Consider the following 229354-nt stretch of genomic DNA (forward strand, 5'->3'; position numbering starts at 1 on the left):
GACGAGGAGCGCGACGAGGTCCTCACGTTGCTGGCGGAACTGCACAGCCACGAACCACCCGTGGGAACTCCAGTCGCACCGGTCGATTCGGACGGGCGCGATGCTCTCGAAGAGTTGCTCGACGAGCCCGGTGAGTGGGCGGGCGGACCGTACTCGGCCGACGCGCGCGAGGTGTTCGTGGCGAACAAACAAAGGATCCGCGATCTGCTGGCCGAGTTCGACCGGCTGGCCGCGCTTGTACCGCCACGACGCGTGGTGACGCACGGCGAACCGCATCCCGGCAACCTGATCCGCACACCGGACGGCTACCGCCTGGTCGACTGGGACACGGTGGGCCTGGCCCCGCCGGAACGCGACCTGGCCCTGCTGGACGGTGATCTCTCGAAGTACACGGAGCTGACCGGCCACGAACCCGTCGCGGCCGGTCTCGCCCTCCACCGGTTGCGCTGGCGGCTCAACGACATCGGGGAGTTCGCGGTGTGGCTGAAAGGACCGCACGAGCGAACCCCGGACACCGAGGTGGCGTGGCGAGGGTTCCGGGAAACCCTCGCCACGCCTTAGCTCACAGCGTCAGTCTCCACGTGTCGATGGTGCCGACGTCGGCGGTGGCCGCGTCACGGACCCGGAGCTGCCAGGTGCCGTTGCGGGTCTCCGACGACAGGTTGACCGTGAAGATCTGGTCGATGTTGTCCGCGCTGCCGCCAGAGCGGTTGCTCAGCGAGTAGGCCGAACCGTCCGGCGCGATCAGGTCGACCACCAGGTCACCGCGGTAGGTGTGCTTGATGTGCACCTCGACCTTGCTGGACGCCGACGCGGTGCCGGTGCAGCCCGTCACGGTGATCGACGACGACACCGTCGAGTTGTCCGGGATGGCCACGTCGGTGCCGTTGGTCTGCGTGGCACACGTCGACGAGCCGACCGTCCACGTGAACGACGTGCTGCCCGAACCACCGGCCGTCGCGGTGGCCGTGGCGGTCACGTTGTACGTCCCGGCCGTGGTGGCCGTGCCGCTGATGAGACCGGACGAGCTGATCGACAGGCCGGTCGGCAGACCGGTCGCCGACCACGTGTACGGCGCGGTGCCGCCGGACGCCGACAGCTGCAGGTTCGCCGTGCCGTTCAGCGCGGTGGCCTGGTTGCCGGGGTTGGTGACGGAGACGCCGGGAACACCACCGGAGTTGGTGCGCAGCAACAGGTTCGCCGAGTTGGCACCGGGGTTGGTGACCTTGTTCGGCGTCGCGGACGCGAGGATCGCGGCGTGCACCTCGGCCGGCGTCTTGGACGGGTTGTCCGCAAGGTACAGCGCGGCCGCGCCCGCGACGTGCGGCGAGGCCATCGACGTGCCGCTCATCGTGGCGGAGCCGGTGTTGTTGCTGTAGGACGCGGAAACGATGTCCTGACCCGGTGCGAACAGGTCACTGCACGTGCCGTAGGAGGAGAACGACGCACGGGCATCGGTGCGAGCGGACGCCATGACGTTGATCGTCTCGGTGACGCGCTGCGGCGAGTACTTGCACGAGTCGTCGTTGAAGTTGCCCGCCGCCACGACGTACGAGACGCCGGCGCGGATCGACGCGCGGACGGCGTCGTCGAGCACGCGGCTCGGCTCGTTCGCGGTGCCGGTGTAGAGGCTCATGTTCGCGACCGCCGGCAGGACGGCGTTCGCGGTGACCCAGTCGACGCCCGCCGCCTCGGTGGAGACGGAGCCGCCACCCTGGCAGTTGAGCACGCGGACGGCCTTGAGCTTGACGTTCTTCGCCACGCCGTAGGTCGAGCCGCCGACCGTGCCCGCCACGTGCGTGCCGTGGCCCTGGCAGTCCTTGCCGTTGCGGCCGTCGGTGAACGCGTCGAACCCGAACGACGCGCGCCCGCCGAAGTCGGCGTGGTCGTAGTTGATGCCGGTGTCGATCACGTACGCGGTGACGTTGGAGGCACCGGTGCTGTAGCTGTACTTGCTGTTCAGCGGCAGATCCGCCTGGTCGACGCGGTCGAGACCCCACGACGGCGGGTTGAGCTGGTCGGCCAGGACCTGGACGGTCCGGTCCTGCTCGACGTAGAGCACGGCCGGGTCGGCGGCGAGGCGCTTGGCCTGCTTGGCCGACATGGTGGCGGAGAAACCCTTGAACGCGGCACGGTAGGTGAACCCGACCTTGCCGCCGTAGCGCGCGGCCAGACCGTCGGCGCGACCGCTGACCTCGGTGCGCGCCATGCTGTTGTCCTTCAGAACCACGATGTAGCTGTCCTGGACCGCGTTCGGCGCGTTCTCCGCGACGACGGATCCTTCCGGCTGCGCGGCTGCGGCCGGTTGGACCAACAAAGCCGTACCAACGGCGGCGATTGCCGCCACCCCGAGCGTGCGCAGGGTGCGTTGTCTCATCACTGCTCCTCATTCGCAGGGGAACCACGTGCGAACGCGGGCTGGCCCTCGACAGCCCAAGCAGGTGCGTTCACACGCGGTTGCGAAACAGCGGTAGTCCGTTAGCGGACGTGATGAATCTTTAGTTGAGACAACGATGAGAACAAGCGACTTTCGTCTGTTGTCAGCCGGCCAGCGCGAAAAGATCCTCTGGGCGGCCAGACGACTTGAGCACCGCGAGCGACTGCTTCTCCAGCTGGCGGATCCGCTCACGGGTCAGGCCGAGCTCCTCTGCGACCTCCTGGAGGGTGCGCTCACGCCCGTCCTCCAGCCCGTAGCGCAGGCGCATGATCCGGCTCTGCCGCTCGGGCAGAACGTCCAACAGGGACCGGACACCCTCCTCGAACTGCTGGCGCTCCACGAGCTCCGGCGCCGACACGCCGTCGGTGTCCTGGATCAGGTCGCCCAGCACGGAACCGCCGTCCTCGCCGACCGGCGTCTCCAGCGAAACGCAGGTGCGCGAGGCGTCGAGCAGGTCCCGCACGCGCGTGGCCGAGGTCTTGGCCTCCGCCGCGATCTCCTCCACAGTGGCCTCACGGCCGAGCGCCGCGGAGAGCTTCTGGCCGACGCGCTTGAGCTTGTTGACCTCCTCCACGACGTGCACCGGCAGCCGGACCGTGCGGGTCTGGTCGGCCAGACCGCGTTCGATCGCCTGACGGATCCACCACATCGCGTAGGTGGAGAACTTGTAGCCCTTGGCGTAGTCGAACTTCTCGACCGCGCGGATCAGGCCGAGGTTGCCCTCCTGCACCACGTCCAGGAACGGCAGGCCCCGGAACGAGTGCTTCTTCGCGACCGACACGACCAGTCGCAGGTTCGCGCGGATCATGTGGTCCTTGGCGCGCTCGCCCTGCGCGACGATCCTCTTGAGCGCACGGCGATCACGCGTGGTGTCGCCGGTCTCCAGGAGGTGCGCGGCGTAGACACCCGCCTCGATGCGCTTGGCCAGGTCGACCTCCTCGGACGCGGTCAGCAGCGGAGTGCCGCCGACGTCGCGCAGGTACTGGCCGACCAGGTCCGCGTCCTGCTGTCCGGTCGCGCGGTTCTTCAGATCTGCGGGCATGACGAATCCCCCCGTTTCCGTTGGCAGGTAGGTGTGGCAGCCCGGACGCGAGTTCGCGTCCCCGGCGAAACTCGCCGCCGTCTGCGGAGCAGCGGCAATCGAACACCGCCACACTCGTGTGTAACGGTTCAGAGGCCCTGGTCATTCCGCGGTTTCGGCTGTGACTTCAGCCTCACCAGCGTGATCGCGTGGTGCTCCACTTCCAGCACCTCGATCCGCCACCCGGAGACGTGGACCACGTCGCCAGGCTCCTCGGGGATCCGCCCGAGCAGCACCAGCACGAGGCCCGCGATCGTCGCGTACGGGCCGGGCGGCGCGTCCCGCAGCTCGACGCCGACGTCGACCAGGTCGTGGACGGGGAACGTGCCCGGCAGCTCGATCGACCCGTCCGGTTCGGTCCGCACCGCCACCACGTCCGAGTCGGTCTCGTCGTAGATCTCGCCGACGATCTCCTCGAGCAGGTCCTCCAGCGTGACGATGCCGTCGACCGCGCCGTGCTCGTCCACGACCAGCGCCATTTGTTCGTGCTCCGCCTTCATGCGGCGCAACGCGTCCGTGACGCGCACCGAGTCCGGAAGCACCATCGGCGTCCGCACGACGTCGACCAGCTTCACCGAGTCGTCGAGCAGATCGCGCAGGTTCACCACGCCGATCACGTCGTCCAGGTGACCGTCCTTGGTCACCGGAGCCCGGGAATGTCCTGACCTCGCCATGATTTCCCGCGCGGTCGGGGTGTCCAAACCTTCTTCGAGCACGGTCACCAGCCGCCGCGGCACCAGGACCGAGCGCAGCCGTCGTTCGTGGATCTCGAGTGCGCCGGTCATGATCGTGCGTTGTTCCTGGTTGAGATGTTGTTGCACCTCAACGAGATCACGCAGCTCCTCCGGCGACATCTGTCCCTCTTCGACGTCCGGGTCACCGCCGAAGATCCGCACCACGAGGTCGGTCGCCTTGCTGAGCAACCAGACCGCCGGCCGCGACACCGAGGACAGGAGGTCGAGCGGGCGGGCGACGATCTTCGACCACCGCAGCGCGTACTGCATCGCCAGCCGCTTGGGCGCCAGTTCCCCGAACACCAGCGTGAAAAACGTGAGAACGATCGTGACGAGCGCGATCGCGACCCCGTTGGCGGCGCCGCCGAGGAACCCCAGCAGCGGCATCAGCGGCTGCGCCAGCGAGACGGCCGCGGTCGCCGAGGCCAGGAACCCCGACAGCGTGATGCCGATCTGGATGGTCGCGAAGTACCTGTTCGGATCACGAGCGAGGCGGACGAGCGTGCGGTGCCCGTCGCGTTCCAGCGACCGGAGCTGGCCTTCGCGCAACGACACCAGAGCCATCTCGCTGCCCGCGAACGCCGCGTTGAGCAACACCAGCACCGCGACCAGTGTGAGGTTGAAGCCGTACCCGTCCACACGTTTGGGGTAGCACGCACGGTGGTATTTCGCGACCTGACGGCCATCTTGAGCAGCCAGGAGGGCCTGAAACACAGATTGAGGTGGGATGGAAATGGACACTCCCGAGGTGCTCAGCGCCTCCGTGAGAACCGTGCACACCCTGCCGGAGGAAAGGCCGGACCTCGTCGCAATGCGCACTTGGGTCTCGTCACTGTTGGGGAACGTGTCCGAGGACGTCCGGCTCGACGTCCTGCTGGTGTGCACCGAACTGGCGAGCAACGCCTACGAACACGCTGACGGGCCGCGGGTTCTGCGGGTCGAACGCCTCGACGACTTCATCCGGGTCGAGGTCGACGACGGCACCCCGGCCGTGCTCCCGCACCTCGGCGAGTCGCGGCTCGGTGATTCGCGGGGCCGTGGGCTGCTGCTGGTCGCCCAGCTCGCCCGTTGCTGGGGCACTCGCGACATGGCCGGCGGCAAGACCGTCTGGGCGGAGATCAACACATAGGTCGTCTGTGTGTTTCGCACAGAAAAGTCATGACATCGCACGGATGGGTTCTGCGGGGCGTCCCTTCGACTCTTGATGCATGACGACGACAACACGAACCCTCAAGACGACCCCGCTGGTCCGGGCGTTCATCGACCGCTGGCCGATGGTGATCGCGTTGGCGATCTCGTGGGACTTCTGGCAGACGCCGCTCGTGCCTCCCGTTTGGACGCTGGTGTTGTGCCAAGCGGCGTATCTGCTGTGGGGCTGGCGGACGCCACGGCTGCAGCTCCTGGTCTTCAGCCTGTACACCGTGCTGGCGGCGGCCGTGATCATGGTGTCACCGCACACGGGTGTCCTGCTGATCGCGCTCGGCTGGGGCGCGCACGCCGTCTGGGACCTCGTCCACCACATCCGGAACGCGGTCGTGCCGCGCTGGTGGTCCGAGTTCTGCGGAGTGTTCGACCTGGTCATCTGCGTCACCATCCTGCTGAAGTGGTTCTAGGCTGATGGCGATGAACGATCTTCCACACGCCGCGCTGCGCGGGGCTCTCCACGTGCTGTGGGCGGGGACCCTCGTGGTGCCGCTGATCGCGGTGCTGCGCGAGCCGTCCGCCGGTCGCTGGTTCGGAATCCTGGGCCTGCTGATCCTGGCCGTGGCCTACGTGGTGGCGCTGCGGGAGGCCAGGCTCTGGGTGCTCGTGGCCGCCACCCTGCTCTCGATTCCGCTGGTGGCGCCGTTCGGGCCCGACGAGCTGTCGACGTGGGCGTGGATCGGCGGTGGTGCCGCCGGTTTCGCGCCGCTGCTGCTCTCCGGCGTGTGGCGGTGGATGGCCGCCATCGGCGCGGTTGTGCTCTCCGGGCTGGTCGCGCCGTTCGTCGGCCACCATCACACGACGTACCAGATGATCGCGGCCGTGGTCGGCCTGACGATCATCGCGATGGCCGGGCTGCCGATGTGGTTCGCCGGGTTGCTGGCGCAGGCACGGGCGGGCCGGGAGGCGCGGGCGGAGCTGGCGGTGAGCGAGGAACGGCTGCGGTTCGCCCGCGACGTGCACGACCTGCTCGGGCACCGGCTGACCGTGATCGCGTTGAAGGCGGAGCTGGCGGGACGGCTCGCGGAATCCGATCCGGAGCGGTCGGCGGCGGAGGCGTTCGAGGCCCAGCGCCTGGCGTCCTCGGCCTTGGAGGAAGTGCGAGACGCGGTGCACGGCTACCGGGCGGTGAACCTTCCCGAACAGCTGGAGGCGGTGCGGAACGTGCTGCGGGAGGCCGGTATCCGCTGCACTGTCACGGACGTGCAGGTGCACGGCGAGAACGCCACGCAGCTGGCGTTGGCGTTGCGGGAGGCGTGCACCAACGTGCTGCGGCACAGCCACGCGACGTGGTGCATGATCGACGTCGCCGAGGAGGACGGGGAGGTGCGGATGACCGTCACGAACGACGGCACCGACAAACCGTCCGCCGAGGGCAACGGGATCAGGGGCATGAACGAGCGACTGGCGGCCGTCGGTGGCCACGTGTCCGTCGAACGCTCCGCCGACGTCTTCACGTTGCAGGTGGTGGTGCCGGCGTGATCAGAGTGCTGCTGGCCGACGACGAGGAGCTGATCCGCGACGCGCTGGCGGCGCTGCTCGACCTGGAGCCGGACCTCGAGGTGGTGGACCGCGCCGGCGACGGCAGGGCCGCCGTCGAGGCAGCCAGGGCCCACCGTCCGGACGTGGCCGTGCTGGACCTGCAGATGCCGGAGCTGGACGGCCTGGAGGTGACCGAGGAGCTCGCGCGGGTCATGCCGTCGTGCGCCGTCGTGATCCTGACCGGCCGCGGCCGTCCGCCGCACCTGCAGCAGGCCCTGCACGCGGGCGCGAAGGGGTTCCTGCCCAAGGGATCGCCCGGCGGCACGCTGGCCGACGTGATCCGCCGCGTGCACGGCGGGTCGCGCTGGGTCGACCCGGCGCTGGCGGCCGACGCGCTGGCCGCTCCGCCGTGCCCGCTGACGCAGCGCGAGCTGGAAGTCCTGCGGCTGACGGAGTTCGGCACACCGGTCGCGGAGATCGCCGCCCGCACGTCGCTGTCCGCCGGGACGGTGCGCAACCACCTGTCGGCCGCGGTCTCGAAGCTCGGGGTGGCGAACCGGGCGGAGGCGTTCCAGCTGGCGCACGACCACGGGTGGTTGTGACAGCAGGTCATGAGTGAGTACGCGATCAAGCTGGTCGAGATCTCGCTGACCGCCGCTCAGGCACGGCAGCGCGCGCCCGTGGTCACGTCGTGGCTGCTCGACCGCGGCGTGATCACGCCGAACCTCGCACGCGACGAGATCATGGCGCCGAGCGAGTTCCGTGCCGGCCCGCGTTGTTCGGCTGCGGCGCCGGAAGCGGACCGCTGGGTCGGCGGCGGCCACACAGGCATCGACGTCGTTGCGGCACGAACCGTCCACCACGCCACCGGGAACTACGAGCCGCCGACGTGTCCTCACTGCGGTTGCGTCGCGATCAACGACGACGACCACCACGCGTTCATCGAACCGTGGCTCCACGACCGCGTCGAGCCATCCGTGCGGTGTGTCGTGTGTGGACGTTCAACGCTCGCCGGTGACCTGGAGGGACGCTGGTCGTTCCACATCGGCGATCTCGCGGTGGTGTTCCACAACTGGCCGCCGCTGCACGACGGGTTCGTCGCCGAGCTGGGTGCCGTGATGGGGCCGCGGACCCGCGTGGTCGTCGCACGCCACTAACCGGTGAGCACGTCGAACGCGTGGTTGCGGTGCTCCGCGAACAACTTCAGCGCGCCGTCCACGTTGCCCAGCCGCAGCGCCGCCACCAGGTCGCGGTGCTCCTGCCGGATCTGCTCCAGGTAGCCGTCCGTGCTCACGTTCACCCGCGTGATCAGGAACAGGTGCACCTGCGACCGGATCGCCTCCCACGCCTGCGCCAGCCGTGAGTGGTTCGCGGCGGCGTACACGGCGTCGTGGAACGCGATGTCGCACCGGACCATCTCGTGCGGCGTGTCGGCGCGGTCCATCGCGGCCGCGGTCTTCTCGATCAACGCCAGGTCCGCCTCCGACGCCTGGTCCACCACCCGGCGCACGGCCAGGACCTCGAGTGCGGCACGGAGGCTGTCCAGCTCGGCGACGTCCTGCAGGGACAACGCCGTCACGGTGGCACCGCGGTGCCACTCGGTGCGCACGAGGCCCTCGCGTTCGAGCTTCTGCAGTCCCTCGCGGATCGGGCCGCGGCTGACCTCCAGCGCCTCCGACAGCTCCACCTCGCGCAGGGCGGTACCGGGGGCGTAGCGACCGTCGAAGATCGCCTCGCGGATCGCGTCGGCCACCTCGGTGCTCAGGCCGCGGCGGCGCGCTGGGCCCATCTTCGTGCCCATCTCAGTCATGAAGTGATGTTAACAAGGCAACAACCAGACACCTTGTCTGAATGTTAACATTCCGACATGCCGAACATCCCACGCTTTCACCTGGCCATGCCGGTCGACGACCTCGACGCCGCCCGCCGCTTCTACGGCGGGACGCTCGGCCTGGAGCAGGGGCGCAGCTCCGACACGTGGATCGACTGGAACCTGCACGGCCACCAGTTCGTCACGCACCTCGCGCCGAGGACCGAGCGCGTGCACAACCCCGTCGACGGCCACGACGTGCCGGTCCCCCACTTCGGGCTGGTCCTGACCGTCCCCGAGTTCGAGACGCTGGCCGACAAGCTCAGGAGCGCCGGCACGAAGTTCGTCATCGAGCCGTACGTGCGGTTCAAGGGCGAGCGCGGCGAGCAGTGGACGATGTTCCTGCTGGACCCGGCGGGCAACGCGCTGGAGTTCAAGGCCTTCGCGGACGACTCCCAGGTGTTCGCGGCCTGACGCGCACCCCAAGCCGCCTTTAGGAATCTTGCACAACGCGCAAGTTTCGGTAGCGTGGATGGTGACCCCGAGCCACGACCTGGTCACACCAGGTCAGACAGGGAGAAGGCCACCATGACCACGGCAGAGCGGCAGCGCACCGCGCAGGAGCTCATCCGGCCGCAGTTGCCCGCCGATCTCGTGCAGCGCGGTGAGTGCCCGTTCGACCCGGCCGGTGGGCTGACCGAGTTGAGCGGGCAGGGGCGGATTCACCGGATCGAGCACAAGGGCGAGATCGTCTGGCTCGTCACCGGGCACGACGAGGCGCGGGCCGTGCTCGCCGACCCGCGGATGAGCGCGGACCGGATCAACAGCCCGCGCGCCCGCAAGCTGATCTCGCCCGAGCTGCACGCGGAGATGTTCCCGCCGGAGCGGCGGGCCGGGTCGTTCATCTTCATGGACGCCCCCGAGCACACCCGCTACCGCAGGCTGCTGACCGGGCAGTTCACCGTCCGGCGGATGCGCGACCTGACGCCGCGCATCCACGAGATCGTCAACGCCCGGCTCGACGCGATGATCGAGAAGGGACCGCCGGCCGACCTGGTGCAGGACTTCGCGCTGCCGGTGCCATCGCTGGTGATCTGCGAGCTGCTGGGCGTCGACTACGGCGACCGCGAGGAGTTCCAGCACCGCACGGCCAAGCTGCTCAGCCTGCACACGACGGTCGACGAGCAGATCAAGGTCAACACGGACCTGCGCCGCTTCATGCACGGACTCGTCCGCGACAAGCAGCGAGACCCCGGCGACGACCTGCTGTCCGGGCTGGTCCGCGACACCGACCTCAACACCGACGAGCTCGCAGGCATCGCGAACCTGCTGCTCATCGCGGGTCACGAGACCACGGCGAACATGCTCGCCCTCGGCACGTTCGCGTTGCTCGAACACCCGGACCAGCTGGCGAAACTGCGGGAGCACCCCGAGCTGGTCGAGAACGCGGTCGAGGAGCTGCTGCGCTACCTCTCGATCATCAGCATGGGCGTCTCGCGGCACGCCAAGGAGGACGTGACGTTAGGTGCCGCCACCATCCGCGAGGGCGAGACCGTCGTCGTGTCGGTGCCCGCGGTGAACCGCGACGAGACCCAGTACGACGATCCGCACGAGCTGCGTGTCGACCGCCCTCGCGGTCACCACGTGGCGTTCGGGCACGGTATCCACCAGTGCCTCGGCCAGCAGCTGGCCCGCGTGGAGATGGCCGCCGGCTTCACCGAGCTGCTGCGCAGGCTGCCGGCGCTGCGGCTCGCCGTGCCCGCCGATGAGGTGCCGCTGCGGACCGACATGTCGATCTACGGCGTGCACGCGCTCCCGGTCACCTGGTGAACCCGGCGCCGAGCTGGTCGATCATCTTGCCGACCAGCTCGGTCGCCGTGAACCGCTCGGAGGCGGACGGCGTGTCCAGCCACCACTGCACCACCGCGCGCAACGACGCGAGGATCGTCGACGCCGCCACGGCCGGGTAGGGGTCGGCAGCGGGGTCGACTCCGCACCGGTCCGCGATCGCCGCGGTCAGCTCCTGTTCACGGGCGGCGTAGGCGGCGAGCACGTGCGGGAGCATCGCCGGGTGGCGGCGCAGCTCCCGCAGCTGGCGAAGGCGCTCCAGGTCGACGCGCGCCGGGTACATCGCGTGCAACGCCTCGCGCAACGCGACCAGCACCGGCTCGTCCGCGGGCCTGTTTTCGAACTCCCGCACGAACATCTCGGCCATCAGCGTGTCGCCGGCCATGACCGCTTCCTCTTTCGAGGAGAAGTAGTTGAAGAACGTCCGCAACGACACCCCGGCGGCCCGCGCGATCTGCTCGACCGTCACGCCGTCGTAGCCGTGTTCGACGCACAGGCTCCACGCGGCGTCACCCAGCGCCACCCTGGTGGCGGCCTTCTTGCGTTCACGCAGGCCCGTCATGGCGCAAAGGTTAGTGCGCGAACAGGAAAGCTTCGTGCTGAGACGCACCTGTACCGGGAATTGGTGTAGACCTTGCTAGGGAGGTGACCGCCTCACTACGGTCCGTGAGAACGCTCTCACAGACCTGCGGAGGACTGGTGCGCCTACTCGGAGTCGTCGTCCTGGCCGGTGCCCTGCTCACCGCCGGCCAGGCACATGCCTCGCCCCCACGAGCAGCGAACGCGTCAACCGTCACCTTGATCACGGGTGACCAGGTGCTCACCGGCCAGCGCGCGGTCAGACCGGCGCCGGGCCGCGAGCACATCGTGTTCACGACCTACACCGCGCAGGGCCACGAGTACGTCGTGCCCTCGGACGCGATGCCGATGATCGTGAGCGGCCACCTCGACGAGCGCCTCTTCGACGTCACCGAGCTCGCGACGTACGGCGGCGCCCTGCCCGTGATCGTCACCTATCCCGAGGGCACGCTCAGCGCCCAGTCCGGCCTTCAGCTGCGCAGCATCAACGGCGTGGCCTTCGACGCCGCCAGAACTCCGCTCGCAGGTGGCCTGTCGGCGTCCGGGGCGAAGAAGATCTGGCTCGACGCCAGGCGCAGGGCCAACCTGGACCGCAGCGTCGCCCAGATCAACGCCCCTGCCGCGTACAGCGCGGGTTTCACCGGCAAGGGCACCACGGTCGCCGTCCTCGACACCGGGGTCGACCAGACCCATCCGGACCTGAAGGGCCGCGAGGTCGGCGAGCGCAACTTCACCTCCTCCCCCGACACGGGTGACCACCACGGCCACGGCACGCACGTGGCGTCGATCATCGCGGGCACCGGAGCGAAGAGCGGTGGCAAGTACCGCGGCGTGGCACCGGACGCCGGCATCCTCGACGTGAAAGTGCTGGGCGACAACGGCTCCGGCCAGGACAGCGGCATCATCGCCAGCATGGAGTGGGCGGTCGAGCAGGGCGCCCAGATCGTCAACATGAGCCTCGGCGGCCACGACACCCCGGAGATCGAGCCCCTCGAGGAGGCGGTCAACCGCCTCAGCGCCGAGAAGGGCACGCTGTTCGTGATCGCCGCGGGCAACAGCGGCCCGAACAGCAGCACCGTCGGCTCACCCGGCACCGCCGACGCCGCCCTCACCGTCGGCGCCGTCGACGACCGGAACCAGATCGCGGAGTTCTCGAGCCGAGGCCCGACCAAGGCCGGCGCGCTCAAGCCCGACCTCACCGCGCCGGGCGTCGGCATCGTCGCCGCGCTGCACTCCGACGGCAGGATCGGCCCGCCCGTAGCCGACGGCTACACCTCGCTCGACGGCACGTCGATGGCCACCCCGCACGTCGCGGGCGCGGCGGCCCTCCTGCGCCAGCAGCATCCCGGCCTCACCGGCACCGCGCTCAAGGCCCGCCTCACCGCGAGCACCACGCCCACCGCGACGCTGACCCCGTTCGACCAGGGCTCCGGCCGCGTCGACGTCGCCAAGCTGATCAAGCAGAGCGTGACGTCGGCCCCGACCAGCCTCAGCTTCGGCTCCCACCGGTGGCCGCACACCGGCGAACCCGCGCTGACCAAGGAGATCACCTACACCAACGCGGGCTCCGAACCGGTCACCCTCGACCTCACCACCGAGACGACCGGCGCGCTCTTCAGCGTCTCCCCCGCCACGCTCACCGTGCCCGCGGGCGGTACCGCGACCGCCACGGTCACCGCGGACGTCGCGAAGCAGCCGGATGGCGGCGTGCTGGGCGGCGCGATCGTCGCGAGCGGCGTGCGCACGGCAGTCGTCGTCGACCTGGAGAAGGAGAGCTACGACGTCACGATCACCGCGACCCAGCGTTCCGGCGCCAAGTCCTCGCCGTCCTACGCGTTCCTGGTCAACGTGGACACCGGCGCCCGCGTCTGGCCGAACGCGGGAGTGGCCCGTCTGACCAAGGGCCGCTACCTCCTGAACGGCGGCGTCATGTCCTCGGAAGGCGCCTACACCCACGACGCGATCAACTACCCGAACCTGACCGTCACCGGCGCGACGACGATCGACCTCGACGCCAGGCAGGCCAGGCCGGTCCAGGTGACGCTCCCCGTCACCGCGCAACTCTCGTTGCTGCAGACCGGTTTCGAACGAACCGTCAACGGCACCAGCTACACCATCGGCAACTTCTCGGTGGGCGGCGACATCTCCCACCTCGGCATGGCGAGCCTCGGCCCCGACTCGAACGAGGTGACCGGCAAGATCGCGACGTTCTGGAAGGCGGGCCCCGACTTCTACGGCCTCGCCTGGTACCGGAAGGGCCACGCGCCGAACGGCCTGACCAGGACCGTCGCCCGCAAGAACCTCGCCACCGTCAAGGTGGACATGCCACCGTTGAAGCCGGGCCAGAACGCCACCATCGGCCACACCTCGGCACCAGAAGGCCGCGCCGACTGGGGCTACGGCTCGCTCGACAACCTGGCTCCGGGCCCGCGCACCGAGCACTACGGCGGCGAGGGCGGCGACTGGTCGCGCAGGTTCACCCAGTTCGACGAGAACGGCTACATCGGCGCCCTGGCCACCCCGCTCCGGCACTACAAGCCGGGCCGCTCGTACCTGGAACCGTTCAACCGCGCGGTGTTCGGCCCGGCTCTGCCTCCCGCGCGCGGCGTTCCGCACACGTTCCGCACCGGCGACCTGATGCGCGTCACGGTTCCTCTGTTCGGCGACAACGCGGGCAACGAGGGCTACGCCCCGGTCACCGAGGCCAGGACCACGGTGTACCGCGACAACGCCAAGGCCTGCGAGACCGCCGAGGCGGGCTGGTGCCTGACCGACGTGCAGCCGGGCGCCGCGAACTACCGCGTCGAGACCACGGCGACCCGCTCCAGCCCGCTGAGCACCGTGGTGTCCGGCGTCTGGACGTTCCGCAGCGACACCACCGCGCAGCGGACTCCGTTGCCGCTCAGCGTCATCCGCTTCACCCCGCAGCTCGACGACGACGGCCACGCCCAAGCGGGCCGCATGTTGTCGGTGCCGATCTCGACCCAGTCGCAGACCGGCTCGGTGCGCATCACGTCCGTTGAGGTCTCTTACGACGGCGGCACGACGTGGCGGTCCACGCCCATCACCAGTGGCCGTGTGCTGCTCGCCCACCCGAGGGACGCCAAGTCGGTCTCTCTGCGCGCCAAGGCATCCGGCTACGGCCAGACCGTCGAGCAGACGATCGTCAACGCCTACCTGCTGCGCTGACGGAAGTCGCCCGCGTGCTCCTCCGCCCACCCGGCGAACGAGCGCGCGGGCCTTCCCAGCACGTCCTCCACGGTCGGCACGACCGTGTACCCCTCCGCGGGCATGTCCCGCTTCCACCCGAGCAGCACGTCGACGATCTCGACGGGCCTCCCCGCGGCCAGCATCTCCGCGCGTGCCTCGTCCTCCGACTGCTCGACGTAACGGATCTCCTGCCCGGTCGCCGCGCTGATCGCCGCCACCTGCTGCGGCACCGTCAACGCTTCCGGCCCCGTCAACGTGTACGTGCGGCCGCCGTGCCCACCCCTCACGAGCACGGCGGCCGCCACCGCGCCGATGTCGCCCTCGTGCACGAGCGCGCTCCTCGCACCGGCGAACGGCTCACGCACCTCCCCCTTCTCGCGCACCGACTCGGCCCAGACCAGCGCGTTCGACATGAAGTCCATCGGCCGCAGCACCGTCCACTCCAGCGAACTCGCCGTGACCGCCTCCTCCATCGGACTCCGGTAACCGCTCCACAGCACGGTGATCCGCCGCACCCCGGCCTTCTCGGCACGACGGACCAGCTCGGGCCCGCTGAGCAGCTCGGCGTAGTCGGCACCCGCGTTCGACAGCAGGTGCACGCCGGTCACGCCGTCGAACGGAATCGTCTCCGGCCTGGTCAGGTCCCCCTCGACGACCTCGACCTGCTCGGGCAGGCGCGCCAGAGCGGCGTTCCTGGTCACAGCACGTACCTGCTGGCCCAGCGCCAGCAGCTCTCCCACCACCTGCCGACCGGCGTTACCTGTAGCCCCCGCAACGAGAATCGTCATGGCAGCGACCGTAGAACCTCCAGTGCGGTGGAGATCAAGACTGCCGGCGATCGCGCGAGTTCCGAGACTTGCGCAAAACTTACGCAACCTCCGCAAACCCAGAGCAAGCCAACGCAAGTGAGCCCATCGAGATCGAATCAATTTCTGGGTGACGTTCGGGTGCGAACTTCCGGCAGCAGTGCTCAACCCGCTGCTGGTGATCGGCCGTGCGGCGACCACGACGGCGTTCGGGCACCCGAACAACGCCTCGTCTTTCCTGTTCAGAGCGGTCTGTCGCAAATTTGCGCAATCACGTCGACATATTGCGGTAATCTGCTGGGCACTTCTACGGTGAGGCGCGCCACACCCCCTCGCGTCCCCACCGAGAAGGGCCAAGCACGCCATGTCATCGACGACACGCGCTCGCTCACGCCTAGCGCCCCTGCTGGCATCAGCACTCACCGCCGCAACGCTCATGATCTCGCCGCCCGCGCAGGCCGCGCCGGTGAGCCTGGATCTGCAGAAGCAGACCCGCATCGACCAGGTCACGCTCAAGGCGTCGCGCAACGGCACGGAGACCTTCGCCGTGCAGACGAGCCTCGACGGCAGAGGCTGGTCGACGCTCGTCGCGGAACGACCACACACGTTCGAGAACGGCCAAGTCACGTTCCGGGTCGACCCGACGCTGGTCCGGCACGTCCGCGCCACCAGGACCACCGCGAAGCTCGAGGTGCACGAGGCGGCCGCGAGCGTGAAGCTGCGGGCGAGCTACAGCGCCGGCAGCACGACGCAGAACTACCAGGCGTCCAACGTCGGTGACGGCGATCAGTCGTCGTACTGGGAGAGCGCGAACAACGCGTTCCCGCAATGGGTTCAGGCCGATCTCGGGTCCGCCGTCAAGGCCGACCGGGTCGTGCTGAAGCTGCCCGCCGCGAACTGGGGCACCCGCACGCAGACGATCGCCGTCCAGGGCAGCACGGACGGCACCGCCTTCACGGATCTGGTGCCCGCCAAGGGATACGAGTTCAACCCGGCGAGCAGCAACACCGTCACCATCGACTTCACCGCTGCCACCACGCGGTACGTGCGGCTGCGGATCACCGCGAACACCGGCTGGCCCGCGGGTCAGCTCAGCGAGTTCGAGGTCCACGGACCGGCCAGCGGTGACACGCGGGCCCCCACCGCGCCGGGCAACCTCGCCTTCACCCAGCCGCAGGCCGGGCAGATCCGGCTCACCTGGAACGCGAGCACGGACGATGTGGGCGTCACCGGCTACGACGTCTACGCCAACGGGTCACTCCGCACGACCGTCACCGGCACGACGTACACCGACGGCCAGCCGGACGGGTTGCGGGTCAGCTACCACGTGATCGCGAAGGACGCGGCGGGCAACCAGTCCCCCGCCAGCAACACCGTGACCAGGGAAGGCGCCGCCGGCGAGAATCTGGGGCAGGGCAAGCCCGTTGTCGCGAACAACCACGTGCACAACTTCGTCGCCGTCAACGCCAACGACGGCAACGTGGGCACTTACTGGGAGTCCAACGGGTTTCCCGGCACGCTGACCGTCCAACTGGGATCGAACGCGGAACTGAGTTCGATCGCGGTCAAGCTCAACCCCGACGCGATCTGGGGTGCGCGTTCGCAGCACGTCGAGGTGCTGGGCCGAGAGCAGAGCGCCACCGCGTTCACCAGCCTGGTCGCCGGACGCGACTACCGCTGGGACCCGGCGAGCGGCAACAGCGTCACGATCGGTGTGTCCGCGCGGGTCGCCGACGTCCAGCTCAGGTTCACGTCCAACACCGGCGCGCCCGGTGCCCAGGTGGCGGAGATCCAGGTGTTCGGCACCCCTGCCCCGAACCCCGACCTCACCGTCACCGGCACGTCGTTCAGCCCCACGAGCCCCGTCGAGACCGACCAGATCACGCTCAACGCGACGGTGAGCAACGCCGGCAGCGCCGCGAGCAGCGCGACCGACGTGACGTTCTTCCTCGGCACGACCGCGGTCGGCACTGCTCAGGTCGGCGCGCTCGCGGCGGGTGCGCAGGCGAACGTCGGCACCACCGTCGCGGCCCGGCCGGAGGGCTCCTACCAGTACACCGCGAAGGTCGACGAGACCAAGAAGGTCGCGGAGCAGAACGAGGCCAACAACTCGCGCCTGCACCCCGATCTTCTCGTGGTGACGCCGGTGCCGAGCTCCGACCTGGTCGCGGTGCCGGCGTGGTCGCCGGGCAACCCGGGCGACGGCCAGAACACCACCTTCACCGTCGCCATCAAGAACCAGGGCACCATCAACAGTGCCGCTGGAGCGCACGGCATCACGGTCACGATCCTGAGCAACGGCCAGACCGTGCGCACGTTCACCGCCGGCCACAACGGCACGATCAACGCCGGCGCCACGACCGCTCCGGTCACCCTCGGCACGTGGACTGCGGCGAACGGCCGGTACACGATCCGCACGACGATCGCCAACGACGGCAACGAGATCCCTGCCAAGCAGGGCAACAACACCAGCGAGCAGTCGCTGTTCATCGGCCGCGGCGCCGGCGTTCCGTGGCAGCACGTCGAAGCCGAGGACGCGGTCATCGGCGGCGGCGCGCAGACGCTCAGTCCGAACCGGACGATCGGAGACCTCGCCGGCGAGGCGTCCGGCCGCCGTGCCGTCACCCTGAACAACACGGGCGCCTCGGTCGAGTTCACGACGAGCGCACCCACGAACACCCTGGTCACCCGCTTCTCCATCCCGGACAGCGCCGGCGGCGGGGGCATCACGTCCAACCTCAACGTCTACGTCAACGGCCAGTTCCACAAGGCCATCGACCTGACTTCGAAGTACATGTGGCTCTACGGCAACGAAGCCTCGCCGCAGAACTCGCCGGGAGCCGGCGGCCCTCGCCACATCTACGACGAGGCGAACGTGATGCTCAACTCGACGTTCCCGGCGGGCACGAAGATCAAGCTGCAGAAGGACGCCGCCAACACCACGAACTACGCGATCGACTTCGTGAACTTCGAACAGGTGTCGGCGGCGGGCAATCCCGACGCCGCGCGCTATGCCGTGCCCGCCGGGTTCTCCCACCAGGACGTGCAGAACGCGCTCGACCGGGTGCGGATGGACACCACCGGCACGCTGATCGGCGTCTACCTGCCCGCCGGCACCTACCAGACCGCGCAGAAGTTCACCATCTACGGCAAGGCGGTCCGCGTGGTCGGCGCCGGTCCGTGGTTCACCCGGTTCCAGGCTCCGGCGAACCAGGAGAACACCGACATCGGCTTCGACGCGCAGTCGTCCGCGAGCGGCTCGACGTTCAGCGGGTTCGCCGTGTTCGGCAACTACACCCAGCGCATCGACGGGCCGGGCAAGGTGTTCAACTTCGCCGGCGTGCAGAACATGACCATCGAGAACATCTGGGTCGAGCACATGATGTGCATGTTCTGGGGCACCAACGTCGACAACAACGTCATCAGGGACAGCCGGGTCCGCGACCTCTACGCGGACGCGATCAACATGACGAACGGGTCGGCGGGCAACCGGGTCGCGAACATCGAGGCGCGCTCGACCGGTGACGACGCGTTCGCGTTGTTCGCCGCCACCGACGCCGGCGGAAGCGGTCAGCGGGACAACGTCTTCGAGAACCTGACGGCGCTGACCCCGTGGCGTGCGGCCGGTGTCGCGGTGTACGGCGGCAAGCTCAACACGTTCCGCAACATCTACGTGGCGGACACGCTCACCTACTCCGCGGTGACGATCAGCTCGCTGGACTTCGGTTACCCGATGGAGGACTTCGGGCCGGAGCCGACGACGCTGAGCGGCCTCACGCTGGTGCGTTCCGGTGGTCACTTCTGGGGCGCGCAGACGTTCGGCGCGATCTGGATGTTCTCGGCTTCCAAGAAGTACACCGGGATCCGGGTGAGCGACGTCGAGATCATCGACCCGACGTACAGCGGAATCATGTTCCAGACCAAGTACAACGGCGCCCACGAGAACATCTTCCAGGACACCGTGCTGTCCAACGTGAGCATCTCGGGTGCGCGCAAGAGCGGCGACGAGTTCGACGCCAAGTCCGGCTTCGGCCTGTGGGCCAACGAGATGCCGGAGCCCGGCCAGGGTCCCGCCGTCGGCGCGGTGACGATCAACGGCATCCGGTTCAGCGACAACTTCCAGGACATCAGGAACACCACGACCACCTTCAAGATCAATATCAGTTGATTTCCCTGCCGTGAAGGACAATTCGATGAAGAACACGCTCTTGAGGCGTGCGGTGAGCGCTGCACTCGTCACCGCACTGGCACTCTTCGGACTGACACCAACGGCGGGAGCGGCGGTCGTCAGGCTCTCCGCCACCCTGACCGCGTCGAGCAACAACGGCCCGTACGGCGCCGGTAACGCCGGTGACGGCAACCAGGGCAGTTACTGGGAGAGCACGAACAACGTGTTCCCGCAGTGGATCCAGGCCGATCTCGGCGCCGCGAGGGACGTCAGCAAGGTCGTGCTGAGGCTCCCCTCGAACTGGGAGCAGCGCACGCAAACCCTTGCCGTGCAGGGAAGCTCGAACGGCGCACAGTTCAGCGACCTCGTGGGCTCGCGCGGGCAGGTGTTCTCACCCGGCGCGAACAACACCGTGACGCTGGACTTCGCGGCGACCGGCATCAGGTACGTCCGGGTGACGATCAGCGCGAACACCGGCTGGCCGGCGGGCCAGCTCAGCGAGTTCGAGGTGCACGGCGAGTCCGGCCCGGTCGACCCGCCGCCGACCGGGGACAACCTCGCCCAGGGCAAGCCGGTCGAAGAGTCCGGCCACGTGCACGACTTCGTGGCCGCCAACGCCGTCGACGGCAACACCGGCACGTACTGGGAGTCCAACGGCTTCCCCGGTCACCTGACCGCGAAGCTCGGCGCGAACGCGGACCTCTCCTCGATCGTCGTGAAGCTCAACCCCGACCCGATCTGGGGTGCGCGCACGCAGAACTTCGAGGTGCTGGGCAGGGACTCGGCCGCCACGGCGTTCGCGACCCTGAAGGCGCGGGCGGACCACCGGTTCGACCCGGCCACCGGCAACACCGTGACGATCCCGGTCACCGGCAGGGCGACGGACGTGCGGCTGCACTTCTACTCCAACACCGGCGCGCCCGGCGGCCAGGTCGCCGAGTTCCAGGTGTTCGGCTCCGCCGCACCGGCTCCCGACCTGACCGTCACGAACCTGACCTGGGCCCCGCAGAACCCGAGCGAGGCCGACGCGATCAGGCTCACCGCCACGGTCCGCAACGGCGGCACGGTCGCCTCGGGCGCGACGAGCGTCAACATCACCCTCGGCGGCACCTCGGCCGGCACCGCGCAGGTCGGCGGGCTCGCTCCTGGAGCCACCGCCACCGTCAGCGTGGACGCCGGGCGGCGGGGTGCCGGGTCCTATCCGGCCGCGGCCACCGTGGACCCGGCCAACCAGGTCGCGGAGACCAACGAGGGCAACAACACCTTCACCTCCGGCACTCCCCTGGTCGTCGGCCAGGCACCGGGACCGGACCTGCGGATCACCGGCATCACGCCGAACCCGTCGAGCCCGGCGGCCGGCCAGCAGGTGACGTTCGCGGTGCAGGTGAACAACCGCGGCACCGCGCAGGCCGGTGCGTCGGTGACACGAGTGGCCGTCGGTAGCAGCACGTTGAGCGCCAACACTTCCGCGATCGACGCCGGTCAGACCGTGACGGTCAACGTCGGCACCTGGACCGCCACCAACGGCGGCGCCACGGCCACCGCGACCGCCGACGCGACCGGCCAGGTCGCGGAGACCAACGAGAACAACAACACCGCGACCCGGTCCATCGTGGTCGGACGCGGCGCTTCGGTTCCGTTCACGTCGTACGAGGCGGAGAGCGGCCGGTACCAGGGGCAGCTGCTGGAGGCGGACGCGAAGCGCACGTTCGGGCACACCAACTTCGGCAGCGAGTCCTCCGGCCGCAAGTCGGTGCGGCTCGACTCGCAGGGCCAGTTCGTGGAGATCACCTCGACGGTCAGCACGAACTCGATCGTGGTGCGCAACTCGATCCCGGACGCGGCCGGTGGCGGCGGCCAGGAAGCGACGATCAGCCTGTACGCCAACGACCGGTTCGTGCAGAAGCTCACCCTCTCGTCGCGGCACAGCTGGCTCTACGGCACCTGCGACGACCCGGAGTGCCTCACCAACCGGCCGGGTGGCGACGCCCGCAGGTTGTTCGACGAGTCGTCGTCCCTGCTCGCGAACACCTATCCGGCGGGAACCCGCTTCAAGCTCCAGCGCGACGCGGGTGACAGCGCGCAGTTCTACGTCATCGACCTGATCGACCTGGAGCAGGTCGCACCGGCGGCGCAGCAGCCGGCGGAGTGCGTGTCGATCACGCAGTACGGCGCCACCGCGAACGACCAGACGGACGACGCGGACGCCATCCAGCGCGCGGTCACGGCCGACCAGAACGGCGAAATCCCGTGCGTCTGGATTCCGGCCGGCAGGTTCCGCCAGGAGAAGAAGATCCTTACCCAGTTCAACAGCGGCGGCTACAACCAGGTCGGCATCCGCAACGCCACGATCCGCGGCGCGGGCATGTGGCACTCGCAGCTGTTCTCGCTGACCCAGCCGCAGGACGCCGGCACGATCAACCACCCGCACGAGGGCAACTTCGGGTTCGACATCGACGACAACGTGCAGCTTTCCGACATCGCGATCTTCGGCTCCGGCCGGATCCGCGGCGGCGACGGCAACGCCGAGGGCGGCGTCGGGCTCAACGGCCGGTTCGGCAAGAACACCAAGGTCACCAACGTGTGGATCGAGCACGCCAACGTCGGTGTCTGGGTCGGCCGCGACTACACCAACCTGCCCGACCGCTGGAACCCCGGCGACGGCCTGCAGTTCAGCGGCATGCGCATCCGCGACACCTACGCCGACGGCATCAACTTCACCAACGGCACGCGCAACTCCACGGTGTTCAACTCGTCGTTCCGCACCACGGGCGACGACGCACTCGCGGTGTGGGCGAGCAAGTACGTGAAGGACCAGTCGGTGGACGTCGGCAGCGGTAACGCGTTCCTCAACAACACGATCGCGTTGCCGTGGCGTGCCAACGGAATCGCCATCTACGGAGGTGCGAACAACCGCGCGGAGAACAACATCATCTCCGACACGGCGAACTACCCGGGCATCATGCTGGCGACCGACCACGACCCGCTGCCGTTCTCGGGCACGACGCTGCTCGCCAACAACGCCCTGTACCGCACCGGCGGCGCGTTCTGGGGTGAGGCGCAGGAGTTCGGCGCCATCACGCTGTTCTCGCAGAACCTGCCGATTCCCGGTGTCACGATCCGCGACACCGAGATCCTCGACTCCACCTACGACGGAATCCAGTTCAAGGGTGGCGGCAGCGGGATGCCGGACGTCGCGATCACCAACGTGCGCATCGACAAGTCCAACAACGGGTCCGGCATCCTCGCGATGGCCCAGGCCCGCGGTTCGGCACGGCTGACGAACGTCACGATCACCAACTCCCGGGACGGCGACATCACCGTGGAACCCGGCTCGCAGTTCGTCATCAACTAGCTCACCTTTAGAACCACCTCCGGTCGGGTATCCCCTGGCCGGAGGTGGTCTCTCATGCCGACTGTCGTCGTCGGGTTCGACGGTTCCGACCTCGCCCGCCGAGCCGCTCTGTGGGCCGCCGAGGAGGCTTCCCGCTGCGGCGCGACCCTGCAGGTCGTCCAGGCCGTCCGCTCACCTCTGCCCGAGCCGGTCTTCACCCCCATGTCCACGCCCGTGCCGGAGTTCGTCACCGAGGAGACGATGAGGCGCGCCGCCGAGGACCACCTCGCCGAGCTGGCCGCCGAGATCAAGCGGGACTGGCCCGACCTCCGGCTCGCCACGCGCGTGGGCCTCGGCCGCCCGGTCGACGTGCTCGCCATGGAGGAGGGTGAACTCCTCGTGCTCGGTTCGTCCGGCCGCACCGGCATCGCGGAGATGTTCCTCGGTTCCACCGCCGCCGAACTGGTGTCGATCGGCGGGCGTCCCGTCGTGGTGACCCGCTCCGGCCCCCTGGACGGCCGCGTGGTCGTCGGCATCGACGGCTCCGACACCTCCGCGGACGCGATCGCCTTCGCCTTCGCGTTCGCCTCCCGGCACGGCCGCGAGCTGCTGGCCATCCACGCGTGGAACGACGTCGGCTGGGCCGAGCTGCCGGAGCAGGACTGGGACCACATCCGCGTGGACCTCGCCAAGCTGCTCGAGGACCAGCTCGCGGACCACCGCGCGCGGTACCCCGAGGTACATGTCGCGCAAGAGGTCGCGTTCGACGCACCCGCCCGCGCGTTGCTCCAGGCGGCCGATGGCGCGGCCCTCGTCGTGGTCGGCAGCCACGGCCGCGGCGCGGTGAAGCGTGCAATTCTGGGCTCGGTGAGCCACGCTGTGCTGCACCACGCGCCGTGCCCGGTCGCCGTGGTCCATCGGAGGTGACGCGAGATGCGCGGGTCAGCGGCCGTGCTGTTGTGCTTCATGCTGACTTCCTGCGCCGGTCAGCAGCCACCGCCCCAGGCTCCCGCGTCGAGCACGCCGACCGACACGTCGACGCCGAGCATCCCGGCCCCGCTGCCGCCGTCGTCCGCGCCGCTGACCACTCCGTCACGCGCGCTGGACGGCATCACGGTGCGGGGCACGGTGACGGCGGGCGTCGAGGCCGGCTGCCTGATCCTCGACACCGGCACCGCGCAGTACCTGCTGCTCGGCGCGGATCCGGCGATCGCGGTGGCCGGTGCAGAGGTGGAGGTGTCCGGGAAGGCCGAGCCTGGGGCGATGACGACCTGTCAGCAGGGCACGCCGTTCCAGGTGACGAAGACCCAGCGGGTGTCGGGTTGACCTCGGCCGCGCCTTCGGATCCGGCCTCGTACGTTCCGCCCGAGTACTTCACGGCCGCCGACAGTCCGAAGTGGGCGCAGAAGCACTGGCTGAACGTGCCCGGGCCGTTCTACACGGGTGAGACCGACACCTGCTGGACCGGTCGCCAGTCCGCACCGCGCCACGTCCTCTACGGCGGCGAGTACCAGAACGAGTTCGTCTACCGCCAGCCCAAGACCAAGGCCGAGGTCGAGTGCCTGCTGTCGGCCGCCGACGACGACCCGTTCGACGGCTACGCCTACGACGGCGACTCGCGGTGGACACCGGACGCCGTCCGCGCCTGGTGGGACCAGCGAGGCCAGGTCGAGGAGCACCTCGCGGCGCTGATCGACGAGTGGACCGCGGACGGGAACTCGTACGCGCTCGATGCTGCCGAGGGCGCACGCGACTTCCTCGCCTACCTGGCAGGCGACCTCAGGACCGATCTGCGGGCCTACCTGTTCCGCCTGGAACAAGGCCGCTACCCGGGAGCCGGTGACCAGCTCCCGGATCTCTGAGTCAACGCAGCGCCTCGCGCAGGAACGCGGCCGCCTGGTTGATCGCGGCCTCGGCGGCGTGCGTACCGCGCAACGCGTTCAGCATCACGAAGTCGTGGATCGCGCCGGCGTACCGGACCGCGGTGACGGGCACACCGGCCTCGCGCAGCTTGTCCGCGTAGGCCTCACCCTCGTCGCGCAGCACGTCCGCCTCAGCCGTGATCACCAGCGCCTGCGGCAGACCCTCCAGCTGTTCCCTGGTGGCCCGCAACGGGGACGCGGTGATCTCGGCACGCTCCACCGGGTTCGTCGTGTACTGGTCCCAGAACCACTGCATGGCGTCGCGGCGCAGGAAGTAGCCCTCGGCGAACTGCAGGTACGAGTCGGTGTCGAAGGACGCGTCGGTCACCGGGTAGAAGAGGACCTGGGCCTTGAGCTCGACGTCGCCGCGTTCCTTGGCCTGCAACGTGAGCGCGGCCGCCATGTTGCCGCCGACCGAGTCACCGGCGACCGCGATCCGCGTCGCGTCGAGGCCGTGGTCGGCGCCATTGCTCAGAATCCACTGCGCGGTGGCGTAGTTCTGGTTGATCGCGACCGGGTAGCGGGCCTCCGGCGAGAGCGAGTAGTCGGGGAAGACGACGGCGGCACCCGCGCCCACGGCGAGTTCGCGGACCAGGCGGTCGTGGGTGTGGGCGTTGCCGAACACCCAGCCCGCGCCGTGGATGTAGAGGATGACCGGGAGCTCACCGGTAGCGCCGGCCGGCTTGATCACGCGGACCTTGAAGCCGTCGAGCTCGACCCATTGCTCGTCGACCTCCGGTTTGTCGACGGCACCCGACTGGACCTCGTCGACGGCCTTGCGGCCCTCGGCGGGCGGGATCTCGAACAGGAACGGCGGCTGGGCGGTGGCGGCGGCGAACTCGGCGGCGGCGGGCTCGAGAACTGGGCGCTTCATGGCTGCTCCTTCAGGTCGGATGCCATAAAGCTAGTGCGCGATTAAATCGCGCACAACGTAACTGTCGCCTCACCGCCGCCGGGAATAACCTCAGCCCACCGTGAAGGACGCGGTCGCGCCGGTGAAGCCGGTGATCTTGCCGGTCCAGCCGCTCTTCTCGTCGCCGTGGTGCAGGATCCGGTAGGTGCCCGCGGGCGTGTCCGCCGGGATCTGCCAGGTGATCGTGGCGTTCGAGAACGCGATGCCGACCCGTTCCCACTTGTAGCGCGTGGACCAGTCACCGTCGTCGGCCACGCGCGTCCACTGGCCGTTCACCTGCCGCTGCACCTCCAGGAAGGTGCGGTTGCGGTGCAGGTTGTTCTTCGGGTGCCCGGTGACGAACACGGCCGTCACGGTCTCGCCGCGCGCGTAGGACGACTTCGGAGAGCTCAGGACGTCGCCGTACTTCTTGTCAGCGGGCTTGTCGTCGAGCACGACACCGGTCTGGAGGTTGATGTCGGTGAAGGGCGGCTTGCCCGGCGTCGGACCGGCGGGCAGCGTTGTGCCGTTCTTCATCGACGCCGCGAGCTTGCCGAACTCCTGCTGGTACGCGGGTGTGGTGTTGCGGCCGAACAGCGTGGAGCCACCCTCGTACTGCTGCGAGTCGTACTCCTCCGGCGTGGTGACGTACTGGCTGTAGTCGTTGGCGTAGCCCTGGATCAGCACGTGCTGCACGGGCACACCGAGTTCGGCGGCGACCGTCTTGCGGATGCGCAGGCCCGCGGTGATCGTGACCTCACCGGGCACCGCGACGAGGTGCAACTGTCCGATTCGGACGATCTGCAGCGGCAGAACGTTCGGCGTCGCGGCGACCAGACCCGTCGGCACCAAAGAGGCCTTCGGGTACTGGCACGACTTCAGCCACTCCGGCACCTCCATGTTGAGCGGCTCGAACAGCTTCTTCAGCGGCGACTGCATGCCCTCGGAGAAGCCGGGGATCGCCGGGCCGTCCTCGATGCTGCCCGCGATCGTCGACGCGCCGACGACTCCCGAGCACGTCGTGCCGGGCTGGCCGGTGGTGGTGAAGCGGCCTTCGACCTGCACGGTCGACATGTCCACGAACCGCATGCGGTAGTCGACGCCGCTGTTCACGGCCTGCTGAGGACCGCGGTAGATCTCCTGCGCCTTGCGGTTCTGGCGCTCACCGATGATGCGGGCGTTCTCCCACTCGTTCTCGGTGGGGCCGGAACCGGGCTTCAGGTTGAGGTTGGGCGACATGTCGCCGGCGTTGGTGTTCGGGAACGCCGCCACGAAGCCCGCGGTGTTGTCCAGGTACCGCACGCCCTCGTCGTCGTGCTCCCACTGGTAGGCCGCGTAACCCTTGTTGTCCGGGCTGATCAGCGTGTTGGCGTTCGTCACCGACGTGTTGTGCGTGGCGAACCAGCTGATCGCGCCGACGTCGTCGCCGGACTGCTTGAACTTCAGCACGGTCATCTGCGGGTCGATGCCCTGCGGGAAGAAACCCTTGTCGGGGTTGCGGTCGAACGCGACGCGCGACCGGTTGACGCTCGCGTTGGTCAGTTCGCCGATGCCGAGGCTGATCGAACCGGGCTTGAGGTCGTCGTGCGCCTCGACGATCGACTCGGTGATGCCGTCGACCACCGCCGCCAGAGCCTGCGGCTGCATGCCGAGGATCGAGAGGTTGTAGGCGAGGTTGTGCGAGTAGCCGCCGGGGCCGCTGTGCGTGTGCGTGGCCGACAGCAACAGGTTCTCGCGCGTGTAGGTGCTGCCGTACTTGGCCTGCAGCTTGCCGAGCACGCCCTCCTGCACCGCACGGAAGATCATCGCGAGGTCGGCGTTGACGTACGCGACGCGCTTGTTCGTCGCCCGGTCGACCACGACGTAGGCCCGCGAACGCAGCCGCTGGTGGATGCCCGTCGTCTTCTGGTCGAACTTGGAGTAGCCCATCATGCCGTTCTCGGCGGCCGGACCGGTGACGTCGGAGATGCCCCTGCCGACGAGGTAGGGCTCGGGCTCGGCCCACGCGAACGGGCCGCTGACCAGGGCCGCACCCGCAAGTGCGGCGACAACCGTCATGACTGCAGTCCGCATGGACACCCCACTAAGTGAAGGTGATTCACATTTCCCGTTGAACGGTAGGTGATCCAGGCCACTTCGAGCAAGTGACTGCGAGTGCATTGGCCGTGACGACCAGCAAGATCCCGGCCCAGTGGTGGACGTCGAGCCGCTCCCCCAGCAGGATCAGCCCGGCGAGCGCGGCGAGCACCGGGTGAACGCTCATCGCCAGCCCGAACAGGCGCGCGGGCACTTTCCTGAGAGCGATCACATCGACCGCGTACGGCACCACGCTGCAGAAGAGTCCCGCGCCGATCGCGTACACGATCGACATCCCGGTCAGTTTCCCGTGCAGCACCAGCAGCACCGCGACCGGGACGTAGAGCGTCGCCGACATCGCGGTCGCGGCGGCGGGCGCCTGCAGTCCGGGCAACCGGGCCCCGACCAGGCTGTTGAGCAGGATGTACGCGGCCCAGCACGCCGCCGCGAGCAGTCCGGCGCCGATACCGACGTAGTCGCTGCTCGGGCCTGGCAGCACCAGCACGTACACGCCGACGGCCGCGATCAGCACGAACAGGGCGTCCCTCCTGGTGCGCGAGCCTCCCAGCGCGACGGCGAGCGGCCCGAGCACCTCCAGCGTGACCGCGAGACCCAGGCCGATCCGGTCGACCGCCGTGTAGAGGCTGAGGTTCATGGTGGCGAACACCAGGCCGAGCGCGATCGTCGGCCACCACTGCGCCCAGGTGAAGCTGCGCAGGTTCGGCCGGGCCATCGGGAGCAGTACCGCGGCGGCCACGAGCTGACGCACCGCCACGACACCCGCGGGCCCGATCGTGGCGAACGCGTGGGCACCCACCGCGGCGCCGAACTGGCTGCTGGCCGCGCTGGCGGTCATCGTGGCGAATCCACCGAGGCTCCTCATACCGGTCAGCCTGCGGCTTCCGCGTTGATACGGGAAATGCATGAGCCGTTCCAGCTATACGCTGAACGCATGGATCTGCGACACCTGCGGGCGTTCGTCGCGGTCGTGGACGCGGGCACGTTCACCGACGCGGCAAGGGAACTCGGCCTCACCCAGGCGTCGGTGTCGCGAGCCGTCGCCGCGCTGGAGGCCTCGCTGGGCGTGCGGCTCCTGCAACGGTCGACGCGGCACGTGGCGTTGACGGTGACCGGCACGCAGGTGCTGGCCGGCGCACGGCGGGTGCTGGACGAGGTCGCGCACCTGCACCGGATCGCGTCCCAGTCGCAGACCGAGCTGCGGATCGGCTACGCCTGGGCGGCGCTGGGCAAGCACACCCGGCGCGTCCAGAAGGCCTGGGCCGCCGAACATCCCGACCTGCCGCTGGTGTTCGTCCACGCGAACTCGCTGACCGCGGGTCTCGCCGAGGGCACCGCCGACGTGGCGGTGGTGCGCAAGGCCCTCGACGATCCGCGCTTCGAAACAGCGTTGCTCGGCACCGAGCGCCGCTACGGCGTGGTCGCGACGGACAACCCGTTGGCGCGCAAGCGTTCGCTCAAGCTGGCCGACTTCGCGCGGTACGGCATCGCGGTCGACGACCGGACCGGCACGACCACTTTGGACCTGTGGCAGCCGGGTGCCGCACCTGCCGTCGTCCGCAACACGCACGGCGTCGACGAGTGGCTGACGCTGATCGCCGCGGGCCAGGCCGTCGGCCTGACGTCGGAGGCCACCGCGAGCCTGAACCCGCGGCCCGGCGTGGCTTATCGCGCGGTGCAGGACGCGCCGCCGATCCCGGTGTGGCTCGCGTGGTGGAGGGACCAGCCGCCGCAGCACCTGAACGACCTGGTCACGCTGGCGTGCGAGGCCTATCGGAGGTGAGGGCGCAGCAGCGCCGGTCCCTCAGTCGATCCACAGCCGGATCGGGTGCTGAACGTCCTGCGGGCAGGTGAGGATGTTCAGGTTCCCGTCGCGCCCGAACGACCACTCGACGTCCTCACCAGACGGCTCCCTCGTGGCCAGCGCCAGCATCTGCCGTTGCACCGAGCCGCACTCCGGGCAGGTGAACTCGATCGGACCGGACTGCCACCAGCACGTCCAGCCGCCGATCTTCGTGCCCGCCGACGTCTCCGGCCAGTCCTCGTCCCGCAACTCCTCCGGCCGGTCGAACGAGTGCGCGTACTCCGTGAACCGGATCGGCTCGAGCACGTTGACCGTGGGGGTGTAGATCTCCTCCCGCACCGGTGGTTCCGGCTCCTCCTCGATCAGCTCGACCACCGAGGTGGAGTCACGCCACACCAGGCGCACGTCCGGGCCGTAACAGTCGTCGAGGGCGTGTTCCAGCGTGCACAGGAACACCTGCAGCACATCCGTCCCCTCCGGGAACGGCAGCTCCGGGAAGTCGCGCCGGTAGAGCTGCACGGCGCCGACGAACGGCATCCCGATGCCGGCGATGCCCGCGCCGGGAACACCCGGCGACTCCGGGTCGTGCCGCTCGCCGTCGCACCACGGCCACGGCTCGTCGATCGGCCACAGCATCGGGCCGCCGATGTGGCTGTCGGCGTCGGTCGGCTCCCCCGCCAGCGGGTTCAGCAGCACGGCCGGCCGCGTGAAATCCTCCTTCGACGCCATCAGTCGACGTGCAGCTTGATCGGGTGCCGGAGATCCTGTGTGCACGCGAACACGTTCAATGCGCCCTCCTGGCCGAACTCCCACCCGACGACCGCCCGTTCGGCGACCTCACAGGAGCACAGCTCGTTCTCGAGTTCCTCGTGGGTGTGAAGAACTAGCAGAAGGCGGCGGTCCGCACCGCAGGCGGGGCACTCCAGCCCGAACGGCGAGGTCTGCCACCAGAACGCCCACCGACCTTGCTGCCGTTCGCGACCGGCGGCCAGTCCCCCGCGCCCACGGGCTGTTCGTCGCGGGTTCGGGAACGACGGCGAGAACGTCCGTGACAGCGGATGATCGCCAGAAGAGCCGCACGCACGGTCCGAGTGGTCGGTCTCCTCGTCGACGTGCTCCAGCGGGCACATGAGGACCTGGAGCAGGTCGGTGCCGCCGGGGAAGGGCAGCTCGGGGAAGTCCCGCGCGAACAACTGCAGTGCGCCGGTCAGCGCGACGGGGACGCCGAAGCTGTCGGCGGGCCACAGCATCGGCCCGCCGATGTGGCTGTCGCGCACTCCCGGCGAGCCCGCTGCCGGATGCAGACGAACAGCGGGCCGTGCCCACCCCCATGATCGACACGAAAGAGCAGGCCAGCTCCCGGCCCCGGTGAAGGGGCCGGAAGCGGGGAAATCAGTCCGTTCCCGACTCCATCGCCGCCGAGTCGAGCAGCTCGTCGGCCTCCGAGACGGTGCCGCGCGAGGCGATGGCCTCGGCGCCGCCGTCCGGCACCTCGCCGATCAGCTTCGTCGGCTCGGCCTGGGCGGAGATGAGCGCCGACTGGCGGGTGCCGACCATGCCGAGGGCCGCGAAGAGCTCCAGCTTGGCGCGCGAGTCCGCGATGTCGAGGTTGCGCATGGTCAGCTGGCCGATGCGGTCGACGGGGCCGAACGCCGAGTCCTCGGTGCGCTCCATCGACAGCTTGTCCGGGTGGTAGCTGAACGCCGGACCGGCCGTGTCGAGGATCGAGTAGTCGTCACCGCGCCGCAGCCGCAGCGTGACCTCACCGGTGACCGCGGAGCCGACCCAGCGCTGCAGCGACTCGCGCATCATCAGCGCCTGCGGGTCGAGCCAGCGGCCCTCGTACAGCAACCGGCCGAGCTTGCGGCCCTCGTTGTGGTACGCGGCCACGGTGTCCTCGTTGTGGATCGCGTTCACGAGCCGGTCGTAGGCGATGTAGAGCAACGCCATGCCGGGCGCCTCGTAGATGCCGCGGCTCTTCGCCTCGATGATGCGGTTCTCGATCTGGTCGGACATGCCAAGACCGTGGCGGCCGCCGATGGCGTTGGCCTCCAGCACGAGGTCGACGGGGCTGCCGAACTCCTTGCCGTTGATGGTGACCGGGCGGCCCTGGTCGAAGCCGATCGTCACGTCCTCGGTCGCGATCTCGACCGACGGGTCCCAGAACTTGACGCCCATGATCGGCTCGACGATCTCGATGCCCTCGTTGAGCAGCTCGAGCGACTTCGCCTCGTGCGTCGCGCCCCAGATGTTCGCGTCGGTCGAGTACGCCTTCTCGGTCGAAGCCCGGTACGGCAGGTGGCGCTGCAGCAGCCACTCGGACATCTCCTTGCGGCCGCCGAGCTCGGTCACGAACTCCGCGTCGAGCCACGGCTTGTAGATCCGCAGCGACGGGTTCGCGAGCAGGCCGTAGCGGTAGAACCGCTCGATGTCGTTGCCCTTGTAGGTCGAGCCGTCGCCCCAGATCTGGACGTCGTCGTCGAGCATGGCGCGCACGAGCATGGTGCCCGTGACGGCGCGCCCGAGCGGGGTGGTGTTGAAGTACGCGCGGCCACCGGAGCGGATGTGGAACGCGCCGCACGCGAGCGCCGCGAGACCCTCCTCGACGAGCGCCGAGCGGCAGTCCACGAGCCGCGCGATCTCGGCACCGTAGGTGCCTGCGCGGCCGGGGACCGTCTCGATCTCAGGCTCGTCGTACTGACCGATGTCCGCGGTGTACGTGCACGGCACCGCGCCCTTCTCACGCATCCACGCGACCGCGACGGAGGTGTCGAGACCACCGGAGAAGGCGATGCCGACGCGTTCGCCGGCGGGAAGTGAAGTGAGCACCTTGGACACGTTGAGAATTATGCACGACGATGTATGGACATGCACGTCGGGGTGTCTGTTAGTTGCGCCTCAGCGATGTCGTCGCAGGTGGTGAGCCACAGATCGGGTTCGGCCGCGAGGCGGGCGAGGGCCTGGCCGAGGTGCTTGTAGCGCAGCGGCCAGCCCGGCGTGAACGGCCGCAGCACAACAGGCCGGGCGTCCAGGCAGCCGACGTCGTAGGTGAGCGGGGAAGGCACCGGCGACTGCCCGCACCAACCGCGTGGCGGCGTGCCGGTCGCACGCTCGATGGCACCGATCGCCTCGATCTCGCTCGCGAGCCACACCCAGTTGCGCGCTTCACCGGCCGTGATGAGCTGCGGGTACCGCTCGACGGCCGCGCGGGTCACCGGGACGCTGGCGCGGATGCCGTTGTGGTCGAACGCGTCGATGGTGTGCCAGATACCGACACGGGCGCTGTAGTCACGCCAGCCGTGGTCGTTCGTGATGTCGAGCAGGATGTACACCGCCTGCTTGTCCCTCGTCATGGCCGGACGGTAAAACCTGACATGCGTGTCAGGTTCAAGCTCTGACGTGGAGGCGACGATGAAGATCGGCGAACTCGCGCGACGCACGGGCGTCAGCGAACGGTCGTTGCGCTACTACGAACAGCAGGACCTGCTGACGTCCACCCGCACGGCCGGCGGCCAGCGCGAGTACTCAGAGCGGGCGGTGGACCGGGTGATCAGGATCCAGGAGCTCTTCGCGGCCGGGCTGTCCAGCAAGAAGATCGCGCTGATGCTGCCGTTCCTTCGCGACCGCGACGGCCGGCCGTGCGAGATCCCCATCCCCGCGCTGGTCGCGGACCTGAGGAAGGAACGCGAGCGGATCGACCGGATGATCGCCGACCTGCAGAACACCCGCTCCGTGCTCGACGACGTGATCGAAGCCGCGGAGGGTTAGCACAGCGCGCTAGTCCTGGTCGAGCTCGTTCACCTTGTCCTGCAAGCGCTGGAGGCCACCCTCGTGCTCGTCTGCGCGCATCGCGGTGATGGCCGCGAACAGGTGCGCACCGGTGTACGGATCCTGTTCCTTGCGCTCGTAGATCTCGCCGAGCGTCACGTTGTACATGGCGTGCGACATCGCCGCGAGCAGCGCGCGCGTCCGCAGCCCCACACCCTTGGGCGCGGCGGCGTCGATGATCGGCGTGACGCGTTCCCACACCTCGTCCGGCGAGCCGGGCGGGTAGAACTGGTTGAGCGCGAGCAGGCCGTTCTCCAGCGAGCCCATCACCAGGCGGATCTCGTCGTCGTCCTCGGGCAGCAGCCGTTGGACGCTTTCGGCGTCCCGTTCGTGATAGGCGATCGCGAGCCGCAGGCCGATCGCCTGACTCCGGCTCTTCTCCTCCGGCGAGGCGAACCACCACTGCTGCTGAGCGGTCCTCGGAAACATGACAGGCAGTCTGCCGGTCATCCCCCGTTTCCGCCCGAGGGTTTAGGCAAGCCTAACCAAAGGTGTACCTTGCTCGGCATGTCGCGCTACTCCGCCCTCGACAGGTTCGCGCTCAAGGCCGCCACCAAGGCCGCCGAGCTGGTGATGGCCCCCGCGAACCGCCGCGAGGTCTTCGACCAGTTCGTCATGACCGCGACGGCGGTGACGGAGCTGAGCGCGCACATGAGGCGCGTGACGTTCCACGCGCCGGAGTTCGCCTCGTTCGAGCTGACGGGCCCCGACGAGTACTTCGGCCTGATGGTGGCGACCGGCCGCGAACTGGTCATGCCAGCCGACGACCGGATCAACGTCCGCTCGGCGCTGCGCGCCATGCCGGAGGACGTGCGGCCCGACCTGCGCTGGTACACGATCCGCGCACACCGGCCCGCCGTCGCCGAGATCGACGTCGACTTCGTGCTGCACGGTGACGCGGGGCCGGGCACGCGGTGGGCTCGCCGTGCCATCGCGGGCGACAAGGCGGGCTTCCGCGCGGGCGGGTCGGCGTACCGGCCACCTGCCGACGGCTCGGTGTTGCTCGTGGCCGACGAGACCGCGTTGCCGGCGTTGTCCGCGATTCTCGAGAACGAGACGCGGCCGGTGCAGGTCTTCGTCGAGGTGCCCGACGAGTCCTACCGGGTTGATCTGGACGTGGAGTGGGTGTTCCGCGGTGCGGACGAGCCGGGGTCCGCGGTGCTGAAGGCGATCGCGGGCAAGGCGCTCTCCACGGTGGACTACGGGTGGGCGTGCGGTGAGTCGGGGCTCGCGACCGGGATGCGGCGGCTTCTGGTGAAGGACCGCGGGGTGGACCGGAAGGCGGTCATGTTCAGCGGCTACTGGAAGGTCGGGTCCGCCCGGCTGTAGGACAGGCCGCTCAGCCGCAGCGTCTCGGCCACGACGGGGTCGGTGGCCGCCATGCCGTACCGGTGCTCGTACACCGCCAGCACAGCGCCGATCCGCTGGTAGAAGGCGATGCGCCGGTGCCTGACCAGTTCCGCCGCGGGGCCGATGCCGGGCTGGGCCGGGTCCTCGACGTCGTAGATGATCCGGGTGTACCCCGCAACGGTCATCTCGTCACGCAGGTGCGTCCACAGGCGCGCGCCGAGGCCGCGGCCCTTCTCCCCCACGGTGAAGTAGCGCAGGTAGACCCAGCCGGTGTCGGCGAGCACCCGCAGCACCGCCAGGCCCAGCGGCTTCGCGTCCACCAGCACCAGCGCGGTGTCGGCGAGCAGGTCGTCGTCGAAGGAAGCGCGCAGGTGCGGCGCGAAGCCGTCGAAGTAGATCTGCCGCGCCCGCGCGAGTTCGGCCTCGGTCAGAGATGAGGCCGCGACGAGCTTCACCGGATCCCCACCGTCGTTCGGAGCGACGTTCTTGATCGAGTTCAGGCGTGTACGGGACGTCGCCGGACCATGAATGAATTTCCCGGTACGGCAAAGATTCGGCGAACCATCTAGACGTGAACGCTGTTCATGTACCACCTTCTGCCTCGCAAGCCTCTCCGCCACCCCTGCTCACCGGAATCGAGGCCCCTGTTGAGGAAGTTCCTGCCCGCGCTGACCGGCGCGCTCCTGATCACCACTCTGCTGCCCGCCGTCGCGTGGGCTGATCCGCCCCAGGCGATCCCTGCCAACCACGCGGCAGAGGACGGCAAGTGGCAGCCGGCGTTCGACTACGACGGCGACGGCTGCTACCCGACCCCGGCGATCTCGCCGACCGGTCAGGTGGCGACGGGCCTGAAGAACTCGGGCGCGCTGAACGGCAACTGCCACGACCGGTCCGACCTGGACAACACCAACTCCTACAGCCGCTCCAAGTGCAACAACGGCTGGTGCGCCTACCTGTACGACCTGTACTTCGAGAAGGACCAGGCCGTGCCGGGCTGGGACTGCTGCGGCCACCGGCACGACATCGAACACGTGATCATCTGGGTGCAGAACGACGTGGCCCAGTACGTCTCGACGTCGGCGCACGGCAAGTACAGCACCTACTCGCGCGACAAGGTGGCGTGGGAGGGCACCCACGCCAAGATCATCTACCACAAGGACGGCGCCAGCACGCACTGCTTCCGGCTCGCGGGCTTCAACGAGCAGGCCGAGAACCACTACGGCGTCTACCAGTACCCCGACCTGGTCAGCTGGGACCGTTTCCCGGCCGGGGTGCGCGACATCCTGGTGAACGCCAACTTCGGCAGCGCGTCGCTCGCGATCAAGGACGGCGCGTTCAACCACAACCTCGCCATCGCCAAGCCGGCCGGGATCCCGTTCGACCCGAACGCCTAGTGGGGTGACCCGGAAGGTTGCCGGGGAATTCGCGGTCAGACGGGTGCATCGTGGTGCCGGCCCCGCGTCCTCGTACTGGTTGTACGGGGGCGCGGGGGCGGTGCCGCGAGGTGCCCTGCTGAGCGTGAATCACCTCGCCACCGTTCCGGGACGCGCCACTGGCTACTTCGCTACGCGATCGAGCCATTCGGCCAGGAGGGCCCGTTCCGCTGGAGACAGCATCAGGGGCGGGTCCTCCTCCAAGGCGACGCGCAACGCGATCGCGCGACTGGGGATGTCCGTCGGCTCGTCCGGTGAGACGTCCGTCGTGATCGCCCTGATCACCTGCTCCCGCGAGAACGTGATCAGCTCCAGGTCGCGTTCGGGTTCCGGCGTCGCGATGAGCGACAGCACGACGCCCATGCCCGCCGCGTGCACGAACTGCGCGGCCTGCTCGACCGGGACCTTCAACCGGCCCACCGCCGCGATGCGGCTGATGATCTCGCGGAGCATCGCGTCCGCCTCCATCCGCGCCTCGCGCTTGCGCGGTTCGCCGTACATCAGCAGGTAGAACGCGGGCCGCGCCAGGCCGAACCCGATGTGCAGCTCCCACCCGCGACGCAGGTCGTCGACCGGGTTGTCGCTGGCGCCCATGGCGTGCTTGGTCGCGAGGTAGTCGGAGAAGCCGTAGGCCGCGACGGCGTCGAGCAGGCCGTCCTTGTCCCCGAACAGCCGGTACAGCGTCGGCGCCTGCACACCCGCCGCCGACGCCACCGCGCGCGTGGAGACAGCTTCCTTGCCGCCCTCGATCAGCAGGTCGGCCGCAGCCTTCACCAACCGCTCTCTCGTGTCCATGTAACGACGATAACACGCGATAGGTAGCGTCGATTCGATATCGGTGATACGTTGTTGGTGTTAGCGACGGAAACACCAGCTAGGAGCACTGTTATGACTCGGGTTGCGATCGTCACCGGCGGGTCGAGGGGCATCGGACGGGCAGCGGCCGAGCGTCTCGCCGCGGACGGCATGGCCGTCGTCATCGTCTACGCCGGCAACAAGGTGGAGGCAGACAAGGCGGCCGAGGAGATCAAGGCGGCAGGTGGCCAGGCCATCGCCGCACAGGCCGACGTCGCGGACGAGGTCGCCGTGGCCGCCGCGTTCGACCTGGCCGCGGAGACGTTCGGCGGCGTGGACGTCGTCGTGAACTCCGCCGGCATCATGCCGCTGGGCACGGTCGCGGACATGGACCTGGAGGTCTTCGACCGCATCCAGCGCACCAACGGCCGCGGCACGTTCGTCGTGTCCCAGCAGGCGGCCCGCAAGCTGCGCAACGGCGGCGCGATCATCAACGTCTCGTCGTCGGTCGTGGGCCTGCGGTTCCCGCAGTACGGCGCCTACGCCATGACGAAGGGCGGTGTCGAGGCGCTGACGCTGATCCTGGCCCGCGAGCTGCGCGGCCGTGACATCACCGTGAACGCCGTCGCCCCCGGCCCCACCGCCACCGCCCTGTTCCTGGAGGGCAAGGACGAGGCGACGATCGACAACCTCGCGAAGCAGGCACCGCTCGAGCGCATCGGCACGCCGGAGGACATCGCCGAGGTCATCTCCTTCCTGGCGGGCCCCGCCCGCTGGATCAACGGTCAGGTCGTTCGTGCGAACGGAGGCATCATCTGATGGGCAAGGTCATCGTTGTCACGGGAGCATCCAGCGGTTTCGGCGCGTTGACGGTGCGGGCACTGGCTCGCGCGGGCCACACCGTCTACGCCGGCATGCGGGAGACCACGGGCCGCAACGCGCCGGCCGTCGCCGAGCTCGGGGCGTTCGGCGCCGAGAACAACGCCGACGTGCACGCCGTCGAGCTCGACGTGCAGTCGCAGGCCTCGGCCGACGCGGCGATCGAGCTGATCATCGCCGAGCAGGGCCACCTCGACGTGGTCGTGCACAACGCCGGCCACATGGTCACCGGCCCGGCCGAGGCCTTCACCCCGGAGCAGTACGCGGCCCTGTACGACGTCAACGTCCTCGGCACACAGCGGGTCAACCGCGCCGCGCTGCCGCACCTGCGCGGCCGGCGTTCCGGGCACGTCGTGTGGGTGGGTTCCAGCTCGACACGTGGCGGCACTCCCCCGTACCTGGCGCCGTACTTCGCGGCCAAGGCGGCGATGGACGCTGTCGCGGTGTCGTACCGCGCCGAGCTCCTCCGGTTCGGCATCGAAACCACGATCGTCGTGCCGGGCGCGTTCACCCACGGCACCAACCACTTCGCGCACAGCGGCACGCCCGCCGACGGTGACGTGGCCAAGGCCTACGAGGAGCTCTACCCCGGCCTGATGGACCAGGTGGGTGCTCGCCTCGCCGAGCTGGAGCCGCCGTGGGCCTCCGTCTCGGCCGTCGCTGACGCGATCGTGGACGTCGTCGACGCGGAGAAGCCACCGTTCCGCGTGCACATCGATCCGTCCGACGACGGCGCCGAGGTCGTGAACAAGGTGGCGGACCGGGTCCGCAGCGAGTTCCTTCGCCGGGTGGAGCTGGCCGACCTGATCTGAGTCAGGCTTGGTCGAGGAGCGCGGACACGGTGACGAACCGGAAGCCGCGCTCCTTCAGTTTGGCGATGATCGGCTTGAGGGCCTGCCTGGTGTCGTTGCGCGTCACGTACATGGGGTGGAGCAGGATGATCGAGCCCGGCTTGGTGCGGTCGAGGGTCTCCCGCTCGATCTGTTGCGCGGTGGGCGTGCCCGCGGAGTCCGGTTCCACGTCCCACATGATCGTCTTGCGGTTGTGCTCGCTCAGGTAGTGCGGCAACGCGAAGAGCTTCTTGCCGTTGGGCGGGCGGAAGTGGATGTCGCCCTGGTAGCCGGTCTTGCGGATCTCGGCATCGGTGTCCTCGACCTCTTTGACCACGGTGCTGGGCAGCACACCGACCATCCGCTGGTGGTTGTAGGTGTGGTTGCCGATCTCGTGCCCCGCTGCCGCGATCTTCTTGCCGAGATCGGGGTACTTCGCGAGGTCGCGGCCCATGAGGAAGAACGTGGCCTGGACCTGTTCCGCGGCGAGCGTGTCCAGGACGTACTGGGCGCCGGCGGGGTCCGGGCCGTCGTCGAACGAGAGCGCCACGACCTTCTCGTTCGTCTCCACCCGGTCCACCAGCTCACCGAAGAACTGGAAGGTGCGGGAGCTGCTGACGTTCCACAGCACGACCGCGGCCGTCAGGACGACGACGAGGCTGATCGCGGTGATGATCGTTGGCTTGCGGCGTAACCACTTCATGTGATCACTATGACGAGGACCGCTTTCAGGTTGCACGGCACCCCGTCAACCCAGGACGAGCACAGCCGGGCCAACCCGCAACACCCCGTCATCGAGCGGCACACACCGCTTGCCGCCCTTCCCGCGCAACGCCTTGAGCGCGCCCGGCGCGACAACCACATCCATCCAGGCGCACGGGCTGGCCGGCCGGTGGACCTCGAACCGCACCGGCCCGGCACCGGTGTCGAGGCTGAACACGGTGCCGCGAGCCAGTGCGTCCACGTCGAACCCGCGCACCACGATGTTCCGCCGCGCCACGAGCGGATCCACCGGCCACGGGTCGAGCGACTCGGCCGCGATCACCGTGACCGCCGCGTTGTGGTGGGCGGGGTGGTTGAAGAACCTGTCGCCGACGATGCCGAGTCCGGCCCGCAGCTCCACGTGGTCCCGGCCGACCGGCTCGGGATCGGGACGAGGGCCGTCCGACGGACGGCCCTCGAAGGCGTGCACGGCTGAGACGTGCAGTGCGACGATCTCTACCTCTCGCCGAGCTGCCATTCCGGCCTCACGTAGTGGCACGTGTAGCCGTTGGGGTAGCGCTCCAGGTAGTCCTGGTGCTCCGGCTCGGCCTCCCAGAACTCCGTCGCCTGGGTCACCTCGGTGACGACCTTGCCCGGCCACTTGCCGGAGGCGTCGACGTCGGCGATGGTCGCCTCGGCCACCTGCTTCTGCGCGTCATCGGTGTAGAAGATCGCCGAGCGGTAGCTGGCGCCGATGTCGTTGCCCTGGCGGTTGCGGGTCGACGGGTCGTGGATCTGGAAGAAGAACTCCAGGATCTGCCGGTAGCTGAGCTGCTCGGGGTCGAACACGATCTCGATGGCCTCGGCGTGGTTGCCGTGGCGGCGGTAGGTGGCGTTGGGCGTACTGGGGTCGCCGGTGTAGCCGACGCGGGTGGAGACGACTCCGGGGTGGCGGCGGAACAGGTCCTGCATGCCCCAGAAGCAGCCGCCCGCGAGAACAGCCTTCTCCGTCACAGTGGTTCTCCTCTGCTCGGTGTTCACTCAGCAGAACGTTCGGTCTTGCCCGGTTCATCCCCGTCAACTTGTGACGTGTCCATTACGGGCGCCGAATCCGTCACGGGCACCGAGCGCGCCTCGATGACCTCGCCCAGGTAGCGCAGGACGACCGCCACCGCGGCGGCGACCGGCACGGAGAAGAACGCGCCCGCGATGCCGTACAACGAGGTACCCGCGGTCACCACCAGCAACACCACGGCGGCGTGCAGGCGCAGGCCGCGTGACTGCAGGATGGGCTGCAGCACGTTGCCCTCGACCTGCTGCACGACGATGACGATGATCAGCATGATGATCGCCGTGGTCAGCCCGTTGCTGACGAGCGCGACCAGCACCGCCAGCGCACCGGCGATAAACGCGCCGACGATCGGGATGAAGCCGCCGAGGAACGTCAGCGCGGCCAGCGGGATCGCGAGCGGCACCCCGAGGATCACCAGGCCGAGCCCGATGAACACCGCGTCGATCAGCGACACGACCGCCTGGCTGCGGATGAAGCTGCCGAGCGTCACCCAGATCCGCTCCAGCACCGTCGTGACGTGCCCGCCCGCGCGCTCGCCGATGAGGCCGCGCAGCCACGGCGTGAACCGCATGCCGTCCTTGACGAAGAAGAACGCGAGCAACAACGCCACCAGCCCGGTCACGACACCGGACGTCACCGCGCCGGCCCCGGTCAGCAGCCCGCTCGCGATCGACCCGATGCTCGACTTGACCTGCTCGACCCCTTGGGCGATCAACCGGTCGAGATCGGTGTCGGCCAGGTTGAGCGGCGGCCCTGACGCCCACTTCTGCGCCTGCTGCACCGCCTCGGTGGCGCTCTTCGCGATCTCCGGCACACCGGACGCGATGGACGTGGAGATCGCCGCGATGACGCCTCCCAGCACCACCAGCCCGACGACCAGCACGATCGTCGCCGCCAGCGCCGAGTTGAGCCCCTTCGACATCAGCCACCTGGCCGGCGGCCACAGCACCGTCGTGATCAGCAACCCGAGCAGCACGGGCATCACGACCACCCAGATCTTCCCGATGATCCAGAAGACCATCCAGAAGCCGAGCGCGGCCAGCGCCACCCGCAGACTCCACCGCGCGAGCCAGCTCACGCCGTGCCCGATCGCCTCACCCTTGTCCGCCCACCTGCGTTCCCGTTCCACGCGGACAGTCTGTCCTGATCTAGCCCGAACGGGTAACGGACATGCCGCCAGCCCTCGGCCGAGCCGTGCAGCGCGGCCTACGACGCGCGGTGGAGCACGCCGTCGACGTCCGGCGCGACCGAGCCGCGGATCAGGTTCCGCACCACCGGCAACCCGGACAGACGGAAAGCCCAGTCCCGCAACGAGATGCGCCAGGTCGACGACGGCGCCATCCAGCCGATGAAACGACGCCCGAACTCCTGGGTGTGCGCGACGGCAGGCTTCATCCGCGTCTGGTAGCGCTCGAAAGCGCCGTCCGTGCCGGCCGCAAGCTCCTCGGCCAGCACGAACGCGCCGGTCATCGCGAGGGACGCCCCGTGGCCGGCGAACAGCGAGACTGCCCCGCACGCGTCACCGACCAGGACGACCTTGCCGCGATGCCAGGTCGGCAGGTCCACTTGGGACACCTCGTCGTAGTAGATGTCCTGCGGCACCGCGGAAAGCAGTTCGGGTGCCACCCAGCCGAGGTCGCCGAACCGATCACGCAACGCCGCCGCCGGATCCTCGGGCACGGCTTGCTCGTCCGACCGGTACAGCATCAACGCCGCCATCGCCCCACCGCGCACGGCATAGCAGCCGATCATCCGGTGCGGCACGGTCAGCATCTGGTAGCGATAGCCGATCCGCGCGCTCAACTCCGGGTCCTGGACGGAGAACGCCGCCGTGTGGTGGCCCAGATACCGCACGAACGACGACCCGAACACCAGCTCCCGAACGCGTGAGTGCACGCCGTCCGCACCCACCACCAGGTCGAACGAGTCAGCGGATCCGTCCGAGAACGTCACCAGGCCGTCGTCGACCGCAGAAACCGTTGTGCCGTGACGAATCGGAGACCGCAGGTCGGCCAGGATCACCTCCGCCAGCTCGCCGCGCAGCAGGCTGATCACCCCGTCCGCCACCGCCGAGTAGGCCGAGGCGGAGATCGTGGCACGCGACCGCCCGCGGGCGTCCACGCTGGTCACCGACGAGATCGGCGCGCGCCGCCGTTCCAGCGCCGGCAGCAGGCCCATCCGCCGCGCCACCTCGTGACCCGGCCCGAAGAAATCGATCATGTAGCCACCCGCACGGAACGAGGGCGCCTTCTCGACGACCAGGACGTCCCAGCCCGCGCGTTCCAGCCACCACGCCGTCGTCAGCCCGGCGATCCCCGCTCCCACCACCAACGCCCGTTGGGCACTCGACTTAGGCATATGCCCAATCTAGCGCACGCGCCCGCTGCTCCGCCCGCCACTCCACAGCCAGATACCGACTGCCGCCGCCGCCAGCACGGCCAGGCCGATCAGGCCGTCGGGCACGCCGCTCTGGTCCTGGCGCTGCGCCGAGTTCTGCGCGATGACCTGCGGCGCACGAGGAACAGGCGTCGGCGCGATCGAAGAAGGTTGCGCGACCAGCGCCAACGGGATCGCCTCGGTGTCGTTGAAGTCGACCATCCCGGTCGCCTCCAGCACCGTCATGTGGTCGAGCACGGTGTCCATGCAGACCTTGGCGTAGTCGCGGATCGCCGTGTTGCGCGTGCCGGTGCGCACCTGGGCCAGGAACTTGTAGACCGCACCGTGCGCGGCACGGAGCCGGTTCGCGAAGACCCTGTCGAACTCGGCACTGCGGGCGGGCGCGGCCGCCATCTCGTTCAGCCAGCCCTGCTGGGCCTCGTTGGGCTGCGTCGGCAGGTCCACGTTCAGCGTGCGCGCGAGCTCGATCGTTCTCCTGTCCAGATCGGCATGTCCGTCGATCAGGTGCCGGCTGGCCTCCCTGACCAGCGGGCTGGCCGACTTCTCCAGGCCCATCCGCCCTGCAGGGCCCTCCCACAAGCCCGCGAGTGCCACCTTCTGCAGCAGGTCGCGGCCGGCGGGCCCCATGGGCCCGAACTGGGTCTGGACGTGGTCGGGACCGAGGTTCGGCTGCGCGAGCGCGGGCGGTGCACCCACCAGAACGATCAACAGGGTGATGAGCAGTATCCGCATGCCGGGAGGTACGGACAGACCGAGGCACGCCGACCATTGCACAGTGCAATGTTTATCGGTTCGTTATCTCCGGCCGACCCTGTAGAACTGGGTGGGTGAGCGAGATCGACGACCTGACCGACGCGGTCCTCACCGCGTCCCGCCTGCTGGTCGCCGTGTCGGCGCGATCACTGGCGGCCGTCGAGGAGACGCTCACGTTGCCGCAGTTGCGGATGCTCGTGCTGCTGGACAGCCGCGGCCCGATGAAGCTCACCGCGCTCGCGGACCTGCTGGAGGTCAACCCGTCGACGGCGAAACGCATGATCGACCGGCTGATCGCGTCCGGCATGGTCGAGCGCGAACCGAATCCCGTCACGAAACGCGAGGTCGTGGTCGTGGCGAGCGTCGAGGGCCGCCGGGTCGTGCACGACGTGACCGTGCGCAGGCGGGCCGAGATCAGCGCGATCGTCGCCCGCATGCCGGAGCACACCCGCCAGGGGCTGGTCGAGGCGCTGACCGCGTTCGCGGAGGCGGGCGGCGAGCCTCGCTGGTCAGCCCGCGACGAGGCGCCGGAACGGGCCCGCCACCACGCGGAAGTCGACTGACTCGTCCAACGCGCGATGCAGGACCAGCCCGTCGACGGCCGCGCCCAGCAACAGCGCGATCGCGTCGGCGTCCTTCACGCCGGCACTCCGCAGCCACTCGGCCACGCGTCCCCGGAAGTCCGCGACCAGCGCCGCGAGTGAAGCCCGCAGCTCAGGTAGCCGGTGCGCGGCCAGGAACGCCTCGGCCAGCAGCAACGACTCCGGATCCGTGCCGGTGAAACGAGAGAGATCTTCAAGCATGCGCTCGATGCCCTGAGACGGCTCCGACGACCGCAACCCGTCCGCGGCCTCGGCGAGCGCCCTCTCCGCGAACTGCAGCGCGGCCGTCGACAACAGGTCCGGCACCGACGAGAAGTGGTAGTGGACCAGCGCCGCGTTGACGCCAGCGCGTTCGGCGACCAGCCGCGTGGTCACCGCACCCCAGCCGACCTCGCCCACGAGCTGGGCGGCGGCCTCGATCAGTTGTTCACGGGTGCGGCGACCACGGTCGGCAGACTTGGGCACGCACCCAACTTAGCTTTCGGCCTTCTTCTTGAACGCGTCGAGCACCTCGGGCCAGCCACCCGTGTTGTCCTCGTGCGCCTTCGCGCGCAGCTCCTCCGAGCCCGCCAGCGACGCGAACCCGCTCTCCACGACGCGCAGCCGCGTGCCGGAACCCTCCGGCGTCAGCGTGAACTCGACCAGCGTGGTGTTGCCCGCACGCAGCTCCTCGCCGCTGAACGCACTGGCCCAGCGGTACGACACGTAGCTCTGCGGCGTCACGGTCTCGACCCGCACCGGGAAGTCGCCGTACGTCTCGTTCTTGCACAACGTCGTCTCACCCTCGACAGCTGTGCCCGACGGCGCGGAGGCCACCCACCACCCCGGCTCGGTCACCAGCTGCCAGACGCGCTCCGGCGCCGCCTCGATCAGGGTCTCGCGTTCGATCCGGTCCACGGTCACGACAAACTCCCCACGTCCGCCAACAAGTGCAACCCCAGAGTTGCACATCCCACGAAGATGCGCAACTCCAGGGTTGCATGTTTTAGGGACGGGCGCCCAGTGAGTTCACGACCGCGCTGGTCACCGCGTAGGAGTCGCGGACCGTCCCCTTCTTCAACCCGCCGTCCTCCTCACCGAGGTCCTCGGCGACGACCGACCTGCCGCCGATGAAGTCCCCGTTGTCCGGGTCGATGATGATCTCCATGAAGTCGTCGTAGTGCTTCATGCCGAGAGCGACGCCCTCCTTGCCGTCGAGGTTCGCCCGCTTGTCGGTGACGACCAGCCCCGGCAGCAACGCGAGCGCACGGAAGATGTTCGCCCGCACCTCGGCGGGGTACTGCCCCGACTGCAACGCCTCGCGAGCTTGCTGAAGCGCTTCCGCGTCCGACGGCCCGCCGTTCTCCTTGAGCTTGGCCAGCAGCTCCTTCGGGTCCTTGGGCAGCGAGGCGATGAACTCCGGCGTCGGGTTGCTGAACGAGGCGGTGGTGCAGCGGTCCGGCTGACCTTCGGCGTAGTAGGAGTACTTGCCGCACTTGCCGCGGAACTCGGGGTCGTTCTTGAACGGGCCGGCGTCCGGCTCCCCTTCGCCCTCGTGGCCCGGCAGCCACTTCGCGGAGCCGACGTCGAACTTCAACATCCACTCGTCGCGGCGGTCGGCGGGAATCCACTCCTCGTTGGCCATGTCGGTGGTGTACGCCTTGATGGAGCCCAACTCCACGGTGATGCCCTCGTACCTGGCGCGCACGTACCGGTACTGACCGGGGCCGACGGGCCGTTCGACGACGCGGGCGGCGAGGTCGGCGGCACGGATCAGCTCCTCGGCGGCGGTCGCCGAGCTACCGCCGTTGTCGATGGTCAGCGCGCCCAGCCCACCGGCGGTGAGCACGCCGACAGCGGCCGCGGCGGCGAGCCAGCGCACCCGGCGGCGTGGGTGGTGCTCGACGACGGGTTCCTCTGCTCGGGCCTTCAGCGCTGCCGCCAGCGCGTTCCTGCCCGCGGCGACGTCGAACCGCACGGGTTCGTCGGCGGCACGAGCCAGCGCCGCGTCGAGCACTCGGTCGAGGCTCTCTGACTTGGTCGGCTCAGACATGGCTGTCCTCGGAGAAGTCGTGGTCGGTGGCGGCGAGGCGGGTGCGCAGCCGGGCACGGCCGCGGTGCAGCCTGGTGCGGACGGTGGCCACCGGGACGTCGAGCGCCACGGCGATCTCGGCCGGCGTGAAGTCCGCCCACGCGTGCAGCAGCAGCACTTCGCGTTCCTCGACGCGCAGTTCGGCGAGCCAGTCGGCGAGCGGCCCGGCGAGCAGGTCCGCGTCCGCCACGGCGCTCGCCCGGTCACCGATGTCGCCCTCGTCGACGCGGGCCGCATGCGCCTTGCTCCACGCACGCAGTTTGCGTTCCTCCGCGCGCACGTGGTTGCGCAGCAGGTTCGTCGCCACGCCGTAGAGCCACGCGCGCACGGCGTCGGCCTCGTAGACCTGACCGGCGCGCTGGTCCCACAGCACCAGGAAGGCCTCGGAGACCACGTCCTGCGCGGTGTCCGCGCCGACACGCCTCGCCACGTAGCGGTGCAACCGCTCGGCCGTCGACTCGTACAGGGTCAGCAGCGCGGCCTCGTCCAGCACGGCGGGCGCCACTTCAGGGGTCAGCGCCACGGGCGCCACGTCGCTTCGCACATCCCTACCTGGCCGCAGGCCCCAGATGCGTTCCCGGCGTGTGCTCACCGCCACATGGTGCGGCTGGAGATCAGAACTCGCTCGGGAACGGGTGGCGGCCGGCGAACTCGGGCGCCGTCATCCCGAACAGCACGACGTCGTGGTGGCGGCCGGCAAGAACTCGTGGTCACGCAGCCTGCCCTCCTCGTGAAGCCGAGCTTGCGGTGCAGTGCGAGAGAGGGCGCGTTGAACGTCCACACATTCGCCCCGCCCTTGTGCAACCTCCGCTCGCCGAACACGTGATTCAGCAGCAGTGGCACCGCGACGGTGGTGGTCGGCGCCCAGCGCGATGCCGCAAGAGAACCGCCCGGCGCGGTGGTCGACGAAGAACGTCGACAACGACCCCACGAGCGCGCCATCGGACAGTGACTCGATCGCCAGCTGGAGCGTGTCGTTGTCCGGTTGCTTCAGCGCGGCCGGCTCGGCCCGTTCGCGTTGCCGTGCGGCCGACCGCGGCGGATGGACCTCACGAGGTTCCCCATCCGGGCTGATGTCGTCGCTTGATCAAACGACCACCCGATCGTGTCCGGCAACCGAATAACTACTATCTGGCCGATGACCGCCTACGACGATCTCGAACTCGACACGACGGTGCTGCCGGAACGCCAGCAGAAGATCCTGGTCGCCATCCGCGACTGGGTCGTCGAGCACGGCTACTCCCCCAGCACCCGCGAGATCGGCGACGCTGTCGGTCTGAAGTCGTCCTCCTCGGTGTCCAAGCACCTGTCGGCGTTGGAGGACAAGGGTTTCCTGCGCCGCGGCTCGTCGGTGACGCGGCCGATGGACGTGCGGGTCTTCCTGCACGAGAGGGCGTCCGCGCAGATCTCCGCGGACTCGATCTCGGTGCCCGTCGTCGGTGACATCGCGGCCGGTACGCCCATCTCCGCCATCGAACACGTGGACGACGTGCTGAGCCTGCCGCGCGGGCTGGTCGGGCGCGGCAGCAACGTGTTCGCGCTGCGCGTGCGCGGTGACTCGATGATCGACGCCGCGATCTGCGACGGCGACATGGTCGTGGTCCAGCAGACGCACGAGGCGTACAACGGGCAGATCGTGGCCGCGATGATCGACGAGGAAGCGACCGTCAAGGTCTACCAGCGCCGCAACGGCCACGTGTACCTGGAGCCGCGCAACCCGGACTACCCGGTCATCGACGGCGACAAGGCAGTGATCCTCGGCGTCGTCGTTTCAGTGCTCAGGAGCGTCTGAGAACAGCTGGTCGGCGACGGTCGCGCAGACCTGCGCGCCGTGGTGATCGCGGCCCTGGTGGCGGGCCAGCACGGCCAGCGACCAGCCGTCCCACACCGCGAGGCACGTCACCGTCCACGTGTCGGTGTGCAGGGTCCAGCCGTTCTCGATCGCGAGCGACTTGCGCCGCAACGCGGGTGCCTCCGAATGCCGAAACGTCCTTCCGGAGCGATGTCGCGCCTCATCGCGAGGAGCTTGTCCCTCCATTCCGGACTGATCCCGGGCCCGTTCACGACGCACTCGCCGAGCTTGGCCGCGTCCATCGCGGACACCGCGGTCTCCGGCGGCACGATCTCCGTGGCGAGTGAAGTGGGTGCCGGCACGACGTTCACCGTGCGGTTGCCGCGTTAGAGAACGCCCCAATCGCGTTCTTGCAGGTGCTCGACGACCGCCCGTGCGGCAGGCGTGGGTGTTCCGCGGGTCACCAGGTGGAGGGTGTTGAGCGGCGGGATCTCCGGCTGGTGCAGCAGCTCGACGGATCCGGCGGTCAGCGCGGGCTCGGCGAGGTAGCGCGGCAACGCGGACACGCCCGCCCCGGCGATCACGGCGGCCAGGACCGCGCGCAGGTCGGGGACGATGACGGCCACGGCGTTCTTCGGACGTTTGCCGAACTCGCTGCGCCAGTAGCGGCGGATGATCGGCAGCTCGTCCGAGTAGGCGGCGAGCGGCAGGTGTTCGAGAGCACGCGCCGGGTCCACCGCGAGAAGTGCCTGGTCCACCGTTCTGGCCAGCAGCGGCGGCCCCACCAGCAGGAACTCCTCGTCGGTCAACGGTGTCGCGGTGAGTCCCGCGCCCGGCCGGACCGCGGACAGCACGATGTCGAGCTGCCCGGTCTTGAGGCCGTCGAGCAGGTCGTTCGCCAGGCCCAGGGTGACCTCGAACCGGATGCCGCGCCGGACCAGCGGGGTGAGCGCGGGCAGGCCGCGGGCGGTCATGAACTCCGCAGCTCCCCCGATCCGCACGGTGCCTTCGAGGGCGGGCGCGGGATCGAGCGCGTTGCGCAGGTGGTCGACGTGGGATCCGACGCGGCGGGCCAGTTCGTCGGCGCGGGGTGTGGGTGTGACGCCCCGGCTGCTCCTGACGAACAGCGGTTCGCCGAGCTCCTTCTCCAGCTTGGCGAGCTGGCCGCTCACCGCGGGCTGGGTGAGCCCGCGCCTGGTCGCGGCGGCGGTGATCGAGCCGCCCCGGTAGATCTCCACGAACGTCGCGAGCAGATCCAGGTCCGTCAACTTGTCGGCCATAAGGCATCTTATGACTCCGCCGACGCTCTTGAAGGATTCGTGATGGTATGGGTGCCATGAAGAAGCTACTGATGGTCGTGTCCGGCGCCGACTCGCTGACGCTGGCGGACGGCACGAGCCACCCCACGGGATTCTGGGCGGAGGAAGTGGTCGAGTCGGTGCGCGTGCTGCGCCAGGCCGGTGTCGAGGTCACCGTCGCGACGCCCGGCGGTGTCGTGCCGACCGTCGACAAGGCGAGCCTCGACGGCACGTTCGACGAGGCCGTCGCGTCTCTGGAAGATCTGCGCGCGCCGTCCGACCTGGCGTCGCTGAACGCCGCGGACTTCGACGCGATCTACCTGCCCGGCGGCCACGGCCCGATGACCGACCTGGCGTTCGACAAGACTCTGGGCACGCTGCTGGCGGACTTCCACGACAGCGGCAAGCTGGTCGCGGCGCTGTGCCACGGTCCGGCCGGGCTGCTGAGCGCGGTCCGCGGGGACGGCTCGTTCGTGTTCGCCGGCAAGGAGATGGCGGTGTTCAGCGACGAGGAGGAGCGCCAGGGCGGCCTCAACGTGCCCTACTCGGTCGCGGGCCGGCTGGCCGAGCTGGGTGCACGGCTCGCGCCGGGTGCGCCGTGGTCGAGCACGGTGATCGTCGACGGCCGGCTCGTGACGGGTCAGAACCCGCAGTCCACGGTGGCCACCGCTTCGCGCGTCGCCTCGTTGATCTAGAGCGCCCTAGCCGAGCACCACCTGCAGCACACACAACAAATACAGCAGTAACGGACCTCGGCCGAGCTGCAGGACCAACCCGATCGGCACGGGCCCGAGCACACCGAAGTCGATCGCCGCGACGCCGTAGTCGAGCGGTGGCTTCGTGGCGATCCGGTACACCACGGCCAGCGCGCCGACCGCGGACACCGCGGCGTTGAGCCAGGAGACGTGCGGCGTGAACGTCGCCGTGGCGACGCACCACACCACCGCGCCGGTGGCGGGCACGACCAGGTGCGCAAGCCGCAGCGTCCGGTCCGGCACGCCGAGCATCCTGCGGATCGACGCCGACCGGCAGACGGACTTGAGCCCTGCCGCCAGCCTGTCGGTGGCGATGAACGCGGCGACCAGGTGCACCGCGGGCACCCAGTCGACCTCGCCGCCAAGTGCGACCAGTGCGGGCAGCGGCAGCAACCCGGCCCACACCAGCAGGCCGTTCGGTGCTCGCCGCGCCCGCAGCACGTCCGTCCACACCAGCACGGTCACCGGTGAGCCGCGCAGCCGGGCCGACCGCACCCGGCCGAGGAGCCGTGCACGGCGTTCCGCCAGGATCGCACCGAGCAGGGCCAGGTCGAGCCACGACACCGACACCCGCACCGCCGCGGCGAGCGCTCCGCCGGTGGAGAGGTCGGCCCGGTTCAGCCGCCGCAGTGACGCCGCAGCGACTACGACCAGTGGCACCGCGGCCGGGACGAGCCAGATCATCTCGACCGCGACCACGTCGGACCGCAGGAACAGTGCGAGCACGGCCGCCGCGGCGAGAACGCTCAGCCAGTTTTGAGGACGCAGCCGGGCACGTTGCAGGACCACCGCGCCCGCCACCACCGCGACCCCGGCCGCCGCTGACCCGGCGAACACCCACACCCCAGGCGGCGCCGACACCCCCACGACCCCGAACACGACAGCCGGCCACACCGCGCCCACCGCCGCGCCGAACCCGAGCAGTCCCAGGAACCGCGGCCACAGCAGCGCGGCCCGATCGACCGGCGAGCTCAGCACCCAGAACATCCGGTCCCGCCCCGCGAACACCGGCCCGAACGCGAGCAGCAGCTTGAGCAGCACGACCGCCGCGAGCACGGACAGCCAGAGCGCGGTCCACTCGCTCGCTCCCGCCTGCCCGGTCTTGGCGAGGCCCTTGAACGCGAGGCCCCAGCCGATCGCGCCGGCGATCGCCGTGTTGACCAGCCGTTCGTAGAGGCGGGCGAGCCGGAACCGCCACGGCGGTGGCGGGCGCCGAAGCCGCCTGCGCACCTCGGCTGCGGACGGGGTCGCCGGGTCACTCACCTCGGCTACCGACGGGGTCACAGGGTCACGCAGCGGTCCGCGACCGCGTCGACGAGGTCCTGGTCGTGCGACGCGAACACGACCGCCACCCCGGCCGCCTTCTCGGCCTTCAGCCGCTCGCGCAGCCAGGTCCGGCCCTGCACGTCGAGCCGCTGCTCCGGTTCGTCCAGCACCAGCAGGCCGCGTGGCCGCACGAAGCACGACGCGAGACCCAGCCGGTGCCGCTGCCCGCTCGACAACGTGGGTGGCAACTGGTCGCGCACCTCGGACAGGCCCAGCTCGTCCAGCGCCGCGAGCACCTCGCGTTCCGGGTCCGGGGTGCCGTGCAGCCACGCCTGCAACCGCAGGTGTTCCACAACGGACACGTCGGGGAAGTAGTCGGCGTCGTCCAGCAGTGCGGCCGTCAACGCGCGGAACGACGCGGAAGTCTCGTCGCGCGACTCCCCGTGGACCAGCACCTCGCCCGCGTCGTGGTGCTCGGCCCCCACCAGGCATTTGAGCAGCGTCGACTTGCCTGCACCGTTGCGGCCGACGATCGCCACCGCCTCCCCCGCGGCCACCTCGAAGCCGAGTCCCCCGAACACCGGGTCGTCGCCGAAGCTCTTGCGGAGGTCCCGCACCTCGAGCATGTGATCAGGCTACCGGGAATAGGTGAGCGGCCCGTGCGTTAAGGTAGATGCAAACGCATGAAACAACAGAAGGAGGCGGGTGCCGTGCAGTTCGGAGTGTTCTCGGTGAGCGACATCACCAGGGACCCGGTGAGCGGCGAGACCCCCAGCGAGGCCGAGCGGATCGACGCGATCGTGCAGATCGCCGAGAAGGCCGAGGAAGTGGGACTGGACGTGTTCGCGATCGGCGAGCACCACAACCCGCCCTTCTTCTCGTCGGCGCCGACCACGCTGCTCGCCCACATCGCGGCGAGGACCAAGAGGCTGATCGTCAGCACCGCGACGACGCTGATCACCACCAACGACCCCGTGCGCATCGCCGAGGAGTACGCGATGCTGCAGCACCTGGCGAAGGGCCGCATGGACCTGATGCTGGGCCGCGGCAACACCGCGCCGGTGTACCCGTGGTTCGGCGCGGACATCCGGCAGAGCCTGCCGCTGGCGCTGGAGAACTACAACCTCCTGCACCGGTTGTGGCGCGAGGACGTGATCGACTGGGAGGGCAAGTTCCGCACGCCGTTGCAGGGCTTCACGAGCACGCCGCGGCCGTTGGACGACGTGCCCCCGTTCGTGTGGCACGGGTCGATCCGCACGCCGGAGATCGCGGAGCAGGCCGCCTACTACGGCGACGGCTTCTTCGCGAACAACATCTTCTGGCCGAAAGAGCACTACATGCGGCTGATCAAGTTCTACCGCCAGCGGTACGCGCACTACGGCCACGGAACGGAGAAGCAGGCCATCGTCGGCCTCGGTGGTCAGGCCTACATCGCGAAGCGGTCGCAGGACGCGATCAACGAGTTCCGGCCGTACTTCAACGAGGCGCCGGTCTACGGGCACGGGCCGAAGATGGAGGACTTCATGGAGATGACGCCTCTGTCGGTCGGCAGCCCGCAGGAGGTCATCGACAAGACGCTGACCTTCCGCGAGCACTTCGGCGACTACCAGCGCCAGATGTTCCTGATGGACCACGCCGGCCTGCCGCTCAAGACCGTGCTGAACCAGCTCGACCTGCTGGGTGAGGAGGTGGTTCCGGTGCTGCGCAAGGAGATCGAGGCGCGCCAGGACCCGGAGACCGCCAAGCCGCCGACGCACGCCCGGCGCGTCGAGGAGAAGTACGGCGACCAGCCCGCGCGTCAGCCGCGCCCGAACGCCAACCGGGGTGACAACGTCACCGGTGGCTCGCCGTACCAGGATTCCCGGTGACCAGAGCGAACGAGGCGTGGGAGTCCCTGATGAGGGCCTACGCCGTGCTGATGAAGCGGTTCAACGCGGAGGACGTCTGGGGCGACCTGACGATGCGGGAGTACGACGTCCTCTACACCTTGTCCAAATGCGACAGTCCATTGCGGATGAGTGAGCTGAACCGTCACGTTCTGCTGAGCCAGCCCGCCCTGTCCCGCATGGTCGACCGCCTGGCCGACCGCGGGCTGGTGGACCGCTGCCCGGATCCCGGCGACCGCCGGGGTGTGCGCCTGTCGCTCACCCCGGAAGGCCGCAGGACCCAGCGGGAGATCGGCCGTCCGCACGCCCGCAGCGTCACCCGCGCGTTGAACGTGCTGACGCCGGAAGAACTCGAGCAGCTCGCCGTGATCACCGGCAAGCTGGCCCAGAGCGAGGAGAAATGACCGAACAGTTCAAGCTCGTGGTCGTCTCGGCCGGCACGAGCGACCCGTCGTCCACACGCCTGCTCGCCGAGCGCGCCGCCCAGCGCGTGGCGCAGCTCGCGTCCGAGAAGCAGTACCAGGCCGGCATCCAGGTCGTCGAGCTGCGCGAGCTGGCGAGCGAGATCGCGAACGCGCTGGTGTCCAACCACATCGGGCCAAAGCTGCAGCAGGCGATCACCACGCTGCAGCACGCGGACGGCATCGTCGCGAGCACCCCCGTCTACAAGGCGGGCGCCAGCGGGCTGTTCACGTCGTTCTTCCAGATCCTGGACAACGACCTGCTGATCGCGAAGCCCGTCGTCCTCGCCGCGACCGCCGGCACGGCGAGGCACGCGCTCGTGGTCGACGACCAGATGCGCGGCCTGTTCGCCTACCTGCGGACCGTCGTCGTGCCGACGTCGCTGTTCGCCTCCACCGAGGACTGGCAGGACAACGCGCTGAACAAGCGCATCGACCGCGCGGCCCTCGAACTGGTGGCGCTCATGGCCTCCGGGTTCGAGAAGCAGGTGCGTGCCGAGTCGTGGGGCCGCTACCAGCACGAGTTCGGCAGCGCGGGCGGCACCGAGCTGTCGATCGACCTCGACTCGGACCTGATGCGCCTCGCCGCGGGCGGTCACGCGTAGGGCAGGACCTTCTTCTCGACGTAGCCCAGGCCGTAGAACAGCGCGACGCTGATCACCGCGAGCAGGGCCATCGCCGCGAAGGCCAGTGAGGTGTCGGCGCTCGCACCGGACGTGTAGATCACGTAGCCCAGTCCGGCGCGGGCGCCGACGAACTCGCCGATCACCGCCCCGATCACCGCCAGTGTGATCGCGACCTTCAGCCCGACGAAGACCTGCGGCAGCGCGTGCCGCAGCCGCAGCTTGAAGAACTCGTGGCGGCGCGGCGCGTCCAGCGACCGGAACAGCTCTACCAGTTCGTGCGGCGTGGACTTCATGCCGGACGCGGTCGAGATGACGATCGGGAAGATGCACACCAGCACGACCATGAGCACCTTCGACTCGATGCCGAACCCGAACCACACCACCACGATCGGCGCGATGGCGACCTTCGGCACGGCGTTCAACGCCACCAGCAGCGGGTAGAACATCCGCTCCAGGACCGTGGACCCGACGATCAGCAACGCCAGCGGCACACCGATCATGATGGACAGCCCGAACCCGGCGACCGCCTCCCACAACGTGACCAGCGTCTGTTCGAGCAGATAGCCCGGCAGCTCCAGGAACGACGCGACGACGTCGGCCGGTGACGGCACGAGGAACGAGTCGACCCCGAACACGATCGTCGCGAGCCACCAGGCACCGATGAGCGCCAGCAGGCCCAGCACCGGCAGCACGACCTTCACGCCGTCACCTCCCCCAGCAGCCCGCGCAGCTCCCTGCTCACCTGGTCGAGCTCGACCTGCCCGAGCGCGCGTGGCCGGGGCAGGCCGACGTCGGCGAGCTCGTGGATCCGTCCTGGCCTCGGGCTGAGCACCACGATCCGGTCGGCGAGCAGCACCGCCTCGTCGACGGAGTGCGTCACGAACACGACCGCGCGCGGCAGCTCCAGCTGAACCCGTTGCAGCTCCTCGGAAAGCTCGGTGCGGGTGATCGCGTCGAGCGCGGAGAACGGTTCGTCCATCAGCATCACCCGCGGGCTCTGGATCAGCGAGCGGCACAGCGACACCCGTTGCTGCATGCCGCCGGACAGCTCGTGCGGCAGCCGTTGCTCGAACCCGCCGAGGCCGACGAGGCCCAGCAGCTCGTGCGCCCGGTCCCGGTACGCCCGTGGCGAGAGTCCGAAGACCTCGATCGGCAGCAGCACGTTGGACAGCACCGTCCGCCAGGGCAGCAACGCCGGCCGCTGGAACATGAACGAGACGTCGCGCCGCGGCTTCACCACGGGGTCGCCCGCCACCTCGACGCGGCCTTCTGACGGCGTCAGCAGCCCCGCGACGAGCCGCAGCAGCGTGGACTTGCCGCAGCCGGAACGCCCTATCACCGCCACGAACTCGTGCTCGTCCACGTCCAGGTCGATCCCTGCCAGGGCGTGGACGCCGCCGAAGCTGTGCGAGACGCCGCGCAGGGTGATCACTTCGGCGCCAGCGCGAAGGAGGCGAGGTCGTCGGGACGCACCGAACCGTCCGGGATCGCGCCGGCCTCCACGAGCGTGCGGAGGATCTTCTCCACCCGCGGCTGCGTCAGCTCGCCCACCGGGCCGGTGAACCCGGACGGCTTCACGTACGGCGCCATCAGCGCGACCTCGGCACTGGCCACGCCCGCGTCCTGGGCCGGCTGGTACTTCTTGAGGATCGGGCCGACCTCGTCCGGGTGCTCGATCGCGTACGTCAGACCCTTGAGCAGCGCACCGCTGAACTGGCGCACCAGGTCGGGCTTCTGCGCGGCCGTGTCCTTGGACGCGACGAGCGCGTTGCCGTACAGGTCGGGAACCAGATCGCCGTACGGCAGCACGACCGCCTTCCTGCCCTTGGCCGCGGCTTCGATCAGCGGCTTGCCCACGACGAACTGCCCGATTCCGTCGACCTGTCCGGCCGCCAGCAGCTGCGGGAGTGAGGGAGGGGAGGACGGCACGAACTGGACCTGCGCGGGATCGATGCCGGCCGCCTTGGCGTAGACGGGGAACATCACCTGGTTCGTCGAGCCCGGCTGGTCGCCGATCTTCTTGCCGGCGAGGTCGGCGGGTTTGCTGATCCCGTTGCCCTCCAACGCGACGATCGCGGCGAGCGACCGCTGCTGGACGGCCGCGATCGTGGTGACCGGCAGCTTCTCCTTGGTGACGGTGATCGCGGTGGCGGTGAAGTCCGCGATGCCGAATTCCGCACGGCCGCCCGCGACCAGCTTCAGCACGTCGACGCTGCCGGTGCCGGGCGTGATCGTGACGTCGAGGCCCGCCTGCTCGAAGAACCCTCTCTCCTGCGCCACGTAGACGTACGCGTCCCGGCCGAACGTGCTGAACGAGGTCAAGTAGTTGACCTTGGCCCTCTCCACTGGCGGTCCCCCACCGCAGGCCGTGACGACCACCATGATCACGAGCAGAACCGACTTCTTCATGATCCCCTCCCCCGAAGGCGCCCTCGTGCTCGAACATAGAGGTCGGGGAGGACGGATGAACACGACCAATCTGCCCGTGGCCGTCATCGGCGCGGGCCCGATCGGTTTGATCACGGCCCTCGGGCTGGTCTCGCACGGCGTGCCGGTGGTCGTCTTCGAGGCCGGGGACGACCTGTCCGGCGAGACCAGGGCCGGGACGATCCTGACGCGCACGCTGGAGGTCCTGGACCGGTACGGCGCGCTGGAGCCGGTGCTGGCGGCGTCGCTGCGGATCGACGAGATCGGCGAGCTGGACCGGGCGACCGGGACCTCCACCGGCAGCGTGCTGACCTCGGCGCTCGCAGGCGAGACGCGGTTCCCGTTCGTCATCAACGTTCCGCAGCACGAGCTGGAGCCGGTGCTCGCGGCTGTGCTGGAGGAACGCGCGCCGGGCGCGTTGCGGATGCGGCACCGGCTGGTCGACTTCGAACAGCACGACGACGGCGTCACACTGCACCTCTCGACGCCGGACGGGAACGTGGAGGTGGCGGCGGCCTACGTACTGGCCTGCGACGGAGGCCGCTCGACCGTGCGGGAACGGCTCGGCGTCGAGGTCAGCGGCCACACGCTGGAGCAGCGGTACATGCTGGTCGACCTCGTCTGCGACCTCGACGTCGGCAACCCGCGCGACTACCCGTACCTCGCCTACTTCGGCGACCGCGAGGAGTGGATGGTCCTCGTCCGGCAGCCGCACTGCTGGCGGTTCGTGTTCCCGCTGGATCCCGGCCGGCCCGCCCCGGAGTCTGACGAGCTGCGCGACAAGGCACGCCACTTCATCGGCGAGGTCGACGAGCTGAAAGTCCTGGGCAGCAACGTCTACACCGTGCACCACCGCGTGGCGTCGTCGTGGCGACGGGACCGTGTGTTCCTGATGGGCGACGCCGCGCATCTGATCACGCCGATGTGGGCGTTGGGCCTGAACACCGGCGTGCTCGACGCCTCCAACCTGCCGTGGCGGCTCGCGTGGGTGTACCGCGGGTGGGCCTCGGAAAAGCTCCTGGAGGGCTACGAGACCGAACAGGCACCGCTCGCGGTCAACGGTTCCGCGGAGATGGCGGAGGCCGCGCGCGCCGTGATGGACCGCCGCCTGGAGTCGGTGGCGGGCTGGAGCGACGCGATGACCCGGACCTTGCTGGGCGTGCGGCTGGGCGACTCGTCACTGGTGCGCGAACCCGGCCCGCCGCGGGTCGGCGACCGGGTTCCGGACCTGCGGGTCTTCGGCCTGCGCGGCGCGGTGCACCTGCACGAGCTGTGCCGTGACTCGTTCGTCGGCCTGCATCTCACCGATGCGCGCCGCAGACCACCGTTCGGGCCGGACCCCGCCGGGCTGCGGCAAGTGGTCGTGAGCCGGTGGGACGCGCCGCACGACTCGGGGCTGCGGGACCGCGCGTACTTCGACCCCGGCTCCTCGGTGCGGGAACGCTTAGGGCTCGGCGACGTCGCTGTCCTGCTGAGGCCGGACGGGCACGTGGCGTTCGTCGAACCCTGGACTGCTCGGTCCTGGTGCAACGTCCGGGACCAGTACCTGCGGGAGGTGTGCCTTGAGGGGTGACGTCGTGGTCTCGCCTGCGGGTGAGGAGATCGTGCTCGTCGACGTGGGTCAGCGGATGCTCTACGACGACGAGCTGGTGCGGGTGTGGGAGGTGTCGCTCGAACCGGGCGAGACCCACCCGTGGCACCTGCACCACAACCCGTACGTGGTGCTGAGCATCGAGGGCTCGCAAGGCCGCATGGACTGGCTCGACGGCAGCGAGCCGAGGTTCATCTCCGAGCACCGCGGCGGCTGGGTCCACCGCCCGGTGTCGCCCGTCCACCGGCTGACGAACATCGGCACGTCCCGCTACCGCAACCGGCTCGTCGAGCTGAAGGACCTCGGCGAGAAGCCGGCCGCGCCATTGGACATCACGGACTCCGACGTCAGCGTGCGAACCGTTGCGGACGTCGAGCTGCAGCTGGAGGGGCCGCACGTGCTCGCCGCTCTCGACACCGAGGACGTGCGGCTCCATCAGGGCGGTCCGTGCTCGCTCGCCGGCGAATGGTTCGTCGTCGAGCTGCGTTACCTAGGCTAGGAGCTCTGGGATCTCGTCGGCCTCGACGACCTGCCGGACCTCGACCGACATCTCCTCCACGCCCGCGAAGCAGGTGATGTACTCCTCCGCGACGGCCTTGGCCTCGGCGAGGTCCTTCGCGTTGATGATCATGAACCCGCCGATGACCTCCTTGGCCTCGGCGAACGGGCCGTCGGTCGACCTGATCTCGGCACCCCGCCTGCGCACGGCCGCTCCCCTGGACGGCTTGTGCACGCCCTCACCACCGAGGAACACACCGTTCGCGTTCAGCTTGTCGACGAACTCGTTCATCCGCCGATGAAGCTCCGGACTCGCCTTCCACGCCGCGTCGGCGTCCTCCGGGACCCGGTGCATCAACAGAAACCGCATGTCATCTCCCTGATCTCGGTACGGCGGCGTTGGGCCGCCACACCTGCGTCGATCGACGTCACGGTCGTTTCGACATTTCGACATGATGGCCCGGTGATTCTTTCGCGGCTGGTCGTACCTCTGCTGAGCATGTGGTTCTTCGGCAACCTCTACGAGCAGGTCGTGTGGAACCCGCAGCTGCTGGCCGACCCGCGGCCGGGTTCGCTCGTCGGCGTGTTCGCGGCAGGCAGCCCGATCTACTACTACCTGCCGTGGGGGCCGCTCGGGGTGGTCCTGGCGGTCGTCACGCGGGCACCGCGGCCGGCACTCGGGTGTCTCGCGGTGTCGGTCGCGCTGAAGGTCCTGCTGATCACGCAGGTCAACCCGGTCTTCCGCGACCCTGCCGTCAGCCGGGAGGTCGTGCACGGCCATGCGGTGCTGTGGGCGTTCGGCAACGGCGTCGTCGTCATCGCGGTGGGGGCCGCGATCCTGCTGGTTCTGCGAGCACGGCGCGGCCCGTCGCCCGGCTGAACGCCGTCACGAGGTGGTCGGCCGTGCGCAGGGCGAGCGCGGCCATCGTCAGCGAGGGGTTCGTCGTGCCGAGCGACGGCATGCTGCCGCACCCCACCGCGTACAGATTGGGGTGGTCCCAGCAGCGTTGCCACTGGTCCACCACCGAGTCGCGCGGCGAGGAGCCCATCACGTGCGTGCCGCCGCCGTGCCCGGCGCCCCAGTGGCGCAGCGGCTCGCCGTTGTGCTCGAAGTACCGCTCCTCGTCCGGCTTGTACGACGTGTAGTCATCGGCGCCGAGCAGTTCGAAGATCCGGTCCGACACCCGTTTCGCGGCCAGCAGACCGTCCTTCACGTAGTCCGACAGCGTGTAGTGGATCGACGGGCGTGGGTTGCCCATCGCGTCGCGGTCCGCGCCAAGAGTGACCCGGTTCGCGGGGTCGGCTTCCTGCTCGATCTCGAACTGCAGCGTGAACTGCCTGCCCACGCGGTCCGCCACGGCTCGGCGCAGCGCGGTGCCGCGCAGGCCCGCCGCGACGAACTCGGCCGTGTCCGAGTCCGGACTGCCCGCCGACCAGCCCCAGCCCCAGTTGCCGATCTCGATGCGGAACGGTGCCCGCGTGGCGCGGTCCCGCCCGCACCGGAACGCCTCGATGCTCGTCGTCGACCCCGGACCGCGGAAGGGGCCGATCGGGTGCGGCATCAGCGCCCACGTCAGCAGTGCCGGGTGGTCCATCAGGTTGCGGCCGACCTGGTCGCTGCTGTTCGCCAGGCCGGACATGAGCAGCAGCTTGGCGTTCTCGATGGCGTGCGCGGCGAGCACGACGACGTCGGCTTCCGCCTCTTGCCGGGTGTGCATGCCGGTCGTGTCGTCCTCGTAGCGCTGATAACTGACCTTGGTGACGCGTCCGAACTCGTCGGCGTGCACGCGGTTCACGACGCATCTGGTGCGCAGCTCGACGTTGGGCGACCAGCGCTTCTGGGTGCGGTGCGGCGTGTACTTGGCGTCCTCCGGGCACACCGGCACGCAACTCGCGAACCCGGCGCACCGGTTGCCGTCCGGCCGGTAGCCGCTCACCGGGACACCGTTGCGCGCCTGCGGGGTGCCGACCAGCAGCAGCTCGCGGCCGTCGATCTGCGCACCGTCCACAACGGACGCGACCGCGTGGTCGAGATACGTGCGGGGCAAGGCGTGCATCGGGTAGACGTAGCCGTCCGCCACCGGAACGTGCAGCCGTTGCTCGTCGGCGTCGGCCGCGACCCCGATCTCCCACTCCGCCGCGCGGTAGCAGGGCTCCAGGTCGTCGTACGAGAGCGGCCAGTTGCGGCCGCGGCCCAGGTCCGCGGTCCGGAAGTCCTCGGGGTGCATGCGGGGCGTGATCCCGGTCCAGACGGTTCCGGTGCCGCCGTTCATCCGCAGGTACGGGCTCGAGTACGCGAACGGCCCGGTGTTGACCAGGTAGTCGCTCGACGGCGCCGCCTCCGTCCTGCGGTACGGCGCGAGCGGTGTCTTGACGAGCGCCGTCCGGAACCTCCGCACGGCCTCGTCGTGGTCGGTCTGTGCTCCCGCTTCGAGCACGAGGACCTGAAAACCGTTGTCCCCCAGCACCTTCGCGATCAGTGAGCCGGCGAACCCGGCGCCGACGACCACGGCTCTCATGAGGCGCTGCCTCTGGGTCTGCGCTCCCAGCTGCCGAAGCCGGGCCCGTCCGTGCCGGGCGCCGCGACCCCGACCGCCCTCCACGCCAGACCTTCCGCGTAGGCGCGGGAGCTCGGGATCACCCCGCGCCAGACCCCGGTGTACCAGAGCTGGATGATCTCGGCGTCCGACGCGCCGCGCGCCAGCGTCGCGTACTGCTCGACCAGTCCGGTCGACCTCAGCTCCTCCGCCGAGAACCCGGTCAGCTCGGCGGACAACTCCACGAAGGCGTCCATCCCGCCATCCTCGACGCCGGAGCCGCGCCACGCCCGGCCCCTCACCCGCGTGGCGCAACCTCCATCTCGCCCAACAGAGACCAGTCGTCCTGCTCCAGCACCGCGTTCACGATCTTCGGTGTCTCCTGCAGGTACGGCGGCAGCTCCGCCTGCGCGACCTTGAAGTGCGCCGACTGCACGTGCGCCGCACCCGCGTCACCGTCGCGGAAGGCCTCGACGAGCACGTACTCGGTCTCGTCGTCGAGGCTGCGCGACCAGTCGAACCACAGGCAGCCGGGTTCGGCGCGGGTGGCCTCGGTGAAAGCGCGGGAGAGCTCCGGCCAGGTGTCCGCGTACTCGGGCAGGACACGGAACCTGGCGGTGATGAAGATCAAGACGGCCTCCTTCACGTGATCGCCTCCCAGCCTATGGGCTCGCATGCCCGCACGGGCCGGTCGGCGCCCGACTGTTAGCGTTAACATCGACCGGAGCACCACCTCGACCCGACCGGGAGGCACCGCCGATGCACCGCTCCGAGACCGCCACACCCACGGTCAGCCGCGAGCACTTCGGCCGGATCGGGGACGTGGACGTCCACCGGTTCGTGCTGGCCAACCCCGGCGGCGTCACGGCGCGGATCCTCGACCTCGGCGGCGTGATCCATTCGCTGGACGCGCCCGGCCGCGACGGCGAGCAGAAGAACGTCGTGCTCGGGTTCCCCACGCTCGACGGCTACGTGGCCAACAACCGGCCGGACGCGGGCCGGGTGTTCTTCGGCGCGCTGATCGGCCGTTACGCCAACCGGATCGGCGGTGCCGCGTTCACCCTCGACGGCGTCGAGCACCGGCTGACCACCAACGAGAACGGCAACAGCCTGCACGGCGGCATCACGGGCTTCGACACGCACGTGTGGCAGGCGAGCCCCTTCACCGACGCCGGCGGGGCGGGCGTGCGCCTGACCCACGTCAGCCCGGACGGCGACCAGGGCTTCCCCGGCACCGTCACGACGGTGGTGACGTACCGGCTCGACACGCGCAACCGGCTGAGCATCGGCTATCGCGCCCAGACCGACGCGCCCACGGTCGTGAACCTGACCAACCACACCTACTGGAACCTCGCCGGCGAAGGCTCCGGCGACGTCTACGACCACCTGCTGACCATCCGCGCCGGGTTGTTCTGCCCGGTCGACGACGCGCTGATCCCGCAGGGCCCGCCCGCACCGGTCGGTGGGACGCCGTTCGACTTCCGCGAGCCGACCCCGATCGGCGCGCGCATCGACGCGCCCCACCCGCAGCTGCGGCTCGGGCACGGCTACGACCACAACTGGGTGCTCGACGAGCCGGACTCGCTCGGTTTCGCGGCGCGGGCGCACGACATCGGCTCCGGCCGGATGCTGACGGTGTGGACGACCAATCCGGGTCTGCAGTTCTACTCCGGCAACTTCCTCTCGTCCGACCTGATCGGCACGAGCGGCCACCCGTACCGGCGCGGCGCGGGCTTCGCGTTGGAGGCACAGCACTTCCCGGACTCGCCGAACCGCCCGGACTTCCCGAGCACGGTGCTGCGCCCCGGCGAGATCTACGAGCAGGAAACGGTTTACGAGCTGTCCGCCGGGTGATGGTCGACAGTTGTTGACACCGCACCGTCGGCCATGTCACCGCGCATGATCATCGTGGTTGCCTCGAACTCCGCCGCCACATGGGCATCCGGAAGCGAGGGCCGTGGTGAGTTGGAAGAAACGCGGAGCCACTGCAACCGCACCCGACGCGGTTCCCAGGTGGAATCAAGGCACTGGCGGACTACGCCCACGCGCGAGGGCTCAAGCTCGGCATCTACTCCTCCGCCGGTACATCACCTGCCAGGGTCATCCCGCGAGCCTCGACCACGAGACGATCGACGCGCAGACGTTCGCCTGTGACCACGCCGATCAGCACGTCCGCCGCACAGCTCGGCCTGGCGGGCTCGTCGTCGTACGGCCTGCGCGACCTGTGGAGCGGCGCGACGTCGAGCACCACCGGCGCGATCTCCGCGTCCGTCGCCCCGCACGGCGTGGTGATGTACCGGGTGTCGCGCACCGGTACCACGGCTCCCGGCCCCGCCGCAGGTACGCACCAGGTCGGCAACATGACGTGGGCGGCGTCGACCAACGGTTACGGCCCCGCCGAACGCAACACGTCGAACGGCGAGGCGCCGGCCGGGCGGCGGCGTTCGCGGAGACGTCGCTCGCGACCGTGCCGGCGCGGATGCACGGCAGCAGGTTGCTGCTGACCCTGCGGCTGGCCGACAGCCAGGCGTGCCGCGGCGACCCCGACGCCGCCGTGGAGGTGGCCCGACCGGTGATCCCGATGGTCGTCGCGGCCTCAGCCACGCCGATCAGGAGGGAGCTCGCGAGGCTTCGCACCCGGCTCGGCGGTCGATTCGACGAATTGCTTGACGGTTTTTGACACGTTCGACCCGAGGAGGCCGGGAAAACACCGCGGAATCTATCGTTCACCCATCGCCGCCATACCCGGAATTCGACGATCGCCCTGCCGTTCGTCGAACGAGAAGTCCTGCTCTTCAGGAGGAACGATGGCATTCACGAAATCGGCCGTCCGGCGCGCCACCGCGGTGACCGCCGCCCTGCTCGCCGGTGCGGTCATGTGCACCCCGGCGGCCGGCGCGGCTCCCCTCACCACGGCGCAGACCGACTCGGCCACCACCGACCTCGACGCCTCCGCCCGCGTGCCGGGCACGGCGTGGGCCGTCGATCCGGCGACCGGCCAGGTCGTCGTCTCCGTGGACGACACGGTGACCGGCGCGAAGCTCGACCAGGTGCGCGCGGTGGCCGCGAGGCACGCGCGGGCCGTCAAGTTGGAGCGGATGGCGGGCACCCTGCAGCCGTTGATCAGCGGTGGCGACGCGATCCACACCAGCGGAGCCCGCTGCTCGCTGGGCTTCAACGTCAGGAACAGCGCGGGCCGCCACTACTTCGTGACGGCCGGGCACTGCACCAACATCGGCTCGTCGTGGTCGGCGTCCGGCGGCGCGTACATCGGCCCGCGCACCGGAACTTCCTTCCCCGGCAACGACTACGGCATCGTCCGCTACGACTCCTCCATCGCCCGCTCCGGCACGGTCGCGGGCCAGGACATCTCCCGCGCGGCCAACCCGACCGTCGGCCAGCGGGCGTGCCGCCGCGGCAGCACCACCGGAACGCACTGCGGCAGCGTCACCGGCCTCAACGCCACGGTGAACTACGCCGCGGGCAGCGTGTACGGGATGATCAGGACGAACATCTGCGCCGAGCCCGGCGACAGCGGCGGCCCGCTCTACTCCGGCAGCACCGCGCTCGGGATCACCTCCGGTGGCAGCGGCAACTGCCGCTCGGGTGGCGTCACGTTCTTCCAGCCCGTGGTCGAGGTCCTCAACCGGTACGGCGTCAACGTCTACTAGCGAAGTCCCGTTCGATGAGAGTCGCGCCTGAGGTGGCTCCTGGCGGTGCGGGCGAGCGACCCGCATACCGGTGTTGTATGTGGGTCGCTCGGCCGTGCCCCCGGGGGCCGCCTCAGGCCCGGCTATTGCGAACATGGACTTCATCAACGACATCGGGTTCACCAACGAACCCGACTACACCACCGATTACTCGTCGATGCGGCTCACCCCGGCGCAGGCGGTGGACTCGTCAAGGTGCTCGGCCCGTCGCGGCCGGTGCCGGGTTGAAGGTCACCTGCTGCGACTCGTTCGGATGGAACCAGCAGAAGAACTACTCCAGCGCCATCGAAGCGGACGCCACCGCGCGGCATCGTCGCGACGCACACGGGCCACACCTACGCGAGCAAGATCGACGGACCGCTGCCGACGTCGAAGCGGACCTGGATGTCCGAGTGGAACCCGAGCGGCACCACCTGGAACGAGAACCGGGACGACGGCAGCGGCTACGACGGCATGACCATCGCCAGGGCCGTGCACACCGCGCTCACCACCGGCAACGTCCACGCCTACGTGTACTGGTACGGCGCGTCGACCGGCACCACCCGCGGCCTGATCCAGACGGCAGCGGCTACCGCGTGTCCAAGCGATTGTGGGCCATGGCGAACTACAGCCGGTTCATCCGTCCGAACGCGACTCGGATCGGCGCGACCACCTCGGACGGCAACCTGCTGCTGTCCGCGTTCCGCAACAGCGACGGTTCCGTCTCCACCTGCTGACGATCCGGGCCCGTCACAAACCCGCAACCTGGACCCTGGCGTCCGTTCTTACTTACTTGTAAGTTAGATGCATGACGATGGCCGAGGTGGCAGCCACAGATGTAGACGCGATCGAGACGTTCTGCGGCCGGTGGGAGCGGGCGTGGAACACGCACGACGCCGACGCGGTGGCGGCGATGTGCGCGGACGACCTGGTGTACGACGAGCCGGCGCTGGGCAAGACGGCGCACGGCCCAGAGTCCATCCGTGAGTTCGTGGCGCAGATGACGCGCACGTTCCCGGACTACTCCTTCACGCGCGTGGGCTTCTACGCCGAGACGACCCGGCGTGCCGTGGTGGTGGCATGGCAGTTCACCGGCACGGTCGCCGGCACCGATCGGCGCGTCGAGTTCCACGGCGACGACCGGCTGGAGGTCGGCGAGGACGGACTGATCCACGCCTACCGGTGCCTGTACGACAACAAGTTCGTGGAACGCCAGGTCCGCGGATGAGCGAGGGCGCTCCTGCCCGGATGCCCGCCGCGGTGCGCAGGGCGAGCATCCTCGCGGCGGCCGAAGCCGAGTTCGCCGGGAACGGCCTCGCGGGAGGCCGTCTGGACGCCATCGCCGAACGGGCGGGGATTTCACACCCGCGCGTCGTGCAGATGTTCGGCTCCAAGAAGAAGCTGTTCCTCGAAGTCGTCGACGTGACTTACGACAAGATCGAAGCCGCGTTCGAGCGCGCCGAACCGACACTGCCCGCGCTGGGTGACGCCTACGTGCGGCTCCTGCGGCGCGAGCGCACCATCGGCATGGTGATGTTGCAGGGTTACGCCGGAGCGGCCGACGGTGACGTGCAGGAGGCGGTACGCCGGCGTCACCTCGCTCTCATGGCGTCGATCGCCAGGCTGACGGGGGCGGACGCGTTCCAGGTGCGCACGTTCTTCGCCACGGGACTGATCCAGACGGTCTCGGCCGCGCTCGAACTGTCCGGGCAGCGCGCCGACACCGCTTGGAGCGCCTGGGTTCTCCAGCTCGCCACGGCGTCACCCGAGACGGGCGCCGCGGCTGGAGCCACGACGCCCGCCAGGTCCGACTAGCATGGTCAGGACTGCGGTGGCGCAGTGTCGAGGGTGGGGCCGGTCTGGGCGAGGAGCCGGTCAGCAGGTCGGGTCGGTACTGGACGGTTCCGGCCTCGTCGACACCATTCAACCTCTGCGGGAACGGCGAGCCATAAGGTAGCTCTCATGTTCCGCGATGAGGATCTTGCCCTGCTCGCACGGCCGCTGTACGCCTTCCTCACCGTTGCACCACGCGGTGAACGCTGGCCGGCACCGCGCCCGGTGTGGTTCGAGGTGACCGACGACGGCGACGTGCAGATGTTCTCCGTCCCGGATGCACCGAAGCTCGACCGTCTCCGGGAGCACCCCCGTGCTTCCGTCGTCGTCGCAGCTCCATCTGGTGAGCCCGAACACTGGGTAGCGGTGGAGGGCTCGGTCACTCTCCACGATCAGGGTGGCGCCGAGCTCGCGGCTCGTCTCGCCGAACGATACTGGGACATGAGCGACCCGAACCACCAGAAGCTCCTCGATGAGTGGCGTATCGGGGGCGTGGTGCGCATCGTCGTCCACCCAGAGGTGGTGAACCGCTTCTCCGCCTGACCTGCCATGAGGTTCACCCCGAATGGTGGACAGGGGACTTGCAAGGCTTGGCCGCCGCTCGGAGTGACTTCTCGTAGTCGTCGGGACTGGGCATCCCGATCGTGGAGTGCCGCCGGACAGTGCTGTGGAAACGGATCAACTTGTCACCGCGGCAACGAGTTCCGTCTTCCTGGCGCAGACGTGCCGACACAGATCTCGAAAGGCCGGCGTCAAGGCGGTTCTGGTTCGAGGTCCAGTCCGGTGTGGACGAAGAAGGCGTCCATCAGTTCGGGTCGGTACCGGATGCGCTTGAGCCGGTTCTTCGCGATCGTGACGAGGTGATCTATGCCGTGGACGAGGGGGTTGCCCGGGCAGAGCTCACGGCGATGACAGCGCCAGGACTGCGAACAGGGCGGGCAGCGCCGTACTGCTTGACGAGCGCGGTGGCCCTGGAACCGTTGTAGGTCCCGCCGCAGCCGAGGCCGCGCCACTTGCCGCTGGTGCCGACGCCGATCGTGTGGGAGATCTCGTGCAGCGCTGCGCGTTGCATGGCGCGCGTGATCAGGTCGTACGCTCGCTGCTGGTCGGCGGTCGGGTTGGCCGCCTTCACCAGCCTCCAGCTGATGGTGCCCTGCAGCCGCACCTCGGCGGCAGCGGTCGCGGGTGCGCCCAGCGCCAGCACCGCGGCGATGGCCACACCCACACTCGTGAAGCGGGACAACGACATCTTTGGCATCTGTCTCCGCCTTCTCGGCTCTCTCGACGGAAGGGGCTGAGCAGTGCGCGTGTCAACGATCCGATCAGGAATGATCGGAATCGGCCGGAACAGAACGGGTCAGGTCAAGCGGTAGACCGAAACATGTGAGTTCGACTCATCGGTGAACTCACCTGCGCGCCAGTCCGCGTTCCTGCTCTCCAGCTCGAACCCGGCGATCTGCGCCATCAGGTCGAGCTCGGCGGGCCAGACGTAGCGGTGCGGGGTGCGGAAGAGCCGCGCTTCCCTGCCGTCGCCGAAGCGGAGGTGGTGGGAGATCATGCGCTGGCGCACGAGGTCGTAGGTTTCCATTGCCAGGTAACCGGGTTCAGCGTGCCGGACCCTGGCCGGCTGCCCCGGCGGCAGGCTGCGCAACGCCGGCACGCCGAGCTCGATCACGAACCGGCCACCGGGGACGAGGTGCCGCGCGGCGTTGCGGAAGCACTCCACCTGCTCTGCCTGGGTCAACAGGTTCGAGATCGTGTTGAAGACGAGGAAGACGAGGGTGTGCTCGCCAGGCACGCGCGCCGTGGCCATGTCGCCGTTGACCACCGGAATGGTTGCCTCGTCGGCCTTTGCGCGCAGCACGTCGATCATCGGCTGGGACAGCTCGATGCCCGCGACCGGCACGCCGCGCGCGGCCAGCGGGACGGCGACCCGGCCGGTGCCGATGGCGAACTCGAGGGCTCTGCCGCCGTCCGCGAGGGCCGCGAGGCGCTCGACCATCGGCTCCAGCACCTCCGGCGCGAACGCACCGGTGCCAGGGGTGTCGTACTGCTGCGCGGTCTCGGCGTCCCAGATGTCCTCTTGGCGCATGCCCCCGATCTTGGTGCGGGATCCGCCGGATCGTCCACCCGTTTTCACCCGAGGCCGCGGCTCGTGTTGAGCTCGTTCCCGCACGACTCCCGCACCGTCAGCGTCGGCCACAGCACCACGCGGTGCACCGGCCGGTCCAGCGGATCCGCCAGCCGTGCCAGCGCGAGCTGGGCGGCGAGCGCCCCGAGCCGGTGCTTCTGCGGTCGCACGGCCGTGAGCGGCGGATCGGACGCCGCCGCCACCTCGTCGTCGTACGACACGACGGCGAGATCTTCCGGCACGCGAACTCCGCGCTCCCGCGTGCGTTCCAGCAGACCGATCGCCTCACGGTCGGCGTGCACCAGGACGGCGTGCACGGAGGCGTTCAGGCACTCGTCGATCACCTGGTCGACCACTCGTGTCCACTGTGGAGAGCCGTAGGGCGGCACGTCGAGCGCGGGAACTCCGTTGAACGGCAGCTCCAGCGACGACACGGCCGTGGTCCAGCCCGCGCGGATGGCGTCGCTGTGCGGGCTCTGCCGCGAGGTGACCAGGCCGATGCGGCTGTGGCCGAGCGTTGCCAGGTGCCGCACGGCGAGCCCAGCGCCGATCTCGTGGTCGGTCACCGCGGCGTCGAGGGCGATCGTGGGCAACGCCGGCGGCGGAAGCCGTTCGACGAGCACGACGGGCACCGACTGCGCCCCCAGCCAGCGCAGCAGTTCGACGCCCGCGCGGCCGGTCGTGCTCGGCGCTACCAGCAGGGTCTGCACACCGCGGTCGAGCAGCTCGCACACCCGGCGGCGGTCCTCGATGGCGTCGTAGCTGGACGCCCGCAGCACCAGCCTGCCGCCCGCCGCGGCCACGGCGGTCTGCGCGCCCTGGATCACCGCGGGCCAGTAGTACTCGACCGACGGCGCCACCATGCCCACCAGCGGGTGCGTCTGGGCCGGGCCGACCACGGACTGCGGTCCGCGCGGAAAGGGCTCCGCGTGGCGGGGCATGGTGATCCCGCCGTGGACGCGCACCACCAGACCGCGGTCGGCGAGCGCGGTCACGTCCCGGCGCACGGTCACCGCCGACACGCCGAGCAGCTCCACCAGATCCGGCAAGCGGACGGTGCCGTGCGTCCGTACGGCCCGCAGGATCAGCTCATGGCGCTGAGCAGCCAACTTCTGGTTCATCGCTTCGCTTCTGATCGGTTTCGATCGTTTCCGATCGTTTCGTTGACCAGTGAGTGTGCCACGCGTTGAGGTGTGCCACATCACTCCAGCAGGAGGGTCAGCAATGGAGCTTTCCCCAGCGCTGCGGGACCCCGGCGTCTCGCGCCGCGGTTTTCTGCGCGCCACCGCCGCACTGGGCGCGGCGGGCCTCGTCGGCGGCTGCACTGCCACCGCCGCACCGCCGGGCGCCACCCCTGTCACCATCTGGTCCTGGTTGACCGGCATGGACAAGTACGTCGCCGCGTTCAACGCCGCGCAGAAGGACGTGTTCGTCGAGCTGCGGGTGATCGCGGCGGGTCTGTCCGGCGGCTACGCCCAGCAGACCAACGCCATCCGGGCGCACAACGCGCCGGACGTCCTGCACGTCGAGTACCAGGGTCTGCCGCAGATCCTGCTCACCGGCGGGCTGCGCGACCTCACCGCGGACATGGCCGATCTCGAGAGCCAGTACTCCCCCGCCGCGTGGCGCGGTGTGCGGCCCGACGGCCGGACGTGGGGAGTGCCGATGGACATCGCGCCGATGGTCTTCTACTACCGCAAGGACCTGTTCGACCAGCACGGCATCGCGTTGCCGCGCACGTGGGACGAGTTCCGCACGGCGGCGGCCGCCGTCAAGCAGGTCGACCCGCAGGCGCGCATCTGCTCGTTCCCGCTCAACGACGGCTCGTTCTTCGCCGGCATGTCGTGGCAGGCGGGCGATCCGTGGTGGACGGCGGAAGGTGACACCTGGGCTGTCGACATCGCCGGTGAGGGCACGGTGCGCACCGGGTCGTTCTGGCAGTCGATGATCACGGAGAACCTCGTCGCGGGGGTCGTGCACGGCACGCAGGACTGGATCGCCGGGATGCACGACGGCAAGCTCTGGGGCCTGCTCGGCGCGTCGTGGAGCGTCGGCACGCTGGGCAGGTCGATCCCGAAGGACACCGGCCGCTGGGCCGTGGCGACCATGCCGACGTGGAACGGCAAGGCCGCCAACGGGGTGCAGGGCGGCACGGCGTTCGGCATCTCCGCGGAGAGCAAGGCACCAGAGGCCGCCATGACGTTCCTGCGCTGGCTCAGCACGAACCCGGAGGTGCCGAAGATCGGCAGCACGTTCACCACGCCGTTCCCCGCGCACCTCCCCAACCGCGCCATCGCGCGGCAGGCGTACAAGGGCGGCTACTTCATCGGCGATCCCGTCTACGACGTCCTCGACGAGGCGGCGAAGCGGGTGCCGGACTGGACCTGGGGGCCGAACGCCCTGCGGCTGTTCTCCACGATCTCCGACGCCTTCGGGCCCGTTCGCAGCGGCGGAACGACGTTGCCGGACGCTCTGCGGAAGATTCAGCAGCACGCCGTGGCCGACATGCGCGCCAAGGGACTCTCGGTGCGGGAAGGGAAGACGGCATGAGCGTCCTCGCGCCCGAGCGCGCACCCGTGCTGGACGAACCGTCCGCGGCACCGGTCACCAGGACCCGCAAGAAGGACTTCGCGGGACTGGTGCTGGCAATGCCGTTCCTGGTGCTGCTCGTGAGCACCGTGCTGGTCCCCGTGCTGTACGCGCTGTACCTCAGCCTGTTCACCGAACGCCTGCAGGGACTGGGTTTCTCCGGGCCGCAGCACGTGTTCGTGTGGCTCGGCAACTACGTCTCGGTGATCGCGGACAAGGCGTTCCACGCGGGACTGGGCAACGTCGCGCTGTTCGCTCTCGTGCACATCCCGAGCATGCTGATCGGCGCGCTGATCCTGGCTCTGCTGCTGGACTCCGCCGTCGTGCGGCTGCGGCGGATGTGGTCGCTCGCGGTGTTCGTGCCGTACGCCGTGCCGGTGGTCATCGGCGGCCTGATCTGGGCCTACCTCTACAGCCCGACGATCGGCCCGATCAAGAACCTGCTCGGCTTCGACCCGTTGAGCGACAGCGCCGTGCTGCCCTCGATCGCCAACATCGCGACGTGGCAGTGGGTCGGCTACAACATGATCATCTTCTACACCGCCCTGCAGGCCGTCCCCAGGGAGATCGTCGAGGCGGCGCGAGCCGACGGCGCGGGCGGCTTCCGCACCGCGTGGTCGATCAAGATCCCGGTGATCCGGCCGACGATCTTCGTGGCGGTGGTGTTCACCGTCATCGGTTCGTTGCAGGTGTTCACCGAACCCATGGTGCTCAGGGGCTTCACCGGCACGGTGACCAGCACCTGGTCGCCGAGCATGTACGTGTACGAGGCCGCGTTCGTGGCCGGTGACAACGGGCGCGCCGCGGCGGCGTCGGTGCTGCTCGCGGTGATCTGCGCGGTGCTGTCCGCCGTCGTCATGCGCTTCTCGACGAGGAGGTCGCGGTGAGCACGTCCGTTGTGGACCGCAGGTCGCGCTGGGTTTCCATCCCGGCGGTGCACCTGGTCCTGGTCATCGCGGCTCTCTACAGCCTGCTGCCGCTGGTGTGGCTCGCCACTTCGGCGACCAAGTCGCTCGGCGACTTCTCCACCACAGGTGCGTTCGAGTTCGGCCAGTGGAACCTCTGGGCCAACGTCAAGGCGTTGTTCGCCCAGGAGAACGGGATCTTCTGGCACTGGCTGCTCAACTCCGTGCTGTACGCGGGCGGTGGAGCGGTGATCGGCGCGCTGATCTGCGCCGCCTGCGGGTACGCCATCGCCAAAACGAGCTTCCCCGGCAGGAAGCTGCTGTTCGCGCTCACACTCACCGGCGTGCTCGTGCCGACGACCGTGCTGGCGCTGCCGATGTACCTGCTCGCGTCCGAGCTGCGGATCGTGGACACGTTCTGGGCGGTGTTCATCCCGTTGCTCACCAACCCGTTCGGCGTCTACCTCGCCAGGGTGTACGCCGACGCGTCTGTGCCGGACGAGGTGCTGGAGGCGGCGCGCGTCGACGGGGCGGGCCAGCTGCGCACGTTCTTCACCGTGGCGCTGCCGATGATGCGTCCCGGTGTGGTGACCGTGCTGCTGTTCCAGTTCATCGCGATCTGGAACAACTTCTTCCTGCCGCTGGTCCTGCTCACCAACCCGAAGCTCTTCCCGGTCAGCCTGGGTCTCTTCCAGTGGAGCACCCGGCAGAACCAGTTCCCGCAGTACACGCCGCTGGTGATCACCGGCTCGCTGCTCGCGGTGCTGCCGCTGGTGGTGGCGTTCCTCGTGCTCAACCGGCAGTGGCGCAAGGGCCTCGCGGCGGGGAGCGTGAAGTGACGCAGCACCGGCCGGAGGTCATGCTCGCGATGAGCCCGGACGTCGCCGACCAGCAGTTCGGCGCGCTCGAGCTCGCGCGGCTGCGCAGGCTGGCCAAGCTCGGCGATCCCCTGGTGGCGCACGACTTCTCGGCACCGGCCGTGCGCCGCCGCCTGGCCTCCGTGGAGGTGCTGATCACCTCGTGGGGCTGCCCGCCGATCGACTCCGACGTGCTGGCGGCTGCACCCCGGCTGCGCGCCGCCCTGCACGCGGCGGGCAGCGTGCGGTCGCACGTGGGTGACGCCGTGTTCGACCGCGACGTCCTGGTCACGACGGCCGCGCACGTCAACGCCGAACCGGTCGCCCACTACACGGTCGCGGCGATCCTGTGGGCGTTCAAGAAGGTGCCGTTCCTGGCCGCGGACGCCCGCCGGTTCCGCGAGGACTGGAGCTACCGCGAGCGGCGCGGCGAGCTGTCCGGCCTGGGCCGCACGATCGTGCTGGTCGGGTTCTCCCGGGTCGGCAGGCGGGTGGTGGAGCTGCTGCGGCGGCTGCAGGCGGGCCGGTTGCTCGTCGTCGACCCGGTCGTCGACCCCGTGCTGGTGCGGGCGGCCGGTGCCGAGGTCGTCACTCTCGCCGAGGCACTCCCTCAGGCCGACGTGCTGAGCCTGCACGCACCGGCGCTGCCGGAGACGCGCCATCTGATCGGCGCGGCGGAACTGGCCGCGCTGCCCGAGCACGCCACGCTGGTCAACACCGCGCGCGGGTCCCTCGTGGACACCGCCGCGCTGGAGGAGGCTTGCCTGCACGGGCGCCTGCACGCCGTGCTGGACGTGACCGATCCCGAGCCGCTGCCGGCCTGGTCGCGGCTGTACGACCTGCCGAACGTGGTGATCACGCCGCACATCGCGGGGTCGCTGGGCTCGGAGACACGGCTCATGGCCGCGGCGGCGCTCGACGAGCTGGAGCGCTACGCGGGCGGGCAACCGCCGCTGGAACCGGTGACCAGGCACGGGCTGACGGTGCAGGCATGATGCTCCCGCCGGAAGACCGCCGCCTCTCCCCGCGCACGGGCTGGACCCGCGCCCACTGGGAGGCGACCGCCGACCACATGCTCGACGCCGTCAACCGGCACTGGTCCCCACGCTGCGCGCGCATCGACCTGCCCGGCGAACCGAGCCGGTACGGCCTGGTGTCCGACGGCCTCGAAGGATTCGCCCGCACGTTCCTGCTCGCCGGATTCCGGGTCGCGGGCGGTGGCGATCCCGCGCTGCTGGAGCGGTACGCCTGGGGCCTGGCCGCCGGCACCGACCCGCACTCCCCGGAAGCCTGGCCGCGCCCGGACGAACTGGGACAGGCCAAGGTCGAGGCCGCGTCGATCGCGCTGGTGCTGCAGCTGACCAGGCCGTGGCTGTGGGACCAGCTCGACGACGGTGTGCGCGCACGGGTCGTCGACTGGCTCGCCACCGTGATCGGCCAGCCGTACCCGCCGATCAACTGGGTGTGGTTCCGGATCGTCGTCGAGTCCTTCCTGCGGGAGGTGGGTGGTCCCTGGTCGCAGGAGGACATCGAGCACGACCTCGCCCTGCACGCCTCGTTCCGGCGCGAGGGCGGCTGGCTCAGCGACGGCGAGGAACGCGCGTTCGACCATTACACGGGCTGGGCGCTGCACCTGTACCCGCTGCTGTGGACGCACCTGTTCGGCATCCCGGACTCGCTGTGCTCGCAGGAAACCCGCCGGACCTGGACGGACGACCTCACCCGCTACCTGGACGACGCGGTGGCGCTGCTCGGCGCCGACGGCTCGCCGTTGATGCAGGGCCGCAGCCTGACCTACCGGTTCGCCGCCGCGGCACCGTTCTGGGTCGCCGCTATCACCGGCACGCCGGGACCTGAACCGGGGCTGCTGCGCCGCGCCGCGTCCGGTGTGCTGCGGCACTTCGTCGACCACGGCTCGCTCGAACCGGACGGCGTGCTGCGCCTCGGCTGGCACGGCGACTGGCCCGCGATCCGCCAGGCGTACTCCGGCCCGGGCTCGCCCTACTGGGCCGCCAAGGGCATGCTCGGCCTCGCACTGCCCGCCGACCATCCCGTGTGGACGGACGTGGAACGCCCGCTGCCGGTGGAGACGCAGGACTTCACCCGCGTCATCTCCGCGCCCGGCTGGCTGGTGTCGGGCCGCCTCGCCGACGGCATCGTCACGACGATCAACCACGGCACGGACCACGCGCTGCCCGGCGACCGGCGAGCGGACTCCCCGTTGTACGCCAAGCTGGGTTACTCCACGGCGACGATGCCCGCCGTCACGGACAACTCGGTGGTGCTGCTCGACTCCGCGGGTGCGGCCAGCCACCGCGCGGGCTTCGAGACGGTGTTCACCGAAGAAATGCCCGGCGGTGTCGTCGCCGGAGCGTCGCGGGGACCCGTGCGCTGGGTCGACACCAGCGCGGACGATTCGCCGGACCACGGTTCCGGCCGCGAGGGCGAGATCGTCGAAGGGCCTGCCGTGCTGGTGGTCTCGGTGGTGCGCGGCGGCGTCGAGATCCGGCTCGTGCGCGTGGACGGCGAGACGGACGCCCGGCTGCGGCTGTCCGGCTGGCCCGTCGCCGCCGACACCCGGCCACGCGCCGAGATCGCGGACGGCGTGGAGGTCTCGGTCAGCGGCGCGCGGCTGCGTTCTGAGCTGTGCGCCCTGCGCGGGTTCGACCAGGCAGGCGTGCACACCGGCACCGGCACGTCACCGCTGGGCAAGTACGTCGCGACGCCGTGGGTGGCGACAGCCGGGCCCGTCGCGCGTGGTGACGTGCTCGCTGCGGCCGTGCGCCTGGACCGTGGCCACGGCGTGATGACCAACCCGCTCCTCCTCTGGCACGGCAACGAGATCGTGCTGCGGTGGAGCGACGGACCAGACACGAGGATCACCCTGCCCGATCCCTAGGTGGTGTCCTGCAGGTCTCGTCCGCGCTAGCCGCGCCCGAGGGTTTTTCTGACGGCACCGCCGCAACCCCCGAATACGCCCGGGATGAGGGGATCGCGGCGGCACCGTCAGAAAACCGCTCGGACGTGGCTCTCATCGAACCGACCTACAGGACACGACCCAGGAGGAGAAATGGTCACCCGCAGGACAGTGCTGTCCGGTGCGGCGGCCGCCATCGCGGCGACAGCCATCGGCACGAACGCCGGCGCCGACCAGACCATCACCATCGACCCCGCCACGAGCTACGGCACGTGGGAAGGCTGGGGCACCTCCCTCGCCTGGTGGGCCAACGTGTTCGGCGACCGGGACGACTTCGCGGACCTGTGGTTCACCACGAAGTCCGTCACCTACAACGGAACGACCCTGCCCGGCCTCGGCATGAACATCGCCCGCTACAACCTCGGCGCGTGCAGCTGGAACACGGTCGACGGGGCAAGGATGGTCGCCTCGCCGAACATCCCGCGCTTCAAGCAGATCGAGACGTTCTGGCAGGACTGGCGCAACACCGATCCGAACTCGTGGCAGTGGGGCGCGGACGCGAAACAACGCGCGTCCGTGGTGAAGGCGGTGGCACGCGGCGCGATCACGGAGCTGTTCTCCAACTCCCCCGCGTGGTGGATGTGCATCAACCACAACCCCTCCGGCGCCGCCAACGCGAGCAGCAACAACCTCCAGTCCTGGAACTACCGCACCCACGCCGCTTACATGGCCGAGGTCGCCCGGCAGTTCCGCGACCGCTTCGGCGTCACGTTCCGCACGGTCGAACCGTTCAACGAGCCCGCGTCCAACTACTGGTCGGCCACCGGAAAACAGGAAGGCTGCCACTTCGACCCCTCGCTGCAGCGGACCGTGCTCCAGTACCTGCGGCAGGAGCTGAACAACCGCGGCCTGTCCGGCATGCGGATCGCGGCGTCCGACGAGACGAGCTACGACGTGGCGCGCAGCACGTGGAACTCGTTCGACGCCACGACGAAGTCCGTCGTCAACCAGATCAACGTGCACGGCTACCAGGGCTCCGGCGGCCGCCGGGACCTGCTCTACACGGACGCCAGGGCGGCGGGCAAGGTGCTCTGGAACTCCGAGTCCGGCGAGAGGGACGGCACCGGGCTCACCATGGCCAGCAACCTGTGCCTGGACTGGCGCTGGCTGCACCCGACCGCGTGGTGCTACTGGCAGGTGATGGACCCGACCCCGGAGTGGGCGATGATCGCCTACGACCCGAACACGCTGCAGCCGGGCGCCGTGCAGCGCAAGCTCTACGTGCTGGCACAGTTCACCCGGCACATCCGGCCCGGTATGCGGATCATCTCCGCGTCCACCGGAAACGCCGCGGTCGCCTACGACCCCGCCGCCCGCAGGCTCGTGCTCGTCGGCGTCAACACCGCGACCTCGGCGCAGACGATCACCTTCGACCTCAGCCGGTTCGGCACCCTGCCGACCGGGTTGATCACCAGGTGGTCCACGTCGACGACCAGCGGCAGCGACAGGTACACCCAGCGCACCGACGTCCGGCTGGACGGCAAGCTGCTGCGCGTGCCGTTCGCGGCGGGGCAGGTGCAGACGTTCCAGCTGGACGGGACGTCGGTCTGATCCGATGCGCACGTGCGCATGTGGCAACCCGAAAAAGACGGAAGATCTTTCGGCAACCACCCAACGGTGGCCAGAACTTAGGTAACGCTCACATACGCTCGCCGTGAATCATTTCGCAGGCGGGAACGAGGCAGAGCGTGGGCACAGCACTTCGCGGTCGTTCGCGAGCGCTGGGCCGGTTCGGCGCGCTCACCGGGACCGCCCGGCTGCTGGTGCTGAGCCAGCTGCTGTTCAACATCGGCTTCTTCCTCGTGCTGCCGTACCTCGCCGGGCACCTGGCCGACGACCTCGGACTGGCCGGATGGCTGGTCGGCCTGGTGCTCGGCGTGCGGACGTTCAGCCAGCAGGGCATGTTCGCGGTCGGCGGTGTGCTCACCGACCGGTTCGGCGCGAAGCCGCTGATCCTCGCGGGCTGCCTGGTGCGTGCGGCCGGCTTCGGCGTGCTGGCCGCCGCGACCGCGTTGCCCACCGTCCTCTGTGGAGTGATGCTCGTCGGGTTCGCCGGGGCGTTGTTCTCGCCCGCGGCGGAGGCGTCGCTGGCGCGCGAGGCGGGTCCGGACGCACGGGCGGACACGTTCGCGATCCGCTCCATGGCGGGCGAGGTCGGCACGGTGATCGGACCGCTGCTCGGCGTCGTTCTCTCCGCGAGCTTTCCGGCCACCTGCGTCATCGGCGCGGTGCTGTTCGTCCTGATCGCGTTGCTGCACCTGAGGTTTCTGCCGCGCAGGCCGGGCGAGCACCGTGACGAGGGCATCTTCGACGGCTGGCGTGAGGTGTTCGGCAACCGGGCGTTCCTGCTCTTCGCGGCCGGGTACTCGGCCTACCTCGTCTCGTACAACCAGCTGTACCTCGGGCTGCCCGCCGAGCTGCACCGCGTCGGCGCGCCGGACCAGGTGCTGGGACTGCTGTTCGCGCTCGCGTCGGCGCTCGTGGTGTTCGGCCAGCTGCCGACGACCGGGCTCGCCAGGCGGCTGCTCGGCCGCGACCGGGCGCTGGTGGTCGGTTTCAGCGTCCTGGCGCTCGCGTTCGGCGTGGTCGCGCTGCGGCCGCCGGGACTGGTGGGCGCCACCGCGTTCGTCGTCCTGCTGATCTTCGGCCAGATGCTGGTCGTCCCGTTCGCCATGGAGCTCGTGCCGATGCTCGCGGGTGACCGCAGGCTGGGCGCACACTTCGGCGTGCTGGCGTCCGCAGGCGGCGTGGCGGTGCTCGTCGGCAGCACCGCGAGCGGTGCCCTGTTGGAACACGGCCGCGTCGCGTGGCTCCTGCTCGGACTCCTGCCGCTGGCAGGCGCCTGCGTGATGGCCTTCGCGGGCCGGCGACGCGCGCACCTCTCCTGATCGAAAGGCTCACCATGTTGTTGCGACGTACCCTGCTCGCCGCGGCGGTGCTCTCCGTGTGCGGGCTGACCGCGGGATGTTTCGCCGGCAGCCAGGCGGAAGGCCCGGCGCGGTTGCGTGTCGCACTGCCGTTCGCGCCCGTGCAGTCGTTGTCGCCCTGGGGAGACGACGGCGTCACGCTCACGAGGCTCGGCATCGCGGAAACCCTCGTGCGGCTCGACCCCGAGGGCAGGCCCCAGCCGCTGCTGGCGGAGAGCTGGACGCGCAAGTCCCCGACGACGTGGTCGTTCCGCATTCGCGCGGGCGTGAAGTTCCACGACGGCACCGCGCTCACCGCCGCTGCCGCCGCGGACGCGCTCAGCCGGGCGGCGGCCGCCAGCCCGGTGCCCCGCGCGATCAAGGGTGTCGGGGTGACCGCGAAGGCCGCAGGCGACCTCGACCTCGAGGTGAGCACCACCGCGCCCGATCCCACGCTGCCGCAACGGCTTTCGACGGCGAACCTCGTCGTGCTGGCCCCCGCCGCCTACCAGGGCGAACGGGTGAACCCGGCGAAGGCGGGCACCGGACCGTTCGTGCTGGCGGATCTCGACGTGGCGAACGGCGCGGCGCTCGCGCGGTTCGACGGCTACTGGGACGGCGTTCCCGAGCTCGCGGGCGTCGACGTCCGGTTCGTGCCCGACGGCAACACCCGCAGCGCCACCCTGCGAGCGGGCGAGGTCGACGTCGCCACGAACGTGCCGATCAGCGCGCTCGCCAACGTCACCACGGAGGAGGTGCCGCTGCCGAGGACGGTGTCGGTGCTGCTCAACACGGCCAAGCCGCCGTTCGCGGACCCGCGGTTGCGGGCCGCGGTGCGCGAAGCGGTCGATCCCGCCGCTCTCGCGAAGGGCGTCTACGAGGGCCACGCCGACGCCGCCACCGGTGTCTTCCGGAACACGGCACCGCGGCAGGTCACGCCGACCGGTGCGACCGCGGGCGGCCAGAAGATCGCCCTGGCCACCTGGAGCGACCGGCCGGAACTTCCCGGAGTCGTCACCGCCGTCGCCGAGTCGTTGCGCGGCAAGGGTTTCGAGGTCGAGCAGGTGGTGCGCAAGTACAGCCAGCTCGAGCCCGACCTGCTCGCGGGCAACTTCGACGCGGTGATCTTCTCCCGCTCGTACGCGCAGGACAACGGTGACCTGGCCGCGAACCTCAACCTCGACTTCAGCTGTTCCGGCGGCTTCAACCTCGTCAAGGTGTGCGACCCGGCGCTGGACGCCGCCATCGGCCAGGCATTGGCGATCGAAGACGTCCCCGCCCGCCAGGCGGCGGCGATGCGGGCGCAGGACGCGCTGCTCGCCACCAACGCGGTGGTCCCGCTGGTGCACGAGCGCACCATCATCGGGCGTTCGGCCGGCGTCAGCGGCCTGTCCACCGACCCGTACGACCGCCTGCTGATCACCAGCAAGACCAGCGTTTCATGAGATTGCTCGGACGGCTCTGCGCCCTGCTGGGCCTCACGGCGGTGATCGGCCTGCTGCCGCTGCTGGCGGGCAGGGACCCGGCACTCTCGGTGCTGCGGGCCCGTTCCGCAGAACGCGAGCCCGACGCCGAGGCGCTCGCGTCGGTGCGGCGCGAGCTCGGTCTGGACGGCGGGCCGTTCGAGCTGCTCGGCCGCTGGTCGAGCCGGGCACTGCACGGCGATCTCGGCACCTCGTGGGTGTCCGGTGAGCCGGTGACGGGGCAGCTGGGGGCGGCGATCAGCGTGTCCGTCACGCTGACCGCGCTCGCGGCGCTGGTCGCGATCCTCGTGATGACCGCGCTGGTCGCCCGTCCGTTCGTGCGTGGCCTGCGCGGCCAGTCCGTTGCCGGTCGCGCGGGCTTCGCCGCCGTGCTCGCGGCCCTGCCCGAGTTCCTCATCGGCTCGGTGCTGCTGCTGGTGTTCGCCGTCCGGCTCGGGTGGCTGCCGACGTCGGGCTGGCGCGATCTCAGCTACGCCGTGCTGCCCGCCATCGCGCTGGGGACGCCGGCCGGTGCGGTGCTCGCCGTCGTCGCCGGTGACGCCCTGCGCGACGCGCTCACCGCGCCGTGGCGGCGCTCGTGGACGGCCGCGGGTTTCCGGGTGCGCACGATCGCTGTGGCTGTGGTGCGCCGCGCGGGATCCGTGGTGACCGGGCAGCTCGGCATCGTGGTCGCCGGCATGTTCGGCAGTGCCGCGACGGTCGAGGTGGTGTTCGGCGTACCGGGGCTCGGCAGGCTCGCGGTGGACGCGGCGCTGGCGCAGGACGTGCCGGTCGTCCAGGCGTGCGTGCTCGTGATCCTGCTCGTGGGTGCCGCGGCGGGCGCTCTCGGTGCGGTGGCCCAGCGGTTGCTGCTCGGTCCGGCTCTCACCGACGGGGCGCTGGAGGCCGCGGCACCGCGAGAGATCACGTCCGGCCGGCTGCACCTCGCACTGCCCGCGGTGGTCGTGACCGGCGTGGTGCTGTGGGGAATCTGGCGCGATCCGTTCACAGTGGACCTCGCGGCGCGACTCCTGCCTCCGTCCGCGGCGCACCCGATGGGCACGGACGCGCTGGGCCGCGATCTGCTCGCCAGGGTCGCGCACGGCGCGCTGCACACCGCCGCGCTGGCGGCGGGAGTGACCGCGCTGGTCGTCGTGATCGCTCTGCTGGTCGGTGTCGCGGGACGCCGCGGATCCGGGGCCGCGGACCTGGTGAACGCGCTGCCGGCGGTGGTGGTCGCGCTGGCCGTGGCGGCGACGGCCGGTCCGGGGTGGACGAGCGCCGTGGTCGCGGTCGCCGCGGTGGCCTGGGCTCCCCCGGCCGCCCACGCGCGGTCGCTCGCGCTGGAGCAACGCGGCAGCGCCCACCTCACCGCCGCACGGGCGCTGGGCGCGAGCACCCGGCACATCATGTTCCGGCACGTGCTGCCCGCCGTCGTGCCTCCCGTGCTGCGCAACGCTTTCGTGCGTCTTCCCGCCATCGCGCTCGCGCTCGCGTCGCTGGGTTACCTCGGCCTCGGCGCCCAGCCACCCCAACCCGAGTGGGGTGTGCTGCTGGCTGAAGGCATGCCGAACGTCGAGCGGGCGCCGTGGGTGGTCGCGTTTCCCGCGGCGGCACTGGTGCTGATCGGCGTCGGTGCGGTGGTGGCGGCCGGGCGGATGCGCTGACGTCAGGCCACGGCGTCGGCGAACAGCGCCGCTCTCAGCAGCTGAGCGCCGTGACCGGCGGCCGGGTCCCAGCCGGTGATCTTCGCGATGCGCTGCAACCGGTAGTCCATCGTGCTGCGGTGCACGAACAGGTCGCGGGCAGCCTGGTTGCGGTTGAAGTCCGCGTGGACGAGGGAGACCAGCGTCTCCCACAGAACCTGGTTCTCCCGCACGGGTCTGATGATCTCGGCCAGCTGGGCGGTGACCGCGGTGCTGGCGGCGATCGCCTGCTCCACCAGCACATCGGACACGGCGTACGTGCCCGGCGGACGGCACCCCGCCGAGACGAGGCGCAGCACCTCGGTGGCCTCGATCCAGGCGTCCGCGAGCTCGGCGACCGGCCGCCTGGCGGTGGCGACCCACCTGCTGCCGCTAGCCAGCTGACCGGTGATCCTGTCCAGCAGCTCGGTCTCGCGTTCCGGCACGAGCAGCACGAGGAGCCCGGACCTGGTCGTGCGGAGAACGCCCTGGCACTCGTGTTCGTGCACCGGCACGTCACGCTGTTCTGAGACCAGGACCACGTAGACCGGCGCAAGCCTGGCCAGTACGTCGTGCGGCACCGCCTTGCCGTCGATCAGGTCGGCGGCGAGGTCGCCGGACCGAGGCGGCACGGCGTTGCAGCAGAGCCCGTCGAGGAAGTCCTCGAGCAACTGGGCACCGGCGCGCGCGAGCCGCAGAAGCTCCGGGTCGTCGGCAGCGGCCGCGCACAACAGCTCGGTCAGCTCCACCGGCCGGTTACCGGCCCACTGCGCACCGGCCGCCCGCACCTTCGCGCGGAACTCGGCGAGCCGCTGCTCGCGGTCACCGGCCACGCGCAGGACGCGCGCGGAGTCGGCTTCCCAGCCGGGAGCGGGGTTAGGCAGGACCACCTCGCAGTTTTGATGTGCGCGCTCACAACGTCAACCGGTCATGCGTCAAATCACCATTGGGAACCCGTCTCAATTCGTTTTTCTGCGCTGTGACGTGCATTTCATTAGCCGCCGCGCATGGTTGAGCAAATTCTGTGAACGCGCACAACACAGGACTCAGTTGCCGCTGCTGAGGCTCGCGACGAGGTTGATGGTCGTGGCGAGCAGGCCGGTGCCGAAGAGGTAGGAGAACAACGCGTGCCGCAGTGCGGTGCGGCGGATCTCCCTGGTGGACAACGACGTGTCCGACACCTGGAACGTCATGCCGATGCTGAAGGCGACATAGGCGAAATCGCCGTAATCGGGCGGATCCGCCTGGTTGAAGTCGATGCCGCCGTCGACGTCGTAGTAATACAGCCGGGCGTAGCGCAACGCGAAGATCGTGTGCACCACCGTCCACGACAGCACGACGGACAGCACGCCCAGCCCCACGCGCAGCAGTTCCGACGCGCCAGAGGTCTCCGCGGCACGGGCGAGCACGAAACCGACCGACACGAGGCTCGCGACTGCCGCGAGCAGCAGCACGATCTCCGTCACGGTGCGCGTGGGGTCGTTGCGCACGGCGTGCCGGGCGGTCTCCTCGGCGTCCATCGGCCAGATGAGGATCCACACCCAGGTCAGGTAGACCAGCGTGGCCACGTCCCAGCCGACGAGCGGTCCGAACTCGGCGTGGCCGGCGAGCGAGACCGCGAGGCCGGCGGCGACCCCCGCGGCGAGCACGGTCGCGAACTTCGCCCTCGCCAGGACGAAGCCGTCGTCGGACGGTGGGCGGGCCGGGAGATCGTCTGGCATGAGACCCGAAGGTACGACATGTCCGCCGTCTCCGCTGCGACGTGTGGGGCGGGAGCCGGCTCCCGCCCCACACCCGTGTTCACACCCGGCGGTCCAGGCCGAAGAACTGGATGGCGCGCAACGCCATCCCCGACGCCATCAGGTTGTGCCCGACGCCCTGCATCGAGATCGCCTCGACCTTGTCGCCGTACTTGCGGCGGGTCCAGTTCGGCTGCGGGTGGTCGGTGGACGTCGGCGTGGTGGACAACCGGTGGACGTTGGTCCACTGGTCGACCTCCTCGCCGAAGTTCGGGTACCTCAGCACGTCGTCGTTGGTGCCGTGCCACAACTGCATGCGCGGCCGCTTGCCGATGTAGCCGGGGTAGGCCGACCGCGCGATGTCACCCCACTGCTGCGGGGACTTCAGCACCCGGCCGTTGGCGCACTCGGTGTTCCAGAGGGAACCGTTGGTGGTCGCGAAGCAGCCGTCGGGAACGCCCGCGAACGCCGCTCCGGCGTCGAAGACGTCGGGGTAGTTGGCGACCATCACGTTGGTCGCCATCGCACCGGAGGAGATGCCCGTGACGTACACACGGGCCGGGTTTCCCTGGTACTGCCGCAATGCCCAGCGCACCATCGAGATCATCCCGACCGGATCGCTGCCACCGTCACGCCTCAGGGCCTGCGGCGACGACACGTCGAAGCACTTCTCGGTGCGGGTCGCCGTCGGGTAGATCACGACGAACCCGTACTGGTCGGCAAGCCGGGCGAACTCCGTGTTGCGGTACATGTCCGGGCCCGAGCCGGTGCAGTAGTGCGGAGCCAGCAGGATGCCCGGCCGGCTGGCGACGCGGTCCGGTTTGTACACGTGCATGCGGAGGTTGCTGGGGTTGGGGCCGAAGCCGGTCACCTCGACGAGGCTCGCCGCGGAGGCCTGCGGCGTGACCACGAGACCGAGCAGGACCGCTGCGGCCAAAGCTGCGCGGAACATGACGCTCCTAACGTCCGACCGTTGCTTCCGAGACACCCAGGAACCCCTGTGCGGTCCCGGGTGCGGAACTGGCGAGTTCGAGGCGGATGCGGTCGCTCCGCACGGGAGCGAACGTGATGCTGGTCGGCTTGCCCGGTTCGGTGGCCCACTCCACCTTCGCGTCGCGCACGGGCACGAACTTCGAGCCGTCCCAGTACGACACCGCGATCGAAGCGGGCCTCGCGTGCGATGCGTCGGCGAGGAAGGACGCCCGCACCGAGCCGGCCAGGCCGTCGCGGACCGGCAGCGACACCCAGTCCGTCGCGTGCGCGCGGCTGACCGCGGGCAGCAAGGCCGTGGCGCGCTTGAGGTAGTAGTTCGACCAGTACGTCGAAGGGTTGCCGTCGAGCATGGCGGCCGGGATCGTGCCCGGTGCACCCGAGTAGCTCGCGTCCACCGCCGGCGGCGCCACCGGAGTTCCCGGTGCGGGATCCGTGACCTGCACGCGGCCTGGGCGTCCACCGATCGCCGCGACCATCGTGGTCGCCGTGCGCAGACCGGACGCGCGCGCCGTCACCGTGATCGCGGTCGATGTCTGTCCTGATCGGACCATCGCGAGCGCCTTGCCGTTGAACGCGGTGCGCGAGGCCGCCTGGTAGTTCTCGGCGCTCTCCTGGCGCCCGTTGTCCAGCCCGGCGAGGCTGCCGCCGCGGACCTGGAACGAGATCAGGTCGTCCGCGTCCGGCACGACCACGCCCGCGCGGTCGACGACCTCGGCGGTGACGAAGGTGAGCGACTCACCGTCCGCCTTGACCACCCTGCGGTCCGGCGTCAGCTTGATCGCGTGCGGCTCACCCGCGGTGCGGACCTCGTCCCGCGCGACCTCCACTCCCCCGCGCTTGGCGACCGCGACGAGCCGGCCGGGCTCGAACGGCACCGACCAGGTCAGGTGCAGCTTGCCCGCACTGCCGTTCGGGCTCGTGTAGCTACCGGGGTACGGGCCAGTGGTGACGGTCTTGTCGTCACCGGTCGCCTCGGTGGTCTCCAGGTACTTCGCGCCGTACGTGGTGGTCTTCGTGTCGAACTTCCGCTCCCCCAACGACTTGCCGTTGCGGTACAGCTCGACGGTGTCCGCGTTGCTGTACGCCCACACCGACACCTGTTCGCCCGGCTTGTGGCTGGTCCAGTTCATCGGCAGCAGATGCACCATCGGCTCGTTGCTCCACTGGCTGCGGAACAGGTGGTAGAAGTCCTTCGGGAACCCGGCGGTGTCCACCGCGCCGAAGAACGACGACTTCACCGGGAACACGTTGTACGGCGTGGGTTCACCGATGTAGTCGATGCCCGTCCACAGGAACTGGCCGGCGAACCACTTGCGGTCGCGGTCCTTCTTCAGGCCGTACTCACCGCTGTATGTCCACGTCTCCAGGTTGTTGTCGTAGGAGGACGTGTTGCGCTTGCCCGGCGTGTGGTTCTCGCCGGTGTTGAGCTGGTCCGGGTCCTGGTAGTAGCCGCGGGTGGAGGTGGACGAGGAGGACTCGGCCTCGAAGAAGAACTTGGTGGGATAGCGCGTGTGCAGCTCGTCGATCGAGGACGCGTTGTTGTAGTTGAGGCCCAGCCCGTCGAGCATCTGCAGGATCTGGTCCTGCGGTGAGCCGACGGCGGGCACCCTGCGGTACCGGTCGGTGCCCATCACGATCGGCCGGGTGGTGTCGACAGCACGCACGTCGTCGATCAGCTTGCGGGCGATCGGCGGCCCCGCGGCCCCGCTGGAGTCCGGGATCTCGTTGCCGATCGACCACATCACCACCGCGGGCGAGTTCTTCGCGGCGTGCACCATCTCGCGGACGTCGGCGCTGCTGTGGGCGTCGAAGAAGCGGCCGTAGTCGTACTTCACCTTGGGCGCGCGCCAGGTGTCGAACGCCTCGACCTGCAGCAGGATGCCCATCTCGTCGCACGCCTTCACGAACTCCGGCGACGGCGGGTTGTGCGAGGTGCGCACCGCGTTCACACCCATGCTCTTCATGATCTTCAGCTGGCGGACGATCGCGTCCGTCGAGACCGCCGCGCCGAGCGCGCCGAGGTCGTGGTGGAGGTTGACGCCCTTGAGCTTCATCTCGACGCCGTTGAGCGAGAAGCCGTTGTCCGGGTCGAACGAGAAGTACCGGACCCCGGTGCGGGTGCTGACCCTGTCCACGACCTTGCCGTTCACCCGGACCTCGGTGTCCACTGTGTACAAGGACGGCCGGTCCACCGACCACAGCGCCGGGTGGTCGATCCTGATGTCCGTGGTCGCGGTGCTCGGTTGCGCGGCCAGTGCCGCACGCGTCGTGCCCCTGCCGACGATCCGGCCGCGCGGATCGCGCACCGTCGAGACGATCTCCGCCTCGGTGCTGTTCTCGGCCGCGGCGGTGGTCGCCACGCGCATCGTGGCGTAGCCGGACTTGATCGTGTTCGCCAGGTCCGGCGTCGTCACCTGCACGCCGTGGCGCGTGACGTGTGCGGGATCCGTCACGACCAGCCGGACGTCGCGGTAGATGCCGCTGCCTGAGTACCACCGGCTGCTCGGCACCTGATTGCGCACCTTGACCGCGAGAACGTTCGGCGTGCCATCGGTGTGCGCGTCGAGGTCGTAGGCGAAACCGGTGTAACCATATGGATGACGACCGAGCAGCACTCCGTTGAGATAGACCTCGGAGTCCATGTAGACGCCGTCGAATTCGATCGACACCTTCTTCGCCGCCATCGACGACGGCAAAGTGAACGTCTTGCGGTACCAGCCGAGACCACCGGGCAAAAAGCCCGTTCCCGCTCCGGTGTGCGGCCCCTCGACGGGGTCGAGCCCGATGCTCCAGTCGTGCGGCAGCCGCGTGTCCCGCCACGCCGGATCGTTCGCGTCCGGCTGCGGCGCGTCCTCGCCGGTCTTGTTGACCAGCGCGAACTTCCACGCACCGGTGAAGTCGACCGCTCGCCCAGCCGCGCGGACCTGCTCGACCGGCGCGGACTGCGCTGCCGTGGAGGCCGTGCACAGCCCTACCGCGACCGCGCAGCCAAGAGCAAGTCCCCACAATTTGTTCGACCATCGAATCGACCGTCGAATAATCAAAACTCACCGCCCCGTCGCGAATTGCGCGCCAACTCCTGTCCGACAGGAAAGCGCTTACCGCATGTCCGCGCAAGAGGTAGCATCCACTTTCGCGATCAGCTCTGCCGGAATTTCGTACCGGATGAGAAGAGGTTCACAACGGTGAACAGCCGAATGGCGGCCACCGCCACGGCAATGGCCGCTGCCGTCATCGGCCTCGTCGTGGCCACGCTGACCGTCACGGGTGCCTCGGCGGCAACCCCGGTCCAGGTCTTCGTCGCCGGAGACTCCACCGCGTCCACTTACACGTCCCCGCAGGCGCCCCGAGCCGGCTGGGGCCAGGCGCTGCCGGTGTTCCTCACCCCCAACGCCGTGGTGGTGAACGAGGCCCTGTCGGGGGCCAGCTCCAAGAGCTTCGTCGATCTGGGCCGCCTCGACCACATCCTGGCCCGGATCAAGCGCAACGACCACCTGCTCATCTCGTTCGGGCACAACGACGAGAAGAAGGAGGACCCGGCGCGCTACACCGAGCCGTCGACGACCTACAAGTCGTACCTCTCCCAGTTCATCGACAGGAGCCGGGCGAAGGGCGCGAAGCCGGTGCTGGTCACCTCCGTGGAACGGCGCCGCTTCAGCAGCGCGGGAACCATCACCCCGACGCACGGCGCGTACCCGGCGGCGATGCGTGAGCTCGCGGCGGCCAAGCGCGTGCCGCTGATCGACCTGACCGCGTCCAGCACGGCGCTCTTCAACCGCGTGGGCGTTGAAGGCACGAAGAAGTACTTCATGCACCTAAAGGCCGGGCAGTACCCCAACTATCCCGACGGCGTGGAGGACAACACGCACTTCCAGGCCGCTGGTGCGATCGAGGTCGCCCGGCTCGTCGCGACCGCGCTGCGCAACCAGGGCGTCCTGCCGGGCGGCTCGTTCCGGCGGCTCAACGCCCAGATCCCGGACAGTGCGACCGTCTGGCCGAGTCAGTAGCCGAAGTCGCGCAACAACCCCGCGTACCGCTTCGGCCGCGGGAGAGCGAACTCGTCCCGCTTGCCGGTGCGCAGTCCCATCTCCACCAACGCCTGCACGGTGAGGACGGCGGACTGGACGCCGTCGACCACCGGCACGCCGATCGCCGCCGAGATCGACGGCGCCCAGTCCGTCATGCCCGCGCAGCCGAGCACCACCGCGTCCGCGCCGTCCTCCTCGACGGCGCGGGCGCAGGCGGCCGTGACGACGCCGAGAGCGCCCGGATCCCGGTCGAGCTCCAGCACCGGGATGTCGCACGCGTGCACGCCGCGGCACAGCCCGCGCATCCCGTAGCGCTCGGCGAGCTCCCAGGCCCGGCCGCGGGTGCGCGACAGCGTGGTCACGACGGTGAAACCCCGCCCCAGGTAGGCAGCCGTGCGCATGGCGGCTTCGGCGATGCCGACCACCGGGCCCGCCGCCAGCTCCCGTGCGGCGTCGAGTCCAGGGTCGCCGAAGCAGGCGACGACGTAACCGTCCACACCGGACTGTTCCCCGGCGGCGATCTCCGTCAGCAGCCCCGGCACGCTGAGCGCCTCGTCGTAGTGGCTCTCGATCGACTCCGGTCCCATCGCCGGGCGCTCACCAGCCGGGCGATCAACGCAGAACGTTTCCGCGGGCCCGCCACGCCGGGGAGCCTATGTCACCACCGTGCCGTGCACGTCACAGCCGGGACGGGGTTGGAGCCGTTCCACGAGCCGATGAACCCGAACGTGGCGCTGGCGCCGGCACCGAGGTTGCCGTTGTAAGCCATGTTCACCGCGGTCACGTCCGCCCCGCTGCGAGTGACCGTCGCGCTCCAGGCCTGGTTGACGGTCTGCCCGCCCGTGAAGGTCCACGTGATCGTCCAGCCGCTGATGGCCGCACCGCCCGCGGTGACGCGGACGTCGGCCTGGAAACCGCCCGGCCACTGGTTGGCGACGGAATAGGTTGCCGTGCAACCCTTTTCGGGTGCCGGTGTGGTCGTCGTGGTCGTGGGCGGTGTGCCGCCGAAGATCGTGGCCTCCTTCGACGTCGCCTTGATGCCGTTGGCACCGTTGAAGATCCGCTGTCCCCACGTGGTGAGCTGGGTGGCGTCGAAGTTCGTGGCCATGTCCAGGATCGGATCCGTGTTGCCGCTCCACGACCAGCCGAGATAGCCCATGCCGCGCCGCTGCGTCTCCGCCAGGATCGTCTCGTGGTCGACCTCGCCGCTCGCGAACCGCCAGCCGAACTCGCCGACCACCAGCGGCAGCCCCATGGTCTCGAAGGCGTCGAAGTACGAGATGATGCTCGACGCCTGGTTGTAGACGCTGTACATGTGGATCGAGAACACCGTGTTGCGGCGCTCGTCGGCGTTCCACACCGTCTGCGCGGTGGTGCGCATGACGTTCTGCCAGTCCTGGCCCCAGTTCGGCGCGTCGACCATCAGCAGGTGCTCGAAACCGTTGGCACGCAGCTTGCGCACGGCGTTCGCGGTGGCGTCGGTCCACTGGGCGGCGTTCGTGTTGCCGATCGGCTCGTTGCCGATGTTGATGATGACGTAGTCCTCCTGGCCCGCCAGCACGTCCTTCTGGCCGATCCAGTAGTCCGCGGCCTCGTCCAGGCTCGCCGCCGCCTGCTCCTCGCCGTAGCCGGTGGTGTCGTGCACCTCCAGCACGCAGATCATCTTGTTCTGCTTGCACAGCGAGATCACCTGGGCGACGTCGTCCGAAGGGCCCCACCGCTTGCCGGTGCCCAGAACGACTCGAACGGTGTTGGCGCCCAACGCCTTGATGTCGGCGAACGAACCGGTGCGCGACTCGTACCAGACGTGCGGGTGGTTCACCCCGCGCATCACGAACTTCTCGCCGTCCGCCTCCACGACGTCGCGGCCGCTGATGTGCAGCCCTGTCGCCGCGGGCGCCGGAGCCGCCTGGGACACCAGTGCCGACGCGGCCACCGCCACCGCGGCGACGCCCAGCGCCAAGTAGTTCCTTCTCATCCGGTGATCTCCTAATCTTCAGGCATGCCAAAGTGGAAAGCGTTGTCCGTGTTCCTGGCACTCCAGCTCGCGACGGGGGCGACGCTCGCCATCGCGGATCACTCCCCCTCCTGCGCACGCCCGAACGTGCTGTTCTGCGAGGACTTCCAGTCCGTCCCGCTCGGTGGCGCGACGAGTCTCAAATGGGGTGTCGACACCAGCCACGGCACCCTCACCGTCGAAAAAGCGCCGCGCGGCCAACGGGTTCTGCACGTGCACACCGAACGCAACGGCCGGGCGTTCCTCCGGGTGGAGGACTTCGCGCCGCCCGGCAACAGCTTCTACGGCCGGGTGCGGCTCAAGGTCGACGCGTTCCCGCGCCGGCCCGACTGGGCCCACTACACGCTGATCGAGGCCACCGGCCAGGGCCCGGAGATCGTGCGGCCACTGGGCGGGCAGTACGCGCCCACCGCGCCGGGTGTGTTCTGGGGCGTCGGTGCCGACGGCGGACCGACCGGCGACTGGACGAACTGGCGCGAGTCGGCCCCGTCCCGTGAGGACGTCTGGCAGTGCGTCGAGTGGCGGATGGACGCCGCCGACAACAGGGTCGAGCTCTGGTTCGACGGCGTCCCGCAGCCGGATCTGACCGTGTCGACGCGCAACCACGGCGGAAACCCGGTGGACTTCGTGTTCCCGCGCTTCGACGCCGTCAAGTTCGGCTGGCAGCTCTACCAGCCGAACGACGGCGCCTACGACCTCTGGCTGGACGACATCGCGTTGGCGACCAAGCGGATCGGTTGCTGATCTCTCACACGCAAACCACCCCGTTCAGCATCGGGGAGAGGAACGGCGGGGTGCCGCCGCCATGGGTCGCGTTGTAGCCGATGGTGGCGGTCCCGCCGGTGCCGAGAGAGCCGTTCCAGGACGCGTTCGCGACCTCCACGAGGTCACCCCGGTCCGCCCACGTGCCGTTCCAGCCCTGCGACACCGTCACGCCCGGCGCGGAGAAGGTGAACTTCCACCCGTTGATCGCCGCCGCCCGGTTCTCGATGACGATCTCCGCGCTGTAGCCGCCGTTCCAGGTGCTCGTCACCCTGTGCGTGGCCTTGCACCCGCCCTGCGCCGGTGGGGTCGTGGTCGTCGTGGTCGTCGTAGTCGTCGTGGTGGTCGTCGTGGTGGTCGTCGGCGGCCTCGCCGCGTTCGCGAGCTCGTAGGCCCGCTGCGGCACGAACTGGCCGGCGCCCGCGATGCAGCCGTCCGCCTCACCGGGCAGCTTGACCCACAGGAACGCGGCGATCTGGCCGTCACCGGTCTGGTCGGTGCTCGGTGTGCCGATCGCCCGCCCCGGCGGGTCGCACCACTCGCTGCCCGCGGGGCCGTTGCCGTTGCGGCTGGTGTCGATCACCGCACGCAACCGCGAGTCGCCCAGCGAGCTCAGCACGGCCTTGGCGAACGCCACCTCGTCAGCGGTCCAGCGGTAGTTGGACACGTTGGTGGAGATGCCGTCCGCGCTGTTCGAGATGTCCGCGCCACGCAGCCGTGACGCCGCCTCAGCGGGCGAGAGCCACGCCGAGTGCCCGATGTCGAAGTAGACCTTGGCCTGACCGGACCCGGCCTTGAGCTGCTTGCCCGCGTACGCCATCGAGGCTCTGGTCTCGGCCTGCTGTCCGGCGTTCTGGCAGTTCGTCATCAACGGCAGCACGTCGGGCTCCAGCACGATCACCGCCGGCCGTCCCGCGAGTCCCGCTGCCACCTGGTCCACCCACGCCCGATACGCGCTGTGCGAGGGCGCGCCGCCGCCGCTCGCCCCGCCGCAGTCGCGATTGGGGATGTTGTAGACCACCATGATCGGCACCTTGCCCGCGGCAGCCGCGGCACCCACGAAGGCGTCCACCTCGCCCCGCACCGTGCTGGTGTTGGTGGTGGTGAACCACCTCGCCTGCGGCACGTTCGCGATGCGGTCGCGGATCACCGGGGTGCGCGAGTCACCGGGGTTCGCCGCCACCCACCGGGCCGCGCCGGTGTTCGGGTCGACGTAGAACGGCGACGCGGCCGCCTGCGCGTTGCCCAAGACCGCGGCCGCGGTGGCCGCGAGCACGGTCACCGCGATGCCGGCGGCAACTCCTTTGTTGCGCATCCTGCCTCCTCATTCTGGGAGCGTTCCCAGACTGGCGGCACACTCTATTCACCGATCAGCCACCCGAAAAGTGCTCGTCGAACGTCCTCGACTAGCCGGTTTGCACGATCCGTGAGCGCCGGACACGGCCGATCCGCGTGTGGCGCCTGAAAGACGAGCGCAAGACGACCCGCAGTGGCACGTTTCTCAGCTTCGTGGACCGTTCCGGTGGCCGGGAGCTCAGGAAGCCACCGGTTCGAACACCTTCGAAGCTCCGTGCCGGATTGCGGCGCGGGGAGCAGTCATCGTTGCACCGGATGGACCGGGAGCGTTTCCACGATCACCAGGCCAGTCCCAGCCGTGCGATGTAGTCGTTGAGCAGCCCGGAGATCAGCCGGTGGTCGCGCTGCGAGAAGTGCCAGTCGCAGCCGAGCCGGTCCAGCGCGGGGTCGGCGTAGTTCCAGTACCGGATCCGGCTGTCACCCCGCTCCTGCGCGACCTGCCGGACCGCGTCGGCGAACGTCCCCGAGGCCTCCGGCACGCTCACCACGATCGTCGTGCCGGAGCCGTACCGTGCTCGCAGCTTGTCCAGGAACCCGTGGTACGCCGACTTGTACGCGGCCACAAGGCTTTGCTGGGTGGGCCACTGCTCACCCGGCCTGAGCGCGGTCGAGAAGTCGTTGGTGCCCAACCCGACCACGACCAGCTGCGGGCGCCACGTACCGGGGTTCTGCCACACATCGCCGTTGACGTTGAGCAACGCCCGGTCGTAGTAGGTGCGGTAGCTCGTGCCGGGCTCGCCGCCGTTGTAGTTGCGCACCATGCCGCGGCCGGAGAACGCGTTGATCTGGTAGTCGGCGTTCAACGTGCGGGCGGTGAGCGCGCCGAAGCTGATGTCCGCGTTGGTGTTGCGGTCGACGCCGCCGTTCGCCGAACAGTCGCGCGTGGTGGACAGGTTGCCGTAGCCCGCGGTCAGGGAGTCGCCGATGAACTCGATCTGCCGGGTGCGGGCCGCGGGCTTGGTCAGCACGTTGCCGACGAAACCACCGAACTCACCGGTGGCCCAGGGGCTTTCCGACCGCTTGACCAGCCGGACGCGGTGCTCGGCGTTGCTCAGGTTGCGCACCCAGTAGGTGGTCCGGCCCGGTTTCGCCAGTGTCGCAACGGTTCGCCCGTCGATCTGCACGTCGTAGTAACTCGCCGCGTCGTTGAGCGTGACGCCGACGCTGGTGCCGCGGAACCTGCCCTCGAAGTAGACGCCTGGCCAGGAGTACTGACCGGACTTCGTGACCCTGCCCGCGGTGTGAGCCTGGTCCAGGGGCGCGGCCTGTGCCGCGGGCGCGCCGAGCAGCGCGGCGACGAGGACGACCAACGCGGGCCGGATCGACCGCGTACCAACGGATGAACGCGACATGAACCGAAAACTGGCACGGCGCCCGAGCGACCGTCAAGACGGCCTGCCAGAAAACGAGGTGCTTCGACGAATTCGACCAGCCGCGTCGTCGAACGGCCGCCGCGACGGTTGTTGAAACGTTCAATCCTTTTGGAGGCAAGGGCATCGACGTCGATTCGATGGGATTGTCCGCATCGACGCGTCACCCTAGCCTCGTCACATGCGGCGATTCAAACGATTCAAGACAGGTGCTGCGATCGTGCTCGCGCTCCTCGCGGTGGCGCCGCAGACCGCCCACGCCGAACTGGCACGGCAGGCGGGCACCGCGTACCACGTCGATACCCAGAGCGGCAACGACTCGGCCTCCGGGCTCGACAGCGCCCACGCGTGGCGCACCCTCGCCCGCGTGAACAGCACCGTCTTCCAGCCGGGCGACCGGATCCTGCTGCGCGCGGGCAGCCGCTGGACCGGCCAGCTGTGGCCCAAGGGATCCGGCACCTCCACCGCGCCCATCACGATCGACCGCTACGGCACCGGCGCGGCTCCGCGCGTCGACGGCGGCGGGCAGGTCGCCGACGCGGTCCGCCTGGCCAACCAGCAGTTCTGGACCATCCGCGGCCTGGAGGTCACCAACCAGGTACCGGCCACGGGTACTCCCGGCCAGAACAGGATGCGCTCCGGCTCGCCGACGATCGACTCCGGCACGCGGATCGACAACCCCGGCGGGCGCGACTTCGCCGGTGGCCCGCTCTACCAGGGCAAACCCGACATCGGAGCCTTCGAACGCACGCTCTAGGAACACGACTTGCTGTCACTGCACGCCTACCCGACCAGAGTGGACAGCCACTTGGTGCGCCGGGACGGGAGCCCGTGGCTGCCCGTCTCCGGTGAGTTCCACTTCAGCCGCTTCCCCGCCGCGTTCTGGCGCCGGGAGCTGCTGCTGATGAAAGCCGGCGGGATCGACCTCGTCACCACCTACCTGTTCTGGAACCACCACGAGGAGGTCCGCGGGCAGCACCGCTTCGACGGCGACCGCGACGTGCGGCGGTTCACCGAACTGTGCGCGGAGCTCGGCCTTTCCGTCGTGCTCCGCATCGGCCCGTGGACGCACGGCGAGTGCCGCAACGGCGGTTTCCCGGACTGGTTGTCCGACGTGGACTGCGAGCCGCGCACCGACGACCCCGCCTACCTCGGCATCGTGCGGCCGTACTACGCGGCGATCGCCCGGCAGCTGAAGGGGTTGTGGTGGGACGACGGCGGGCCGGTCATGGCGGTGCAGGTGGAGAACGAGCTGCGCCACCAACCCGGCCACCTGGCCACCCTGCGCGCCCTCGCCGAGGTGGCGGGCATGAGCGCTCCACTGTGGACTGCCACGGCGTGGGACGGCGCTCGGCTGCCTCCCGATTTGCTGCCGGTGCACAGCGCCTACCCGGAGGCGTTCTGGGAGGACGCCTCGGACGGGTGGGCCCGTGACGTGCGGCGGCACTACTTTCCTGCCCCGATACGGGGTGAGCACGCCCACCGGCCGCACATCACCTGCGAACTGGGCGGCGGCATGGCCATCGCCTACCACCGCCGGCCCCTGATCCGAGCGGCGGACGTGTCGGCGCTGGCGCTGTGCCGGCTCGCCAGCGGGTCGGTGTGGCAGGGCTACTACCTCTACCACGGCTGCTCGCAACGCCCCGCGAACCAGGAGTCGCACGCCACGGGCTACCCCAACGACCTGCCCGCGGTGAACTACGACTTCCAGGCACCGCTGGGCGAGTACGGCCAGGTGCGCCCGTCGTTCGCGGCGCTGCGCCTGCAGCACCTGTTCCTGCGCGACTGCGGTGCCGACCTCGCCACGGCCGCGCCGCACCTGCCCGTCGCCCAGCCGGTGAACCTCGACGACCGTGCGACGTTGCGCTGGTCCGTGCGATGGGGCGGTGGGGCGGCGTTCCTGTTCGTCAACAACCACCAGCCCCACGAACGGCTTCCCGCACACGCCGTGCGGTTCGAGGTGGTGCTGGGTGAGCGGAAGGTGCGGCTGCCCGCTGTGACGGTTCCGTCCGGCGCGCACTTCGTCTGGCCGATCGGGTACCGCGTCGGCTCGGTGAAGCTCGCCTGGGCGACCGCGATGCCGGTGGGGCGGACGAGGTGGGACGGCGTGTCCACGGCCGTGTTCGTCGCGACTGCCGGGATCATCCCGCGGTTCGCTTTCCCCGCTGGGACAACGGTGTCCGGCGCCGCGGTCGACGGGGAGGGCGTGGTGACCGTTTCCTGTCCTGGACCGGAGGCCGTGGTCACCGCCACTGCACCTGACGGCGCGAGGGTCCGGTTGCTGGTGCTGAACGAGGCGGATGGGCTGCGGTTGCAGTGGCTGCCGCCCGGCACACCGGTGTTGTGCGACGAGCCCGTGGTGGCTGACGGCGACTCGATGTGGGTGGAGACGACGGCATGCCACCTGGACGTGTCGTTCCCTCTCGCCCCGGCCGCCGGAAAGTCCCGCGTCCGCCTCACCACAGGAGTCACCCCACAGGTCCCCGCGCTCCGAGCCGTTCGCAACGAAGCCAAGACGCCACCGGCACGAACCGGTGGCCCACGCAGGCGTGCCTCGGCACCGCTGGACGAGGACTTCGAACACGCCGCGATCTTCCACGTCGACGTGCCCGGCACCGCGCTGGCCGGTGACGACGAGGTGCTGCTCGTGCTCGCCTACACCGGCGACGTGGCGCGCGCGTACGTCGGCGGCCGGCTGGTGGCCGACCACTTCTGGTACGGCCCGGAATGGGAGATCGGCCTGCGCCGGTTCGCCCGCGAGGTGCGCGAGCACGGCGTCGAGATCAGGGTGCTGCCGCGCCCGGCGGACAACGCGGTCCACGTCGACCCGGCGGTGCGGGTGCAGTACCAGAAGGCACTGCACACCGCCTCCGTCGACGCGGTCGGGCTGGTCCGCCGGGCGCGCGTGCAGCTCTATCCCACGTCGAGGTAGTCCACGTTGGGCAACCCGTCCGCCGAGGTCGGATCCAGCCGCACGGTGTTCTCACCGGCGGTCAGGGGCACGTTCAGCGCCTTGGTCGACCAGGAGGTCCACGCCCCGGTGGGTTCGAAGGAGACCGTCCCCACCGTGGTCCCGTTGACGATCAGGTTCGCCGGCCGCGCGGTGGTGGTGCCATTGGCGAACCGCACACCAATGGTCGCCGTGCCCGCCGCGGTCACGGTGAACTGGGCGTAGGCACCGACGGCGTTGGTGCCGTTGCAGAACCCGCCACCGGAGAAGCCGGCCTGGTTCGAGTCGATCGTGCCCTGGCACTGCGCCGGGGCGTTCTCGGCCTCGTACCGCGACCCCGGCTGGGTTCCGCCGGAGGTCCGCACGAGCGAGAGGGCGTCGGTGAAGAGATAGCCGTTGCCGCTCGCCGCCCGGATCGTCACGGTGGCGGTCCCCGCGGCCAGTGGGATGTCCGTGAGCTCACGCCGGGTCCAGCCGGACGAGGCCGGAACGTTCAGCGTCCGCGACGTACCGGCAGCGTCGGTGACCGTCACCTGCGCGGCGCTGAGCGAGCCGGAGGTCTTGGCGTGCAGGCCCAGTTTGTACGTGCCCGCCGGAATCGTGACCCGCTGCCGCACCCCGCCCGCGTACGACGAGGAGGCACCGATCCGCAGCCCGAACCGGCTGCCGTTCGCGCCACCGTCCACATTGGTCACGATGCTGCTCGCACCCGACTCGCGGAAGTTCGTCCATCCCGTCAGCGTCGAGACGATGATCCGGTCGGCCTGGAAGTCGGGGTTGAGGACGTAGTTGTTCTGCGGCCCGACCCGCCACTCGCCGGTGGTGACGTTGAACTGCCACTGGCTGACCGAATGGAACTGGGGCCGCGCACCGGTCCTGGTCACCGGCATCCACTGGTTGTAACCGTGGCCGTTCCAGGCGAAGTCGGCCCAGCGGTCACCGGCGAAGATCACGGTGTTCTGTTTGGTGCCCTTGACCGTCACGAAGAACCCGGTCTGGGTCACGTGGCTGTAGTCCATCTCCGTGCCGGCGAGGGTGTACTCGCCCGAGTAGCCGCTCTGGATGCTGTTGGACTCCAGGACGTGCGTGACCGAGGTGTTCCAGCCGTGCAGGGCCGACGCCGCGTGGTAGTACTTGCCGTCGAGCTTGAACATCGCGTTGCCCTCGCGGCCCGCGGCGTTGTAGCCGATCTGCACGGCCGGCTCGATCCGCAGCGAGTCGGACTCCCGGAACTTGGCCACGAAGGCGCGCGAGCGGCCTTCGCGGTTGGAGAAGATCAGGTAGTCCTTGCCGTCGTCGTCGGTGAAGACGGTCTGGTCGCCAGTGCCGGTCGTCGGCGAGTTGGTGATCTGCGTCTGGAAGTAGCCGTAGTCGAACGTGTCGGTGGGCGAATCACCCTGCAGCAACAACACCCCGTGCCCGCCCCTGCCCGTGTGCCACATCTGCACGGCCAGCACGTACTTGCCGGTGTTCTCGTTGTAGGACACACCGAGACGGCCGACCCAGCCCGCACCGCCCAGGTTCGCGCCGCTGCCCACGCCGGTGGAGCGCGTCGCGACCCGGTTCTCGAACTTCCAGTTCACCAGGTCCTTCGACGAGTACACGGGGATCGACACGAAGGTGACGTCACCGTCGTACTTGCGTGTGGGGTTGGCCCGGTAGAGCTCGGCGCCGGTGTAGTGGACGCCGTACCAGTAGTAGGTGTCGCCGAACTTGAAGACGCCACCGCCCTGCGAGTAGATCGGGTTGCCATTGGTGTCGTTCCAGAACGTGTTGTTCGTGATGGTCTGGAACGTGCCTTCGTCGGCGGCTTTCAGGTCGCCGGCCGCGGTCATCAACGCGGTCTTCGCGGCGGCGACCTCGGACGTGCTCGCCCTCGCGTCGTCCGCGACCTCGGACGCGGCGGTCAGCGCCTTGGCGAACGGTGCCCAGGAATCGGCGGTGTACTTGCCGGGCACGCGCGTCCGGTAGTCCGCCACCAGGTGCGCGAGTCCGTTGTCGGCCGGTGCCGCCACGGCGGGCAGCGGTATCAGTGTCGCCGCCGCCAGAACCACGGCGGCGGACAGCTTCCAGTACCTCAAGATGTCACCTTCCATCGCTCTCGAACGCTCCGAGGTCCGGCACGCTCCCGCTGTGGGGCAGGCCGACGTCGGTGCCTTTGTCGATCAACGTGCTGGTGGCGGTGAGGCGGAGGTGTGGCAGGACCGGCAGGCTGCCGTCGGCTTGGCGCGGTGCGTCCCAGCCGGACGTCGACACGCTGCGGAACTGCGCGTCCGACAGGGGGATGCCGAGGTTCCACGAGTTGTGCGATGCCGTCGTGCCGTTCATGTTGGCCAGCAACGTGCCGGTGTAGGCGATGTTGTTGCGCAGGTTTCCCCTGCCGACGGAGGCTCCGCTCGAGTTGATGCCCCGCATGTCGAAGTCGGGACGGTTGCCGTAGCTGGTGTTGTTGAAGTAGTCGTTCGCCACCGGATGGTGGTTGGAGTAGAAGCCCGCAGCCTTGTTGTTGAACGCCACGGAGAAGCGCACGGTGTGCTTCACCGCGCCGGCGTCGTACTCACGCCCGAAACCGCCCATCTTGAACCCGGCACCGTTTCCGGCACTCGTCGTCGTGCCCGGCACGTAACCGTTGCGCCAGGCCCACGAGTTCTCGATGAGCACCGGCGAATAGGTCGAGATGAGGTCGAACCCGTCGTCGGCGTTCCACCACGCGCGGCAACCGCGGAACACGTTCGCGGGCCGCCCGGCCGGGGTGTAGTGCGAGCCGAACCCGTCACCGCTCTCCCCTGCCCCGTTGGAGCTGCGCAGGTCGTAGTTGTCGTGCGAGTCCGAGTTGAGGACGAGGTTGCCGGACCCGCCGCTGATGAACAGCCCGGCGCCCATGTGGTGATGGGTGTCGATCTGTTCGAAGACGTTGTTGCTTCCCGAGATCCAGAGTCCCCACGATTCGTGGTTGCGGTTGTTGTTCTGCGGTACGCCGACGACCTCCAGCCCGCGCAGGTGGAGGTGGCTTCCGGTGACGTCGAAACCCTTGATCCGGCAGTCGTCCCCCATGCCGGAGAAGGTGAAGACCGGTTTCTCACCAGGATGGGCCCAGTAGCGGATGGAGTTGCCCGCGCTGCCGCTCTTGTTGAGGGTGATCGCGTCCACGGTCGCCGTCTGGCTCGCACAACTGCTGGTGGCGCGGGTGTACGCGTACGTGCCGCAGCGGAAGTACACGGTGTCCCCGGGTTTGGCTGCCCTCTGTGCGCGGGCGATCGTGGCGCACGGCGCGGTCTGCGTGCCAGCCGCGCCGTCGTTGCCGTTCGGTGCCACGTAGTAGGTCGTCGCTGCGTGACTCACCGGGACGACGAACGCCATGGGGAGCAATGAGATCAGCAGGGCACGCCGAACAGTCGTGGCAAGGATCATGATTCGCTCCACGTCGTTGGAAAGCGCTTTCCCCATGCGACACCCAGTCTTGCCAGGGCAGCAGAAGGTGTCAACGATCGGAGTGCGCTGTGGTCGAACCGTTCGACGGCGAGCTCGCGGTGGGACTAAGGCATTCGATCACCGACCAAAGCCAGGCACTGGATCGCGGCGAGCCCGTACTGGGCGGTCGCGTTCGTCGACACCCACGTCGCCTCGTCGACGGGATTCAGCACGGCAGGGCCGGTGATCCCGGTGCTGCGCCACGGGCTGTTCGCCGGATAGCCCGCCTCGCCGCGGCCGAGCTCCGTCCACGCGCGAGCGGCCAGGGCAGGGTCGCCGGTACTGGCTGCGGCGTAGGCGGTGAGCCTGGCGTGTGCCTGCTTGAGGTTGAGGTTGCCGAACGACTGCCCGACCGCGGCGATCTGTTCCGCGGCAGTGGCGTTGTACAACGTGCAGTACTGCAGCCACGCGCGTTCGAACCCCGGCACGTCGGCAGCGGAGATGATCTCACTGCAGATCTCCGCGAGCCCGAACACCGCGCTGAGGTGCGACACCGAGACCTTGACGGTGTCGGTGGCGAACGTGCCGGTGGTGAGGTCGTAACGGCCTTCCCCGGTGATGAACCCGTTCTTCAGCGCGCCGATCGCGGTGCAGGTGTTGAGCAGCTTGGTCCTGGCGATCGGATCGCCGCCGCGTTCCCACTCGGTGAACCACGCGGCGGCGAGCGCGCCCCAGTCGGTGCCGAGGCCGACCGCCAGCGCCTTCGGGTCGGGCTCGTACGGCTCGGTGCGGATCTTGCGCAACGGGTCGAGCGCGAGGAACGTCTTGTCCGCGTCGACCAGGTCGCGCAGCAGGTCGCCGACGCGTTCGTCCGCGGTGAGGAAGTAGAGGAACCGGCGGTTGGCCGCCGTGCTGATCCGCAGCTGTTTCGCGCTGTCGGCCCAGTGCTGCACGCCGTGCCGGGTGCCGAGGTCCGCGTACTTGCCGAGGTGGTAGACGTCGACCTCGCCGGTGTGGCGCGTCATCGCCTCCGCCATCCGGAAGACGTCCGCCCGCCCGGACCGCAGGTAGCTGTACCAGAGCCACAGATCCGTGCTCAGCTCCGAGTTGTCCCACGCGTAACCGCCGACGTCGTAGCGCCACTCGTGGCGGTCGTTGTCGTAGGTGTGCATGACGTCGCCGTAGTCCCAGAACCCGTACCAGCGCCGCTGCTCGACCTGCCTGCGGTAGAAGTCGAAGAGGAAGTCGAGCCGGTCCTCGAGCACCGCCTTGGCCGGTGTCGACCTGTCCACCGGGGACCAGTCGCCGAACACGCCGGCGGCCCGCATCCGTTGCGGTGTGGTGACCAGCAGCGGTGGTGTGCGCACCGTGGCCGCCTGCGCGGCCAGCCGTTCCGCGGACGGGGTGGCGTCCAGCGCCCAGAACATCAGCTCGCTGGTCCTCGCGATGCCGTACGGGTCACCGAAGCCGGGCTCGTAGTCCTCGTAGGTGATCTCCAGTCCCTCCAGCTGCTCGGGATGGGTGTCCATGCCCATCCCGTCGTGGTAGAACCGCAGGTCCATCGGCCTGGCGTCGGGCGACCAGAGCCACAGCGTCACCTCGGCCGACTCACCCGCCGCGCCGCGGATGTCGAGCTGGGTCGGGTGCGTCTGCCAGAAGTCGCGCAGGCCGAACGCGAAACCGCCGCTCACGCCACCGATGTAGCCGAACCCACCGGCCCTGGTGCCCGCCGCGGCGTGGACCCACCCACAGCCCTGCCTGGTCCGCTTGCGGATCTCGAACCCGTCGGCGGTGAGCTGGCTGAGCGTGTAGTCGCCCCAGGCCGGGATGAGGTGCAGCCGTGAACTCACCCTGGTGTCCCAAGTGGACACGGCCGGGGTTGCCCGCCCCGCCACCTGGGCGGCCCTGACCGCGGCGCCCGGATCCCTGCGCAGCCCGGTGATGCCGCGCACCGCCTCGGTGAACAGGCCGCCGTCCGCACTGGCGAACCTGACGTGCCGGTTGTGCGGCTCGTCGGAGAGCGGCACCTGGAAGCGCACGCCGAGCCCGCGGATGAAGTCGTCCACCGCCTTGCCGTCGAAGACGAAGCTGTGCACCATCCGGAAGTTCTCCGCGCCAGCGTGGAAGTACAGCCGGACGGTGAACGGCAGCCACGCCCGCGCACGGCGGTCGGCCCTGTGCTTGCCCTCGATGCGCACCACCGCGCGCACCGGTCCGTTCTGCTCGACGGTCACCTTGTGCACCTCGCCGGTGAACCGCTCGTCCTTCCCGCCTCGCTCGTCGGAGGCGTTCTGGCGCAGGCAGACCAGCTCACCCTTGCGCGCGACGACCCTGCCGCCGCGGGACACCGAGTCGATCAGGGCCCGCCCGCTCCGGTTGATCACGCACCGCGCGACGCCCGTGTCCACGACGATCCGGCCGGCCTGCCGGGACACCGTGACCGCTTTCGCCGGTGCCGCCGCCGGACCGGGAGCCAGCAGGTACCGCTCGGCCGACGGCGTTCCGGCGCCGATCGCGTGGGCGCTCCACTTCAGCGAGCCGTCGGGCCAGAAGCCGATCGGCCACGTCTGCACAGGAACCGCCGTGCCATCGGACGTGCGCAGCCCGAACGACTGGTCCGGCCGCACGTGCCCCTTCGACCACGGCACTCCCCACGTCACGCCGGTCATCTCCGCGGGGACACCGCCTTCGAGCCAGTGCACCTCGGTTGGTTCGCCGGGTTCCGTGGCAGCGGCTCTGCCGACCGAGGCGGACACCGCCAGAGGCAGGGCGGTACCGCCGACCAACAGGGTCCGCCGGGTGAGTGGGGACATGCTTCAACTCCCTTTCGGGTACGAGGCCGACGCTCTGGAAAGCGCTTTCCAGCCTGAGACGCAAAGGGTATGCTCAATTATGAGATCGTTTTCTGTTCCGTCCGAATCAGACAAACCCTGCCGTCTGGAGAGAATTGTGCGGAAACGTGTTCTGACCTTGGTCGCCCTGGCTGTCCTGCCGTTCCTCGCCGCTGCCGGTCCGGCGTCGGCCGCAGAGCAGCCCGACTGCTCCCCCGCCGCCGAGACGTCCGCCGCCGCCGCGAGCGTGAAGGTCTGGCTCGCCGGCGACTCGACGATGTCCAACCCGCGGTCCAGCTGCCCCGTCGGCTGGGGCAGCCAGTTCGACCCGCTGTTCTCCGACGACGTCACCGTCGTGAACAGCGCGGTCGCCGGCCGGAGCATCCAGACCTGGCTGTACGAGTCCAACGTGAAGAACACCAAGGACTCGACCGGAGAGTGCGTCGTGAGCCCCAGGACGTTCCACCAGCGCTGGCTGAACATGCTCAACCCGACCACCGGCATGAAGGCCGGCGACTACCTGATGATCCAGTTCGGAATCAACGACGGCAGCCGCGACTGTCCCCGGCACGTCGGCAGCGCCCGGTACAAGGAGCTCCTCGGCATGATGGCCAAGGCGGCCAAGGATCGCGGTGTCACCCCGATCTTCCTGACGCCCGTCTCGGCGATCAGGTGCAGCGGCAGCACGGCCGTCGGCACCCGAGGCTTCCTCACCGAGACGTTCGACGCGGGCCGCGCAGGTGGAGTCACCGTCATCGACCTGCACAAGCTGAGCTACACGCTCTACAACACGCTCAAGCTGTGCCCCAACAACGGTGACTACACCAGGGGCCCGGTCGGCGCCTTCTTCTGCAACGACCACACCCACTTCGAGGCGGCCGGAGCCAGGCAGATCGCCGGTGTCGTGGCCAAGGCCCTGCGCGACCAACGCATTCCCCTCTCCGGCTACCTGAGGTGACCTGACGTGCGGTGGTTGCCCAGAGCCACCAGGCTGACCGGCGCGAGCTCACCGGGTTCGGTCGCGACCACCGCCAGCACCACCGCGTTCTTCTTGCGCAGGACCCCGGCGGGAACCACGAAGTCCCGCTGGGGCGCGCCGGTCATGTAGTGGCCGGCGTTCCAGCCGTTGACGAACACGAACGCCCGGTACTTGCGATCCGGCTGCTCACCGAACCGCAACGCCACCGGCACGTCCTGGTTCTCCGGCAGGTCGAGCCGGAACGTGCTGCGGTACCAGGAAACCCCTGCGGGCATGGCCGCCGGCGCTTCGGACCACGGGCCGTCGCCGCCCGGCAGGTGCCAGCCGGCCAGCTCGCCGTACAGGCCACCGGTGTTCAGCGGGCCGCGTTCGACATCGTCGTAGCGCGAGCCCCGAATCTGCCACGAGATCTTCGCGTCGCCCACCGTCACGCCGAACAGCCCGCGCGGCTGCTTGAACCTGACGTCGTCGGCGGTCCAGTTGTCGTTGTGGCCCATGTTCGTCACGAGCACGGACAACGTGGCGGTGCTCCCCGGCTTCAGCAGACCGTCCGGGATCGCGAAGTCACCGCGGCCGGGGTCGGGGTTGACCGGCTCGGCGTCGGCCTCGGTGCCGCCGGCGGCAGAGCCGAGGTACTGGCCGTTGAGCCACACCAGGTAGTTGCCGCGCCTGCCCGTGATCGCGTTGACCGACACCGTCTTCTCGCTCCTCTGCAGCACGTCGCGCCAGAGCTCGGGACTGGGCAGCCGGAAGTAGTGGAACTCGCCGGGCCACAGCAGCACCCGCTTCCCGTCCACGGTGAGCGAGTACCTGTCGTACCCCACCTGGTGCCTCTCGGCAGCGACCGCCGGTACGACGGACACGCCCAGCACCACCAGCAGGGCGAGCAGGATTCTCGGTGTTCTCATCGGACCCCCTCAACGGTGAGAGCGTTGCCGCTACCCGCGATCGGGTCGGCGCCGGGGAACTGGACCTGCCACGCCGGTGGCGGCGACTCGACCTCGACTTCGATCCGGTCGCCGCGGCGGCGCGTGTGGAACGTGGAGCCGGCGACCTCGGTGGTGATCGAGGCGCCGTCGTCGAGCTGGTGGATCCGCAGCGTGACGCCGTCGGCGTAGTCGTAGTCCGGGCGGTCGTCGACGACGCCCAGCGGGAGAACCGTGTTCGGCCGCACCAGCAACGGCACGGTGAGGAAATCGCATGTCATCGTTGTCCACCGGCCGCCAGGCACCTCGGCGCCGGTGAAGAAGTCGGTCCAGGTGCCCTCCGGCACGTAGAACGACACCTCGCCGCCGTCGGAGAACACCGGCGCCACCAGCAGGCTGTCGCCGAGCATGTACTGGCGTTCGAGGTGTGTGCACGCCGGGTCGTCCGGGAACTCCAGCGCCATCGCCCGCATCATCGGCGTTCCCTCGGTGGCCGCCTGCAGTGCCGCGTGGTGCAGGTACGGCATGAGCCGCGCCTTGAGCTTCGCGAACACCCGCAGCACGTCGACGGCCTCTTCGTCGAACAACCACGGCACCCGGTACGACCTGCTGCCGTGCAGGCGGCTGTGCGAGGACAGCAGGCCGAACGCGATCCACCGCTTAAACAACGCCGGATCAGGGGTGCCCTCGAAGCCGCCGATGTCGTGGCTCCAGTAGCCGAATCCGGACAGTCCCAGGGAAAGGCCGCCGCGCAGGCTCTCGGCCATGGCCTCGTAGGTCGACTCGCAGTCCCCGCCCCAGTGCACCGGGAACTGCTGTGATCCCACGGTGGCGGCGCGGGCGAACACGACCGCCTCACCGTCACCCCGGCGTTTGCGCAGCACGTCGAAGACGGTCTTGTTGTAGAGGTAGGCGTAGTAGTTGTGCATCCGCTCGGGATCGGAACCGTCGAAGTACACGACGTCGGTGGGGATGCGTTCGCCGAAGTCGGTCTTGAAGCAGTCCACGCCCTGGTCGAGCAGAGCGTCCAGTTTGGACGCGTACCACTCGCGGGCGGCCGGGTTGCTGAAATCCACCAGCGCCATGCCCGGTTGCCAGAGGTCCCACTGCCACACGTCACCGTTGGGCCGCTTCAGCAGATAGCCGCCCTCGACTCCCTCGACGAACAGCGGAGACCGTTGTCCCACATAGGGGTTGATCCAGACCGAGATCCGCAGGTCCCGCGACTTCAACCGCTCCAGCATGCCGACCGGGTCCGGGAACGTGCGCGGGTCCCACTCGAAGTCGCACCAGTTGTACTCGCGCATCCAGAAGCAGTCGAAGTGGAAGACGCTCAACGGCAGATCGCGGTCGATCATGCCGTCGATGAAGCCGGACACCGTCTGCTCGTCGTACGACGTCGTGAAGGACGTGGACAGCCACAGACCGAACGACCACGCCGGCGGCATCGTCGGCCTGCCGGTCAGCAGGGTGTACTTGCGCAGGATCTCCTTGGGGCTGGGGCCGTGGATCACGAAGTACTCCAGTGACTGCCCCTCGACGCTGAACTGCACGCAGGACACCTTTTCCGACGCCACTTCGAACGAGACGTGGCCCGGATGGTTGACGAACACGCCGTAACCCGAGTTCGTCAGGTAGAACGGCACGTTCTTGTACGCCTGCTCACTGCTCGTTCCACCGTCGGCGTTCCAGATGTCCACCACCTGACCGTTGCGCACCAACGGCCCGAAGCGCTCGCCGAGCCCATACACCACGTCGCCTACGCCGAGAGCGAGCTGGTCGCGGACGTAGTGCTTGCCGTCCAGCGTCATGAAACCCATGCCCTTGGCCGAACTCGACGTCAGCACCTTTCCGTCGACGACGAACTCGACCTGCCAGTCGCGGCTGACCTTCACCTGGAGGTCGCCGGACGTGAGGGAGTCGTCAGTGAGGCGCACGTACGGTTCCGAGGTGGTCAGCGGGAACTCCGGCTGCCTGCGCAGCTCGCCCTCGAAATGCGTCAGCTTCACGCCGATCACGTCCGCCATCGGCGAGGAGAACCGGACGGTCGCCACCGGCCCCTGCAACAGGTCGCCGCGATGACGGATCGGGCGGGTCGGCGCGTGGACCACCAGCTCCCCCGCAGCCTGGGTGATGTCGTAGACCTCGACCGGATGAGCCGCCTGGACACCCTCACGCAGGAGCCAGTACCCGTTGCTGAATTTCATTCGACCGCTTTCGCCGTTCGAATTCGAATCGAATTGCTTCGATTGCTTTTCCTGTGAAGAACGTTAGCGATAACGTGCCTGGCGAGGAAGCCCCAGTCGATTCCCTGAATTAGGTTGACCTAGGGAGATTCCCATGTTCTCGACAAGGCTGTCGGTGGGCGTGGCCGTAGCGGTGACAGTGCTCGGCGGGATGTCATCGGCGAACGCGGAACCGCGGATCATGGCGTGCGGCGACCGCACGTTCAACGCCGAGGCGGTGCTGAGCGGCAGCACGTGGACGTCCCGCAACGGCGGCAGAACCGTCTACACGGGCGGCGACATGCGCGCCGCCGTCCAGGCCGCGGTCGACAGTCTCACCGCGGGACGCACGTCGAAACAATGGGTCCTGGTGCGCGGCAACGGTTCGGTCAGCGCCGGCTCGCGGATCTCGTTGCCCAGCTACACCGGCATCGACGTCTGCGGCACGATCAACGTGACCGGCAGCGGTTCCGGTGACCAGGCGCCGATCTACTCCAGGGGCACCCGTGACGTCGAGGTGCGCTACCTCAGCCTCACCGGCCGTCCGCTGTACGGGATCTTCATGCGCAACGTCGAGAACGTGGTGCTCGGCCAGATCGACATGCGCCTGTCCGGCGGCCTCGGTGTGCGCATCGACAACCGCGGCAACACCAGCGTGCGCAGCCGGAACATCCGGATCGACAACGTGTTCGTGTCCGGCGCGGGCAGCCACGCCGTCGAGACGTACGGTGTGGACGGACTCAACGTGGGCACGGTGACGGCCCGCAACGTCGGCGAGTCCGGGCTGCTGCTCAACGACACCATCAACGCCACCGTCGGCACCGTGGACGCGGAGAACGCGGGCACGGGCACCGGGTACGCGGCGTTCCGCACGGCCAACCGCAACGGCCGCGTCGGCAGCAGCTACCCCACGAACATCCGGGTCGGCACGGTCCGAGCCCGTGGTGGCGGCCGGGGTGTCTTCTGCGTCTCGGAGAGCGGCGGGCTGACGATCGACCGGATCGACCTCGCGAACACGGGCAACAACGCGGTCCTGATCGAGAACTGCTACAACGTCAACCTCGCGGCGCAGAGCGGAACCGTGACCGGTGGCGGCGAGATCCGGCTGGCGGCGCGCTCGGAATTCCCCAACAACCGCGACATCATCGTCCAGAACCTGACGGTGACGAACTCGTCGATCCGCGAAAGCCCTTGTGGCACCAACACGACGTTCCGCAACATCAGGCTGAACAACAGCACGTCGAACGTCTGCGCGTGACCCACTCGAGTGATGAGGGGAGCTTTCATCAACCTCAGGTTTGGGAAAGCTCCCCTCATCGGCGTCGCGGGCCGGGCCGTCAGCGGGCGAGTTGCTGGAACACCGGCGGCTCCTCCGCCGCCAGGTCGTCCGGCAGGCGCAGGCCCTTCTGCCGCGGCACGAGCTCGGACTGCAGCACGATCGCCGCGGCACCGATCGCCGAGGCCGACGCCGCGGAGGGCGACAGCCGCACGGAGAGCCGATGCGCGTCACGGGCGATGAACGCGCTGTCCAGCTCCGCGCGCAGGACCGGCAGGTAGACCGAGCCCGCGATGGCGAAGCTCGGGCCGGTGAGGACCAGCACCTCCAGGTCCAGCACGTTGGCCAGGGTGCGCGCTCCCACCGCGAGGTACCGGGCGGACCGTTCCAGCAACGCGAGCGCCCGCGCGTTGCCCCGCCGGGCCGCCCGGCTGATCGCCGCGAAGTCCGCCGCGACGGGTGCGGCGGCGCGTGTCCTGCCACCGGCCAGACCGGCGGCGCGGCTCAGCGACCGGTCGGCCCGAGCCTGCGCGACGACAGCGGCCGGGCCGGCCAGGGCCTCCAGGCATCCCCTGGCACCGCACCAGCACTCCGGGCCGTCGAGGTCGAGACAGGCGTGGCCGATCTCGCCGGCGTGACCGCTCGGACCGCGGTAGGTCGTGCCGCCGAGCAGCACTCCGGCACCGACGCCGGTCCCCAGGTACAGGGCGGCGAACGTCGACGTGGCACCGACACCGCCGGACCAGTGCTCGCCGATCGCCGCCGCCGTCGCGTCGTTGTCGAGCACCACCGGCAGACCCGTCGCGCGTTCCAGGGCCTGACCGAACTCGTGGTGCTCCGCCGGCCGTGCCGACACCAGGCCGAGCCCCAGGACTCGATCGCGTTCGACACCGACGCTGTCGATCAGGGCGTCCACCTCGCGGGCCATCCTGGCGATCACGGCGGACGACTCCGCGGCCCCGCACCCCGCGCGCGAAATGCGAGCCACGACCGCGCCACCGAGGTTCGTCAGCACGTAGGTGATCCGGGCCTCGTCGAGGTGCACGCCGACGGCGTAGCGCGCGAAGTGGTTGAGCTGCAACATGACCCGGCGTTTGCCGCCGGTCGACTCCGCGTGCCCGGTCTCGGCGACCAGGCCCTCGTCGATCAGCCCGCGCACGACCGTGGAGATCGTGCCACCGGTCAGCCCGGTGGCGTTGACCAGCCCGACGCGGCTGATCATGCCGGCCGCACGGATCAGGTCCAGCACGGCCGCCCTCGTGCTGGCGTGGGTCACCCGCGCCGGTCCGCTCACTGCGCTCCTCCGTCGAACGACGAACTTCGCTCATCGACAAGTCGCGACCAGTAAACCATCCGGAGGCGTTGACTTTCTTTGTTTAGTAACTGAAGAATCCTCGCCGCGAACCACCCAGCGGCGGGGAGGATCAACGATGCTCAGGCAGATTTGCGCACTCGGTCTGGCGGTGGTCGTCGCGGCCACCGCGGCGTGCTCAGGATCCGGTGGCGGCGGCAAGGCCAGGGACACGCTCGTCGTCTACACCGGGCAGGCGGGCGACTTCCAGCTCAACTTCAACCCCTACGCCCCCACCCAGATCGAGGGGCCGGGCACGATCTACGAGTCGCTGTTCTTCTTCAACATCGCCAAGGACACCCCGCCGAAGCCCATGCTCGGCACCGAGTTCAAGTGGAACGCGGACGGCACCGAGCTGTCGATCACCCTCAGAGACAACGTGAGCTGGTCCGACGGTCAGAAGTTCACCGCGAAGGACGTGAAGTTCACGCTCGACATGGTCGCGAAGACCCCGGCCATGAACAGGACCGGCTTCAAGGGCGAGACCACCGTTGTCGACGACACCCACGTGGTCATCAAGTTTCCCGAACCGTCCTACATGGACGGACCGCAGGTGCTGGGCCAGCTCTGGATCATGCCGGAGCACATCTGGAAGAACTACGGCAACCCGGCGACCGAGGTGAACCAGAACCCGGTCGGCACCGGCCCGTTCCAGCTCGGCGACTTCAAGGCGCAGTCGTTCACCCTCAAGGCCAACCCGACGTACTGGGGCGGCGAGCCCGCGGTGAAGCAGGTCCGCTACCTGTCGCTGTCCGGCAACCAGGCCGGTGTGGACGCGCTCAGGGCCGGGTCGATCGACTGGCAGACCGGCCCGATCCCTGACATCAAGGACATCGAGAAGAACTACCCCGGGTACAAGGCGATCACGTTGCCGCTCAACCAGGTCGCGCTGTTCACCTGCTCCAACGCGCAGCTGGGCTGCCAGGGCGCACAGACCGACCCCGCCGTGCGCCAGGCGATCTACTACGGCATGAACCGGACGCAGATCAACTCGCTGGCGTTCCAGAACGTCAACAGCGAGATGTCGCCCGGCTTCACGCTGCAGCCGCGCGACGCCCAGCTGCTGTCGAACAAGCTCACCGACCGCATGGCTCCGATGAACCCGGACACCGCGAAGTCCGACCAGATCCTCACCTCGGCCGGCTACGTCAAGGGCGCGGACGGCATCTACGCCAAGGACGGCAAGCCGCTGGCGCTGACGGTGAAGGTGGTCGCCGGCTGGACCGACTACATCACCGCGCTGGAGACCCTGAGCCAGCAGCTGCTCAAGATCGGCATCAAGATCACGCCGCAGCAGCTGTCGTGGAACGAGTGGGCCGACGCGCGCGGCCGCGGCCAGTTCGAGCTGCTGATCGACTCCGTGGAGCAGGGCCCGGCACCGGACCCGTACTACACCTACAGCTACTTCTTCTCGACCGCCACGACTGCACCGGTCGGCCAGGCGGCCAACCCGAACTTCGCCAGGTTCAGCAACCCGATCGTGGACAACGCGCTGGCCGAGCTGAAGAAGACCGACCGGGGCAACCCCGCGCGGCAGCCGCACTACGACGCCATCCAGGTCGAGCTGGAGAAGTACCTGCCGTACATCCCGGTGCTGACCGGTGGCATCCCCAGCGAGTACAACGCCAAGGCGTTCACCGGCTGGCCGAGCAAGGACGACCTGTACGCGTTCCCGGCGGTGTGGAAGCGGCCGGACGCCTCGCAGGTGTACATGAAGCTCAAGCCCGCCGGTAACTGACGATGGGCTATTACCTGCGCAAGCTCGCTTTCTACCTGACGGCGCTGTGGGCGGCGGTGACGCTGAACTTCGTCATCCCGCGGATGCTGCCGGGCAACCCGGTGGACATCCTGATGGCCAAGCTCCAGCAGCGCGGCGGGAGCGTCGATCCCGCCGCGCGCACGGCCTACGAGACGTTGCTCGGCACCGGCGGGCGCGAGTCGTTCGCCGAGGAGTACTTCGCCTACCTGGGCAACCTGCTGCGCGGCGAGCTCGGGGTGTCGGTCAGCGCGTTCCCGGCCAAGGTGTCGGACGTGATCGGCGACGCGCTGCCGTGGACCGTCGTGCTGGTGGGGCTCGCGACGCTGCTGTCGTTCCTGCTCGGCGTGGGGCTCGGCGCGGTCGTCGGCTGGAAGCGCGGCACCTGGCTCGACGCGCTGGTGCCCGCGACCACGGTGCTGTCGGCGGTGCCGTACTTCTGGCTGGCGCTGATCCTGGTCGCGCTGCTCTCGTCGGGGCTCGGCTGGTTCCCGCTCAACGGCGGTTACGACGTGGTGCTGGATCCCGGCTGGAGTCCCGAGTTCATCGGCTCGGCGATCTACCACGGCACGTTGCCCGCGCTGACGATCGTCATCTCGTCGATCGGCGGGTGGTTGCTGGGCATGCGCAACATGATGGTGTCGGCGATGTCGGAGGACTACGTGCTGACCGCGCGAGCCAAGGGTCTCACCGACAGCCGGACGATGATCCGGTACGCGGCACGCAACGCGGTGCTGCCGTCGGTCGCCGGGTTCGCCACCTCTCTCGGGTTCGTGGTGTCCGGGTCGATCGTCACCGAGCAGGTGTTCTCCTACCCCGGCATCGGGTCGAAGCTGCTGCAGGCCGTGCAGAACAACGACTACGCGCTCATGCAGGGGATCTTCCTGGTGATCACCATCGCGGTGCTCGGCGCGAACCTCGTCGTGGACCTGCTGTACGGGCTGATCGACGCCCGCACGAGGGATCGGAGCACCGTGTCGTGATCAGATCCGGAAAGCTCGCCACCGGCCTCGGTCTGGCGGGCCTGATCGTCCTCTTCGGACTGGTCGGCCCGCTGCTCACCGGCGACCCCGCCACGATCAGGGACGTCGGCCTCACGCCACCGGGCGGTGAGCACCTCCTCGGCACGACGCTGACCGGCCAGGACGTCCTCGCCCAGCTCGCCCACGCCACCCGCGGGTCGCTGTGGATCGGCGTGCTGGTCGGGGTCATGGCGACCGTGCTGTCCGGCGTCTTCGGCATCGTCGGCGCCTACGCGGGCGGCATCGTCGACGAAGTCTTCTCGTTGTTCTCCAACGTCATGCTGGTGATCCCGGGCCTGCCGCTGGTCATCGTGGTCGCCGGGTTCGTCCCGGCGGACCAGCGCGGCACGTGGACGATCGCGCTCGTGCTGGCGATCACCGGATGGGCCGCGGCCGCCCGTGTGCTGCGGGCGCAAACGCTGTCGTTGCGCAACAGGGACTACGTCGCCGCGGCACGGGTGTCCGGTGAGAGGACCTGGCGGGTGATCTGCGTGGAGATCCTGCCGAACCTGCTGCCGATCCTCGCCTCCCAGTTCGTGTTCGCCGTCGTGCTGGCGATCCTCAGCGAGGCGGGGCTCTCGTTCCTCGGTCTCGGCGCCGCCAACTCGTCGACGCTCGGCACGATGCTCTACTACGCCCAGAACGGCTTCGCGCTGCAGCGGGAAGCGTGGTGGTGGTTCGTGCCGCCGGGGCTCGTCATCGCCCTGTTCGGCGGGGCGCTGGTGCTCATCAACTTCAGCATCGACGAGATCATCAACCCCCGGCTGCGCGACCGTGCGCGGCGCGGGCGGGACGTGGTGGCGGTCGAGGCGGAGATCGCCCCGGTCGACGACGACGCCGTGCTCACGGTCAGGAACCTCAACGTCGTGTACCAGGCGGCGACGCCGGTGCACGCCGTGAAAGACGTGTCATTGACCCTGCGCCGGGGCGAGATCCTCGGCCTGGCCGGGGAATCCGGTTGCGGCAAGACCACGCTCGCCTACGCGATCAACCGCCTGCACCGGCCGCCGGCCGAGGTCACGTCCGGATCAGTCGTCTTCCACAACGGTGCCGACGTCGACGTTCTCGCGCTGGAGCCCGAAGAGCTCAGGCAGTTCCGCTGGGCCCAGCTCTCGATGGTGTTCCAGGGCGCCATGAACTCGCTGAACCCGGTCACCCCGATCCGCGCGCAGCTGCAGGACGTGTTGCGCACCCACCGGCCGTCGATGCCCGCCGCGCAGCGGGAGGAGCGGTGCGCGGAGGTGCTCCGGCTCGTCGGCGTCGACCCGGCCAGGCTCGGTTCCTACCCGCACGAGCTGTCCGGCGGCATGCGGCAACGGGTCATGATCGCGATGGCGCTGCTGCTCGACCCGCAGGTGATGATCATGGACGAGCCCACCACGGCACTCGACGTGCTGGTGCAGCGGGAGATCCTGAACGAGATCAGCCGTTTGCGCGACGAGCTGCGGTTCGCGGTCATCTTCATCACCCACGACCTGCCGCTGCTGCTGGAGCTGAGCGACCGGATCGCGGTGATGCGTGACGGCGAGGTCGTGGAGTACGCGACCGCGGAGGACGTCTACCTCCGGCCGCAGCACCCGTACACGCGTCAGCTGCTGGCTTCGTTCCCCAGCCTGACCGGCGAACGAGGAGCGCTGATCACATGACCACGCTGGAAGTCCGCGGCCTAACCAAGAAGTTCCACAGGTTCCAAGCGGTCGACGACGTCTCGTTCACGCTCACCGCCGGCAGGACCACCGCGCTCGTCGGCGCGTCCGGCTCCGGCAAGTCGACGATCGCGAGGATGATCGCCCGGCTCGTCCGTCCCACCTCCGGGGAGATCGTGCTGACCGGTCCGGACGGTGAACCCGTGCCACGGCGGGCTTATCGCGACCACGTGCAGATGATCTTCCAGGACCCGTTCGCCTCTCTCAACCCGTTCCACACCGTCGAACACCACCTGGCCCGGCCTTTGCGGCTGCACGGGCGGCCGCGCTCGGAGGTTCCGCGGCTGCTGGAGAAGGTGAGCCTGACCGCGGACTTCGCGGCCCGGCGGCCGCACGAGCTGTCCGGCGGGCAGCGGCAACGGATCGCGATCGCCCGCGCGCTCGCACCGGGTGCCAGGGTGATCATCGCGGACGAGCCCGTGTCCATGCTGGACGTGTCGATCCGGCTGGGCGTGCTCAAACTCCTCGCCCGCCTGCAGCGCGAGGAGAACCTCTCCGTCCTCTACATCACGCACGACCTCGCCACGGCACGGCACTTCTCCGACGAGGTCCTGGTGATGCACCAGGGCCGGATCGTCGAACGCGGGCCGAGCGACGACGTGCTCATGCGTCCGCAGGACCCGTACACCCGCCGGCTCGCCGCCGCCGCACCCGACCCAGAAGCCCGCTTCCGCCAGGGAGGACAGCCTTGATCCGCCAGTACCTGCACGACGGCTGGCAGCTGACCGCGACGACGACCGAGGTGCCGGACAACATCAGGGGCAGGACGGTGCCCGCGACGGTGCCCGGCAGCACCCACCTCGACCTGCTGGCGTCCGGGCTGATCACCGACCCGTTCCTCGACCAGGCCGAGGCGGAGCTGACGTGGATGCACCGCGCGGACTGGCGGTACAGCACCACGTTCCTGGCCGCCGCGGTGACGTCCGGCCAGCGGGTGGACCTCGTGTTCGACGGACTGGACACCGTGGCCGCCGTCGAGCTCAACGGCCATCTCCTCGGCCACACCGCGAACATGCACCGGAGCTACCGCTTCGACGTCCGGCGGTTCCTCGTGGACGGCGGCAACGACCTCACCGTGTCGTTCTCGTCCGCGCTGGCGCACGCCGAGAAGATCGAGGCCGGTCTCGGCAGCCGTCCGCACGTGAACGCCCACCCGTTCAACATGATCCGCAAGATGGCGTGCAGCTTCGGCTGGGACTGGGGACCGGACCTGCAGACCGCGGGCATCTGGCGGCCGGTCCGGCTGGAACGCTGGCACACCGCCAGGCTGGCTCAGGTGTGCCCGGTCGTGACGGTCTCGCCGGACGGCACCGGCCACGTCGAGGTCCACGCCGTCATCGAGTGGGCCGACGACGCCGACGAGAACCTGACGCTGGAGATCACGGTGGGTTCGTGCGAGCACACCGTCGTCATCCCGGCCGGGCAGGACACCGTGACCGCCCGCGTCGACGTGCCGGACGCCGAGCTGTGGTGGCCGGTGGGGTACGGCCCGCAACCGCTCTACGACCTGGAGGCCGTCCTGCGCGGTCGATCGGGCGCAGTGGACGGTGTGACGCGGCGGATCGGGTTCCGCACGATCACCGTCGACACGACGCCGGACGACATCGGCACGCCGTTCACCATCGTCGTCAACGACAAGCCCGTCTTCGTCAAGGGCGTCAACTGGATTCCCGACGACCACTTCCTGACCCGGATCACGCGCGACCGGCTGGCGCGGCGCGTCGACCAGGCCGTGGACGCGCACGTCAACCTGTTGCGCGTGTGGGGCGGCGGGATCTACGAGTCCGACGACTTCTACGACGTGTGCGACGAGCGCGGTGTCCTGGTGTGGCAGGACTTCCCGCTCGCCTGCGCCGCGTATCCGGAGGAGGAGCCGGTGCGCGGCGAGCTGGAGGCCGAGGCCAGGGAGAACGTCGTCCGGCTGATGTCGCACGCCTCGCTGGCGTTGTGGAACGGCAGCAACGAGAACCTCTGGGGGCACGCCGACTGGGGCTGGCCGTGGCAGCTCGACGGCAGGACCTGGGGACTCGGTCACTACACCGAACTGCTGCCGCGGATCGTCGCCGAGCTCGACCCGACCCGGTTCTACTGCCCCAGCAGCCCGTACAGCCCGGTGGAAGGCCTGCACCCGAACGACGAGAACCACGGCACCCGGCACGACTGGCAGGTCTGGAACGAGGTCGACTACACGCACTACCGCGACCACGTGCCGCGGTTCTGCTCGGAGTTCGGGTTCCAGGGGCCGCCGACGTGGTCCACTCTCACGCGGTGGATCCACGACCAGCCGCTGACGCCGTCCTCGCCGAGCTTCCTGACCCACCAGAAGGCCGAGGACGGCAACGGCAAGCTCGACCGCGGTCTCGCCGCGCACCTGCCGGTGCCGCAGCGGTTCCCGGACTGGCACTGGGCGACGCAGCTCAACCAGGCGCGGGCGGTGAGCTTCGGCATCGAGCACTTCCGCTCCTGGTGGCCGCGCACGGCGGGCGCGGTCGTCTGGCAGCTCAACGACTGCTGGCCGGTCACGTCGTGGGCGGCGATCGACAGCGAGGAACGCCTGAAGCCGCTGTGGTACGGGCTGCGGCACGCCTTCGCTCCCCGCATCCTGACCTTCCAGCCACGCGACGGCCGGCTCGTGCTCATCGCCGTGAACGACCACGACGAGCCGTGGGACGCGCACATCACCCTCGACCGGCAGACGTTCCGCGGCGTCACGTTGCACCTGACTAGACTGCGCCGAACGGTGCCGCCCCGGTCGGCCGTCGAGCTGGACCTGGACGAACCGCTGCTGGAGCCGGTGCACGAGGACGCGGAGGTGATGGTGGCGACCACCGCGGACGCCCGCGCGATCCACGCGTTCCGGCCGGACTCGCAGCTGGCGTACCACCCGGCTCCCCTGGTCGCCCAGGCGGAAGCCGTGCACGGCGGCTACGAGGTCGAGGTGCGTGCCACGTCGTTCGCGCAGGACGTGGCGATCCTGGCCGACCGCGTCGCACCCGACGCCGTCGTGGACGACATGCTCGTGCCGATGCTCGCCGGAGAGGTTCGCGTGTTCGGAATCCGCACGGACGCCGTGGTCGACCCCGCGGCGTTCACCGACCCGCTGGTCCTGCGCTGTGCCAACGACCTCGGCGTGGTGCCGTAGTGGGCGGCTCGCCGACCGGCGCGGTCGGGCTCGTGCTGGCCAGGCCCGCGCGGCTGCTGGGCGTCGAGCCGTTCTTCATGGAGTTCATCGCGGGGATCGAGGAACGGCTGGCCGAACGCGACCTCTCGGTGCTGCTGCACGTCGTGGCCGACCACGAGGCCGAGATCGCCGCGTATCGCCGGTGGGCCGGACGCGGTCTGGTCGACGCGACCGTTGTGGTCAATCCCGTGGTGGGCGATCCACGCCCGGCCGTCCTGCGCGAACTGGGGCTGCCGGCCGTGGTCGTCGGCGACGATCCGGACCTGCCCGCCGTCCGCACCGACCACGCCGGTCCGGTCGCCGAAGCCCTCGGGCACCTGCTCGAACTGGGCCATCGGCGAATCGCCAGGGTCACCGGGCCTTCCGCGTTGCAGCACACGCGAGCCCGCACGGCCGCGTTGCTCTCGGGCTGCGCGGAGGCCGGTGTCGAGCCGGTGATCGTCGAGGGCGACTACTCGGAGGAGGCGGGCGCCAAGCTGACGACCGCGCTGCTGAGCGGGCCAGAGCCGCCCACCGCGATCCTCTACGACAACGACGTGATGGCCGTGGCGGGTCTGGCCGCGGCCGCGTCGCTGGGCGTCGCCGTGCCGGCGCGGCTCAGCCTGGTGGCGTGGGACGACTCGACGTTGTGCCGCCTGGCCTCCCCCGCGCTGACCACGATGAGCGTCGACGTGCACCAGTTCGGCGTGTCGGTGGCGGAGTCGGTGCTGGAACGCATCGGCGGCGACCCCGTCACGCCGCGCTGGTCCCCCACCGCCCGCTACGTCCCGCGCGGCACCACGGCACCGGCCCCGTAGGGCCGGTGCCCCAGGACGGTTTGCGGGCCAGCAACGTGAAGGTGTTCGGCAGCTGTCCCCGCCACGCCGCCGCGTCGAGATCACCCCACCGCCAGAACGGTTCCGGGTGCTCGGCCACGTGCCGCAGCTCCAGCCCGGCGCCGAGCACGGCGGTGATGATCCCGGCGAGCGTCGTCTGCCACTCCACCGCGCCGTTGGCGGGAAACGTGTCGTTGACGTGCGACCGCTCGAAGTACCCGCGATCCGGCCGGATCCTCGGCTCGTCCTCGTCCCACGTCCACAGCGGCACCATCGGATGGGCCTCGTGCACGAACAGGTGCCCGCCGGGTCTCGCCAGCCGAGCGACGTCCGCGGCCCAGGCGTCGAGGTCCGGCATCCAGATCAACGCGCCCTTGCCGGTGTAGACCAGATCCGCGCACCCGTCCCGCAGCGGGGCACCCGGCAGTTCGGCGACCACGTAGCGGCAGTTCACGCCCAGCTCGTCCGCCCGGCGTTGCGCCGCGGTGGCCGCCACCGAGCTGAAGTCGACACCGACGACGGACCGCGCACCTTCCGCGACGAGGGCGATGTCGTCCAGGCCGTGGCCGCTCTGCAGGTGCACGACAGCAGGCGAGTCAGCCAGCAGTGGCCGCAGGAGTTCGAGTTCGCACGGGGACAACGCCGACCGGGTCCTGGCCTCGTCGAGCAGCTCGTCGTACTCGTCGACGTGCTTGCGCGACGCCGTTTCCCACGCGATCCGGTTCGACTCCACGCCCACCACTCTGGCCAGCCCGCGCGGATCACGTCCATCGAATATGCCACCGGGCAGGATTCGGGCATGGACGAAGGCACCAACATCGTGATGATCAACTCCGCCGGGCAGGTGCTGCTGTACCTGCGCGACGACAAACCGACGATCAAGTTCCCGAACACCTGGTGCCTGCCGGGAGGTTACGTCGAGCAGGGCGAGCAGCCGCACGAGTGCATCAGGCGCGAGATCGAGGAGGAGATGGGCGTGGTGCTCGAGGAGGTGCGGCCGCTCGTCTCGGCGACCCGCTCGTACGGCGTCGAGCACACGTTCTGGACCGAGATCGACCTGGACCTCGACCACGTCGTGCTCACCGAGGGCCAGCGCCTGAAGTGGTTCACCCGTGCCGAGATCGACGCGACTCCGCTCGGCTACGAGGACAACGCGATCCTGGCGGACTTCTTCGCCCGCCGGGATCACGCCTGACGTCAGCTCGGCGCCACCGCGCGCCCGGTCTGCGGCGAGATCGCGCCCGCGCACAGGCCACGAGAGGCCAGCACCCGTGCGATGCCGGGGATCGCCGCGATCGTGTTGGCCGGCCCGTCGTGCATCAGGACGACCTGGCCGTTGGTGAGCCTGCCGTTGGCGCGGACGATGTCGTCGACACTCGCGTTGTCCCAGTCCCTGGTGTCGACGTCCCAGAGGATCTGCCGCAGGCCGTGCGCCGCCGCGACGGACTGCACCGTCGAGTTGGTGGCACCGAACGGAGGGCGGAACAGCTTCGGAGTGCCACCACCGGCCGCCGCGATCGCCCGCTGGGTGCGGGAGATCTCGGAGTCGATCTGCGCCCTGCTCAGCTGGGTGAGGTTCGGGTGCGAGTAGCTGTGGTTGCCGACCCACATGCGGGCGTTGACCTGAGCCCGGACCAGCGCCGGGGATGCGGCGGCGTGACGGCCTTCGTTGAACATGGTCGCCCGCAACCCGTTCTGGGTGAGCGCGTTGAGCAGGCTCTGCGTCTTGGCGGTTGGTCCGTCGTCGAACGTGAGCCCGACGTATCCGGTGCAGGGCGCGGCCTGTGCGGTGCCCGCACTGACAACGCCGGCCATCAGGACGGCGACACCCATGACGAGAAAGGGTTTGTGCACGAGTCCGGTCCTTTCGGCGAGTTTTTCCGACGCTACTGATCGCCATGTGACCGGACAAGCGGTGTGCGTTCACGGAATTCGGTCGAACAATCGAATGGAACCGTTGCCGAATTCGATTGTTCGACACGTCGGAGGACCCGACCGGGCTCGTCACCGGCGGCGTACCGCCGGTGACGAGCCCGGTCGTGACCATTACCTCCTGGTCACCCTGTTCGCCACGACCAGCGGGGCGAACTGGACCCAGTCGACGTTCGGCGCGAAGGCCGCGGGGTTGCCGAAGGTCACCGAGCCACTTCGGGTGACCAGATCGAGCGGCGACGTCTCCTGCCAGAAGCCGTCCCACGTGTAGTTGTGGCGGTACCGCCTCGTGGTCGCCTTCCCACCCGCCTCGGTGGCGACGAGTTCCCGGTTGATGATGTCGGTGTTGTACGCGTGCCCGGTGTTCTTCTCCGCCTGGGCGTAGGCGACGGTCAGGTTGTACTGGCCCGCGGCGGCGACCGCTCCGGTGCGGGGGATCGTCAGCGTGCCGTTGCTGCCGTTGCTGTTGCCGATGTAGCCGACGTAGCTGCCGCCGGACGCCCAGGGGCTCGTCGCGGTCGCCGCGGCGCCCGCGAGCTGGCCCGCCTCGGCTTCGACACGGACGGCGTTGCGGTCGGCCGCGGCGTCGCGGGTCAGCGTGAGAGTGCCGGTGGCGAGAGGAGCGCTTCCCTCGTTGGAGAGCTTGACCTCGGTGATGCCCGCCTTGAGGTGGACCGTCGTACTGCCGTTCCACGCGCCGGCGCAGGTGGTGGTCAGGTCGGCGCCGGCGACGCGACGGCCGGAGAGCGTGAGTCCGAGCGTGCTCCTGCCGGTCGAGGTGAAGGCGGTGTCGAGCCGGTAGTAGCCGTCCTCGGCGGCGGAGACGTACGTGGTGACGGACTCGCCGGCCCGCAGCATCGCGCCGCGGCCGGAGCTGCGGGCGTCGGAGAGCGGGTACACCGTCCTTTCCGGACCGGTGACCTCGGTCAGGTCGACGCGGTCGAGCGTGACGTCGGACGAGGCGCCGAGGTGGCCGGCGGGTCCGCTGGTGCGCAACGAGATCCGGTGCGTGCCGGCGGTGAGCTGGACGGGCGTGTCGTGGCGGCCGCGGTAGGTCCAGTTCAGCGTCGCGGGCAGGGTCAGGTTCCGCACGTGGGTGTCGTCCACGTAGAGAGCGCTCTGGCCGACGAACGCGTTGGTGCCGTAGAAGACGCCGAGCTTGTACGTGCCGGTGCGCGGCACGGTCACGTCGACGGTCACGCGCGAGTCCGGGCGGTTCATGGACCCGACGTCCTTGCGGCCCGACGTGGTGTAGCGCATGGCCATGTCCCACGAGCCCGATCCATCGTCCTGGACGTACACGCGGGCGTTCTCCACCGTGCCGTTCTCGGCCTCGTAGCTCGCCTGCCACGGCGCGTTCGCGACCGGAGCCGCGCCGGACCCGGCGGGCGTGACGATCACCTGGTACGCGGCGAGCTGGTCGCCACCGGGCACCTTGACCGTCGCCTGGCCGTTCGTCACGCGGACTCGCGCCGCCGCCACCACCGGCGGCTGACCGGCGTCACCCTCGTAGCCGGTCCAGCTGGTCTTGGAGACGCGCACGTCGACCTGGTCGCCGAACACGTTCCGGTCGATGCCGCTTAGAGCGACGTTCACCGCGTTCGCCGTGCCGCCGAGCAGAACCGTCGCCTTGGCGGCACCGCGGTTCAGCGTCGCCATGCCCTGCAGGGTGTCGCGGGTGTTGGGCTGCGGCGGCGTCACCCTGACCGTGTTGCCGGACAGGTCGCCGTACCACTTGGTGAGCCACCAGCCACCGTTGGCGCGGCCTGCGCGCACGGCGTGGTCGCTGAGGTTGCCGGCCATGGACCAGAACGCCATGTGACCGTCCACCTTGGTGTCTTCCAGCATGGTGATCCACTGGATCATCTGGCCGGGCACCGAGGTGTCGCGCCGGTTGGAGTACTCGTTGATGACGATCTCTCTCGGAGAGATGCCGAGCTGCCGTTCCATCTCGCGGTACTCCGCGTAGTTCTTGCGGTAGGACACCAGGGAATCAGGGCCGAGCTCGTGCCAGCTGGTCATCTCCGGCAGCACGTTGTTGGCCTTGGCGTAGGTCAAGAACTCACGCAGGTGGTCCGCGCGATACCGGGTCTCACCGATGCCGGCGATGCGCGCGTTGGGCAGCACGGACTTCACCAGGCGGTAGACCCTGGTCCAGTCCGCGAAGAACTTCTGCTTCTTGTTCGCCCAGTCCGAGTACCAGATGCCGTCGGGCTCGTTGAAGATCGTCCACACGAAACGGTCGCGGTCGGGACGTTGCGCGACCTTCTCCAGCTGCGGCCGCAACCTGGCGACGTAGTCGTCGATGCCCAGGTCCTCGTACGGCCACTTGCTGTACGCGTCCTGCGAGTAGATGTGCATCTCGCTGCCGCCCGTGGCGAAGAACTCGTCCGCGAGCTTCAGCGCGTCACCGTTCGGGTGCTGGTCCCCGTCCGGCGCCTTCTGCGAGATGCTGCGCAGACGCATGCCCGCGATCAGGTCCCGCGACGGGACACCGGTATCGCCCAGGCCGTAGAGCATGCCCGTGGCGCCGCCGCGGAGCGCGCCGGTGGAAGAAGCGAGATCCACGCGGAGTGTCTCGGTCGCCGCGACGGCAGTTGGTGGGGACAGCGTGGTGAGCGCTAACGCGGCGACGACCGCGCAGGCAGGGATACGCATCGGAACTCCATTCCGGATCACTTGACGGCGCCGCCCGTGATGCCCGAGATGATCTTGCGCTGGGCGACGGCGAGTACGACGACGAGTGGCAGACTCATCAGGACGACGTAGGCGAAGATCAGGTGCCAGTTGTTCAGGTACAACCCGGCACTTGCCACGCGGAACAGGTTCAGCGGCAGGGTGTCGAGCCGCCCGCCGATGACGAAGAACGCGTAGAACACGTCGTTCCACACGTAGAGGCAGATCAGGATCGTTGCGGTGGCGAGCACCGGCCGCAGCAGCGGCAGCACGATCCGCCAGAACACCATGACCGGGCCCGCGCCGTCGATCTGCGCGGCCTCCTCCAGCGCCGGCGGGATGGTCCGCACGAAGCCGGTGACGAAGAAGATCACCGTGGACAGGTAGATCCCCGTGTAGACGCCGATCATGCCGACCGCGCTGCCCGCGAGCCCGAGCTGCCGCAGCAGCAGGACGACCGTGACGACAGCGGGTGGCAGCACGATGCCGCTGATGCCCAGCGCGTACAGCACCGCGTTCAGCCGGGTGGCGCGGCGGGCCAGGATCCAGGCCGCCATCGACCCGAAGGTCAGCAGCAACGCCACCGTCGGCACGACGACCAGCAGGCTGCCGAAGAACGCGGCGGGCACCTCACCGTCGACCCACACCTGCTTCAGGTTCTCCAGCAGCTGCCAGCGTTGCGGCAGTGACAGGTCGGGGTTGAGCGCCTCGCCCTGCGACTTCGCCGCGGTCACCAGCACCAGCCACAGCGGGATCCCGATCACGACGAGCGCGAGCGCGGTCGCGGCGACGGGCTGTGCTTTCGTCCAGAACCGGTTCACAGGACCGCCTCCCGCCTGCGCAGCGTCCGGATCACCGGGAACGCCAGCAGTGCGACGAGCAGGAACAGCACCAGGCTCATCGCGGTGGCCTGGGCGAACAGGCCCTGCCCGAACGTGCGGTAGATGAAGATGTTCAGGATCTCCGTGGTGCGCGCGGGTCCACCACCGGTGGTGGCCTGAACGATGTCGAACCCGTTCATCGACCCCAGCAGCGCCGTGGCGACGTTGAACGTGACCGCGGGCGCCAGCAACGGGAACCGGATCGCCCAGAACGCCCTGACGCGCGACGCGCCGTCGATGCGCGCCGCCTCCAGCAGGTCCTCCGGAATCGTCTTCAGGCCCGCCAGGTAGATGAGCATCGACAGGCCCATCCACTTCCACGCGTGGATCACCGCGACCACGACGATCGTCCAGGTGGTGTCACCGAGCCACGCGTAGTCGATGCCGAGCAGGCTGTTGAGGCTGCCCTGCGGCTTCAGCAGCGCCTGGAAGATGTAGCCGACCGCGAGAGCGGACATCAGCACCGGCACCAGAAAGAGGATGCGCACCACCCGGTTGAGCGTGGTGTCCCGTTCGAGCAGGACCGCCAGTCCGAAGCCGAACAGGTTCTGGAACAACGCCACCAGCACCGCGTAGACGAGGGTGATCCGCACCGCGCGCAGCAGCGTGCCGTCGGACGCGAGCTGGGTGAAGTTGTCGAAGCCGGTCGGGTTGATCGCGCTCTTGAAGCCGGACCAGTCGGTGAAGGCGTAGATGAAGTTGAACAGCGTCGGCAGGAAGAAGAAGACGAGCAGGATGGCGAAGGCCGGCGCCAGGAACCACATCGGGTGCGTCTGCCGCCTGACCGAGTTCCTGGCACGGCGCGGCTGGTCCGGCGCGGGGAGCGGCCGGGCGACCGGCCGCTCCCGCACAGCGGTTCGTGGTGCGGACATCAGAACCCCGGCGCCCCGGCCGCCTTGGCCAGCTGGGCGAACTGGTCCTGGGTCGCCTTCGCGACCTCCTCCGGCGACATCGTCCCGACGATCATGTCGGCGAGGTTGATGTACAGGTCCGGGTTCGCGACCGCCAGCGCCTGCATGGAGCCCACCGACGTGCCCAGCGACGCGTGCACGTCGAGCAGCGCCTTCGGCACACCGGCCGGGTTGGCGACGGCCGGCTGCAACGAGACGGTCTTGCGGGCGTTCACGAACTCCTGGTAGCCGGGGCCCATCCAGTACGCCAGCAGCTGCCTGGCCGCGGCCTCGCGCTTGGCGTCACCGGTGCGGAACGCGACCAGGGCGTTGGACTGGTCGGGGATGAACGTGCCGACGTTGCCGGACGGCGAGATCGGGAAGAACCCGATCTTCCGGTCGAGCGTCGCGGTGTCCGACTTGGCCTGCAGCTGCCCGAAGAACGAGTTGACCTGCACGGCCATCGCGGCCTTGCCGTCGAGCAGAGCAGCGCCCTGGTCCTCGAACTTCGCGGTCTTGATGTCGGCGTTGAAGAGTCCCTCGTCGATCAGCGACTTGTACTTCTTGATCGCGTCGACCACGACGGGGCTGCCGAAGGTCTCCTTGTTGGTGTTGATCTTCTCCCAGAGCCCGTTCTTGGCGGCGTCGGCGAGCTGGACCTGCACCCACCACTGCGTCGCCCAGCGGTCGCCCGCCATCTCGAAGAACGGGGTGACGCCCTTGGCCTTGAGCGACCTGGCCGCGCCGACCATCTCGTCGAAGTTCTTCGGCAGCGAGGTGATGCCGTTGGCCGCGAAGACCTCCTTGTTGTAGTAGACGCCTTCGACGGCCGGGCTGGTGACCAGCGCGGCGTACCGCGTGCCGTCGAGGATGCCGGTGATGTCCTTGAGCTCCGGCGCCAGCTTCGGCAGCCAGGGCGCGTCGGTCAGCGGCTGCAGGTTCGTCTTCGCGTTGATGGCCGTGAGCATCGACGCGGTGGGCTGCCAGAAGGCGAGGTCCGGCTTGTCACCGGTGGCCACCTTCGTCTGGACGCCCTGTTCGTACGGGTCCGGGATGGTGACGACCTCGACGTCGGCGCCGGTCACCTTCTCGAACGCCGCCACCACCTGTTCCGGCACGGTGTTGCTGTTCTGCGCCGCCCAGATCGCCAGCTTGACCCCGCTGAGGGAGGCCGCGGGGTCCGGCCAGGAGACCGCCGCGCCGGTGCCTGTGTTCGCGCCGGGGTCACTGCACGCCGTGAGTCCCAAAAGGACGGCTGCGACACTGATCCATTTCTTCATCGTGCGGATCCTTCGGTGGGTGAGGGAATCGGGGAGGTGCGGGGGACGATCCGGAACAGACGCGCCGAAGCAGGAGCACGCCGCGCTGTCAGCGTCAGCTCCCCCGCGTCCAGATCCCAGCCGGACTGCCACGCGGGCAGGTCGCGCGGGTACAGCACTTCGACGTCGATGTCCGCGCCTCGCAGGTGCGGCAACGACAAGGTGACGCTCTCGTGGTCGCTCTCACGCTGCCACACGGCGAGATAAGTGGCATCGCGAGACTTCAGGGCGAGACTCAGCCACCGGTCGCTCCACGCGGGCAGACCCAGTGGCCACAACGGAACGGCGGTGGCGAGATCGGCACGGATCTCGTGCTGCACCCGCACCGCGGCCCGCACGGACGCGAGCTGCTCCGCTGTCATGAGGTCGAGCCGGCCGGACAGGTAGAGACGGCCGAGCAGTCCGGTGCAGAGGGTGAACGCGATGTCCTCATCGGACATGTCCGGCTGCGGGTAGGCCCAGCTCGCCGACTGCTCCGGCAGCACCGACATCGGCGCGGACACCGCGATCGGCGGGTAGAGCCGGGGGTCCTGCTGGTCGCTGGTGGACTGCAGCTGCATCCGCGACAACATCGCGTAGTCCATGCGCATCGCACCGGAGGCGCAGTTCTCCAGGATCAGGTGGGGATGCCGGTCCAGGACACCGTCGAGCCACGCGAGGTGCGCCCGGTTGTGCGCGAGCAGGCCTGCGCCGGCGCTGTCCGAGGCCAGGTCGGTGCCCGCGCCGGCGTCGACGTTGTAGTCCATCTTGAAGTAGCCGACGCCCAGCTCGCCCACCAGCCGGTCGACCACCGCGTCGAGGTGCGCGACGGCCCGCGGGTGACGCAGGTCCAGGTGGTAGCGGCCGTGCTCGACCAGCCGGACACCGCCGCGCTGCAGGAACGCCGACGCCGGCAGCCGGTCGGCCATCGGGCTGCGCACGCCGATCACCTCCGGCTCGAGCCACAGGCCGGGCACCATGCCGCGCTCGCGGATGTGCGCGACGACCTTCTCGATCCCGCCGGGGAACCTGGTCCGCGACGGCAGCCATTCGCCGACACTGTCCCACCAGCCCGAGTCGTCGTCGTACCAGCCCGCGTCGATGCAGAAGACCTCCGCGCCGACGTCGGCGGCGGCGTCGATCAACGGCAGCAGCTTCTCCGTGGTGGGATCGCCCATCAACGTGTTCATGTAGTCGTTGAACACCACCGGCAACGCGGTCCGGTCATCGTGCGGTCGCACGATCTCCCGGCGGTGCGCGGTGAGCGCGGCGATCGCACCGTCCACACCGGACCGCGACACCGCTACGGACACCGGCACGGACGTGAACGACTCGCCGGGCAGCAGCCGTTGCTGCCACTGGTGGTCGATGTCGGTCGGGCCGAGCAGCGCGACGTACGGGCCGTCCAGCCGCTCGGCGACCTCCCAGCGCCAGGCCCCGTTGTGCTCGACCTGCCACAGCCACGCCTCGCCGGTCCGCCGGTCGACGACGCCACCGGTCGGCAGGACCGTGCCCGTCGACCACGTGCCGGTGCTGACCACGGCGGCCCGGCCGCGGCCGTCCTGTCCGTGCAGCCCGAGGTTGAGATCGGGCACGGCGTTGTCGCGCAACGGGGGGCGGGCCCAGCGACCCTCGCCGAGCCACTCGCTGTCCGCTCGCAGCAGGTCGACGTCCCCGGCCGCGCCGCCGAACCCCGCGGCGAACGAGGTCACACCCTGCAGCACCACCTGTTCGTCGCCGTGGTTGGTGACCGTGGTGGTGACCTGGCAGGCGGCCACCCCGTCGACCGAACGGAACGTCGTGCGCGCGACCAGCCCGGTCCGCTCGTCCCGCAGGTCGATGTGCAGCTCGCTCCACTTGCCGTCGGTGCGCCGGGCGGAACCCGCGTAGACCATGCGACGGCCGACCGCGGTCTCGGAGAAGCGGTGCGAGACCCTGGCCCGCCCTTGGCCCGCCACCAGCACCTCGACCAGGGGCTGCGTGGCCCTGGGCCGGTCGGTGTGCCCGCCGGCGGCGGAGAGCGAGCGAACGCCGACCGGCCCGCCGGGCGACACGTCCACCACGAGCTCCAGCGCCGAGTGGCCCCAGACCACGCTGGTCGCGGACTCGATCGAAGTCACTGTGTCCCCATTCCCGCTGCTCAACGTTGTGTGACCGGTCACATGGTCGCCACAGTGTGAGCGCTAACATACTTTTGGGGAAAGGGTGTGTTACCCAGTTGTTACGGCGGGGGTGCGGTGGACTCGCGAACGACGAGCTCCGGCGGCGCGAGCGCCGTCACCTGCCGGGGCTCGCCCGCCACCTCGGCCACGATCGCGGCCAGGCACGCCCGCCCCAGCGCGGCGAAGTCCATCCGCACGGTCGTGAGCGCCGGTGTCCAGTACGCGGCGCCGGGCACGTCGTCGAACCCGATGATGCTCACGTCCCCCGGCACGTCCCGGCCCGCCTCGTAGAGCGCGCGGCGGACCGCCAGCGCCGTGTCGTCGTTGCCGCACAACACCGCCGTCACGTCCGGGTCGGCCGCCAGCCGCGCTCCCGCGAGGTAGGCCGACCGCACGTCCCACCCGACCGGCACCACCCCCGGCACGGGCGCGCCGGCCGCCTCGAGCGCGGCGCGCCACCCCGACTGGCGGGCGCTCGTGCCGCTCTCCGACGGGATCGCGACGTGGTGCACGGTGCGATGCCCCAGCTCCAGCAGGTGCCTGGTCGCGTCGACAGCCGCTTGGCGTTCGTCCAGGAAGACCATCGACCGCGTGACACCCACGAGCCCACCGGCTTCCGTCGCGGCCACGGCGGGCACCTTCGCGGGCAGTGCCCGCAGCACCTCGGCACCGGCGGTGTCGAACGCGATCACGACGACGCCACCGGCGTTGGGATCGCTCACGTGCTCGACCGCGTGCTGGACGTCGGCCGGTGCGTCCGACTCCACCACCCGCACCCCGACAGCGAGGCCCGCCGATCGCGCGGCCTCCTCGATGCCCTGCAACGTCGCGGCATAGCCGTAGAGCGTGGTGTTGGCGACCACCACCGTCACCGTGCTGGAGAGCCCGGACCCGAGTGCGCGAGCCGCCCGGTTGGGGCGGTAGCCCAGCCGTTCGATCGCGTCGAGCACCTGCCTGCGGGTGTCGGCGTTCACCCTCGGCGAGTCGTTCAGCACCCGTGACACGGTCTGGTACGAGACGCCGGCGGCCGCCGCGACGTCGCGGATGCTCGGCGTGGAGGAAGATCGTCGTGTCACGCCGCCATCGTGATCGCTGCCGGTCGCGCCGTCAAAGCCGGCCGTGGAACGTGCCTGCTCCGGCGATCGGTCATTCGACCGAGCACTGCTCCCCGTTGAACGTGAACGCCGTCGGCGCCGAGTGCGGTCCGCGCGAGTTGCCGTTGAACCCGACCTGCACCGAACCGCCGGGGGCGATCTGCGGGTTGTAGCCGACGTTCACGGCGCTGACGGTCGCGCCGAACTGCCGCGCCGAGGCGTTCCACATCTCCCTGACGCTCTCGCCGGCCGCGAAGTTCCAGCGCAGCGTCCAGCCGTTGGCCGTCTTGGTGCCGGTGTTGCGCACTGTCACATTCGCCTGGAATCCGCCGTTCCACTGGCCCGTGATCCGGTAGGCGACGGCGCACCCTCGTGCGGGCGGCGGCGGTGGCGGCGGCGGCGGAGTGGTCGTGGTGGGCGCCGCCGGGCTGGACGGCGTCGCCGGAGAAGAAGGCATGGTCAGCGCCTGCGAAGGCGAGGGCTTGGACGTGGCGGAGCCGTTGCAGGGCGGGCCCCACAGGCCCCGCTTGGCGGCGGAGGCCTCAGCCTCGGCGTTGATCAGCGGTCCGCCGTCGACGCCTTCCGGGCGCAGCGCGCCCTGCTGCACGGCCAGGACGGCGTAGTCGGTGCCGTCCTCCAGCTCCATGTGCACCTCGCCGGGGGTGAGCCCGGTGAAGCGGACGGACCTCGCGAGCAGTGTCGTCCTGGCGAACGTGAGCGCGCTCTCCGACCAGCACGCGGCGGGCGCGGCGAGCAGCGAGATGCGGACGCGGGAGCCGTCGGCCAGTTCTACCGTGCGGCCGTCGATCACGTCGCGCACCACGGTGAGCACGTTCTGCGGGGGCACCACCTCGTTGATGAGCGTGGGCGGTTTCTGAGGGGTCCGGGAAGACGGTGGCGGCGCGGCCGGGTCAGCCGTGCACGCTCCGGTGAGCAGTACCAACAACACCAGCAAATGGCTGCGCGCCACCGTCAACTCCTGAAACTATCGGACCTTGGAAGCCGTCCACCGCTGGTTCGCACCGGAAGTGGCGTGGTACAAACCGATTCTGGCGCCGTCCTCACGCGACTCGCCGACGACGTCGAGCAGCGATCCGGTCGCGGCGTTGACGAACGTCCAGCTGTCGTCGCCGGTCGACGACAACACCCACCTCGCAGCAGGACTGTCGGTGGAGATCAACGTCGCGTTACCGTCCACAGCGGCGATCCGCTGGCCGGTCGCGGCGTTCACCACGGAGAACTGGACGTCGTTGCCGTAGCCGCCCGTGCGCCGCTCCAGCCGCCACACCTGGTCGCGCGCAGCCGCGTTCGTCGTGCGCTGGACCAGCGAAGTGCCGGAAGGCGCAAGGGACTTGTCGCTCTGCACACCGGTCAGGCGGTACTCGCCGGCCAGTGCGTCATCGCGGTTGAGGCCGCTGACACCGCTGACGTCGAACGTGACGACCGACCGCGCGGGCACGGTGAGGGTCGCCTTGCGGTCCTTGACGCGCACCGCGGCGCCCTTCACCAGCGCGCCGAACATGTCGGTCACGATCGGCCGCACGGAGGCGTTCGACCGCACCGACGCGAAGCCCGAGAGGTCCAGCGTCACGGACTGCGGCTGCTCGGACTGGTTGAGGTGCACGACCGTCTTCAGCTCGTTGTTGCGCATCGCCGCAACGTCCGACTTGGTGTTGACCTTGATCATTCGGTCGCCGGGCTTCACGTAGTGGGTGAAGTTCCGCAGCGTGTGGAACTTGGTGTTGACGCGGGCGGGACAGGTCGCGAGCGTGTCCTGCTGGCCGCAGTTGAACGGGATCTGGACGACACCCCAGTTCATGCCGTTCGGCGACTCGCCACCCGGCTTCATGTTGTCGTAGTCCTCGATCGCCTGCCACAGCAGCCAGGCGCGCGGTTCGAGCTCGCGGATGTCGTCGATCACGCGCGCGGCGATGCCCAGGCCGGAGTCCATGGCGGTGAAGCTCTGCCCCGAACCCCAGGACCCGTCGACCTCGCTCATCCACAACGTCTTGTCCGCGGCCTTGGCGATGTCACGGGCGGACGTGCGGCGGTCCTGGCCGTAGGTGTGCACGTTCAACTGGCCCACCTGCGCACGCACGGAATCCGGGTAGCCGGCCCAGTCGTCGGCGAAGAGGCCGGGGTTGGTCTCGTCCGGCGCGGAGACGACGGCCTTCAACCGCTTGGCGCGCAACGCTTCCGCGACTGCGGGCACGACCTTCGCCTGCAGCGCCGGGCTCATGTGCGCGCCCTCCTGGCGGCCACCCGTCGGGTTGCCGTCCGGGCCGAGCTTGGTGCTCCAGTACGGGGTGTTGGGCTCGTTGAACGGGTCCAGCGTCTGGACCTTGATGCCGTGCGCGCGTTCCAGCTCGGCGGTCGCCTGCGTCAGGTACGCGGCGAAGTCCTTGATGCGGTCCTCACGGAGCTGGTCGGCGGTGGCGTCGAAGCCGCCCGACACGTAGCCGCTGACCGTCTGGAACCACGGCGGGGAGTTGCTGAACGTCTCCCACTTCGTGACCTTCGACTTGATCCGGTCGACCCACCAGCGCTGGTGCGGGTCCGCCGACGCGTCGAAGTACCGGGGATCGTTCGGCTTCCACCAGTCGGTGTCGGTGCGCTTCGTGCCCTCCGGCGCCTTCCACCAGCCGGGCACCGCCGCGCCCGCGCGCAGGTACGACGGCACGTCAGGAGCGTTGCCGCCGCCGATGTTGTAGCGGGCGATGTTGAGGTTCAGCCCGTCCTCGCCGAACAACAGCTCCGCGAGCTGGTTGCGGATCTCGTCGGGGTAACCGCCGGTGGCGTTCGCGAACCAGACCAGGCTCGTGCCCCAGCCCTGGAACGATTGTTGCTGATAGGTCGGATCCGGCCGCACGGTCACGGATTCCACGGCGGCCGTGGCGGGTGCCCCGCTGGAGACCACAGTGGACATCGTGAGCGCCGAGGCGGCGAGAAATGCAGGGAATCTGGTCATCGGTTCTCCGTCGAACAGGCGATGTGCGCGCTAACATCTACCGAGGACCACCTGGTGCGTCAAGGCCGGAAAGGTCCTGCCGAACGGTGGCGCGTCCGTTCGGCAGGCCCCCTGGGAACGTTCACCCCCGAGGAGAGGCGGCTCTGAACGCTCAAGCCCCGAGGAGGGTCACTTGAGCGAACAGGTAGCGAAACGCTCCAGGCCTTCCGGCTTGGCCGCGACCCGGCCGATGGCGGTCTCGATGCGGTTCAGCGCCGCAACGCGCTTGTCCTTCAGCGGCCCGAGGATCGCGTTCTGCACGAAGTTCGGCCCGCCCTGACCGACCGACGTGCGCAGCCGCTCGTTCGCCTCGGCCTGCTGCTTGCTGAGATTCGCGAGCTCCCGGTCCACTTCGGCCTTGGCCTGGGCGGGAACGTTCTGCACGACGGGCAGCGGGCACTCGATCGCCTGGCCGGCCGCGGACGATCCGCTGTTCGAACCATTTCCGGCGTTCGAGTTGTTTCCGTTTCCGGTGCCGGACGACGCTCGCGACGTCGTCGTCGGCGGCGCGGACACCGCGGGTGCCTGGCCGAGTCCGCAGGTCGCGAACCTCTCCAGGCCCTCCGGCTTCGCCGCGACACGGCCGATGGCGGTCTCGATGCGGTTCAGCGCGGCCACCCGCTTGCTCGCGAGTGGACCGAGAATCGCGTTCTGCACGAAATTGGGTCCGCCCTCGCCCGCCGACGTGCGCAACCGGTTGTTCGCCTCGGCGATCTGCTTGTCCAGATTGGCCAGTTCACGTTGCACCTCTGCCTGCGCCTGAGCAGGGACAGCGGGGACGACGGGCTGCGGACAGGCGATCGACTGGCCACCGCTGTTGTTGCCCTCACCTGCGGCGAACGCGGCGATCGCGGTCCCGGCGGTCAGGGTCGCGGCAACGGCGACTCCGGCAATGAGCACTCGCTTGCGTCGCTCTGGTTTTGCATGTGCTCTCGACATTTCGAACCCTCACGAATCAGTGGATGTGATCTGCCGGCATACCGGGATACGGACCGGGACCGTCAAGGGTTCAACCACTTGTGAGCGTTCACAGCAGATGCCATGCTGGCGACCTCTACCGCAGACCCGCACCTGCGCAGAATTCGGGGACAAGCCATGCCATCCGGGCACAGAGCCGTGCATGAACAACTTCGCCTGAGAGTCCAGGGCGTGAACCTCAAGATCGCCGCGGTGCGCCGCGGCGGCGCCGACGAGCCGATCGTGTTCCTGCACGGCTTCGGCACGAGCAAGGAGGACTACACCGACATCACGCAGCGGCACGACTTCGCGGGCCGCTCGTTCCTCACGTACGACGCACCGGGCTGCGGCGCGTCGGAGTGCGCCGACCTCGGGGCGATCGACGTGCCGTTCCTGGTGGACACCGCACGCGCGGTGCTCGACCGTGCGGGCATCGGCCGGTACCACGTCGTCGGGCACTCACTCGGTGGCCTCACGGCACTCCTGCTCGCACACCGCGAGCCGGGCCGGGTGCTCAGCTTCGTCAACATCAAGGGCACGCTGGCTCCTGAGGACTGCGCGGGGATCAGGCACGTGCTGTCCCACCAGGAACCCGGCGACGCCTTCCTCCGGTTCGCCGAAAGCCTGCGCCTCGCACCGGGTTACTCGGGCGGGCTGTACGCGGCGAACCTGCCGCACAAGGTTCGGCGCGGAGCCGTGGACAGCATCTTCAGGTCCGTGATCGAGCTCGCCGACCACGGAGACCTGCTCAACAAGTTCATCGCACTCCCCATCCCGAAGATGTACCTCTACGGCGAAGAGTGCGCTTCACTGTCCTACCTGCCGTTGCTCGACGCGCACGGGGTGGAGCTCGCCGAGATCCCCCACAGCGGGCATCTCCCGATGTACTCCAACCCCGTCGCGACGTGGAAGCGGATCGCCGTGTTCTACGCCGGCGACCTCAGTCAGCGCATTCCAGCCGCCAGGCGGTGGTAGGCCGCGTTCCAGCGCAGCCGGTCACCGAACTGGGCGGGCGTGGTCGACGAGTCGATCAGCACCAGTTCGGTGGCCGCCATCGTGGCGAAGTCGTGCAGCGTCTCGGGTCCGACGGCCTGGGTCAGCACCGTGTGGTGCGGGCCGCCGGCCGTGAGCCAGCACTCGGCGGACGTCGAGAGCGACGGCGCCGGCCGCCACACCGCCCGCGCGACGGGCAGGTTCGGCAGCGGCTCGTCCGGTGCGACGACCTCGATCTCGTTGGCCACCAACCGGAAGCGGTCGCCGAGGTCCGCGAGACCGATCACCACGGCAGGACCGGGCGACGCGTCGAACACCAGCCGCACCGGGTCTTCCCGGTCGCCGATGCCGAGCGCGTGGATCTCGCAGGACGGCACCTCTTCCGCGATCGTCGGGCACACCTCCAGCATGTGCGCGCCCAGCACCTTCGGCTCACCCGGCCCGAAGTGGTAGGTGTAGTCCTCCATGAACGAGGTGCCGCGGCCGGTGCCCGCACCCATCGCCTTCACCGCGGCGAGCAGTGCCGAGGTCTTCCAGTCGCCCTCACCGCCGAAGCCGTAGCCGTCGGCCATCAGCCGCTGCACCGCGAGGCCCGGCAGCTGCCGGAGCCCGCCCAGGTCCTGGAAGTTCGTCGTGAACGCGCCGAAACCGCCGTCGTCCAAAAAGGACCGCAGACCGATCTCGATGCGGGCCGCGTACCGCAGCGACGCGTGCCGCTCCGCCCCGCGCGCCAGCTCGGGAGCGAGCCGGTACGCCTCGGCGTAGTCGGCGACGAGCAGGTCGATGTCCGCGTCCGGCACCGCATCCACGACCTCGACGAGGTCGTTGACGCCGTAGGTGTTCACCGAGACACCGAACCGCAGTTCCGCCTCGACCTTGTCGCCCTCGGTCACCGCGACGTCGCGCATGTTGTCGCCGAACCGCGCCAGCCGCAACGAGCGCATGTGCGCGAAGCCGGCCGCTGCACGAGCCCAGCCGTCGATCCGCTCGGCCAGCTGCGGGTCGCTGGCGTGCCCGGCAACGGTCTTGCGCGCCACGCCGATGCGCGTCTGGACGTACGCGAACTCCCGGTCGCCGTGGGCGGCCTGGTTGAGGTTCATGAAGTCCATGTCGATGGTGGACCACGGCAACGCCTCGTTGAGCTGCGTGTGCAGGTGCAGCAACGGCTTGCGCAGCAGGTCGAGACCCGTGATCCACATCTTGGCCGGCGAGAACGTGTGCATCCACGCGATCACACCGACGCACGACGGGTCGTTGTTCGCGGTCTGCATGATCGAGCGGATCGCGGCGGCGTCGGTGAGGACCGGCTTCCACACGATCTCGGCGCTGATCCGGCCGGAATCCGCGAGCATTCGCTGGATCTGCTGGGACTGCGCGGCCACCTGGTCGAGCGTCTCCTGGCCGTAGAGGTGCTGGCTGCCGGTGAGGAACCAGACCTGCGGCTTGCCCGCGAACGACATGTGCTCTCCTCGTGGGCTCACTGCCCGTAGACGTTCTGGTAGCGCTCGTAAAGCCGGTCGACGTCCTGCTGGTCGATGACGGGGGCCTTGCCGAGCTGGAGTGCGAAGTGGACGGTGCGCGCGACGTCCTCCAGCATCACGGCCGACTTCACCGCGGCACGCGCGGTCGGGCCGACCGTGAACGGACCGTGGTTGCGCATCAGCACGGCGCTGGACCTGCTGGTGCTCAACGTTTCCACGATGCCGCGGCCGATCGAGTCGTCACCGATCAACGCGAACGGCCCGACGGGGATCTCGCCGCCGAACTCGTCCGCGATCATCGTCAGCACGCACGGGATCGGCTCGCCCCGCGCTGCCCACGCTGTGGCGTAAGGGGAATGCGTGTGCACGACACCGTTCACCTCGGGCATGTGGCGGTAAACGTATGCGTGCGCCGCAGTGTCCGACGACGGCGCGAACTCACCTTCCACCAGGTTGCCGTGCAGGTCGGTCACGACCATCGCGTCCGGCCCCAGCTCGTCGTAGGACACCCCGGACGGCTTGATCACCATCAGGTCGTGGCCGGGAACCCGCGCGGACACGTTGCCCGCGGTCCAGATCACCAGCTCGTACTTGGTCAGTTCGCGGTGCAGGTCGGCGACCGTGCGCCGCAGCTCTGCCGTGGCGGACATCAGTTCTTCCCCTCCAGCGCGTCACGGCGGTACTTGCGCAGCCGGCGCATGACATCGTTGCCACCTCGGCCGAAGTGGTCGTGCAACTCCTGGTATTCGACGAAAAGCCGTTCGTAGGCTTCTACGTTCTCCGGGATCGGCGTGAAGACGTTGCGCCGCACCGAACCCATGGCGGCCGCGGCCGCGCGGATGTCCTCGTACGCGCCCGCGGCGACCGCCGCGTGCATCGCCGAGCCGAGCGCCGGTCCCTGCGCGGAACCGATCACCGACAGCGGCAGGTCGAGAACGTCGGCGTAGATCTGCATCAGCAGCGCGTTCTTCATCAGCCCGCCCGCGATCACCAGCTCGGTCACCGGCACACCGGCGTCGGTGAACGTGTCCACGATGACCCGCGTGCCGAACGCGGTGGCCTCCAGCAGTGCGCGGTAGACGTCCTCCGCCTTCGTGGCGAGCGTCTGCCCGAGGATCACACCGGACAGTTCGTGGTCGACCAGCACGGACCTGTTGCCGCTGTGCCAGTCGAGCGCGATCAGCCCGTGCTCGCCGGGCGCCTGGCCGGCCGACAGCTCGGTGAGCAGCTCGTGCACGGAGATCCCGCGCTCGCGCGCCTGCTCGTGGTAGGCGGGCGGCACCTGGTTCTTCACGAACCACGCGAAGATGTCGCCGACACCGCTCTGCCCCGCCTCGTAACCCCAGAGGCCCGGCACGATCCCGCCGTCCACCACACCGCACATGCCCGGCACGTCGCGCAGCACCGAGCCGCTCATCACGTGACACGTCGAGGTGCCCATGATCGCGACCATCTGGCCGGGCTCGACCGCCTGCGCGGCGGGCGCGGTGACGTGGGCGTCGACGTTGCCGACCGAGACCGCGATCCCCTCCGGCAGGCCGGTCCACGCAGCTGCCTCGGCGGTCAGCGACCCAGCGCGGTCGCCGAGCGCGGACAGCGGGTGGTCGAGCTTGTCGGCGACGAACTTCGCGAACGCCGGGTTGAGCTCGGCGAGGAACTCCTCGCTCGGGTACGCGCCGTCCTGGTGGATGCCCTTGTACCCGGCGGTGCAGGCGTTGCGGGTGTACTGGCCGGTGAGCTGCCACACGATCCAGTCCGCGGCCTCGACCCAGTGCTCCATCGCCGCGTAGACCTCGGGCGCCTCCTCCAGGACCTGCAGGCCCTTGGCGAACTCCCACTCCGAGGAGATGAGGCCGCCGTAGCGCGGGAGCCACGGTTCCTTGCGGTCGCGGGCGAGGTCGTTGATGCGGTCGGCCTGCGGCTGGGCGGCGTGATGGCGCCACAGCTTGATGTAGGCGTGCGGGTTGTCCGCGAACTCCGGCAGCTCGCACAGCGGCGTTCCGTCGGCCTTCACCGGGACCATCGTGCAGGCGGTGAAGTCCGTGCCGATGCCGATGACGAGCTCCGGCGCGATACCGGCGTCCTCAATGGCCTGCGGGACGGCGGTCCGCAGAACGTCGACGTAGTCGGACGGGACCTGCAGGGCCCACTCCGGCGGCAGGGCCTTGCCGGTCGCCGGCAGAACGCTGTCCACCACGCCGTGGCGGTAAGCGTGCACAGCGGTGCCGAGCTCGGCGCCGTCGCGGACGCGGACGACCACCGCGCGACCGGACAGGGTGCCGTAGTCGACGCCCACCACACAGGCGTCGGGATGGATCGTCTTGTCAGTCACGACCTGAGTGTTATCGCTAACATTCCGCGCGTCAAGATGCGATCCGAAAGTGGTGAAAGCCTTGATAGGGCCCGTGTTGTGCAGAAGAGTGAACGCACGACAAAGGACCCCGGCCGGTGAGGTACCGGCCGGGGTCCGTCAGCCCAGCTGACAGGCGGGCTAGGCGGGTGGCGCCACGCTCTCGCGCTGCACGAGCACCGGGGCGATGGTCCGCCTCGGCCGCGCCGACTCACCCTCGCTGACCTGCTCCAGCAGCAGGCCGAGCGTCTCCCGCGCCACCGCGGCGAAGTCCGGGCGGACCGTCGTGAGCGGCGGGATGAAGTACGCCGCCTCCGGCACGTCGTCGAACCCGACGACGCTCACGTCGTGCGGCACCCGCCTGCCGCGCTCGTGCATCGCGCGCAGCACGCCCAGCGCGAGGTGGTCGTTCGACGCGAACACCGCGGTGACCTCCGGCATCCGCGCCAGCATCTGCCCTGCCCTGTACCCGGACGAGGCGCTCCAGTCGGCCGCCATGACCGGCGGCACCTCCCGGTCGTGGAGCTCCAGCGCCCGGCGCCAGCCCTGCACGCGACCTGCCGCGTCGAACCAGTCGGTGGGGCCGGAGACGTGCCACACGGTCTGGTGCCCGGCGTCCAGGAGATGGGTGGTGGCGTCGTACGCGCCGACCCCCTGGTCGACGGTGACCAGCGGCGTCGCCCGTTCCGGGTCGCCGTCCACCGTTACCAGCGGCAGCTCCGCCGGCACGTCCGCGAGCGCGTCGGCCGCGGACGAGTTCGGCGCGATCACCACGATCCCGGCCACGCGCTGGTCGCGGTGGCGTTCGACAGCGGCTGCTATCGACTCGCGGTCGAGGACCTTCACCCTGCCGACGCTGACCGCGAACCCCGCCTCGCCCGCCGCCTCCTCGAAGGCGGACAACAGCGAGGCCGGGCCGTACAGCGTCGAGTTCTGCGCCACCACGCCGATCAGCTGCGTCTTGCCCGTGACCAGCGCACGAGCCGCCCTGTTGGGCCGGTAACCCAGCTCCTTGATGGCGGCCCGCACCCGCAGGCGGGTCTGCTCGCGGACGTTCGGGTGATCGTTGAGGACACGCGAGACCGTCTGGTGGGACACCCCTGCGAGGCGGGCGACGTCGGTCATCGCGGGGTCACGAGTGGTCTTCTGATCCACAGACGGTCTCCGATCCTTGGTCTAGACCGATGATGTTAGCGATAACACCCGTCAGCCCTGATTCAGCACACCCATTGTGACCGCTATTCAAGCCGGAACGTCGCACGTCGGCGCGCGTCGCGGTCATTTCCGGGCTTGCCGGCCACCAGTCTGCCTCGGTCGTGGATGAGATAAGAATCTGCTCCAACATTCAACGAAACCGCCTTGCTGTCGGCGAGCCCCGGCACCCGCCGGAAGCTCGCCGCCCGGCCGTAGGCGTCCGAGTCCTCGAACGGGTCGATGCGGATGACGTCGCCGTCCACCCGCACGTACCGGTCGGGGAAGTTCACCGACTGCAGCGCGACGGTGTCGTTGCCGAGGAATCCGGGGACGAACCGGAACTGCGAGTCGGCCAGCTCGCGGATGTTGCCGTCCACCCGCAGCCGGTACTCGTAGTGCCGCACGTGCAGGCCGTCCAGTGTGGCCAGCCGCGAGATCGGGCCGCCCTCGCCGACCGGGACGCCGAAGCTCGGCGTGCCGTCGGCGTTCCAGTGCAACCGCTGCACGCGGGTGTGCCGGTTCGGGTCGAACAGCGGGTCGCCGTTGATGTCGCGGTAGTCGCGGGCGTGGTAGACCAGCACGTCCATGTCGCCGACCGTCGTGAACGAGTTGTGCCCCGGCCCGTACTGGGACGTCGGCACGTGAGTCGCGAAGATCGGCTGCGGGGACTTGGTCCACGACCGCGCGTCGAGCAGGTTCGCGTTCTCGTCGGCGGTCAGCAGGCCCATGCAGTAACGGGCGTCGGTGGCGCTGGCCGAGAACGTCACGAACACGCGGCCGTTGCGGATCAGCACCGCGGGCCCCTCGTTCACCCGGAAGCCCTGCACCTCCCACGACAGCGTCGGCGTCGCGATGCGCACCGGCGCGGTCTTCAACGCCAGCGGCGAGGCCATCTCGGCGATGTAGAGGTTGGTGCCGGAGCCGACGCTCGGCTCGTTCTGCGCCCACAGGAAGTAGCGCTTCCCCCGGTGCGCGAACGTCGTCGCGTCCAGCGTGAACGTGTCCAGGTGCGTGACGATCTGACCGCGCAGCACCCAGCCGTCCTGGCGCGGGTCGGCGTTGGCCGACTCCAGGACGTAGGTGCGGATGCGGAACGGCTCGTCCTTGTCCCCGGCGGCGAAGTAGATGTACCACTTGCCGTCGATGCGGTGCAGTTCCGGCGCCCAGATGTAGCCGCCCATCTTGCCCGTGGCCGGCCGGCGCCAGATGGTCCGCTCACGCGCCGAGGCCAGGCCGTCCAACGTGGACGCCCCACGCACGACGATCCGGTCGTACTCCGGCACGGACCCGGTCAGGTAGTACATGCCGTCGGTCGGCGGCGTGATGAACGGGTCGGCTCGCTGCTCGACCAGCGGGTTGCGGGTCGGCAGTTCGGCAGGGGCTTGCGGCGCGGCCACGACAGGGGCGGAGGCCGCGAGGGGTACCGCACCGACGGCGGCGAGCACGCCACCGGTGCGCAGCAGGGACCTGCGGTCGATCACTTGCGGCTCCTGTCCTTGACGCGGAAGACCGTGATGGAGTTCGGCGGGAACGTGTGGGTGAACGCGCTGCGCACGCTGATCTGCGTGGTGCGCGGCTTGATGGGCTGGGTGAACTCGGTGTTCACGTCGTCGGGACGGCCCTGCAGGACGGTCACCTTCGCCGTCGACGCCACCGGCACGCCGAGGTCGACCTTGGTGCGGGCGGCGTTGTCCTGGGCGTTGACGACCTTGACGATCAGCTCACCGGTCGCGAGGTCGCGGGTGACGACCTGGCGGAACGGTTCCGCGAGCTTGTCGTCGGTGAACTCGCCCCATTTGATGCCGTCGAGGAACAGCGCGACGTGCCGTCCGCGCACCTCGACCCGTACGTCGTAGGTGCGGCCCGTCTCGACGCGGGTGCCGTTGCTCATCAGCGTGCTCTTGCCGCCGCCGACGGCCTTCTCCACCGCGGACTGGGTGTTGTTCCAGCCGCCGAGGTTCCACCAGTAGAAGTTGCCGGTGTCCTGGACGCCGAACGCGACGAGGAAGCCCTCGCGGCCGGCCTGCTTGGTGGCCTTGAGGTTCAGCGTGTAGTCGCGCCAGTTCCTGTCGCCGGCGGTCACCAGGGTGTCCTCCGCGGCGGCGTCGGACTGGACGTAGGCGCCGTTCACGACGTTCCAGGTGCCCTTGCCGGTCTTGGTCCACTTCGCGTCGGTGCCGGAGAAGTCGTCGCTGAACAGCTGCTGGCCGGACGCGCTGGTGACGCGCACGTCGTCGTAGGTCGCGGCTGTGGCCCACGTGGACAGGCCGATCGCGCCCGTGATCGGCGCCTGGGTGGACGGCGTGGCCGACGCGGTGCTGGGCACGACCTCGTCACCGACGTTGGTCATGAACAGCTTCTGCGTCTCGTAGCTCGCCGAGCCCCACGACGCGTGGTTGTTGAACCAGATCATGTCCGGCTTCCACTGCACGTAGTCCTCGTTGGCGAGCAACGGCGCGTAGGAAGCGAGCTTCACGACGTCCGCGTTTCGTTCGAGACCGGTCATGAACGAGGCCTCGCTCAGCGCGTTGAACCACTTGTTGTCCTGGGAGGCGTACTCGCCGAGGAACACCTTCGGACCGTTGCGGTCGTAGGAGTCGTAGCGGTTGTTGTTCTCCAGGAACCAGCTCGGGCTGTTGTAGTAGTGCTCGTCGACCATCTTCACGCCGGCCTGCTTGTTGAGCTGCCACAGCCGGTCGAACGTGCCGCCGGTGTCGTCGGGACCGGAGTTGCTGACGACCGTGATGTCCGGGTACTTCGCGTTGATGGCCTTGCGGAACTCGGTGAAGCGGGCGAAGAACTCGTCCGGCAGGTTCTCCTCGTTGCCGACCCCGAGGTGGGTGAGCTTGAACGGCTTGGGGTGCCCCATCTCGGCGCGCTTGCGGCCCCAGGTCGAGTCGGCGGGGCCGTTGGCGAACTCGATCAGGTCGAGGGTGTCCTGGATGTGCCGCTGCAGCAGCGCGGGGTCGTCCGTGGCGCGGTTCTGGCCGCAACCGGTGACCAGCGCGGGCACGACGGGCAGCGGCATGGCTCCGATGTCCTCGGAGAACTGGAAGTACTCGTAGTAGCCGAGGCCGTAGGACTGGTTGTAGCCCCAGAAGTTCCAGTTCGTGGCGCGCTGCTCGACCGGGCCGATCGTGTCCTTCCACTGGTACGAACGGCGGCGCTCGTAGTTCGGCGCGTCGTAGCCGTAGTGGCTGCCGGTGTTGACCAGGCAGCCGCCGGGGAACCGGACGAAGCCCGGCTTCAGCGCGGCGATCTTCTCGGCGAGGTCGCGACGCAGCCCGTGACCCTTGAAGGTGTCCTGGGGCATCAGCGAGACCATGTCGAGGCGCAGGGTTCCGGTGCCACCGCCGGTGACGAGCAGCCTGCCGGTGGTCGTCGCCTTCCTCGCGCGGACCGAACCGGTGTAGCGGGTCCAGCCGTCGCCCTTGACCTCGAGCTTCACCGGGTCACCCAAAGGGTTGCCCGCCGGATCGGTGATCGTGGCGGTCAGCGGCGTGACGGCCTGGTCGGTGCGCGCCCAGACGGAGAAGTCGTAGCGCTGCCCTTCCTTGACCGCGATCCCGCTGTTGTAACCCGAGTTGATGACGCCCGCGGGCAGGCCGAGCTTGAGGTAGCGGCGGTTGCGCTCGTTCATCCGGCCGTCGTCGTCAGCCACGTCTACGGTGCCGCTGTGTGGTGCCCACGAGGTCAGGCCGTCGTACGAAGCGTTGTCGGCCTTGTCGTACTCGAACGACCGGTTCTGGACGAGCTCGGCGTAGAGGCCACCGTCAGCAGCACGGTTGATGTCTTCGAAGAAGACGCCGTACATCGTGTCGTCGATCGACGCGCCCTTCTTGGTGGCGTCCACCTTCAGGGTGTAGTCGGTCTCGGCCGCCGCTCCGGAACCGGGGACAGCTGCCAGCAGGGAGGCCGCCAGTGCGGCCGACAGCAGAACGTGCCTGGGGGACATGGGTTGAGCTCCCGGCGTTGGAAGTTCCCAGCAAAAGTGAGCGCTAACATACGACGACCATCACCCTGGGTCAACGCTCACAAGTCGTTATGGTCGAAGGGTTGACGAGGCCGATGTGAGCGTTCACTCTTGTCCACCTGACAGCCGCGGACTCCGCGGCGGGCTCCGCGACACCGTAGTCACCTCGGAGGAATCCCTGTGCTGAAGAAGATCACGACAGCCGCCAGCGTGATCGCGCTGTGCGCGCTGACAGCGTGCGGCTCTGGCTCTGGCGGTGCTGGCAACAGCACCGGCTCGTCCGGCGACACCATCACCATGGGCTTCGCCCAGGTGGGAGCCGAGAGCGGCTGGCGCACCGCCAACACCAAGTCGATCCAGGACGAGGCCAAGGCCGCCGGAATCGACCTCAAGTTCTCCGACGCTCAGCAGAAGCAGGAGAACCAGATCAAGGCGATCCGCAACTACATCCAGCAGAAGGTGGACGTGATCGCCTTCAGCCCGGTCGTCGAGACCGGCTGGGACACCGTGCTGCTGGAGGCGAAGCGCGCCAACATCCCGGTGATCCTCACCGACCGCGCGATCGACTCCGACGACACGTCGCTGTACAAGACGTTCCTCGGCTCGGACTTCGTCGAGGAGGGCCGCAAGGCCGGTGACTGGATGGTCGCCAACGCGACCGGTCCGACGAACGTCGTCGAGCTGCAGGGCACCACCGGCGCCGCGCCCGCGATCGACCGCAAGAAGGGCTTCGAGGAGAAGATCGCCTCCAAGCCCGACATCAAGATCGTCGCCTCGCAGACCGGTGACTTCACCCGCTCCGGCGGCAAGCAGGTCATGGAGGCGTTCCTCAAGTCCCAGCCGAAGATCGACGTCGTCTACGCGCACAACGACGACATGGGCCTGGGTGCCATCGAGGCGATCAAGGCGGCCGGCAAGGTGCCCGGCAAGGACATCAAGATCATCACCGTCGACGCGGTGAAGGACGGCATGACGGCGCTGGCCAACGGCGAGATCAACTTCATCGTCGAGTGCAACCCGTTGCTGGGCAAGCAGCTGATGGAGCTCACCAAGAAGGTCGTCAAGGGTGAGCAGGTGCCGCCGCGGGTCGTGACCGAGGAGGGCACGTTCACCCAGGAGCAGGCCAAGGCCGCACTCCCCCAGCGCCAGTACTGATCCTCAACTGGTCCGTCCCAAAGTCTGCGGGGCCCGCCGTTCTCTCGCGCATCCGGCGGCGGGTCCCGCACCCCATCGACGAAGGCTCCCGCCATGACCGAGTCATCGCCGCCGATCGTAGAAATGCGAGGCATCAGCCTCGCATTTCCTGGCGTGAAGGCGTTGCAGGACGTCGACTTCCGGCTGTTCCCGGGTGAAGTGCACGCCCTCATGGGTGAGAACGGCGCCGGCAAGTCCACTCTGATCAAGACGCTGACGGGCGTGCACACCCCGGACAGCGGCTCAGTGCTGCTGGCGGGCGAGTCCGTCGCGTTCTCCTCCCCCGGCCAGGCCCAGCAGGCCGGGATCAGCACGGTCTACCAGGAGGTCAACCTCTGCGCGAACCTCACGGTCGCGGAGAACATCCTGCTGGGCCGCGAACCCCGCAAGTTCGGGGGCATCGACTTCCCGGCGATGCGCGCGCGGGCCGCGGAGGTGCTGGCGCGCATCGGTGTGCACATCGATCCCGCGTCCGTGCTGGAGACCCACCCCATCGCCGTCCAGCAGCTCGTCGCGATCGCCCGTGCGATCGCCGTCGACTGCCGGGTGCTGGTGCTCGACGAACCGACGTCCAGCCTGGACGCCGGTGAGGTCGCCGAGCTGTTCCGGATCATGCGGGTGCTGCGCGACGAGGGCGTGGCCATCCTGTTCGTCTCGCACTTCCTCGACCAGGTCTACGAGATCGCGGACCGGATGACGGTGCTGCGCAACGGAACCCTCGTCGGTGAGCACCTCACCAAGGACCTGGACCGGCGTGCGCTCATCTCCGCCATGATCGGCCGCGAGCTCGGTGCGCTCGAGGCCATCGAGGACGCGAGCGAACGCCACTCCGTGTCCGGCCCGGTGCTCGTGCGCGCGGAGGGACTCGGCCGGCGTGGCGCGATCGCGCCGTTCGACCTGGACATCCGCGCGGGTGAGGTCGTCGGGCTCGCGGGCCTGCTCGGCTCCGGCCGGACCGAGCTCGCGCGCCTGCTGTTCGGCGCCGACAAGGCCGACTCCGGCCGGCTGATCGTCGACGGCACGCCGCTGCACCTGCGCGGACCGCGGTCGGCGATCGCCGCCGGAATCGCGTTCTGCTCGGAGGACCGCAAGGGCGAAGGACTCGTCGCGGACCTGTCGATCCGCGACAACCTGGTGCTGGCGATGCAGGCCGCACGCGGGTGGAGCCGCCCGGTCCCGCGCAAGCTGAAGGACCAGCTCGTCGAGAAGTACCTGGCGGCGCTGGACATCCGGCCCGCGAACCCGGACGCGCTGGTGCGCACGCTGTCCGGCGGCAACCAGCAGAAGGTGCTGCTGGCCCGCTGGCTCGTCACCGAACCGCGGCTGCTGATCCTCGACGAGCCGACGCGCGGCATCGACATCGGCGCGAAGGCCCAGATCCAGCAGCTCGTCACCACGCTTGCCGCCGAGGGCACCGCGGTGCTGTTCATCTCGGCAGAGATGGAGGAGGTCGTTCGCATCGCCGACCGGATCGTGGTGCTGAGGGATCGGCACAAGATCGCAGAACTGGACGGTGGCTCGACCATCGACCAGGTCGTCGAGCTGATCGCCGGCGACCCGGTGCCGGAGGAGGTGGCGTCGTGAAGAACCGCCTGCTCTGGCCGGGCATCGCGCTGGTCGCCCTGCTCCTGCTCAACCTCGTCGTCACACCGTCGTTCTTCGCGTTGCGCATCCAGGACGGCCACCTCTACGGCGGCCTGGTCGACGTGCTCAAGAACGGGGCGCCGACGCTCCTCATCGCGATCGGCATGACGCTCGTCATCGCCACCCGCGGCATCGACCTGTCCGTCGGCGCGGTCGCCGCCATCGCGGCCGCGGTCACGTGTGTCCACATCGGAACGTCGCCGGACATCGGCACGGCACTGGTCGGCATGGCGATCGCGCTGGTCCTCTGCGCGGCGCTCGGCCTGTGGAACGGTTTCCTGGTGGCGGGACTCGGCATTCAGCCGATCATCGCCACGCTGGTGCTGATGACCGCGGGCCGCGGTATCGCCATGCTGGTGACCGAGGGCCAGATCATCACCGTGAACAACGACGCGTACCGGCAGGTCGGCGCCGGGTTCGTGGTCCTGCCGATCTCCATCCTGATCAGCCTCGCCGTCCTCGGCCTGGTGGCGCTCGCCACGCGCAAGACCGCGCTCGGCATGCTGATCGAGGCGGTCGGCGTGAACCCGGAGGCCTCCCGCCTGGCGGGCGTCCGGGCCAGGACGATCATCTGGACCGTGTACGTGTTCGCCGCGGTCTGCGCGGGCATCGCGGGCCTGATGATCAGCTCGAACGTGAGCGCCGCCGACGCCAACAGCAACGGGCTGTGGATCGAGATGGACGCGATCCTCGCGGTGGTCATCGGCGGTACGTCGCTCGCGGGCGGCCGGTACTCGCTCGCCGGCACGCTGCTCGGCGCCATGATCATCCAGACCCTCACCACGACCGTCTACACGATCGGCGTGGCGACCGAGGTGACGCTGGTGTTCAAGGCTGTCGTCGTCATCACCGTGTGCCTGATCCAGTCGCCGAAGGCCCGCGCCGCCCTGAGCTTCCGGAAGGTGGCCGTGTCATGACCGCTCTCACCACCAGGCTGCCGTCGCGGTTCCTGCCGGTCCTCGCGACCGTGGTGCTGTTCGCGCTGACGTTCGGCGTGGGTTCCGTGCGCTACGAGGGTTTCGCGTCCGGTCAGGTGATCGCGAACCTGTTCATCGACAACGCGTTCCTCATCGTGCTCGCCGTCGGCATGACGTTCGTGATCCTCAGCGGCGGCATCGACCTGTCCGTCGGCTCGGTCGTGGCACTGTCCACAATGGTCACGGCGGCGGGTCTGCGGGCTGGGTGGCCGGTCCCGCTGGTCATCATCGCCGTGCTGGTCATCGGCTCGACGCTCGGCCTGCTGATGGGCCTGGTGATCCACAAGTTCGACATCCAGCCGTTCATCGTCACGCTCGCCGGCATGTTCCTGGCCCGCGGCCTGTGCTTCCTGATCAGCGTGGAGTCGGTGTCCATCAAGGACACCACGTTCCGGTCCGTCGCCACCGCCGTCATCGAACTGCCCGGCGGCGTCACCATCACCTACAACGTGGTGATCGCGGTCCTGGTCGTGCTCGCCGCGCTCTACGTCCTGCACCGCACCCGGTTCGGCCGGGCGACCTACGCGGTCGGCGGCAACGAGCAGTCCGCGTTGCTGATGGGCCTGCCGACCGCGCGCGTGAAGGTCGGCGTGTACGTGATCAGCGGCTTCTGCTCGGCCCTGGCCGGCCTGCTGTTCAGCCTCTACATGCTGTCCGGCTACGGCCTGCACGCCGTCGGCATGGAACTGGACGCGATCGCGGCCGTCGTCATCGGCGGCACCCTGCTCGCGGGCGGGGTCGGCTACGTCCTCGGCTCGCTGACCGGTGTGCTGGTGCTCGGCACGATCCAGACGCTGATCTCGTTCCAGGGCACGCTCAGCTCGTGGTGGACCAAGATCGTGATCGGCGCGTTGCTGCTGGTCTTCATCGCGGTCCAGCGCGGCATGATCCGCGGCAGGCGACGACAGGGTGCTGTCGCCGCCTGACCAGGCCGGGAAATGCGGTTCGGTCACCTCCACACGAGGTGACCGAACCCGCGCGTCGGCGGGTCCGCCACTGGACTCGGCTGATGAAGCTGGGCGACGACAAGCGGTTCGTCCACCCGGCCCCGCATGTTCGGCATCCGCACCCTCGTGCTCGGCGTCGACCTGCTGACGCTCAAGCCGGGCGACGCGTCGGCTCGCCGCGTCCTGCGCCAGGCCGTGCTCATCCACGCGACGGACACGGCTGCCGCCCTCTACGCCGGCAAGCGCGGGGAGCTGCCTGCCAGAGCCGCCATGCTGACCACGATCATCTCCGCCGTCAACACCGGGCTGGCCGTCGTGTCGCTCGCAGCGGCCGAGAAGAGCTGATCCGTATCAGGCGGGCCTCTGCCGACTCCGTGTCATAGGCTGCCCCATGGCACGGACGGGAGGTTCCGGTGGGTTCGGCGGTCGAGATCGCGCTGCTCGGAGAGGTGAGCGCGCGGGTCGGTGGCCGCACGATCGAGCTGGGCCCCGCTCGGCAGCGATGTGTGCTCGCGGCGCTCGCGGTCGACGTCAACAGGGTCGTGCCGGTCACGCAGCTGATCGAACGCGTGTGGGGTGACGAGCCGCCGCCACGGGCACGCGCGACGCTGCAGAGCTATCTCTCGCGGCTGCGGCAGGCGTTCGCGGACACCGGCGTCGAGCTGGCCAGTCGTTCCACCGGGTACGTGCTCGTCGCCGACGAGTCCGCTGTGGACCTCATGAGGTTCCGGAAACTGCGCGGTGAAGCCGGCGACCGCGCCCTAGCGTTGTGGCACGGCGAACCGCTGACCGGAATCGGCGGTGACTGGGCCGACCAGACGCGCGACAGCCTGACGCAGGAACGCCACGCCGCCGAGCTCGACCTCATCGACGCGAGACTGCGGCTCGGCCAGGGCCCCGAGCTGCTCGCGACGATCTCCGCGCTCGCCACGTCCCGTCCCCTCGACGAACGCGTGGCAGCGCAGCACCTGCAGGCGCTCGCGCAGGCAGGACGGATTTCCGAGGCGCTGGAACAGTTCCTGGTCATCCGCGCCCGGCTGGTCGACGAGCTCGGCATCGAGCCCGGCGAGGAACTCAAGCGGCTCCACGGAGAACTGCTCCTCAGTGATCAACCGGTCGAGGTTCCGAGGCAACTGCCGTCGGCGCCCGCGCAGTTCGTCGGCAGGCAGGAAGACCTCGCGCAACTGGACGACGCCGTGCGCACCGAGGTGGCGGCGATCGTGGGTGCGGGCGGCATGGGCAAGACGTGGCTCGCCCTGCACTGGGCGCACCGCAACCTGCACCGCTTCCCGGACGGCCAGCTGTTCGTCGACCTGCGCGGCTTCAGCCCCGACGAGACGCCGATGGAACCGGACGTCGCCATTCGCGGCTTCCTGCACGCGCTGGGCCTCGACGCCGCCCGCGTCCCTGCCGATCCGCGGGCCAGGGCCGCGCTGTTCCGGAGCCTGACCGCGCGGAAGCGCGTGCTCGTGGTCGTCGACAACGCGGCCGACGCCTCCCAAGTCGTCCCCCTCCTGCCCGGCGGCGACACGTGCCGCGTGCTCGTGACCAGCCGCAACCGGCTGCCGGGCCTCGTCAGCAGGCCGGTCGGTCTCGACGTGCTCGCCGACACGGACGCGAGCACGTTGCTGGCGACCAGGATCGGCCGGACCAGGCTGAGCGCCGAACCTCTCGCCGCGGCACGGCTGATCGACCTGTGCGGTGGGCTGCCGCTCGCGTTGAGCATCGTCGGCGCGCGCGTCCTCACCGAACCGGACCTGTCGCTCGCCGCCATCGCCCGCCAGCTCGAAGAGCTCGGGCTCGGCGCACTCGACGCCGACCCCGCGGTCAGCCTGCCGGTCGTGCTCTCCTGGTCGTACCGCGCGCTGACCGACGAGCAGAAGACGATGTTCGCGCTGCTCGGCATCGCACCGGGCGAGGACATCGACGCCCACGCGGCCGCCAGCCTCGCCGGAACGTGCGCGGAGGACGCGAAGGCCGCTCTGCGGGCACTGGAGCAGGCCTCTCTGGTCTCGATCAGCCCCGGCTTCCGCGCGAGGATGCACGACCTGGTCCGCACCTACGCGGCCGGACGGCGCGCCGGCAGCGAGGAAGCCCTGCGCAGGCTCGTCGACCACCACGTGCACACCGCGCACGCCAACGACCGGCTGATCGACCCGCTCCGCCCGTTGATCGACCTCGACGACCCCGCGCCGAACACCCTGATCACCCCCGCCGGTGACATGGCAGGCGCCCTGGCCTGGTTCGACGCCGAACGCGGCACGCGCAGGGCCGTCCAGCAGACGGCGGCCCAGCACGGCTGGAACGACAGGGTCGTGCTGCTGGCCAGGGTTTCGCACGCCTACCACCAGCGGCGCGGCCACCTCGACGACGAGCTCGCGATGTGGCAGGCCGCCATCAACGCCGCCGACGACCCGCAGGACAGGGTCGTCGCGCACCGGATCATGGGCAGCAGCCTCGGCCAGGTCCAGCGCTACGACGAGGCCCAGCACCACCTCGACACCTCCCTCGCGCTCGCGGAGCAGGCCGGCGAGGCACTGCCCCTCGCCTGCGCACACGGCACGCTGACCTGGCTGTGGGTCAGCAGGTCGGAGCACCACCGCGCGTACGAGCACGCCAAAGCCGCGCTGCCGCACTACCAGCAGACCGGCAACCAGATGCTGATCGCGCTGGCCCACAACAACATCGGGTACTGCGCCGCGGAGGTCGGCGACACCGACGAGGGCCGCGAGCACGCGACCAAGGCGCTGGAACTGCTGCACGAGCTCGGCGACCGCCAGGGTGAGGCCACCGCCGTCGACACGCTCGGCCGCATCGCGCACCAGACCGGCGACCACGCCGAGGCGATCGCCCTGCACGAGCGCGCCCTCGAGCTCTACCAGGTCGAAAACGACGACTACACCACCGCGAACGTGCTCATCGGCCTCGGCCACCCGCACCTCGCGCTCGAACAACGCGACCAGGCCGTGGAGGTCTGGCGACGTGCCCTGGAGATGCTGGAGCGGCAGGGCCGTGACGAGGAGGCCGACCGGGTGCGCAAGCTGCTGGCGGCCGTCCACGCGGACTGACCGGGCGTCACGGCGGGTCGATGCTGAAGACCACCCGGTGGCCCGTGTACTCGTTCAGCCCCCACAACCGGCCGGAAGCGGTGCTGTACGAGAGGTTCTGGGTGAGACTGGGCGATCGCGTGACGACGCTCGGCTCACCTCCCGGCCGAGCCCGGTGGATGCACGAGCAGGCACCGCGGGCGATGAGGTCGGGCACCCAGCTCTGCGGGCACTCACCGGCCATGTAGTACCAGGTCCCATCGGTGGCCACACCCTGCATCTGGAAGACCGGCGTGCTGTAGGCGGCGCTCGCCGTCGCCGTGCCGACGGTCGCGCCGTTGTCCGCGCGCGGCAGGTCGGTGGCGTCGTTCAGCGGCCACCGCACGACCCGGCCACCCGCGCCCGCGGCGTGGCTGCGGTACTCGCCGGAGACCAGCGCGGGCCCGGTGCGGTCGACGCTCAGCGAACCCAGGCACGCCCTGCCGCTGCCGCCGGAGCGGGCGCGCGGGTCCAGGCCGCGGTCGCCGGTGTGGTAGCGGCCCTGCAGCGGCAGCGCCCACTGGTGATAGCGCGCCGACGACACCCCGTCGCGGATGCCGACCTCTCCGCTCGACGTCGACGACATCCGCCACAGGTACCGCGTGTCGAAGACGAGGAGCTCTCCCCGTTGGCCACGAACAGCTTGTTGTCGTACCAGGCGATGCCGTCGGCGTGGACGCCGGCGACCGCCTTGAAGTCGTCGCCGACCGGCCGGACCAGCAGGACGTGGCCATATTCGTGGGCGGCGGTCAGGCCCTGCGGGTGCCAGCCTCCTCCTGCGGCGTACGCGCTGGTGTTGTCGTCGGCGGTGTCCCAGCAGAAGCCGTCGTACATGAGGGAGCCGTCCAGGCCGGTGTTGTGGCACAACGCCGCCCGCCCGACGTGCTGCCGGGACGTCGCGACGTCGAGAGGCGACGCGCGCGTGACGGCGCTGCGACTCTCGACCGCGCGGATGGCGTCACCGTAAGCGTCGTAGTCCGGCGTGCGGTCGATGTTGAGCTTGAAAGCGGACGACGGCAGCGGCGCGAAGGGCGCGACGGCGGCGCGGTCACGAACGTCAGTACGGCCAGGGCGAGGGCTGTGCACAGCGTCCCCAGCAGCCGACCGCGTCTTCGCAATCTGCCCGATGTCACAGGCCAACCGTATTGGACAACGGCGTTGCCTGGCGCTCGAGCACCGTGCGCGGGTCACCTGCGGCGATCAACCGCCCGTTCTGGAGCAGCAGACAGTGGTCTGCGCGCGATGCCTCGATCAGATCGTGCGTGACGTGGACGACGGTCACGCCGTTGGCCCGTGCATCGGCCATCGCAGCGGAAATGTCCTGCCGGGCTTGGGAATCGAGGCCGGCATCCGGTTCGTCGAGCAGCAGCAGGTCCGAGTCCTGAGCGAAGGCCTGCGCGAGAAGAGCGCGCTGGCGCTGCCCTCCTGACAGCGAGCTGAGCCGGCGCGAGGCGAGATCGGCGACACCCATACGCTCCAGCGAAGCGCCCACCAGTTCCTTGTCCTTTGTGGACAACCGGCGCAACGGACCGCGGTGTTCCCACCTTCCCATGGCGACCGTCTCCCACACGGTGATCGGCAGTCCTGCTGGAACCGAACTGTGCTGCACCACGAACGCCGGACGCCGCGTGCCGATCTCCACCTCGCCCGCGGCGGGTGTGATGACACCGGCGAGGACGCCGAGCAGGGTCGACTTGCCGGAGCCGTTGTGACCCACGATCGCAGTCACCTCGGCGCGCGGGAACTCCGCGGTCACCTCGTGCAGCACCGTGTGCCGCGCGTAGCCGGCCGACAGTCCGCGCAGCCGTACCGCAGGCCGGTCCGAGACGTGCGTCACGACACCCTCCATCACATTGTAATGATTATCGTTGCCATTATACGGTCCTGCTCGTGGAGTGGATGCTTGCCCCGTTCGAGATTTCCTTCGTGCAGCGGGCTTTGTGGGCCGGTGTGCTCGTCTCGTGCCTGTGCGCGATCGCCGGGACGTGGGTTGTGTTGCGTGGCATGGCGTTCCTCGGGGACGCGATGTCGCACGGCATGCTGCCCGGCGTTGCCATCGCGTCGTTGCTGGGCGGCAACCTGCTCTTCGGTGCCGCGGCGAGCGCGGGCGCGATGGCGTTCGGCGTGACGGCGCTGGGCCGCACCAAACGGTTCTCCCAGGACACGAGCATCGGCTTGCTGTTCGTGGGCATGCTCGCGCTGGGCGTCATCCTCGTGTCGCACTCCGAGTCGTTCGCGGTGGACCTCACCGCGTTCCTCTTCGGCGACGTGCTGGCCGTGCGGCCGCAGGACCTCGGTCACCTCGTCGTGGCGCTGGCCGTTGCCGCGGCGGTGGCGCTGTGGGGGCATCGCGCGTTCGTGGCGTTGACCTTCGATCCGCGCAAGGCGCAGACGCTCGGCCTGCGGCCACGGCTGGCGCACGCGGTGCTGCTCGGCCTGGTGACGCTGGCGATCGTGGCGTCGTTCCAAGTGGTCGGCACCTTGCTGGTGTTCGGTCTCCTCATCGCGCCACCCGCCGCCGCGACGTTCTGGTGCAACCGCATTGTGACGATCATGTTCGGCGCGGCGGTGCTGGGCGTGACCGCCACCGTCATCGGGCTGCTCGTCTCGTGGCACGCGGGAACCGCGGCCGGCGCAACGATCGCCCTGGTCTCCGTCGTTCTGTTCTTCCTGGCGGCACTGGGTGCCCAGGTGCGCGACCGGGTGCGGATCTCCGGCGCCGGTGGGCAGCACGCGGTGCTGATCGCCGCGCTGGTCGTGGCGCTGCCGCTGGCCGGTTGCGGCTCGAAACCCACCCAGGAGGAAGTGCCGCACGGCTACGTCGAGGGTGCGGAGGAGACGGCCGAGGCACAGTCCCGGCTGGTCGTGGCCGACGAGCGCACCGGTGCCGTGCGGGTCGTCGACCTGATCACGGAGCAGGTCACCGACGCCGGCAGCGTAGACGGTGTGCGGGCGATCACCGGCGACGGCCGTTTCGCCTACCTGACCGGCAAGGGCTCGGTGCGGATCGTCGACAGCGGGGCCTGGATGGTGGACCACGGTGACCACGTGCACTACTACCGCGCCCAGGCCAGGGATGTCGGGGCCGTCGCGGGAGACGGAGTGGTGAACGCGGACAGCGATCCCACCATCGCGGCCGTGGTGTTCGACCGCGGCGACACGACCCTGCTGGACCGGCAGGCACTGGACGGCGGTGCTGTGAACACGCGCGGCGAACTGCGCGGCGGGGTCGCGGTGCCTTACTCCGAACACCTGCTCGTCGCGGGATCCGGTCGTGTGACCGTCAAAACCAGGGACGGCAAGGACGTGACGACGGTCGGGCCGGAGTGCCAGAGCCCGCGCGGCCAGGCGGTGACCCGGCGGGGCGTCGTCTTCGGCTGCGCCGACGGAGCCCTCGTGGTGACGGGGAAGGACGGTTCCTTCACGGGCGAGAAGATCCCGTATCCCCGTGCCGTGGCCGAGACCGACCGTGCCGTCGAGTTCCGCCACCGGCCCGGCAGCACGACGCTCGCCGCCGAGGCGGGAGACCTCGGTGTCTGGTCGCTCGACGTACGGGCGAAGAAGTGGACGCTGCTGGAGACCGGGCCCGTCGCCGCCGTGAACGCGGTCGGCGAGGGAGGACCGCTGCTGACGCTGACGCCGGACGGGATCCTGCACTCCTACGACGTCAAGACCGGCAAGCAGATCACGCAGCGCCAGGTGCTCAGTGCACCCATCACCGAGGGCACGTCACCGGTGATCGAGATCGACCCGAACCGCGCCTACGTCAACGATGCGCGCGGCCGGGCGATCCACGAGATCGACTACAACGACGGCCTGCGGGTCGCCAGGACCATCCGGCTGGAGATCGAGCCGGCGCACATGGTGGAGACCGGACGATGAAGCGGATTCTCGCGGCGGCCAGCGCCCTCCTGCTGGTGCTCACCGGATGCGGCAGCGCACGAGGGCAGAGCGACGGGATCGTGGTCACCACCAACATCCTCGGTGACATCACGCGGAACATCGTCGGCGACGCGGCGCCGGTCACGGTGCTGATGAAGCCGAACGCCGACCCCCACTCGTTCGCGATCTCGGCACAGGAGGCGGCAAGGCTGGAAAGCGCCGCACTCGTCGTCCACAACGGACTCGGACTGGAAGAGGGTGTGCTCCGGCACGTCCGCGCCGCCGAGCAGGCCGATGTGCCGGTCCTGTCGGTGGGCGACCAGATCGACCCGATCCGCTACACCGCCGACGACGTGGAGGGCAAGCCGGATCCGCACTTCTGGACCGACCCGAAACGCGTGCGCAAAGCCGTCGAAGTGATCAGCGAGCGCGTCGTCGAGCACGTCGGTGGCATCGACGCCGACAAGGTCAGGGCCAACACGACGCGCTACCTGGAGGAGATCGACCGGCTCGACACCTGGACGGCCGAGCGGCTCGCGTCCATCCCCGCCCAGCACCGCAAGCTGGTCACCAACCACCACGTCTTCGGCTACCTCGCCCAGCGCTTCGGCTTCCAGATCGTCGGCGCCGTGATCCCCGGCGGCACGACGCTCGCCTCGCCCAGCGCGTCCGACCTGGCCTCGCTCGCGGAAGCCGTCCGCACGGCGGGCGTGGGCGCGATCTTCGCCGACTCCTCGCAACCCGACCGCCTGGCCCGCGTGCTCGCCGAGCAGGCAGGCGTCCACGTCCAGGTGATCGCCCTGTACTCGGAATCGCTGACCGCGGCGGGCGGTGGGGCGGCCACTTACGTGGAGATGACGCGCGCCAACACCGAGGCGATCGTGCGCGGCCTCGCCCGTGCCTGACCCGACACCCTGAAGAGGAAGTTGAGAAGCAGATGACAAGCTGGTCGCGAAAGTGGACGACCGCCGTGGTGTCCACAGTGGCCTCGACGCTCGTGCTGGCCGGTTGCGGCGCGGAGAAGGCTCCGCAGGCCGCTTCTGGAACCGGTGCGGTGGCCGAGCCGGTCGCCGTCACCTACGACGGCGGAATCCACGTGCTGGACGGCAAGACGCTCGAGGTCAAGGCCGACATCAAGCTGGCGGGCTTCAACCGGCTCAACCCCGTGGGCGACGACAAGCACCTGATGGTCTCGACGTCGAACGGGTTCCGGGTGCTCGACGCCGCCGCCGGCAAGCTGACCGACATCGAGTTCCCCGGCGCCGAACCGGGCCACGTCGTCCGGCACGCCGGGCGCACCGTGCTGTTCACCGACGGAACCGGTGAGGTACGCATCCTCGATCAGGCCACAGTGGCCAGTGCCGAGCGGAAGGTCGAGACCTACAAGACCGCCGAGCCGCACCACGGCGTGGCGATCGAGCTGGCCAACGGCGAACTGGTCGTCACGCTCGGCAACAAGGACAAGCGCGTCGGGATCGCGGTGCTCGACAAGAACCGCAAGGAGATCACCCGCAACGAGGACTGCCCCGGCGTCCACGGCGAGGCGACCGCGAAGGACGAGGTCGTCGTCATCGGCTGCCAGAACGGCGTGCTGATCTACCGCAACGGCGCCATCACCAAGGTGAACAGCCCCACGGCCTACGGACGGATCGGCAACCAGGCCGGTAGCGACCACTCCCCGATCGTCCTCGGCGACTACAAGCAGGACCCCGACGCCGAACTCGAACGCCCCACGCAGATCTCGCTGATCGACACCACCACCGGCACCCTCAAGCTCGTCGACCTCGGCGCCAGCTACACCTTCCGCTCGCTCGCGCGCGGCCCGCAGGGCGAGGCGCTGGTGCTCGGCACCGACGGCAAGATCCACGTGATCGACCCGGTCAAGGCCGAGGTCACCCGCACCATCCCGGTGACCGACACCTGGCAGGAGCCGCTGGAGTGGCAGCAGCCCCGCCCGGCGATCTTCGTGCGGGGCGGCACGGTCTACGTCTCCGATCCCAACAAGCAGAAGCTGCACCGGATCGACCTCGCCGCCGGGACGATCACGGCGACCGCGTCGTTGCCGCAGAAGCAGAACGAGCTCAGCGGCGTCACCGCCTGAGCACCTTGATGCCGTACGGGGAACACCCCCGTACGGCATCACCGGCTGGGCGCGGCTCCAGGCACAGCGAGGTGCTGGCCAACCCGCGCGCCCCTGGGGACTTCCGGACCAGGGTTCTTCACGGGCGCGAAGCAAGGCGCCGGTACCGGGAGTGTGGCTCCTGCAGACAGCATCACGAGGAGCCGAGATGTCCACGTACTGCTGCTGTGCGCGGTCCTGCTCGCCGGAGTCGCCGTCTCCGCTGCCGGTCCCGTGCCGTTCGTCGCCCTGGTCGCGCTACAGATCACCATGCGGCTGAGCTCCCCCGTGCCGCCGCTGATCGCGTCCTGGCCGTTCGGCGCGCTGCTGCTGATCGGCTCGGACCTCGTCGCGCGCAGCGTGCTGCCCGACGACCTCCCGTCGGCGTCGTCACGGGGGCCGTTCCTCGTCCACCTGCTGGTGCGCGCGAATCTGAGACGCGCGGCCTGAGGTAATCCTCAGTTAAGTAAGGTTGCCCTATGACCGCGCTGCGCAACGATGCCGCCCGACTGGGTGCCGAGGGCGTCACGGTCGGGTACGCCGACCGGGTCGTGCTCGACAATCTCGACATCACCATCCCGACCGGTGTCATCACCACGGTCATCGGGCCCAACGGCTGCGGCAAGTCGACGCTGCTGCGCACCCTGTCCCGCCTGCTCAAACCGCGCCAGGGAACCGTGCTGCTCGACGGCCACGACATCGCGCGGCTCAAGACCAAGGACATCGCGAAGAGGATGGGCCTGCTCCCGCAGACCCCGATCGCGCCGGAGGGGCTCACGGTCGCCGACCTGGTCGCGCGCGGCCGGCACCCGCACCAGAGCTGGCTGCGCCAGTGGTCGAGCGACGACGCGGAAATCGTCGAGAAGGCCCTGCACATGACCGGTGTGGCCGATCTCGCACAGCGCCCGGTCGACTCGCTCTCCGGTGGTCAGCGGCAGCGCGTGTGGATCTCCATGACGCTGGCCCAGGGCACCGATCTGCTGCTGCTCGACGAGCCCACGACCTACCTCGACCTCGCGCACGCGATCGACGTGATCGACCTCGTCGACGACCTGCACGAGGGCGGCTGCACGATCGTGATGGTCCTGCACGACCTGAACCTGGCCGTCCGGTACAGCGACAACCTGATCGTGATGAAGTCGGGATCCATTGTCGCACAAGGACATCCGAGCGAAGTGATCACCAGCGAGCTGCTGCTGGACACGTTCGGCCTGCAGGCGAAGGTCATCGACGACCCGGTCAGCGAGCGCCCGTTGATCGTGCCCATCGGCAGGACGCACGTGGCTGCGAAAAGTGGGAGCAAGCTCTCGTAGTTCGGCTCGGTGTCGCCGTTCTTCATGACGACCTCGGGCTTGGTCGACGCGAACCTGCCCGCCGCCAAGGTCGAAGAGCTCGGCTGGGACGGCAAGCGCGTCGGCTGGCCGAGATCGCCGAAGCGGCGGGCGCGCGGAAGTTCACCTACGGCATGACCGACCCGTCCGCCTCCAACTCCGGTAAACGGCAGCCGACCACACCCGCTACCTCGAAGATCGCGAGTAGCGTCCAGGTCGTGGACATCGACGAGGCGATCGCGAGCCTGGACCTGCCGCAGAAGGTCCGTCTGCTCACCGGTTCGGCACTCTTCGCGCTGTGGCCGGAACCGGAGATCGGGCTCGCGGCCCTGAAGCTGTCCGACGGCCCGACCGGCGTGCGCGGCGCCGAGCTCAGGGGCGGGGTGATCGCCTGCCTGCTGCCCAACGCCACGCTGCTCGCCCAGCACTGGGACACCGAACTGGAGCGCGAGGTCGGCGAGGTGCTCGCGGACGAGGCTGCAGCGCAGCGCGTCCACGTGCTGCTCGGTCCGACGATCAACCTGCACCGCACGCCACTCGGCGGCAGGCTGTTCGAGGCCTACAGCGAGGACCCGCTGCTCACCGGCACGCTCGCCGCCGCGTACGTCCGGGGCCTGCAGGACAAGGGCATCGCCGCGACGCCGAAGCACTACGTGGCCAACGAGTCCGAGACCGAGCGGCGCACGGCGAGCATGGTGCTGGACGCGAAGACGTTGCGCGAGGTGTACCTGCTGCCGTTCGAGATCGTCGTCGAGGACGCCTCGCCGTGGGCCATCATGGCTGCCTACAACGACGTCAACGGCGTTCCGGCGACCGAGCACACCGAGCTGGTCGAGGGCGTGCTGAAGGGCGAGTGGGGCTTCGACGGCCTGGTCATGTCCGACTGGTTCGCCACCTCGTCCACGGCGCAGAGCGCGAACGGCGGTCTCGACCTGGTGATGCCCGGTCCGGGCGGACCGTGGGAGGACAAGCTCGTCGCGGCTGTCGAGGCGGGCACGGTTGCCGAGCAGACCATCGACGACCACCTGCGGCGCTTGCTGCTCCTCGCGAAGCGCACCGGCGCGTTCGGACCTGAGCACAAGTGGCCGGACGACCTGCCCGCGCCGGACAGCGAGGTTCGCCGTGAGCAGCTGCGCAGGTTCGCCGCCGGTGGCATGACGGTGCTGACGAACAACGGTGTGCTACCGCTCGACGCACCCAAGATCGCGCTGATCGGCCGGCACGCCATCGACACCGTCGCGCAGGGCGGTGGTTCGGCCGGGTTGCGGCCACCGCACGTCATCAGCATCGCCGACGGCCTGACGTCGTTGCTGGGCGACAGCGTGTCCGTTGTGGACGGTGTGGAGGTGCGGGCGCGGTACGCGGCTCCCGGCGCGGGGGTGCTGCGCGACCTCCGTGCCACGACGTTCGACGGGGCCGGCGAGGTGCTGGCGTCGCGTGAGATGGAGATCGCCGAGCTCGCGGCGTACGGCGGATGGGCACAGGGTGCCGCCTCCATCGAGGTGTCCGGCGAGGTCGTGCTGGACGAGCCGACGCGAATGCTGGTCGGGGTGCGCGGGTTCGGCGACTGGATGCTGGAGGTCGCCGGAGAGTCGCACGCCACGCGCCTGGCCTGGGCGGACGGCGTGGTGGAGGAAGCACTGCTGAAGCCGCCGTCCTGGACGACCGAGGTCCTGGTTTCGCCCGGTGACCGGATCACGGCCCGCGTGCGCGAGGCAGCCGCGCTGGTCGGCCTGATCGCCCAGGCGGTCCCCCTGCCTCCCGCCGACGTGATCGGTGCCGCGGTGCGGGCCGCGCGCGAGGCGGATGTCGCGGTGGTCGTCGTGGGCCTGACCGACGAGCAGGAGACCGAGGGCTTCGACAAGACCACGCTGGCGTTGCCCGGCGAGCAGGACGCGCTCGTCGCCGCGGTGGCGGAGGCTGCTCAACGGACGGTGGTCGTGGTCAACGCCGCGACGCCGGTGCTGATGCCGTGGCTCACGCAGGTGGACGCCGTGCTGTGGGCCGGTTTGCCCGGCCAGGAAGCCGGTGACGCCGTGGCGGCCGCGCTGCTCGGCCACATCGAACCGGCCGGGCGGCTGGTCACAACCTTCCCGCGATCAGACGCCGACGCGTTGTCGCCGGTGCCGGTGAACGGCTCATTGCCTTACACCGAAGGCACGGCGATCGGGTATCGCCGCGCGTCGGAGCCGTTGTTCTGGTTCGGCCACGGTCTCGGCTACACGACGTGGGAGTACGGCGCGGCGTCGTCGTCCACTGTGGATGGTGCTATCGGCGCGGTGTCGGTGTCGCTCACCAACACCGGTGCCCGTGCCGGGCGTGAGGTCGTACAGGTCTACCTGCGGCCGGAGGACGAACCCGTGCGCCTGATCGGCTGGGCGGTAGCGGAGGTCGCGGCCGGCGAGACCACGCAGGTCGAGGTGCGGTGCTCGGCGCGGGTGCAGCGGGTGTGGCGGGACGGCTGGCGACCGTTGCGCGGCGGCGAGATCCTGATCGCCCGCGGGCTCGGCGATGTCCGCGTCAGCCTGCCCGCTCCAACAAACCACAGGGGGATGTGAGCCGTCATGCCAGGCGGCCCAGCCCGTCGACGACGCCCGTACGTCGTGATCGGCTCCGCGATCGTGCTCGTGGCCGCGGTCCTGCTCGGCTACGTGGCGCTGTTCGGCTGGCCGGCCGGGGTGGACGCGGCGCAGGAGCGAACCATGCGCGCGTCGATCATCAGCTATCTCGAACAACGACACTGGCGCGGCGTGCTGGAAGCCCGCCGTTCGAAGCAGAAGGTCCGGTGGATCTGCGCGGACCGGCTGATCGAGGTGAGCAGGGACGGGGGCAACTACAAGGTCGGGCTTCACGCGCTGTGCCAGGAGTTCACCGCGGTGGACGGCTCGCTGGTCAAGGGCAGCGGTGAATCAAGTCCCAAGCTCGCCACCGTGACCTCACCGGACAGGCCGGTCGAGGTGCTGCGCGTGGAGCAACCGCCCGACGGTTCGGGGTACGGATCGTGGGTCCGCTCGAACTTCTCCTGGGCCGGCGTCACCAAGCTCCGTCGAATCCAGCGGAGCCTGCCCGCGGATCTCGAGGCCACGATGTTCACCAAGGCCCGCAGCGCGTTCGGACTGTCCGCTGACGCTCCGGTTCGCGGGTGATTCCGCAAGCCCGTTGCGGTACCGTCGATGCCGGGTGAAGTCATGTGACAGTGGTGGTTCCGAACTTCCACGGCAAACAGGCGCTCGACGCGTGGCTGGCAGGTCACGACGCGGGACTGCTCCTGCAGGGTCCTGATCCGGACAGTCCCCATCCCCTGTTGAACGGCGTGGTCGTGGCGCAACTTCCTGCCGCGGGCGCACGGGTCGGACGCTGGGACGTCGTGACCGTCTGGGTCGAGGGCGGAGGAGACGGCAGCGGAGTGCGCGAGCCGCGCCGCCCGCTGCCGGAACGCCTCACGGCGACGCGGTGGCAGCCACCGGAAGCGTGAGCATGCCGACGATCAGGTCGCCCAACGCCCGGCGTTGACCAGCAGCCCGATCGTGCGGGTGTCGAGGCCGGCCGCGGCGCTGAAGACGAGCGGCACCGTGACGCAGCCGGTGTACATGGTGAGGACGTGCTGCAAACCGAGCAACCCCAGCCGGGCAGGTGGCAGCATCTCGTCGACCGGACGCTTCAGGGCGGTCTCCATGGACCTTTCGCAGCCCCTGAGCGTTGCGGTGGTGTCACGTGGGCGAGAAGTCGCCCGCTCAGCGGTACGTTCGAACCATGACCGAGCCGGTGTCGCCGTTGACGCCGCGTCCTGTGCGGTTCGCCGCGGTCGGCCAGTGGTGGCGTGACGTCACGTTCCTCCACTGGGCCGTGGCGCCCGAGTCCGTCGCGGGGTTCCTGCCCGCCGGCACGCGGCCGGACGTGCTGGACGGCGTCACGTACGTCGGGCTGGTGCCGTTCCGGATGCACCCGATCGGCGGGCGGGTGGGGCCGCGACTGCCTTACGTGGGAACGTTCTGCGAGACCAACGTCCGGCTCTACTCGGTGGACGCCACGGGCAGGCGCGGGGTGGTGTTCCTCTCGCTCGACGCGAGCAGGCTGGTGCCCGTCCTCGGCGCGCGGATCAGCGCGCGGCTGCCGTACAAGTGGTCGTCGATGCGGCTGGAACGCTCCGGCGAGGTGCTCAGCTACACGTGCCGGCGCCTCTGGCCAGGACCTCGCGGCGCGTCGAGCCGTGTGGTGGTGCGGGCCGGGCGCCCGGTGGTGGCCGGCGAGCTGGAAAGTTTCCTGACCGCGAGGTGGGGCCTGCACGTGGCGTGGCACGGAATGACCCTCTACCTGCCCAACGACCATCCTGAGTGGCCACTGCGCGATGCCGAGCTGGTCGAGCTGGACGACGGGCTGGTGGCGGCGGCCGGTCTGGGAAACCCCGCGGGGCCACCGGTCAGCGTGTTGCACTCGCCGGGGGTGCCGGTCCGGTTCGGCGTTCCCGTGCCGGTGTCCGCGTAGTTGGGTGGTGGCCCAGCGCAGTCTGGGGGACCTGACTGGGCCACCGGTCAAGTTGGCCGACGTGCGCGGTGACTTTCACACGCCGGCCGGGTTCTTGGGGGAACCGGACCCGGCAACTGCGCCGACCCCCTGTCCCGGGTGTTCGGGCCCGGCGGCGCAGGTACCGGATCTGGGTACAACGGTGCCAGGCGGCGCGCACAGATTTCGCCCAGGCCGCGCACAGGGCATCCGAAAGTGCGCGAGGATGGCTCGACCCCGAACGATGGTGACCGTCGAGGAGAGATGCACCTGTGGAGTTCCTGTTGCTCGGTTCGCTGGCGGCAAGGCGGACGGGCACACCGCTGGAGCTGGGCGGACCCCGGCAGCGAGCGGTGCTCACGATGCTGTTGCTGCACGCCAACGAGGCGGTCAGCGTCGCACAGCTCACCGAGGCGGTCTGGGACTCGCCGCCAGTTTCGCCGGAGTCGAACCTGCGCACGTACGTGGCGGGGCTGCGCAAGGTCCTCGGTGACCGGCTGGTCACCAGGCCCGGCCACGGTTACCAGCTCGTCGTCGAGCCCGGTGAGCTCGATCTGGACGCGTTCGACGACCTCGTGCGGCAGGGCGAGCAGGCCCTCGCGGACGGCGACGTCGAGGCGGCCGCCGACCTGTTCGCGCAGGCGCTCGCCAAGTGGCACGGCACGCCGACCGCGGAGCTGAGCGCGGGACCGTTGCTGCGCGCGGAGTTCACGCGGCTGCAGGAGCGCAGGTTGACCGCGGTCGAGCGGTACGGGAAGGCGGCGCTGGAGCTGGGCCGCCTCGACGACGTGATCGACCGGCTGCGGCGGGAGACGGCGCAGCACCCGTTGCGGGAGGAGCTGTGGGCCCAGCTGATGATGGCGCTGGACCGCTCCGGCCGCCGGAACGAGGCCCTGGAAACCTATGCGGCCGCCCGCAGGCACATGGTCGAGCAGGTCGGCGTCGAACCGGGTGCGCGGCTGCGGCAGTTGCAGCAGGTGATCCTCGAGAGCCGGGCGCCCTCCCCCGCCGCGTTGAACGCGCATCGGCAGCTGCCGATGGACATCGCCGAGTTCACCGGGCGGGAGACCGAGCTGCGGCGGCTGTGCGAGACGGGCCCGCAGACGACCGTCGTGATCTCCGCGATCGAGGGCATGGCGGGGGTGGGCAAGACGAAGCTCGCCGTGCGGGCGGCACACCAGCTCGTCCCGCGGTACCCGGACGTGCAGCTGTGGGCGGACCTGCACGGGTTCGACGCGGACGAGCTGCCCGCTGACCCCGCAGCCGTGCTGGAGAGCTTCCTGCGCCTGCTGGGCGTGCCCGGCGGCCAGATCCCGGAGTCGCTGGAGGCACGGGCGGCGTTGTACCGCGATCGGCTGGCGGGCAAACGGGCGTTGGTGCTGCTGGACAACGCGGCGGGCGAGGACCAGGTCCGGCTGTTGCTGCCGGGCAGCGCGAGCTGTCTGGTGCTGATCACGAGCCGCCGCACGCTGCTGCACCTCGACGGGGTGAGGTCGCTCCTCCTGGACGTCTTCACGCCCGGAGAAGCGGTCGCGCTGCTCGCCAGGATCGCCGGTGACGATCGCGTGCACGCCGACCGCGAGGCGGCGCACCGGGTCGCCGAGCTGTGCGGGCACCTGCCGATCGCGGTCGCACTGGCCGCCAAACGACTGGCCCGGCGTCCACAGTGGATTGTCCGGGACCTGGTGGCGCAGCTGGAACGAGGCGGTGGTCTCGGCGCGCGAGGCGTCTTCGACCTCTCCTACCAGGCTTTGCCGGACAACCAGCGCCGATTGTTCCGGTTGCTCGGGCTCCACCCCGGCGAGGACGTCACGGCCGAGTCCGCCGCCGCCCTCGCCGGGCTGACCGCGTACGAGACCGAAGACCTGCTGGAGACGTTGCTCGACGAACACCTGCTGCAGCAGCACACTCCCGGCCGTTACGGGCTGCACGACCTGTTGCGGGCGTACGCCGTCGAACAGGTGATGGCCGCCGAGCCGCCGCCTGCCAGGGACCTGGCACGGCGACGGGTGCTGGACTGGTACGTGCACACGGCGTGGCACGCCGGGCAGCAGCTCAACCCGGTGCGCAAGCTGGAGATCGGCACCGCGGACCCGGCCGTGCACCCGCGCACGTTCGCCGGCCGCGACGCCGCGCTGCTGTGGTGCGACACGGAAAGGGCCAACCTGGTGGCCGCGGTCCGCGACGCCGCCGAGCACGGCCTGCCGGAACAGTGCTGGAACCTGGCCCAGTGCCTGTGGGACTTCTTCAACCTGCGCAAGCACTGGTCCGACTGGATCGACACGCACGGCGTCGCGCTCGCCGCCGCACGATCGGTCGGTGATCGCAGCGCCGAGGGACGGATGCTGATCACGCTCGGCATCGGGCTGCGCGAGACCCGCCGCCACGACGAGGCCATCGAGTGCTACCGGCAGGCGCTCGCGATCTTCCGCGCGATCGGTGACCGGTCACGGCAGCAACCGGTGTTGAACAACCTCGGCATCGCGTACATGGCGCAAGGGCGGGCCGACGACGCGTTGGCCTGCTACGAGCAATCCGCGCAGATCTCGCGTGAGCTCGACGACGCGCACACGGAAGCCGTGCTGCTGAACAACATCGGCCTGCTGCACTCCGACGCCGGGCGGTTCGACGCCGCTCTGGAGTGCTACCTGCGGTCCCTGGAACTCCGGCAGCAGGTCGAGGACCCGTACAGCAAGGCGATCCTGCTCAACAACATCGGCGAGGTGTACCGGAACCTGCTCGACTTCCCGAAGGCCGTGTCGTACGTCGACCGCGCGCTGGAGACGTTCCGCGCGATCGGCGACCTCTACGGGCAGGCCGAGGCGCTCGACAACCTCGGGCTGGCGCTGGACGGCCTCGGCGACCGGCGCGGTGCCGAGAAGTGCTGGCTGGAGTCGGTGACGTTGTTCGAGGAACTGGGCGAGCCCAGGGCCGACGAGGTCAGAAGCCGCCTGTAGCCGTGTGGTCAAGCAGGGCGCGATCCGTGCCGTATCGCGCCCTGCCAGCGTGACCCGACGGCCCCCGGCCGGTTCGGAACAGCTGAATGCGAAGGACACGGCATGAAGGATCTTTCGTTCGATCTCGACGATCTTGAGCTCGGCGACCTCGCGGTCACCTCGATGCGCGACTCGGTCGCGCTGCCCGAGTCCGGCGCGTCCGGCGGACCCTCGTCCTGTTCGTGCAGCAGCGGTTCGTGCAGCAGCTGCCACCAGCCGCAGCTCCCCGCTCTGACCGCATGACCGATCGCGTGCAGGGAGAACCAGCGCCATACGCACTCGTGCGCCTGGCGGCCCTGCCGCACCCGGAGGGCGCCGCAGCCGCGGCGCCGTTCCGGCGGGCAGTGGAGGCGTTGGCGGACAAGGAGAGCGAGCTGCTCGCACTCGCCGGTCCGCTGAGCGACCTGCTGCACGACAGCGCGGGCGCGCACTCCACGGAGTTCCACCGCCGAGTCGTGCTGCCGTTGCGCCGCGACGTCCACAACCGGCGCACGCCCCGGCCCTCGGTGCGCGCCGCCGCCGAGTCGCTGCGAATTCCGCTGCTGGCCACGTGGTTCAGGCTGATGGACGAGTGCGCCGAACTGGTTCTGGAGGTCGAGCGGCACCAGCCGGCGGCGCTGGCCGCCGAACGCGAGGTGCTCGCCTCGCTGTGCGCGGCGGAACCGTTGCGCAAGGCCGCTGTCCTCAGTGGACGCGACCTCTGGCGGGGACTGGGCCGCGCCGGTTCCGGGGATCGCCGCGCCCGCAAGGCGGAACCGGCCGTGCTGCGCTACGCCCTGCGCGCCACGTCGAAGACGAGCCCGCTCTCTTGGTACACCTCGGTCGGCTGGGGCACCTGGTCGCCCGACGCGCCCGCACCCGACTGGGGCACACCGGTCGCCGTCACGCGGGTCAACCAGGTGCTGCTGACCCGGCTCGTGGCCGCGCTGGTCGCCGACCGCACGCGCGTCTTCGGCCACCCGCACCGCCTCGCGCCCGGCGTGCACGAGGACGGCGGCAGGATGACGTTCCTGCGCGACGTCCCCGCGTCCGGCCCGCTGCGCGCCCACGTCGCCGCCGAGGAGAACGTGGAGCTGGCGGTGACCGCGCCGTTGCGGTTCCTCGTCGGCCTCACCGCCGCCAACCCCAAGGGCATCAGCCCCGCCGAGCTCACCAGCGCGCTCGCCACCCGCCTGCCGGACGGCGAGTCCGCCGGCGCTCAGCGCTACGTCGCTCTCCTGCTCGACGTCAAGCTGCTGGTCCCGGTGCTCCCGGTCGATCCGCAGGATCCGGAGGCGTGTCGTGCGCTGGCCTCGTGGTTGCGCGACACCGGACGGGCCGCGCTCGCCGACCGGGTGGCGTCGATCCACCGCTCGACCGCGGCGTTCGGCGCTCTCCCCGCCGACTCCCGTCCCGCCGCGCTGGCCGCCCTGACCGCCGCGTGGCAGGAACTGGGCGAGCTGACCGGTGCCGAGCTCACCGGCATCGTGCCGCTCAGCGAGGACGTCGTGCTGCCCCAGCCGGTGCGCCTCGGCCGCGCGTACGGCTACGACGGCGTCCGTTCGCTGGCCGCGTTGACGCCGCTGCTGATGCTGTTCGACCGGCATCTGGCCATCCGCCGGTACCTCCGCGACCAGTTCGTGGTCGAGTTCGGTCGCGGTGGCTCGGCCAGGCTCGCCGCGTGCGCCCCGCTGCTGCTGGACGCGCTGGCCTCGGCCCCGACCGGCGGCCTCGGTGCCAGCCGCGCCCAGGTGGCCGACCTGGTGCGGGACGGCGTGATCACCGACGAGGCCGTCGACGCCGCCGCCGACCTGCTGCCCTCGTGGATGAAGACACGCCCGGTCTCGTACTCGTTCTTCGCCCAGCCGTCCCCCGGCGGGCTCGTGGTGAACCACGTCTACGACGGCTTCGGCCGCTTTCCCAGCAGATTCCTGGATCTCCTGCCGCCGGAGGCCTACGCGTCCGTTCGCGCCACTTTGGACGGTGTCTTCCCGCGCGGTTTCGCCGAGTACCGCCCGGTGCAGGGCTTCAACCCGAACCTGCACCCGTTGCTGAGCCGCGTGGAGATCGGCGAGGACCCGCGCTGGGCCGACCACACCCCGGACGCGCTGGAGCTGTACCACGACCAGGAGCGCGACGAGCTCCGGTTGCGGCGCCGCGACTCCGGTGCGGTCGTCGACGTGCTGTACCTGGGCTACCTCATGCCGATCTCGTTGCCGGGCCGGGCCGCCGCGCTGCACGCCGACCTCGCGTGCGGCGCCGCCGACCTGTCCGCGCTGCGGTCTGTCGCGGACTCCGGGGACGTGCGCTTCGCCGACCGCCTACGCTACCGCGACGTGGTGCTGGCCCGCCGTTCCTGGGAGTTCTCTGCTGAGGCACTGGACTTCGCCGACATCGCCGCCGTGACCCGGTTCCGCGCTCGTCACGGCCTGCCCGCGCAGCTGTTCGCCGGCATGGGCGGAGTCGTGTCCTCCCGCGAGGACCACCTCGCCCGCATGAACGGCCCGAAACCGCAGTACGTCGACCTCACCAACGCCCTGCACCTGCGTTGCCTGCCCCGCCTGCTGTCCCGCTACCGCAACCACCGCGTCCAGCTCACCGAGGCGTTGCCGGTGCCGTCCGGTCAGGTCATCGAGGTGTTCGCGGAGACCTGCCGGAGGGCGGAATGACCGACGTCGTCAGCTACTACCACGACCCGATCAAGGCACCGCTGGTCCGCGACGGCGTCCTCCCCGCACTGGCCGCCGCCGCGTCCGCGTTCCCCGACGTCACCGGCCACGTCGAACGCCACTGGCTGCACGGCCCTCACGTCCGCGTCCGGCTCTCCGGCCCGTCCGCCGACCCCGCGGCTCTGCTGGTGGCCTCGCTGCTGCGGTCCCACGTGACCGCCTATCCGTCCGCAGTGGAGCTTTCCGAGGCCGAACAGCTCGCCCACGCCGCGTCCGCCGCCGTCGCCGAGCTGCTCCTGCCACCGTTCACGCCCTTGTACCCCAACAACTCCGTTCGCATCGAACCGACGTCGTACGAGCGCCTGCGCGACCTCGTTCCCGACGCCTACATCGCCCTGCGCGCCAAGGGCCTGCGTCTCGGTCTGCCCGCCCTGCGCGAGTCGTTCCCGGTCCCGCGCGCCGAGCTGGCGTTGACCGCGATGGCCGGGCTGGTCGGCGGCTTCTACGACGACCTCGCCCACGACGTCATCGGGCTCGACGGTGTGGACGACGTTCTCGTCTACTTCCTGCCCCTGGCCTCATAGCACGCCGCATTCAGATCTCCATCGAATCCACCAGGGAGTCCACGGTCGGCTCGATCGCCGCGGCGGCCCGCGCGTCCCGAAACCTGCGCTCGATCCCCAGGTCCCGGCGAAACGCCGCGTCCCCGCACACCTTCATCGCCAGGTCCGTCACGGCGACGGCCGCCTCGGTGGCGGTCACCGCGAGCAGCCGCACCCGGTCGACGGACCGTTCCGGATGCCACGTCACCGCGGACAGGGTGTCGTTGTACAGCACCCGGACCGAGTCGGTCCGCAACCGCATCCGCACCAGGTCGGCACGTGTGCGCGGATCTCCGCCGCCGAGATGGCCCAGCGCGGCGGCGAGCGCGCCCTCCATCAGCCCCAGCGACACGGCGGCGCCGAGCACCAGGAACCACGGGTACGCCGGCTCTTCCGACCACAGCCGGTTGGACGCGGGCACTCGTACGGGATCCGCTTCCACACACGTGGCGACAGTCCCGCGCAGCCCCATCCCGGCGTGGTCGGCCGGCACCAGCAGACCCGGCGCCTGTGCCGGTACCAGCCACAACGCCGAGCCGGTCGACCAGACGTAGCTGTCGGCCTCGCCGGCCGCGATGACCCAGCTCTTGCGCGCCCGCACCTGCACGACGTCGCCGTGTGACGACACGGCACCGGACGAGCCGAAAGCCGCGAGCGTCGACAGATGACGGCCGGCTGCGATCTCCGCACGCAGCCAGTGCGGTCCCGAGCGGTCCAGCACCGCCGCGGCGGAGTAGTGCGAGCGCAGCACGGAAGCCGTTGCGCCGCAGACGTGAGCGACCTGTTCGACCACCCGCCCGGCCGATCTCAGGTCCTGTCCTCCCCCGCCGGCCGTGCGCGAGATCGTCATGCCCAGCAGGCCACGCGCGCCCAGTGCGTTCAGGGCGGCGCGCGGGAATCTGGCGTGCTGGTCGACATCGGCGGCCGCGGGCGCCACCACGTTCTGCACGATGCGGATCAGGTCCGCCCGGTACGTCACGTCGGCGGGTAGAGCGAGTAGGAGGGGAAGTTGCCGTACGGCCGCTCACCGGGAGGTCCCTCCGTCACGGCGTGGACCAGCAGCTCACCGCCCACGAACGCGCCACGCCACGACGCTCCACGCCCGCCGAACACCTCGTCCCGGTCGCCCCGCGAGCGAGGCTTGTTGATCCCGACCTTGAACGCCTGGACGTCCTCGCTCAGCCGGCGGGCCGTCGCCTCGTCGTCGCAGGCCAAGGAAGCCACGAGGGCCCCGTTGGACGCGTTCATCGCGGCGAGCAGCTCGGCCTCGGTGTCGACCAGGACGATCGTGTCGACCGGCCCGAACGGCTCCGCGTGGTGCAGGACGGACGACCGCGGCGGATCCAGGATCGCGACCGGCGCCAGGTAGGCGGCGGTCTGCTGGCCCGGCAGGAACCGGCCCGAGTCCGGCGATCCCCGGTACAGCGGTACCCCGCCGGCCCGGATCGCCTCGTCCACGGCGTCGCCGAGCTCCTTGGCCTTCGCGTCGTTGATCAACGGGCCGAAGTCCAGCACCGGCAGCTCCTCGCCGGGTGAGGAGACGGCGAGCGGGTGCCCGAAGGTGACCTCCCTGACCGCGGGCAGGTACACGGACAGGAACTTGTCGAACAACGACCGCTGCACGACGTAGCGGGGGTAGGCGGTGCAGCGCTGCTTGCCGTAGTCGAAGGCCTTGCGGATCTGGGCGCCGAGCATCTCCCAGGAGTCGAACTCCCAGACACCCCAGCAGTTGAGGCCCTCCTGCTCCAGCACGTGCCGCCGGTTCGAGTCGACCAGGCGCGCGGCGATGGAGCTGCCGACATCGCGACCGCCCACAAAGGACACACAGCCCAGGAACGAGGACCCGACCAGCACCGGAGCCAGTTCGGCCCCGCTGCCCGACACCAGCGTCAACGGCAGCCCGGATCGCACGGCCAGCGCGGTCGCCAGCGTCAGGCAGCTGACTCCGCCGTCGGTCGGTGCCTTGGCGATGACCGCGTTGCCCGCCAACGCCTGCACCAGCATCGCGTGCATCAGCACGCTCATCGGGTAGTTCCACGACGCGATGTTGCTGACCGGTCCGGACAACGGCTCCCGGCCCGCCAGCATCGCGTCGATCTCCTCGACGTACCAGCGCACCCCCTCGATGCAACGGTCGACGTCGGCCGTCGCGAGCCGCCACGGCTTGCCGATCTCCCACACCAGCAGCAACGACAGCAGGTCGCGGTGTTCGGTCAGCGCGTCCAACGCCTCCGACACCCGCACCTTGCGCTCGGCCAGCGGCACGTTGCGCCACTCGATGTGCTGGTCCACGGCGGCGACCACCGCGCGGCCCGCGACGTCGAAGTCGAGGAACGGCGGGCCCGCGATGGTCGAGCCGTCGACAGGGGTGGTGGCGGGCATCGGTTCACCGGAGCGGCTCCACCCGCCGCCGAAGTGGTTGAGCAGCCGATCGTCGTGGAACGCTTCGGGTGCGAGCCGAACGCACTGCGAGTAGACCTCGTCCCACGAGGTGCCGGGCTTGAGGATCAACGACATCGGGCGCCCTCCCTGCCGAACGGAATGTGGCCGCGCGCGGGTCAGCGGTTTTGCACGTGCTGCCAGCCGAACCGGCCCTTGATGCACAGGTTTCCGTGCGTGACGGTGCTGTCGTGCGGTGACGTCACCTTCACGATCTCGTTGTCCTGCACGTGCAGGGTGAGGTTGCACCCGACACCGCAGAACGTGCACACGGTCGTGGTCTGGGTCTGCCTGGACTCGTCCCAGGTTCCGTCTTCGCGCTTGTCGTGCTCGCGCTTGAAGCTCAACGCACCGGTCGGGCAGACCTCGATGCAGTTGCCGCAGTAGACGCAAGCGCTGTCGGGCAGCGGCGTGGCGAACTCCGTGGAGATCCGCGCGTCGAACCCGCGGCCAGCCACCGAGATGGCGAAGCTGTTCTGCCACTGGTCGCCGCACGCGTCGACGCACTTGTAGCACAAGATGCACTTGCCGTAGTCGCGCACGTACAGCGGATTGTCCACTTTGATCGGTTGCCGGACCGTGGCAGCCGTTTGCCCGTCCGGCTCCTCGTGCTCACCCGGCCGGCGGTCGTCGCGGTCCGTCGACGGCGGCTCCGGCGGCCCGAACCGGGTGGGGTCGGCGCCGCACGCGGACATCCACTCGTCCACGTGCGGCGTGGTGGACAGGTCCGTCGCGGACCCCAGAAGTTCCAGCACCAGCTTGCGGCTGTGTTGCGTGCGCTCGGATTCCGTGCGCACGACCATGCCGGGCTCGACCTTGCGCGAGCACGACGGCACGAGCGTGCGCGAACCCTCGACCTCGACCATGCAGACGCGGCAGGCGTTGGCGGGCTTCAACGTGTCGCCGTAGCACAGCGTCGGGATCGACTTGCCCACCGCCGTGCAGGCGTCGAGGATCGTCGCACCTTCAGGCACGCGTACGGACTCGCCGTCCAGCGTGACCTCGACCAGCCGCTTGGGCAGCCCGATCTCGACGATCGTCATGACGTCGCCTCCTCTGCGTAACCCAAGCGGTCGAGTGCTGATTCGATGGCGTTCCAAGCGGTCTGGCCGAGCCCGCAGATGGACGAGTCGCGCATGACCTGCCCGACTTCCCTCAGCAGCTGGAGATCAGCCGCGCTCGTGCTCAGCGGGCGCTTGCCGACGAGCCGGTGCAGCGCCTCTTCCTGCCGCACGGTCCCGATCCGGCACGGCACGCACTGCCCGCACGACTCGTCGCGGAAGAACGCGGCGATGCGCAGCAGGAAGCTGCCCAGGTCGGCGGTGTCGTCCAGCACCAGCACGACACCGGAGCCGAGCGTGGTGCCGGCGGCGCGCGCGTCCTCCATGGTGAGCGGCAGGCCGAGCTCGTCCGGCCGGACGAACCCGCCTGCCGCCCCGCCGAGCAGTACCGCTCGCAGCTCCCGGCCTGGCGGCACGCCACCCGCCAGATCGAGGAGTTCCCCGAGCGTGGTGCCGAACGGCACCTCGTACACGCCCGGACGACTCACGTTCCCCGACAGGCAGAAGAGCTTCGGCCCCGTGGACCCCTCGGTGCCGATGCGCGTGTACGCCTCGCACCCCTCCGTGAGGATCACCGGCACGTTCACCAGCGTCTCCACGTTGTTGACCACGGTGGGCTTGCCGAACAGCCCCTGCTCCACCGGGAACGGGGGCTTCGACCGCGGCTCACCGCGGAAGCCCTCGATGGAGTTGAAGATCGCGGTTTCCTCACCGCAGATGTACGCACCGGCGCCACGCCGGATCTCGATGTCGAACGAGAAACCCTCGTGGCCCATGATGTTCGCGCCGAGGAAGCCCCGTTCGCGCGCCTTCGAGATCGCGTTGCGCAGCAGGTGCAACGCGCGCGGGTACTCGCCGCGCAGGTACAGGTACCCCTTCGAGCACCCGGCGGCGAACCCGGCGATCGTCATCGACTCGATCACCGCGAACGGGTCGCCCTCCATGAGCAGCCGGTCCTTGAACGTGCCCGGCTCGCTCTCGTCCGCGTTGCACACCAGGTAGTGCGGCCGCACGGGCTGACGGGCGGTCGCGTCCCACTTGCGTCCCGTCGGGAACGCCGCGCCGCCGCGTCCCATCAGCTTCGCGTCGGTGATTTCCCGGATCACCCCGGACGGTCCGAGCAGAAGCGCGGTGCGCAGTGCCTGGTAGCCGCCCGTCGCCCGGTAGTCGTCGAGCGACTCCGGATCGACCACGCCGACCCGCTTGAGCAGCCGCAGGCCGGAGTCACCGGCCTGCGGCACCTCCGCGCGCTCATCGTCCACATGGGAGGGACCGGCGGCCGCCACCGCGATCACCTCACCGGCGTGGGTGGGCGCGAGGAGCTGCTCCTTCGCCACCTCCCCCGCCTCGAACGCGAGCGCCGCCGGAGCCTTCTCGCACACCCCGAGACAGGGGCTGCGCAGCCAGCCGCTCCTCGCTCCCGCCGGGCCGAGCTCGTCGGTCAGCCGGTCGCACAACGCCTTCGCGCCGTTGACCTGGCACGCCAGGTCGACGCAGACGTGCACGACCCTCGCCGGCCGTTCCGTGAGCGAGAACAGCGAGTAGAAGCTCGCCACGCCGTACGCCTCGGCCGGCGGGATGTGCAGGACGCGGCAGATGTGGTTCAGCGCGCCCTGGCTGATCCAGCCGACCCTGTCGTTGACGGCGTGCAGAGCGGGCAACAGCTGATCCCGCCCCATGCCGGTGAACAGGTCGACCACGACGCGTTCGGCCTCGGTGGGCTCGACGTCGAGCAGTTTGAGGTCCACTCAGCCCGCCTTCCCGGCAACAGCGGGCACCGGAAGCTTGTCGATGCGGATGGCCGCGGCCTTGTACTCGGCCGTGCCCGCGATCGGGCAGGTGGCCTCGATGGTGATGATGTTGACGTCGATCTCGTCCGGGAAGTGGAACGTCATGAACACCAGGCCGGGCGTGAGACCGTCGTCGATCCGCACCGGCGCCTGGATCTGCCCGCGCCTGCTGGTGATCTGGACTTCCTCACCTTCCTCGACGTTCAGCTCGGCCGCATCCTGCGGCGACAGGTCGAGCGTCTCCCCCTTGCGCAGCGGCGACTCGAAGCCGTGCGACTGCACACCCGTGTTGTAGGAGTCGAGCCGGCGCCCGGTGGTGAGCCGGAACGGGTACTCCTCGGTCAGCTCGTCGACCGGAGGACTGTGCAGCACCGGCGAGAACGGCGCGGGCTTGCCGCGCTTGACCGGGTCCTCCTCCCAGAGCCGGGCGTGCAGGTAGCTCGGTTCGAGGCTGTCCTCGCTCGGGCACGGCCACTGGATGCCGCCGAGTTCCTCGAGCCGCTGGTAGCTCATGCCGGTGTGCAACGGCGACAGGCTGCGCAGCTCGTCCCACACGTCCTCGCCGGTCTTGTGCTCCCAGGCCGCACCGAGCCTCGTGGCGATCTCACCCATGATCTCGATGTCGTCGCGCGCACCCTCCGGCGGGTTGAGGGCCTTCCGCACCCTCTGGACCCGGCGCTCGCTGTTCGTGAACGTGCCGTCGGTCTCGCACCACGCGGCCGCGGCGGGCAGCACGACGTGCGCCATCTTCGCCGTCTTGGTGAGGAAGATGTCCTGCACGACGATGTGGTCCAGATTGGACAGTCGCTTGATCGTGTGCTCGCAGTCGGCCTCGGACTGCACGGGGTTCTCACCGATGATGTAGACGGTGGTCAGGTCACCCCGTTCCATCGCCTCGAGCATCTGCGTGAGGTTCCAGCCCTTCTCCGCCTTGATGTTCGAGCCCCACGCGGCGTTGAACTTGGCCGTGACAGCGGGATCGGTGATGTCCTGGAAGCCCGGCATGCGGTCGGGGATGGCCCCCATGTCACCGCCGCCCTGGACGTTGTTCTGCCCGCGCAACGGGTTCAGCCCCGCGCCGTACCGCCCGACCTGGCCGGTGAGCAGTGCCAGGTTGATGAGGCTGAGAACGTTGTCCGTGCCGTTGTGGTGCTCGGTGATGCCGAGCGTCCAGCTGAGCTGACCGCGGTCCGCCTTGGCGTAGGCGTGCGCGAGCTCGCGGATGAGCTCGGCCGGCACGCCGGTCTCCAGCTCCGCCACCGGCAACGTCCACGGCTCGACCGCCTTGACGAACTCCTCGAAGCCCTCGGTGGCGCGCTCGATGAACGACATGTTGGCAAGCCCGGACGCGATGATCTCGCGCGCGATGGCGTGGGCCAGCGGAATGTCCGTGCCGACGTTGAGCCGCAACCACTTGTGCGCCCACCTGCCGGTGCTCGTCAGCCGCGGGTCGACCACGTACAGCCTGGCGCCCTTGTTGACCGCCTTGAGCACGTGCTGGAAGAAGATCGGATGCGCCTCCCGCGCGTTCGACCCCCACAGGATGATCAGATCGGCGTCCTCGATCTCCTGGTAGGAGGACGTCCCACCGCCACTGCCGAAGACCTTGGCCAGCCCGGCCACACTCGGCGCATGACACGTGCGGTTGCACGAGTCGACGTTGTTCGTACCGATGACCGCCCGCGTGAACTTCTGGGCCATGTAGTTCATCTCGTTGGTGGCCCTGGCACAGGAGAACATCCCGAACGCGTCCGGCCCGTGCTTCGCAACGTTGCGGTGAAACCCCTCGGCCGCACGGTCCAGCGCTTCGTCCCAGGTGGCCGGGCGCAGGATGCCTGCGTCGCGCACCAGCGGCTGGGTGAGCCGCACGTAGGGCTCGGTCTTCTTCCGCCTGCTCATCACGACACCTCCTGCGTCCATACTGTATGCAATCTTCGGTATGCGCTAGCCCCTGTTGCGGTTTCTTGCCGGGGCTCAGGTGGCTCCGGCACCGAGGGGTCGGCTTGCGTTGGCTGGTGCCGGTTCCAGCGGAGGGGCACCTGGCTTGCGGGGCGTCACCTTGCGTAGGTGGTTGCGCAGGCCTTGACGGGCCGGGTCATTTCATCGCCGCTTCGCGACGATTGCGATTGGGGCTTGACTTCGGGGCCCTTGCGAGGCGCTGGTCGGCCTGTAAAAGCCGGGCATGTAAAGCGCCCGGCCGATCCGAACACGGTAGCACCTCGCACCCAAAGTCAAGCCCCAATCGCCAGCGTGCGCGGTTGCGTTTGTTCGTTCGGGTGCGGGAATTACCGGTTGAACGGTGTGGTATTACCCTGTCCGGCTCGGCTTCGCCATCGCGGTTGAGGAGAGGGCGCCACGATTTCACCTTGCGGTTTCTTCCGGGGCTGCGACTTTGCCTTGCGGCTGGTTCCGGAGGCCTCGGCTTCGCCATCGCGGTTGCTTTGCGGACCTCCACCTCGCCTTTGCCGCGCGCCGGGTATTCCGGCGCGCGGCGGTGTCACCGACCCAAGGTCAGGCGGCGGTGTGGATGAGGTTGCGTCTGGGTTTTCGCAGCGGATCCAGCCAGCGCGGCGGATAGAACACCGGGATGCCCTGCACCATTGTCACCGTCCAGCCGCTGTGGTGGATGAGCCTGTGGTGGTGGCGGCAGAGCAGGACGCCGTTGTCGACGGAGGTGTCGCCGCCGTCGGCCCAGTGGTGGATGTGGTGGGCGTCGCAGTGTTTGGGTGGTCGGCCGCAGCCGGGGAAGGCGCAGCCGTGGTCGCGGGCGACCAGGGCGCGCCGCATTCCGGCGGTGAAGGTGCGGGACTTGCGGCCGACGTTGAGCGGCTGCGACTTCGCTCCCATGACCATCGGGATGATCCCGGCGTTGCAGGCCAGCTGGCGGACCTGGTCGGCAGGCACGCGTTCGCGGTTGTCCAGCATGGCCTGGCCGACCTGGTCGGCGAGGTCGTCGTAGCGCATGGTCAGGGTGAGGGTGACCGGTTCGCCGCCGTGCTCGGGCAGCTGGTCCGCGCGCAGCATCAGGTCCACGAGGTCGGCCAGGGCGTCGCCTTCGCGCTCAGCCCGCGACCGGAGATCGGGGCCTTCGTCGGCGGTGGTCGGGCGGGGCTTGGCCAGCGGGTCGAGCAAGGCCTCGTACTTGGCACCGGTGATCGTGTCCAGCTTCGCCCAGATCTCCAGGTACCCGTTCTTCCACCGCATCACGTGCTGGTTGACCGGCGGAGCGGGTTCGGCGTCGCGGGGTTCGGGGTCGTTCTGGAACAGCCGGTAGGCCAGCTCCTTGCCGAACGCCCGCACCGCACTCGGCTCATGCTCACGGGCGAAACCCACGACAGGCTCTTCGGCCTCGGCGGGCAGCGCCTTCATGACCTCGGCCACCACACCAACATGCTCGACCGACAACGCCCCCTCGGCCGCCGCCTCGGCGACCACAGGAAGTGCGGGCGCGAGCACACTGCCGGTCGGCGTGATCTCGCGACTCAGCAGTGCGGCGTGGGTGACCCATTTCCTTGCGGTTTTCCGGTCCCAGCGGACCGCGTGCCGCAACACGTGCGGCAAATCCTTGTAGCCGAGTTCGGCCGCGACCCCGCGCCGATCCAACTCTGCGATCTTCTGCATGACCGAATGTTCGCGAATCCGGATTTCCGTCACCCCGTCGACGATGCCGCGTAGCAGCTCGTCGGTGGAGAGGAGTCGGGTGTCGCTCACGTGTTCTAATCTACCGCAAGATCACGAAAAAATAACAGGTCACGGTATACACAATCGAATTAACAGTCTGAGCCAACCACCCTCGTGGCGAAGCGGAGCGAGCCGTACAGGGAAATTATCCGCCGTGCTAGCGGTAATTCCCGCACCCGAACGAACAAACGCAACCGCGCACGCTGGCGATTGGGGCTTGACTTTGGGTGCGAGGTGCTACCGTGTTCGGATCGGCCGGGCGCTTTACATGCCCGGCTTTTACAGGCCGACCAGCGCCTCGCAAGGGCCCCGAAGTCAAGCCCCAATCGCAATCGTCGCGAAGCGGCGATGAAATGACCCGGCCCGTCAAGGCCTGCGCAACCACCTACGCAAGGTGACGCCCCGCAAGCCAGGTGCCCCTCCGCTGGAACCGGCACCAGCCAACGCAAGGCGACCATCGCAAGGCGACCGCCTACGCAAGGCGGGCCGGTTACGGGAAGGTCTCTCGCTACCCCCTGACCGCGTACGAGTGAGCGCCCGTGCCCGCGAGCTTGCCGCCGTCCACGATCAGATACTCGTCCCGGATCGGCGTGCCGGCGAAGAACGACTCCAGGATCTCCCTGGTACCGGCGGCATAGCGGGCCTGCGCGGACAACGAACTGCCCGAGATGTGCGGCGTCATGCCGTGATGAGGCATCGTCCGCCACGGGTGGTCGGCGGGCGCGGGCTGCGGGAACCACACGTCGCCCGCGTACCCCGCCAGGCGGCCGCTCTGCAACGCCCGCACCACGGCGTCGCGGTCGGCGATCCGAGCCCGCGCGGTGTTGATGAGGTAGGCGCCGCGCTTCATGGAACCGATGAGCGAGTCGTCGAACAGGCCCTCTGTCTCCGGGTGCAGTGGTGCGTTGACCGTGACGACGTCGCAGTGCGGCACCATGTCCGCGGCCGAGGTGTGGAACGTCAGGCCGAGTTCCTGCTCCACCTCGCGACGCAGGCGGTGCCGGTCGGTGTAGTGCAGGTGCACGTCGAACGGGGCCAAGCGTTTGAGGACCGCCAGGCCGATGCGGCCGGCGGCCACGGTGCCGATGTGCATGCCCTCGACGTCGTAAGAGCGGGCCACGCAGTCGGCGATGTTCCAGCCGCCGTTCAGCACGGTCTGGTGTGAGGGAACGAAGTTGCGGACCAGGTTCAGGATCGACATCACCACGTGTTCGGCGACGCTGATGCTGTTGCAGTAGGTCACCTCCGCGACGGTCACGCCGTGGGCGATGGCCGCGTCGAGGTCGACGTGGTCGGAGCCGATTCCGGCGGTGACCGCGAGCTTCAACCTGGGAGCGCGAGCGATTCGGTCCGCGGTCAGGTAGGCGGGCCAGAACGGCTGGGAGATCACGACGTCCGCGTCGGCCAAGTGCCGTTCGAACTCCTCGCTCTCCTTGTCGGACGTCACGACCAGCTCGTGGCCGGCTGCTTCCAGGAAGGCACGCAGGCCCAGCTCGCCGGACACGCTGCCGAGCAGGTGGCCGGGTGTGAAGTCCACTGAGGACGGAGTCGGCAGCGTCTGGCCGCCCGGGTAGCCGGGCAGCGCCGGCAGGTCGTCGCGGGCGTAGGTGGCCGGGTAGCCGGTCACCGGGTCGTCGTAGAGGACGCACAGGATCTTCATGCCCTCCAGCATCGAAGGGACACCGGCACCGCGTCCAAGCGAAAGTTCCTATCCCGTCATAGGTCGCGTCTATCAAGATGCTTGTGCAGCAGCCGATCCAGCTCGCCACGCACGTCGAGGCCGCGCGTCAGGTCCAGCATCGCCCGCGCGAGCATCGACACCGGCTCCTGGTCGCCGACCACGAGGCCGATCCGCGGCACGCGTTGCGGGTCCTCGATCCGGACGACACGCATCCCCTCCGGCGTTCCGAACATCTGCAGCCAGGCGTGCGCGATGACGCTCGACCACTTCCGGGTGGCCACGTGGGCGTACAGCGTCGCCACCGTGTCGGCCTCGATCACCGGCACTGGCTGCACGCCGGCGTCGGCGAAGATCCCGTCGAGGATCCGGCGGTTCCGCATCTTCGAGGTCAGCAGGCACAACGGCAGCGCCGCCACGTCCGCCCACCGCGCCACCGGACGGGAAGCGATCTCCTCGTCGTCAGGAGTGAGCAGCACATATCGTTCCTCGTACAACGGCAAAGCGCGCACCGAGCTGTCCACGTAGGTCATCGCGACGTCGAGCACGAACTCGGCGAGTCCTCGCTCGATCTCCGACGACGACAGCGACTCCAGCACGACACGAACATGCGGGTGCCGCTCGCAGAACGGCGTTGTCAGCAGCGGAGCCGCGGGCAACGCGGTCGGTATCGCGCCGATCCGCAGCACACCGGACAGCGACTCGCGCATGCGCGAAAGGTCCTGCCGCAGGGCATCGCGGTCCGCCAGCATGCGATGCGCCCACAGCAGGACCCGTTCCCCCTCCGGCGTCAGCGACTCGAAACGGCGGCCGCGGGACACGATCGGCACCCCGAGCTCGCGTTCGAGCTTGCTGATCGCCGCCGACAGCGACGGCTGGGACACGTGACAGGACTCCGCCGCGCGGGCGAAGTGGCGTTCGCGCGCCAGAGCGACCAGGTACTCCAGCTGTCGCAGCAACAACTACGACACCAGCGACGTGCGCGACAGGAGGTCGATCGCCGCGTAGACGTGCCGCAACGTGGGCGCCGGCACGCGGGTCAGCTCGGCGATCTCCACCACCGCGCCGATGATCGCGTCGATCTCCAGTCGCTTGCCGGCCTCCAGGTCCTGCAGCATCGACGTCTTGTGGTGCCCGACCCGCCGGGCGCCGTCGATGCGCTTGTCGATCGAGATCTGCGGGTCGCAGCCCGCCGCCCGCGCGATGGTCAGCGTCTCGGCCATCATCTGGGCCACCAGGTCGCGGCTGTCCGAGTGGTCGCAGATCTCCACCATCGTCGCGCGGGTCAGTGCGCTCAACGGGTTGAACGCCACGTTGCCCATCAGCTTGATCCAGATGTCCTCGCGAACGTCCTTCTCGACCGGGCACTTCAGGCCGCCCGCGACCATCGCCTCGCTCAGCGCCACGCAGCGCGGCGAGATCGACCGGTCGGGCTCGCCGATCGAGAAGCGCGTGCCTTCGAGGTGCCGGATCACGCCCGGCGACTCGATCTCGGTCGAGCAGTAGACGACGCAGCCGATCGCCCGCTCCATCGGCAGGACGGCCGTCACCGAGCCACCGGGGTCCACGGCCTCGATCCGCTGACCTTCCAGAGGGTGGCCGGTCATGCCGTGGAAGTACCACCACGGGATGCCGTTCTGCGCCGCGATCACGGCGGTGTCGCGACCCAGCAGCGGTGCCAGCAGATCACCCGACGACGCGTACGAGTACGCCTTCAGGCCGAGGAAGACGTAGTCGACCTCGCCCACCTCGGCGGGATCGGAGGTCGCGTGTGGATGCGCGGTGAAGTCACCACGAGGACTCAGCACCCGCACGCCGTGCTCCCGCATCGCGGCGAGATGAGCTCCACGTGCGATCAGGTGGACCTCCACGCCCGCACGATGCAAGGCCGCACCGACGTAGGCACCGATCGCTCCGGCTCCGAGAACAGCGATCTTCATGTCACGCCCCGCTCCGCCAGACACACCGGCAAGATTGCATACAGTATACGGACAACATGACCAAAGCTCTAGAAGTGCTTTTTGCATACCAAAAGCTGTATTCTGTCTGGCATGACCTCTTTGCCCAGTGGCCGCCGTGCCGCCCGCGGTCCACTCAGCGCCGCCGCGAGCCGCCGCGTCGAACGGCCGGCACCGCTGCGACAAGCCGTCTACGACGCCTTGCTCGAGCTCATCGTCAACCGGACCCTCGCGCCCGGCCAGCACCTGGTCGAGGCCGAGCTCGCCGAGTACCTGGGCGTGAGCAGGCAGCCGGTGCGCGAGGCCCTGCAGCGGCTGCAGACCGACGGCTGGGTCGACCTGCGCCCCGCCCAGGGCGCCTTCGTGCACACCCCGACCGAGGAGGAGGCCGACCAGCTGCTCGCCGTGCGCAGCGTGCTCGAGACCTACTCCGCCAAGCTCGCCGCCGAGCACGCCACCGCACAGGACGTCAAGCAGCTCAAGAAGCTGCAGAAGGCCGGCGAGGACGCGCTGGCCGCCGCCGACGTGGACCGGCTGGTCGAGGCGAACGCCAACCTGCACGCCGCCGTCGCGTCGATCGGCCGCAACAAGGTCCTGTCCGAGATGATCGGACTGGTCGACCGCCGGGTGCGCTGGTACTACACCCCGATCGCCCGCCCACGGAGCCGTGACTCGTGGAACGAACACGCTGAGCTGATCGCCGCCATCGCCGACGGTGACGCAGAGCGAGCCGGCGAGGTCATGCACCGTCATGCGGAGCAGACCCGGCAGACCTATCACGACCAGAAGACCACCGAAGGTAACTGAGTCATCACGCTCAGATCACCCGAAATCGGTCATTTGGTGCCGCACGGGTGATCCCCGACACGATGGCCGCAGATTGCATACAAAACGCAGTATGCTGAATGTGGGCAGGGACGGGGTCGATGAGGACCCGGAGTGGGTATCCGATGGAAAGAGCCCCGGCCGCAACCCTGCTTTCCCCGTGCGACAGTGCCTGCAGGGCTTCTGCGCGCCTCGGGGGTGACCATCGACAGAAAGAGAAGGAAGACCATGCCTCGTTGGAAGAACCTCGTGAACGCGCTCACCAGGCCGCGCCAGGGATTCTCCGCCGACGGCCGCACGCTCGGCCTCGGACTGGCCACCGCGCTGAACGAGCAGCGCAAGGACGCCGAGGCCGTAGCGGCCGTGGCCAAGACGCTGCGCCCCAACTCTCAGGGCAAGGACGCCGAAGGCCACACGATTCACGGCTGAGTGTCCTTGACGGGAGCGTCCTCGCTCCTCTGTGCACTCTCCGCTCCCTCCACGGCGGACTGGGCGGCCCGCCTGGAGGTGTGCAGGCTCCACACCGTGGTGATGGCGAGCGTCACCACGATCACCCCGAGAGACACCACGATCGGGATCTCCGGAGCCCACGAGACACCGTGGTGGTGCAGCGCCTCGAAGATGAGCTTGAGCCCGATGAACGCGAGCACCACCGCGAGGCCCTTGCTCAGGTGCACCAGGCGATCCAGCAGGCCGCCCACCAGGAAGAAGAGCTGGCGCAGGCCCATCAACGCGAACGCGTTGGCGGTCAGCACCAGGTAGGGCTCCTTGGTGAGACCGAAGATCGCCGGGATCGAGTCCACCGCGAACAGCAGGTCCGTGGTGCCCACCGCGACCATGACGATCAGCATCGGCGTCACCACGCGGCGACCGTCGACGCGCGTCGTCAGGGCGGCGCCGTGATAGGTCGTCGTCGCCGGGACGACCTTCTTCACGGCGCGCAACGCGGCGTTCTCGGAGAACTCGGCCTCCTCGGTTTCCTCCTGCCGCAACAGCTTCCACGCGGTGTAGATCAGGAAGGCACCGAAGAGATAGAACAGCCAGTCGAACCGCGCGATCGCCTGCGCACCCAGCGCGATGAACACGGCCCGGAGCAACAGGGCCAGGACGATGCCGACGATGAGCACCTTCTGCCGGTACTCCCGCGGCACCGCGAACCTGGCCATGATGAGCACGAACACGAACAGGTTGTCGACGCTCAGCGAGTACTCGGTGATCCAGCCGGCGAAGAACTCGCCACCGTACGACGGCCCGGCGAGGAACGTGATGCCGAGTCCGAAGAGGACGGCCAGGCCGACGTAGAACAGCACCCAGTACAGCGACTCGCGGAACGACGGCTCGTGCGGTTTTCGTGCCACCAGGTAGAAGTCGAACGCGATCACGGCGGCGATGCCGCCCATGGTCGCGATCCACACCCAGACAGGAAGATCCAGCATTCTCGCTCCTCCGGCGGAAGGTCAGCGGGACGTGGCGGCGCCAGAAGTGGCACCAGCGGTGCGCATGCGCAGCGCGATGCGCTCGTGCAGCCACAGGAATCCGATCGCCCAGCCCATGCTCACGAGTCCCTGGTAGGCGAGGAAACCGGCCAGGTCCGAGGGCAGCCGGACCTGGCCGGTGAGCACCAGGCTCACGGAGATCTCGTGCACCAGGCGGGCGAGCGGGAAGCCCGCCAGCCAGAACAGCGCGACGGGAGCGAACCGCCCGCGCGGCAGCCGGCCCGACGCGATGAGCACGCCGAGACCGCCGCCGAGCAACGCCAACGGCACACCGAGCGCGAGCATCGTCACCAACGCCCACGAGAGGGGCTGGCCGACCAAGGCCGCCAGCCCGCCCGCAACCACACCGGCGGCGAGACCGACCACCGCACCGGGTATTGCCTCTCGGATCTCCATCAGTCCACCACGACGCCGAAGCGGACCAGGCTGTAGAACAGCATGCCGAGGTAGAACACGGCGCCCAGCCCGATGATGATGTTCGTGACCAGCTTGGGCCGGATGGGTTTGGGCAGCATCCGGTTGTTCACGAGCAGCAGCACGACGCAGTAGGCACCCATCGCGAACGTGGAGAGGAACGCCAGGACGTCGAGGATCGCTCCTGGTCCGTCCGCCGGTCCCCACAGCAGGATGATGATGCCGAACGTGATGACGCCCCACAGGAATCCCGCGTAGAGGTGCGACATCCGGAACCGCTTCGCGCCGGGCACGAAGTGGTACGCCATGTCGGCCTGGCCGCGGGAGAACGAGTCGAACAGGCCCAGCGTGGCGTTCAGGCCGATCAGCGCGATGAACCCGAGGAACACCGCACCGAGCACCGGGCCGCCCGCCGAGGCGAAGGCGTCCGACATGCCGTTGAGCGCCGCTTCCCGTTCACCGGCCTCGATCAGCGCCTTCACGTTCGGGCTCTCCCGGTTCGCAGCCTGGGCGAGCACGGTGAACGAGACCGTGACCAGCATCGTGATGCCCCAGAAGAGCAACAGGGCGTCGAACGTGACCCAGCGTCGCCAGCCCTTCCACTTCGCCATCTCGGCGGGATCCGAGGTGTCGAACATGAAGCCGCGGCTGGGCATCTGCTCTTCCTTGCCCGCGTGCCGCAACCCGCGCACCTTCGGGATGTGCGCGCCCATGCCGGCGCCGCTGTCGCGCAGGTGCAGCGTGTACCACATCTGCTGCATGCCGGACGGTCCGGCGAACGCGATCGAGCCGACGATGACCGGGAACCACGTCGCCGACAGGGCGTCCGCCGGCAGGTAGCCGAACTGGAACATGCCGGTGACGGTGCTGACCAGGTCCTGCCACGTGCCGACCATCGCAGCGACGATCGCGGTGCTGACGACCAGCAGTCCGATGAGGATGGACAGCAGGTTCTCCAGCAGGTTGTAGATGACCTTCGCCAGGCTGAAGAGCACGCCGACCAGGATCAGGCCCACGCAGGCCGACACCGTCCACGGTATGCCGGTGATCCGCTCGAGCGCCGCCGCGCCCGCGGAGAGATGGCCCGGCCAGATGTAGACGGCCATCGCCACGATGAAGAAGAACCACATGATCGGCTTGAACACGCGTGCCGCGCCGAAGAAGATGCTCTCGCCCGTCGCCATGGCGTAGCGGGCCATCTCCAGCATCACGACGGCCTGCAGGGTCACGCCGATCAGGAACAGCCATCGGATGTCCGGCCCGAAGAGCAGCACGAGCCGGGGCCACATGTAGGCCTCGCCCATGCCCACGCCGAGTGCCACCAGGAAGACGGTGGGGCCCAGCAGGTGAATCGACGGTGGCGCGTCGGGCAGTTTCCTGATGGGCATCGCTTCCAGCCTGCCCGCGGGCCAGACACGCTCCCCCTGTGGTTCTTTCTGTGACTCTCTTTGGGGCGGTGCTGACACGTCCGTGCGGGCGACCAGATTTGGATCATCCACGGTTAACAACCTCCAGAGGACCGGCTGTCTTCGTTGACCTCCCTGGCGGGTTCGCGACCGTGGGCGTGACACGGTCGCGGACGGGCCATCTCTCCCTTGCTAGAGCGTCCTGCCGCTAACCGAGCAAGCCGGCGGCCCTTGCCCACCGATACTTCGCGCCCAGCACTGCGACAGGCTTCTCCGTTGTGTACGGATACGCAACCACTCCGTTCCGGTACAGGTACTCGCTGGCCTCCTCCACCTCGACGTCACCGGCGAGCGAGGCGACGACGGGCTTGTGGATGCCGTTCGCCCGGTACTCCTCCACCACGTCGACCACGAGCTTCGCGAACACCATCGGTGGCGTGACGATGGTGTGCCAGTAGCCGAGGATCAGCGAGTGGATGCGGTCGTCCGCGAGTCCGAGCGCGATCGTGTTCCGGTACGTCGAGGGCGGTTCCCCGCCGGTGATGTCGACCGGGTTGCCCGCCGCGCCGAACGGCGGGATGAACTTCCGGAACGCCGCGTCCAGATCGTCCGGAATGCTCATCAGCGACAACCCGTTGTCCACACAGGCGTCCGAGAGCAGCACGCCCGAACCGCCCGCGCCGGTGATGATGACGACGTTCTCGCCCTTCGGCGTGGCCAGCAGCGGAATGCCCCGCGCGTACTCCAGCAGGTCGTTCAGGCCGGGTGCCCGGATCACGCCGCTCTGCTTGAGGATGTCGTCGTAGACCCGGTCGTTGCCGGCCAGTGCGCCGGTGTGCGAGCTGGCCGCCTTGGCGCCCTGGTCGGTTCGCCCGGCCTTCAGCACGACGACCGGTTTCTTTTCCGAGACGCGCTTCGCCGTCTCCGCGAAGGAACGGCCGTCCTTCAGGTCTTCCAGGTGCATCGCGACGAGCTGGGTGTTCGGGTCCTGCTCGAAGAACGTCAGCAGGTCGTCCTCGTCGATGTCGGCCTTGTTGCCCACACCCACGATCGCGCTGACGCCCATGCCCGCGGAACGGCTGAAGCCGAGGATCGCCATGCCGATTCCGCCGCTCTGCGACGACAGCGCGACACCGCCCTTGACGTCGTACGGCGTGCAGAACGTCGCCGAGAGGTTCTCCGGCGTGTAGTAGTAGCCGTAGATGTTCGGGCCGAGGATGCGCACACCGTGCTTGCGCGCGATCGAGACGATCTCGTCCTGCAGCTCCTGGTTGCCCGTCTCGCCGAAGCCGGACGGGATCATGATCGCGCCGGCGACGCCCTTCCTGCCGACCTCTTCGAGGGCGGCGGGCACGAACTTGGCCGGGATCGCGAACACCGCGACGTCGACGTCACCCGGGACGTCGCCGATGCTCGCGAACGCCTTGCGCTCGAGGATCTCGTCGGCCTTGGGGTTGATCGGGTGGATCTCGCCCTGGAACCCGCCGTTGACGAGGTTCTTCATCACCGAGTTGCCGATCTTGCCCTCTTCGTTGGAGGCACCGATCACGGCGACGGCGGCCGGCTTCATGATGCGGTTCATCGCGGTCAGGATCTCGTCCTGCGTGAACCGGTGCGGTTCCTTCGCGGCGTTCTCGTCGACCAGGATCCGCACGTCGACCGCGGTGGCACCACCCGGAGTGGCGAGCACCGGGTTGAGGTCGACCTCCGCGAGCTGCGGGAAGTCCGTGACCAGGTCGGAGACGCGGTGGATCAGGTCGGCGAGCTTGTGCGCGTCGACGCCCTGCGCGCCGCGGACACCGCGCAGGATCTCCGCGGCCGCGATGCCGTTGACCATCGAGAGCGCCTCGGACGCGCTCGTGGGCGCCAGCCGGAACGTGACGTCCTTGAGCACCTCGACGAGCACCCCGCCGAGGCCGAACGCGACGATCTTGCCGAACGTCTCGTCCGTCACCGCGCCCACGATCACCTCGTGAACGTCGTTCCCGGTCGGCAGCTGCTGCTGGACCTGGACACCGGTGATGTCGGCGTCCGCCTTGTAGTTCTTCGCGTTGTGGATGATCGTGCGGTAGCCCTCGGCGACCTCGTTCGCGCTGCGGAGGCCCACCAGCACGCCACCGGCCTCGGTCTTGTGCAGGATGTCCGGTGAGACGATCTTGAGCACGACCGGGTAGCCGATCTCCTCGGCGAACGCGACGGCGCCCTCGGACGACTTCGCCAGCGCCTCGGCCGGGGTCGCGATCCCGTAGGCGTCACAGACCCGCTTGCCCTCCGGCGCGGTGAGCGACGCCCGTCCCTCCGCCCGCACCTTCGCGAGCACGTTCTCGACCGCGGCGCGGTCGTAGCCGTTGTCCGGCATGAGATCTCGTCTCCCTAGAGGTATCAGATGACGCCGGCGGTGCGGAGTTCGGCCAGTCGTTCGCTGCTGTAGCCCAAGGCGCCCAGGACCTCGTCGTTGTGCTCACCGAGCAACGGCGAGCGGTGCACCTCGACCGGCGAGTCGGAGAGCTTGAGCGGGCAGCCGACCGTCTTGAACGTGCCGCGCTCGGGGTGCTCGACCTCGACGACGGTCTCCAGCTCGGCCAGCGTCTCGTCCTCGATGATCTCCTTGGTGGACAGGATGGGTCCGCACGGGATGTTGTGGGCGTTGAGCTTGTCCATCACCTCCCACTTGGTGTGCTTCTCCGTCCACTCCTCGATCAGCGCGAACGCCTTGTCCAGCTTGGAGAGCCGGACCTCCGGCGTCGCCCAGGCCGGGTCGTCGGCGAGCTCGGGCCTGCCGATCAGCTCGGTCAGCGGCTTCCACCCGACCGGCTGGATGATCACGTAGATGTAGTCGTTCGGGCCGCCGGGGGCACAGCGCACCGCCCAGCCGGGCTGGCCACCACCGGATGCGTTGCCGGAGCGGGGAACCTCGTCCCCGAACTGCTCGTTCGGGTACTCCCCCAGCGGCCCGTGGGCGAGCCGCTGCTGGTCGCGCAGCTTCACCCGGCACAGGTTCAGGACGGCGTCCTGCATGGCCACCTGGACGCGCTGCCCGCGCGCGGTGTTCGTCCGCTGGTACAGCGCGGCCAGGATCGCGGCCACCAGGTGGATTCCGGTGCCGGAGTCACCGATCTGCGCGCCGGTGGCGAGCGGTGGCCCGTTCTCGAACCCGGTCGTGCTCATCGAGCCGCCCATGGCCTGCGCGATCACCTCGTAGGCCTTGAAGTCGGCGTAGCGGCCGGGGCCGAAGCCCTTGATGGAGGCGTAGATGAGCTTGGAGTTGAGCTCGTGCAGCTTCTCCCACGGGTAGCCGAAACGCTCGACGACGCCGGGGCCGAAGTTCTCGACGAGGATGTCCACCTCGCCGACGAGCTTCTCGAAGATCTCCTTGCCCTCCGGGGCCTTCATGTTGAGCGTGATGCTCCGCTTGTTGCAGTTGAGCATCGTGAAGTAGAGACTGTCCACATCGGGCAGATCGCGCAGCTGGCCGCGGGTGATGTCGCCCCGTCCCGGCGTTTCCAGCTTGATGACGTCCGCGCCCAGCCAGGCGAGCAGCTGGGTCGACGACGGTCCGGACTGCACGTGCGTCATGTCGAGGACTTTGACGCCTTCCAAGGCCTTGCCGGCAGTGATTCCCATTGGCTGGCTCACCTACTTGTACATCGTCTGGTTCATGGTTCCTGGCGCGTACACGTCGGGGTCGATCCACACGTTGATCAACGAGGGCTTGCCGGACTCGCGGGCGCGCTGCAGCGCCGGGCCGATGTCCTTGGGATCGCGCACTTCCTCGCCGTAGCCGCCGAGCATCTTGGCGAACTGGTCGTACTTGACGTCGCCGAGCGTGTTGCCGACGCGCTCGCGTTCCAGGCCGTACTTGGCGGCCTGGCCGTAGCGGATCTGGTTCATGGAGGAGTTGTTGCCGACGATGCCGACGAACGGCAGGTTGTAGCGGACGAGCGTCTCGAAGTCCCAGCCGGTGAGGCTGAACGCTCCGTCACCGAAGAGAGCCACGACCTCCTTGTCCGGCCGCGCGAGCTTCGCGGCGAGCACGAACGGCACACCGACGCCGAGCGTCCCGAGTGGACCGGGGTCCATCCAGTGGCCCGGCGACTTGGGTTGCACCACCTGGCCGGAGAACGTGACGACGTCCCCGCCGTCGCCGATGTAGATGGAGTCCTCGGTGAGGAAGTCGTTGATCTCGCTCACCAGCCGGTACGGGTGGATCGGCATGTCGTCGGAGCGCAGGTGCTCCAGGCGCTTCTGCCGGGCCTTCTCCTCGACCGCCTGCAGCTCCTCCAGCCACACCTTGCGGCCCATCGCGCCGTTGTCCTCCCGGCCGGAGGCGGCCTGCGCGACGCTGGACAGCACCAGGTCCGCGTCACCGACGATGCCGAGGTCGATGTCGCGGTTCTTGCCGACGGTGCGGTAGTCGAGATCGATCTGCACGACCGTCGCGTTCGCGGAAAGCCTGCGGCCGTAGCCCATCCGGAAGTCGAACGGGGTACCGACGATGACGATCACGTCGGCGTTGTCGAAGGCGTAGCGGCGCGACAGCTGGAAGTGGTGCGGGTCGCCGGGCGGCAGGGTGCCGCGGCCCGCGCCGTTCATGTAGGCGGGGATGTTCAACGTCCGCACGAGCTCGATCGCGGAGTCCGTGGCGCGCGTCGTCCACACCTGGCTGCCCAGCAGGATCGCCGGCTTCTTGGCGTGCACCAACAGGTCTGCGAGCTTCTCGATGTCCCTCGGGTCGCCGGCGCTGCGCGTGGACGCGCGGTAGTGACCGGCCTGCGGGATGCGGGCCGTGCCGAGGGGGACCTTGGCGTCCAGGACGTCGCGCGGGATCTCCAGGAACGACGGGCCGGGCGCGCCGGCGTTCGCCTCGCGGAACGCCATCGACACCATGTCGGCGATGCGCGCGGTGTGCGGGACGTTCGCGGCGAACTTGGTGATCGGCGTCATCATGTCGACGTGCGGGAGGTCCTGCAGTGAGCCCATCTTGTGCTGGCTCAACGCACCCTGGCCGCCGATCAGCAGCATCGGGCTCTCCGCGCGGAAGGCGTTGGCGACGCCCGTGACGGCGTCGGTGGTGCCGGGGCCCGCGGTCACGACCGCGCAACCGGGCTTGCCGGTGATGCGTGCGTAGCCGTCCGCGGCGTGTGCGGCTACTTGTTCGTGTCGTACGTCGACGACGGCGATGCCCTCGTCCACGCAGCCGTCGTAGATGTCGATGATGTGTCCACCGCACAGCGTGAAGATGGTGTCGACGCCCTCGGCCTTGAGCGCTTTGGCGACCAGATGGCCACCAGAGATCGACCCAGAATCCGACCCAGCCTCCGCGGAACTCGTCATCGGCGATCAGCTCCCCTAGCGCTCGACTGTAGATTGCATACCGTATGAGGTAGGCATATCGTTACTCCGCTACCAACCGGATGTCCATAGATGGCCGCAAGTTTTCGGCGAGAGGACGTAGACGGTGGATCTTTTCGAACACGAGGCCCGGGACCTCTTCGAGCGGTACGGGGTCCCCGTTCCGCGCGGTTTCGTGGCGGACACTCCTGAATCCGCGCGCGAGGCGGCCGTGAAACTGGGCGGCACCGTCGTCGTGAAGGCTCAGGTGAAGACCGGCGGGCGCGGTAAGGCCGGTGGCATCAAACTGGCTGCATCGCCCGACGACGCGGCTGCTGCCGCCACCGCCATCCTGGGGATGGACATCAAGGGTCACACCGTGCACAAGGTGCTGGTGACCGAGGCGAGCGAGATCGCCGAGGAGTTCTACCTGTCGTTTCTTCTCGATCGTGCCAACAGGACGTTCATCGGCATGGCGTCGGTCACCGGGGGCATGGAGATCGAGGAGATGACCGACTCCATCACTCGAATGCCAGCTTCGTCCTTCGACGCAGCTGCGGTGTTTCCAGCTTCGATTGCCGACGAAGTGAACGCCGTCGCTTCCGCTTTGTGGAAGGCCTTCGTTTCCGAGGACGCCACTCTCGTCGAGGTGAACCCGTTGGCGCTCACGAAATCCGGCAGGATCGTCGCACTGGACGGCAAGGTGACGCTCGACGACAACGCCTCCTTCAGGCATTCCCGCACCGATTCAGGCGCGGAGGGTGACCCGCTGGAGGTCCGTGCGGCCGAGAAGGGCCTCAACTACGTCAAGCTCGACGGCACGGTCGGCGTCATCGGCAACGGCGCCGGCCTCGTGATGTCCACATTGGACGTCGTAGCGCTGGCCGGTGCCGCGCCCGCGAACTTCCTCGACATCGGCGGTGGCGCCTCGGCCCAGGTCATGGCCGACGGCCTCGACGTCATCCTCTCCGACCCGTCGGTGCGCAGCGTGTTCGTGAACGTGTTCGGCGGCATCACCGCGTGCGACGCGGTGGCCAACGGAATCGTGCAAGCACTCGGTCTGCTCGGCGACCGCGCCGACAAACCGCTGGTGGTGCGGCTCGACGGCAACAACGCCGAGGCCGGCCACCGCATCCTCGACGAAGCCCGGCACCCGCTGATCACCGTGGCGCACACGATGGACGACGCTGCGGGCCGTGCCGCCGCGCTCGCCGGCGCCGGTAAGGAGTCCTGATGGCGATCTTCCTCGACGAGAGCAGCCGCGTGGTCGTGCAGGGCATGACCGGGTCGGAGGGCTCCAAGCACACCCGCCGCATGCTGGCGGCCGGCACCCGGGTCGTCGGCGGTGTCAACGCGCGCAAGGCCGGCACGTCCGTGGACTTCGACGAGGTGACGCTGCCGGTGTTCGGCACGGTCGCCGAGGCGATGGCGGAAACCGGCGCGAACGTGTCGGTGCTCTTCGTCCCGCCCGCGTTCACCAAGGACGCGGTCATCGAGGCGGTCGACGCCGGGATCGGGCTCGCCGTGGTGATCACCGAGGGCGTCCCGGTCCACGACACGGCCCAGTTCTGGGCGCACGCGCAGGGCAAGTCGACGCGGATCATCGGGCCGAACTGTCCCGGCATCATCAGCCCCGGCAGGTCGAACGCGGGCATCATCCCCGCCGACATCACGAAGCCGGGCTCGATCGGGCTGGTGTCGAAGTCGGGAACCCTGACCTACCAGCTGATGCACGAGCTCAAGGACTTCGGCTTCACCACGTGCGTCGGCATCGGCGGCGACCCGATCGTCGGCACCACGCACATCGACGCGATCGCGGCGTTCGAGGCCGACCCCGAGACCGAGCTCATCGTGATGATCGGCGAGATCGGTGGCGACGCGGAGGAACGAGCCGCGGAGTTCGTGCGGGACAACGTGTCCAAGCCGGTGGTGGGCTACGTCGCCGGCTTCACCGCGCCCGAGGGCAAGACGATGGGCCACGCGGGCGCCATCGTCTCGGGGTCCTCGGGCACGGCGGAAGCCAAGAAGCAGGCCATGGAGGCGGTCGGGATCAAGGTCGGCAGGACGCCGTCGGAGACCGCCGCGCTGGCCAGGGCGATCCTGACCAGTTAGAACAAAGGGCCTTGTCCGCCACGTCGAACGAGGACGGCTTCGAGTCCATCCGGTTCGTGTTGGTCACGACCGACACGAACCGGCCGTCCTCGGTGACCAGCGTGAACGAGTGGTGGCCCGTGGGCAGGGCGCCGTTGTGCCCCCACGCCACGCCGCCGCACGTCAGCGGCAGCTTGACCAGCGCGAGCCCGTAGGCGTCGGCGGGCCCCACGTCCGCTTCATCTCGGCCAGCGCGGCGGGTGAGACGACCTGCCCGCCCAGCAGTGCCCGGTAGAACCGCTGCAGATCGTCCACTGACGCAGCAGCACGCCGGACTGGCTGGTCACGACGCCCCCTCGTCCCCGGTGATCGACACCTTATCGAGACGCACGCGTTCACTGCACGGATCCCGCCGTGAGAGGAAGATCGGCGATGTGCTGACCCAGTGGCTCCACACCGTTCCACCGCTGCTGGTCTACATCGTCGTAGGCCTTGTCGTCGGTCTCGAAAGCGTCGGGATCCCGTTGCCGGGCGAGATCGTCCTCGTCACCGCCGCGCTCATGGCCTCGCACCACGACGGCATCTCGCCGATCGTCGTCGGCGCAGTGGCCTCGGCGGGCGCGATCGCCGGCGACAGCGCCGGGTACGCGCTGGGCAAGCGGTTCGGCCCCCGCGTGTTCGGGTGGGCGGGCGAGAAGTTTCCCCGGCACTTCAGCGAGGACAGGGTCGGCCGCGCCCAGGCGCTGTTCGAACGGTACGGCGCCTGGGCGGTCTTCTTCGGCCGGTTCGTGGCGTTGCTGCGGATCCTGTCCGGTCCGCTCGCCGCCACGATGGGCATGCACTACGGGAAGTTCCTGCTGGCCAACGCTGCTGGCGGCATCGCGTGGGCCGGTGGCACGACGGTGGTGGTCTACTTCGCGGGGGAGGCGGCCGAGCACTACCTCGCCGAGTTCTCCTGGGTCGCGCTGCTCGTCGTGCTGCTCGCGGTGATCGGGTTCAGCGTCCGAGCCCGGCTCCGCCGTTCACCCCGATGACCTGCGCGGTGATGTGCCCGGCCTCGGGTGAGGTCAGGAACGTCACCGCGGCGGCGACGTCGGCCGGGGTGCCCGCGCGCCCGTTGGCGGGGTTGCCGACGAGCTTCTTGCGCCGTTCCTCGCTGAGGGTTCCGCCGAAGAACTCGGTGTCCTCGGTGACGCCGGGCGAGACCACGTTGACCGTGATCCCCCGCCCGCCCAGCGCGAACGCGAGATCCGCCGTCCACGCCTCCACCGCCGCCTTCGCCGCGCCGTAGGCACCCGAGCCGCGCCGGCCCGCGATCGACCCGAGCGTCACGACCCTGGCGTTGTCGGCGAGCCGCGGTTCCAGCGCGGTCGTCACCAGCACGGCGCTGATCACGTTGGACTCGTAGTTGGCGAACCACAGGTTCTTCACGTCCGCCAGGTTCTCCGGCGCGGGCAGGCGCCGGGTCATGTTGCCTCCCGCGTTGTTCACCAGCACGTCCACTGAGGACGGCAGGTCGCTGAGCGCCGCCTGGACGGCGTCCGGGTCGGACGCGTCGAACACCACCGCCCGCGCGCCGATCTCCTCGGCCGCCGCCTTCAGGACGTCCTCCCGCCTGCCCGTGATCACCACGTCCAGGCCCTGCTCCACGAGCCGGGCCGCCACCGCCCTGCCGATGCCCGTGCCGCCGCCGGTCACCACTGCTGTTCGTGTCATGCGATCTTTGATAACAGTCGAATACATGCAGGTCGATCGGCCTGTCAGCCCATCGGGGTTCACGTGTGTGACTAGGCTGCTCAGGTCAGCACAACTGGGGAGTTTTTCAATGACAACTCACGTTCTGGAAACCGACGGCGCGGCCATCACGTACGACGTGCACGGCGAGGGCGGCCGCCCGTTGATGATGATCGGCCAGCCCATGGACGCGAGCGGTTTCACCGCGCTGCGCGCCCGGTTCCCCGACCGCACGGTGATCACCTACGACCCCCGCGGACTCGGCCGCAGCACGAGGTCGGACGGCCGCACCGACAACAACCCGGAGACGCAGGCCGCCGACGTGCACGCGGTGATCCAGGCGGTCGGCGGGCCGGTCGACATGTTCGCGTCCAGCGGTGGCGCGGTCACGGCGCTCGAACTCGTGGCGACCTACCCGGACGACGTGGTCACGCTGGTCGCGCACGAGCCGCCGATCATCGACGTGCTGCCCGACGCGGAGGCCGCCCGACGTGCCCGCGACGGGTTCATCGACGCCTACTTCGCCGGCGGAACCGGTGCGGGCATGGCGCAGTTCATGGTGATGTCGTCGTGGCAGGGCGAGTACACCGACGAGTACTTCGCCCTGCCACCGGCCGACCCGGCGCAGTTCGGCATGCCGGCCGAGGACGACGGCACCCGCGACAACCCGTTGCTGTCGCGGAACTCGCTCGCGATCACCGACTACCAGGTGAAGGTGGACGCGCTCGCGGCCGCGCCGACCCGCATCGTGATCGCCGTGGGCGAGGAGACGGGCAACGCGTTCACCGCGCGCACGGCCGTGCACACCGCGAAGCTGCTCGGCCAGGAGGTCGTCGTCTTCCCCAGCCACCACGGCGGGTTCATGGGCGGCGAGTTCGGCTACGCGGGCAAGCCCGAGGAGTTCGGCGTCAAGCTGCGCGAAGTGCTCGGCTGAGGATCACGTCGGCGGCCCTTCCAGCGCCGCCGCCGTTCGCGATGGCGGCACGCATCCGGTCGAGGTTCTGCCGGATCGTGCCGCTCTTCGCGACCCGCTCGACCGCCGCGCGCAGGCCGGCGTGGTCGTCGACGCGTTCGCCGAGCCCGAGTTCTGCCACGCGATCGGCGTTCAGGACCTGTTCCGGCGTCTGCGGAACGACGACGAGCGGCACACCCTGGTGCAGAGCCTCCATGGTGGAGTTCATGCCGCCGTGGCTGATGAACACGTCGGCGTGCTTGAGCACCGCGGGCTGCGGGAACCACGGCCGCACATCGATGTTCTCCGGCACCGCGCCAACATCGCGCGCGGTCATCGCGACCTGCCAGGTGCCGTCGCCGAACTGGTCGACGCACGCCGCGTAGAAGCCGGCGTCGCTCATCACGGAACCGAGCGAGATGTACAGCAGCGGCAGATCCGTGCGGCGCGGTGACCACTCCTCGTCCAGGCGGCTGCCGAGCACCGGGCCGACGAAGTGGAACGACTCGTCGAACGTCTCCCCGAACGGCTGGAACTCGCGAGGCAGGAACACCACGCTGCACGCCTCCGGTGCCTCCACCGTGCTCCACGGGTCGAGCTCGACGCCGTGTCCGGCCGCGAACCGCGCGGTGTCCTCGGTGAGGTACCGGTCCAGGTCGACGTCCATCACCTTGTAGTGCTCGTTGGACGCGGTGTGCGGCATGGTGCGCACCGCCGGGATGCCGAGCTTGCGTGCCACCAGCCGCGCCGGCCAGTTCGTCGCGTCGTAGCAGATCAGGACGGGCCGATCGGTCCGGCAGCGGTCGAGCAGCACAGGGTAGGTGGCGCTCATCGCCCTGAAGTAGTGCGGAAACCACTCGTCGATCGGGTTGGCGGTGACCGGGCGGAAGTCGGGCAGCGCGGGCAGCTCCACCCAGCGCGCACCGGCAGCCGTCACGGCTTCCGCGTGTTCGGCGCCGGTCGCGTAGTCGACCTCGGCACCGCGTTTCACGAGCTCCTCGACCACCGCGAGGGTCGGTGTGACGTGGCCATGTCCAGCGAGTGTGACGAACAGGATCCCCATCTCCCCGATCCTGCCGAACACTGTCAAACGCATTTTCGGGCTCGAGTAACGTGGGATGGAGTTGATCAAGTACAGGGGGCGTTGTGGCAGAACGTGTCGTCGAGACGGGACAGGTCCGGCTGTGGAGCGAGGACCTCGGTGATCCGGCGGCTCCGCCGATCTTCCTGATCATGGGCGCCAACGCGTCCGCGATGGGATGGCCGGACGAGTTCGTCGAGCTGCTGGTCGGCGGCGGGTACCGGGTGATCAGGTACGACCACCGCGACACCGGCAAGTCGACGACGGTGCCGGACGCCACCTACGACTTCACCGACCTCGCCCAGGACGCGCTGGCGGTGCTGGACGCCCACGGCGTCGACAAGGCTCATGTCGTCGGCGTGTCGATGGGCGGTCTCATCGGCCAGCTGCTGGCCGTGGACCACCCCGGGCGTCTTCGGTCCCTCACGCTCGCCCTCACCGGTGCCCTCGACATGGGGACGACGGACGAGACGCAGCCGGACAACGGCGAGCGCATCAGCAGGATGATCGCGCTCGCCGAGCCGGGAGCCGACGTGGAGTCCGAGCTGGAACGCCGGGTGGCGCTCTGGCGGGAGCTGCACGGGGACAAGCTGCCGTTCGACGCGGCGGAGTACCGGCGGCTGGAGGAACGCGCGATCGCGCACGCGGGCACGTTCCTCCCGGCCACCGGACACGTGCGGCTCGGAGCCACGCCGCTGCCGCGTGGCGCGGAGGACCTGCGCAAGGCCGAGACTCCGACGCTGGTGCTCCAGGCGAGCGAGGATCCGTTCTACCCGCTCGGTTTCGGCCGTCACCTGGCAGGTCTGCTGCCGGACGCGCGGCTGCTGGAGCTCGACGGCATGGGACACAGCATCCCGGCCACGATGCATTCCGTGCTGGCGGACGCGATTCTCGAGCACATCCGCCTGCGCTAGCGCAGGAAGGCCTCGATCACCTCGGCCACGCGCAGGCCGCTGTCGAAGTTCGCCAGGTCGCGCGGGTGTTCACCCCGCACGGCCTGCGCGAACAGCGTGAGCCGCGAGTGGTCGGAACCGGTCTGCGTCAGCGGCACCGGCTCCCACGCGCCGCCGTCCGAAGTGGACAGGTCTGCCCACTGGTCGAGGCGCAGCGAGCGTTCGGTGCCCCACACGGTCCACTCGTAGATCTCCGGCCCGGCCAGTCCGGAGAACGCGGACACGTGCACCGGCACGCCGCTGCCCCGCAGCAGGCCGCGTGCCGCGACCTCGGCGGCGCCGGTTTCGGGGAAGTCCGCCGACACCGACTCGACGGTGAGGGGGCCGAGCAACCGGTCGGTGAGGTAGATGAAGTGCGACAGCACCTCGCGGACGAATCCGCCCTGCTCGTCTCGCGCGAGCCACGCCGCTTCCGCCTGGAACGCACGTGGCCAGCGCGGGAACTGCAGCCTGATCTCGACGCCCCGCAGTGCGCCGAGCTCCAGCAGCTGGCGTTCGATCTCCAGTGTGGCGACCATGTCCGACAGTGCGAAGTTCACGGCGTTCGCCCGTCCCCTGGCGGCGCCGGCCATCGCCCGCGCCTCGTCGAGGTCGACCGCGAGCGGTTTCTCGCAGAACACCGCCTTGCCCGCGGCGAACGCCTTGGCCGCGAGCTCGGCGTGCAGCGCGGGCGGGGTGGCGATGTACACCGCGTCCACTTCGGACAGCACGTCGTCGAGCGAGGTGACGACGGGGACGTCGAGGGTGCGGGGTGCGACGTCGACGCCCGCGACCACGGTGTAGTCGGGGTGTGCCCGCGCCGCCGTCAGCATCCGGGTGCCCATGGCGCCCAGGCCGACGACGGCGAGGCGAATCGGATCGGCGGTCATGTGCCTATTCTGCAGGGGCCCAGGCTCGCGACAGCTTGACCCGCGCGCCGGTCTGCAACAGCGACCCGGTGTAGAGCCTGGACGCGACCAGCAGGATCGCCACGACGGTGGCCGCCAGGATCCCGAGCGACAGCAGTGCCTCCCACGGTTGCGCCTGCTGCGCGAACATCCGCACCGGCATCGCCACCCCCGCCGTGAACGGCACGTACGACATGACGGCGAGCACCGCCGCGTTGTCGAAGAAGAACTGGACGCCGAAGTACGGGCCCATCACCGCGAGCATCACGAGGCCCATCGTCGAGCCGAGGTCCTCCTGACGGCTGACCAGCGCGCCCGCGACCGCCCACATCGACGAGATCAGCACGAACCCGAGCATCAGGAACGGCACGAACCACCCCAGCGCCGGCACCACCACGGCCAGCAGCTCGCCCAGTCCGGCGACCCGCAGCGCGATCGGTGCCGCGAGCGCCAGCACCACGACCTGGCCCAGCGTGAGGATCGTGTGCCCGAGGATCTTGCCGGCGAGCAGCGCCCGCACCGGCACCGTGGACACCAGGATCTCGACGATCCGGGTCTGCTTCTCGGTCACGGTGCTCTGCGCGATGGCCGCGCCGCCCATGCCGAACATCAGGAACACCAGCCCGAACACGAGCACCGTGACGAACCTCTGGCCGGAGTTCACCGCGGAGGCGTCCAGCAGCTCGACCGGCGGCGAAGCGACGAGCTGGCGGATCACGTCGTTCGGCGGGTCGTTCAGCGCGATGACCTTGATCCCGCTGCCGTCCGGCACGATCGCCGCCTCGACCTCGTCGGCCCTGACCAGTTCCGAAGCCGCCTGGACGTCCGCGACCTCGCGGACGTCGAGCGCCTTGCCCTGCACCACCTGCACGGCCGAGCCGACCGCCGCGACCTTCGGGTCGTCGTCGCCGAACACGGTCGGCAGCACGGTCAGCGCGAAGAGGCCGACGATCGTGGCGACGAACCCGATCCAGAACCCCTTGGTGGTGACGAAGGTCTTCATCTCGCGTTCGGCGACGAGCCAGGTCGCCTGGGAGAAGGAAGCACGAGCCATGTCAGATCACTTCCTTGAAGATCTCGTCGAGCGTGGGGACGACCGGCGTGAACGAGCGGACCTCGCCGCGCTTCACCGCTTCGGCGAGCACCCGCTGGGGTTCGGCCTCGAACACCGCGCGCGGCCCGTCGAGCTCCAGGATCGTCGCCCCCGGGACGTCGCGGACCCAGCCCGCGTCCTCGGCGACGACGATCTCGTAGCGGGTGCCCGCGTGGTTCTGGCGCAGTTCCTCGCGCGATCCGTTCGCCGCGATCCGTCCCTTTGAGATGATCACGACGTCGTCGCAGAGCCGTTCCACGATCGCGAGCTGGTGGCTGGAGAACAGCACCGGCACGCCGTTCGCGGCCCGCTTGCGCAGCACGTCCAGCACGGTCTCGACGGCGATCGGGTCGAGGCCGGAGAACGGCTCGTCGAGGATCAGCACGTCCGGGTCGTGCACCAGCGCGGCGGCGATCTGCACGCGCTGCTGGTTGCCGAGCGACAGCTGCTCCAGCCGGTCGTTCGCACGTCCGGTCAGCTCCAGGTCTTCGAGGAGCTGGTCGGTGTTGCGCTCCGCGACCGTCCGGTCGACGCCGTGCAACCGCCCGAGCCAGGTGATCTGCTCGCGCACCTTCATCTTCGGGTACAGCCCGCGCTCCTCCGGCATGTAGCCGAAGTGCGGCCTGCGTTGCGGAGTGACCGGCTCCCCCTGCCAGCTCACCGTGCCCCCGTGCGCGGCGAGCACCCCCAGCACGATCCGCATCGTCGTCGTCTTGCCGGATCCGTTCGCCCCCAGGAAGCCGGTCATCCGGCCGGGCTTCACGTCGAAACTCACCTCGTCGAGGACGCGGTGGTCGCCGAAGCTCCGGCTGATCCCCCTCACAGTCAACATGGGAGGAACGGTAGGCGGCCTCGTTCAAGATCGCGTCCGCCACGGGGCATCATCCGCGCGGAGGACTCCTTACGGACTAACGGGCTCCGACCGTCACGCCGAGGCGGTGGCCTCCTGTGTAGACGTTCATCGACGTGCCGCGCAGGAACCCGACCAGCGTCAGGCCCATCTCCTCGGCGAGGTCCGCCGCGAGCGACGACGGCGCGGACACCGCGGTGAGTACCGGAATCCCGGCCATGACAGCCTTCTGCACCAGCTCGAACGACGCCCGGCCGCTGACCATCAGCACGGTGCCGGTGAGCGGCAGCCGTCCGCCGCGGGTGGCCCAGCCGACGACCTTGTCCACCGCGTTGTGCCGGCCGACGTCCTCGCGCAGGCACAGCAGGTTGCCCCGGTCGTCGAACAACCCGGCCGCGTGCAGGCCGCCGGTCCGGTCGAAGACCCGTTGCGCTGCACGGAGTTTGGTCGGGAACTCGGTGATCAGCTTCGGGTCGAGCCGGATCGGGTCGGCCGCCACCTGCCAGGTCGCGGTGGTGCGCACGGCATCCAGGCTGGCCTTGCCGCAAAGGCCGCACGACGACGTGGTGTAGAAGTTGCGCTCGATCGACGGATCCGGTGGCGCGACACCTTCTGCGAGGCCGACGTCGAGCACGTTGTAGGTGTTGGTGCCGTCCGCCGTGGCACCCGCGCAGTAGCGGATCGACGCGATGTCGGACGGGTTGCGCACCACGCCCTCGCCGACCAGGAAGCCCGCGGCGAGGTCGAAGTCGTCACCAGGCGTACGCATGGTCACGGCGAGCGACCTGCCCCGCACCCGGATCTCCAGCGGTTCCTCGACCGCGAGCGTGTCCGGCCGCGCGACGGCCGCGTCGTCCACCAGCCGCACCACGCGCCGCCTGCTCGTCACCCGTCCCATCGCCTGCCTCCCTGCAGATCGCGACGCACTCGCCGAGCAGCCGCCGCAACACCTCGTCCCCGCTCATCGCCCGCACCGCCCTGGCCACCACCAAGCCGCGCGGCCACCACCGCCGCGCGGTGATCCCGCTCCTGCGCACGCAATGGGCGACCAGTTCCTCCGCCGCCGGAGCCTTGTCCGTGCCGATCATCTTGACGGCGAGCGGCAGCAGCTTGCGTCGTCCGTCCGTTGTGGACTGATCGTTCACGCACCGCGCCACACAGGCCAGCACCGGGTGCACGCAGGCCGGTCGGTCCGACCACACCTCGCCCGCGAGCACCGACGTCAGCTCCAACAGGCAACACCCCTCGGCGGGCGTCCGGTGCCAGCCCTTCGTCAGGACCGGTACCCGGCTCACAGCCGCGGCCTTCCCGGCTGCGAGAGGTGTCGCGTGAGCACCGCGCCCGCCAGCCCGAGCACTCCGGCTGCGACGAAGGCGAACTCGGGCCCCTGCGAGGCAAGGACGATCGCCGCGAGGAGCGCTCCGGCCGCCTTCGCCGTGTAGAGCACGCCGAAGTTCTGCGCCCCGTTCGTCTCGCCGAAGTACTCCCGCGTGACGCCGACCAGCAACGAGTAACAGCACCCCGTGCCCAGTCCCGCGAGCGTTGCTCCCACCAGCAACCCGATGACGTTGCCGGAGTACAGCAACACGAACTGCGCCAGGCCTCCGGTCGCCAGCGTCCAGACCAGCGCCTTCCTGCGGCCGATCCGGTCGGAGATCCACCCGACGAGCACGCGCCCGGTGCCCGTGGCCGCCGCGAGGGTCGCCAGCGCGACCGCCCCGAGCACCTTGTCGCCCACGAACAACGGCAGATAGGCCAGGTCGTAGAGCGAGACCGCCGCCGCGAACGCCACACCGCCGTACAGCCACCAGAACGTGCCACACCGCATGGCCTCGTGCGTGCGGAACTCCTTGAGCGCGAACCGGTTCGGCACCCGAGCCCGGTCCAGCGCCCACTCGCGCGGCGACACGTTCGGCGGCCACCAGTGCTCGGGCGGATCCTTCATCACCACCCCGGCCGCGGCGACCACCGCGGTGATCGCGATCGCGGCCTGCGTGAGGAACCCGCCGACGTCGCCGAGCAGGAACCCGGCGGCGAGCACGAACGGCACCGACCCGTACGCGAAGGCCCCGCTGACGAAGGCGACCTTCCTGGTGACGCGCTCCGGATACCACCGCACGATCGTGCCGAGGCACGTCGCGTAGACGAGGCCCGCGCCGATCCCTCCGAGGACGGAGTACCCGACGAGGTGTCCCTGCCCGAGCGTCACGAGCCCCGCACCACACAGGACCGCGCCGATCCACATGGCCCCGGCCGCCGTCAGTCTCTTCTGCTGCCGCAACCAGGCCGCCGGAAACGCCGTGCCCGCCTGGCACAACGTCCACAGCGCCAGCGCCCAGAACAACTCCGGCACACTCCACCGGTCCTGCAGCTGAGGGATCAGCGCGCCGAACCCGTACTGCCCGATGCCGGCCGCGAGCATCGCCGCCCAGGCCGCCCACAACACCGCGCGGCGCGACCGCCCCGACACCTCGACGTCGGTCTCCCCCACCCGGTAGAGCCTGCCGACGTGATCACGTAGGTAAGTCGCGACTGGCATGCCCTTCACCCCGTCCCGAGGATTGCATACAGTATGAGGTAGGCTATACCACGGGAGCCCTGATGAACATGCCCTGGAATCTCGCCCGCCAGACGGCGCGGGAAGCGGCCAAGCCGCTGGAGGCCGTCGAGGTCGCGCTGCCGGACGCGCTCGGCCTGGCCCTCGCGTCCGGTGTGCGGGCGCTGGCGAGCCAGCCGACCTGCGACACCTCGGCGATGGACGGCTACGCGGTGGCCGGACCAGGGCCGTGGACCGTCGTTGGGCGGGTGGCCGCTGGTGATTCGGTGCCGGAGGTGCGGCTGCGCGCGGGTGAGGCGTTCGGGGTGGCGACGGGTGCGCCGGTGCCGGACGGGTCGGACTCGGTGATCCCGGTGGAGCTGTGCTCGGTCGAGGCCGGGGTGCTCCGGGAGGCTGCGGGCGGGGCAGCGGACCGTCGGCCCGGCGAGTCCCGCCAGGCGCCGAACCGCCCGCCCGGCGACCACGGCGAGTCCCACCAGGCGCCGAACCGCCCGCCCGGCGACCACGGCGAGTCCCACCAGGCGCCGAACCGTCCACCTGGCAAGCACATCCGCCGCCGCGGCGAGGACTGGTCAGCGGGTGACGAGCTCGTTCCCGCCGGTTCCCTCGTCTCCCCCGCCGTCCTGGGCCTCGCGGCAGGCGCGGGCCACGACACCCTCCTGGTCCACCGCCGCCCCCGCGTCGCCGTGGTCGTGACCGGCGACGAGCTCCTCCACGCCGGCCCGCCCCGCCCCGGCCGGGTCCGCGACGCGATCGGCCCGATGCTCCCCGGCCTGCTCACCGGAGCCGACCTGTTCGGCACCACCCACCTGCGCGACGACCCGTCCGCCCTGGCCGACGCGCTGACCTTCGACCAGGCCGACGTGCTCGTCACGTGCGGCGCCACGTCCGTCGGCCCGGCTGACCACCTCCGCCGGGTGCTGGCCGACCTGGACGCCGAGGTGCTGGTCAGCGGCGTCGCCTGCCGCCCTGGCCACCCGATGCTGCTCGCCGTCCTGCCCGACGGCCGCTGTGTCGCGGGCCTGCCGGGCAACCCGTTCGCCGCACTGGCCGCGGTCCTCACCCTGCTCCGGCCGCTGCTCGACACCCTCGGCGGTCAGGCGATCCGGGCGCCGGTCACCGCCTGGCTGGGCGACGCCGGCGCACATCCTCACGACACGCGCCTGGTCCCGGTCACCAGAGCCGGCGTCCCCGTCGGGCACGACCGGCCGGGATCGCTGTGGGGTGCCGCGCTCGCCGACGCCCTCGCGGTCGTGCCGCCCGGCCACCGGGGCGGCGAGGTCGAGCTGCTGCCGTTGTGACTCAGGCGGGCCAGCCGGTGTAGCCCTCCGCCAGGTACCGCGACCCCGCCTCCGACCCCACCACCGATGCCAGCTCACCGAGCTGCCGCCGCACGTCGAAGCCGGTCGCGCCGGGCAGCGCGTGCAGCATCGTCGTCATCCAGTACGAGAAGTGCTGCGCCTTCCATACGCGTTCCAGCGCGCGCGGCCCGTACTCGTCCAGCGCGTCGCTGTCGTTCTTCAGCAACGCGCGTTCGATGACCTCGGCGAGCACCCGGACGTCCTGCAGCGCCAGGTTGAGTCCCTTCGCGCCGGTGGGCGGCACGGTGTGGGCGGCGTCGCCGGCGAGCAGGAGGTTGCCGTGGCGCATGGGTTCCGCGACGAAAGAGCGGAAGCGCAGCACCGTCTTCTCGGTGATCGGGCCCTCGTTCAGCGTGAAGCCGTCGGGGCCCGCCACCCGAGCCTGCAGCTCCTCCCAGATGCGGTCCGAGGACCAGGCGGCGGGATCGGTCTCCGGATCGCACTGGAAGTACATGCGCTGGTGGGTCTCGGTGCGCTGGCTGATCAACGCGAACCCGCGCGGCGAGTGCGAGTAGACCAGCTCCGGGGCGCTGCGCGGCGCCTCGGTGATGATGCCGAACCAGGCGAACGGGTACTCGCGGAAGCTGTGCGTGCGCACGGACTCCGGTACTTCGGCGCGGCAGATCGACCGCGAGCCGTCCGCCCCGACGAGCAGGTCGCAGCGGACTTCCTGGTGGACGCCGTCGCTGTCGGTGAAACGGATCGCGGGCCCGTTGATGTCGACCGACGTGTCGCTGACGCCGAACCGCACGTCGCCGCCGTCGCGGGCACGGGCGTTGGCGAGGTCGACGAACACGTCGGTCTGCGGGTACAGCCACACCGATTCGCCCACCAGCGCGCGGAAGTCGATGCGGTGGCTCTCGCCGCCGAACCGCAGATCGATGCCCTCGTGCGGATGGCCGTCGCGCAGCACGCGGTCGGACACGCCGGTGTCGACGAGCAAGCGGGCGCTGTCGGCTTCGAGGATGCCGGCGCGGACCGTGTTCTCGATCTCCACGCGGGTCCGGCAGTCGACCACCACGCTGCCGATCCCGTTGAGCGACAACAGATGTGACAGCATCAGTCCGGCCGGCCCCGCGCCGACGATGCCGACCTGGGTGCGCGTCATGACAGCTCCTTGGTGAGCGGGACGTCCAGCAACGACTGGAGATCGGTGAACTCGATGCCGTGCAGATCGCGCACGACGACACCGTTCTCGGTGATCAGGAAGGTCGCGAGGCCGGCGTACACGCTGCTGACGCACCGCAGCCCGGTGAGCGGATACGTGCACTCTTCGAGCAGTTTCGGTTTTCCGCACGTCCGATGTGGACGATCCGATTGACGTAGATGCCCTGCGTGCAACGTGTTCGGGGTAGATTTCCCCGAACTCCCCGACCTGCACGACGATGGTCGTCGCGGCGGCCATGATCGGTCCGAGGTTCCCGAACCGGCCGGCCCGGTGCGCCCTCGCCGGCGCCCGCCCCGATGGCCGCACCGCCGGCCCTGATCCGTTCAGCGAGATTCCCCTGCGGCACCAGGTCGAGCCCGACCGTCAGCCCTTCCGCCCCGCTGTCGAGCAACGCCTCGATCAGCTGCACCGGCTCCCCGGTGGGCCCGAAGCCACCGATCAGCACGGTCTCCCCGTCGGCGGTGCCCGCCACGGCCTCGCACGCGTTCACGCTTCCTCCTCCAGCACCCGCCGCGCCACCGCGAACGCGTGGTTGGCCGCCGGCACCCCGCAGTAGATCGCGCTCTGCAGGATCACCTCACCGATCTCCTCCACGCTGAGCCCGTTCCGCCGCGCCGCCGCGACGTGCAGCCCGAGCTCCTCCCAATGCCCCCGCGCGATCAACGCCGTGAGCGTGATCGCACTGCGCATCCGCCGATCGAGCCCTGGCCGCGTCCAGATCTCGCCCCAGGCGTAGCGCGTGATGAAGTCCTGGAAGTCCCGCGTGAACTCGTCCGGCGCGGCCCGATCGACATGCGCGTCCCCGAGCACCTCACGCCGAACCTTCATGCCGTCGTCGTACGACACCGCATCTCCTCGAGCACCCGCACCAACACCGCCGCCACTCCCGCCGGATCCTCGGCGGGCGGCAGATGCCCACACCCGGCGAGCACCACGTCAGCCGTCTCCGGCGACACCACGACGTCGTGCTCTCCCACCAGCACCCGCACCGGTGTGGTGGCCTCGCCCGCTTCGAACCGGCCCAGCGCCTCACAAGCCAGCGCGTACGACTCGTTGTCCGCATCGGCCAAGGCCCGCAGCAACGCCCCCGCGACCCGCGGCGCCCGCTCGACGAACCCCGGCGCGAACCACCGCTGCGCCGATCCCTCGACCATCACCGGCGTGCCGGCCCTGCGCACCAACTCGGCGCGCTCCCGCCACATCGCGGGCTCCCCGATCCGCGGCGCGGCCCCGATGCACACGACCGCCTCGAACGGACTCTCCGCCCGCGTCGCCAGCTCGAACCCGACAGCGCCGCCGAACGACACCCCGGCGTACACAACCGGCCGATTCCCGGCCAGCGCCTCGACGCACGTGGTCAGCTCTCCGGCGAGGTCCTCGACGGTGAACGGCGCCGCGGCAGGCGTGCCGGACCCGTGGCCGGGCAGATCCCAGCCGATCACCTCGAACTCGCCGGGCAGCACCATCGCGCAGTCCCGCCACAGCAACGCCACCGACGTGCCCAGCGAGGGCCCGACCACCAGCAACCGCTCCGAGGCCTCCGAACCGGCCAGCCTCGTCAAGCTCAGCTCAGTCGCCATTTCTGTCAGACCCCTCTGAGACGATTGGAGTGGGGACCTCGTGCTCCCCCCGGAGGGGGCCGAATCGGGATCGATTCCGACGGAGCACCTCGTCCACGAACGACTCGGCCATCCCGAGATACGCGGCCGGATCCGTGCCGCCACCCCGCTCGGCCAGCAGATCCTCAGCGGCCTCGGCGGCCCGGCGCGCCATCACGCCGGCGTGCACCTCAAGCCCTTCGGTCAGCTCCGCGGCCTGCGACGCCGCCACCACCGCGAGCTCCATCAACCCGCGCAGCGCCGGCCACTCGGCGTGCCAGGCCCCGTCGGGCCGCTCGTCCACCGCCCGCGCCGAGCACAGGTGCAGCTGCGCCCCGAGCTGCGGAGCCTGCAGAGCAGCGCTGTTCACCAGCACCGACAGCACCGGATTGCGCTTGTGCGGCATGGTCGACGACCCACCTCGCCCCGCCACGGCTCCCTCGCGGACCTCGCCGATCTCCGGCCGCCCCAGGGTCAGCACGTCCGCGGCCATCACGCCCAGCGCGTCGCACGTCCGCACCAGCGCGTCCCCGAGACGCGTGACCGGCGCACGGTAGGTGTGCCAGGGCATCCCGGGCCACACGAGCCCCAGGTGCTCGGCGAACGAAGCAGCCGCCGCAAGCGGGTCCACCACCGACGCCGCACGTGACAACGTGCCCGCCGCACCCCCGCACTGCACGGGCAGGTTTCGCGACACCGCGTCCAACTCGTCGAGGGAGTCCAGCACTCCCACCAACCACCGCGCTGCCTTCAGCCCGAACGTGATCGGCACGGCGAACTGGGTCAGCGTGCGTCCGGCCATGACGCTCGACCGGTGCTCATCAGCCAGCCGGGCGAGCGCGGCACCGACTCGCGCCAGATCGGCCGAGACACGCGACAACACATCGCGCGCCAGCAGCATCAGCGCCGTGTCGAGCACGTCCTGACTGGTCAGTCCGGTGTGGACGTCGCCGGAGACCTGGGATCGCAAGGCCGACACCAAAGGCAGAACCGGGTTCCCGGCGGCCTCGACCTCGGCCGGGTCCAGCACGGGTGTCCAGGAACCCAGCGACACCGGCGTGCCGAGGACCCGTGCCCAGGCGACCTCGACGTCCAGCATCGCCCGGACCAGTGCCGTGTGATCGACCAGTCCGGCGGCGCGATAGGAGCCCGGCAGCACGATCAGGTCCGCGGGAACGTGAAGAACACCGTCTCGGACGGGCCCTGCAGATGGATGTCGAAGCGAAGACGACCGTCCGTCTCGCGCGTGGCCACCAGGCCGTCGACGGCGTCGGTGGCGTCGGGCAGGTAGATCCGCGTGAACAAGCGGTCGAGCAGGCCGCGCGCGAACACCGTCACCGCGAAGAACGGCAGACCCGGCTCCACCGTGCTGAACCAGTAGTGCCCGGCCGCGTCGGTGCAGCAGCGGCCCCAGCCGGTGAACGCGGACCCGCGGCGTCGCAACGAACCACCGACGGCCGGAACGACACCGGAGGCGTCGGCCTGCCGGATCTCGATCATCGCGTCGGGCACCGGGTCGCCGGCGCCGTCGTAGACGTGGCCGTGCAGGACGACGGAGCCTGCCGCGCCGAAGGGCACCAGCTCGGAGTCGCCCGGATAGGCGAGGGCGTGGTGGAAGAACGGGCCGACGGTCTGGCCGGGAGTCGCTTCAGTCATCGGACGGCTCCAGGTAGGTCGCGTGGCTTCCGGTCAGCACGATGTCCCAGCGGTAGCCGAGCAGCCACTCGTGCTCGGACCGGGAGTGGTCGTAGGAGGCGATCAGGCGCGACCGAGCGGCCGGGTCGGTGATCGACTGGGCGATCGGGTCCAGGGCCAGCAGCTGGTCGCCGGGGAAGTACATCTGCGTGATCAGCCGCTGGGTGAAGTCCGTGCCGAACAAGGAGAAGTGGATGTGGGCGGGGCGCCAGGCGTTGTGGTGGTTGCGCCACGGGTAGGGGCCCGGCTTGATCGACGTGAACGAGTACCAGCCGTCGTCGTCGGTCAGGCAGCGGCCGACGCCGGTGAAGTTCGGGTCCAGCGGTGCCGGGTGCTGGTCGCCCTGGTGGGAGTAGCGGCCGGCGGCGTTGGCCTGCCAGATCTCCACCAGCTGGCGGCGCACCGGGCGGCCGTCGCCGTCGAGCACGCGGCCGTGGACGCGGATGCGTTCGCCGATGGGCTCGCCTCCGCGCTGGACGGTCAGGTCCGCCTCGACGGGTGCCACGTCGGAGTGCCCGAAGACCGGGGCGAGCAGCTCGGCGCCCTCGGGGTCGACGAGCTGGAGCTCCTTCGTCGGGTGGCGCAACAAGGTGCTGCGGTACGGCGGGAAGTCCAGCAGCGGCGCACCCGCCGGCGCGTCGGCATGGATCTTCGCGATCTCGTCGCTGATCTCGTGCTGACTGGTCGTCACGGGATCAAACGCTAAGGACGCGTGGCGGACGCCGTCGACCAAAGTCTTCCGCTGAACGGAAAGCATGCTCGACTTGACGCGATCGAGACGACCGCCCATATTGGGAGGATGCCCAGGGCCAGCGTGCGGGACCAGATCGTCGAAGCCGCATTCGAGCAGTTCCACCGGCACGGCTACAACGCGTGCGGCGTCAAGCTGATCACCGACAGCGCGGGTGTGCCCAAGGGCTCGTTCTACAACCACTTCGAGAGCAAGGAAGCGCTCGCGCTCGTCGTGATGGACCGCTACGGGGAGACGCGGCACCTCGACAAGCTCACCGACACGTCGGCACCAGCGCTGGTCCGGCTGCGCAGCCACTTCGAAGCGCTCGCCCAGGACATCGAGGACTTCGGCTACGAGCGCGGCTGCGTGTACGGCAACTTCAGCACCGAGGCGGCCGACCACATCCCCGCCATCCGGGAGGGCGTCGCGGCAGCCTTCGACCAGTGGGCGAAGGCGATCACCGCGGCGATCCGCGAGGCCCAGGCCGACGGCTCACTGACCACCCGGCAGGATGCCGGCGCCCTCGGCCGCTTCCTGATCAACGCCTGGGAAGGCGCCATCGTCGGCGAACGGGCGGCCAAGGACGGCTCGTCGTTCGCCGCGTTCTTCACCGTCGCGTTCGAGACCGTCCTGCACTGAACCGGAAGCAAGGCTGAACCGGGAATAAATATGACCGGTCGTCTCAATCCTTGACGGGACTAAGACGACCGGTCATATTGAGGTCATGAGTGACATCCAGCCCCGCTTCCGCACCATCGACGGCCTGTCGATCCGGTACGCCGAGAGCCCCCGTCAGAAGCCCGCCGCACTCCTGCTCAGCCCGTGGCCGGAGAGCCTCTACGCCTACGACGCCACCTGGTCGCGCCTGGCCGAGCACGCGCACCTGATCGCGGTCGACCTCCCCGGCTTCGGCCACTCCGAACTGCGCGAAGACCTCCTCAGCCCCAGCGCGATGGGCGAGTTCATCGTGCGCATCGCCGACGAGTTCGGCCTGACCGAGCCCCACGTCGTGGGCCCGGACATCGGCACCAGCGCGGCCCTGTTCGCCGCGGCGAACCACCCCGGCCGGTTTCGCAGCGTCGTCATCGGCAGCGGCGGCGCCCTCGTGCCGACCGACCTGGGCACCCCGCTGCACGAGTGGGTGCACGACGAGGACCTCGCGCCGTACAAAGCGTTGGGCTCCAAGGACATCGTCACCATCGCCATGGACGCGATCGAGGGCTACGAGCTACCGGACGTGGTGCGCCAGGACTACCTCGCCGCCTACCAGGGCCAGCGGTTCGTGGAGCAGCTGCCCTACGTCCGCGCCTACCCCACCGACCTGCGGACCCTGAACGGCCTGCTTCCCGCCATCACCACCCCGGTCCAGCTGATCAACGGCGCACACGACCCGGTGGTCCCGGTGTCGAACGTCGAGCACCTGCACAGCAAGCTGCCGAACAGCAAGCTCGACGTGGTCGACGCCGGCCACTTCGTGTGGGAGGAGAACGCGGACGAGTACGCCAGGATCGTCACCGAGTGGTGGCAGGCGAACTGATCATCCCACCGTGCAGGCCGCTCCGTTCAGCGTGAACGAGTCCGGCACGGAGTTGGCACCGCTGACAGAGGCGTTGAACCCGAGCGACACCGAACCGTCAGGCACGATCAACGCGGTGTAGCCGGCGTTCGTGACGGTCACGTCCGCACCCGACTGAGACACCGCGGCATTCCACATCTGCGTCACGGTCTGCCCATCCGCATAGCGCCAGCGCAACGTCCAGCCGTTGATCAGCTCACCGCTCGCGTTGCGCACGGTCACCTCACCCTGAAACGCACCGGGCCATTCGCTGTTGACCCGGTACACGACAACACAAGGCGGAGCGGGAGGAGCGGTCGAGGAAGGAGAGGGCGGTGCGGGTGCGGGTGTCGAGGTTGGACACTCCTGCGCCCACAGCCCGAGTTTCGCCTGCGACGCCTGGCTTTCCGCCTCGGTGAGCGGGCCGCCGTCCACTCCAGTGGTGCGCAGCATGCCGCTGCGAACGGCGAGCAACGCGAAGTCGGTGCCGTCGGACAGGATCAGCGACACCTCGCCGGGTGTGATGCTGGAGACACGAACTTCCTTGTCCAGCAACGTCTTCGTCGTGAAGTCCAGCGCCGCGGCTGCGGCGCACGATGGCGGCTCGGCGAGCAACGAGATCCGGGCGCGGGTGCCGTCCGCGAGTTCCACGGTGCGGCCGTCGATGACGGCACGCACCTTTGTGGACGGCTCCGCTTCCGAAGGCGACGAGGAGGACACTCGTGGTGCCGGCGAGGGCGTGCCGCCCTGCTCGGCCGTGCAGGCTGTGACGAACAGGGCCAACAGCACCACCAAGTGCTTCCGTGCTGCCATTGGACAAATCTATCTCCGGTGGCAGCGCGTGCAATCGGCTGTTCGGAGTTGATCAACTCGGGCGTTCAGAGGCCACAGTCGCCGTTGCGCGGTTGGTCACCAGCCGTTCACCGGCCCGTGGTGACCAATGGACAAGATCATGGCATCCATGATCCCTGCCGACGGAGGTCTTGAAGTGCAAACCCTGCAACCGCACTGGGCACATCGTCTGCTCGCCGCTCTCGCCATCGTGGCGTCCGTGCTCGGCGTGACCACTGTCGTGACGCCCGCCGCCGACGCGGCCGTCTACAGCTCCTGCACCCAGACGCGCTGTTCCGCGGCGCGCTCCGCCAACTCGACCTGGTCGTCGATGGGGTACCCGAGCGTCCGCGACTGGTACGACTGGCCGAACGGCCAGTGCAACTTCGCCGGCGGCACCTTCCAGAACCGCGAGGGCCAGCTGCCGTCCGGCCACCGCTACCAGGAGTTCGACGTCTACCCGCGCGCCTGCGGAGCCTCCCGGGACGCGTACCGGATCGTCGTCGACCGCACCAACGGCAACGTCTACTTCTCGCCGGACCACTACAGGAACTTCTACCGCCTCTGACGCCGCACCGGGCGCTGCGGCCGAGCCACGGCCGCAGCGCCCGCCAGGCTCACTTCCCCATCGCGCCGAGGGCACGCTTGAGCGACGACTCCGGGGTTTCCACGGCCGAGTCGAGCACCAGGTGGTCTTCCTCCCACGGCTCCCACAGGCCGCGCATCCGCCCGACGCGCGTCCACGGAACCGTGGGATGCCAGCCAGGAATGCCCCGGTCCCGCCCCTCGATCCGCTCGCGGTGCAGGTTCTCGTCGGAGCAGGCGCACTCGACGCCGACGAACACGCCGCCGAGCCGTTCGGTGAGCTCGCGCAGGCGTTCCCGGTTCGCGCGGGTGTGCCCGGCCACGTCGACGACCACGTCGATCCCGAGCTGGACGTGCCGGGCGATCGAGGCGGCGACGTTCAGGTCCACCAGCGATACCGCGAACCCGTCCAGCTCTTCGAACGGCGTCATCGTGCCCAGCAACCAGTCCATCGAGACGATGGGCCTGCGCAGAGTGCGGGCGAGCGGCTCCGCGAGCGTGCTTTTGCGCGCTCCGGGAATGCCCGCGATCAGCACGACGTGAGGGCACTCGGTGGTCGGCTCGAGGTTCAGATAGCGCTGTAGGCATCCTCCGTCATGCCACCACCTGAACAGCGATGCGGGCTCCCATGATCGCTGTTCGCTCTCGGGGCAATCCGCTGACAGCACCCTCACGGGCGGTTTCGTAGCCTCGGCACATCAGGAACCGATGAGAAGGAGCGGGTGTGCCGAGGTTTGCCCTGGTCGTGGCGTTGCTGACCGCGCTGACCGCGTGCACGTCGACCCCGCCGGCACCCGCCCCGGCGCCTGCGTCCAGCAGCACCCCACCGCCTCCGCAGACCTACGTGTCGATCGGTGACTCCTACGCCACCGGCTTCGCTCCGGGCGGCACCGGCGAGAGCTTCGCGCAGATCGTCGCGAAGCAGTCCGGGCTCAAGCTGATCAACCTCGCCTGCAACGGCGCCACCTCCGCCGACCTCGGCACCAAACCCGCGTGCGGCCAGGACGCGGGTGGCAGGACCCAGCTCGACGCGGCGGTGGAGGCGTTGCGCGCCACGAAGGCAGGGCTGGTCACCATCGTGATCGGCGGCAACGACCTGGCGCCGTGCGCGATCGCCCAGGACCCGCTGCAGTGCGCGACCACGACCGTCACCGCCATCACGACCAACGTCGCCGCGGCGCTCGCCGAGCTCCGCGAAGCCGCGCCGGACGTGAAGATCGTCGGGTTGACCTACCCGGACATCTTCCTCGGGGCGTGGGTGAACCCGTCGATCCCGAACGGCAAGAACATCGCGCGCCTGTCGGTCACGATGTTCCAGGACTTCAACAGCAAGATCGCCGCCGTGTACGCCGAGTTCGGTGCGAAGTTCGCCGACGTCACGAACACGACCGGCGGCTACGGGGCGCTGACGGACCTCACCCAGGACCCGAAGTACGGCCGGATCCCCGCCTCGGTGGCCAAGGTGTGTGCGCTCACCTACTTCTGCGACCGCACGGACGTGCACCCGACGCCCGCGGGCCACCAGGCGATCGCGGAGGCCGTCACCGCCGCGGGTCGCTGAACTCCGCCCGCACCCTAGTTCCTTCACCCACGGGCGAGTGCACGGTGAGCCGTCCGCCCACGGCCGCCACGCGGTCGTCCAGCCCGCGCAGCCGAGAGGCGCCACCGCTCCCGTTGTCACTCACGTCGACCGTGACCAGCCCGTCCACGCAGGTGACCTCGATCCTCACCTCGCGGGCCTGTGAATGCCTGATGGCGTTCGTCAGCGCCTCCGCGATCACGAAGTAGCAGGTCCGTTCCGCGACAGGCGAAAGCCGTTCCTCCGGCACACCCACCAGCACCGCCGGAACCGCGGACCGTTCGACGAGCGAGATCAGTGCGGGACCGAGTCCGGCGTCGGTCAGCAGGACGGGGTAGATGCCGCGGGCCAGCTCGCGCAGTTCGTCCAGCGCCTTGGCGAGCTCGTCGCGTGCGGCGGCCAGCAGTTCGGGTGAGCTTTCGGCCAGCTTCAGCGTGAGCAGGACCGAGACCAGCCGCTGCTGCGCGCCGTCGTGGAGATCGCGTTCGACCTGGCGGCGTGCCTCGTCGGCCGCTGCCACGATGCGCCGCAGCCGCAGCTCGTTCTGCACCGCCAGCGCCGCGCTCGCCGCGACCGCCCGCACGAAAGCGGGATCCAGCGCGGGATCGTGCACGAGCGCCGCCAGCCGCGTGCCACCGGCTTCGAGGTAGGTGACACCGCGCGAAGCAGGCGGCACCTCGCCGTAGACGATCTCCAGCGACGGGTCGTGCAGGGTCCTCGCGAGCACCGAGCGCAGGTCGTCCGGCAGCCCGGCGCCGAGCGACACGGCCAGCTCCCCCACCGCGGACCGGTCCAGCCGCGCCCGCAGCAGCCCGTAGAGCAACGCCAGCGGCCATCCGACCAGCACGACCTCGGTCGACCACTGCAACGCCGCCTGCACGCCCGGCGGCAACCCGAGCAACGCCGCCAGGTACGTGACGACCACGGTCAGCCCGATCGCCGCGCCACCCCACACGACCGGACCCAGATCGCGCCGTGCCACGCTGCCCGACCGCAGCCAGCGCGTGATCATCCGCGCGAGCAGTGCACCGAACAGCACGATCCCGCTGGTCATGACGACGACCGCGACCGCGGGGACGTCCGGAGCCGAGACCTCACGGATCACCACGATGTTCTGCGGCTCCAACGGCGTCACCAGCAGATAGCCCACGTTGACCGGCACCGTCAGCAAGTAGGCGACGCTCACCACCACGAGCTGCCAACGACTCGTGATGCGTCCGGTCGGGAAGGTGACCAGCAGGTGGCCGAGCACCGCGAGGTAGAACGTCTTGGTGGCGACCCCGATCGCGAACGCGGCGTCGTTCTCGACCGCCCCGGCCAGCCGCACGAACCACGCCAGCCCGACCGCGATCATCAGCTGCCCGCTGCGGCTGTCCGGGCGCCGGTCCGCCGCCTCCAGGCCCGCGCCGATGAACGACAACCCCACCGCGAGGTTGAGCACGACGGCGGGCACCGAGACCTCGTAGCCGCCCCAGACGAGCGCGCCCAGCGCGAGGAATCCGGTGCCCAGCCAGAGGATTCTCATCGGCGCAGGTAGGCGAGCACTGCCAGCACGCGCCGGTTGTCGTCGGGCCCCTGCCGCAGGCCGAGCTTCGTGAACACCGACCGCACGTACGCCTCCACCGTCTTGGGGCTCAGGAACAACCGCTCGCAGATCGCCTGGTTCGACCGTCCCTCGGCCATCACGGCGAGCACCTCGCGTTCGCGTTCCGACAACGACTCCAGCGGGTCGTCGACCCGCCGCCGTCCCACCAGCGTCGCCACCACGCCGGGTCGATCACGAGCCCGCCCGCCGCGACCCTGCGCACCGCGTCGGCCAGTTCGGCGGGGTCGGTGACCCGATCCTTGAGCAGGTAGCCGGCGCCACGCGCCTCCTGGTCGAGCAGCTGCAACGCGTAGTGCGGCTCGACGTGCGCGGAGAGGACGAGCACCCCGACGTCCGGGTGGTTCCTGCGGATCTCCTGCGCGGCGTCGAGCCCTTCGGTGGAGAAGCCCGGCGGCATCCGGATGTCCACGACCACGACGTCCGGCGGGGCGGCGCGCACCCGAGCCAGGAGCTCGGCCGCGTCACCGGTCTTCGCCACCACCTCGAACCCCGCGTCGGTGAGCAAACGCGCGACACCCTCGCGGAACAGCGCCGCGTCGTCAGCCAGTGCTACCCGCATGGGGCGATGGAACCACGTGCTCGACCCGCCTGCGCCGCCACATGAACAACACGACCGCGTTCACCACGACGAGTCCTGCCGCCGCGGGGTAGAAGAGCTGCATCGCGCCGGCGGTGTCGCTCACCACGAACGACCACACGATCTTGGACAGCCCACCGCCGTTGATCGCGACGAGCGCCCAGATCAGCGACCTCTGCCACAACGCCGCCGCCAGCCCGCCCAGCATCACCGGGACGAGGAGAGCCACGGCGATCTTCGCGAGCGTCCACTCCCCCAGCAGGTACTCGCGCTCGGCGGCGAGGAACTCGATCGCGCCGGGGGCCGGGTGCTCCGGCGCGGGGAACCACGCCATGCTCGTCGCCAGTGCGACGAGGGTGACCGCGATGCCCCACCCGCTGCGCCTGTAGCTGAAGTACGCGAACGGCAGCAGGAACAGCGGCCGGATGTACCAGCTCAGCTCGTTGTGGTGCCGTGCCCACGCCCACGCGGCGAGCTCGTTGAGCCACTCCATCATCGTCTCCTTCCGAGTGACTCCCAGGGTTCGCTGTACCGCTCCGCGGGACCACGAGGACAACCCGTGAACTGAAAGCAGGGTTGGCCCCGTATTACCCGAAAGCCTCTGTCGGTCGGCGGCGCCGGCTGACAGGCTCTGGAACGGTTGCCGCAGCGAGGAAGTGTTCGATGACAGTGCTCCCGCAAAGCATGGACGCCCTGCACCGGCTCAGCGACGCCGTCGACGGCTTCCTGCGCAGTGAGAAGGAGTTCGACCTCACCGATCCCGCGACGCACATGCTGGTCGGCGGCCGGTTCCGCACGCTCGGCACGCAGATCGGCGCCAGCGTGCTCGCGGGCGTGCCGGACGAGGACATCGCCGCGATCGTCCAGCCGGCCCGGTCCGCGTGCGCCCGCTCCCCGTTCATGCGGAGCGAACAGGAGTGGGCTCGCGGCTATCCCGGTGACCACCAGCTGATCGAGCACGTGCTGGCCCAGGCCAACGCCGCCGCGCCGGGCACCCTCGCCTGGCACGTCGAGGCCAGCCTGCAGAGCTCGGCGATCACCCAGCAGCTGCGCAACCGGGTGATGCACCAGGCTCGGCTGATCAGCGACGTGCTGACCGCACCGCGCAACGCCCCGCGCTCGGTGCTGCTGATCGCGTCGGGAGCCGCCCCCGAGCTGCGGCACATCCCGCCGGGCATCGTGCGGCCGGGCGACCGGTTCGTGCTCACCGACGTGGACCCGGACGCGTTGTCGCTGGCGCAGAAACGCCTCGGCCTGCTCAACGACTTCACCACCGTTGTGCACGGCAACGTCTTCCGCGCTCTGGGCGCGCTGGCCGAGTTCGGGCCGTTCGACCTGGTGCTGGTGAACGGCCTGTACGACTACTTCAACGACCGCGCGGCCGTCCGTCTGACCGAGGCAGTGCTGACTCGGCTGTGCCGTCCTGGCGGCACGTTCTACTTCTCCTGCACCGGTGTGGGGAACCCGTTCCGGTGGTCGTTGGAGTACCTGATGGAGTGGTCGCTGATCGAGCGCGACGAGGCGGCCGTCCGGGCTCTGCTGCCGGGTTGCGACGTGTCGGTGGGCGTTGATCCGACCGGGCTGGCGCTGCTCACGCACGTTCGAGCTCGGCGCTGAACCCCTTCACCAGCAGCCAGACCGCGAGCACCATCTCGTTGACCGCCAACGGCACGAAGAGCGCGCCAGCCTGCGTTTGGGTGAGCACGTCGAGCAGCACGAGCACGGCACCGGCCAGATACGGCACCACGGCGACCAACGCCCACATGGAGATCCACCGCGGCACCAGCCTCGACCGGAACAGGAGAACGTTCAGCAGCACGACGCTGACACAGAAGTAGATGGCGCTGGCGTGGCCCCACAGGTCGTCGATCTGCAGGCCCGCGATCGGTGCTATGGCCGTCATCAGGAACACGACTTCCAACGTTCTCGCGACGACGTACCCCATCGCGGTGCCTTCGCCGTGTTGTTTGAGGACAGGGAACAGCGTTGGTGCGATGAAGGCGATGGCCACTGCCATGAGGAACACCATCAGGCCTCTGGTGGTGCCTTGTGTGGACGCGCTGACCACTCCGGCGGCCGTGGCGGTGATGAAGAGGGAACCAACAACACGTGCTGTCATGGCGCTGAGATTGGCTCGTGCTGGTGTGCGGCTGGTGTGCGTGTGGTGTGTGAGAATTCGCGAGTGTGGATCGGTTTGCTCGGTGGTGTCCGCGCCACCACCGGCGACGGCGAGCCGGTCGACATCGGTTCGCCCAGGTCGCAGACGGTGCTGGCGGCACTGGCGTTGTCCGCGGGCGTGCCGTTGCCGGTGTCACGGCTGATTGATCTCGTGTGGGGTGATTCGCCGCCCGCTTCGGCTTCGAAGGCGTTGCAGTGGCACGTTGCGCAGCTGCGGAAGTCGCTCGGGGCTTCGGTGATCACGCGGGTTGGCGCGGCTTATCGGCTCGACGCGGCTACTGACGTGTCGCGGTTTCGCTCATGTCTGCGGGCCGGTGACGTCGCCGGGGCGCTGACGGAGTGGGGCGGGGTGCCGCTGGCCGGCCTGGAGGCGCCGGGGTTGGCGGCGGCGGTAGCCGGGCTGGTCGAGGAGTGGCTGAGCGCGGTCGAGATGGACTTCTCGCGTCGTGTGGCGGCGGATCCGCGTGCTGTTGTAGGTGAGCTGTCGTCGTTCGTGGCGGACTATCCGACACGTGAGCGCCTCGCGGCGTTGTTGATGACGGCGCTCTATCGGACCGGTCGGCAGGCCGACGCTCTCGCGGTGTACCAACGGGTTCGGCAGCATCTTGTTGATGAGCTCGGGGTCGAGCCGGGGGCCGAGTTGCGTGCGGTGGAGCAGCAGGTGCTCGCGCATGCTCCGGTCCCGGCTCCGGTGTTGATCGGGCGTTCCGGTGATCTTGCGGCTGTTGCGGAGGCGTTGCAGCGGTCTCCGGTCGTGACGCTGGTGGGGCCGGGCGGGATCGGGAAGACGCGGCTCGCTTCCGTCCTTGGCGGGGCGTTCGTGTCGTTGGCGGAGATCACGTCTTCTGCTGACGTGCCGTGGGCCGTCGCGGATGCGTTGGGGATCGTCGAGCGGCCTGGGCTGACGGTGGCGCAGGCGGTGGTTGCCGCTCGGCCTTCATTGTTGGTGCTGGACAACTGCGAACACGTGCTTGACGGGGCGGCGGCGTTCGCTGCTGCTGTGTGTTCTTCGGTGCAGGTTCTGGCTACCTCTCGAGAGCGGCTTGCTGTTGCTGACGAGCAGGTTGTTGTTGTGGAGCCGTTGGACCTCGCTGCGAGCGTTGAGCTGTTTCACGTACGTGCGCGCGCTGCAGATCCCACGTACGTGCGGGATGCCTTTGTTTCCGAGCTCTGTGCACGGCTCGATGGGATTCCGTTGGCGATTGAGCTGGCTGCTGCACGGGTGCGGAGTCATCGGCCTGCCGAGCTGCTGACTCGACTGGACATCGGGGTGCGGCGGACCGGGGTGGCTCGGCATCGGACGTTGCGGTCGGCGATTCAGTGGTCTTATGGCCTGTTGTCGACTGCTGAGCGTTCGCTGTTCTGCCGGCTGTCGGTGTTCGCGGCGCCGTTCGACCTGAGCGCGGTGGCGGAGGATCACGTGCTCGCGGATCTGGTCGAGCGTTCGATGGTTGCTGTCCACGCTGGACCGTTCGGGCGGCGGTTCCGGTTGCTGGAGCCGTTGCGGCAGTTCGCCTCCGCCGAGCTCGGTGATCGTTCCGAGGCGGTGGCCGCGCACGCTTCCTGGTGTCTGCGGCAGGTTGCGGCCGTCGGTGAGCTGCTGACCGGGCCACGCGAGGCCGAAGGGGTCGGGCGGCTCGCCGAGCTGTGGCCGAACCTGCGGGTGGCCGTGGCCCGGGCGTTCGAGCGGGCGGATCTCGGGCTGGCCGCCGCACTGATCCGGCCGGTCGTGACCGAGCTGCCACTGCGGGGACGACGGGAGATCGGTGACTGGGCCGAGCGGCTCCTGAGCGGTGGTGACCGGGCCTCGCGGCTCTTGCCCCCTATGGCGGCTCACCACACACACGACGTCGGCCGGGTTCCCCCAAAATCAACGATAGCGGGTGGGTCTGACAGTCCCGGCGGCGTCGAGGCGAGCTTGCGCGCGTTCTGGCTGGTGTGGGTGGCTGAGCGGAACACGCAGGGTTCCAGGCCGGCCGAGCTGCCCGACGTGCCGGACCACCCGCTCGGCCGCTATGCGCGCGCCTACTCGTCCGGGGACGGGCACGAGCTCGCGCGGTGCCTGCCCGAGGCACTGGACTCGGTGGACTCGCCTGACCTCAGGGCGTTCCTGGAGCTGATGCCCGCGGGCACGCTCATCGGCGTCGGGCAGTTCGAGCACGTCGACGGGAAGGTCGCCGAGCTCGCCGTCCGGTATCGCGCGCAGGGGCCGCCGACGCTGCTGCACTGGTCGCTGCAGACGCTCGGCTACTCGGCGATGTTCCAGGGGCGCGATCCCGAGCCGTTCTTCGACGAGGCGGCGGACGTCGAGCTGCCGGCGGGCACGTTGTCGGCCACCAGGACGACCCGGGCTCGGGCGGCGTTTCGGCGCGGGGACGAGCGGCGGGCGTTCGAGCTGCTCGCGGAGCACATCGACGAGCTGCTGGAGACCGGCAACGTGGTGGCGGCGAGCGTGGTGGCGGTAGAGTTCATCGCCATCACCAAGGTGAGGCTGCGCGGGGAAGCGGCTGTGATGCTCGGCTACCTCAAGCACGCCAACGATTTCGGGGCGCTGGCCGCGGAACGGCTCGTCAGCGGCATCACGACGACCGCGCCGGGGATGAGCGACCGGGAGGCGCTGCACCACATGCGTCAGGTGCTCAACGCAGCCCGTGCGCGATCCGGGTCACGAACGCCACCAGCCGGTCAGGCGTGAACTTCTCCGGATCCGTCAGCACAAGACGACCGGACATCTCGGCCAACGCCAGCATCGCGTGACCCAGCAATGCCGAGTCCAGGTCGTCCAGGCCGCCCAGCTCCTTCACCCCCAGAGCCGCCAGGTCCTCGATCTGAGCCAGCACCCCCGCGCGCACCAGCTCGACCTGGGCTCGGAACTCGCGTGGCGTGCCCTCTGGCGGGAGCAGCACGAGACGCCAGCGGTCCGGTGCCTCCACGACGGCGTTCACGAAGACGCGGACGGCGTCGGCGAAGGCGTCGTCCGGGGAGCGGGTGGCGAAGTCGGTCGGGAGGGCGGCGAGGACCTGTTCGGTGGCGCGGGTCGCCTCGCGTTCCAGCAGGGCGCTGATCAGGGAGGAGCGGTTGGCGAAGAGGTCGTAGAGGACGGGTTTGGTCACGGCGGCCTGTTTGGCGACCGATTCCATCGTCACCGTGTCGAAGCCTGCCGGGATCAGGCTCAGGGCGGCGTCCAGCAGCTGCTCGCGGCGCTGTTCGGGTGGCAGGCGGCGGGCGTACTTCCGGCGCGTTGTGCTCACGGGTCCATATTGCTACGGTGGCGTAGCTTTCACAAAGCTACGCGGGCGTAGTAATTGCTGGAGGTACGCGATGGAGCCGGACAACCTCGTACTGCAGCCTCGTGACGTGCAGTTCGACTGGTCGACGCTGCCGATGCACTGGGTGCCGGACGAGCCGGTGACCACGCACGTCATGAACGTCCTGCACCTGCTGCTGCCTGAGGGCGAGCGGTGGTTCGTGCGCACGTTCCAGCAGGCCGTGCCGCTGATCACGGACGACACGTTGCGCGAGGACGTGCTCGGGTTCATCGGGCAGGAGGCGATGCACGCCGAGGCGCACAGCGAGGTGCTCGACCACCTGCTCGCCAACGGGCTGGACCCGCGGCCGTTCACGCGGCAGATGGAGCACGTGTTCCGCCGGACCCTCGGGCCCACGGCCGGGCTCGGCGAGGAACAGGCGCGCGAGCAGCTCATCGAGCGGGTGGCGATCGTGGCGGCCGTCGAGCACTTCACCGCGTATCTCGGCGACTGGATGTTGAACGCCGGCGCGCTCGACCGGGCGGGCATCCACCCCGTGATGCTGGACCTGCTGCGCTGGCACGCCGCCGAGGAGGTCGAGCACCGCAGCGTCGCGTACGACCTGATGTGCCACCTCGACCGCCGCTACGTGCGCCGGGCGCGGACGATGCTGCTGGTGGCGCCCGTGCTGTTCTGGCTGTGGGTGCGGGGTGCGCGGTTCATGGTCAAGGCCGACAAGACGACGAAAGCGCGGCTCACCTGGCGGGAGGCGATGCGGGCCGGGCGGCGCGGGTTGCTGCCGAAGCTGTCGGAGATCCTCCGGGCGTTTCTGCGGTACTTCCACCCCGCCTACCACCCGAAGCAGGAGGGATCGACGAGCCAGGCCATCGCCTATCTGGCCTCCTCCCCCGCCGCACGGGAGGCGCACTGATGCTGCGCGGACTGACCTGGTTCGGCACCTTCTACGACGCCGCGGTGCTCAGGATCGGCGGCAGGGCGCGTCCGGGCACGGCGCGGGATGCGTTGTGGCTCAACGTGGTCGAACGCCAACGGGTCGCGGACGGCGTCGTGAGCCTCAGACTCGGAGGAACCGGGCTGCCCGCGTGGCAGCCCGGTTGCCACCTCGATCTGCACCTGCCGTCCGGGCTGCGCCGCCAGTACTCGCTGTGCGGAAACCCGGAAGACGACACGTACCGGATCGCGGTCCGCGAGGTCGGCGCAGGGTCACGCGAGGTGCAGTCGCTGCACGTCGGCGACCGGGTCCGGGTACGAGGACCGCGCAACGCCTTTCCGTTCGCCGGCATCGGACCTGTCGTGTTCGTGGCGGGCGGCATCGGGATCACGCCGATCCTGCCGATGGTCCACGCGGCCGCGAAAGCCGGCCTCGACTGGCGGCTCGTGTACTGCGGGCGGTCGACCACGGCGATGCCGTTCCTCGACGAACTGCCCATCGGCCACGTCGACATCAGGATCGGGCGCGGCGGACCACTCCTGGACGACGCTCAACCCGGCGGTGCGGTCTACTGCTGCGGCCCGGCGTCGATGCTCGACCAGGTCAGGGCCGAGTTCTCGGGGCGCTGGCTGCACTTCGAGCGGTTCAGCCCGCCGCCGATCACCGGCGGACGGCCGTTCACGGTGGAGCTGCGCCGCAGCGGGGTATCCCTGCACGTGCCCGCCGACCGGTCAGCGCTCGACGTGATCAGGGACTTCCGGCCGTCGGTCGCCCACTCGTGCCGGCAGGGGTTCTGCGGCACGTGCGACGTCGGCGGCGTGCGGATCTGCGTGGACAGGCCAACCGGTGACCGGCTAGTCGTGGAGGAACTGTGAAGGTGCGTTCCGGAGAAGTCGAGCTCGCCGTTCAGGTGCGCGGCACCGCCGGGCCGACCGTGGTCCTGGTGCACGGATATCCCGACACGCACACCGTGTGGGACCGCGTGGCGGCGATCCTGGAGAAGGACTTCCGGGTCGTCACCTACGACGTGCGCGGCGCGGGCGAGTCGACGCCACCCTCCATTGAGGACGGTTACCGGCTCGAACACCTGGCGCGCGACCTGTTCGCGGTGATCGACGCGGTCAGCCCGGACGAACCGGTGCACCTGGTCGGCCACGACTGGGGCTCGATCCAGTCGTGGGAGGCGGTGACCACGCCCGGTGCGCGGATCGCCACGTTCACCTCGATCTCCGGGCCGTGCCTCGATCACATGGGCCACTGGTCGCGCAAACGCTTGTCGGTCGCGCACGTCCGGCAGTTCGCGAGGTCCTGGTACATCGGCGCGTTCCACCTTCCGGTGCTCGCGCCGCTGTTCTGGCGCCTCTACCTCGGCCCGCGCTGGGGAGACGTGCTCAGGCGCCTGGAGGGCGTCAAAGCCGAGCCCGCGAGGACGATCACCCGGGACGCGGTGCGCGGAATCTCGTTGTACCGGGCCAACATCCGGCAGGTCATGCGCAACCCGCGGCACCGCATCGCACCCATGCCCGTGCAGGTCATCCAGCCGACCCGTGACCGCTACATCCGCACCGAGCCCCTGGACCTCGAACGCTGGGTGCCGTCACTGCGCCGCCGCAGGATCGCCGCAGGGCACTGGGCGCCGCTCAGCCATCCGGAGCAGCTCAGCAGGATGATCGGCGAGTTCATCGGCGACTCCGCTCCCCCACGTGAGCTCGTCGTGATCACCGGTGGCGGCAGCGGCATCGGCAGGGCGACCGCGGTGGCGTTCGCCGAGGCCGGCGCGAAGGTGCTGGTGTCCGATGTGGACTTCACCGCGGCCGGGGAGACCGCGGGCATGGTCGGCGGGCACGCCTACGAGGTCGACGTGCGCGACGAGGAAGCGGTGAAGGCCTGGGCGCGGCAGGTCGCCGACGAGCACGGCGTGCCCGATGTGGTGGTCAACAACGCCGGCATCGGCCACTCCGGGTCGTTCCTCTCCACGTCGACCGAGCAGTGGCGACGGGTGCTGGACGTCAACCTCTGGGGCGTCGTGCACGGTTGCCGCGCGTTCGGCGAGCTGATGGTCGAACGCGGAGAGGGCGGTCACATCGTGAACCTGTCGTCGGCGGCGGCCTACGTGCCGTCGAAGATCCTCTCCGCGTACGCGACCAGCAAGGCCGCGGTGTTCATGCTCTCGGACTGCCTGCGGGCCGAGCTCGCGCCGCACGCCATCGGCGTCAGCGCGATCTGCCCCGGGCTCGTGAACACGAACATCACGGCCACCACGACGTTCTCCGGCGTCAGCGCCGAGGAACAGAGCCGCAAGCAGGCCCGTGCGTCCCGCGTCTACGCGCGGCGCGGCTTCGGGCCGGAGGGCGTGGCCGAGGAGATCGTCCGCGCCGTCCGCCGCAACCGCCCGGTCGTCCCGGTGACTGCGGAGGCGAAGGCCGCACGACTCGCGAGCCGCGTCGCTCCTGGCCTGTTGCGCGCGTTCGCCAAACTAGACGTCGGCTAGTTCGCCGCCGAACGCGGCGGCGAGCCGGAGCCAGGGTGCGGCCTCCTCCGGCCGTCCGTGCCGCTCCAGCGTCCGTCCGAGCAGCAGGTGCGCGTAGTGCTCGACCGGGTCGCGGTCCACGATCGCGCGGAGCTGCGCCTCCGCCTTGGCCAGCTGGGCCGAGTGGTAGTAGGCGCGGGCCAGCAGCAGGCAGAGGTCCGTCTGGAACGGCACCTCCTCCACGACCTCGGCCAGCAGCTGCGCGGCCCTGGTGTAGTCCTTGGACGCGAACAGCAGCTGTGCCCGCTCCCACTTGTCGGCCGCGGTCTCCACGTGACCGGCGTCGAACAGGCGCGTCGCGGTGACCCAGCGGTCCTCCGCCACCTCACCGTTCGGCTGGTAGGCGTTGAAGTTGTCGCTCATCGAACCTCCCTTCCGGACGCGTACAACGTCGTCCGGCGGCACGTATTCCCGTCAGATCCGGCGGACGAGACGGAGCGAGCGCGCACAGGTGCCTGTTCCGTCCAATGTGGAGGCACCGCCGAGGTCGCTGATCGTCGGCCCGTTCACCGTCTTGCGGCTGGAGACGAACCGGTACCGGCCGTCCTGGTCACGCCCCACGTACACGCCCACGTGGTCGAGCCTGCCGATGACCACCTCCTGGTCGGCGTCGAAGAGCACCAGGTCACCCACCTGGATGTCGGCGAACGTCCCGTCACCGTGCACGATCACACCGGGACCGCTCGGGCCGATGTCGCGCGACCTGCGCGGGAGCACTGTGCCGTCGAAGTCGGCGGTGTCGTCGTAGACCATCGGCACGCCGAGGTGGTAGCCGAACACCATGCCGCCCTGCCCGCCGGGCGCCACGCAATTGCGGCGGTCAGGCCGTGACCACGACCTTCGCCCGCGCGTGCTCCTTCTCGACGTGCCGGATCGCGTCCGGCACGTCGGTCAGCGGGTAGATCCGCTCGATCACCGGCACCAGCTGTCCCGACTCGGCGAGCTCCCGCAGCGCGGCCAGGTTCTCCTTGCCGGGCTTGGCCTCCAGCACCACGAGCCGCTGCCGGGCGAACGGCCCGAGCACCTTGCCCTGGATGATCAGCCGGTACGGGCCGAACAGGACACCGCCGGTGAAGCTGCCTCCCCCGGACAGCACGAGCGTCCCGTCCGGGGTGAGGGCGCCCCGCAGCTCGCTCATCGACCGGTTGCCCACGAGGTCGAAGATCAGGTCGTAGCGTTCACCGGCGCGGGCGAAGTCGTCGGTCCTGTAGTCGATGACGTGATCCGCGCCGGCCGCCCGCACCTGCTCGACGTTGCGCGTGCTGCACACCCCGGTCACGATGGCCTTGCGCGCCTTGGCGATTTGCACCGCCATCAGCCCGACGCCGCCGGACGCGCCGTTGATCAGCACCTTCTGCCCGCTCTGCAGGTCGCGCAGGCCCATCCACGCGGTGTTTCCCGCCAACGGCAGCGTCGCCGCCTGCTCGAACGTCAGGTTCGACGGCTTGTGTTCCACCAGGTGCTGCGGCACGCACACGTACTCGGCGAAGGCGCCCTCGACCTCACCGAACACCTCGTCCCCCACCTGCAGCAGCCCGTTCACACCGGGCCCGACTGCCTCGACCACGCCCGCGAAGTCGAGCCCCCTGATCCGGGTCTTCGGCCCGCGCAGCCCCAGGAACAGCCGTGCGAAGTACGGGTCGCCCCGCATCACGTGCCAGTCGGCGGCGTTCACCGACGACGCGCGCACGCGCACGAGCACCTCCCCGGCGCCGGGCACGGGCCGTTCGACCTCTCTGAGTTCCAGCACGTCCGCCGAGCCGTACCTGTCCTGCACGATCGCCTTCATCGCGGCCTCCCTCGTTGGCAGGAAGTTAAGCCGTGGCAACGCACATCCACATCAGGGACGACCCCTAGTGGCGTGGCCCGATGTCACCGGACCTCGCCCGTCTGCTCCTTGACCATGTACTCGGCGTACCAGTCGGGCCAGTTCTCGTCGTACTCACCGCCGTTGCGCTTCTCGTACTCACCGTGCGCCAGCGCTGCCCTGCGCAACGCCGAGGCCAGATCGGCGATCGACGTGTAGGACGTGTCGTCGGCGTCGACCCGGCCGGGAAGACGGGTGGTCACCTCCTGCAGGATCCACGTGTTGCCGTCCGGGTCGGCGAACTCGGCGCGGGTGAAGTAGCTCCGGCGTTCCGGGTCGGCGCCCTCGACGGGACCGTCCGGGCCGCCGTGGTAGAGCGGGCCGACCTCGATCCCTGCGGCGAGAAGGGCCTCGTGCGTCTCGACGATGTCCGAGACGATCAGGAAGTGCCGGCCGGAACCGGGTGCGGCGGTCGTGACGCCCTCGCCGAAGTGGATGGACGCGCCGGAGCCGTACGGGGTGAACTGCACGACCCACGGCGGGGTGACGTCCAGGCGCCAGCCGAGGCGGCTGTAGAACTCCTTGGCGCGCTCCACGTCGGTGACGGGGATGACCGTGACCTCGATCTTCATGTCGATCTCTGTCAACTTCTTCACTTCGCTGTTTCCTTTGCCAGATCGCGGAGGCCGTTCAGGAAGGCCTCGGAGAAGGTCGGGAACGGTTGGACGACGTCGAGCAGCACGGACAGCGGGACCTTCGCGCGGATCGCGACGGTGGCCTGCTGGAGCCATTCGCCCGCCTCGGGGCCGATGGCGTGGGCGCCCGTGAGGACTTCGCCGTCGGAGACGAGGGTCAGGAAGCCGGGTCGCGTGTCGTACTCACGGGTGTAGGTGGCCGTGCGCGCGACGCCGGACAGGTGGACGGTTGCGGTGTACTTTCCTTCTGCCGCACCAACTGCGGCGACCTGCGGATCGGTGAACACGACCCGTGGCACCGCGTCGTAGTTGACACTGGCCGGCTTGCCGAGGATGTTCGCGGCGGCGACGCGGCCCTGGTACTTGCCGACGTGGGTCAGGTTCCACTGACCGGTGACGTCGCCGACCGCCCAGATGCCGTCGGCCACGTTCATCCGCTCGTCGGTGCCCAGCCCGTGCGGATTCGGTTCGACACCAACGGTTTCGAGCCCGATGCCCTCGACCCGCGGACGCCTGCCGGTGGCGACGAGGAGCCTGTCGCCGCGCAGCCGCGTGCCGTCCGGAAGGTCGAGCACGTACT

At 69.5% G+C, this 229354-nt stretch carries 215 protein-coding genes and 2 pseudogenes (2 of these 217 cut by a window edge); 100 read left to right on the forward strand and 117 right to left on the reverse strand.

The window, feature by feature from the left end:
• Positions 1 to 561 carry the 3' portion of a phosphotransferase gene (locus C8D87_RS05180; RefSeq protein ID WP_233441910.1) on the forward strand. Its footprint begins 357 nt before the window's first position, so 561 of the gene's 918 nt are visible here — the last part of the coding sequence; the start codon falls outside the window, past its left edge; its stop codon occupies positions 559 to 561.
• 1 nt (position 562) lies between these two features.
• On the opposite strand, the gene C8D87_RS05185 is transcribed toward C8D87_RS05180, so the two are convergent.
• The 3 genes from C8D87_RS05185 to C8D87_RS05195 all read right to left on the reverse strand — a co-directional run bounded on the left by C8D87_RS05185 (position 563) and on the right by C8D87_RS05195 (position 4891).
• Entirely contained in the window at positions 563 to 2377 is a 1815-nt protein-coding gene (locus C8D87_RS05185) for a S8 family peptidase (RefSeq protein WP_112225718.1), read from the reverse strand.
• A gap of 163 nt (positions 2378 to 2540) precedes the next feature.
• Positions 2541 to 3479 carry a sigma-70 family RNA polymerase sigma factor gene (locus C8D87_RS05190; RefSeq protein ID WP_112225719.1) on the reverse strand — a complete coding sequence of 313 codons (939 nt, stop codon included), beginning with the start codon at positions 3477 to 3479 and terminating at the stop codon, positions 2541 to 2543.
• A gap of 128 nt (positions 3480 to 3607) precedes the next feature.
• A complete protein-coding gene (locus tag C8D87_RS05195) occupies positions 3608 to 4891 on the reverse strand; it encodes a hemolysin family protein (RefSeq protein ID WP_112225720.1) in 1284 nt (427 codons plus the stop codon).
• A gap of 94 nt (positions 4892 to 4985) precedes the next feature.
• Here C8D87_RS05195 and C8D87_RS05200 point away from each other — a divergent pair, with 94 nt between their 5' ends.
• The 5 genes from C8D87_RS05200 (at position 4986) to C8D87_RS05220 (ending at position 8094) form a co-directional block, all read left to right on the forward strand.
• On the forward strand, positions 4986 to 5381 hold the full coding sequence (locus C8D87_RS05200) for an ATP-binding protein (RefSeq protein ID WP_170166313.1): 396 nt from the start codon (positions 4986 to 4988) through the stop codon (positions 5379 to 5381).
• Positions 5382 to 5460: 79 nt separating this feature from the next.
• Positions 5461 to 5865 carry a hypothetical protein gene (locus C8D87_RS05205; protein WP_112225722.1) on the forward strand — a complete coding sequence of 135 codons (405 nt, stop codon included), beginning with the start codon at positions 5461 to 5463 and terminating at the stop codon, positions 5863 to 5865.
• A gap of 10 nt (positions 5866 to 5875) precedes the next feature.
• Positions 5876 to 6937, forward strand: coding sequence for a sensor histidine kinase (locus C8D87_RS05210; RefSeq protein WP_215732175.1), 1062 nt, complete (start codon positions 5876 to 5878; stop codon positions 6935 to 6937).
• On the forward strand, positions 6934 to 7539 hold the full coding sequence (locus tag C8D87_RS05215) for a response regulator transcription factor (protein WP_112225723.1): 606 nt from the start codon (positions 6934 to 6936) through the stop codon (positions 7537 to 7539). The genes C8D87_RS05210 and C8D87_RS05215 overlap by 4 nt, the downstream gene beginning before the upstream one ends.
• Before the next feature lie 9 nt (positions 7540 to 7548).
• Positions 7549 to 8094: a hypothetical protein gene (locus C8D87_RS05220; protein ID WP_112225724.1), complete on the forward strand. Its 546-nt coding sequence runs from the start codon at positions 7549 to 7551 to the stop codon at positions 8092 to 8094.
• Here C8D87_RS05220 and C8D87_RS05225 read toward each other — a convergent pair.
• Positions 8091 to 8747 (reverse strand): GntR family transcriptional regulator, encoded by a 657-nt coding sequence (locus C8D87_RS05225; protein ID WP_112225725.1) that lies wholly within the window; start codon positions 8745 to 8747, stop codon positions 8091 to 8093. The genes C8D87_RS05220 and C8D87_RS05225 overlap by 4 nt on opposite strands.
• Before the next feature lie 57 nt (positions 8748 to 8804).
• Between C8D87_RS05225 and C8D87_RS05230 the strand changes: the two genes are divergently transcribed.
• Positions 8805 to 9221 (forward strand): VOC family protein, encoded by a 417-nt coding sequence (locus C8D87_RS05230; protein ID WP_112225726.1) that lies wholly within the window; start codon positions 8805 to 8807, stop codon positions 9219 to 9221.
• Positions 9222 to 9335: 114 nt separating this feature from the next.
• Positions 9336 to 10577 carry a cytochrome P450 gene (locus C8D87_RS05235; protein ID WP_112225727.1) on the forward strand — a complete coding sequence of 414 codons (1242 nt, stop codon included), beginning with the start codon at positions 9336 to 9338 and terminating at the stop codon, positions 10575 to 10577.
• Here the strand turns inward: C8D87_RS05235 and C8D87_RS05240 are convergent.
• Positions 10567 to 11157, reverse strand: coding sequence for a TetR/AcrR family transcriptional regulator (locus C8D87_RS05240; protein ID WP_109641619.1), 591 nt, complete (start codon positions 11155 to 11157; stop codon positions 10567 to 10569). The two genes, C8D87_RS05235 and C8D87_RS05240, sit on opposite strands and share 11 nt — an antisense overlap.
• A gap of 137 nt (positions 11158 to 11294) precedes the next feature.
• Between C8D87_RS05240 and C8D87_RS05245 the strand changes: the two genes are divergently transcribed.
• Complete coding sequence (locus tag C8D87_RS05245; RefSeq protein WP_112225728.1) at positions 11295 to 14363, forward strand: S8 family peptidase; 3069 nt, start codon at positions 11295 to 11297, stop codon at positions 14361 to 14363.
• Here C8D87_RS05245 and C8D87_RS05250 read toward each other — a convergent pair.
• A complete protein-coding gene (locus C8D87_RS05250) occupies positions 14348 to 15172 on the reverse strand; it encodes an NmrA family NAD(P)-binding protein (protein WP_112225729.1) in 825 nt (274 codons plus the stop codon). The two genes, C8D87_RS05245 and C8D87_RS05250, sit on opposite strands and share 16 nt — an antisense overlap.
• Before the next feature lie 454 nt (positions 15173 to 15626).
• Here C8D87_RS05250 and C8D87_RS05255 point away from each other — a divergent pair, with 454 nt between their 5' ends.
• The 5 genes from C8D87_RS05255 to C8D87_RS05275 are packed head-to-tail and all read left to right on the forward strand — an operon-like array spanning position 15627 to position 24554.
• Complete coding sequence (locus tag C8D87_RS05255) at positions 15627 to 19358, forward strand: discoidin domain-containing protein (protein ID WP_211337737.1); 3732 nt, start codon at positions 15627 to 15629, stop codon at positions 19356 to 19358.
• Between the two features lie 25 nt (positions 19359 to 19383).
• Complete coding sequence (locus C8D87_RS05260; RefSeq protein WP_112226278.1) at positions 19384 to 22713, forward strand: CARDB domain-containing protein; 3330 nt, start codon at positions 19384 to 19386, stop codon at positions 22711 to 22713.
• A 54-nt stretch (positions 22714 to 22767) separates the two neighbouring features.
• Complete coding sequence (locus C8D87_RS05265) at positions 22768 to 23619, forward strand: universal stress protein (protein WP_112225730.1); 852 nt, start codon at positions 22768 to 22770, stop codon at positions 23617 to 23619.
• A 6-nt stretch (positions 23620 to 23625) separates the two neighbouring features.
• Entirely contained in the window at positions 23626 to 24018 is a 393-nt protein-coding gene (locus C8D87_RS05270; RefSeq protein WP_112225731.1) for a hypothetical protein, read from the forward strand.
• Positions 24015 to 24554, forward strand: coding sequence for a hypothetical protein (locus C8D87_RS05275; RefSeq protein ID WP_215732176.1), 540 nt, complete (start codon positions 24015 to 24017; stop codon positions 24552 to 24554). The genes C8D87_RS05270 and C8D87_RS05275 overlap by 4 nt, the downstream gene beginning before the upstream one ends.
• Before the next feature lies 1 nt (position 24555).
• On the opposite strand, the gene C8D87_RS05280 is transcribed toward C8D87_RS05275, so the two are convergent.
• From C8D87_RS05280 to C8D87_RS05290, 3 genes are all read right to left on the reverse strand, one after another.
• Complete coding sequence (locus C8D87_RS05280) at positions 24556 to 25488, reverse strand: alpha/beta hydrolase (RefSeq protein ID WP_109641624.1); 933 nt, start codon at positions 25486 to 25488, stop codon at positions 24556 to 24558.
• A gap of 90 nt (positions 25489 to 25578) precedes the next feature.
• Entirely contained in the window at positions 25579 to 27579 is a 2001-nt protein-coding gene (locus C8D87_RS05285) for a neutral/alkaline ceramidase (protein WP_112225732.1), read from the reverse strand.
• A gap of 25 nt (positions 27580 to 27604) precedes the next feature.
• Positions 27605 to 28465, reverse strand: coding sequence for an EamA family transporter (locus C8D87_RS05290; RefSeq protein WP_233441911.1), 861 nt, complete (start codon positions 28463 to 28465; stop codon positions 27605 to 27607).
• Between the two features lie 69 nt (positions 28466 to 28534).
• On the opposite strand from C8D87_RS05290, the gene C8D87_RS05295 reads away from it, so the two are divergent.
• Positions 28535 to 29383, forward strand: a complete 849-nt coding sequence (locus tag C8D87_RS05295; protein ID WP_112225734.1) for a LysR family transcriptional regulator — start codon at positions 28535 to 28537, stop codon at positions 29381 to 29383.
• A 21-nt stretch (positions 29384 to 29404) separates the two neighbouring features.
• On the opposite strand, the gene C8D87_RS05300 is transcribed toward C8D87_RS05295, so the two are convergent.
• From C8D87_RS05300 to C8D87_RS05315, 4 genes are all read right to left on the reverse strand, one after another.
• Positions 29405 to 30133: a DUF1963 domain-containing protein gene (locus tag C8D87_RS05300; protein ID WP_112225735.1), complete on the reverse strand. Its 729-nt coding sequence runs from the start codon at positions 30131 to 30133 to the stop codon at positions 29405 to 29407.
• The gene (locus C8D87_RS05305) at positions 30133 to 30681 is read right to left on the reverse strand and encodes a hypothetical protein (protein ID WP_112225736.1); all 549 of its coding nucleotides are present in this window, start codon (positions 30679 to 30681) and stop codon (positions 30133 to 30135) included. Before C8D87_RS05305 ends, C8D87_RS05300 begins: the two co-directional genes overlap by 1 nt.
• A gap of 115 nt (positions 30682 to 30796) precedes the next feature.
• Positions 30797 to 32242, reverse strand: coding sequence for an argininosuccinate synthase (argG, locus tag C8D87_RS05310; protein ID WP_112225737.1), 1446 nt, complete (start codon positions 32240 to 32242; stop codon positions 30797 to 30799).
• An 8-nt stretch (positions 32243 to 32250) separates the two neighbouring features.
• Complete coding sequence (locus C8D87_RS05315) at positions 32251 to 32757, reverse strand: polysaccharide deacetylase family protein (RefSeq protein WP_112225738.1); 507 nt, start codon at positions 32755 to 32757, stop codon at positions 32251 to 32253.
• Between the two features lie 58 nt (positions 32758 to 32815).
• Between C8D87_RS05315 and C8D87_RS05320 the strand changes: the two genes are divergently transcribed.
• Complete coding sequence (locus C8D87_RS05320) at positions 32816 to 33172, forward strand: MerR family transcriptional regulator (RefSeq protein WP_109641630.1); 357 nt, start codon at positions 32816 to 32818, stop codon at positions 33170 to 33172.
• A 9-nt stretch (positions 33173 to 33181) separates the two neighbouring features.
• Here C8D87_RS05320 and C8D87_RS05325 read toward each other — a convergent pair whose 3' ends face one another.
• The gene (locus C8D87_RS05325; protein ID WP_112225739.1) at positions 33182 to 33661 is read right to left on the reverse strand and encodes a hypothetical protein; all 480 of its coding nucleotides are present in this window, start codon (positions 33659 to 33661) and stop codon (positions 33182 to 33184) included.
• 78 nt (positions 33662 to 33739) lie between these two features.
• On the opposite strand from C8D87_RS05325, the gene C8D87_RS05330 reads away from it, so the two are divergent.
• The gene (locus C8D87_RS05330; RefSeq protein WP_215732177.1) at positions 33740 to 34561 is read left to right on the forward strand and encodes a siderophore-interacting protein; all 822 of its coding nucleotides are present in this window, start codon (positions 33740 to 33742) and stop codon (positions 34559 to 34561) included.
• On the opposite strand, the gene C8D87_RS05335 is transcribed toward C8D87_RS05330, so the two are convergent.
• On the reverse strand, positions 34531 to 35037 hold the full coding sequence (locus C8D87_RS05335) for a hypothetical protein (RefSeq protein WP_112225740.1): 507 nt from the start codon (positions 35035 to 35037) through the stop codon (positions 34531 to 34533). The two genes, C8D87_RS05330 and C8D87_RS05335, sit on opposite strands and share 31 nt — an antisense overlap.
• 192 nt (positions 35038 to 35229) lie before the next feature.
• On the opposite strand from C8D87_RS05335, the gene C8D87_RS05340 reads away from it, so the two are divergent.
• The gene (locus tag C8D87_RS05340) at positions 35230 to 35976 is read left to right on the forward strand and encodes an NPP1 family protein (protein ID WP_233441912.1); all 747 of its coding nucleotides are present in this window, start codon (positions 35230 to 35232) and stop codon (positions 35974 to 35976) included.
• 162 nt (positions 35977 to 36138) lie between these two features.
• On the opposite strand, the gene C8D87_RS05345 is transcribed toward C8D87_RS05340, so the two are convergent.
• On the reverse strand, positions 36139 to 36810 hold the full coding sequence (locus C8D87_RS05345; RefSeq protein ID WP_112225742.1) for a TetR/AcrR family transcriptional regulator: 672 nt from the start codon (positions 36808 to 36810) through the stop codon (positions 36139 to 36141).
• Between the two features lie 93 nt (positions 36811 to 36903).
• On the opposite strand from C8D87_RS05345, the gene C8D87_RS05350 reads away from it, so the two are divergent.
• Positions 36904 to 37629: an SDR family oxidoreductase gene (locus C8D87_RS05350; RefSeq protein ID WP_112225743.1), complete on the forward strand. Its 726-nt coding sequence runs from the start codon at positions 36904 to 36906 to the stop codon at positions 37627 to 37629.
• A complete protein-coding gene (locus tag C8D87_RS05355) occupies positions 37629 to 38501 on the forward strand; it encodes an SDR family oxidoreductase (protein WP_112225744.1) in 873 nt (290 codons plus the stop codon). Before C8D87_RS05350 ends, C8D87_RS05355 begins: the two co-directional genes overlap by 1 nt.
• Before the next feature lies 1 nt (position 38502).
• On the opposite strand, the gene C8D87_RS05360 is transcribed toward C8D87_RS05355, so the two are convergent.
• The 6 genes from C8D87_RS05360 to C8D87_RS05385 form a co-directional block, all read right to left on the reverse strand.
• Entirely contained in the window at positions 38503 to 39222 is a 720-nt protein-coding gene (locus C8D87_RS05360) for a polysaccharide deacetylase family protein (protein WP_112225745.1), read from the reverse strand.
• A 45-nt stretch (positions 39223 to 39267) separates the two neighbouring features.
• Positions 39268 to 39759, reverse strand: a complete 492-nt coding sequence (locus C8D87_RS05365) for an MOSC domain-containing protein (protein ID WP_109643008.1) — start codon at positions 39757 to 39759, stop codon at positions 39268 to 39270.
• A complete protein-coding gene (gene msrA, locus C8D87_RS05370; protein WP_109643025.1) occupies positions 39738 to 40235 on the reverse strand; it encodes a peptide-methionine (S)-S-oxide reductase MsrA in 498 nt (165 codons plus the stop codon). Before msrA ends, C8D87_RS05365 begins: the two co-directional genes overlap by 22 nt.
• Positions 40236 to 40258: 23 nt before the next feature.
• The gene (locus C8D87_RS05375) at positions 40259 to 41422 is read right to left on the reverse strand and encodes an AI-2E family transporter (protein WP_215732178.1); all 1164 of its coding nucleotides are present in this window, start codon (positions 41420 to 41422) and stop codon (positions 40259 to 40261) included.
• Between the two features lie 77 nt (positions 41423 to 41499).
• A complete protein-coding gene (locus C8D87_RS05380) occupies positions 41500 to 42651 on the reverse strand; it encodes an FAD-dependent oxidoreductase (RefSeq protein ID WP_112225746.1) in 1152 nt (383 codons plus the stop codon).
• Between the two features lie 9 nt (positions 42652 to 42660).
• Positions 42661 to 43422, reverse strand: a complete 762-nt coding sequence (locus tag C8D87_RS05385; RefSeq protein WP_112225747.1) for a DUF4142 domain-containing protein — start codon at positions 43420 to 43422, stop codon at positions 42661 to 42663.
• 95 nt (positions 43423 to 43517) lie between these two features.
• Here C8D87_RS05385 and C8D87_RS05390 point away from each other — a divergent pair, with 95 nt between their 5' ends.
• Positions 43518 to 44006, forward strand: coding sequence for a MarR family winged helix-turn-helix transcriptional regulator (locus tag C8D87_RS05390; protein ID WP_112225748.1), 489 nt, complete (start codon positions 43518 to 43520; stop codon positions 44004 to 44006).
• On the opposite strand, the gene C8D87_RS05395 is transcribed toward C8D87_RS05390, so the two are convergent.
• The 4 genes from C8D87_RS05395 to C8D87_RS05410 all read right to left on the reverse strand — a co-directional run bounded on the left by C8D87_RS05395 (position 43953) and on the right by C8D87_RS05410 (position 46708).
• Positions 43953 to 44510, reverse strand: a complete 558-nt coding sequence (locus C8D87_RS05395; protein ID WP_112225749.1) for a TetR/AcrR family transcriptional regulator — start codon at positions 44508 to 44510, stop codon at positions 43953 to 43955. The genes C8D87_RS05390 and C8D87_RS05395 overlap by 54 nt on opposite strands.
• A gap of 9 nt (positions 44511 to 44519) precedes the next feature.
• Positions 44520 to 44948 carry an SRPBCC domain-containing protein gene (locus tag C8D87_RS05400; protein ID WP_109642995.1) on the reverse strand — a complete coding sequence of 143 codons (429 nt, stop codon included), beginning with the start codon at positions 44946 to 44948 and terminating at the stop codon, positions 44520 to 44522.
• Between the two features lie 82 nt (positions 44949 to 45030).
• The gene (locus C8D87_RS05405; protein WP_112225750.1) at positions 45031 to 46077 is read right to left on the reverse strand and encodes a CU044_5270 family protein; all 1047 of its coding nucleotides are present in this window, start codon (positions 46075 to 46077) and stop codon (positions 45031 to 45033) included.
• Positions 46070 to 46708 (reverse strand): RNA polymerase sigma factor, encoded by a 639-nt coding sequence (locus C8D87_RS05410; protein WP_170166314.1) that lies wholly within the window; start codon positions 46706 to 46708, stop codon positions 46070 to 46072. Before C8D87_RS05410 ends, C8D87_RS05405 begins: the two co-directional genes overlap by 8 nt.
• A 546-nt stretch (positions 46709 to 47254) precedes the next feature.
• Between C8D87_RS05410 and lexA the strand changes: the two genes are divergently transcribed.
• A complete protein-coding gene (lexA, locus tag C8D87_RS05415; RefSeq protein ID WP_112225752.1) occupies positions 47255 to 47908 on the forward strand; it encodes a transcriptional repressor LexA in 654 nt (217 codons plus the stop codon).
• Here the strand turns inward: lexA and C8D87_RS05420 are convergent.
• Positions 47888 to 48079 carry a hypothetical protein gene (locus tag C8D87_RS05420; protein WP_112225753.1) on the reverse strand — a complete coding sequence of 64 codons (192 nt, stop codon included), beginning with the start codon at positions 48077 to 48079 and terminating at the stop codon, positions 47888 to 47890. The genes lexA and C8D87_RS05420 overlap by 21 nt on opposite strands.
• Before the next feature lie 63 nt (positions 48080 to 48142).
• On the opposite strand from C8D87_RS05420, the gene C8D87_RS45705 reads away from it, so the two are divergent.
• The gene (locus C8D87_RS45705) at positions 48143 to 48298 is read left to right on the forward strand and encodes a hypothetical protein (RefSeq protein ID WP_170166315.1); all 156 of its coding nucleotides are present in this window, start codon (positions 48143 to 48145) and stop codon (positions 48296 to 48298) included.
• Here C8D87_RS45705 and C8D87_RS05430 read toward each other — a convergent pair.
• Positions 48295 to 49188 carry a LysR family transcriptional regulator gene (locus C8D87_RS05430; protein ID WP_233441913.1) on the reverse strand — a complete coding sequence of 298 codons (894 nt, stop codon included), beginning with the start codon at positions 49186 to 49188 and terminating at the stop codon, positions 48295 to 48297. The two genes, C8D87_RS45705 and C8D87_RS05430, sit on opposite strands and share 4 nt — an antisense overlap.
• Positions 49189 to 49244: 56 nt before the next feature.
• Here C8D87_RS05430 and C8D87_RS05435 point away from each other — a divergent pair, with 56 nt between their 5' ends.
• Entirely contained in the window at positions 49245 to 49901 is a 657-nt protein-coding gene (locus C8D87_RS05435) for a type 1 glutamine amidotransferase domain-containing protein (RefSeq protein WP_112226282.1), read from the forward strand.
• Positions 49902 to 49907: 6 nt separating this feature from the next.
• On the opposite strand, the gene C8D87_RS05440 is transcribed toward C8D87_RS05435, so the two are convergent.
• A complete protein-coding gene (locus C8D87_RS05440; protein WP_146771629.1) occupies positions 49908 to 51224 on the reverse strand; it encodes a DUF6297 family protein in 1317 nt (438 codons plus the stop codon).
• 17 nt (positions 51225 to 51241) lie between these two features.
• Entirely contained in the window at positions 51242 to 51853 is a 612-nt protein-coding gene (locus C8D87_RS05445) for an ABC transporter ATP-binding protein (RefSeq protein WP_112225756.1), read from the reverse strand.
• 84 nt (positions 51854 to 51937) lie between these two features.
• Between C8D87_RS05445 and C8D87_RS05450 the strand changes: the two genes are divergently transcribed.
• From C8D87_RS05450 to C8D87_RS05460, 3 genes are read left to right on the forward strand one after another with little or no spacing between them, the layout of a single operon-like run.
• Positions 51938 to 53095 carry an LLM class flavin-dependent oxidoreductase gene (locus tag C8D87_RS05450; protein WP_215732253.1) on the forward strand — a complete coding sequence of 386 codons (1158 nt, stop codon included), beginning with the start codon at positions 51938 to 51940 and terminating at the stop codon, positions 53093 to 53095.
• A complete protein-coding gene (locus C8D87_RS05455; RefSeq protein ID WP_233439484.1) occupies positions 53092 to 53517 on the forward strand; it encodes a MarR family winged helix-turn-helix transcriptional regulator in 426 nt (141 codons plus the stop codon). The genes C8D87_RS05450 and C8D87_RS05455 overlap by 4 nt, the downstream gene beginning before the upstream one ends.
• Positions 53514 to 54179, forward strand: coding sequence for a CE1759 family FMN reductase (locus C8D87_RS05460; RefSeq protein WP_112225758.1), 666 nt, complete (start codon positions 53514 to 53516; stop codon positions 54177 to 54179). Before C8D87_RS05455 ends, C8D87_RS05460 begins: the two co-directional genes overlap by 4 nt.
• Here the strand turns inward: C8D87_RS05460 and C8D87_RS05465 are convergent.
• The 3 genes from C8D87_RS05465 to C8D87_RS05475 are packed head-to-tail and all read right to left on the reverse strand — an operon-like array spanning position 54170 to position 56609.
• Positions 54170 to 54901 carry an ABC transporter permease gene (locus C8D87_RS05465; protein ID WP_112225759.1) on the reverse strand — a complete coding sequence of 244 codons (732 nt, stop codon included), beginning with the start codon at positions 54899 to 54901 and terminating at the stop codon, positions 54170 to 54172. The genes C8D87_RS05460 and C8D87_RS05465 overlap by 10 nt on opposite strands.
• Positions 54898 to 55632 carry an ABC transporter ATP-binding protein gene (locus C8D87_RS05470; RefSeq protein WP_112225760.1) on the reverse strand — a complete coding sequence of 245 codons (735 nt, stop codon included), beginning with the start codon at positions 55630 to 55632 and terminating at the stop codon, positions 54898 to 54900. The genes C8D87_RS05465 and C8D87_RS05470 overlap by 4 nt, the downstream gene beginning before the upstream one ends.
• Positions 55629 to 56609 carry an ABC transporter substrate-binding protein gene (locus tag C8D87_RS05475; RefSeq protein WP_170166316.1) on the reverse strand — a complete coding sequence of 327 codons (981 nt, stop codon included), beginning with the start codon at positions 56607 to 56609 and terminating at the stop codon, positions 55629 to 55631. The genes C8D87_RS05470 and C8D87_RS05475 overlap by 4 nt, the downstream gene beginning before the upstream one ends.
• Positions 56610 to 56664: 55 nt before the next feature.
• On the opposite strand from C8D87_RS05475, the gene C8D87_RS05480 reads away from it, so the two are divergent.
• Both C8D87_RS05480 and C8D87_RS46785 read left to right on the forward strand, forming a co-directional pair.
• Positions 56665 to 58200, forward strand: a complete 1536-nt coding sequence (locus C8D87_RS05480; RefSeq protein WP_112225761.1) for an FAD-dependent monooxygenase — start codon at positions 56665 to 56667, stop codon at positions 58198 to 58200.
• A 4-nt stretch (positions 58201 to 58204) separates the two neighbouring features.
• Positions 58205 to 58717 (forward strand): hypothetical protein, encoded by a 513-nt coding sequence (locus tag C8D87_RS46785; protein ID WP_215732180.1) that lies wholly within the window; start codon positions 58205 to 58207, stop codon positions 58715 to 58717.
• On the opposite strand, the gene C8D87_RS05490 is transcribed toward C8D87_RS46785, so the two are convergent.
• A complete protein-coding gene (locus C8D87_RS05490) occupies positions 58709 to 59086 on the reverse strand; it encodes a YciI family protein (protein WP_112225762.1) in 378 nt (125 codons plus the stop codon). The genes C8D87_RS46785 and C8D87_RS05490 overlap by 9 nt on opposite strands.
• A 93-nt stretch (positions 59087 to 59179) precedes the next feature.
• Between C8D87_RS05490 and C8D87_RS05495 the strand changes: the two genes are divergently transcribed.
• Positions 59180 to 59596, forward strand: a complete 417-nt coding sequence (locus tag C8D87_RS05495; RefSeq protein ID WP_112225763.1) for a hypothetical protein — start codon at positions 59180 to 59182, stop codon at positions 59594 to 59596.
• Here the strand turns inward: C8D87_RS05495 and C8D87_RS05500 are convergent.
• From C8D87_RS05500 to C8D87_RS05510, 3 genes are read right to left on the reverse strand one after another with little or no spacing between them, the layout of a single operon-like run.
• Positions 59532 to 61235, reverse strand: coding sequence for a GMC family oxidoreductase (locus C8D87_RS05500; RefSeq protein ID WP_112225764.1), 1704 nt, complete (start codon positions 61233 to 61235; stop codon positions 59532 to 59534). The genes C8D87_RS05495 and C8D87_RS05500 overlap by 65 nt on opposite strands.
• The gene (locus C8D87_RS05505; protein ID WP_112225765.1) at positions 61232 to 61510 is read right to left on the reverse strand and encodes a hypothetical protein; all 279 of its coding nucleotides are present in this window, start codon (positions 61508 to 61510) and stop codon (positions 61232 to 61234) included. The genes C8D87_RS05500 and C8D87_RS05505 overlap by 4 nt, the downstream gene beginning before the upstream one ends.
• Before the next feature lie 41 nt (positions 61511 to 61551).
• On the reverse strand, positions 61552 to 61884 hold the full coding sequence (locus tag C8D87_RS05510; RefSeq protein WP_112226284.1) for a putative quinol monooxygenase: 333 nt from the start codon (positions 61882 to 61884) through the stop codon (positions 61552 to 61554).
• 128 nt (positions 61885 to 62012) lie between these two features.
• Here C8D87_RS05510 and C8D87_RS05515 point away from each other — a divergent pair, with 128 nt between their 5' ends.
• The 8 genes from C8D87_RS05515 (at position 62013) to C8D87_RS05550 (ending at position 67318) form a co-directional block, all read left to right on the forward strand.
• A complete protein-coding gene (locus C8D87_RS05515) occupies positions 62013 to 63107 on the forward strand; it encodes an aldose epimerase family protein (RefSeq protein ID WP_112225766.1) in 1095 nt (364 codons plus the stop codon).
• A gap of 296 nt (positions 63108 to 63403) precedes the next feature.
• A complete protein-coding gene (locus tag C8D87_RS45710; RefSeq protein WP_233441914.1) occupies positions 63404 to 63757 on the forward strand; it encodes a hypothetical protein in 354 nt (117 codons plus the stop codon).
• Entirely contained in the window at positions 63748 to 63933 is a 186-nt protein-coding gene (locus C8D87_RS05530; RefSeq protein ID WP_146771630.1) for a hypothetical protein, read from the forward strand. The genes C8D87_RS45710 and C8D87_RS05530 overlap by 10 nt, the downstream gene beginning before the upstream one ends.
• A gap of 127 nt (positions 63934 to 64060) precedes the next feature.
• Complete coding sequence (locus C8D87_RS05535; RefSeq protein ID WP_112225768.1) at positions 64061 to 64924, forward strand: S1 family peptidase; 864 nt, start codon at positions 64061 to 64063, stop codon at positions 64922 to 64924.
• 614 nt (positions 64925 to 65538) lie between these two features.
• On the forward strand, positions 65539 to 65679 hold the full coding sequence (locus tag C8D87_RS45715) for a glycoside hydrolase family 30 beta sandwich domain-containing protein (protein WP_170166317.1): 141 nt from the start codon (positions 65539 to 65541) through the stop codon (positions 65677 to 65679).
• 71 nt (positions 65680 to 65750) lie between these two features.
• The gene (locus C8D87_RS05540; RefSeq protein ID WP_233439482.1) at positions 65751 to 66170 is read left to right on the forward strand and encodes a nuclear transport factor 2 family protein; all 420 of its coding nucleotides are present in this window, start codon (positions 65751 to 65753) and stop codon (positions 66168 to 66170) included.
• The gene (locus C8D87_RS05545) at positions 66167 to 66757 is read left to right on the forward strand and encodes a TetR/AcrR family transcriptional regulator (protein ID WP_112225769.1); all 591 of its coding nucleotides are present in this window, start codon (positions 66167 to 66169) and stop codon (positions 66755 to 66757) included. Before C8D87_RS05540 ends, C8D87_RS05545 begins: the two co-directional genes overlap by 4 nt.
• A 147-nt stretch (positions 66758 to 66904) precedes the next feature.
• Positions 66905 to 67318 carry a pyridoxamine 5'-phosphate oxidase family protein gene (locus C8D87_RS05550; protein WP_112225770.1) on the forward strand — a complete coding sequence of 138 codons (414 nt, stop codon included), beginning with the start codon at positions 66905 to 66907 and terminating at the stop codon, positions 67316 to 67318.
• A 322-nt stretch (positions 67319 to 67640) separates the two neighbouring features.
• On the opposite strand, the gene C8D87_RS05555 is transcribed toward C8D87_RS05550, so the two are convergent.
• The 3 genes from C8D87_RS05555 to C8D87_RS05565 all read right to left on the reverse strand — a co-directional run bounded on the left by C8D87_RS05555 (position 67641) and on the right by C8D87_RS05565 (position 70027).
• Complete coding sequence (locus tag C8D87_RS05555) at positions 67641 to 68033, reverse strand: hypothetical protein (protein ID WP_215732181.1); 393 nt, start codon at positions 68031 to 68033, stop codon at positions 67641 to 67643.
• Positions 68034 to 68132: 99 nt separating this feature from the next.
• Positions 68133 to 68867 (reverse strand): class I SAM-dependent DNA methyltransferase, encoded by a 735-nt coding sequence (locus C8D87_RS05560; RefSeq protein ID WP_112225771.1) that lies wholly within the window; start codon positions 68865 to 68867, stop codon positions 68133 to 68135.
• Between the two features lie 44 nt (positions 68868 to 68911).
• Positions 68912 to 70027, reverse strand: coding sequence for a substrate-binding domain-containing protein (locus C8D87_RS05565; protein WP_112225772.1), 1116 nt, complete (start codon positions 70025 to 70027; stop codon positions 68912 to 68914).
• Positions 70028 to 70130: 103 nt separating this feature from the next.
• Between C8D87_RS05565 and C8D87_RS05570 the strand changes: the two genes are divergently transcribed.
• From C8D87_RS05570 to C8D87_RS05610, 9 genes are all read left to right on the forward strand, one after another.
• The gene (locus C8D87_RS05570; protein WP_109636413.1) at positions 70131 to 71456 is read left to right on the forward strand and encodes an ABC transporter substrate-binding protein; all 1326 of its coding nucleotides are present in this window, start codon (positions 70131 to 70133) and stop codon (positions 71454 to 71456) included.
• Positions 71453 to 72382 (forward strand): carbohydrate ABC transporter permease, encoded by a 930-nt coding sequence (locus C8D87_RS05575; RefSeq protein ID WP_112225773.1) that lies wholly within the window; start codon positions 71453 to 71455, stop codon positions 72380 to 72382. The genes C8D87_RS05570 and C8D87_RS05575 overlap by 4 nt, the downstream gene beginning before the upstream one ends.
• 47 nt (positions 72383 to 72429) lie before the next feature.
• Positions 72430 to 73239: a carbohydrate ABC transporter permease gene (locus C8D87_RS05580; protein ID WP_109636505.1), complete on the forward strand. Its 810-nt coding sequence runs from the start codon at positions 72430 to 72432 to the stop codon at positions 73237 to 73239.
• Entirely contained in the window at positions 73236 to 74252 is a 1017-nt protein-coding gene (locus tag C8D87_RS05585; RefSeq protein WP_233439481.1) for a hydroxyacid dehydrogenase, read from the forward strand. Before C8D87_RS05580 ends, C8D87_RS05585 begins: the two co-directional genes overlap by 4 nt.
• Positions 74249 to 76156 carry a DUF2264 domain-containing protein gene (locus tag C8D87_RS05590; RefSeq protein ID WP_233441915.1) on the forward strand — a complete coding sequence of 636 codons (1908 nt, stop codon included), beginning with the start codon at positions 74249 to 74251 and terminating at the stop codon, positions 76154 to 76156. The genes C8D87_RS05585 and C8D87_RS05590 overlap by 4 nt, the downstream gene beginning before the upstream one ends.
• Before the next feature lie 171 nt (positions 76157 to 76327).
• On the forward strand, positions 76328 to 77785 hold the full coding sequence (locus C8D87_RS05595) for a glycoside hydrolase (RefSeq protein ID WP_109636411.1): 1458 nt from the start codon (positions 76328 to 76330) through the stop codon (positions 77783 to 77785).
• Positions 77786 to 77922: 137 nt separating this feature from the next.
• The gene (locus C8D87_RS05600) at positions 77923 to 79122 is read left to right on the forward strand and encodes an MFS transporter (protein ID WP_109636410.1); all 1200 of its coding nucleotides are present in this window, start codon (positions 77923 to 77925) and stop codon (positions 79120 to 79122) included.
• A 14-nt stretch (positions 79123 to 79136) separates the two neighbouring features.
• On the forward strand, positions 79137 to 80585 hold the full coding sequence (locus C8D87_RS05605) for an ABC transporter substrate-binding protein (RefSeq protein WP_112225774.1): 1449 nt from the start codon (positions 79137 to 79139) through the stop codon (positions 80583 to 80585).
• Positions 80582 to 82270 carry an ABC transporter permease subunit gene (locus tag C8D87_RS05610; protein ID WP_109636408.1) on the forward strand — a complete coding sequence of 563 codons (1689 nt, stop codon included), beginning with the start codon at positions 80582 to 80584 and terminating at the stop codon, positions 82268 to 82270. The genes C8D87_RS05605 and C8D87_RS05610 overlap by 4 nt, the downstream gene beginning before the upstream one ends.
• 2 nt (positions 82271 to 82272) lie before the next feature.
• Here C8D87_RS05610 and C8D87_RS05615 read toward each other — a convergent pair whose 3' ends face one another.
• The 4 genes from C8D87_RS05615 to C8D87_RS05630 all read right to left on the reverse strand — a co-directional run bounded on the left by C8D87_RS05615 (position 82273) and on the right by C8D87_RS05630 (position 88028).
• Complete coding sequence (locus C8D87_RS05615) at positions 82273 to 83178, reverse strand: PucR family transcriptional regulator (RefSeq protein WP_211337298.1); 906 nt, start codon at positions 83176 to 83178, stop codon at positions 82273 to 82275.
• A 156-nt stretch (positions 83179 to 83334) separates the two neighbouring features.
• Complete coding sequence (locus tag C8D87_RS05620; protein WP_109636407.1) at positions 83335 to 84009, reverse strand: DUF1345 domain-containing protein; 675 nt, start codon at positions 84007 to 84009, stop codon at positions 83335 to 83337.
• A gap of 79 nt (positions 84010 to 84088) precedes the next feature.
• A complete protein-coding gene (locus tag C8D87_RS05625) occupies positions 84089 to 84979 on the reverse strand; it encodes an extracellular catalytic domain type 1 short-chain-length polyhydroxyalkanoate depolymerase (RefSeq protein ID WP_109636406.1) in 891 nt (296 codons plus the stop codon).
• 7 nt (positions 84980 to 84986) lie between these two features.
• Positions 84987 to 88028, reverse strand: a complete 3042-nt coding sequence (locus tag C8D87_RS05630; protein WP_112225775.1) for a glycoside hydrolase family 2 TIM barrel-domain containing protein — start codon at positions 88026 to 88028, stop codon at positions 84987 to 84989.
• A 177-nt stretch (positions 88029 to 88205) separates the two neighbouring features.
• Here C8D87_RS05630 and C8D87_RS05635 point away from each other — a divergent pair, with 177 nt between their 5' ends.
• The gene (locus tag C8D87_RS05635; RefSeq protein ID WP_233439479.1) at positions 88206 to 89027 is read left to right on the forward strand and encodes a rhamnogalacturonan acetylesterase; all 822 of its coding nucleotides are present in this window, start codon (positions 88206 to 88208) and stop codon (positions 89025 to 89027) included.
• Here the strand turns inward: C8D87_RS05635 and C8D87_RS05640 are convergent.
• Positions 89021 to 89635 (reverse strand): aspartate/glutamate racemase family protein, encoded by a 615-nt coding sequence (locus tag C8D87_RS05640; RefSeq protein WP_109636403.1) that lies wholly within the window; start codon positions 89633 to 89635, stop codon positions 89021 to 89023. The two genes, C8D87_RS05635 and C8D87_RS05640, sit on opposite strands and share 7 nt — an antisense overlap.
• Positions 89636 to 89706: 71 nt before the next feature.
• Positions 89707 to 91026, reverse strand: a complete 1320-nt coding sequence (locus C8D87_RS05645; protein WP_112225776.1) for a cellulase family glycosylhydrolase — start codon at positions 91024 to 91026, stop codon at positions 89707 to 89709.
• Between the two features lie 24 nt (positions 91027 to 91050).
• Between C8D87_RS05645 and C8D87_RS05650 the strand changes: the two genes are divergently transcribed.
• Complete coding sequence (locus C8D87_RS05650) at positions 91051 to 91809, forward strand: hypothetical protein (RefSeq protein ID WP_215732182.1); 759 nt, start codon at positions 91051 to 91053, stop codon at positions 91807 to 91809.
• A 4-nt stretch (positions 91810 to 91813) separates the two neighbouring features.
• Here the strand turns inward: C8D87_RS05650 and C8D87_RS05655 are convergent, their stop codons facing one another.
• A complete protein-coding gene (locus tag C8D87_RS05655) occupies positions 91814 to 93142 on the reverse strand; it encodes a glycoside hydrolase family 6 protein (protein ID WP_112225777.1) in 1329 nt (442 codons plus the stop codon).
• Between the two features lie 319 nt (positions 93143 to 93461).
• A complete protein-coding gene (locus C8D87_RS05660; protein WP_112225778.1) occupies positions 93462 to 94535 on the reverse strand; it encodes an SGNH/GDSL hydrolase family protein in 1074 nt (357 codons plus the stop codon).
• 199 nt (positions 94536 to 94734) lie between these two features.
• Here C8D87_RS05660 and C8D87_RS05665 point away from each other — a divergent pair, with 199 nt between their 5' ends.
• A complete protein-coding gene (locus C8D87_RS05665; protein ID WP_233441916.1) occupies positions 94735 to 95310 on the forward strand; it encodes a hypothetical protein in 576 nt (191 codons plus the stop codon).
• A gap of 9 nt (positions 95311 to 95319) precedes the next feature.
• Positions 95320 to 97485 (forward strand): beta-galactosidase, encoded by a 2166-nt coding sequence (locus C8D87_RS05670; protein WP_112225779.1) that lies wholly within the window; start codon positions 95320 to 95322, stop codon positions 97483 to 97485.
• Here the strand turns inward: C8D87_RS05670 and C8D87_RS05675 are convergent.
• The 3 genes from C8D87_RS05675 to C8D87_RS05685 all read right to left on the reverse strand — a co-directional run bounded on the left by C8D87_RS05675 (position 97467) and on the right by C8D87_RS05685 (position 103727).
• Complete coding sequence (locus tag C8D87_RS05675; RefSeq protein WP_215732183.1) at positions 97467 to 99584, reverse strand: family 43 glycosylhydrolase; 2118 nt, start codon at positions 99582 to 99584, stop codon at positions 97467 to 97469. The genes C8D87_RS05670 and C8D87_RS05675 overlap by 19 nt on opposite strands.
• A gap of 4 nt (positions 99585 to 99588) precedes the next feature.
• A complete protein-coding gene (locus C8D87_RS05680; protein ID WP_112226286.1) occupies positions 99589 to 100914 on the reverse strand; it encodes a right-handed parallel beta-helix repeat-containing protein in 1326 nt (441 codons plus the stop codon).
• 125 nt (positions 100915 to 101039) lie between these two features.
• Positions 101040 to 103727 carry an exo-rhamnogalacturonan lyase family protein gene (locus tag C8D87_RS05685; RefSeq protein WP_112225781.1) on the reverse strand — a complete coding sequence of 896 codons (2688 nt, stop codon included), beginning with the start codon at positions 103725 to 103727 and terminating at the stop codon, positions 101040 to 101042.
• A gap of 136 nt (positions 103728 to 103863) precedes the next feature.
• Between C8D87_RS05685 and C8D87_RS47460 the strand changes: the two genes are divergently transcribed.
• Positions 103864 to 104703: an SGNH/GDSL hydrolase family protein gene (locus C8D87_RS47460; protein WP_233441917.1), complete on the forward strand. Its 840-nt coding sequence runs from the start codon at positions 103864 to 103866 to the stop codon at positions 104701 to 104703.
• Here the strand turns inward: C8D87_RS47460 and C8D87_RS05695 are convergent.
• Both C8D87_RS05695 and yicI read right to left on the reverse strand, forming a co-directional pair.
• Entirely contained in the window at positions 104691 to 105632 is a 942-nt protein-coding gene (locus C8D87_RS05695) for a beta galactosidase jelly roll domain-containing protein (RefSeq protein ID WP_112225782.1), read from the reverse strand. The two genes, C8D87_RS47460 and C8D87_RS05695, sit on opposite strands and share 13 nt — an antisense overlap.
• The gene (yicI, locus tag C8D87_RS05700) at positions 105629 to 107857 is read right to left on the reverse strand and encodes an alpha-xylosidase (RefSeq protein ID WP_112225783.1); all 2229 of its coding nucleotides are present in this window, start codon (positions 107855 to 107857) and stop codon (positions 105629 to 105631) included. Before yicI ends, C8D87_RS05695 begins: the two co-directional genes overlap by 4 nt.
• A 133-nt stretch (positions 107858 to 107990) precedes the next feature.
• Here yicI and C8D87_RS05705 point away from each other — a divergent pair, with 133 nt between their 5' ends.
• The gene (locus tag C8D87_RS05705; RefSeq protein WP_109636392.1) at positions 107991 to 109133 is read left to right on the forward strand and encodes a hypothetical protein; all 1143 of its coding nucleotides are present in this window, start codon (positions 107991 to 107993) and stop codon (positions 109131 to 109133) included.
• A 79-nt stretch (positions 109134 to 109212) separates the two neighbouring features.
• Here the strand turns inward: C8D87_RS05705 and C8D87_RS05710 are convergent, their stop codons facing one another.
• Positions 109213 to 110445 carry an ROK family protein gene (locus tag C8D87_RS05710; RefSeq protein WP_112225784.1) on the reverse strand — a complete coding sequence of 411 codons (1233 nt, stop codon included), beginning with the start codon at positions 110443 to 110445 and terminating at the stop codon, positions 109213 to 109215.
• Between the two features lie 136 nt (positions 110446 to 110581).
• Between C8D87_RS05710 and C8D87_RS05715 the strand changes: the two genes are divergently transcribed.
• The 6 genes from C8D87_RS05715 to C8D87_RS05740 are packed head-to-tail and all read left to right on the forward strand — an operon-like array spanning position 110582 to position 118964.
• On the forward strand, positions 110582 to 112240 hold the full coding sequence (locus tag C8D87_RS05715) for an ABC transporter substrate-binding protein (RefSeq protein ID WP_112225785.1): 1659 nt from the start codon (positions 110582 to 110584) through the stop codon (positions 112238 to 112240).
• Between the two features lie 2 nt (positions 112241 to 112242).
• A complete protein-coding gene (locus tag C8D87_RS05720; protein ID WP_112225786.1) occupies positions 112243 to 113241 on the forward strand; it encodes an ABC transporter permease in 999 nt (332 codons plus the stop codon).
• The gene (locus tag C8D87_RS05725; protein WP_112225787.1) at positions 113238 to 114926 is read left to right on the forward strand and encodes a dipeptide/oligopeptide/nickel ABC transporter permease/ATP-binding protein; all 1689 of its coding nucleotides are present in this window, start codon (positions 113238 to 113240) and stop codon (positions 114924 to 114926) included. Before C8D87_RS05720 ends, C8D87_RS05725 begins: the two co-directional genes overlap by 4 nt.
• Positions 114923 to 115678 carry an ABC transporter ATP-binding protein gene (locus C8D87_RS05730; RefSeq protein WP_109636387.1) on the forward strand — a complete coding sequence of 252 codons (756 nt, stop codon included), beginning with the start codon at positions 114923 to 114925 and terminating at the stop codon, positions 115676 to 115678. Before C8D87_RS05725 ends, C8D87_RS05730 begins: the two co-directional genes overlap by 4 nt.
• On the forward strand, positions 115675 to 118128 hold the full coding sequence (locus tag C8D87_RS05735; protein ID WP_112225788.1) for a glycoside hydrolase family 2 protein: 2454 nt from the start codon (positions 115675 to 115677) through the stop codon (positions 118126 to 118128). Before C8D87_RS05730 ends, C8D87_RS05735 begins: the two co-directional genes overlap by 4 nt.
• Positions 118128 to 118964, forward strand: coding sequence for a LacI family DNA-binding transcriptional regulator (locus C8D87_RS05740; protein ID WP_109636385.1), 837 nt, complete (start codon positions 118128 to 118130; stop codon positions 118962 to 118964). The genes C8D87_RS05735 and C8D87_RS05740 overlap by 1 nt, the downstream gene beginning before the upstream one ends.
• Here C8D87_RS05740 and C8D87_RS05745 read toward each other — a convergent pair.
• Positions 118900 to 119715, reverse strand: coding sequence for a class I SAM-dependent methyltransferase (locus C8D87_RS05745; protein ID WP_215732184.1), 816 nt, complete (start codon positions 119713 to 119715; stop codon positions 118900 to 118902). The two genes, C8D87_RS05740 and C8D87_RS05745, sit on opposite strands and share 65 nt — an antisense overlap.
• Positions 119716 to 119781: 66 nt before the next feature.
• On the opposite strand from C8D87_RS05745, the gene C8D87_RS05750 reads away from it, so the two are divergent.
• Positions 119782 to 120177 (forward strand): NUDIX domain-containing protein, encoded by a 396-nt coding sequence (locus tag C8D87_RS05750; RefSeq protein ID WP_109636383.1) that lies wholly within the window; start codon positions 119782 to 119784, stop codon positions 120175 to 120177.
• A 2-nt stretch (positions 120178 to 120179) separates the two neighbouring features.
• Here the strand turns inward: C8D87_RS05750 and C8D87_RS05755 are convergent, their stop codons facing one another.
• From C8D87_RS05755 to C8D87_RS05800, 10 genes are all read right to left on the reverse strand, one after another.
• Entirely contained in the window at positions 120180 to 120797 is a 618-nt protein-coding gene (locus C8D87_RS05755; RefSeq protein ID WP_233441995.1) for a polysaccharide deacetylase family protein, read from the reverse strand.
• 231 nt (positions 120798 to 121028) lie between these two features.
• Positions 121029 to 123572 (reverse strand): cellulosome protein, encoded by a 2544-nt coding sequence (locus C8D87_RS05760; protein ID WP_146771631.1) that lies wholly within the window; start codon positions 123570 to 123572, stop codon positions 121029 to 121031.
• A gap of 17 nt (positions 123573 to 123589) precedes the next feature.
• Positions 123590 to 124411, reverse strand: coding sequence for a carbohydrate ABC transporter permease (locus C8D87_RS05765; RefSeq protein ID WP_109636380.1), 822 nt, complete (start codon positions 124409 to 124411; stop codon positions 123590 to 123592).
• Positions 124408 to 125343 (reverse strand): carbohydrate ABC transporter permease, encoded by a 936-nt coding sequence (locus C8D87_RS05770; protein WP_109636379.1) that lies wholly within the window; start codon positions 125341 to 125343, stop codon positions 124408 to 124410. The genes C8D87_RS05765 and C8D87_RS05770 overlap by 4 nt, the downstream gene beginning before the upstream one ends.
• Positions 125343 to 126641 (reverse strand): ABC transporter substrate-binding protein, encoded by a 1299-nt coding sequence (locus tag C8D87_RS05775; protein WP_112225792.1) that lies wholly within the window; start codon positions 126639 to 126641, stop codon positions 125343 to 125345. Before C8D87_RS05775 ends, C8D87_RS05770 begins: the two co-directional genes overlap by 1 nt.
• Positions 126638 to 128779, reverse strand: coding sequence for a glycoside hydrolase family 36 protein (locus C8D87_RS05780; protein WP_215732185.1), 2142 nt, complete (start codon positions 128777 to 128779; stop codon positions 126638 to 126640). Before C8D87_RS05780 ends, C8D87_RS05775 begins: the two co-directional genes overlap by 4 nt.
• A 101-nt stretch (positions 128780 to 128880) precedes the next feature.
• Positions 128881 to 129897 (reverse strand): LacI family DNA-binding transcriptional regulator, encoded by a 1017-nt coding sequence (locus C8D87_RS05785; RefSeq protein ID WP_109636377.1) that lies wholly within the window; start codon positions 129895 to 129897, stop codon positions 128881 to 128883.
• Between the two features lie 70 nt (positions 129898 to 129967).
• The gene (locus tag C8D87_RS05790; protein WP_146231522.1) at positions 129968 to 130885 is read right to left on the reverse strand and encodes a cellulose binding domain-containing protein; all 918 of its coding nucleotides are present in this window, start codon (positions 130883 to 130885) and stop codon (positions 129968 to 129970) included.
• A 15-nt stretch (positions 130886 to 130900) separates the two neighbouring features.
• Positions 130901 to 132883, reverse strand: coding sequence for an RICIN domain-containing protein (locus C8D87_RS05795; protein WP_233441918.1), 1983 nt, complete (start codon positions 132881 to 132883; stop codon positions 130901 to 130903).
• Between the two features lie 168 nt (positions 132884 to 133051).
• Entirely contained in the window at positions 133052 to 133822 is a 771-nt protein-coding gene (locus C8D87_RS05800; protein ID WP_215732186.1) for a hypothetical protein, read from the reverse strand.
• A gap of 249 nt (positions 133823 to 134071) precedes the next feature.
• Here C8D87_RS05800 and C8D87_RS05805 point away from each other — a divergent pair, with 249 nt between their 5' ends.
• Positions 134072 to 134854, forward strand: a complete 783-nt coding sequence (locus C8D87_RS05805) for an alpha/beta fold hydrolase (protein ID WP_215732187.1) — start codon at positions 134072 to 134074, stop codon at positions 134852 to 134854.
• On the opposite strand, the gene araA is transcribed toward C8D87_RS05805, so the two are convergent.
• From araA to C8D87_RS05835, 6 genes are all read right to left on the reverse strand, one after another.
• On the reverse strand, positions 134824 to 136332 hold the full coding sequence (araA, locus tag C8D87_RS05810; protein ID WP_112225796.1) for an L-arabinose isomerase: 1509 nt from the start codon (positions 136330 to 136332) through the stop codon (positions 134824 to 134826). The two genes, C8D87_RS05805 and araA, sit on opposite strands and share 31 nt — an antisense overlap.
• A gap of 17 nt (positions 136333 to 136349) precedes the next feature.
• Entirely contained in the window at positions 136350 to 137003 is a 654-nt protein-coding gene (locus C8D87_RS05815; RefSeq protein WP_109636372.1) for an L-ribulose-5-phosphate 4-epimerase, read from the reverse strand.
• The gene (gene araB / locus C8D87_RS05820; RefSeq protein ID WP_233441919.1) at positions 137003 to 138685 is read right to left on the reverse strand and encodes a ribulokinase; all 1683 of its coding nucleotides are present in this window, start codon (positions 138683 to 138685) and stop codon (positions 137003 to 137005) included. The genes C8D87_RS05815 and araB overlap by 1 nt, the downstream gene beginning before the upstream one ends.
• Positions 138686 to 138844: 159 nt before the next feature.
• A complete protein-coding gene (locus tag C8D87_RS05825; protein ID WP_215732188.1) occupies positions 138845 to 139858 on the reverse strand; it encodes a LacI family DNA-binding transcriptional regulator in 1014 nt (337 codons plus the stop codon).
• An 83-nt stretch (positions 139859 to 139941) separates the two neighbouring features.
• On the reverse strand, positions 139942 to 141378 hold the full coding sequence (locus tag C8D87_RS05830) for a family 43 glycosylhydrolase (RefSeq protein ID WP_112225797.1): 1437 nt from the start codon (positions 141376 to 141378) through the stop codon (positions 139942 to 139944).
• Complete coding sequence (locus C8D87_RS05835) at positions 141375 to 143852, reverse strand: alpha-L-arabinofuranosidase C-terminal domain-containing protein (RefSeq protein ID WP_112225798.1); 2478 nt, start codon at positions 143850 to 143852, stop codon at positions 141375 to 141377. Before C8D87_RS05835 ends, C8D87_RS05830 begins: the two co-directional genes overlap by 4 nt.
• Positions 143853 to 144050: 198 nt before the next feature.
• On the opposite strand from C8D87_RS05835, the gene C8D87_RS05840 reads away from it, so the two are divergent.
• From C8D87_RS05840 to C8D87_RS05865, 6 genes are all read left to right on the forward strand, one after another.
• Positions 144051 to 145025: an ABC transporter substrate-binding protein gene (locus C8D87_RS05840; RefSeq protein ID WP_112225799.1), complete on the forward strand. Its 975-nt coding sequence runs from the start codon at positions 144051 to 144053 to the stop codon at positions 145023 to 145025.
• A 123-nt stretch (positions 145026 to 145148) separates the two neighbouring features.
• The gene (locus C8D87_RS05845; protein WP_215732189.1) at positions 145149 to 146648 is read left to right on the forward strand and encodes a sugar ABC transporter ATP-binding protein; all 1500 of its coding nucleotides are present in this window, start codon (positions 145149 to 145151) and stop codon (positions 146646 to 146648) included.
• Positions 146645 to 147625, forward strand: coding sequence for an ABC transporter permease (locus tag C8D87_RS05850; protein WP_109636367.1), 981 nt, complete (start codon positions 146645 to 146647; stop codon positions 147623 to 147625). Before C8D87_RS05845 ends, C8D87_RS05850 begins: the two co-directional genes overlap by 4 nt.
• Complete coding sequence (gene yjfF / locus C8D87_RS05855; RefSeq protein WP_112225801.1) at positions 147622 to 148611, forward strand: galactofuranose ABC transporter, permease protein YjfF; 990 nt, start codon at positions 147622 to 147624, stop codon at positions 148609 to 148611. Before C8D87_RS05850 ends, yjfF begins: the two co-directional genes overlap by 4 nt.
• 126 nt (positions 148612 to 148737) lie before the next feature.
• Positions 148738 to 148977 (forward strand): hypothetical protein, encoded by a 240-nt coding sequence (locus C8D87_RS05860; RefSeq protein ID WP_112225802.1) that lies wholly within the window; start codon positions 148738 to 148740, stop codon positions 148975 to 148977.
• Positions 148978 to 149045: 68 nt separating this feature from the next.
• A complete protein-coding gene (locus C8D87_RS05865) occupies positions 149046 to 151700 on the forward strand; it encodes an AfsR/SARP family transcriptional regulator (protein WP_112225803.1) in 2655 nt (884 codons plus the stop codon).
• Between the two features lie 7 nt (positions 151701 to 151707).
• Here the strand turns inward: C8D87_RS05865 and C8D87_RS05870 are convergent, their stop codons facing one another.
• Positions 151708 to 152304, reverse strand: coding sequence for a hypothetical protein (locus C8D87_RS05870; RefSeq protein WP_112225804.1), 597 nt, complete (start codon positions 152302 to 152304; stop codon positions 151708 to 151710).
• Between the two features lie 42 nt (positions 152305 to 152346).
• On the opposite strand from C8D87_RS05870, the gene C8D87_RS05875 reads away from it, so the two are divergent.
• The gene (locus tag C8D87_RS05875; RefSeq protein ID WP_112225805.1) at positions 152347 to 152685 is read left to right on the forward strand and encodes a hypothetical protein; all 339 of its coding nucleotides are present in this window, start codon (positions 152347 to 152349) and stop codon (positions 152683 to 152685) included.
• Positions 152686 to 152847: 162 nt separating this feature from the next.
• Here the strand turns inward: C8D87_RS05875 and aztA are convergent, their stop codons facing one another.
• Complete coding sequence (gene aztA / locus C8D87_RS05880; RefSeq protein WP_233441920.1) at positions 152848 to 153555, reverse strand: zinc ABC transporter ATP-binding protein AztA; 708 nt, start codon at positions 153553 to 153555, stop codon at positions 152848 to 152850.
• Positions 153556 to 153608: 53 nt separating this feature from the next.
• Here aztA and aztB point away from each other — a divergent pair.
• The 9 genes and pseudogenes from aztB to C8D87_RS05920 form a co-directional block, all read left to right on the forward strand.
• Positions 153609 to 154427: pseudogene (aztB, locus tag C8D87_RS47465) on the forward strand (zinc ABC transporter permease AztB); the annotation flags it as partial.
• Positions 154428 to 155596: 1169 nt separating this feature from the next.
• Positions 155597 to 156505 (forward strand): zinc ABC transporter substrate-binding protein AztC, encoded by a 909-nt coding sequence (aztC, locus tag C8D87_RS05890; RefSeq protein WP_112225808.1) that lies wholly within the window; start codon positions 155597 to 155599, stop codon positions 156503 to 156505.
• A gap of 32 nt (positions 156506 to 156537) precedes the next feature.
• Positions 156538 to 157701, forward strand: coding sequence for a zinc metallochaperone AztD (gene aztD, locus C8D87_RS05895; RefSeq protein WP_112225809.1), 1164 nt, complete (start codon positions 156538 to 156540; stop codon positions 157699 to 157701).
• Positions 157702 to 157854: 153 nt separating this feature from the next.
• A complete protein-coding gene (locus C8D87_RS05900) occupies positions 157855 to 158169 on the forward strand; it encodes an iron chelate uptake ABC transporter family permease subunit (RefSeq protein ID WP_215732190.1) in 315 nt (104 codons plus the stop codon).
• 29 nt (positions 158170 to 158198) lie between these two features.
• Complete coding sequence (locus tag C8D87_RS05905) at positions 158199 to 159032, forward strand: ABC transporter ATP-binding protein (protein ID WP_112225811.1); 834 nt, start codon at positions 158199 to 158201, stop codon at positions 159030 to 159032.
• A 24-nt stretch (positions 159033 to 159056) separates the two neighbouring features.
• Positions 159057 to 159188 (forward strand): hypothetical protein, encoded by a 132-nt coding sequence (locus C8D87_RS48495; RefSeq protein ID WP_267899833.1) that lies wholly within the window; start codon positions 159057 to 159059, stop codon positions 159186 to 159188.
• An 80-nt stretch (positions 159189 to 159268) separates the two neighbouring features.
• On the forward strand, positions 159269 to 161608 hold the full coding sequence (locus C8D87_RS05910; protein ID WP_233441921.1) for a glycoside hydrolase family 3 protein: 2340 nt from the start codon (positions 159269 to 159271) through the stop codon (positions 161606 to 161608).
• A gap of 6 nt (positions 161609 to 161614) precedes the next feature.
• Positions 161615 to 162196: a hypothetical protein gene (locus C8D87_RS05915; protein ID WP_146771632.1), complete on the forward strand. Its 582-nt coding sequence runs from the start codon at positions 161615 to 161617 to the stop codon at positions 162194 to 162196.
• A 44-nt stretch (positions 162197 to 162240) separates the two neighbouring features.
• Positions 162241 to 162525 (forward strand): PASTA domain-containing protein, encoded by a 285-nt coding sequence (locus C8D87_RS05920; RefSeq protein ID WP_112225814.1) that lies wholly within the window; start codon positions 162241 to 162243, stop codon positions 162523 to 162525.
• A gap of 12 nt (positions 162526 to 162537) precedes the next feature.
• Here C8D87_RS05920 and C8D87_RS05925 read toward each other — a convergent pair whose 3' ends face one another.
• Complete coding sequence (locus C8D87_RS05925; protein WP_215732191.1) at positions 162538 to 162726, reverse strand: solute carrier family 23 protein; 189 nt, start codon at positions 162724 to 162726, stop codon at positions 162538 to 162540.
• A 77-nt stretch (positions 162727 to 162803) separates the two neighbouring features.
• Here C8D87_RS05925 and C8D87_RS05930 point away from each other — a divergent pair, with 77 nt between their 5' ends.
• From C8D87_RS05930 to C8D87_RS05950, 5 genes are all read left to right on the forward strand, one after another.
• Positions 162804 to 163535: a YqjF family protein gene (locus tag C8D87_RS05930; protein WP_112226290.1), complete on the forward strand. Its 732-nt coding sequence runs from the start codon at positions 162804 to 162806 to the stop codon at positions 163533 to 163535.
• A gap of 290 nt (positions 163536 to 163825) precedes the next feature.
• Complete coding sequence (locus C8D87_RS05935; protein WP_112225815.1) at positions 163826 to 166510, forward strand: AfsR/SARP family transcriptional regulator; 2685 nt, start codon at positions 163826 to 163828, stop codon at positions 166508 to 166510.
• A 102-nt stretch (positions 166511 to 166612) separates the two neighbouring features.
• Positions 166613 to 166792 (forward strand): thiazolylpeptide-type bacteriocin, encoded by a 180-nt coding sequence (locus C8D87_RS05940; protein ID WP_109636350.1) that lies wholly within the window; start codon positions 166613 to 166615, stop codon positions 166790 to 166792.
• Positions 166789 to 169197 (forward strand): lantibiotic dehydratase, encoded by a 2409-nt coding sequence (locus tag C8D87_RS05945; protein ID WP_112225816.1) that lies wholly within the window; start codon positions 166789 to 166791, stop codon positions 169195 to 169197. The genes C8D87_RS05940 and C8D87_RS05945 overlap by 4 nt, the downstream gene beginning before the upstream one ends.
• On the forward strand, positions 169194 to 169781 hold the full coding sequence (locus C8D87_RS05950) for a hypothetical protein (RefSeq protein ID WP_112225817.1): 588 nt from the start codon (positions 169194 to 169196) through the stop codon (positions 169779 to 169781). The genes C8D87_RS05945 and C8D87_RS05950 overlap by 4 nt, the downstream gene beginning before the upstream one ends.
• A gap of 10 nt (positions 169782 to 169791) precedes the next feature.
• Here the strand turns inward: C8D87_RS05950 and C8D87_RS05955 are convergent, their stop codons facing one another.
• The 9 genes from C8D87_RS05955 to C8D87_RS05995 all read right to left on the reverse strand — a co-directional run bounded on the left by C8D87_RS05955 (position 169792) and on the right by C8D87_RS05995 (position 182388).
• Positions 169792 to 170778 carry an acyl-CoA dehydrogenase family protein gene (locus C8D87_RS05955; RefSeq protein WP_112225818.1) on the reverse strand — a complete coding sequence of 329 codons (987 nt, stop codon included), beginning with the start codon at positions 170776 to 170778 and terminating at the stop codon, positions 169792 to 169794.
• Positions 170775 to 172316 carry an aldehyde dehydrogenase family protein gene (locus C8D87_RS05960; protein ID WP_109636344.1) on the reverse strand — a complete coding sequence of 514 codons (1542 nt, stop codon included), beginning with the start codon at positions 172314 to 172316 and terminating at the stop codon, positions 170775 to 170777. Before C8D87_RS05960 ends, C8D87_RS05955 begins: the two co-directional genes overlap by 4 nt.
• Before the next feature lie 41 nt (positions 172317 to 172357).
• The gene (locus tag C8D87_RS05965; RefSeq protein ID WP_109636343.1) at positions 172358 to 173281 is read right to left on the reverse strand and encodes a 2Fe-2S iron-sulfur cluster-binding protein; all 924 of its coding nucleotides are present in this window, start codon (positions 173279 to 173281) and stop codon (positions 172358 to 172360) included.
• Positions 173278 to 175047 carry an NAD(P)H-dependent oxidoreductase subunit E gene (locus C8D87_RS05970; RefSeq protein ID WP_112225819.1) on the reverse strand — a complete coding sequence of 590 codons (1770 nt, stop codon included), beginning with the start codon at positions 175045 to 175047 and terminating at the stop codon, positions 173278 to 173280. Before C8D87_RS05970 ends, C8D87_RS05965 begins: the two co-directional genes overlap by 4 nt.
• Positions 175048 to 176988 (reverse strand): molybdopterin oxidoreductase family protein, encoded by a 1941-nt coding sequence (locus C8D87_RS05975; RefSeq protein ID WP_109636341.1) that lies wholly within the window; start codon positions 176986 to 176988, stop codon positions 175048 to 175050.
• Between the two features lie 612 nt (positions 176989 to 177600).
• Positions 177601 to 178800, reverse strand: coding sequence for an HNH endonuclease signature motif containing protein (locus C8D87_RS05980; RefSeq protein WP_112225820.1), 1200 nt, complete (start codon positions 178798 to 178800; stop codon positions 177601 to 177603).
• Between the two features lie 478 nt (positions 178801 to 179278).
• On the reverse strand, positions 179279 to 180430 hold the full coding sequence (locus C8D87_RS05985) for an NAD-dependent formate dehydrogenase (protein ID WP_170166319.1): 1152 nt from the start codon (positions 180428 to 180430) through the stop codon (positions 179279 to 179281).
• A gap of 56 nt (positions 180431 to 180486) precedes the next feature.
• Positions 180487 to 181410, reverse strand: coding sequence for a LysR family transcriptional regulator (locus tag C8D87_RS05990; RefSeq protein WP_112225822.1), 924 nt, complete (start codon positions 181408 to 181410; stop codon positions 180487 to 180489).
• A complete protein-coding gene (locus C8D87_RS05995; protein WP_109636337.1) occupies positions 181411 to 182388 on the reverse strand; it encodes a 2-dehydropantoate 2-reductase in 978 nt (325 codons plus the stop codon).
• Between the two features lie 111 nt (positions 182389 to 182499).
• Between C8D87_RS05995 and C8D87_RS06000 the strand changes: the two genes are divergently transcribed.
• Positions 182500 to 183213 carry a GntR family transcriptional regulator gene (locus C8D87_RS06000; RefSeq protein ID WP_109636336.1) on the forward strand — a complete coding sequence of 238 codons (714 nt, stop codon included), beginning with the start codon at positions 182500 to 182502 and terminating at the stop codon, positions 183211 to 183213.
• A gap of 246 nt (positions 183214 to 183459) precedes the next feature.
• Positions 183460 to 183660, forward strand: a complete 201-nt coding sequence (locus tag C8D87_RS06005) for a hypothetical protein (RefSeq protein ID WP_109636335.1) — start codon at positions 183460 to 183462, stop codon at positions 183658 to 183660.
• On the opposite strand, the gene C8D87_RS06010 is transcribed toward C8D87_RS06005, so the two are convergent.
• From C8D87_RS06010 to C8D87_RS06035, 6 genes are all read right to left on the reverse strand, one after another.
• The gene (locus C8D87_RS06010; protein WP_112226291.1) at positions 183651 to 184664 is read right to left on the reverse strand and encodes a TerC family protein; all 1014 of its coding nucleotides are present in this window, start codon (positions 184662 to 184664) and stop codon (positions 183651 to 183653) included. The genes C8D87_RS06005 and C8D87_RS06010 overlap by 10 nt on opposite strands.
• A 24-nt stretch (positions 184665 to 184688) precedes the next feature.
• Positions 184689 to 185123: a hypothetical protein gene (locus C8D87_RS06015; protein WP_146771633.1), complete on the reverse strand. Its 435-nt coding sequence runs from the start codon at positions 185121 to 185123 to the stop codon at positions 184689 to 184691.
• Positions 185123 to 186529, reverse strand: a complete 1407-nt coding sequence (locus C8D87_RS06020) for an Nramp family divalent metal transporter (protein WP_109636333.1) — start codon at positions 186527 to 186529, stop codon at positions 185123 to 185125. Before C8D87_RS06020 ends, C8D87_RS06015 begins: the two co-directional genes overlap by 1 nt.
• A gap of 226 nt (positions 186530 to 186755) precedes the next feature.
• Complete coding sequence (locus C8D87_RS06025; RefSeq protein WP_112225824.1) at positions 186756 to 188906, reverse strand: acetate--CoA ligase family protein; 2151 nt, start codon at positions 188904 to 188906, stop codon at positions 186756 to 186758.
• 23 nt (positions 188907 to 188929) lie between these two features.
• Positions 188930 to 190171, reverse strand: a complete 1242-nt coding sequence (gene frc / locus C8D87_RS06030) for a formyl-CoA transferase (protein WP_109636331.1) — start codon at positions 190169 to 190171, stop codon at positions 188930 to 188932.
• 12 nt (positions 190172 to 190183) lie between these two features.
• On the reverse strand, positions 190184 to 191881 hold the full coding sequence (locus tag C8D87_RS06035; RefSeq protein WP_112225825.1) for a thiamine pyrophosphate-binding protein: 1698 nt from the start codon (positions 191879 to 191881) through the stop codon (positions 190184 to 190186).
• Positions 191882 to 192005: 124 nt separating this feature from the next.
• Here C8D87_RS06035 and sucC point away from each other — a divergent pair, with 124 nt between their 5' ends.
• The 4 genes from sucC (at position 192006) to C8D87_RS06055 (ending at position 195003) form a co-directional block, all read left to right on the forward strand.
• Complete coding sequence (sucC, locus tag C8D87_RS06040) at positions 192006 to 193112, forward strand: ADP-forming succinate--CoA ligase subunit beta (RefSeq protein ID WP_112225826.1); 1107 nt, start codon at positions 192006 to 192008, stop codon at positions 193110 to 193112.
• A complete protein-coding gene (sucD, locus tag C8D87_RS06045; protein ID WP_112225827.1) occupies positions 193112 to 193990 on the forward strand; it encodes a succinate--CoA ligase subunit alpha in 879 nt (292 codons plus the stop codon). Before sucC ends, sucD begins: the two co-directional genes overlap by 1 nt.
• A gap of 11 nt (positions 193991 to 194001) precedes the next feature.
• A complete protein-coding gene (locus tag C8D87_RS45725; protein ID WP_170166320.1) occupies positions 194002 to 194184 on the forward strand; it encodes a hypothetical protein in 183 nt (60 codons plus the stop codon).
• Positions 194185 to 194403: 219 nt separating this feature from the next.
• Entirely contained in the window at positions 194404 to 195003 is a 600-nt protein-coding gene (locus C8D87_RS06055; protein ID WP_112225828.1) for a DedA family protein, read from the forward strand.
• Here C8D87_RS06055 and C8D87_RS06060 read toward each other — a convergent pair.
• Positions 194966 to 195685, reverse strand: coding sequence for an SDR family NAD(P)-dependent oxidoreductase (locus C8D87_RS06060; RefSeq protein ID WP_112225829.1), 720 nt, complete (start codon positions 195683 to 195685; stop codon positions 194966 to 194968). The two genes, C8D87_RS06055 and C8D87_RS06060, sit on opposite strands and share 38 nt — an antisense overlap.
• Positions 195686 to 195794: 109 nt before the next feature.
• Between C8D87_RS06060 and C8D87_RS06065 the strand changes: the two genes are divergently transcribed.
• Positions 195795 to 196637, forward strand: a complete 843-nt coding sequence (locus C8D87_RS06065) for an alpha/beta fold hydrolase (protein WP_112225830.1) — start codon at positions 195795 to 195797, stop codon at positions 196635 to 196637.
• Here the strand turns inward: C8D87_RS06065 and C8D87_RS06070 are convergent.
• Positions 196612 to 197718 carry a macrolide family glycosyltransferase gene (locus tag C8D87_RS06070; RefSeq protein WP_112226292.1) on the reverse strand — a complete coding sequence of 369 codons (1107 nt, stop codon included), beginning with the start codon at positions 197716 to 197718 and terminating at the stop codon, positions 196612 to 196614. The two genes, C8D87_RS06065 and C8D87_RS06070, sit on opposite strands and share 26 nt — an antisense overlap.
• Positions 197719 to 197801: 83 nt before the next feature.
• Between C8D87_RS06070 and C8D87_RS06075 the strand changes: the two genes are divergently transcribed.
• Entirely contained in the window at positions 197802 to 198650 is an 849-nt protein-coding gene (locus C8D87_RS06075) for an alpha/beta fold hydrolase (protein ID WP_112225831.1), read from the forward strand.
• Here C8D87_RS06075 and C8D87_RS06080 read toward each other — a convergent pair.
• The 6 genes from C8D87_RS06080 to C8D87_RS06100 form a co-directional block, all read right to left on the reverse strand.
• Positions 198647 to 199558 carry a Gfo/Idh/MocA family protein gene (locus tag C8D87_RS06080; protein ID WP_112225832.1) on the reverse strand — a complete coding sequence of 304 codons (912 nt, stop codon included), beginning with the start codon at positions 199556 to 199558 and terminating at the stop codon, positions 198647 to 198649. The genes C8D87_RS06075 and C8D87_RS06080 overlap by 4 nt on opposite strands.
• Positions 199559 to 199562: 4 nt before the next feature.
• Positions 199563 to 200630, reverse strand: coding sequence for an ABC transporter permease (locus C8D87_RS06085; protein ID WP_112225833.1), 1068 nt, complete (start codon positions 200628 to 200630; stop codon positions 199563 to 199565).
• A gap of 1 nt (position 200631) precedes the next feature.
• Positions 200632 to 201501 carry an ABC transporter ATP-binding protein gene (locus C8D87_RS06090; RefSeq protein ID WP_109636320.1) on the reverse strand — a complete coding sequence of 290 codons (870 nt, stop codon included), beginning with the start codon at positions 201499 to 201501 and terminating at the stop codon, positions 200632 to 200634.
• Positions 201502 to 201577: 76 nt separating this feature from the next.
• Positions 201578 to 202378: a formate dehydrogenase accessory sulfurtransferase FdhD gene (gene fdhD, locus C8D87_RS06095; RefSeq protein WP_233441922.1), complete on the reverse strand. Its 801-nt coding sequence runs from the start codon at positions 202376 to 202378 to the stop codon at positions 201578 to 201580.
• Entirely contained in the window at positions 202272 to 202814 is a 543-nt protein-coding gene (locus tag C8D87_RS47470) for a hypothetical protein (protein ID WP_233441923.1), read from the reverse strand. Before C8D87_RS47470 ends, fdhD begins: the two co-directional genes overlap by 107 nt.
• A complete protein-coding gene (locus C8D87_RS06100; RefSeq protein WP_112225835.1) occupies positions 202811 to 204058 on the reverse strand; it encodes an MFS transporter in 1248 nt (415 codons plus the stop codon). The genes C8D87_RS47470 and C8D87_RS06100 overlap by 4 nt, the downstream gene beginning before the upstream one ends.
• A 62-nt stretch (positions 204059 to 204120) precedes the next feature.
• Between C8D87_RS06100 and C8D87_RS06105 the strand changes: the two genes are divergently transcribed.
• Positions 204121 to 205377, forward strand: a complete 1257-nt coding sequence (locus C8D87_RS06105) for a molybdopterin molybdotransferase MoeA (RefSeq protein ID WP_215732192.1) — start codon at positions 204121 to 204123, stop codon at positions 205375 to 205377.
• Position 205378: 1 nt separating this feature from the next.
• Here the strand turns inward: C8D87_RS06105 and C8D87_RS06110 are convergent, their stop codons facing one another.
• The 8 genes from C8D87_RS06110 to pcaH are packed head-to-tail and all read right to left on the reverse strand — an operon-like array spanning position 205379 to position 210589.
• Positions 205379 to 206545 carry a 4-hydroxybenzoate 3-monooxygenase gene (locus C8D87_RS06110; protein ID WP_112225836.1) on the reverse strand — a complete coding sequence of 389 codons (1167 nt, stop codon included), beginning with the start codon at positions 206543 to 206545 and terminating at the stop codon, positions 205379 to 205381.
• Positions 206542 to 206667 carry a hypothetical protein gene (locus C8D87_RS48500; RefSeq protein WP_267899834.1) on the reverse strand — a complete coding sequence of 42 codons (126 nt, stop codon included), beginning with the start codon at positions 206665 to 206667 and terminating at the stop codon, positions 206542 to 206544. The genes C8D87_RS06110 and C8D87_RS48500 overlap by 4 nt, the downstream gene beginning before the upstream one ends.
• On the reverse strand, positions 206640 to 207095 hold the full coding sequence (locus C8D87_RS06115) for a CoA-transferase (RefSeq protein ID WP_325049625.1): 456 nt from the start codon (positions 207093 to 207095) through the stop codon (positions 206640 to 206642). Before C8D87_RS06115 ends, C8D87_RS48500 begins: the two co-directional genes overlap by 28 nt.
• The gene (locus C8D87_RS06120) at positions 207092 to 207433 is read right to left on the reverse strand and encodes a carboxymuconolactone decarboxylase family protein (protein ID WP_109636492.1); all 342 of its coding nucleotides are present in this window, start codon (positions 207431 to 207433) and stop codon (positions 207092 to 207094) included. The genes C8D87_RS06115 and C8D87_RS06120 overlap by 4 nt, the downstream gene beginning before the upstream one ends.
• Complete coding sequence (locus C8D87_RS06125) at positions 207430 to 208185, reverse strand: alpha/beta fold hydrolase (RefSeq protein WP_112225837.1); 756 nt, start codon at positions 208183 to 208185, stop codon at positions 207430 to 207432. Before C8D87_RS06125 ends, C8D87_RS06120 begins: the two co-directional genes overlap by 4 nt.
• Positions 208175 to 209362: a lyase family protein gene (locus C8D87_RS06130; RefSeq protein WP_233441924.1), complete on the reverse strand. Its 1188-nt coding sequence runs from the start codon at positions 209360 to 209362 to the stop codon at positions 208175 to 208177. Before C8D87_RS06130 ends, C8D87_RS06125 begins: the two co-directional genes overlap by 11 nt.
• Before the next feature lie 2 nt (positions 209363 to 209364).
• Positions 209365 to 209859 (reverse strand): protocatechuate 3,4-dioxygenase subunit alpha, encoded by a 495-nt coding sequence (gene pcaG, locus C8D87_RS06135; protein WP_109636314.1) that lies wholly within the window; start codon positions 209857 to 209859, stop codon positions 209365 to 209367.
• The gene (gene pcaH, locus C8D87_RS06140) at positions 209852 to 210589 is read right to left on the reverse strand and encodes a protocatechuate 3,4-dioxygenase subunit beta (protein ID WP_233441925.1); all 738 of its coding nucleotides are present in this window, start codon (positions 210587 to 210589) and stop codon (positions 209852 to 209854) included. Before pcaH ends, pcaG begins: the two co-directional genes overlap by 8 nt.
• Positions 210590 to 210697: 108 nt before the next feature.
• Here pcaH and C8D87_RS06145 point away from each other — a divergent pair, with 108 nt between their 5' ends.
• Both C8D87_RS06145 and C8D87_RS06150 read left to right on the forward strand, forming a co-directional pair.
• Positions 210698 to 211270: a TetR/AcrR family transcriptional regulator gene (locus tag C8D87_RS06145; protein WP_112225838.1), complete on the forward strand. Its 573-nt coding sequence runs from the start codon at positions 210698 to 210700 to the stop codon at positions 211268 to 211270.
• Between the two features lie 85 nt (positions 211271 to 211355).
• A complete protein-coding gene (locus C8D87_RS06150; protein ID WP_112225839.1) occupies positions 211356 to 212168 on the forward strand; it encodes an alpha/beta fold hydrolase in 813 nt (270 codons plus the stop codon).
• Here the strand turns inward: C8D87_RS06150 and C8D87_RS06155 are convergent, their stop codons facing one another.
• Positions 212169 to 212999, reverse strand: a complete 831-nt coding sequence (locus C8D87_RS06155; RefSeq protein ID WP_112225840.1) for a cellulose binding domain-containing protein — start codon at positions 212997 to 212999, stop codon at positions 212169 to 212171.
• Positions 213000 to 213138: 139 nt separating this feature from the next.
• On the opposite strand from C8D87_RS06155, the gene C8D87_RS06160 reads away from it, so the two are divergent.
• Complete coding sequence (locus C8D87_RS06160) at positions 213139 to 213585, forward strand: ribonuclease domain-containing protein (RefSeq protein WP_233441926.1); 447 nt, start codon at positions 213139 to 213141, stop codon at positions 213583 to 213585.
• A gap of 49 nt (positions 213586 to 213634) precedes the next feature.
• Here C8D87_RS06160 and C8D87_RS06165 read toward each other — a convergent pair whose 3' ends face one another.
• A complete protein-coding gene (locus C8D87_RS06165; protein ID WP_170166321.1) occupies positions 213635 to 214138 on the reverse strand; it encodes an AAA family ATPase in 504 nt (167 codons plus the stop codon).
• Between the two features lie 188 nt (positions 214139 to 214326).
• On the opposite strand from C8D87_RS06165, the gene C8D87_RS06170 reads away from it, so the two are divergent.
• Positions 214327 to 215163 carry an SGNH/GDSL hydrolase family protein gene (locus C8D87_RS06170; RefSeq protein WP_112225842.1) on the forward strand — a complete coding sequence of 279 codons (837 nt, stop codon included), beginning with the start codon at positions 214327 to 214329 and terminating at the stop codon, positions 215161 to 215163.
• Here C8D87_RS06170 and C8D87_RS06175 read toward each other — a convergent pair.
• From C8D87_RS06175 to C8D87_RS06185, 3 genes and pseudogenes are all read right to left on the reverse strand, one after another.
• Positions 215144 to 216706, reverse strand: a complete 1563-nt coding sequence (locus tag C8D87_RS06175; RefSeq protein WP_112225843.1) for a sensor histidine kinase — start codon at positions 216704 to 216706, stop codon at positions 215144 to 215146. The genes C8D87_RS06170 and C8D87_RS06175 overlap by 20 nt on opposite strands.
• Positions 216703 to 217346, reverse strand: a pseudogene (locus C8D87_RS06180) (response regulator transcription factor). Before C8D87_RS06180 ends, C8D87_RS06175 begins: the two are co-directional and overlap by 4 nt.
• On the reverse strand, positions 217327 to 217860 hold the full coding sequence (locus tag C8D87_RS06185) for a hypothetical protein (RefSeq protein ID WP_112225844.1): 534 nt from the start codon (positions 217858 to 217860) through the stop codon (positions 217327 to 217329). Before C8D87_RS06185 ends, C8D87_RS06180 begins: the two are co-directional and overlap by 20 nt.
• 167 nt (positions 217861 to 218027) lie before the next feature.
• Here C8D87_RS06185 and C8D87_RS06190 point away from each other — a divergent pair, with 167 nt between their 5' ends.
• Entirely contained in the window at positions 218028 to 218981 is a 954-nt protein-coding gene (locus tag C8D87_RS06190) for a class I SAM-dependent methyltransferase (protein WP_146771634.1), read from the forward strand.
• Here C8D87_RS06190 and C8D87_RS06195 read toward each other — a convergent pair.
• Positions 218956 to 219483 (reverse strand): DUF4386 domain-containing protein, encoded by a 528-nt coding sequence (locus C8D87_RS06195; protein WP_112225846.1) that lies wholly within the window; start codon positions 219481 to 219483, stop codon positions 218956 to 218958. The genes C8D87_RS06190 and C8D87_RS06195 overlap by 26 nt on opposite strands.
• A gap of 63 nt (positions 219484 to 219546) precedes the next feature.
• Here C8D87_RS06195 and C8D87_RS06200 point away from each other — a divergent pair, with 63 nt between their 5' ends.
• Positions 219547 to 222237: an AfsR/SARP family transcriptional regulator gene (locus C8D87_RS06200; protein ID WP_112225847.1), complete on the forward strand. Its 2691-nt coding sequence runs from the start codon at positions 219547 to 219549 to the stop codon at positions 222235 to 222237.
• Here C8D87_RS06200 and C8D87_RS06205 read toward each other — a convergent pair.
• Entirely contained in the window at positions 222182 to 222793 is a 612-nt protein-coding gene (locus tag C8D87_RS06205) for a TetR/AcrR family transcriptional regulator (RefSeq protein ID WP_112225848.1), read from the reverse strand. The two genes, C8D87_RS06200 and C8D87_RS06205, sit on opposite strands and share 56 nt — an antisense overlap.
• Before the next feature lie 70 nt (positions 222794 to 222863).
• Here C8D87_RS06205 and C8D87_RS06210 point away from each other — a divergent pair, with 70 nt between their 5' ends.
• The 3 genes from C8D87_RS06210 to C8D87_RS06220 are packed head-to-tail and all read left to right on the forward strand — an operon-like array spanning position 222864 to position 226233.
• The gene (locus C8D87_RS06210) at positions 222864 to 223721 is read left to right on the forward strand and encodes a metal-dependent hydrolase (protein ID WP_112225849.1); all 858 of its coding nucleotides are present in this window, start codon (positions 222864 to 222866) and stop codon (positions 223719 to 223721) included.
• A complete protein-coding gene (locus C8D87_RS06215) occupies positions 223721 to 224617 on the forward strand; it encodes a PDR/VanB family oxidoreductase (RefSeq protein ID WP_112225850.1) in 897 nt (298 codons plus the stop codon). Before C8D87_RS06210 ends, C8D87_RS06215 begins: the two co-directional genes overlap by 1 nt.
• Positions 224614 to 226233, forward strand: a complete 1620-nt coding sequence (locus C8D87_RS06220) for an SDR family oxidoreductase (protein WP_112225851.1) — start codon at positions 224614 to 224616, stop codon at positions 226231 to 226233. The genes C8D87_RS06215 and C8D87_RS06220 overlap by 4 nt, the downstream gene beginning before the upstream one ends.
• On the opposite strand, the gene C8D87_RS06225 is transcribed toward C8D87_RS06220, so the two are convergent.
• The 5 genes from C8D87_RS06225 to C8D87_RS06245 all read right to left on the reverse strand — a co-directional run.
• Positions 226219 to 226635, reverse strand: a complete 417-nt coding sequence (locus C8D87_RS06225) for a tetratricopeptide repeat protein (protein WP_112225852.1) — start codon at positions 226633 to 226635, stop codon at positions 226219 to 226221. The two genes, C8D87_RS06220 and C8D87_RS06225, sit on opposite strands and share 15 nt — an antisense overlap.
• 51 nt (positions 226636 to 226686) lie before the next feature.
• A complete protein-coding gene (locus C8D87_RS06230; RefSeq protein WP_112225853.1) occupies positions 226687 to 227079 on the reverse strand; it encodes an NlpC/P60 family protein in 393 nt (130 codons plus the stop codon).
• A gap of 13 nt (positions 227080 to 227092) precedes the next feature.
• A complete protein-coding gene (locus tag C8D87_RS06235; protein ID WP_112225854.1) occupies positions 227093 to 228061 on the reverse strand; it encodes an NAD(P)-dependent alcohol dehydrogenase in 969 nt (322 codons plus the stop codon).
• Positions 228062 to 228144: 83 nt separating this feature from the next.
• The gene (locus C8D87_RS06240; RefSeq protein ID WP_233441927.1) at positions 228145 to 228735 is read right to left on the reverse strand and encodes a VOC family protein; all 591 of its coding nucleotides are present in this window, start codon (positions 228733 to 228735) and stop codon (positions 228145 to 228147) included.
• Positions 228732 to 229354 carry the 3' end of a dihydrolipoyl dehydrogenase family protein gene (locus C8D87_RS06245; RefSeq protein ID WP_112225855.1) on the reverse strand. It continues 718 nt past the right edge of the window, so 623 of the gene's 1341 nt are visible here — the last part of the coding sequence; its start codon lies beyond the right edge, outside the window; it ends in the stop codon at positions 228732 to 228734. The genes C8D87_RS06240 and C8D87_RS06245 overlap by 4 nt, the downstream gene beginning before the upstream one ends.

Source organism: Lentzea atacamensis (assembly GCF_003269295.1).
Lineage (GTDB): Bacteria > Actinomycetota > Actinomycetes > Mycobacteriales > Pseudonocardiaceae > Lentzea > Lentzea atacamensis.

Coding starts and splice junctions, on each gene's coding strand:
- C8D87_RS05185 (WP_112225718.1), bottom strand. CDS start 2,377: ATGAGACAACGCACCCTGCGCACGCTCGGGGTGGCGGCAATCGCCGCC.
- C8D87_RS05190 (WP_112225719.1), bottom strand. CDS start 3,479: ATGCCCGCAGATCTGAAGAACCGCGCGACCGGACAGCAGGACGCGGAC.
- C8D87_RS05200 (WP_170166313.1), top strand. CDS start 4,986: ATGGACACTCCCGAGGTGCTCAGCGCCTCCGTGAGAACCGTGCACACC.
- C8D87_RS05205 (WP_112225722.1), top strand. CDS start 5,461: ATGACGACGACAACACGAACCCTCAAGACGACCCCGCTGGTCCGGGCG.
- C8D87_RS05210 (WP_215732175.1), top strand. CDS start 5,876: ATGAACGATCTTCCACACGCCGCGCTGCGCGGGGCTCTCCACGTGCTG.
- C8D87_RS05220 (WP_112225724.1), top strand. CDS start 7,549: ATGAGTGAGTACGCGATCAAGCTGGTCGAGATCTCGCTGACCGCCGCT.
- C8D87_RS05225 (WP_112225725.1), bottom strand. CDS start 8,747: ATGACTGAGATGGGCACGAAGATGGGCCCAGCGCGCCGCCGCGGCCTG.
- C8D87_RS05230 (WP_112225726.1), top strand. CDS start 8,805: ATGCCGAACATCCCACGCTTTCACCTGGCCATGCCGGTCGACGACCTC.
- C8D87_RS05235 (WP_112225727.1), top strand. CDS start 9,336: ATGACCACGGCAGAGCGGCAGCGCACCGCGCAGGAGCTCATCCGGCCG.
- C8D87_RS05240 (WP_109641619.1), bottom strand. CDS start 11,157: ATGACGGGCCTGCGTGAACGCAAGAAGGCCGCCACCAGGGTGGCGCTG.
- C8D87_RS05250 (WP_112225729.1), bottom strand. CDS start 15,172: ATGACGATTCTCGTTGCGGGGGCTACAGGTAACGCCGGTCGGCAGGTG.
- C8D87_RS05255 (WP_211337737.1), top strand. CDS start 15,627: ATGATCTCGCCGCCCGCGCAGGCCGCGCCGGTGAGCCTGGATCTGCAG.
- C8D87_RS05260 (WP_112226278.1), top strand. CDS start 19,384: ATGAAGAACACGCTCTTGAGGCGTGCGGTGAGCGCTGCACTCGTCACC.
- C8D87_RS05265 (WP_112225730.1), top strand. CDS start 22,768: ATGCCGACTGTCGTCGTCGGGTTCGACGGTTCCGACCTCGCCCGCCGA.
- C8D87_RS05270 (WP_112225731.1), top strand. CDS start 23,626: ATGCGCGGGTCAGCGGCCGTGCTGTTGTGCTTCATGCTGACTTCCTGC.
- C8D87_RS05280 (WP_109641624.1), bottom strand. CDS start 25,488: ATGAAGCGCCCAGTTCTCGAGCCCGCCGCCGCCGAGTTCGCCGCCGCC.
- C8D87_RS05285 (WP_112225732.1), bottom strand. CDS start 27,579: ATGCGGACTGCAGTCATGACGGTTGTCGCCGCACTTGCGGGTGCGGCC.
- C8D87_RS05290 (WP_233441911.1), bottom strand. CDS start 28,465: ATGAGGAGCCTCGGTGGATTCGCCACGATGACCGCCAGCGCGGCCAGC.
- C8D87_RS05295 (WP_112225734.1), top strand. CDS start 28,535: ATGGATCTGCGACACCTGCGGGCGTTCGTCGCGGTCGTGGACGCGGGC.
- C8D87_RS05300 (WP_112225735.1), bottom strand. CDS start 30,133: ATGGCGTCGAAGGAGGATTTCACGCGGCCGGCCGTGCTGCTGAACCCG.
- C8D87_RS05315 (WP_112225738.1), bottom strand. CDS start 32,757: ATGACGAGGGACAAGCAGGCGGTGTACATCCTGCTCGACATCACGAAC.
- C8D87_RS05320 (WP_109641630.1), top strand. CDS start 32,816: ATGAAGATCGGCGAACTCGCGCGACGCACGGGCGTCAGCGAACGGTCG.
- C8D87_RS05325 (WP_112225739.1), bottom strand. CDS start 33,661: ATGTTTCCGAGGACCGCTCAGCAGCAGTGGTGGTTCGCCTCGCCGGAG.
- C8D87_RS05330 (WP_215732177.1), top strand. CDS start 33,740: ATGTCGCGCTACTCCGCCCTCGACAGGTTCGCGCTCAAGGCCGCCACC.
- C8D87_RS05345 (WP_112225742.1), bottom strand. CDS start 36,810: ATGGACACGAGAGAGCGGTTGGTGAAGGCTGCGGCCGACCTGCTGATC.
- C8D87_RS05350 (WP_112225743.1), top strand. CDS start 36,904: ATGACTCGGGTTGCGATCGTCACCGGCGGGTCGAGGGGCATCGGACGG.
- C8D87_RS05355 (WP_112225744.1), top strand. CDS start 37,629: ATGGGCAAGGTCATCGTTGTCACGGGAGCATCCAGCGGTTTCGGCGCG.
- C8D87_RS05360 (WP_112225745.1), bottom strand. CDS start 39,222: ATGAAGTGGTTACGCCGCAAGCCAACGATCATCACCGCGATCAGCCTC.
- C8D87_RS05365 (WP_109643008.1), bottom strand. CDS start 39,759: ATGGCAGCTCGGCGAGAGGTAGAGATCGTCGCACTGCACGTCTCAGCC.
- C8D87_RS05380 (WP_112225746.1), bottom strand. CDS start 42,651: ATGCCTAAGTCGAGTGCCCAACGGGCGTTGGTGGTGGGAGCGGGGATC.
- C8D87_RS05385 (WP_112225747.1), bottom strand. CDS start 43,422: ATGCGGATACTGCTCATCACCCTGTTGATCGTTCTGGTGGGTGCACCG.
- C8D87_RS05405 (WP_112225750.1), bottom strand. CDS start 46,077: ATGTCTGAGCCGACCAAGTCAGAGAGCCTCGACCGAGTGCTCGACGCG.
- lexA (WP_112225752.1), top strand. CDS start 47,255: ATGACCGCCTACGACGATCTCGAACTCGACACGACGGTGCTGCCGGAA.
- C8D87_RS05430 (WP_233441913.1), bottom strand. CDS start 49,188: ATGGCCGACAAGTTGACGGACCTGGATCTGCTCGCGACGTTCGTGGAG.
- C8D87_RS05435 (WP_112226282.1), top strand. CDS start 49,245: ATGAAGAAGCTACTGATGGTCGTGTCCGGCGCCGACTCGCTGACGCTG.
- C8D87_RS05445 (WP_112225756.1), bottom strand. CDS start 51,853: ATGCTCGAGGTGCGGGACCTCCGCAAGAGCTTCGGCGACGACCCGGTG.
- C8D87_RS05460 (WP_112225758.1), top strand. CDS start 53,514: ATGACCGAACAGTTCAAGCTCGTGGTCGTCTCGGCCGGCACGAGCGAC.
- C8D87_RS05475 (WP_170166316.1), bottom strand. CDS start 56,609: ATGAAGAAGTCGGTTCTGCTCGTGATCATGGTGGTCGTCACGGCCTGC.
- C8D87_RS05480 (WP_112225761.1), top strand. CDS start 56,665: ATGAACACGACCAATCTGCCCGTGGCCGTCATCGGCGCGGGCCCGATC.
- C8D87_RS05490 (WP_112225762.1), bottom strand. CDS start 59,086: ATGCGGTTTCTGTTGATGCACCGGGTCCCGGAGGACGCCGACGCGGCG.
- C8D87_RS05500 (WP_112225764.1), bottom strand. CDS start 61,235: ATGAGAGCCGTGGTCGTCGGCGCCGGGTTCGCCGGCTCACTGATCGCG.
- C8D87_RS05505 (WP_112225765.1), bottom strand. CDS start 61,510: ATGGACGCCTTCGTGGAGTTGTCCGCCGAGCTGACCGGGTTCTCGGCG.
- C8D87_RS05515 (WP_112225766.1), top strand. CDS start 62,013: ATGCACCGCTCCGAGACCGCCACACCCACGGTCAGCCGCGAGCACTTC.
- C8D87_RS05535 (WP_112225768.1), top strand. CDS start 64,061: ATGGCATTCACGAAATCGGCCGTCCGGCGCGCCACCGCGGTGACCGCC.
- C8D87_RS05540 (WP_233439482.1), top strand. CDS start 65,751: ATGACGATGGCCGAGGTGGCAGCCACAGATGTAGACGCGATCGAGACG.
- C8D87_RS05545 (WP_112225769.1), top strand. CDS start 66,167: ATGAGCGAGGGCGCTCCTGCCCGGATGCCCGCCGCGGTGCGCAGGGCG.
- C8D87_RS05550 (WP_112225770.1), top strand. CDS start 66,905: ATGTTCCGCGATGAGGATCTTGCCCTGCTCGCACGGCCGCTGTACGCC.
- C8D87_RS05555 (WP_215732181.1), bottom strand. CDS start 68,033: ATGCCAAAGATGTCGTTGTCCCGCTTCACGAGTGTGGGTGTGGCCATC.
- C8D87_RS05560 (WP_112225771.1), bottom strand. CDS start 68,867: ATGCGCCAAGAGGACATCTGGGACGCCGAGACCGCGCAGCAGTACGAC.
- C8D87_RS05565 (WP_112225772.1), bottom strand. CDS start 70,027: ATGAACCAGAAGTTGGCTGCTCAGCGCCATGAGCTGATCCTGCGGGCC.
- C8D87_RS05570 (WP_109636413.1), top strand. CDS start 70,131: ATGGAGCTTTCCCCAGCGCTGCGGGACCCCGGCGTCTCGCGCCGCGGT.
- C8D87_RS05575 (WP_112225773.1), top strand. CDS start 71,453: ATGAGCGTCCTCGCGCCCGAGCGCGCACCCGTGCTGGACGAACCGTCC.
- C8D87_RS05590 (WP_233441915.1), top strand. CDS start 74,249: ATGATGCTCCCGCCGGAAGACCGCCGCCTCTCCCCGCGCACGGGCTGG.
- C8D87_RS05595 (WP_109636411.1), top strand. CDS start 76,328: ATGGTCACCCGCAGGACAGTGCTGTCCGGTGCGGCGGCCGCCATCGCG.
- C8D87_RS05605 (WP_112225774.1), top strand. CDS start 79,137: ATGTTGTTGCGACGTACCCTGCTCGCCGCGGCGGTGCTCTCCGTGTGC.
- C8D87_RS05610 (WP_109636408.1), top strand. CDS start 80,582: ATGAGATTGCTCGGACGGCTCTGCGCCCTGCTGGGCCTCACGGCGGTG.
- C8D87_RS05620 (WP_109636407.1), bottom strand. CDS start 84,009: ATGCCAGACGATCTCCCGGCCCGCCCACCGTCCGACGACGGCTTCGTC.
- C8D87_RS05625 (WP_109636406.1), bottom strand. CDS start 84,979: ATGTTCCGCGCAGCTTTGGCCGCAGCGGTCCTGCTCGGTCTCGTGGTC.
- C8D87_RS05640 (WP_109636403.1), bottom strand. CDS start 89,635: ATGGGACCGGAGTCGATCGAGAGCCACTACGACGAGGCGCTCAGCGTG.
- C8D87_RS05645 (WP_112225776.1), bottom strand. CDS start 91,026: ATGAGAAGGAACTACTTGGCGCTGGGCGTCGCCGCGGTGGCGGTGGCC.
- C8D87_RS05650 (WP_215732182.1), top strand. CDS start 91,051: ATGCCAAAGTGGAAAGCGTTGTCCGTGTTCCTGGCACTCCAGCTCGCG.
- C8D87_RS05655 (WP_112225777.1), bottom strand. CDS start 93,142: ATGCGCAACAAAGGAGTTGCCGCCGGCATCGCGGTGACCGTGCTCGCG.
- C8D87_RS05660 (WP_112225778.1), bottom strand. CDS start 94,535: ATGTCGCGTTCATCCGTTGGTACGCGGTCGATCCGGCCCGCGTTGGTC.
- C8D87_RS05665 (WP_233441916.1), top strand. CDS start 94,735: ATGCGGCGATTCAAACGATTCAAGACAGGTGCTGCGATCGTGCTCGCG.
- C8D87_RS05680 (WP_112226286.1), bottom strand. CDS start 100,914: ATGATCCTTGCCACGACTGTTCGGCGTGCCCTGCTGATCTCATTGCTC.
- C8D87_RS05685 (WP_112225781.1), bottom strand. CDS start 103,727: ATGTCCCCACTCACCCGGCGGACCCTGTTGGTCGGCGGTACCGCCCTG.
- C8D87_RS05695 (WP_112225782.1), bottom strand. CDS start 105,632: ATGAGAACACCGAGAATCCTGCTCGCCCTGCTGGTGGTGCTGGGCGTG.
- yicI (WP_112225783.1), bottom strand. CDS start 107,857: ATGAAATTCAGCAACGGGTACTGGCTCCTGCGTGAGGGTGTCCAGGCG.
- C8D87_RS05705 (WP_109636392.1), top strand. CDS start 107,991: ATGTTCTCGACAAGGCTGTCGGTGGGCGTGGCCGTAGCGGTGACAGTG.
- C8D87_RS05715 (WP_112225785.1), top strand. CDS start 110,582: ATGCTCAGGCAGATTTGCGCACTCGGTCTGGCGGTGGTCGTCGCGGCC.
- C8D87_RS05720 (WP_112225786.1), top strand. CDS start 112,243: ATGGGCTATTACCTGCGCAAGCTCGCTTTCTACCTGACGGCGCTGTGG.
- C8D87_RS05730 (WP_109636387.1), top strand. CDS start 114,923: ATGACCACGCTGGAAGTCCGCGGCCTAACCAAGAAGTTCCACAGGTTC.
- C8D87_RS05750 (WP_109636383.1), top strand. CDS start 119,782: ATGGACGAAGGCACCAACATCGTGATGATCAACTCCGCCGGGCAGGTG.
- C8D87_RS05755 (WP_233441995.1), bottom strand. CDS start 120,797: ATGGCCGGCGTTGTCAGTGCGGGCACCGCACAGGCCGCGCCCTGCACC.
- C8D87_RS05760 (WP_146771631.1), bottom strand. CDS start 123,572: ATGCGTATCCCTGCCTGCGCGGTCGTCGCCGCGTTAGCGCTCACCACG.
- C8D87_RS05770 (WP_109636379.1), bottom strand. CDS start 125,343: ATGTCCGCACCACGAACCGCTGTGCGGGAGCGGCCGGTCGCCCGGCCG.
- C8D87_RS05775 (WP_112225792.1), bottom strand. CDS start 126,641: ATGAAGAAATGGATCAGTGTCGCAGCCGTCCTTTTGGGACTCACGGCG.
- C8D87_RS05795 (WP_233441918.1), bottom strand. CDS start 132,883: ATGACCAGATTCCCTGCATTTCTCGCCGCCTCGGCGCTCACGATGTCC.
- araA (WP_112225796.1), bottom strand. CDS start 136,332: ATGTCGTTCGCGGGCAAGCCGCAGGTCTGGTTCCTCACCGGCAGCCAG.
- C8D87_RS05815 (WP_109636372.1), bottom strand. CDS start 137,003: ATGTCCGCCACGGCAGAGCTGCGGCGCACGGTCGCCGACCTGCACCGC.
- C8D87_RS05835 (WP_112225798.1), bottom strand. CDS start 143,852: ATGTCCCCCAGGCACGTTCTGCTGTCGGCCGCACTGGCGGCCTCCCTG.
- C8D87_RS05845 (WP_215732189.1), top strand. CDS start 145,149: ATGCGAGGCATCAGCCTCGCATTTCCTGGCGTGAAGGCGTTGCAGGAC.
- yjfF (WP_112225801.1), top strand. CDS start 147,622: ATGACCGCTCTCACCACCAGGCTGCCGTCGCGGTTCCTGCCGGTCCTC.
- C8D87_RS05860 (WP_112225802.1), top strand. CDS start 148,738: ATGTTCGGCATCCGCACCCTCGTGCTCGGCGTCGACCTGCTGACGCTC.
- C8D87_RS05870 (WP_112225804.1), bottom strand. CDS start 152,304: ATGTCGTCGACGTCGAGCGGAGAGGTCGGCATCCGCGACGGGGTGTCG.
- aztC (WP_112225808.1), top strand. CDS start 155,597: ATGAAGCGGATTCTCGCGGCGGCCAGCGCCCTCCTGCTGGTGCTCACC.
- aztD (WP_112225809.1), top strand. CDS start 156,538: ATGACAAGCTGGTCGCGAAAGTGGACGACCGCCGTGGTGTCCACAGTG.
- C8D87_RS05905 (WP_112225811.1), top strand. CDS start 158,199: ATGACCGCGCTGCGCAACGATGCCGCCCGACTGGGTGCCGAGGGCGTC.
- C8D87_RS48495 (WP_267899833.1), top strand. CDS start 159,057: ATGACGACCTCGGGCTTGGTCGACGCGAACCTGCCCGCCGCCAAGGTC.
- C8D87_RS05915 (WP_146771632.1), top strand. CDS start 161,615: ATGCCAGGCGGCCCAGCCCGTCGACGACGCCCGTACGTCGTGATCGGC.
- C8D87_RS05925 (WP_215732191.1), bottom strand. CDS start 162,726: ATGGAGACCGCCCTGAAGCGTCCGGTCGACGAGATGCTGCCACCTGCC.
- C8D87_RS05930 (WP_112226290.1), top strand. CDS start 162,804: ATGACCGAGCCGGTGTCGCCGTTGACGCCGCGTCCTGTGCGGTTCGCC.
- C8D87_RS05940 (WP_109636350.1), top strand. CDS start 166,613: ATGAAGGATCTTTCGTTCGATCTCGACGATCTTGAGCTCGGCGACCTC.
- C8D87_RS05945 (WP_112225816.1), top strand. CDS start 166,789: ATGACCGATCGCGTGCAGGGAGAACCAGCGCCATACGCACTCGTGCGC.
- C8D87_RS05950 (WP_112225817.1), top strand. CDS start 169,194: ATGACCGACGTCGTCAGCTACTACCACGACCCGATCAAGGCACCGCTG.
- C8D87_RS05960 (WP_109636344.1), bottom strand. CDS start 172,316: ATGTCGTTGATCCTCAAGCCCGGCACCTCGTGGGACGAGGTCTACTCG.
- C8D87_RS05965 (WP_109636343.1), bottom strand. CDS start 173,281: ATGACGATCGTCGAGATCGGGCTGCCCAAGCGGCTGGTCGAGGTCACG.
- C8D87_RS05975 (WP_109636341.1), bottom strand. CDS start 176,988: ATGAGCAGGCGGAAGAAGACCGAGCCCTACGTGCGGCTCACCCAGCCG.
- C8D87_RS05985 (WP_170166319.1), bottom strand. CDS start 180,430: ATGAAGATCCTGTGCGTCCTCTACGACGACCCGGTGACCGGCTACCCG.
- C8D87_RS05995 (WP_109636337.1), bottom strand. CDS start 182,388: ATGAAGATCGCTGTTCTCGGAGCCGGAGCGATCGGTGCCTACGTCGGT.
- C8D87_RS06000 (WP_109636336.1), top strand. CDS start 182,500: ATGACCTCTTTGCCCAGTGGCCGCCGTGCCGCCCGCGGTCCACTCAGC.
- C8D87_RS06005 (WP_109636335.1), top strand. CDS start 183,460: ATGCCTCGTTGGAAGAACCTCGTGAACGCGCTCACCAGGCCGCGCCAG.
- C8D87_RS06015 (WP_146771633.1), bottom strand. CDS start 185,123: ATGGAGATCCGAGAGGCAATACCCGGTGCGGTGGTCGGTCTCGCCGCC.
- C8D87_RS06020 (WP_109636333.1), bottom strand. CDS start 186,529: ATGCCCATCAGGAAACTGCCCGACGCGCCACCGTCGATTCACCTGCTG.
- C8D87_RS06025 (WP_112225824.1), bottom strand. CDS start 188,906: ATGCCGGACAACGGCTACGACCGCGCCGCGGTCGAGAACGTGCTCGCG.
- frc (WP_109636331.1), bottom strand. CDS start 190,171: ATGGGAATCACTGCCGGCAAGGCCTTGGAAGGCGTCAAAGTCCTCGAC.
- C8D87_RS06035 (WP_112225825.1), bottom strand. CDS start 191,881: ATGACGAGTTCCGCGGAGGCTGGGTCGGATTCTGGGTCGATCTCTGGT.
- sucD (WP_112225827.1), top strand. CDS start 193,112: ATGGCGATCTTCCTCGACGAGAGCAGCCGCGTGGTCGTGCAGGGCATG.
- C8D87_RS06060 (WP_112225829.1), bottom strand. CDS start 195,685: ATGACACGAACAGCAGTGGTGACCGGCGGCGGCACGGGCATCGGCAGG.
- C8D87_RS06065 (WP_112225830.1), top strand. CDS start 195,795: ATGACAACTCACGTTCTGGAAACCGACGGCGCGGCCATCACGTACGAC.
- C8D87_RS06070 (WP_112226292.1), bottom strand. CDS start 197,718: ATGGGGATCCTGTTCGTCACACTCGCTGGACATGGCCACGTCACACCG.
- C8D87_RS06080 (WP_112225832.1), bottom strand. CDS start 199,558: ATGACCGCCGATCCGATTCGCCTCGCCGTCGTCGGCCTGGGCGCCATG.
- C8D87_RS06085 (WP_112225833.1), bottom strand. CDS start 200,630: ATGGCTCGTGCTTCCTTCTCCCAGGCGACCTGGCTCGTCGCCGAACGC.
- C8D87_RS06090 (WP_109636320.1), bottom strand. CDS start 201,501: ATGTTGACTGTGAGGGGGATCAGCCGGAGCTTCGGCGACCACCGCGTC.
- C8D87_RS06100 (WP_112225835.1), bottom strand. CDS start 204,058: ATGCCAGTCGCGACTTACCTACGTGATCACGTCGGCAGGCTCTACCGG.
- C8D87_RS06105 (WP_215732192.1), top strand. CDS start 204,121: ATGAACATGCCCTGGAATCTCGCCCGCCAGACGGCGCGGGAAGCGGCC.
- C8D87_RS06110 (WP_112225836.1), bottom strand. CDS start 206,545: ATGACGCGCACCCAGGTCGGCATCGTCGGCGCGGGGCCGGCCGGACTG.
- C8D87_RS06120 (WP_109636492.1), bottom strand. CDS start 207,433: ATGAAGGTTCGGCGTGAGGTGCTCGGGGACGCGCATGTCGATCGGGCC.
- C8D87_RS06125 (WP_112225837.1), bottom strand. CDS start 208,185: ATGGCGACTGAGCTGAGCTTGACGAGGCTGGCCGGTTCGGAGGCCTCG.
- pcaG (WP_109636314.1), bottom strand. CDS start 209,859: ATGACTGAAGCGACTCCCGGCCAGACCGTCGGCCCGTTCTTCCACCAC.
- C8D87_RS06145 (WP_112225838.1), top strand. CDS start 210,698: ATGCCCAGGGCCAGCGTGCGGGACCAGATCGTCGAAGCCGCATTCGAG.
- C8D87_RS06150 (WP_112225839.1), top strand. CDS start 211,356: ATGAGTGACATCCAGCCCCGCTTCCGCACCATCGACGGCCTGTCGATC.
- C8D87_RS06155 (WP_112225840.1), bottom strand. CDS start 212,999: ATGGCAGCACGGAAGCACTTGGTGGTGCTGTTGGCCCTGTTCGTCACA.
- C8D87_RS06160 (WP_233441926.1), top strand. CDS start 213,139: ATGGCATCCATGATCCCTGCCGACGGAGGTCTTGAAGTGCAAACCCTG.
- C8D87_RS06175 (WP_112225843.1), bottom strand. CDS start 216,706: ATGAGAATCCTCTGGCTGGGCACCGGATTCCTCGCGCTGGGCGCGCTC.
- C8D87_RS06185 (WP_112225844.1), bottom strand. CDS start 217,860: ATGATGGAGTGGCTCAACGAGCTCGCCGCGTGGGCGTGGGCACGGCAC.
- C8D87_RS06190 (WP_146771634.1), top strand. CDS start 218,028: ATGACAGTGCTCCCGCAAAGCATGGACGCCCTGCACCGGCTCAGCGAC.
- C8D87_RS06195 (WP_112225846.1), bottom strand. CDS start 219,483: ATGACAGCACGTGTTGTTGGTTCCCTCTTCATCACCGCCACGGCCGCC.
- C8D87_RS06210 (WP_112225849.1), top strand. CDS start 222,864: ATGGAGCCGGACAACCTCGTACTGCAGCCTCGTGACGTGCAGTTCGAC.
- C8D87_RS06215 (WP_112225850.1), top strand. CDS start 223,721: ATGCTGCGCGGACTGACCTGGTTCGGCACCTTCTACGACGCCGCGGTG.
- C8D87_RS06225 (WP_112225852.1), bottom strand. CDS start 226,635: ATGAGCGACAACTTCAACGCCTACCAGCCGAACGGTGAGGTGGCGGAG.
- C8D87_RS06235 (WP_112225854.1), bottom strand. CDS start 228,061: ATGAAGGCGATCGTGCAGGACAGGTACGGCTCGGCGGACGTGCTGGAA.